The organism is Bradyrhizobium sp. Bra78, assembly GCF_024519855.1.
Lineage (GTDB): Bacteria > Pseudomonadota > Alphaproteobacteria > Rhizobiales > Xanthobacteraceae > Bradyrhizobium > Bradyrhizobium japonicum_G.
This window is the reverse complement of sequence record NZ_JALJRE010000009.1, coordinates 54,620-280,180: the sequence shown is the minus strand read 5'-3', so window position 1 is coordinate 280,180 and position 225,561 is coordinate 54,620. Positions and strand designations below refer to the sequence as shown.

Annotated in this window: 216 protein-coding genes, 3 tRNA genes and 1 riboswitch (2 of these 220 only partly in view); of the genes, 116 read left to right on the top strand and 103 right to left on the bottom strand. The window is 65.1% G+C overall.

Annotated elements, in window-relative coordinates; translation table 11 throughout:
- The 15 genes from trpS to trmB form a co-directional block, all read left to right on the top strand.
- Nucleotides 1-855, top strand: the 3' portion of a protein-coding gene (gene trpS / locus OC450_RS21595) for a tryptophan--tRNA ligase (protein ID WP_211383916.1). 198 nt of this gene lie to the left of the window's left edge; only the last 855 of its 1,053 coding nucleotides appear in the window; its start codon lies beyond the left edge, outside the window; its stop codon occupies nt 853-855.
- 108 nt (nt 856-963) lie between these two features.
- On the top strand, nt 964-1,458 hold the full coding sequence (locus OC450_RS21590) for a universal stress protein (protein WP_211383915.1): 495 nt from the start codon (nt 964-966) through the stop codon (nt 1,456-1,458).
- A gap of 157 nt (nt 1,459-1,615) precedes the next feature.
- Nucleotides 1,616-2,185 carry a NifU family protein gene (locus OC450_RS21585; RefSeq protein ID WP_211383914.1) on the top strand — a complete coding sequence of 190 codons (570 nt, stop codon included), beginning with the start codon at nt 1,616-1,618 and terminating at the stop codon, nt 2,183-2,185.
- 170 nt (nt 2,186-2,355) lie between these two features.
- Nucleotides 2,356-3,051, top strand: a complete 696-nt coding sequence (gene tsaB / locus OC450_RS21580; protein ID WP_256807600.1) for a tRNA (adenosine(37)-N6)-threonylcarbamoyltransferase complex dimerization subunit type 1 TsaB — start codon at nt 2,356-2,358, stop codon at nt 3,049-3,051.
- Complete coding sequence (rimI, locus tag OC450_RS21575; protein ID WP_262048600.1) at nt 3,048-3,533, top strand: ribosomal protein S18-alanine N-acetyltransferase; 486 nt, start codon at nt 3,048-3,050, stop codon at nt 3,531-3,533. The genes tsaB and rimI overlap by 4 nt, the downstream gene beginning before the upstream one ends.
- A 38-nt stretch (nt 3,534-3,571) precedes the next feature.
- Nucleotides 3,572-4,027: a Fur family transcriptional regulator gene (locus OC450_RS21570; RefSeq protein ID WP_211383911.1), complete on the top strand. Its 456-nt coding sequence runs from the start codon at nt 3,572-3,574 to the stop codon at nt 4,025-4,027.
- Nucleotides 4,028-4,079: 52 nt separating this feature from the next.
- The gene (locus OC450_RS21565) at nt 4,080-4,760 is read left to right on the top strand and encodes an HAD family hydrolase (RefSeq protein ID WP_262048599.1); all 681 of its coding nucleotides are present in this window, start codon (nt 4,080-4,082) and stop codon (nt 4,758-4,760) included.
- Nucleotides 4,761-4,936: 176 nt separating this feature from the next.
- Entirely contained in the window at nt 4,937-6,325 is a 1,389-nt protein-coding gene (miaB, locus tag OC450_RS21560; RefSeq protein WP_262048598.1) for a tRNA (N6-isopentenyl adenosine(37)-C2)-methylthiotransferase MiaB, read from the top strand.
- 64 nt (nt 6,326-6,389) lie between these two features.
- The gene (locus tag OC450_RS21555) at nt 6,390-7,385 is read left to right on the top strand and encodes a PhoH family protein (RefSeq protein ID WP_014438680.1); all 996 of its coding nucleotides are present in this window, start codon (nt 6,390-6,392) and stop codon (nt 7,383-7,385) included.
- 60 nt (nt 7,386-7,445) lie between these two features.
- Nucleotides 7,446-7,955: an rRNA maturation RNase YbeY gene (gene ybeY / locus OC450_RS21550; RefSeq protein ID WP_211383908.1), complete on the top strand. Its 510-nt coding sequence runs from the start codon at nt 7,446-7,448 to the stop codon at nt 7,953-7,955.
- 1 nt (nt 7,956) lies between these two features.
- A complete protein-coding gene (locus tag OC450_RS21545) occupies nt 7,957-9,072 on the top strand; it encodes a hemolysin family protein (RefSeq protein WP_249129069.1) in 1,116 nt (371 codons plus the stop codon).
- On the top strand, nt 9,069-10,682 hold the full coding sequence (gene lnt / locus OC450_RS21540) for an apolipoprotein N-acyltransferase (protein WP_262048597.1): 1,614 nt from the start codon (nt 9,069-9,071) through the stop codon (nt 10,680-10,682). The genes OC450_RS21545 and lnt overlap by 4 nt, the downstream gene beginning before the upstream one ends.
- Nucleotides 10,683-10,913: 231 nt before the next feature.
- A complete protein-coding gene (locus tag OC450_RS21535) occupies nt 10,914-11,327 on the top strand; it encodes a helix-turn-helix domain-containing protein (RefSeq protein WP_008131807.1) in 414 nt (137 codons plus the stop codon).
- Nucleotides 11,328-11,411: 84 nt separating this feature from the next.
- Complete coding sequence (locus OC450_RS21530) at nt 11,412-12,569, top strand: M20 family metallopeptidase (RefSeq protein ID WP_211383905.1); 1,158 nt, start codon at nt 11,412-11,414, stop codon at nt 12,567-12,569.
- Nucleotides 12,566-13,276, top strand: coding sequence for a tRNA (guanosine(46)-N7)-methyltransferase TrmB (gene trmB / locus OC450_RS21525; protein WP_211383904.1), 711 nt, complete (start codon nt 12,566-12,568; stop codon nt 13,274-13,276). The genes OC450_RS21530 and trmB overlap by 4 nt, the downstream gene beginning before the upstream one ends.
- On the opposite strand, the gene OC450_RS21520 is transcribed toward trmB, so the two are convergent.
- Nucleotides 13,273-14,355, bottom strand: a complete 1,083-nt coding sequence (locus tag OC450_RS21520; protein WP_211383903.1) for a DUF2336 domain-containing protein — start codon at nt 14,353-14,355, stop codon at nt 13,273-13,275. The two genes, trmB and OC450_RS21520, sit on opposite strands and share 4 nt — an antisense overlap.
- Nucleotides 14,356-14,717: 362 nt before the next feature.
- Between OC450_RS21520 and rimP the strand changes: the two genes are divergently transcribed.
- From rimP to OC450_RS21475, 9 genes are all read left to right on the top strand, one after another.
- The gene (gene rimP / locus OC450_RS21515) at nt 14,718-15,473 is read left to right on the top strand and encodes a ribosome maturation factor RimP (RefSeq protein ID WP_256807598.1); all 756 of its coding nucleotides are present in this window, start codon (nt 14,718-14,720) and stop codon (nt 15,471-15,473) included.
- A 2-nt stretch (nt 15,474-15,475) separates the two neighbouring features.
- A complete protein-coding gene (gene nusA, locus OC450_RS21510; protein ID WP_211383901.1) occupies nt 15,476-17,086 on the top strand; it encodes a transcription termination factor NusA in 1,611 nt (536 codons plus the stop codon).
- A 23-nt stretch (nt 17,087-17,109) separates the two neighbouring features.
- Nucleotides 17,110-17,793: an RNA-binding protein gene (locus OC450_RS21505; protein ID WP_256807597.1), complete on the top strand. Its 684-nt coding sequence runs from the start codon at nt 17,110-17,112 to the stop codon at nt 17,791-17,793.
- 70 nt (nt 17,794-17,863) lie between these two features.
- Entirely contained in the window at nt 17,864-20,569 is a 2,706-nt protein-coding gene (infB, locus tag OC450_RS21500) for a translation initiation factor IF-2 (protein ID WP_211383899.1), read from the top strand.
- A 154-nt stretch (nt 20,570-20,723) separates the two neighbouring features.
- Nucleotides 20,724-21,155 carry a 30S ribosome-binding factor RbfA gene (rbfA, locus tag OC450_RS21495; protein ID WP_262048596.1) on the top strand — a complete coding sequence of 144 codons (432 nt, stop codon included), beginning with the start codon at nt 20,724-20,726 and terminating at the stop codon, nt 21,153-21,155.
- Nucleotides 21,152-22,270: a tRNA pseudouridine(55) synthase TruB gene (gene truB, locus OC450_RS21490; protein ID WP_211383897.1), complete on the top strand. Its 1,119-nt coding sequence runs from the start codon at nt 21,152-21,154 to the stop codon at nt 22,268-22,270. Before rbfA ends, truB begins: the two co-directional genes overlap by 4 nt.
- Nucleotides 22,271-22,272: 2 nt before the next feature.
- Nucleotides 22,273-22,542 (top strand): 30S ribosomal protein S15, encoded by a 270-nt coding sequence (rpsO, locus tag OC450_RS21485; RefSeq protein ID WP_008131787.1) that lies wholly within the window; start codon nt 22,273-22,275, stop codon nt 22,540-22,542.
- Between the two features lie 463 nt (nt 22,543-23,005).
- Entirely contained in the window at nt 23,006-25,162 is a 2,157-nt protein-coding gene (pnp, locus tag OC450_RS21480) for a polyribonucleotide nucleotidyltransferase (protein ID WP_211383896.1), read from the top strand.
- Nucleotides 25,163-25,369: 207 nt separating this feature from the next.
- Nucleotides 25,370-26,101: a superoxide dismutase gene (locus OC450_RS21475; protein ID WP_315986395.1), complete on the top strand. Its 732-nt coding sequence runs from the start codon at nt 25,370-25,372 to the stop codon at nt 26,099-26,101.
- Nucleotides 26,102-26,170: 69 nt separating this feature from the next.
- Here OC450_RS21475 and katG read toward each other — a convergent pair whose 3' ends face one another.
- Nucleotides 26,171-28,336: a catalase/peroxidase HPI gene (katG, locus tag OC450_RS21470; protein ID WP_262048595.1), complete on the bottom strand. Its 2,166-nt coding sequence runs from the start codon at nt 28,334-28,336 to the stop codon at nt 26,171-26,173.
- A gap of 114 nt (nt 28,337-28,450) precedes the next feature.
- Between katG and OC450_RS21465 the strand changes: the two genes are divergently transcribed.
- From OC450_RS21465 to OC450_RS21455, 3 genes are read left to right on the top strand one after another with little or no spacing between them, the layout of a single operon-like run.
- A complete protein-coding gene (locus tag OC450_RS21465; RefSeq protein WP_211383894.1) occupies nt 28,451-29,377 on the top strand; it encodes a hydrogen peroxide-inducible genes activator in 927 nt (308 codons plus the stop codon).
- Nucleotides 29,378-29,384: 7 nt separating this feature from the next.
- Nucleotides 29,385-29,849: a GNAT family N-acetyltransferase gene (locus tag OC450_RS21460; protein WP_211383893.1), complete on the top strand. Its 465-nt coding sequence runs from the start codon at nt 29,385-29,387 to the stop codon at nt 29,847-29,849.
- Nucleotides 29,846-30,442 (top strand): glutathione S-transferase family protein, encoded by a 597-nt coding sequence (locus OC450_RS21455; RefSeq protein WP_211383892.1) that lies wholly within the window; start codon nt 29,846-29,848, stop codon nt 30,440-30,442. The genes OC450_RS21460 and OC450_RS21455 overlap by 4 nt, the downstream gene beginning before the upstream one ends.
- Before the next feature lie 9 nt (nt 30,443-30,451).
- Here the strand turns inward: OC450_RS21455 and fabI are convergent, their stop codons facing one another.
- The 3 genes from fabI to fabA all read right to left on the bottom strand — a co-directional run bounded on the left by fabI (nt 30,452) and on the right by fabA (nt 33,138).
- Nucleotides 30,452-31,252, bottom strand: coding sequence for an enoyl-ACP reductase FabI (gene fabI, locus OC450_RS21450; RefSeq protein WP_211383891.1), 801 nt, complete (start codon nt 31,250-31,252; stop codon nt 30,452-30,454).
- A 101-nt stretch (nt 31,253-31,353) separates the two neighbouring features.
- Nucleotides 31,354-32,577: a beta-ketoacyl-ACP synthase I gene (fabB, locus tag OC450_RS21445; RefSeq protein WP_211383890.1), complete on the bottom strand. Its 1,224-nt coding sequence runs from the start codon at nt 32,575-32,577 to the stop codon at nt 31,354-31,356.
- 39 nt (nt 32,578-32,616) lie between these two features.
- Nucleotides 32,617-33,138 (bottom strand): bifunctional 3-hydroxydecanoyl-ACP dehydratase/trans-2-decenoyl-ACP isomerase, encoded by a 522-nt coding sequence (gene fabA / locus OC450_RS21440; RefSeq protein WP_211383889.1) that lies wholly within the window; start codon nt 33,136-33,138, stop codon nt 32,617-32,619.
- Between the two features lie 349 nt (nt 33,139-33,487).
- On the opposite strand from fabA, the gene irrA reads away from it, so the two are divergent.
- Nucleotides 33,488-33,979, top strand: coding sequence for an iron response transcriptional regulator IrrA (irrA, locus tag OC450_RS21435; RefSeq protein ID WP_211383888.1), 492 nt, complete (start codon nt 33,488-33,490; stop codon nt 33,977-33,979).
- A 61-nt stretch (nt 33,980-34,040) separates the two neighbouring features.
- On the opposite strand, the gene OC450_RS21430 is transcribed toward irrA, so the two are convergent.
- Nucleotides 34,041-34,571, bottom strand: a complete 531-nt coding sequence (locus tag OC450_RS21430; protein WP_211383887.1) for an SH3 domain-containing protein — start codon at nt 34,569-34,571, stop codon at nt 34,041-34,043.
- 326 nt (nt 34,572-34,897) lie between these two features.
- On the opposite strand from OC450_RS21430, the gene OC450_RS21425 reads away from it, so the two are divergent.
- Nucleotides 34,898-35,899 (top strand): 2-hydroxyacid dehydrogenase, encoded by a 1,002-nt coding sequence (locus OC450_RS21425; RefSeq protein WP_211383886.1) that lies wholly within the window; start codon nt 34,898-34,900, stop codon nt 35,897-35,899.
- 67 nt (nt 35,900-35,966) lie between these two features.
- On the opposite strand, the gene OC450_RS21420 is transcribed toward OC450_RS21425, so the two are convergent.
- Nucleotides 35,967-36,242, bottom strand: a complete 276-nt coding sequence (locus OC450_RS21420) for a DUF3303 domain-containing protein (RefSeq protein WP_211383885.1) — start codon at nt 36,240-36,242, stop codon at nt 35,967-35,969.
- 189 nt (nt 36,243-36,431) lie between these two features.
- Nucleotides 36,432-37,235, bottom strand: coding sequence for a HesA/MoeB/ThiF family protein (locus OC450_RS21415; RefSeq protein WP_211383884.1), 804 nt, complete (start codon nt 37,233-37,235; stop codon nt 36,432-36,434).
- A gap of 233 nt (nt 37,236-37,468) precedes the next feature.
- Between OC450_RS21415 and OC450_RS21410 the strand changes: the two genes are divergently transcribed.
- Nucleotides 37,469-38,830, top strand: a complete 1,362-nt coding sequence (locus tag OC450_RS21410; protein WP_256807588.1) for a serine protease — start codon at nt 37,469-37,471, stop codon at nt 38,828-38,830.
- Nucleotides 38,831-38,833: 3 nt separating this feature from the next.
- Here the strand turns inward: OC450_RS21410 and ggt (OC450_RS21405) are convergent, their stop codons facing one another.
- Nucleotides 38,834-40,513 carry a gamma-glutamyltransferase gene (gene ggt / locus OC450_RS21405; RefSeq protein WP_262048594.1) on the bottom strand — a complete coding sequence of 560 codons (1,680 nt, stop codon included), beginning with the start codon at nt 40,511-40,513 and terminating at the stop codon, nt 38,834-38,836.
- Nucleotides 40,514-40,753: 240 nt separating this feature from the next.
- On the opposite strand from ggt (OC450_RS21405), the gene OC450_RS21400 reads away from it, so the two are divergent.
- On the top strand, nt 40,754-41,497 hold the full coding sequence (locus tag OC450_RS21400) for a ParA family protein (RefSeq protein WP_262048593.1): 744 nt from the start codon (nt 40,754-40,756) through the stop codon (nt 41,495-41,497).
- A gap of 128 nt (nt 41,498-41,625) precedes the next feature.
- Here OC450_RS21400 and mutM read toward each other — a convergent pair whose 3' ends face one another.
- Complete coding sequence (mutM, locus tag OC450_RS21395; RefSeq protein WP_262048592.1) at nt 41,626-42,507, bottom strand: bifunctional DNA-formamidopyrimidine glycosylase/DNA-(apurinic or apyrimidinic site) lyase; 882 nt, start codon at nt 42,505-42,507, stop codon at nt 41,626-41,628.
- 81 nt (nt 42,508-42,588) lie between these two features.
- Here mutM and ubiE point away from each other — a divergent pair, with 81 nt between their 5' ends.
- From ubiE to trxA (OC450_RS21340), 11 genes are all read left to right on the top strand, one after another.
- The gene (gene ubiE, locus OC450_RS21390; RefSeq protein WP_211383879.1) at nt 42,589-43,350 is read left to right on the top strand and encodes a bifunctional demethylmenaquinone methyltransferase/2-methoxy-6-polyprenyl-1,4-benzoquinol methylase UbiE; all 762 of its coding nucleotides are present in this window, start codon (nt 42,589-42,591) and stop codon (nt 43,348-43,350) included.
- Complete coding sequence (ubiB, locus tag OC450_RS21385) at nt 43,347-44,921, top strand: 2-polyprenylphenol 6-hydroxylase (protein ID WP_262048591.1); 1,575 nt, start codon at nt 43,347-43,349, stop codon at nt 44,919-44,921. Before ubiE ends, ubiB begins: the two co-directional genes overlap by 4 nt.
- Before the next feature lie 56 nt (nt 44,922-44,977).
- Nucleotides 44,978-46,408: a bifunctional phosphopantothenoylcysteine decarboxylase/phosphopantothenate--cysteine ligase CoaBC gene (gene coaBC, locus OC450_RS21380; protein ID WP_262048590.1), complete on the top strand. Its 1,431-nt coding sequence runs from the start codon at nt 44,978-44,980 to the stop codon at nt 46,406-46,408.
- Nucleotides 46,405-46,863 (top strand): dUTP diphosphatase, encoded by a 459-nt coding sequence (gene dut, locus OC450_RS21375; protein ID WP_211383876.1) that lies wholly within the window; start codon nt 46,405-46,407, stop codon nt 46,861-46,863. The genes coaBC and dut overlap by 4 nt, the downstream gene beginning before the upstream one ends.
- A 191-nt stretch (nt 46,864-47,054) precedes the next feature.
- Nucleotides 47,055-49,559, top strand: coding sequence for a sensor histidine kinase (locus OC450_RS21370; protein WP_262048589.1), 2,505 nt, complete (start codon nt 47,055-47,057; stop codon nt 49,557-49,559).
- The gene (gene tsaE, locus OC450_RS21365; protein ID WP_262048588.1) at nt 49,556-51,070 is read left to right on the top strand and encodes a tRNA (adenosine(37)-N6)-threonylcarbamoyltransferase complex ATPase subunit type 1 TsaE; all 1,515 of its coding nucleotides are present in this window, start codon (nt 49,556-49,558) and stop codon (nt 51,068-51,070) included. The genes OC450_RS21370 and tsaE overlap by 4 nt, the downstream gene beginning before the upstream one ends.
- A 119-nt stretch (nt 51,071-51,189) precedes the next feature.
- On the top strand, nt 51,190-51,507 hold the full coding sequence (locus OC450_RS21360) for a PilZ domain-containing protein (protein ID WP_256807582.1): 318 nt from the start codon (nt 51,190-51,192) through the stop codon (nt 51,505-51,507).
- Nucleotides 51,508-51,631: 124 nt separating this feature from the next.
- The gene (locus OC450_RS21355) at nt 51,632-52,354 is read left to right on the top strand and encodes a nucleotidyltransferase family protein (protein WP_211383872.1); all 723 of its coding nucleotides are present in this window, start codon (nt 51,632-51,634) and stop codon (nt 52,352-52,354) included.
- A 248-nt stretch (nt 52,355-52,602) separates the two neighbouring features.
- The gene (addB, locus tag OC450_RS21350) at nt 52,603-55,749 is read left to right on the top strand and encodes a double-strand break repair protein AddB (RefSeq protein ID WP_262048587.1); all 3,147 of its coding nucleotides are present in this window, start codon (nt 52,603-52,605) and stop codon (nt 55,747-55,749) included.
- Complete coding sequence (gene addA, locus OC450_RS21345; RefSeq protein ID WP_262048586.1) at nt 55,743-59,252, top strand: double-strand break repair helicase AddA; 3,510 nt, start codon at nt 55,743-55,745, stop codon at nt 59,250-59,252. Before addB ends, addA begins: the two co-directional genes overlap by 7 nt.
- Nucleotides 59,253-59,319: 67 nt before the next feature.
- Entirely contained in the window at nt 59,320-59,640 is a 321-nt protein-coding gene (gene trxA / locus OC450_RS21340; RefSeq protein ID WP_007598398.1) for a thioredoxin, read from the top strand.
- A 62-nt stretch (nt 59,641-59,702) separates the two neighbouring features.
- On the opposite strand, the gene OC450_RS21335 is transcribed toward trxA (OC450_RS21340), so the two are convergent.
- The 12 genes from OC450_RS21335 to aroA all read right to left on the bottom strand — a co-directional run bounded on the left by OC450_RS21335 (nt 59,703) and on the right by aroA (nt 71,834).
- Nucleotides 59,703-60,446, bottom strand: a complete 744-nt coding sequence (locus OC450_RS21335) for a metallophosphoesterase family protein (RefSeq protein WP_262048610.1) — start codon at nt 60,444-60,446, stop codon at nt 59,703-59,705.
- 37 nt (nt 60,447-60,483) lie between these two features.
- Nucleotides 60,484-61,827 (bottom strand): bifunctional folylpolyglutamate synthase/dihydrofolate synthase, encoded by a 1,344-nt coding sequence (locus OC450_RS21330; protein WP_262048585.1) that lies wholly within the window; start codon nt 61,825-61,827, stop codon nt 60,484-60,486.
- Nucleotides 61,824-62,765 carry an acetyl-CoA carboxylase, carboxyltransferase subunit beta gene (accD, locus tag OC450_RS21325; protein WP_262048584.1) on the bottom strand — a complete coding sequence of 314 codons (942 nt, stop codon included), beginning with the start codon at nt 62,763-62,765 and terminating at the stop codon, nt 61,824-61,826. The genes OC450_RS21330 and accD overlap by 4 nt, the downstream gene beginning before the upstream one ends.
- 112 nt (nt 62,766-62,877) lie before the next feature.
- The gene (trpA, locus tag OC450_RS21320; RefSeq protein WP_211383866.1) at nt 62,878-63,714 is read right to left on the bottom strand and encodes a tryptophan synthase subunit alpha; all 837 of its coding nucleotides are present in this window, start codon (nt 63,712-63,714) and stop codon (nt 62,878-62,880) included.
- Nucleotides 63,711-64,928 carry a tryptophan synthase subunit beta gene (gene trpB / locus OC450_RS21315; protein ID WP_211383865.1) on the bottom strand — a complete coding sequence of 406 codons (1,218 nt, stop codon included), beginning with the start codon at nt 64,926-64,928 and terminating at the stop codon, nt 63,711-63,713. Before trpB ends, trpA begins: the two co-directional genes overlap by 4 nt.
- Nucleotides 64,925-65,584, bottom strand: coding sequence for a phosphoribosylanthranilate isomerase (locus tag OC450_RS21310; protein ID WP_262048583.1), 660 nt, complete (start codon nt 65,582-65,584; stop codon nt 64,925-64,927). Before OC450_RS21310 ends, trpB begins: the two co-directional genes overlap by 4 nt.
- A gap of 81 nt (nt 65,585-65,665) precedes the next feature.
- The gene (locus tag OC450_RS21305) at nt 65,666-66,058 is read right to left on the bottom strand and encodes a lipopolysaccharide assembly protein LapA domain-containing protein (RefSeq protein WP_211383863.1); all 393 of its coding nucleotides are present in this window, start codon (nt 66,056-66,058) and stop codon (nt 65,666-65,668) included.
- A gap of 70 nt (nt 66,059-66,128) precedes the next feature.
- Complete coding sequence (locus OC450_RS21300; protein WP_007598410.1) at nt 66,129-66,434, bottom strand: integration host factor subunit beta; 306 nt, start codon at nt 66,432-66,434, stop codon at nt 66,129-66,131.
- Nucleotides 66,435-66,606: 172 nt separating this feature from the next.
- Entirely contained in the window at nt 66,607-67,587 is a 981-nt protein-coding gene (sppA, locus tag OC450_RS21295; RefSeq protein WP_262048582.1) for a signal peptide peptidase SppA, read from the bottom strand.
- Nucleotides 67,588-67,828: 241 nt separating this feature from the next.
- Complete coding sequence (gene rpsA, locus OC450_RS21290) at nt 67,829-69,535, bottom strand: 30S ribosomal protein S1 (RefSeq protein ID WP_211383861.1); 1,707 nt, start codon at nt 69,533-69,535, stop codon at nt 67,829-67,831.
- A gap of 266 nt (nt 69,536-69,801) precedes the next feature.
- Nucleotides 69,802-70,440 (bottom strand): (d)CMP kinase, encoded by a 639-nt coding sequence (gene cmk, locus OC450_RS21285; protein WP_211383860.1) that lies wholly within the window; start codon nt 70,438-70,440, stop codon nt 69,802-69,804.
- Nucleotides 70,437-71,834 carry a 3-phosphoshikimate 1-carboxyvinyltransferase gene (gene aroA / locus OC450_RS21280; RefSeq protein WP_372703242.1) on the bottom strand — a complete coding sequence of 466 codons (1,398 nt, stop codon included), beginning with the start codon at nt 71,832-71,834 and terminating at the stop codon, nt 70,437-70,439. Before aroA ends, cmk begins: the two co-directional genes overlap by 4 nt.
- A 110-nt stretch (nt 71,835-71,944) precedes the next feature.
- Between aroA and OC450_RS21275 the strand changes: the two genes are divergently transcribed.
- The 3 genes from OC450_RS21275 to OC450_RS34445 all read left to right on the top strand — a co-directional run bounded on the left by OC450_RS21275 (nt 71,945) and on the right by OC450_RS34445 (nt 72,915).
- Nucleotides 71,945-72,352, top strand: coding sequence for a TIGR02300 family protein (locus tag OC450_RS21275; RefSeq protein ID WP_211383858.1), 408 nt, complete (start codon nt 71,945-71,947; stop codon nt 72,350-72,352).
- Nucleotides 72,353-72,450: 98 nt separating this feature from the next.
- Nucleotides 72,451-72,526: transfer RNA gene (locus tag OC450_RS21270), tRNA-Ala, on the top strand.
- The gene (locus OC450_RS34445) at nt 72,487-72,915 is read left to right on the top strand and encodes a GIY-YIG nuclease family protein (RefSeq protein ID WP_211384212.1); all 429 of its coding nucleotides are present in this window, start codon (nt 72,487-72,489) and stop codon (nt 72,913-72,915) included. The genes OC450_RS21270 and OC450_RS34445 overlap by 40 nt, the downstream gene beginning before the upstream one ends.
- A gap of 18 nt (nt 72,916-72,933) precedes the next feature.
- On the opposite strand, the gene OC450_RS21265 is transcribed toward OC450_RS34445, so the two are convergent.
- A complete protein-coding gene (locus OC450_RS21265; protein WP_262048581.1) occupies nt 72,934-73,395 on the bottom strand; it encodes a MarR family winged helix-turn-helix transcriptional regulator in 462 nt (153 codons plus the stop codon).
- Nucleotides 73,396-73,549: 154 nt separating this feature from the next.
- Between OC450_RS21265 and OC450_RS21260 the strand changes: the two genes are divergently transcribed.
- From OC450_RS21260 to OC450_RS21225, 8 genes are all read left to right on the top strand, one after another.
- The gene (locus OC450_RS21260) at nt 73,550-73,975 is read left to right on the top strand and encodes an organic hydroperoxide resistance protein (protein WP_211383856.1); all 426 of its coding nucleotides are present in this window, start codon (nt 73,550-73,552) and stop codon (nt 73,973-73,975) included.
- Between the two features lie 192 nt (nt 73,976-74,167).
- Nucleotides 74,168-75,385: a CaiB/BaiF CoA transferase family protein gene (locus tag OC450_RS21255; protein WP_262048580.1), complete on the top strand. Its 1,218-nt coding sequence runs from the start codon at nt 74,168-74,170 to the stop codon at nt 75,383-75,385.
- A 384-nt stretch (nt 75,386-75,769) separates the two neighbouring features.
- Entirely contained in the window at nt 75,770-77,086 is a 1,317-nt protein-coding gene (ugpB, locus tag OC450_RS21250) for a sn-glycerol-3-phosphate ABC transporter substrate-binding protein UgpB (protein WP_211383854.1), read from the top strand.
- Between the two features lie 63 nt (nt 77,087-77,149).
- Nucleotides 77,150-78,031, top strand: coding sequence for a sn-glycerol-3-phosphate ABC transporter permease UgpA (gene ugpA / locus OC450_RS21245; RefSeq protein WP_211383853.1), 882 nt, complete (start codon nt 77,150-77,152; stop codon nt 78,029-78,031).
- Between the two features lie 3 nt (nt 78,032-78,034).
- Entirely contained in the window at nt 78,035-78,883 is an 849-nt protein-coding gene (gene ugpE, locus OC450_RS21240) for a sn-glycerol-3-phosphate ABC transporter permease UgpE (RefSeq protein WP_211383852.1), read from the top strand.
- A gap of 4 nt (nt 78,884-78,887) precedes the next feature.
- Nucleotides 78,888-79,967: a sn-glycerol-3-phosphate import ATP-binding protein UgpC gene (locus OC450_RS21235; RefSeq protein WP_211383851.1), complete on the top strand. Its 1,080-nt coding sequence runs from the start codon at nt 78,888-78,890 to the stop codon at nt 79,965-79,967.
- Between the two features lie 284 nt (nt 79,968-80,251).
- A complete protein-coding gene (locus tag OC450_RS21230) occupies nt 80,252-80,677 on the top strand; it encodes an Hsp20 family protein (RefSeq protein WP_211383850.1) in 426 nt (141 codons plus the stop codon).
- Between the two features lie 51 nt (nt 80,678-80,728).
- Complete coding sequence (locus OC450_RS21225; protein WP_262048579.1) at nt 80,729-81,001, top strand: DUF1150 domain-containing protein; 273 nt, start codon at nt 80,729-80,731, stop codon at nt 80,999-81,001.
- A gap of 188 nt (nt 81,002-81,189) precedes the next feature.
- Here OC450_RS21225 and ptsN read toward each other — a convergent pair whose 3' ends face one another.
- From ptsN to OC450_RS21185, 8 genes are all read right to left on the bottom strand, one after another.
- Complete coding sequence (gene ptsN, locus OC450_RS21220; protein WP_008141251.1) at nt 81,190-81,651, bottom strand: PTS IIA-like nitrogen regulatory protein PtsN; 462 nt, start codon at nt 81,649-81,651, stop codon at nt 81,190-81,192.
- Nucleotides 81,652-81,873: 222 nt separating this feature from the next.
- The gene (gene hpf, locus OC450_RS21215) at nt 81,874-82,473 is read right to left on the bottom strand and encodes a ribosome hibernation-promoting factor, HPF/YfiA family (RefSeq protein ID WP_211383849.1); all 600 of its coding nucleotides are present in this window, start codon (nt 82,471-82,473) and stop codon (nt 81,874-81,876) included.
- Between the two features lie 171 nt (nt 82,474-82,644).
- Nucleotides 82,645-84,288 (bottom strand): RNA polymerase factor sigma-54, encoded by a 1,644-nt coding sequence (rpoN, locus tag OC450_RS21210; protein ID WP_211383848.1) that lies wholly within the window; start codon nt 84,286-84,288, stop codon nt 82,645-82,647.
- 91 nt (nt 84,289-84,379) lie between these two features.
- Nucleotides 84,380-85,378, bottom strand: a complete 999-nt coding sequence (lptB, locus tag OC450_RS21205) for an LPS export ABC transporter ATP-binding protein (protein ID WP_256807575.1) — start codon at nt 85,376-85,378, stop codon at nt 84,380-84,382.
- Nucleotides 85,379-85,601: 223 nt separating this feature from the next.
- Nucleotides 85,602-86,312 (bottom strand): LptA/OstA family protein, encoded by a 711-nt coding sequence (locus OC450_RS21200; RefSeq protein ID WP_211383846.1) that lies wholly within the window; start codon nt 86,310-86,312, stop codon nt 85,602-85,604.
- 5 nt (nt 86,313-86,317) lie between these two features.
- Nucleotides 86,318-87,049, bottom strand: a complete 732-nt coding sequence (lptC, locus tag OC450_RS21195; RefSeq protein ID WP_211383845.1) for an LPS export ABC transporter periplasmic protein LptC — start codon at nt 87,047-87,049, stop codon at nt 86,318-86,320.
- A 145-nt stretch (nt 87,050-87,194) separates the two neighbouring features.
- Nucleotides 87,195-87,809 carry a ribonuclease D gene (locus tag OC450_RS21190; protein WP_211383844.1) on the bottom strand — a complete coding sequence of 205 codons (615 nt, stop codon included), beginning with the start codon at nt 87,807-87,809 and terminating at the stop codon, nt 87,195-87,197.
- 337 nt (nt 87,810-88,146) lie between these two features.
- Nucleotides 88,147-88,233 (bottom strand) — tRNA-Leu (locus OC450_RS21185).
- Between the two features lie 148 nt (nt 88,234-88,381).
- On the opposite strand from OC450_RS21185, the gene OC450_RS21180 reads away from it, so the two are divergent.
- Nucleotides 88,382-89,347, top strand: a complete 966-nt coding sequence (locus OC450_RS21180) for a complex I NDUFA9 subunit family protein (RefSeq protein ID WP_256807574.1) — start codon at nt 88,382-88,384, stop codon at nt 89,345-89,347.
- A 46-nt stretch (nt 89,348-89,393) separates the two neighbouring features.
- Here OC450_RS21180 and OC450_RS21175 read toward each other — a convergent pair whose 3' ends face one another.
- Entirely contained in the window at nt 89,394-90,200 is an 807-nt protein-coding gene (locus OC450_RS21175; protein ID WP_211383842.1) for an undecaprenyl-diphosphate phosphatase, read from the bottom strand.
- Nucleotides 90,201-90,369: 169 nt separating this feature from the next.
- Between OC450_RS21175 and OC450_RS21170 the strand changes: the two genes are divergently transcribed.
- The 3 genes from OC450_RS21170 to OC450_RS21160 all read left to right on the top strand — a co-directional run bounded on the left by OC450_RS21170 (nt 90,370) and on the right by OC450_RS21160 (nt 93,143).
- Nucleotides 90,370-91,062 (top strand): glutathione S-transferase family protein, encoded by a 693-nt coding sequence (locus OC450_RS21170; protein WP_211383841.1) that lies wholly within the window; start codon nt 90,370-90,372, stop codon nt 91,060-91,062.
- On the top strand, nt 91,011-92,198 hold the full coding sequence (gene queG / locus OC450_RS21165) for a tRNA epoxyqueuosine(34) reductase QueG (protein ID WP_256807570.1): 1,188 nt from the start codon (nt 91,011-91,013) through the stop codon (nt 92,196-92,198). Before OC450_RS21170 ends, queG begins: the two co-directional genes overlap by 52 nt.
- Nucleotides 92,199-92,345: 147 nt before the next feature.
- Entirely contained in the window at nt 92,346-93,143 is a 798-nt protein-coding gene (locus OC450_RS21160; RefSeq protein WP_262048578.1) for a thioesterase family protein, read from the top strand.
- A 5-nt stretch (nt 93,144-93,148) separates the two neighbouring features.
- Here OC450_RS21160 and OC450_RS21155 read toward each other — a convergent pair whose 3' ends face one another.
- Together OC450_RS21155 and OC450_RS21150 are read right to left on the bottom strand one after the other, a co-directional pair.
- Complete coding sequence (locus OC450_RS21155; protein ID WP_262048577.1) at nt 93,149-93,616, bottom strand: nuclear transport factor 2 family protein; 468 nt, start codon at nt 93,614-93,616, stop codon at nt 93,149-93,151.
- Between the two features lie 34 nt (nt 93,617-93,650).
- Nucleotides 93,651-94,463 (bottom strand): alpha/beta hydrolase, encoded by an 813-nt coding sequence (locus tag OC450_RS21150; protein ID WP_262048576.1) that lies wholly within the window; start codon nt 94,461-94,463, stop codon nt 93,651-93,653.
- 247 nt (nt 94,464-94,710) lie between these two features.
- Here OC450_RS21150 and infC point away from each other — a divergent pair, with 247 nt between their 5' ends.
- Nucleotides 94,711-95,250, top strand: coding sequence for a translation initiation factor IF-3 (infC, locus tag OC450_RS21145; protein ID WP_211384211.1), 540 nt, complete (start codon nt 94,711-94,713; stop codon nt 95,248-95,250).
- Between the two features lie 167 nt (nt 95,251-95,417).
- On the opposite strand, the gene OC450_RS21140 is transcribed toward infC, so the two are convergent.
- Nucleotides 95,418-95,822 carry a hypothetical protein gene (locus OC450_RS21140; RefSeq protein ID WP_256807565.1) on the bottom strand — a complete coding sequence of 135 codons (405 nt, stop codon included), beginning with the start codon at nt 95,820-95,822 and terminating at the stop codon, nt 95,418-95,420.
- 273 nt (nt 95,823-96,095) lie between these two features.
- Here OC450_RS21140 and rpmI point away from each other — a divergent pair, with 273 nt between their 5' ends.
- Entirely contained in the window at nt 96,096-96,296 is a 201-nt protein-coding gene (gene rpmI, locus OC450_RS21135) for a 50S ribosomal protein L35 (RefSeq protein ID WP_007598540.1), read from the top strand.
- A gap of 81 nt (nt 96,297-96,377) precedes the next feature.
- Entirely contained in the window at nt 96,378-96,737 is a 360-nt protein-coding gene (gene rplT, locus OC450_RS21130) for a 50S ribosomal protein L20 (RefSeq protein ID WP_211383835.1), read from the top strand.
- An 8-nt stretch (nt 96,738-96,745) separates the two neighbouring features.
- Here rplT and OC450_RS21125 read toward each other — a convergent pair whose 3' ends face one another.
- Complete coding sequence (locus tag OC450_RS21125) at nt 96,746-97,171, bottom strand: hypothetical protein (RefSeq protein WP_262048575.1); 426 nt, start codon at nt 97,169-97,171, stop codon at nt 96,746-96,748.
- A gap of 151 nt (nt 97,172-97,322) precedes the next feature.
- Between OC450_RS21125 and pheS the strand changes: the two genes are divergently transcribed.
- The 4 genes from pheS (at nt 97,323) to OC450_RS21105 (ending at nt 102,181) form a co-directional block, all read left to right on the top strand.
- The gene (pheS, locus tag OC450_RS21120) at nt 97,323-98,405 is read left to right on the top strand and encodes a phenylalanine--tRNA ligase subunit alpha (protein ID WP_211383833.1); all 1,083 of its coding nucleotides are present in this window, start codon (nt 97,323-97,325) and stop codon (nt 98,403-98,405) included.
- An 80-nt stretch (nt 98,406-98,485) separates the two neighbouring features.
- Nucleotides 98,486-98,950, top strand: a complete 465-nt coding sequence (locus OC450_RS21115) for an endonuclease domain-containing protein (protein ID WP_262048574.1) — start codon at nt 98,486-98,488, stop codon at nt 98,948-98,950.
- Nucleotides 98,947-101,355, top strand: coding sequence for a phenylalanine--tRNA ligase subunit beta (pheT, locus tag OC450_RS21110; RefSeq protein ID WP_262048573.1), 2,409 nt, complete (start codon nt 98,947-98,949; stop codon nt 101,353-101,355). The genes OC450_RS21115 and pheT overlap by 4 nt, the downstream gene beginning before the upstream one ends.
- A 55-nt stretch (nt 101,356-101,410) precedes the next feature.
- Entirely contained in the window at nt 101,411-102,181 is a 771-nt protein-coding gene (locus tag OC450_RS21105) for a sulfite exporter TauE/SafE family protein (RefSeq protein WP_211383830.1), read from the top strand.
- Here the strand turns inward: OC450_RS21105 and OC450_RS21100 are convergent.
- Nucleotides 102,178-103,575 (bottom strand): flavin monoamine oxidase family protein, encoded by a 1,398-nt coding sequence (locus OC450_RS21100; protein ID WP_211383829.1) that lies wholly within the window; start codon nt 103,573-103,575, stop codon nt 102,178-102,180. The genes OC450_RS21105 and OC450_RS21100 overlap by 4 nt on opposite strands.
- 192 nt (nt 103,576-103,767) lie before the next feature.
- Here OC450_RS21100 and OC450_RS21095 point away from each other — a divergent pair, with 192 nt between their 5' ends.
- Entirely contained in the window at nt 103,768-104,742 is a 975-nt protein-coding gene (locus OC450_RS21095) for a YiiX/YebB-like N1pC/P60 family cysteine hydrolase (protein WP_256807561.1), read from the top strand.
- 34 nt (nt 104,743-104,776) lie between these two features.
- On the opposite strand, the gene OC450_RS21090 is transcribed toward OC450_RS21095, so the two are convergent.
- Complete coding sequence (locus OC450_RS21090) at nt 104,777-105,052, bottom strand: metal-sensitive transcriptional regulator (protein WP_063685637.1); 276 nt, start codon at nt 105,050-105,052, stop codon at nt 104,777-104,779.
- A gap of 50 nt (nt 105,053-105,102) precedes the next feature.
- Between OC450_RS21090 and OC450_RS21085 the strand changes: the two genes are divergently transcribed.
- Together OC450_RS21085 and nikR are read left to right on the top strand one after the other, a co-directional pair.
- Nucleotides 105,103-107,541: a heavy metal translocating P-type ATPase gene (locus tag OC450_RS21085; protein ID WP_262048572.1), complete on the top strand. Its 2,439-nt coding sequence runs from the start codon at nt 105,103-105,105 to the stop codon at nt 107,539-107,541.
- 54 nt (nt 107,542-107,595) lie between these two features.
- Complete coding sequence (gene nikR / locus OC450_RS21080) at nt 107,596-108,042, top strand: nickel-responsive transcriptional regulator NikR (protein ID WP_256807557.1); 447 nt, start codon at nt 107,596-107,598, stop codon at nt 108,040-108,042.
- A 62-nt stretch (nt 108,043-108,104) separates the two neighbouring features.
- Here the strand turns inward: nikR and OC450_RS21075 are convergent, their stop codons facing one another.
- Together OC450_RS21075 and OC450_RS21070 are read right to left on the bottom strand one after the other, a co-directional pair.
- On the bottom strand, nt 108,105-109,052 hold the full coding sequence (locus OC450_RS21075; protein ID WP_211383825.1) for a hydroxymethylglutaryl-CoA lyase: 948 nt from the start codon (nt 109,050-109,052) through the stop codon (nt 108,105-108,107).
- A complete protein-coding gene (locus OC450_RS21070) occupies nt 109,049-110,221 on the bottom strand; it encodes a CaiB/BaiF CoA transferase family protein (protein ID WP_211383824.1) in 1,173 nt (390 codons plus the stop codon). The genes OC450_RS21075 and OC450_RS21070 overlap by 4 nt, the downstream gene beginning before the upstream one ends.
- A gap of 105 nt (nt 110,222-110,326) precedes the next feature.
- Between OC450_RS21070 and OC450_RS21065 the strand changes: the two genes are divergently transcribed.
- The 4 genes from OC450_RS21065 to OC450_RS21050 all read left to right on the top strand — a co-directional run bounded on the left by OC450_RS21065 (nt 110,327) and on the right by OC450_RS21050 (nt 116,228).
- Nucleotides 110,327-111,259: a LysR family transcriptional regulator gene (locus OC450_RS21065; RefSeq protein ID WP_211383823.1), complete on the top strand. Its 933-nt coding sequence runs from the start codon at nt 110,327-110,329 to the stop codon at nt 111,257-111,259.
- Between the two features lie 230 nt (nt 111,260-111,489).
- Entirely contained in the window at nt 111,490-112,923 is a 1,434-nt protein-coding gene (locus OC450_RS21060; RefSeq protein WP_256807550.1) for an MFS transporter, read from the top strand.
- Nucleotides 112,924-113,376: 453 nt separating this feature from the next.
- Nucleotides 113,377-115,404 carry a S8 family serine peptidase gene (locus tag OC450_RS21055; protein WP_262048571.1) on the top strand — a complete coding sequence of 676 codons (2,028 nt, stop codon included), beginning with the start codon at nt 113,377-113,379 and terminating at the stop codon, nt 115,402-115,404.
- Nucleotides 115,405-115,487: 83 nt separating this feature from the next.
- Complete coding sequence (locus OC450_RS21050; protein WP_262048570.1) at nt 115,488-116,228, top strand: sulfate transporter family protein; 741 nt, start codon at nt 115,488-115,490, stop codon at nt 116,226-116,228.
- 7 nt (nt 116,229-116,235) lie between these two features.
- Here the strand turns inward: OC450_RS21050 and OC450_RS21045 are convergent, their stop codons facing one another.
- From OC450_RS21045 to nth, 3 genes are all read right to left on the bottom strand, one after another.
- Nucleotides 116,236-117,864: an MFS transporter gene (locus OC450_RS21045; RefSeq protein WP_262048569.1), complete on the bottom strand. Its 1,629-nt coding sequence runs from the start codon at nt 117,862-117,864 to the stop codon at nt 116,236-116,238.
- On the bottom strand, nt 117,851-118,987 hold the full coding sequence (locus OC450_RS21040) for an HlyD family secretion protein (protein WP_211383818.1): 1,137 nt from the start codon (nt 118,985-118,987) through the stop codon (nt 117,851-117,853). The genes OC450_RS21045 and OC450_RS21040 overlap by 14 nt, the downstream gene beginning before the upstream one ends.
- A gap of 63 nt (nt 118,988-119,050) precedes the next feature.
- Nucleotides 119,051-119,851 (bottom strand): endonuclease III, encoded by an 801-nt coding sequence (gene nth / locus OC450_RS21035; RefSeq protein WP_262048568.1) that lies wholly within the window; start codon nt 119,849-119,851, stop codon nt 119,051-119,053.
- Nucleotides 119,852-119,873: 22 nt separating this feature from the next.
- Here nth and OC450_RS21030 point away from each other — a divergent pair, with 22 nt between their 5' ends.
- Both OC450_RS21030 and OC450_RS21025 read left to right on the top strand, forming a co-directional pair.
- The gene (locus OC450_RS21030; RefSeq protein WP_211383816.1) at nt 119,874-120,392 is read left to right on the top strand and encodes a DUF2244 domain-containing protein; all 519 of its coding nucleotides are present in this window, start codon (nt 119,874-119,876) and stop codon (nt 120,390-120,392) included.
- 54 nt (nt 120,393-120,446) lie between these two features.
- The gene (locus tag OC450_RS21025) at nt 120,447-121,343 is read left to right on the top strand and encodes a methylated-DNA--[protein]-cysteine S-methyltransferase (protein ID WP_211383815.1); all 897 of its coding nucleotides are present in this window, start codon (nt 120,447-120,449) and stop codon (nt 121,341-121,343) included.
- 113 nt (nt 121,344-121,456) lie between these two features.
- Here OC450_RS21025 and OC450_RS21020 read toward each other — a convergent pair whose 3' ends face one another.
- The 8 genes from OC450_RS21020 to dnaK all read right to left on the bottom strand — a co-directional run bounded on the left by OC450_RS21020 (nt 121,457) and on the right by dnaK (nt 128,868).
- The gene (locus OC450_RS21020; RefSeq protein ID WP_211383814.1) at nt 121,457-122,080 is read right to left on the bottom strand and encodes a 2,3-bisphosphoglycerate-dependent phosphoglycerate mutase; all 624 of its coding nucleotides are present in this window, start codon (nt 122,078-122,080) and stop codon (nt 121,457-121,459) included.
- 19 nt (nt 122,081-122,099) lie between these two features.
- Nucleotides 122,100-122,915, bottom strand: a complete 816-nt coding sequence (dapB, locus tag OC450_RS21015) for a 4-hydroxy-tetrahydrodipicolinate reductase (protein ID WP_211383813.1) — start codon at nt 122,913-122,915, stop codon at nt 122,100-122,102.
- Nucleotides 122,916-123,125: 210 nt separating this feature from the next.
- Nucleotides 123,126-123,437, bottom strand: coding sequence for a DUF1330 domain-containing protein (locus OC450_RS21010; protein WP_256807543.1), 312 nt, complete (start codon nt 123,435-123,437; stop codon nt 123,126-123,128).
- Between the two features lie 97 nt (nt 123,438-123,534).
- The gene (gene pyrF, locus OC450_RS21005; RefSeq protein WP_211383811.1) at nt 123,535-124,248 is read right to left on the bottom strand and encodes an orotidine-5'-phosphate decarboxylase; all 714 of its coding nucleotides are present in this window, start codon (nt 124,246-124,248) and stop codon (nt 123,535-123,537) included.
- 6 nt (nt 124,249-124,254) lie between these two features.
- Nucleotides 124,255-124,833 (bottom strand): NADPH-dependent FMN reductase, encoded by a 579-nt coding sequence (locus tag OC450_RS21000; protein WP_211383810.1) that lies wholly within the window; start codon nt 124,831-124,833, stop codon nt 124,255-124,257.
- A 58-nt stretch (nt 124,834-124,891) separates the two neighbouring features.
- Nucleotides 124,892-125,491 carry a class I SAM-dependent methyltransferase gene (locus tag OC450_RS20995; protein ID WP_211383809.1) on the bottom strand — a complete coding sequence of 200 codons (600 nt, stop codon included), beginning with the start codon at nt 125,489-125,491 and terminating at the stop codon, nt 124,892-124,894.
- A 93-nt stretch (nt 125,492-125,584) separates the two neighbouring features.
- Complete coding sequence (dnaJ, locus tag OC450_RS20990) at nt 125,585-126,715, bottom strand: molecular chaperone DnaJ (RefSeq protein ID WP_256807542.1); 1,131 nt, start codon at nt 126,713-126,715, stop codon at nt 125,585-125,587.
- A gap of 251 nt (nt 126,716-126,966) precedes the next feature.
- Nucleotides 126,967-128,868 (bottom strand): molecular chaperone DnaK, encoded by a 1,902-nt coding sequence (gene dnaK, locus OC450_RS20985; protein WP_063198803.1) that lies wholly within the window; start codon nt 128,866-128,868, stop codon nt 126,967-126,969.
- Between the two features lie 396 nt (nt 128,869-129,264).
- On the opposite strand from dnaK, the gene OC450_RS20980 reads away from it, so the two are divergent.
- The gene (locus OC450_RS20980) at nt 129,265-130,206 is read left to right on the top strand and encodes a hypothetical protein (RefSeq protein WP_211383807.1); all 942 of its coding nucleotides are present in this window, start codon (nt 129,265-129,267) and stop codon (nt 130,204-130,206) included.
- 120 nt (nt 130,207-130,326) lie between these two features.
- Nucleotides 130,327-131,049, top strand: coding sequence for a bifunctional nicotinamidase/pyrazinamidase (gene pncA / locus OC450_RS20975; protein ID WP_256807540.1), 723 nt, complete (start codon nt 130,327-130,329; stop codon nt 131,047-131,049).
- Nucleotides 131,050-131,189: 140 nt separating this feature from the next.
- On the opposite strand, the gene grpE is transcribed toward pncA, so the two are convergent.
- Complete coding sequence (gene grpE / locus OC450_RS20970) at nt 131,190-131,807, bottom strand: nucleotide exchange factor GrpE (RefSeq protein WP_211383805.1); 618 nt, start codon at nt 131,805-131,807, stop codon at nt 131,190-131,192.
- 96 nt (nt 131,808-131,903) lie between these two features.
- The gene (hrcA, locus tag OC450_RS20965; RefSeq protein ID WP_211383804.1) at nt 131,904-132,992 is read right to left on the bottom strand and encodes a heat-inducible transcriptional repressor HrcA; all 1,089 of its coding nucleotides are present in this window, start codon (nt 132,990-132,992) and stop codon (nt 131,904-131,906) included.
- A gap of 163 nt (nt 132,993-133,155) precedes the next feature.
- On the opposite strand from hrcA, the gene rph reads away from it, so the two are divergent.
- Genes rph through hemW form a run of 3 tightly spaced genes read left to right on the top strand, consistent with a single transcriptional unit; the run spans nt 133,156 to nt 135,657 of the window.
- Nucleotides 133,156-133,869 (top strand): ribonuclease PH, encoded by a 714-nt coding sequence (gene rph / locus OC450_RS20960; RefSeq protein WP_262048567.1) that lies wholly within the window; start codon nt 133,156-133,158, stop codon nt 133,867-133,869.
- A gap of 11 nt (nt 133,870-133,880) precedes the next feature.
- A complete protein-coding gene (rdgB, locus tag OC450_RS20955) occupies nt 133,881-134,516 on the top strand; it encodes an RdgB/HAM1 family non-canonical purine NTP pyrophosphatase (protein WP_256807538.1) in 636 nt (211 codons plus the stop codon).
- Complete coding sequence (hemW, locus tag OC450_RS20950) at nt 134,503-135,657, top strand: radical SAM family heme chaperone HemW (protein ID WP_211383801.1); 1,155 nt, start codon at nt 134,503-134,505, stop codon at nt 135,655-135,657. The genes rdgB and hemW overlap by 14 nt, the downstream gene beginning before the upstream one ends.
- A 150-nt stretch (nt 135,658-135,807) precedes the next feature.
- Here the strand turns inward: hemW and OC450_RS20945 are convergent, their stop codons facing one another.
- Nucleotides 135,808-137,040 carry a penicillin-binding protein activator gene (locus OC450_RS20945; RefSeq protein ID WP_211383800.1) on the bottom strand — a complete coding sequence of 411 codons (1,233 nt, stop codon included), beginning with the start codon at nt 137,038-137,040 and terminating at the stop codon, nt 135,808-135,810.
- Between the two features lie 351 nt (nt 137,041-137,391).
- On the opposite strand from OC450_RS20945, the gene rsmI reads away from it, so the two are divergent.
- The 7 genes from rsmI (at nt 137,392) to OC450_RS20910 (ending at nt 144,587) form a co-directional block, all read left to right on the top strand.
- The gene (gene rsmI, locus OC450_RS20940) at nt 137,392-138,342 is read left to right on the top strand and encodes a 16S rRNA (cytidine(1402)-2'-O)-methyltransferase (protein WP_211383799.1); all 951 of its coding nucleotides are present in this window, start codon (nt 137,392-137,394) and stop codon (nt 138,340-138,342) included.
- Entirely contained in the window at nt 138,329-138,730 is a 402-nt protein-coding gene (locus OC450_RS20935; protein ID WP_262048566.1) for a YraN family protein, read from the top strand. Before rsmI ends, OC450_RS20935 begins: the two co-directional genes overlap by 14 nt.
- A gap of 10 nt (nt 138,731-138,740) precedes the next feature.
- Nucleotides 138,741-139,685, top strand: a complete 945-nt coding sequence (gshB, locus tag OC450_RS20930) for a glutathione synthase (protein ID WP_211383797.1) — start codon at nt 138,741-138,743, stop codon at nt 139,683-139,685.
- A 463-nt stretch (nt 139,686-140,148) separates the two neighbouring features.
- Nucleotides 140,149-140,964 carry a Flp pilus assembly protein CpaB gene (gene cpaB / locus OC450_RS20925; protein ID WP_262048565.1) on the top strand — a complete coding sequence of 272 codons (816 nt, stop codon included), beginning with the start codon at nt 140,149-140,151 and terminating at the stop codon, nt 140,962-140,964.
- Nucleotides 140,965-140,978: 14 nt separating this feature from the next.
- Entirely contained in the window at nt 140,979-142,496 is a 1,518-nt protein-coding gene (locus tag OC450_RS20920; protein WP_211383795.1) for a type II and III secretion system protein family protein, read from the top strand.
- 70 nt (nt 142,497-142,566) lie between these two features.
- Nucleotides 142,567-143,301 carry a CpaD family pilus assembly protein gene (locus OC450_RS20915; protein ID WP_211383794.1) on the top strand — a complete coding sequence of 245 codons (735 nt, stop codon included), beginning with the start codon at nt 142,567-142,569 and terminating at the stop codon, nt 143,299-143,301.
- Complete coding sequence (locus tag OC450_RS20910) at nt 143,298-144,587, top strand: CpaE family protein (protein WP_211383793.1); 1,290 nt, start codon at nt 143,298-143,300, stop codon at nt 144,585-144,587. Before OC450_RS20915 ends, OC450_RS20910 begins: the two co-directional genes overlap by 4 nt.
- Nucleotides 144,588-144,605: 18 nt before the next feature.
- Here the strand turns inward: OC450_RS20910 and OC450_RS20905 are convergent, their stop codons facing one another.
- Nucleotides 144,606-145,391: a tetratricopeptide repeat protein gene (locus OC450_RS20905; RefSeq protein WP_211383792.1), complete on the bottom strand. Its 786-nt coding sequence runs from the start codon at nt 145,389-145,391 to the stop codon at nt 144,606-144,608.
- Nucleotides 145,392-145,470: 79 nt separating this feature from the next.
- Nucleotides 145,471-145,716 (bottom strand): PilZ domain-containing protein, encoded by a 246-nt coding sequence (locus tag OC450_RS20900; protein ID WP_027534981.1) that lies wholly within the window; start codon nt 145,714-145,716, stop codon nt 145,471-145,473.
- Between the two features lie 226 nt (nt 145,717-145,942).
- Here OC450_RS20900 and OC450_RS20895 point away from each other — a divergent pair, with 226 nt between their 5' ends.
- The 3 genes from OC450_RS20895 to OC450_RS20885 all read left to right on the top strand — a co-directional run bounded on the left by OC450_RS20895 (nt 145,943) and on the right by OC450_RS20885 (nt 150,404).
- Entirely contained in the window at nt 145,943-147,481 is a 1,539-nt protein-coding gene (locus OC450_RS20895; protein WP_262048564.1) for a YifB family Mg chelatase-like AAA ATPase, read from the top strand.
- A gap of 98 nt (nt 147,482-147,579) precedes the next feature.
- On the top strand, nt 147,580-148,053 hold the full coding sequence (locus OC450_RS20890) for a hypothetical protein (RefSeq protein ID WP_211383785.1): 474 nt from the start codon (nt 147,580-147,582) through the stop codon (nt 148,051-148,053).
- Nucleotides 148,054-148,178: 125 nt separating this feature from the next.
- Nucleotides 148,179-150,404 carry a PAS domain-containing hybrid sensor histidine kinase/response regulator gene (locus tag OC450_RS20885; protein ID WP_256807485.1) on the top strand — a complete coding sequence of 742 codons (2,226 nt, stop codon included), beginning with the start codon at nt 148,179-148,181 and terminating at the stop codon, nt 150,402-150,404.
- A gap of 226 nt (nt 150,405-150,630) precedes the next feature.
- On the opposite strand, the gene coaA is transcribed toward OC450_RS20885, so the two are convergent.
- The 7 genes from coaA to hisB all read right to left on the bottom strand — a co-directional run bounded on the left by coaA (nt 150,631) and on the right by hisB (nt 155,555).
- Nucleotides 150,631-151,587, bottom strand: coding sequence for a type I pantothenate kinase (gene coaA / locus OC450_RS20880; RefSeq protein WP_211383783.1), 957 nt, complete (start codon nt 151,585-151,587; stop codon nt 150,631-150,633).
- Nucleotides 151,588-151,607: 20 nt separating this feature from the next.
- Nucleotides 151,608-151,934: a phosphoribosyl-ATP diphosphatase gene (locus OC450_RS20875; protein WP_211383782.1), complete on the bottom strand. Its 327-nt coding sequence runs from the start codon at nt 151,932-151,934 to the stop codon at nt 151,608-151,610.
- A 94-nt stretch (nt 151,935-152,028) separates the two neighbouring features.
- Complete coding sequence (gene hisF / locus OC450_RS20870) at nt 152,029-152,805, bottom strand: imidazole glycerol phosphate synthase subunit HisF (protein ID WP_256807484.1); 777 nt, start codon at nt 152,803-152,805, stop codon at nt 152,029-152,031.
- Nucleotides 152,806-152,815: 10 nt separating this feature from the next.
- Nucleotides 152,816-153,550, bottom strand: a complete 735-nt coding sequence (hisA, locus tag OC450_RS20865) for a 1-(5-phosphoribosyl)-5-[(5-phosphoribosylamino)methylideneamino]imidazole-4-carboxamide isomerase (RefSeq protein WP_211383781.1) — start codon at nt 153,548-153,550, stop codon at nt 152,816-152,818.
- Nucleotides 153,551-153,716: 166 nt separating this feature from the next.
- The gene (gene hisH, locus OC450_RS20860; RefSeq protein WP_262048563.1) at nt 153,717-154,367 is read right to left on the bottom strand and encodes an imidazole glycerol phosphate synthase subunit HisH; all 651 of its coding nucleotides are present in this window, start codon (nt 154,365-154,367) and stop codon (nt 153,717-153,719) included.
- Nucleotides 154,364-154,894, bottom strand: coding sequence for a DUF2628 domain-containing protein (locus tag OC450_RS20855; protein ID WP_256807480.1), 531 nt, complete (start codon nt 154,892-154,894; stop codon nt 154,364-154,366). Before OC450_RS20855 ends, hisH begins: the two co-directional genes overlap by 4 nt.
- Before the next feature lie 67 nt (nt 154,895-154,961).
- Nucleotides 154,962-155,555, bottom strand: a complete 594-nt coding sequence (hisB, locus tag OC450_RS20850) for an imidazoleglycerol-phosphate dehydratase HisB (protein ID WP_028150158.1) — start codon at nt 155,553-155,555, stop codon at nt 154,962-154,964.
- Between the two features lie 189 nt (nt 155,556-155,744).
- Between hisB and hslV the strand changes: the two genes are divergently transcribed.
- The 4 genes from hslV (at nt 155,745) to OC450_RS20830 (ending at nt 159,637) form a co-directional block, all read left to right on the top strand.
- Nucleotides 155,745-156,305: an ATP-dependent protease subunit HslV gene (hslV, locus tag OC450_RS20845; RefSeq protein WP_211383778.1), complete on the top strand. Its 561-nt coding sequence runs from the start codon at nt 155,745-155,747 to the stop codon at nt 156,303-156,305.
- 200 nt (nt 156,306-156,505) lie between these two features.
- A complete protein-coding gene (locus OC450_RS20840) occupies nt 156,506-157,129 on the top strand; it encodes a DUF2585 domain-containing protein (RefSeq protein WP_211383777.1) in 624 nt (207 codons plus the stop codon).
- Nucleotides 157,130-157,179: 50 nt separating this feature from the next.
- Entirely contained in the window at nt 157,180-158,484 is a 1,305-nt protein-coding gene (hslU, locus tag OC450_RS20835) for an ATP-dependent protease ATPase subunit HslU (RefSeq protein ID WP_211383776.1), read from the top strand.
- 28 nt (nt 158,485-158,512) lie between these two features.
- Nucleotides 158,513-159,637: a hypothetical protein gene (locus OC450_RS20830; RefSeq protein ID WP_211383775.1), complete on the top strand. Its 1,125-nt coding sequence runs from the start codon at nt 158,513-158,515 to the stop codon at nt 159,635-159,637.
- A 64-nt stretch (nt 159,638-159,701) separates the two neighbouring features.
- Here the strand turns inward: OC450_RS20830 and OC450_RS20825 are convergent, their stop codons facing one another.
- From OC450_RS20825 to OC450_RS20815, 3 genes are read right to left on the bottom strand one after another with little or no spacing between them, the layout of a single operon-like run.
- Complete coding sequence (locus tag OC450_RS20825; RefSeq protein WP_211383774.1) at nt 159,702-160,292, bottom strand: Smr/MutS family protein; 591 nt, start codon at nt 160,290-160,292, stop codon at nt 159,702-159,704.
- Nucleotides 160,289-161,878 (bottom strand): murein transglycosylase A, encoded by a 1,590-nt coding sequence (locus OC450_RS20820; RefSeq protein ID WP_256807478.1) that lies wholly within the window; start codon nt 161,876-161,878, stop codon nt 160,289-160,291. The genes OC450_RS20825 and OC450_RS20820 overlap by 4 nt, the downstream gene beginning before the upstream one ends.
- A complete protein-coding gene (locus OC450_RS20815) occupies nt 161,856-162,551 on the bottom strand; it encodes a Tim44/TimA family putative adaptor protein (RefSeq protein ID WP_211383772.1) in 696 nt (231 codons plus the stop codon). The genes OC450_RS20820 and OC450_RS20815 overlap by 23 nt, the downstream gene beginning before the upstream one ends.
- Before the next feature lie 418 nt (nt 162,552-162,969).
- Here OC450_RS20815 and secB point away from each other — a divergent pair, with 418 nt between their 5' ends.
- Nucleotides 162,970-163,452 carry a protein-export chaperone SecB gene (gene secB, locus OC450_RS20810; RefSeq protein ID WP_256807476.1) on the top strand — a complete coding sequence of 161 codons (483 nt, stop codon included), beginning with the start codon at nt 162,970-162,972 and terminating at the stop codon, nt 163,450-163,452.
- On the opposite strand, the gene dnaQ is transcribed toward secB, so the two are convergent.
- From dnaQ to OC450_RS20790, 4 genes are read right to left on the bottom strand one after another with little or no spacing between them, the layout of a single operon-like run.
- Nucleotides 163,443-164,165, bottom strand: coding sequence for a DNA polymerase III subunit epsilon (gene dnaQ / locus OC450_RS20805; protein ID WP_211383770.1), 723 nt, complete (start codon nt 164,163-164,165; stop codon nt 163,443-163,445). The two genes, secB and dnaQ, sit on opposite strands and share 10 nt — an antisense overlap.
- Before the next feature lie 31 nt (nt 164,166-164,196).
- On the bottom strand, nt 164,197-164,796 hold the full coding sequence (coaE, locus tag OC450_RS20800) for a dephospho-CoA kinase (protein ID WP_262048562.1): 600 nt from the start codon (nt 164,794-164,796) through the stop codon (nt 164,197-164,199).
- A gap of 23 nt (nt 164,797-164,819) precedes the next feature.
- Nucleotides 164,820-165,428: a Maf family nucleotide pyrophosphatase gene (locus OC450_RS20795; protein ID WP_211383768.1), complete on the bottom strand. Its 609-nt coding sequence runs from the start codon at nt 165,426-165,428 to the stop codon at nt 164,820-164,822.
- Between the two features lie 20 nt (nt 165,429-165,448).
- The gene (locus OC450_RS20790; protein ID WP_211383767.1) at nt 165,449-166,288 is read right to left on the bottom strand and encodes a pyruvate, water dikinase regulatory protein; all 840 of its coding nucleotides are present in this window, start codon (nt 166,286-166,288) and stop codon (nt 165,449-165,451) included.
- 455 nt (nt 166,289-166,743) lie between these two features.
- On the opposite strand from OC450_RS20790, the gene hemJ reads away from it, so the two are divergent.
- From hemJ to mnmE, 3 genes are all read left to right on the top strand, one after another.
- The gene (gene hemJ, locus OC450_RS20785; RefSeq protein ID WP_211383766.1) at nt 166,744-167,178 is read left to right on the top strand and encodes a protoporphyrinogen oxidase HemJ; all 435 of its coding nucleotides are present in this window, start codon (nt 166,744-166,746) and stop codon (nt 167,176-167,178) included.
- A 250-nt stretch (nt 167,179-167,428) separates the two neighbouring features.
- On the top strand, nt 167,429-168,694 hold the full coding sequence (rho, locus tag OC450_RS20780) for a transcription termination factor Rho (protein WP_166811593.1): 1,266 nt from the start codon (nt 167,429-167,431) through the stop codon (nt 168,692-168,694).
- A gap of 315 nt (nt 168,695-169,009) precedes the next feature.
- The gene (gene mnmE / locus OC450_RS20775) at nt 169,010-170,365 is read left to right on the top strand and encodes a tRNA uridine-5-carboxymethylaminomethyl(34) synthesis GTPase MnmE (protein ID WP_211383765.1); all 1,356 of its coding nucleotides are present in this window, start codon (nt 169,010-169,012) and stop codon (nt 170,363-170,365) included.
- A 10-nt stretch (nt 170,366-170,375) separates the two neighbouring features.
- Here mnmE and OC450_RS20770 read toward each other — a convergent pair whose 3' ends face one another.
- Entirely contained in the window at nt 170,376-170,705 is a 330-nt protein-coding gene (locus tag OC450_RS20770; RefSeq protein ID WP_262048561.1) for a hypothetical protein, read from the bottom strand.
- A gap of 191 nt (nt 170,706-170,896) precedes the next feature.
- Here OC450_RS20770 and mnmG point away from each other — a divergent pair, with 191 nt between their 5' ends.
- The 4 genes from mnmG to OC450_RS20750 all read left to right on the top strand — a co-directional run bounded on the left by mnmG (nt 170,897) and on the right by OC450_RS20750 (nt 175,482).
- Complete coding sequence (gene mnmG, locus OC450_RS20765; RefSeq protein WP_262048560.1) at nt 170,897-172,777, top strand: tRNA uridine-5-carboxymethylaminomethyl(34) synthesis enzyme MnmG; 1,881 nt, start codon at nt 170,897-170,899, stop codon at nt 172,775-172,777.
- Nucleotides 172,778-172,786: 9 nt separating this feature from the next.
- A complete protein-coding gene (gene rsmG / locus OC450_RS20760) occupies nt 172,787-173,563 on the top strand; it encodes a 16S rRNA (guanine(527)-N(7))-methyltransferase RsmG (protein WP_410050519.1) in 777 nt (258 codons plus the stop codon).
- Between the two features lie 30 nt (nt 173,564-173,593).
- Nucleotides 173,594-174,460: a ParA family protein gene (locus OC450_RS20755; protein ID WP_211383762.1), complete on the top strand. Its 867-nt coding sequence runs from the start codon at nt 173,594-173,596 to the stop codon at nt 174,458-174,460.
- Between the two features lie 137 nt (nt 174,461-174,597).
- Nucleotides 174,598-175,482: a ParB/RepB/Spo0J family partition protein gene (locus OC450_RS20750; RefSeq protein ID WP_211383761.1), complete on the top strand. Its 885-nt coding sequence runs from the start codon at nt 174,598-174,600 to the stop codon at nt 175,480-175,482.
- A 146-nt stretch (nt 175,483-175,628) separates the two neighbouring features.
- On the opposite strand, the gene holA is transcribed toward OC450_RS20750, so the two are convergent.
- The 3 genes from holA to leuS all read right to left on the bottom strand — a co-directional run bounded on the left by holA (nt 175,629) and on the right by leuS (nt 179,897).
- Nucleotides 175,629-176,657 carry a DNA polymerase III subunit delta gene (gene holA, locus OC450_RS20745; protein WP_211383760.1) on the bottom strand — a complete coding sequence of 343 codons (1,029 nt, stop codon included), beginning with the start codon at nt 176,655-176,657 and terminating at the stop codon, nt 175,629-175,631.
- Between the two features lie 65 nt (nt 176,658-176,722).
- Nucleotides 176,723-177,274 (bottom strand): LPS assembly lipoprotein LptE, encoded by a 552-nt coding sequence (lptE, locus tag OC450_RS20740; protein ID WP_211383759.1) that lies wholly within the window; start codon nt 177,272-177,274, stop codon nt 176,723-176,725.
- A complete protein-coding gene (gene leuS, locus OC450_RS20735) occupies nt 177,261-179,897 on the bottom strand; it encodes a leucine--tRNA ligase (RefSeq protein ID WP_262048559.1) in 2,637 nt (878 codons plus the stop codon). The genes lptE and leuS overlap by 14 nt, the downstream gene beginning before the upstream one ends.
- A 257-nt stretch (nt 179,898-180,154) precedes the next feature.
- Between leuS and OC450_RS20730 the strand changes: the two genes are divergently transcribed.
- Nucleotides 180,155-181,132, top strand: a complete 978-nt coding sequence (locus tag OC450_RS20730; protein ID WP_410050520.1) for a GGDEF domain-containing protein — start codon at nt 180,155-180,157, stop codon at nt 181,130-181,132.
- A 105-nt stretch (nt 181,133-181,237) separates the two neighbouring features.
- Here OC450_RS20730 and OC450_RS20725 read toward each other — a convergent pair whose 3' ends face one another.
- A complete protein-coding gene (locus OC450_RS20725; RefSeq protein ID WP_211383756.1) occupies nt 181,238-182,935 on the bottom strand; it encodes a diguanylate cyclase domain-containing protein in 1,698 nt (565 codons plus the stop codon).
- A 109-nt stretch (nt 182,936-183,044) separates the two neighbouring features.
- Here OC450_RS20725 and OC450_RS20720 point away from each other — a divergent pair, with 109 nt between their 5' ends.
- Nucleotides 183,045-183,734, top strand: coding sequence for a YggS family pyridoxal phosphate-dependent enzyme (locus tag OC450_RS20720; protein ID WP_256807465.1), 690 nt, complete (start codon nt 183,045-183,047; stop codon nt 183,732-183,734).
- 79 nt (nt 183,735-183,813) lie between these two features.
- Here OC450_RS20720 and OC450_RS20715 read toward each other — a convergent pair whose 3' ends face one another.
- The gene (locus OC450_RS20715) at nt 183,814-184,599 is read right to left on the bottom strand and encodes a 2-keto-4-pentenoate hydratase (protein WP_211383754.1); all 786 of its coding nucleotides are present in this window, start codon (nt 184,597-184,599) and stop codon (nt 183,814-183,816) included.
- 6 nt (nt 184,600-184,605) lie between these two features.
- A complete protein-coding gene (locus OC450_RS20710) occupies nt 184,606-185,175 on the bottom strand; it encodes a L,D-transpeptidase (protein ID WP_211384210.1) in 570 nt (189 codons plus the stop codon).
- Nucleotides 185,176-185,378: 203 nt separating this feature from the next.
- On the opposite strand from OC450_RS20710, the gene OC450_RS20705 reads away from it, so the two are divergent.
- Both OC450_RS20705 and OC450_RS20700 read left to right on the top strand, forming a co-directional pair.
- Nucleotides 185,379-186,065, top strand: a complete 687-nt coding sequence (locus OC450_RS20705; protein WP_007598630.1) for a response regulator transcription factor — start codon at nt 185,379-185,381, stop codon at nt 186,063-186,065.
- 58 nt (nt 186,066-186,123) lie between these two features.
- Complete coding sequence (locus OC450_RS20700) at nt 186,124-186,567, top strand: cyclic nucleotide-binding domain-containing protein (protein WP_211383753.1); 444 nt, start codon at nt 186,124-186,126, stop codon at nt 186,565-186,567.
- Nucleotides 186,568-186,589: 22 nt separating this feature from the next.
- On the opposite strand, the gene xth is transcribed toward OC450_RS20700, so the two are convergent.
- The 12 genes from xth to OC450_RS20640 all read right to left on the bottom strand — a co-directional run bounded on the left by xth (nt 186,590) and on the right by OC450_RS20640 (nt 198,370).
- Nucleotides 186,590-187,405, bottom strand: a complete 816-nt coding sequence (gene xth / locus OC450_RS20695; protein WP_211383752.1) for an exodeoxyribonuclease III — start codon at nt 187,403-187,405, stop codon at nt 186,590-186,592.
- Nucleotides 187,406-187,525: 120 nt separating this feature from the next.
- Nucleotides 187,526-188,284 carry an outer membrane lipoprotein carrier protein LolA gene (locus OC450_RS20690; RefSeq protein ID WP_211383751.1) on the bottom strand — a complete coding sequence of 253 codons (759 nt, stop codon included), beginning with the start codon at nt 188,282-188,284 and terminating at the stop codon, nt 187,526-187,528.
- 152 nt (nt 188,285-188,436) lie between these two features.
- Nucleotides 188,437-190,911 (bottom strand): DNA translocase FtsK, encoded by a 2,475-nt coding sequence (locus OC450_RS20685; protein WP_262048558.1) that lies wholly within the window; start codon nt 190,909-190,911, stop codon nt 188,437-188,439.
- A gap of 8 nt (nt 190,912-190,919) precedes the next feature.
- Nucleotides 190,920-192,134 carry an aminotransferase class I/II-fold pyridoxal phosphate-dependent enzyme gene (locus OC450_RS20680; RefSeq protein WP_262048557.1) on the bottom strand — a complete coding sequence of 405 codons (1,215 nt, stop codon included), beginning with the start codon at nt 192,132-192,134 and terminating at the stop codon, nt 190,920-190,922.
- 224 nt (nt 192,135-192,358) lie between these two features.
- Nucleotides 192,359-192,763 (bottom strand): GFA family protein, encoded by a 405-nt coding sequence (locus OC450_RS20675; protein WP_211383748.1) that lies wholly within the window; start codon nt 192,761-192,763, stop codon nt 192,359-192,361.
- 204 nt (nt 192,764-192,967) lie between these two features.
- Nucleotides 192,968-194,416 carry an ammonium transporter gene (locus OC450_RS20670; protein WP_211383747.1) on the bottom strand — a complete coding sequence of 483 codons (1,449 nt, stop codon included), beginning with the start codon at nt 194,414-194,416 and terminating at the stop codon, nt 192,968-192,970.
- A 37-nt stretch (nt 194,417-194,453) separates the two neighbouring features.
- Complete coding sequence (locus OC450_RS20665) at nt 194,454-194,792, bottom strand: P-II family nitrogen regulator (RefSeq protein WP_008142813.1); 339 nt, start codon at nt 194,790-194,792, stop codon at nt 194,454-194,456.
- A 432-nt stretch (nt 194,793-195,224) separates the two neighbouring features.
- Complete coding sequence (locus OC450_RS20660; RefSeq protein ID WP_211383746.1) at nt 195,225-195,827, bottom strand: ATP-dependent Clp protease proteolytic subunit; 603 nt, start codon at nt 195,825-195,827, stop codon at nt 195,225-195,227.
- 42 nt (nt 195,828-195,869) lie between these two features.
- Complete coding sequence (locus OC450_RS20655) at nt 195,870-196,244, bottom strand: SRPBCC domain-containing protein (RefSeq protein ID WP_211383745.1); 375 nt, start codon at nt 196,242-196,244, stop codon at nt 195,870-195,872.
- A gap of 12 nt (nt 196,245-196,256) precedes the next feature.
- Nucleotides 196,257-196,571, bottom strand: coding sequence for an ArsR/SmtB family transcription factor (locus tag OC450_RS20650; RefSeq protein ID WP_211383744.1), 315 nt, complete (start codon nt 196,569-196,571; stop codon nt 196,257-196,259).
- 85 nt (nt 196,572-196,656) lie between these two features.
- Nucleotides 196,657-197,958: an ammonium transporter gene (locus OC450_RS20645; RefSeq protein ID WP_262048556.1), complete on the bottom strand. Its 1,302-nt coding sequence runs from the start codon at nt 197,956-197,958 to the stop codon at nt 196,657-196,659.
- 73 nt (nt 197,959-198,031) lie between these two features.
- Nucleotides 198,032-198,370: a P-II family nitrogen regulator gene (locus OC450_RS20640; protein ID WP_008142802.1), complete on the bottom strand. Its 339-nt coding sequence runs from the start codon at nt 198,368-198,370 to the stop codon at nt 198,032-198,034.
- Nucleotides 198,371-198,607: 237 nt separating this feature from the next.
- On the opposite strand from OC450_RS20640, the gene OC450_RS20635 reads away from it, so the two are divergent.
- The gene (locus OC450_RS20635; RefSeq protein ID WP_211383742.1) at nt 198,608-199,498 is read left to right on the top strand and encodes a DUF4339 domain-containing protein; all 891 of its coding nucleotides are present in this window, start codon (nt 198,608-198,610) and stop codon (nt 199,496-199,498) included.
- Here the strand turns inward: OC450_RS20635 and tesB are convergent, their stop codons facing one another.
- Nucleotides 199,499-200,359 carry an acyl-CoA thioesterase II gene (gene tesB / locus OC450_RS20630; protein ID WP_211383741.1) on the bottom strand — a complete coding sequence of 287 codons (861 nt, stop codon included), beginning with the start codon at nt 200,357-200,359 and terminating at the stop codon, nt 199,499-199,501.
- 148 nt (nt 200,360-200,507) lie between these two features.
- Here tesB and OC450_RS20625 point away from each other — a divergent pair, with 148 nt between their 5' ends.
- A complete protein-coding gene (locus OC450_RS20625; RefSeq protein WP_211383740.1) occupies nt 200,508-201,728 on the top strand; it encodes a ubiquinone biosynthesis hydroxylase in 1,221 nt (406 codons plus the stop codon).
- Nucleotides 201,729-201,864: 136 nt separating this feature from the next.
- On the opposite strand, the gene OC450_RS20620 is transcribed toward OC450_RS20625, so the two are convergent.
- Both OC450_RS20620 and OC450_RS20615 read right to left on the bottom strand, forming a co-directional pair.
- On the bottom strand, nt 201,865-202,062 hold the full coding sequence (locus tag OC450_RS20620; RefSeq protein WP_007598651.1) for a Trm112 family protein: 198 nt from the start codon (nt 202,060-202,062) through the stop codon (nt 201,865-201,867).
- Between the two features lie 59 nt (nt 202,063-202,121).
- Nucleotides 202,122-202,652, bottom strand: a complete 531-nt coding sequence (locus OC450_RS20615) for a TetR/AcrR family transcriptional regulator (protein ID WP_211383739.1) — start codon at nt 202,650-202,652, stop codon at nt 202,122-202,124.
- A 109-nt stretch (nt 202,653-202,761) separates the two neighbouring features.
- On the opposite strand from OC450_RS20615, the gene OC450_RS20610 reads away from it, so the two are divergent.
- The 4 genes from OC450_RS20610 to OC450_RS20595 all read left to right on the top strand — a co-directional run bounded on the left by OC450_RS20610 (nt 202,762) and on the right by OC450_RS20595 (nt 206,945).
- Complete coding sequence (locus OC450_RS20610; RefSeq protein ID WP_211383738.1) at nt 202,762-203,112, top strand: hypothetical protein; 351 nt, start codon at nt 202,762-202,764, stop codon at nt 203,110-203,112.
- A gap of 222 nt (nt 203,113-203,334) precedes the next feature.
- Nucleotides 203,335-203,613, top strand: coding sequence for a PepSY domain-containing protein (locus tag OC450_RS20605; RefSeq protein ID WP_211383737.1), 279 nt, complete (start codon nt 203,335-203,337; stop codon nt 203,611-203,613).
- Between the two features lie 43 nt (nt 203,614-203,656).
- A complete protein-coding gene (locus OC450_RS20600) occupies nt 203,657-204,250 on the top strand; it encodes a cytochrome b/b6 domain-containing protein (RefSeq protein WP_262048555.1) in 594 nt (197 codons plus the stop codon).
- A gap of 193 nt (nt 204,251-204,443) precedes the next feature.
- Nucleotides 204,444-206,945 carry an EAL domain-containing protein gene (locus OC450_RS20595; RefSeq protein ID WP_262048554.1) on the top strand — a complete coding sequence of 834 codons (2,502 nt, stop codon included), beginning with the start codon at nt 204,444-204,446 and terminating at the stop codon, nt 206,943-206,945.
- Between the two features lie 12 nt (nt 206,946-206,957).
- Here the strand turns inward: OC450_RS20595 and OC450_RS20590 are convergent, their stop codons facing one another.
- Together OC450_RS20590 and trxA (OC450_RS20585) are read right to left on the bottom strand one after the other, a co-directional pair.
- Nucleotides 206,958-207,635, bottom strand: coding sequence for an LON peptidase substrate-binding domain-containing protein (locus OC450_RS20590; RefSeq protein WP_211383734.1), 678 nt, complete (start codon nt 207,633-207,635; stop codon nt 206,958-206,960).
- 109 nt (nt 207,636-207,744) lie between these two features.
- A complete protein-coding gene (trxA, locus tag OC450_RS20585) occupies nt 207,745-208,668 on the bottom strand; it encodes a thioredoxin (protein WP_211383733.1) in 924 nt (307 codons plus the stop codon).
- A 273-nt stretch (nt 208,669-208,941) separates the two neighbouring features.
- On the opposite strand from trxA (OC450_RS20585), the gene OC450_RS20580 reads away from it, so the two are divergent.
- The 4 genes from OC450_RS20580 to OC450_RS20565 all read left to right on the top strand — a co-directional run bounded on the left by OC450_RS20580 (nt 208,942) and on the right by OC450_RS20565 (nt 212,503).
- Nucleotides 208,942-209,016 (top strand) — tRNA-Gly (locus OC450_RS20580).
- Nucleotides 209,017-209,092: 76 nt separating this feature from the next.
- Nucleotides 209,093-210,088, top strand: coding sequence for an NAD-dependent epimerase/dehydratase family protein (locus tag OC450_RS20575; protein ID WP_262048553.1), 996 nt, complete (start codon nt 209,093-209,095; stop codon nt 210,086-210,088).
- A 373-nt stretch (nt 210,089-210,461) separates the two neighbouring features.
- Entirely contained in the window at nt 210,462-211,730 is a 1,269-nt protein-coding gene (locus OC450_RS20570) for a PQQ-dependent sugar dehydrogenase (protein WP_211383731.1), read from the top strand.
- A gap of 191 nt (nt 211,731-211,921) precedes the next feature.
- On the top strand, nt 211,922-212,503 hold the full coding sequence (locus OC450_RS20565) for a c-type cytochrome (protein ID WP_256807458.1): 582 nt from the start codon (nt 211,922-211,924) through the stop codon (nt 212,501-212,503).
- A gap of 21 nt (nt 212,504-212,524) precedes the next feature.
- On the opposite strand, the gene panE is transcribed toward OC450_RS20565, so the two are convergent.
- The 4 genes from panE to OC450_RS20545 all read right to left on the bottom strand — a co-directional run bounded on the left by panE (nt 212,525) and on the right by OC450_RS20545 (nt 216,302).
- Nucleotides 212,525-213,448: a 2-dehydropantoate 2-reductase gene (gene panE, locus OC450_RS20560; RefSeq protein WP_211383729.1), complete on the bottom strand. Its 924-nt coding sequence runs from the start codon at nt 213,446-213,448 to the stop codon at nt 212,525-212,527.
- Between the two features lie 117 nt (nt 213,449-213,565).
- The gene (locus OC450_RS20555; protein WP_211383728.1) at nt 213,566-214,174 is read right to left on the bottom strand and encodes a 2-hydroxychromene-2-carboxylate isomerase; all 609 of its coding nucleotides are present in this window, start codon (nt 214,172-214,174) and stop codon (nt 213,566-213,568) included.
- A gap of 95 nt (nt 214,175-214,269) precedes the next feature.
- On the bottom strand, nt 214,270-215,619 hold the full coding sequence (locus OC450_RS20550) for an MATE family efflux transporter (protein WP_262048552.1): 1,350 nt from the start codon (nt 215,617-215,619) through the stop codon (nt 214,270-214,272).
- Between the two features lie 86 nt (nt 215,620-215,705).
- Complete coding sequence (locus tag OC450_RS20545; protein ID WP_211383726.1) at nt 215,706-216,302, bottom strand: DUF2239 family protein; 597 nt, start codon at nt 216,300-216,302, stop codon at nt 215,706-215,708.
- Between the two features lie 153 nt (nt 216,303-216,455).
- Here OC450_RS20545 and OC450_RS20540 point away from each other — a divergent pair, with 153 nt between their 5' ends.
- A complete protein-coding gene (locus OC450_RS20540; protein WP_256807454.1) occupies nt 216,456-217,121 on the top strand; it encodes a glutathione S-transferase family protein in 666 nt (221 codons plus the stop codon).
- Between the two features lie 3 nt (nt 217,122-217,124).
- Here OC450_RS20540 and OC450_RS20535 read toward each other — a convergent pair whose 3' ends face one another.
- Nucleotides 217,125-218,519 carry a serine hydrolase domain-containing protein gene (locus tag OC450_RS20535; protein ID WP_262048551.1) on the bottom strand — a complete coding sequence of 465 codons (1,395 nt, stop codon included), beginning with the start codon at nt 218,517-218,519 and terminating at the stop codon, nt 217,125-217,127.
- A 79-nt stretch (nt 218,520-218,598) separates the two neighbouring features.
- Nucleotides 218,599-220,350 carry a gamma-glutamyltransferase gene (gene ggt, locus OC450_RS20530; protein WP_262048550.1) on the bottom strand — a complete coding sequence of 584 codons (1,752 nt, stop codon included), beginning with the start codon at nt 220,348-220,350 and terminating at the stop codon, nt 218,599-218,601.
- Between the two features lie 98 nt (nt 220,351-220,448).
- On the opposite strand from ggt (OC450_RS20530), the gene OC450_RS20525 reads away from it, so the two are divergent.
- A complete protein-coding gene (locus OC450_RS20525) occupies nt 220,449-221,834 on the top strand; it encodes an MFS transporter (protein WP_211384209.1) in 1,386 nt (461 codons plus the stop codon).
- Between the two features lie 53 nt (nt 221,835-221,887).
- Here OC450_RS20525 and purH read toward each other — a convergent pair whose 3' ends face one another.
- The 3 genes from purH to OC450_RS20510 all read right to left on the bottom strand — a co-directional run.
- Complete coding sequence (gene purH, locus OC450_RS20520; RefSeq protein WP_211383722.1) at nt 221,888-223,480, bottom strand: bifunctional phosphoribosylaminoimidazolecarboxamide formyltransferase/IMP cyclohydrolase; 1,593 nt, start codon at nt 223,478-223,480, stop codon at nt 221,888-221,890.
- Nucleotides 223,481-223,505: 25 nt separating this feature from the next.
- Nucleotides 223,506-223,587, bottom strand: a riboswitch (ZMP/ZTP riboswitch).
- 59 nt (nt 223,588-223,646) lie between these two features.
- A complete protein-coding gene (locus OC450_RS20515) occupies nt 223,647-225,365 on the bottom strand; it encodes a heparinase II/III family protein (RefSeq protein WP_211384208.1) in 1,719 nt (572 codons plus the stop codon).
- 156 nt (nt 225,366-225,521) lie between these two features.
- Nucleotides 225,522-225,561, bottom strand: the end of a protein-coding gene (locus tag OC450_RS20510; RefSeq protein WP_256807450.1) for an RsmB/NOP family class I SAM-dependent RNA methyltransferase. 1,307 nt of this gene lie beyond the right edge of the window; only the last 40 of its 1,347 coding nucleotides appear in the window; the start codon falls outside the window, past its right edge; it ends in the stop codon at nt 225,522-225,524.

Here is a 225,561-nt window from a genome sequence, read left to right as displayed (position 1 = left end):
GAGGTGACAGCGGCGTTCATCGCGAGCGGCATCGATCCGAGCAAGCACATCGTATTCAACCAGAGCCAGGTCTCGGGCCATGCCGAGCTCGCCTGGATCTTCAACTGCGTTGCGCGCATGGGCTGGCTCGGCCGCATGACCCAGTTCAAGGAGAAGGCCGGCAAGGACCGCGAGAATGCGTCCGTCGGGCTGTTCGACTATCCCGTGCTGATGGCCGCCGACATCCTGCTCTACCGCGCCACCCACGTTCCGGTCGGCGAGGACCAGAAGCAGCATCTCGAGCTCTCGCGCGACATCGCTCAGAAGTTCAACAATGATTTCGGCGATTCGATCCGCAGCCACGGCGCCAATGACGGACTGTTCTTCCCGCTGCCGGAGCCGCTGATCACGGGACCGGCGACCCGCGTGATGAGCCTGCGCGACGGCACCAAGAAGATGTCGAAGTCGGACGCGTCCGACAATTCGCGCATCAATCTGACCGACGACGCCGACACCATCGCGCAGAAGGTGCGCAAGGCGAAGACCGATCCGGAGCCGCTGCCGACCGAGGAGAAGGGCCTGGAAGCGCGCCCCGAGGCCGACAATCTCGTCGGCATCTTCGCCGCGCTCTCCGACCGTTCCAAGGCCGACGTGCTCCGCGATTTCGGCGGTGGCCAGTTCTCCAGCTTCAAGAACGCGCTGGTGGATTTGTGCGTCACGAAACTCTCGCCGATCGCCGGCGAGATGAAGCGCCTCGTCGCCGATCCCGGCCATATCGACGCGATGCTGAACGATGGCGCCGACCGTGCCCGCACCATCGCCGAAGAGACCATGAACCTCTCGAAGGATATCGTCGGCTTCATCCGCCGGCGCTGATCGCAGCATCTACGAAACACGGCCTGCGCCGCGGCGCCGGCCGCTTCTCCTCTCCCCAAGCGCGGGGGAGTGTGGCAGCATGTCGGTTGCGCACACGCCGGGACATGCATGACCAGCCAGCGACTTTGCTTCGAGCCGGGTCACAAGCCCAAATGCCTCGTCATCGTCGACGACACCGCCGAATGGGACCGTGCGGTCTATTATGCCAGCCGCTGGGCGATCCGCGCCGGCGGCGGCGTTGTGATGCTGCGCATCATCGAGCCCGAACAGCAGACCCAGGAATGGCTGGGTGTCGCCGACATCATGCGCGCCGAGGCGCAGGAAGCGGCGGAAGCCGCGCTCGACCGCGCCGCTGGCCGCGCCAATGGCATCGCCGCGATCACGCCGGAACGGGTGATCCGCGAGGGTGCCGCGATGGAACAACTGCTCGCGGTGATCGACGCGGACCCCGACATCGCCATGCTCGTGCTCGCCGCCAATCCCGGCGCGGAAGGTCCGGGGCCGCTGGTCTCGCTGCTGACGAACGCGCTGGGGACGTTCCCGGTGCCGGTGACGATCATTTCCGGCGCCCTCAGCGACGGAAGCGTGGATTCGCTGTCGTAGGCCGCGTCCTGCCCTCCCGCGCAGCGTAAGCACCGCCCTAACCCTCTGAAAATCATGGACGAATGCCCTCCGCCCCCTTGACCGTGCGTTCGCCGTCGCCATCTGCTACTGGATAGCTCACGCGCCGGCCTTGAACCGGCGACGTCCGGAGAAAACCATGTTCATTCAAACCGAAGCCACCCCCAATCCCGCCACGCTGAAATTCATTCCCGGCCGCGTCGTCGTCGATGGCGGTCCGATGGAATTTGCGAGCCGCGAATCGGCCTCTCGCTCGCCGCTCGCCGAAAAGCTGTTCGAGGTACCCGGTGTCACCGGCGTGTTCTACGGATCGGACTTCATCACCGTGACCAAGGCGAACGGTGAATGGCAGCAGCTCAAGCCCGCGATCCTGGGCGCCATCATGGAGCACTACATGTCGGGCGCGCCGTTGCTCGCCGACGGTGCGGCGCAAAGCGATGCCGATCTTGACGACGAGGACGAGTTCTTCGACGAGGCCGACGCAGAAACGGTCGACATGATCAAGGACCTGATCGAGACCCGGGTGCGGCCGGCAGTCGCCAATGACGGCGGCGACATCACCTTCCGCGGCTTCAAGGACGGCATCGTCTATCTCAACATGAAGGGTTCATGCGCCGGCTGCCCGTCATCGACCGCGACGCTCCAGCACGGCATCCAGAACCTGCTCAAGCACTTCGTGCCCGACGTGGTCGAAGTCCGGCCTATGTAACCCAGGCGCCGGATGCCCCCACACCGTCATGCCCGGCCGCGAGCGCGAAGCCCGTCTTCGCGCTAGACGTGCCGGGCATCCACGTTCTGGGGCTGCAAAGACGTGGATGGCCGGGACGAGCCCCGCCATGACGACGAGCATTCCCTGACGGATGATGCTACGATCGTTCCATGCTGATCCTTGCCATCGACACCGCGCTGGAGGCGTGTGCGGCCGCCGTGCTCGACACCGACGCCGGGCAGCTGCTTGCGCAGGAGCAGCTTCTCATGAAGCGCGGCCATGCCGAGGCGCTGATGCCGATGATCGCGCGCGTCATGCAATCGGCAAATCTGGCCTTCACCTCGCTCGACCGCATTGCCGTCACCGTCGGCCCGGGAAGTTTCACGGGCCTCCGCGTCGGCATTTCGGCGGCCCGCGGCCTTGCGCTTGCGGCAAAGCGGCCCGCCGTCGGGTTGACGACGTTATCCGCCTATGCTGCCACCGTCGTCGGGCAGAGCGGAACGGCACCGGTGATTTCGGCGATCGATGCGCGGCACGACCACGTCTACTTCCAGATCGTGGCCGGCGACGGCAGCCAACTGGTACGGCCAGGCGTTGTCCCCATCGACGAGGCGATCGCGGCCTCGCAATTCGGCGCGCCTCACCTGGTCGGCAATGCCGCAAATATCCTCGCCGAGCGCTGGCCAAAGGATGCACCTCAGCCGGTCGCGGTCGATGCGCAGCCCGCGCCCGACATCGGCTGGGTCGCATGGCTTGGCGCCGCGGCCGATCCCGAGGCCAATCCGGCGCGGCCGTTCTATCTGCGCGCGCCCGATGCAAAGCCGGTCGCGCAGCCGCCGCTCGCAGCACGAGCCGCGACCTCATGATGAGATGGTTGTCGGAATGGTGGCGCGGCGGCACGGCCGCCGTCGACCCCGCATCCGCGCGCGACGCCGCGCGGCTCGCGCAGCTTCACGGCGCCTCTTTCGCGCGCGGGTGGGGCGAAAGCGAATTCGAGAGCATGCTCACCGAGCGCAATACGCTGGTGCACCGGTTGCGCCTCGGCCGCAAGACGGTCGGCTTCGCGGTGTCGCGGATCGGCGCGGACGAAGCGGAAATCCTCTCGATCGCGGTCGACCATGCCCATCGCGGCCGCGGCCTCTCCCGCACGCTGCTGATGACCCATCTCGGCCATCTCGCGGGGCGCGGCGTGCGCACAATATTTCTCGAGGTCGAGGAAAACAACCAGCCGGCACGGCGCCTCTACGACCGCGCCGGATTCGTGGTGGTCGGGCGCCGAGAACGCTACTATAACCAGCCGAACGGGGAACAATTGAACGCCCTTCTGATGCGGCGTGACTTGTCGTAACATTGATGGCAGAAAGCGCCCCGTCAGGCAGACAGATCATGACCGCACTGAAACCTTCCTCCGCATCCAAGGCGTCCGGCATCGAGGCGCGCTGTGCCGCGACCGGCATGCGCATGACCGAGCAGCGCCGCGTCATCGCCCGCGTGCTCGCGGAAGCGATCGATCATCCCGATGTCGAGGAACTGTACCGGCGCTGTGTCGCCGTCGACGACAAGATCTCGATCTCGACGGTGTATCGCACCGTCAAGCTGTTCGAGGATGCCGGCATCATCGAGCGCCATGATTTCCGCGAGGGCCGCGCGCGCTACGAGACGATGCGCGACAGCCACCACGACCACCTCATCAACCTGCGCGACGGCACGGTGATCGAGTTCACCTCCGAAGAGATCGAGAAGCTGCAGGCGGAGATCGCCCGCAAGCTCGGCTACAAGCTGGTCGATCACCGGCTCGAGCTCTATTGCGTCCCGCTCGACGACGACACGCCGACGTCCTAAGTGGCATGATCTTGTCGGAAAACCGCTTCACACTTTTCCGGATAATGCCTTAGTGCCGATAGATCTCATCATCTTCGATTGCGACGGCGTGCTCGTGGACAGCGAGGTGATCTCCTGTCGCGCGCATGCGGACGTGCTGACCAGGCACGGCTATCCGATCACATCGGAGCAGGTGTTCGAACGTTTCCTCGGCCGCTCGACGCGGCAGGCCAATCTCGAGATCGAAGCCGAGCTCGGCCGCAAGCTGCCCGAGGCCTATCACGGTGATCTGCAGGACGAGCTGTTCCGCGCGTTCGAAGCCGACCTCGAAGCGATCCGCGGCATTCACGACGTGCTCGATGTCGTGACGCAGCACGTCTGTGTCGCCTCGAGCGGTTCGCATCAGCGCATGCAGGTGAGCTTGGGGAGCACTGGCCTCTATGAGCGTCTCGCGCCAAACATTTTTTCGGCCTCGCAGGTAAAGAACGGCAAGCCGGCGCCGGACCTGTTCCTGTTCACGGCCAAGGAGATGGGTGTGGCGCCCGAGCGCTGCGTCGTGATCGAGGACAGTCTTGCCGGCATTGCCGGCGCTCGCGCGGCCGGCATGATCGTGTTCGGCTTCTGCGGCGGCGCACATTGCGGGGATGGCCATGCCGAGACCCTGCGCCGGGCCGGTGCCGACCTGACTTTCGCCGACATGCATCAATTGCCGGAGCTGGTCCGGCGGGTCGAGGCGGACGCCCTGGCGGGCTGATTTCGGCTATTTGGCCCATTTCGCAGCACCGCCCCGGCAATCTCGCCTCAAAACCTCTGGATTCCGGGTTCGCATTGGCGCCGCCCCGGAATGACGGCCAGAAGGGGCTTCATTGCTGGATTTTCGCCGCTCCAGTCTATATCTGAGGGCTGTCCCCCACCTCCATTCCGGGTTCCATGACGCCGCCGCGCAAGCTGCACATCAAATCATATGGCTGCCAGATGAACGTCTACGATGCCCAGCGCATGGTGGACACGCTGGCACCGGAAGGATTCGTGGAGACGGCCAGCGCCGAGGACGCCGACCTCGTCATCCTCAACACTTGCCATATCCGCGAGAAGGCCTCCGAAAAGGTCTATTCCGAGCTCGGCCGGCTGCGCCTTGCCAAGGACGAGGCCGCACGCGAGGGCCGCGCGATGCAGATCGCGGTCGCGGGCTGCGTGGCGCAGGCCGAGGGCGGGGAGATCGTGCGCCGCGCGCCCGTGGTCGACGTCGTGGTGGGACCGCAGAGCTATCATCATCTGCCGGAGCTTTTGAAGCGCGCCGCCGACGAGGGCCGCGCGATTGAGACCGAATTTCCGGCCGCCGACAAGTTCGGCTTCCTCGCCCAGCCCAAGCCCGACGCGATCCGCGCGCGCGGCATTTCCGCCTTCGTCACGGTGCAGGAAGGCTGCGACAAGTTCTGTACTTTTTGCGTCGTGCCTTACACGCGAGGCTCGGAAGTCTCGCGGCCGGTGGCGAAGATCGTCGACGACGTGAGGCGGCTCACCGAGAACGGCGTGCGCGAGCTCACGCTGATCGGGCAGAACGTCAACGCCTATCACGGCGAGGGACCGGACGGGAAAAGCTGGCCGCTCGGCAGGCTGCTGGAACATCTGGCGCGGATTCCCGGCGTCGCGCGGCTGCGCTATTCGACCAGCCACCCCCGCGACGTCGATGACAGCTTGATTGCAGCCCATCGCGATCTCGACGCCTTGATGCCATTCGTGCACCTGCCGGTGCAGTCGGGCTCGGACCGGATTCTGGCCGCCATGAACCGGAAACATACCGCCGATGATTACCGGCGTGTCGTCGACCGATTCCGGTCCGCCCGCCAAGACATTGCTTTTTCATCAGATTTTATCGTCGGCTTCCCCGGCGAGAGCGAGCAAGATTTTCTCGCCACACTCGCGCTTGTCACGCAAATCGGCTACGCTGCCGCTTATTCGTTCAAATACTCCGCCCGGCCGGGAACGCCGGCCGCGGATATGCAGGAGACGGTGTCCCCCGCCGAGATGGACCAGCGATTGGTGCGGCTCCAGGAACTGATCGACAGCCAGCAATCGGCCTTCAACAAGGCTGCGATTGGCTCAACGGTCGATGTGCTGTTCGAGCGTCCGGCCCGCAAGGACGGCCAGATCGTGGGCCGCACTGCATTTCTCCAGCCGGCGCATGTGATGGCCTCGCCCGACATCATCGGACAAATCCTGCCGGTCCGGATCGACAGTCTCGAACGCTACAGTTTCCTCGGTGAGCTCGCCACGGCACGCGAGCCCGCTTTATCGCCCATTGCCACTGGAGCTTGAACCCTTGCCAAAAAGCGCATCGGATTCGTCTTCTATCGCTTCCAGCCGCAAATTTGACCGCGACATGCAGGTTCCGCCCGAGACCCAGGTCGTCATCGACTTCGACGACAACCGCGCCGCTTCCGCGCTGGTAGGCCCTTACGGCCAGCATCTCGCGCAGATCGAGCGGCGGCTCGGCGTCGTCGTCGACTCCAAGGGCAACCACATCACCATCGGCGGCTCGCGCGACGGCTGCGACGCCGCTCGCCGCGTGCTGGAGACGCTCTACGCGCAAGCGGTGAAGGGGCAGGACCTCGACCAGGGCGAGGTCGAAGGCGCGATCCGTGCGGTGATCGCGCAAGGCTCACTGTTCGAGTTCGACGCCAAGTCGGCCAAATCGACCTTCGACAGCATCAATCTGCGCAAGCGCCCGGTCCGCGCGCGCACGGCCGCGCAGGATTCCTATATCCGGGCGCTGAAGCGCCACGAGCTGGTGTTCGGCATCGGCCCCGCCGGCACCGGCAAGACCTGGCTCGCGGTCGCGCATGCCGCGCAACTGTTCGAGCGCAAGGAGGTCGACAAGATCATCCTGTCGCGTCCGGCGGTGGAAGCCGGCGAGCGGCTCGGCTTCTTGCCCGGCGACCTCCGCGAGAAGGTCGATCCCTATCTGCGCCCGATCTACGACGCGCTCTACGACCTCATGGATGCGCGCATCGTCGAGCGTGCGCTGCAGACCGGCGAGATCGAGATCGCGCCGCTCGCTTTCATGCGCGGCCGCACGCTGACCAACGCCGCCATCATCCTGGACGAGGCGCAGAACACCACGTCGATGCAGATGAAGATGTTCCTGACCCGTCTCGGCGAGAACAGCCGCATGATCGTGACCGGCGATCCCTCGCAGATCGACCTGCCGAACGGCCAGACCTCGGGTCTCGCCGAGGCGACCCGGCTGCTGAGCGGCGTCGAAGGCATTGCGCAAGTTCATTTCAAGGCCGAGGACGTGATTCGCCACGAGCTCGTGGCGCGGATCGTCTCCGCCTATGAAGGGCAGCCGCAGCGGCCGGCCGCCGGTAAATCCTGACGACAACAACCGGACAATTTGGGCGCGGACGCAGGCGCCTTTTCGTTCCGAACAAAGAGAATGTCACACCCCAACCTTCCCATCACCGAGGTCCTCGTCGTCGCCGATTGCTGGCAGCGTGAGCCCGATTCCGAAGCCGTGATCCAGCGCGCCGTTGCGGCCGCCGCAGAGAGTGTCGATGCAGACGTCGCGGAGGCGGAAGTGGCTGTAATGCTGACCGATGATTCCGGCATCCGCACGCTCAACAGCAACTGGCGCGGCATCGACAAGCCGACCAATGTGCTGTCGTTTCCCGCGCTTCAGCCGGAAGGCGAATGGAAGCCGGGCGACGCGCCGCGCATGCTCGGCGACATCGCGATCGCGTACGAGACCATGCGGCGCGAGGCGGACGAGGAGCAGAAGCCGTTCGATCATCATTTGAGCCATCTCGCCGTGCACGGTTTCCTGCATCTGGTCGGCTATGACCACGAGAACGACGGCGACGCCGAGGAGATGGAAGCCCTCGAACGGGAGATCCTGGCTCATCTCGGCATCCCCGATCCCTATGCCGACCGCGCGGGGACGCACTGAGATGCCGGATTCCGAACCGATCCACGACAATCCGCGCAACACGGCCAATCTGCCGGCCGTGGTGACGCCGGGCGAGATGACGCGCCCGACCGCGGAAGGCTGGCTGCTGCGTGCCATCCGCACGCTGTTCGGCTGGAAGGCGGGATCGGTCCGCGACGACCTCCAGGTCGTGCTGGACGCCACGACGCCCGACGACACCGGCTTCTCGACCGTCGAGCGCACCATGCTGCGCAACATCCTCGGCCTGCACGAGCGCCGCATCGCCGACGTCATGGTGCATCGCGCCGACATCATCGCGGTGAAGCGCGACATCCCGCTTGGTGAGTTGATGGACCGGTTCGAGAGCGCCGGCCATTCGCGCCTCGTGGTCTACAACGAGACGCTCGATGATCCCGTCGGCATCGTCCACATCCGCGATCTGCTCGCCTTCATGACCGCGCGTGCCCGCGTGTCGGAGGCCACGAAGACCAAGCGCAAGAAGCCGCTGCCGGCCGGTCTCGATCTGCGTACGGTCGATCTGGCGCTGCCGCTTCAGGATGCGCGCATCATCCGCAAGCTGCTCTACGTGCCGCCGTCGATGCGGGCGATCGACCTGCTCGCGCAGATGCAGGCCACGCGCATTCATCTGGCGCTGGTGGTCGACGAATATGGCGGCAGCGACGGGCTGGTTTCGCTGGAGGACATCGTCGAGCAGATCGTCGGCGAGATCGACGACGAACATGACAGCGACGAGCCGCCCTCGATCGTGCGGCTGCCCGACAACGCCTTCATCGCCGATGCCCGCGCCAGCCTCGACGACGTCCGCACCGTGATCGGCGAGGATTTCGTCACCGGCGAGGCCGGCGAGGAAGTGGAGACGCTGGGCGGCTATCTCGTCAGCTTCGTCGGGCGTCTGCCGGTGCGCGGCGAAGTCATCTCCGGCCCCGGCCATTACGAGGTCGAGGTGCTCGATGCCGATCCGCGCCGCGTCAAGCGGCTGCGGATCTCGACGCGGAAGGAGCGTCCCGCGCCGCGCACCCAGCGCGAGAGCCGCCGCCGCGAGGTTACGCCGGATGGCAGTCAACCGGCGGCCAGCGACACGCCCACCCCGCCAAGCGACGGGACCGGTCCGCAGTGAGCCCGTTCCAGCGATTTCGGCAGATAGCGCTTGCCGTCATCCTCACCTGGGGATGGAAGCGCGCCGTCATCGCCATGGCCGCCGGCGCGCTGTCGGTGCTGGCGCTGGCGCCGTTCAACATCTTCCCGGTGCTGTTCATCACGCTCCCGGTGCTGGTCTGGCTGATCGACGGTGCCGGTGCCGGACGATACCGCGGCGTCCCGGCGGCGGCGCTGACCGGCTACTGGTTCGGGCTCGGCTATTTCGTCCCCGGCCTCTACTGGATCGGCTACGCCTTCTTCGTCGATGCCGATACATTCGCCTGGCTGACGCCGTTCGCCGTGCTTGGCCTGCCGGCCTATCTCTCGATCTTCACGGCGATCGGATTTGCGCTCGCCCGCCTGCTCTGGACCAAGGATGCCACGCGCATTCTGGCGCTCGCCGCAAGCCTCACCATCGCCGAATGGCTGCGCGGTCACGCGCTGACCGGCTTTCCCTGGAATGCCTTCGGCTACGCCTTGTCCGAGCCGCTGCCGCTGGCGCAGACGGCCTCGCTGATCGGCCTGTGGGGCATGACGTTCCTCAGCGTTGCGATCTTCGCGAGCCCCGCGGCGCTGATCGACCGCACGCCTGATCGCCGCCCGGCGTGGCGCGCTCCGGCCGCTGCGATTGCGCTCCTGCTCGTCATGGGCATCTTCGGCGCGATCCGCCTGTCGCTGCATCCGACCACGATGGTCGCGGGCACCAAGCTGCGCCTGATGCAGCCGGACCTCCAGCAGGACGCGAAATTCAACTACGCCGCCAAGGCGGAGGTGATGAAGAAATATCTGGCGCTGTCGGACCGCGCGTCCGGGCCGCAATCGACCGGCGTGCGCGATGCCACCATCCTGATCTGGCCGGAATCCGCCTTTCCGTTTTTCCTGACCCGCGAAGCCGACGTGATGGCGCAAATCGCCGAGCTTCTGCCCAAGGGCACGGTGCTGATCACGGGCTCGGTCCGCGCGCCCGACCTGCCGCGGGGCACGCCGATCACGCGCGCCTATAATTCGATCTACGTGATCGACCACGACGGCAGCGTGCTCGCGGTCTACGACAAGTTGCATCTCGTGCCGTTCGGCGAATTCCTTCCCTACCAGGACCTGATGGAGAAGCTCGGCTTCGAGCAACTGACGCGCGTGCGCGGCGGCTTCATTCCCGGCACCGTGCGGCACGCGCTTCCAGTGCCGGGCGCGCCCAGCGCGCTGCCGCTGATCTGCTACGAGGCAATTTTTCCCGGCGAGGTTGCCGGGCGCAACGAGCGTCCGGGCTGGATCGTGAACCTCACCAATGACGGCTGGTTCGGCATTTCGACCGGTCCCTATCAGCATCTCGAGCAGGCGCGGATGCGCGCGATCGAGCTCGGACTTCCACTGGTGCGCTCCGCCAATACCGGCGTCTCGGCGGTGATCGATCCGGTGGGACGAACCGTTGCCAGCCTCGGCCTCGGCGTCGAAGGCATTTTGGATGCAAGTCTGCCCGCCGCAATCCCGCCGACCGTCTATGCAAGGGTGGGCGACATCCCCGCAGCCATGCTCGTCGCGCTGGCTGTGCTTCTGGCGGTACGGCGACGTGTTGCCAAACGGCATCCGTGATCACACCTCGCTAGCGGTTTTCGGTCGAGGCGACCGGAATCCTTTGACAACCGTAGTCCCACGGTTGACAGACTGCACGCGGCCTCATCATTCTGCGCCGGCTGCAAAAGACAGTGGGCATTGCTAAATTTCTCCGCAATGTTTCCCAATAACAGGGTCTGATTTTGACGATGCTGACACCCGAGGCATTCCTGATGATTGCGCCGAAGGTGGTGTTTGGAGGCTGAGGAAATGTCGAAAGCGCCCAACCCTGTTGACAAATATGTCGGCAGCCGCGTGCGAATGCGCCGCATCATGTTGGGCATGAGCCAGGAAAAGCTCGGTGAAGCTTTGGGCCTGACTTTCCAGCAGATCCAGAAATATGAGAAGGGCACGAACCGGGTCGGTGCGAGCCGTATCCAGCAGATCGCCGAGATCCTCCAGGTGCCGGTGTCGTTCCTGTTCGAAGGCGGGCCGAGCGGCGTGGCCGGCCCGGACGGCTTCGCCGAAGGCGCATCGCCCTCCTATGTCTCGGACTTCCTCGCGACTTCCGAAGGTCTTGCTTTGACCAAGGCGTTCACCCGAATCACCGATTCGAAGATGCGCCGCTCGATCGTCGATCTCGTCGAGCAGATCGCGGCCCGCGAAGGTCCCGACAAACGCTGACGCCCGTCTCAATCCGATTTGAGACTGCGTCAAATCTGGCCTATGTCGTCATTTGCGGCCGCGTTTTGATGCGCATCCGCTCCGATGATGCGATACAAGGGCACAGATGCACTCATGATCAGCTCCAATTGGTTCGATTCCCAAACTATTCTCGATGGCATCCGCAGCTGGGTCGAGATCGAGACGCCGACGGACTCGCCTGAACAGGTCAACAAGCTGATCTCCGTGGTCGCGGAGCAATACCGCGATCTGCCTGTCACGCTCGAGCGTGTCGCCGGCGTCGATGGCTGCGGCGATCATCTCGTGGTGCGCTCGACCTGGGGCCAGGACCGGCCGGGCATCCTCGTGCTGAGCCACCTCGATACCGTCCATCCGATGGGATTCATCACGCGCCTGCCGTTCAAGGTCGAAGGCGACAGCGCGTTCGGTCCGGGCATCTACGACATGAAGGGCGGCGCCTACATCGCACATCATGCCTTTGGTGCGCTCTGCGCCACCGCCGATCGCTCGCCGCTCGGCATCACCCACCTGTTCACCTCCGACGAGGAGATCGGCAGCCCCACCTCACGCACACTGATCGAGACGGAAGGCCGCAAGGCCAAATATGTGCTGGTGACGGAGCCGGCGCGCGACGGCGGCAAGATCGTCACCGGCCGCAAGGGTGTCGGGCGATTCGAGGTCTTCATCAAAGGCGTGCCCGCACATGCCGGCACGCGGCCCGAGGACGGCCGCAGTGCGATCCGCGAGCTTGCCAATGTCATCCTGGCGCTCGAAGCGATGAACGATCCGGCCCGCGGCGTTACCGTCAATGTCGGCGTGGTGCGCGGCGGCACGCGGCCCAACGTGACGCCGGAAGAAGCCCATGCCGAAATCGACCTGCGCGTGCTGAGCCTTGAGGACGCGGACGAATTCGTCGGCAGGATTCTCGCCCTGACGTCGAAGACGGATGGCGTCACCGTCAGTGTCACGGGCGGGCTCAATCGTCCGCCTTACGAGAAGAGCAATGCCGGCGCCTCGCTGTACGAGCATGCGAAGACGCTCGCCACCGAGATCGGCTTCGAGCTGGTCGACACCCACACCGGCGGCGGCTCGGACGGCAATTTCACAGCCGCGCACACCGCGACGCTCGACGGGCTCGGCGTCGACGGCAAGGGCGCCCACACCCATTATGAGCAGCTCTATGTCTCGTCGCTCGCGCCGAGGGCGCGGCTGCTCCATCGCCTCTACCAGACGCTGCGATGATCGAACGCAAATCGGATCCCGATCGCGACGACAGCGAGCGCGCCTTTTTCGGGCGCCGCAAGGGCCACAAGCTGCGGCAGCACCAGGCCGAGCTGATCGATCATCTGCTGCCGCATCTCGCGCTCGACATCGACGGTGAGGCGCCGGCGAATGCCGGCGAGATCTTCGATCCCGCGGCGGACGATGTGCGGCTCGAGATCGGCTTTGGCGGCGGCGAGCATCTTGCGGCCGAAGCGCAGAGCTTCTCCACGACCGGCTTCATCGGCTGCGAGCCCTATGTCAACGGCATGGCGAAAATCCTCGCGCAGATCGAGGCGACCAACATCGGTAACATCCGCCTGTTCGCAGGCGATGCCGCCGAGCTCCTGGCCTGGCTGCCCAAAGCCTCGCTGTCGCGGATCGACCTGATCCATCCCGATCCCTGGCCGAAACGGCGGCACTGGAAGCGGCGCTTCGTCCAGGACCGGACCATCGCCGCGATGGCGCGCGTGCTGAAAGCCGGCGGCGAATTCCGTTTCGTCTGCGACATCGACGATTACTGCGCCTGGACGCTGTCGCATCTGGCGCGCTCGGTGGATTTCGTCTGGCTGGCGGAGCGCGCCGACGATTTCCGGCAGCCATGGGCCGGCTACACCATGACGCGCTACGGCCGGAAGGCTGCACGCGAGGGCCGCAAGGCGGCCTATCTGCGATTCAAGCGGCTCTAGATCGTCTGCCGGTTGCGCCAGAAATTCACGACGCGCTCGGCAGTGGCCGGCATCAGGCGCGTGAAGTTCACGCGCGCCTGCTCGATATCGGCATCGGCTGGCGTGCGATTCGGGCCGTACCACATCAGGATCAGTGCGCGCACCGTCGGCCAGCCGAGATTCAGCACGCGACCCAGAACCAGAATCGGATCGTAGCGGTCACCGGCGATCAGGCGGTCGAGAACCGAGAGGCGGACGCCGGACATCGCCGAGAGCGAGGCGATGGACTCCTCGTATTTGTGCGCCTTGGCGAAGCTGAGCAGCGCGCTCTCGCCGAGATGGCCGCCGCGATGCAAGGCCAGCACCGTGCGCTGTGCCGCGGAGAAATCGCGGCGCGGCCCCGGCGGCAGTGCCGCCTCCTCGATCGCCGCCATGGCGCGCTTGATCTCGACCTGGCGCGCGGGATTGACCACGCTCGAGAGGCGGCGGCGGATGACGTCGAGTGTGCCGTCGAGAAGCTGTTTCAGGTGCTCGCCGGAGAGATCGTTGCGCTGGCCGATCCTGAGCGTCAGCACGCCGTCCTGCGCGGCGCGCTTGATCAGCTCGGAATAACCATCGGGCGAGAACGCCGCGCCGGCATTGCCCGCGGCGCGGCGCACCACGTCGCGATCGCCGCGCTCGACCAGCACGTCGGTGACGACAGCGGACAGCAGGGGGCGCTCGGTCATCGCCAGCAGATGGCCCTGGCCCTTCAGCCGCGCGATCTCGACGAGAGCGGCGTCGTCGAGCACGGGCGAATGGCGCAGCACGGGGCCAGCCACCATGATCTCGTTTTCACGCGCGAGCTGGCTCACCAGATGCCGCGGCGCGTTGTTCAGGCGCGAGAAGCGTTCGGCGAGATCGACGCGCGAGGCGAGCTCGGCATGCGGGACGAGATCGATCAGCAGATTGTCGAAGAGATCGACGAGATCGGGACGGAGCTTCTCGGCGTCCTGGAAGAACAATTGGGCGATCGCGCTCGCGATCTCGCCGCGCCGCCGCGGGTCGCCGCGTTTGACGATATCGTCCAGTCCGGGAATGAGCGACGTGGCAACGGTCATGAAAACGCAAACTCGTACAGGGCACGCCGCGGGTGCGCCCTTGGTCCAAGCCGCCCCACGATCGGGGAATTTAGGCCCCGGAGGTGAAGGAAGCGTTGCGCGAGGGGCCGCGGACCGGACGCAAAAAGCCTCGCCCGCCCTGCGATGGGCCTTGTCCGGGAGGGCGGAAAGGGCTATATCAGCGCCAATTCATCTTCTCATACGATCCGCGTAGTGAGAGTGGGCCCGAAAGGACCCGCTCTTTTTTATTACCTGAACGCGGCTTGGTGGGAGATGCAGCCGACGCGCTGTCGGGAAAGTTCCGCAGCGGGCTTTCAAACTTCTTAACCAAGCCTTATCCAACGAGCGCCTTGACCTCTGATATGACCGAACCGAACCCTGGTTCCACGGATGCCGAATTGCTGGCAGAGCCGAGGCTCGTGGTCGAGCCGGGCGTGGCGGCACGGGTGTCCGCGGTCGCAGGCCCGGTGCTCGAGGGCATGGGCTACCGTCTGGTGCGGATCCGCATTTCGGCGGAATCCGGCTGCACCGTGCAGATCATGGCCGAGCGGCCGGACGGTTCGATGCAACTCGAGGATTGCGAGGCGATTTCGCGGGCGCTGTCGCCGGTGCTCGACGTCGCCGACCCGATCGATCGCGCCTATCGGCTGGAAATCTCCTCGCCGGGGATCGACCGCCCGCTGGTGCGGCGCTCCGATTTCGAGCGTTATTACGGCTATCTGGTGAAGATCGACATGGCCGTCGCCCATGAGGGACGGAAGCGGTTCCGCGGCACGCTCGGTGCCGTCGAAGGCGACCGCGTGCACCTGCATCGCGAGGACGTCAAGGCGGGCGATAGTCCCGACGTTCTCCTGACCATGGAAGACATCGGCGAGGCACGGCTCGTGCTCACCGACGAGCTGATCGCGGAATCCATGCGCCGCGGCAAGGCCGAGGAGCGCAAGATGCGCCGCGATCTCGGGCTGGAGCCGCCGGCTGCGCCGCACGCGGAGATCAGCGCGAAGATCACCAAGAACACCAAGCCGAAGAAGAAGCCGGCCCCGACCAACACAAAGAAGCATCGCCTGGCCGCCGAACGCGCGCGACGGGGCGAGATCGAGCCTGACGAAGGAGACTAGCCATGGCAGTCAGCGCCAATCGACTTGAACTGCTCCAGATCGCCGATGCCGTCGCGCGCGAGAAATCGATCGACCGCGGCATCGTCATCGCGGCGATGGAGGACGCCATCGCCAAGGCGGCCCGGGCACGTTACGGCAGCGAAACTGACGTTCACGCCGAGATCGACCCGAAGAAGGGCGAGCTGCGGCTGTCGCGCCACATGCTGGTGGTCGAGAAGGTCGAAAACCACTCGAACCAGATCTCGCTGGTGGATGCGCAGCGCGCCAATCCCGGCGCCCAGGTCGGCGACACCATCGCCGACACCCTGCCGCCGCTGGAATACGGCCGCATCGCCGCGCAATCGGCCAAGCAGGTGATCGTGCAGAAGGTGCGCGAGGCCGAGCGTGACCGGCAATATCAGGAATTCAAGGACCGCATCGGCGACATCGTCAACGGCGTGGTCAAGCGCGTCGAATATGGCAGCGTGATCGTCGACCTCGGCCGCGGCGAGGCCATCATCCGCCGCGACGAGATGCTGCCGCGCGAAGTGTTCCGCAACGGCGACCGCGTCCGCGCCTACATCTTCGACGTCCGCCGCGAGACCCGCGGCCCGCAGATCTTCCTGTCCCGCACCCATCCCCAGTTCATGGCGAAACTGTTCGCGCAGGAGGTGCCCGAGATCTATGACGGCATCGTCGAGATCAAGGCGGTCGCCCGCGATCCCGGCTCGCGCGCGAAAATCGGCGTGATTTCCCGCGATTCTTCGGTCGATCCGGTCGGCGCCTGCGTCGGCATGCGCGGCTCGCGCGTGCAGGCGGTGGTGAACGAATTGCAGGGCGAGAAGATCGACATCATCCCCTGGTCGCCCGACATCGCGACCTTCGTGGTCAACGCGCTGGCGCCGGCCGAAGTCTCCAAGGTCGTCATCGACGAGGACCGCGAGCGCATCGAGGTCGTCGTGCCCGACACCAACAACCAGCTCTCGCTGGCAATCGGCCGCCGCGGCCAGAACGTGCGTCTGGCCTCGCAGCTCACCGGCTGGGACATCGACATCCTGACCGAGCAGGAGGAATCGGAGCGCCGCCAGGCCGACTTCGAGAATTCCACCCGAGTCTTCATGGAATCGCTCAATGTCGACGAAGTCGTCGGCCAATTGCTGGCGTCCGAAGGCTTCACCTCGGTCGAGGAACTCGCGATGGTGGACCTCAAGGAACTCGCAGGCATCGAGGGCTTCGACGAGGAGACCGCGCAGGAGCTCCAGAACCGTGCCCGCGAATATCTCGAGCAGCAGGAAGCCGAGATCGAAGCCAAGCGCAAGGAGCTCGGTGTCGAGGACGCCGTCAAGGACGTGCCCGGCGTCACCTCCAAGATGCTGGTGAAGTTCGGCGAGAACGACATCAAGACCGTCGACGACCTCGCCGGCTGCGCCACCGACGATCTGGTCGGCTGGACCGAGCGCAAGGAAGGCGGCGAGCAGACCAAGTTCGCCGGCGCGCTCGATGGTCTCGACGTCTCCCGCGACGATGCGGAAGCCATGATCATGCAGGCGCGCGTCAAGGCCGGCTGGATCACCGAGGCTGACTTGGCCAAGCCGGCCGAAGAGGCTGAGGCGGCTGAAGATCAGCCGGCTTAAGGGCAAAGGAGAATGCCGCTCGGATGCTCGCAGATACTGACCACGATCTCGACAATGGCCCGCGGACCGAAAGGTCCGCGACCATGCGGATGTGCGCGGTCAGCCGCGAGGTCCGGCCGATCGACGAGCTGATCCGCTTCGTCGTCTCGCCCCAAGGCGATATAGTTCCCGATCTCAAGCGCAAGCTGCCGGGACGCGGCATGTGGGTCACCGCCTCGCGCGAGGTGGTTGCGGAAGCCGTGCGGCGTCACCATTTTGGTAGGGCCTTCAAGCGCGAGTTGCGCATTCCCCAGACGCTTCCCGCCGATATCGAGGCGCTCCTGGTTCGGAGCGTGACCGAAGCCCTTGGGATTGCCGCCAAGGCGGGCCAGATCGTGGCCGGCTTCGGCAAGGTCGAAAGCGCGCTTCGGGAAGGCACGGTCGAGGTCCTGATCCACGCCAGCGAGGGGGCCGCGGACGGAATCCGCAAATTGGACACGCTGGCGCGTCAAAACGGCGGAAATCGCGGCGGCAAGCCGCAGATTCCCGTCGTTACCGCACTGAAATCGATAGAATTGGATTTGGCACTTACCCGGTCAAATGTGATACATGCTGCCCTGCTCGCGGGCCCGGCGAGCAAGTCATTCCTGTCACGTAGCCAGATGCTGGTCCGATACCGGATGGCGGACGCTGACAAGACTGCCGAAAAGCCCGGCCAGGATTTCTGAGAGACAACGACGACCCGATAGGACGGTGCGGCAACGCACAACGCTAACAGATCAGGATTAGGACTGCTGAATGGTTGATACCAAGACCCCTGACGACAAGAAGCTGAGCGTTCCGAGCAAGACGCTATCGCTCAAGCCGCGCGTCGAAACGGGCACTGTGCGCCAGAGCTTCAGCCATGGCCGCAGCAAGCAGGTCGTGGTCGAGAAGCGCGGCAAGCGCCGGATCGACGGCAGCCCCGAGCCGCAGGCGCCCACGGTTGTTGCAAAGCCGGCACCGGCTGCGCCAGCGCCGTCTCGCCCCGCCCCGCCCGCCCAGCCGCGCAACGCCGGATCCGGCGTGGTGCTGCGTACGCTGACCGAGGACGAACGTTCCGCCCGCGCCAGCGCGCTGGCCGATGCCAAGGTGCGCGAAGTCGAAGAGCGCCGCCATGCCGAGGAAGAGGCCCAGCGCCGCGCTGTCCGCGAAAACGCCGAGCGCGCCGAGCGCGAGGCCGCCGAAGCCCGCCGCAAGGCCGAGGATGAGCGTCACCGCCACGAAGAGGAAGCCCGGCGCAAGGCCGAAACCGAGGCCAAGAAGCGCTTTGGCGAAGGCGAGCAACCGCAATCCGCGGCGCGCCCTGCAGCGACGGCCTCGGCTGCTCCTGCACCGCGGCCCGGAGCACCTGCGGCCCGGCCCGGGACGACCACCACGGCCCGCCCCGGAACGACGACGGCGCGGCCTGGAACGACCACGCAGCGGCCGGGAGGCCCGGTGGGCCGCGCCCCCGCTGTCGCAGCCGGACCGGACGAGGACGAGGGTCCGCGCCAGATCCGCCGCGGCCCCGGCGGCGCTGCGCGGCCTGTGGTAGCCCCCAAGCCCACCCACAAGCCCGGCCCGCAGAAGGAGCGCGGCCGCCTGACGGTCGTCACCGCATTCAATGCCGACGACGTCCGCGAGCGCTCGATCGCCTCGTTTCGCCGCCGCACCCAGCGCCTGAAGGGCCATGCCGCGAACGAGCCGAAGGAAAAGCTCATCCGCGAGGTGATCATTCCGGAAGCGATCACGATCCAGGAGCTCGCCAACCGCATGGCCGAGCGTGCGGTCGACGTCATCCGCATGCTGATGAAGCAGGGCGCGATGCACAAGATCACCGACGTGATCGACGCCGACACCGCGCAGCTGATCGCCGAAGAGCTGGGTCACACCGTCAAGCGCGTTGCCGCGTCCGACGTTGAAGAAGGCCTGTTCGACGCCATCGAGGATTCCACCGACACCGAGACGCGTTCGCCTGTGGTGACCGTGATGGGCCACGTCGACCACGGCAAGACCTCGCTGCTCGACGCGCTCCGCCATGCCAACGTCGTCTCCGGCGAAGCCGGCGGCATCACCCAGCACATCGGCGCCTATCAGGTGCTGTCGCCCGAAAGCGGCAAGAAGATCACCTTCATCGACACGCCCGGCCACGCCGCGTTCACCGCGATGCGCGCCCGCGGCGCCAAGGTGACCGACATCGTCGTGCTGGTGGTTGCGGCCGATGACGGCGTCATGCCGCAGACGATCGAAGCCATCAACCACGCCAAGGCGGCGCGGGTGCCGATCATCGTTGCCATCAACAAGATCGACAAGCCCGACGCCAAGCCAGAGCGCGTGCGCACCGAGCTGCTCCAGCACGAGGTGCAGGTGGAATCCTTCGGCGGCGAAGTCGTCGACGTCGAAGTGTCCGCCAAGAACAAGACCAATCTCGACAAGCTGCTCGAGATGATCGCGCTCCAGGCCGACATTCTCGACCTCAAGACCAATTCGGATCGCCCGGCCGAAGGCACCGTGATCGAGGCCAAGCTCGACCGCGGCCGTGGTCCGGTCGCGACCGTGCTGGTTCAGCGCGGCACGCTCCGTGTCGGAGACATCATCGTCGCCGGCGCCGAAATGGGCCGCGTCCGCGCGCTGATCTCGGATCAGGGCGACACGGTGCAGGAGGCGGGTCCTTCGGTGCCGGTCGAGGTGCTCGGCTTCAACGGTCCGCCGGAAGCCGGCGATCGTCTCGCCGTGGTCGAGAACGAAGCCCGCGCCCGCCAGGTCACCAGCTACCGCGCGCACCAGAAGCGCGAGAACGCGGCTGCCTCGATCTCCGGCATGCGCGGCTCGCTCGAGCAGATGATGTCGCAGTTGAAGACCGCGGGCCGCAAGGAATTCCCGCTGATCATCAAGGCCGACGTGCAGGGCTCGCTGGAAGCGATCCTCGGCTCGCTGGAGAAGCTCGGCACCGACGAAGTCGCCGCGCGCATCCTGCATGCCGGTGTCGGCGGCATCTCGGAATCCGACGTGACGCTCGCGGAAGGCTTCAACGCCGCGATCATCGGCTTCTCGGTTCGTGCCAACAAGGAGGCCGCTGCGGCCGCCAAGCGCAACGGCATTGAGATCCGCTACTACAACATCATCTACGACCTCGTGGACGACGTGAAGAAGGCCATGAGCGGCCTGCTCGCGCCGACCTTGCGCGAAACCATGCTGGGCAATGCCGCGATCCTGGAGATCTTCAACATCTCCAAGGTCGGCAAGGTCGCCGGCTGCCGCGTCACCGACGGCACCGTGGAACGCGGCGCCAATGTGCGCCTGATCCGCGACAACGTCGTCGTGCACGAAGGCAAGCTGTCGACGCTGAAGCGCTTCAAGGACGAAGTGAAGGAAGTCCAGTCCGGTCAGGAATGCGGCATGGCCTTCGAGAACTACCACGACATGCGCGCCGGTGACGTGATCGAGTGTTACCGCGTGGAGACGATCCAGCGCTCCCTGTAAGTCCAAATCTTACCGAAGCGCACGGATCTTTTTGAGCTGAAATAGCGAGAGTGCGGTGGCCGGATTTTTTCCGGCCATCCGCCTCTCATTCGTTTCAACAGGACAAATGACAATGCCCGTGTCCCAAACGCGGGCATGACGAGGTGATTTCCAGATGCCCCGCCATCATCAGAAGAAGAGTTCCGCGCCGGGCGGCTCGCAACGCCAGTTGCGCGTCGGCGAGCAGGTTCGCCATGCGATGGCCGAGATTCTGGCGCAAGGCAATGTGCATGATGCGGACCTCGAAGGTCACATCATCACCGTGCCGGAGGTGCGGATGTCGCCCGACCTGAAGCTCGCAACAGTCTATGTGATGCCGCTCGGTGGCCGCGACACCGGGATCATCATCGCTGCGCTCGACCGCAACAAGAAATTCCTGCGCGGCGAGGTCGCGCGGCGCGTTAACCTGAAATTTGCACCTGACCTTCGCTTCCGCGTCGACGAACGATTCGACGAAGCGGAACGGATCGAGAAGCTTTTGCGAACACCTGCGGTGCAGAAGGACCTGGAACAGGATCCGGATTCGGATCGGGAAGAAGAGCAATGACGATGGACCCGGCTCACGGCACGATCGGCGGCGAAGAGACCGATCAGCGCGACGCGCAGAAAAATAATTTTGCGGACATGAGCGGCAATTCGCAGCCGGATCAGGAGCAGCGCCGCGTCAACAACGATCCGCGCGCAGGCAAGCAGAAGGGCAACCAGCCGCGCCGCGACCGGCGCGACGTCCATGGCTGGGTCGTGCTCGACAAGCCGATCGGCATGACCTCGACGCAGGCGGTCGCCGTGCTCAAGCGCCTTTTCAACGCCAAGCGCGCCGGTCATGCCGGTACGCTCGATCCGCTCGCCTCCGGCGGCCTGCCGATCGCGCTCGGCGAGGCCACCAAGACCGTCCCCTTCGTCATGGACGGCCGCAAGCGCTACCAGTTCACCGTGTGCTGGGGCGAGGAGCGCGACACCGACGACATCGAGGGCCGGGTGACCGCGATCTCCGACCAGCGCCCGACACGGGAGGCCATTCTGGCCCTGCTGCCCCGCTTCACCGGCGTGATCGAGCAGATCCCGCCGCGCTATTCCGCGATCAAGGTCCAGGGCGAGCGCGCCTACGATCTCGCCCGCGACGGCGAGATCGTGGAACTGGCTCCCCGCCCGGTCGAGATTCACCATTTAACCCTTGTAGATCAACCGGATAACGACCGGTCCGTGTTCGAGGCGGAGTGCGGCAAGGGCACCTATGTCCGCGCGCTGGCCCGCGATATGGGCCGGATTCTCGGGACTTACGGTCATATCTGCGCGCTGCGGCGGACCCTGGTCGGCCCATTTGACGAAAACGACATGATTCCGCTGGATCAGCTGGAGGCTTTGTGCGATAGAGCCGCGTCCGGCGAGGGCAGCCTCGCCGACGCGCTTATGCCCGTTGAGACCGCGCTGGACGACATCCCGGCACTGGCCGTCACTCGGGCTGATGCGGCAAGGCTCCATCGGGGCCAGGCCGTTTTGTTGCGCGGACGGGATGCGCCCACTTGTAGCGGCACAGTCTATGTCACGGTGGCAGGCCGGCTTCTCGCGCTTGCTGAAGTTGGCAATGGCGAAATCATCCCCAAGCGTGTGTTCAACCTGACCGGCCTGACTGCCAGCTCCGGTCGCAACGAGAGAAATTGACGATGTCGATTGCCGCAGAACGCAAAGCGGAAGTCATCAAGACGAATGCCAACAAGGCCGGCGACACCGGCTCGCCCGAGGTTCAGGTCGCGATCCTGTCGGAACGCATCAACAACCTCACCAACCATTTCAAGACCCACGTGAAGGACAACCATTCGCGTCGCGGCCTCTTGAAGCTGGTTTCGACCCGCCGTTCGCTGCTCGATTACCTCAAGAAGAGGGACGAGGCGCGGTACAAGGCACTGCTCGAGAAGCACAACATTCGTCGTTAAGAGTTCTTGCGCGCGCCAACGGCGCGCGTTTTTGCGCGTGGTTTCGAACGAAAGCGTTTGTTCAAAGGTTTTTGATCGAGGCTGCGTGCGCGTCGGGTGCGGGCCCAAAGCGCGATAAGAATCGCACTTTGGATTGTTGTTTGAGCATGATCTTGTCGGAAAACCGCTTCGCACTTTTCCGGATCATACTCGAGTGACGATTCGTATCCGGGGCATGATCGGCGAAGACCGCGGTTCGGTGTTCGCGTTCGTGCCGACTGACAGTCCAGCGGCAATCCGGCGGCTGGGCAAAACGGGCAAGGCGCCCGTATGACCCGAAGGGATGGACGCCATCCGAAATCCAAAAACCATGGCAGGATCGCAGGACGCTGATCGCCCTCTTCGATCAACGTCCCGCAATCTTGCGCATGGTTTTTGTTTTTCGATCCGTCCTTCTTTCGAGAACCCATGAAAGAAGACATCTATGTTCAATAAGCATTCGGTCGAGATCGACTGGGGTGGACGTCCCCTCAAGCTGGAAACCGGCAAGATCGCGCGCCAGGCCGACGGCGCCGTCGTCGCCACCTATGGCGAGACGGTGGTGCTCGCCACCGTCGTCGCGGCGAAGTCGCCGCGCGAAGGCGTCGACTTCCTGCCGCTGACCGTCGACTACCAGGAAAAGACCTACGCCGCGGGCCGCATTCCCGGCGGCTATTTCAAGCGCGAGGGCCGTCCGACCGAGAAGGAGACGCTGGTCTCCCGCCTGATCGACCGTCCGATCCGCCCGCTGTTCGTCGACGGCTGGCGCAACGAGACCCAGGTGATCGTCACCGTGCTGTCGCACGACATGGAGAACGATCCCGATATCGTCGCGCTGGTGGCCTCGTCGGCTGCGCTGACCCTGTCGGGCGCTCCGTTCAAGGGCCCGATCGGCGCCGCGCGCGTCGGCTTCGCCAATGACGAGTTCATCCTCAACCCGACGCTCGACGAGATGGTCGACACCCAGCTCGACCTCGTCGTGGCCGGCACCGCCGACGCCGTGCTGATGGTGGAATCGGAAGCCAAGGAACTGAACGAAGACATCATGCTCGGCGCGGTCATGTTCGGTCACCGTCACTTCCAGCCGGTGATCAACGCGATCATCGAGCTTGCCGAGAAGGCCGCGAAGGAACCGCGCGAAGTCACCGTGATCGACAATTCGGCGCTCGAAAAGGAAATGCTCGGCATGGTCGAGCAGGAGCTGCGCGCCGCCTACGCCATTCCGGTCAAGCAGGATCGCTACGCCGCGGTCGGCAAGGTCAAGGAAAAGGTGATCGCGCACTACTTCCCCGAAGGGCAGGAGCCGAAATACGACAAGCTGCGCATCGGCGGCGTGTTCAAGGAGCTCGAAGCCAAGATCGTTCGCTGGAACATCCTCGACACCGGCAAGCGCATCGACGGGCGCGACAGCAAGACCGTGCGCAACATCATCGCCGAAGTCGGCGTGCTGCCCCGCGCCCACGGCTCGGCACTGTTCACCCGCGGCGAGACCCAGGCGGTGGTCGTGACCACGCTCGGCACCGGCGAGGACGAGCAGTACATCGACGCGCTGTCGGGAACGTACAAAGAGACGTTCCTGCTGCACTACAACTTCCCTCCCTACTCGGTCGGCGAGACCGGCCGCCTCGGCGGCACCAAGCGCCGCGAGATCGGCCACGGCAAGCTGGCCTGGCGCGCGATCCATCCGGTGCTGCCGCCGCATCACGAGTTTCCGTACACGATCCGCGTGGTCTCGGAGATCACCGAATCCAACGGTTCCTCGTCGATGGCTTCGGTCTGCGGCGCCTCGCTCGCGCTGATGGACGCCGGCGTTCCGCTGAAGCGGCCGACCGCGGGCATCGCGATGGGCCTGATCCTCGAAGACAAGCGCTTCGCGGTTCTCTCCGACATCCTCGGTGACGAAGATCATCTCGGCGACATGGACTTCAAGGTCGCCGGCACGGAAGCGGGCATCACCTCGCTCCAGATGGACATCAAGATCGAGGGCATCACCGAAGAGATCATGAAGGTCGCGCTCGGCCAGGCCAAGGATGGGCGTATCCACATCCTCGGCGAAATGGCCAAGGCACTCACCAACGCCCGTGCCGAGCTCGGCGAATATGCGCCGCGCATCGAGACCTTCAAGATCGCCACCGACAAGATCCGCGAAGTGATCGGCACCGGCGGCAAGGTGATCCGCGAGATCGTCGAGAAGACCGGCGCCAAGGTCAACATCGAGGACGACGGCACCGTGAAGGTCGCCTCCAGCGACGGCGAGGCGATGAAGGCCGCGATCAAGTGGATCAAGTCGATCGCCTCCGATCCGGAAGTCGGCCAGATCTATGACGGCACCGTCGTCAAGGTGATGGAGTTCGGCGCCTTCGTGAACTTCTTCGGCTCCAAGGACGGTCTCGTCCACATCAGCCAGCTCGCTTCGGCGCGCGTGCAGAAGACCTCCGATGTCGTCAAGGAAGGCGACAAGGTCAAGGTCAAGCTGCTCGGCTTCGACGACCGCGGCAAGACCCGCCTGTCGATGAAGGTGGTCGACCAGACCACCGGCGAAGACCTCGAAGGCAAGGGCGGCGACGGCGAGAAGGCCCCGCGCGAAGCGGCCGGCGAGTAATCGCTCGGGACCATCGGAAACACGAGGGGCGGCCGAGAGGCCGCCCTTTTTATTGGCCGTCAGCAGCCTGCATCACCGGAATGGCAATGCGCGATTCCGCCGCAGCGTCACAATGACTGCGATCGAAACCGGCGATGGTCGCTGCTGCGTACCTGTTGTCACGGCCGTCCGCCGTATCGGCGGATCGTCCCCAGACAGGAGAACCACATGTCATCCCTATCCCGGCGCCGTCTCATGGTCGCTGCAACCGGCCTCGTCGCGACTGCTGCTGCCCCGCGCCTCCTGTTCGCGCAGGCTGCCATGGCGGCCGCAGGTCCGTTCAAGCTAGAACCGCTGGCCTATCCGGCGAACGCGCTGGAACCGCATATCGATGCCAAGACGATGGAGATCCATCACGACCGCCATCACCAGGCGTTCATCACCAACCTGAACAATTTCGCCAAGGACAATCCGCAGCTCGCGGAAAAGCCGGTCGGCGAAGTGCTGGGCAATCTCGGCGCCGTGCCGGAAGCGATCCGCACCGGCGTCCGCAACAGCATGGGCGGCCACGCCAATCACACGATGTTCTGGCAGATCATGGGGCCGAACGGCGACAAGCCGGAAGGTGCCCTGCTCGCTGCAATCGACAGCGATCTAGGCGGCATGGAAAAATTCCAGACCGACTTCAACGCCGCCGGCGGGCGCGTGTTCGGCTCGGGCTGGGTGTTCGTGACTGTCGGCAAGGATGGCAAGCTCGCGATCGAGACGCGCCCCAACCAGGACAATCCGATGATGGACGGCAAGCGCGCGCTGCTCGGTAACGACGTCTGGGAGCACGCCTATTACCTGAACTACCAGAACCGTCGCGCCGATTATCTCAAGGCATGGTGGAACACGGTGAACTGGAAGGTCGTGAGCGAACGTTTTACAGCCGCCAAGGCCGGCACACTCGACGTGTGACGACGATCCGGGCCAACGAAAAAGGGCGACCTCTCGGCCGCCCTTTTGTTTATCGCTTGCTGATCGGGATCAGGCCGCGATGTCGTACCGGTCGAGGTTCATCACCTTGGTCCAGGCCTTGGCGAAGTCATTGACGAACTGCTCCTTGGAATCCGAAGTGGCATAGACCTCGGCGTAGGCGCGAAGCTGCGAGTGCGCACCGAAGATCAGGTCGGCGCGCGTGCCGGTCCACTTCACCGCATTGGTCTTGCGGTCGCGGGCCTCGTAGGTGCCGTCAGCCGCCGCCGTCCACTGCGCACCCATGTCGAGCAGGTTGACGAAGAAGTCGTTGCTGAGCGTGCCCACCTTGGCGGTGAGAACACCGTGCTTCGAACCGTTCGCGTTGGCGCCGAGCACACGCAGGCCGCCGACGAGCACGGTCAGTTCGGGACCGGAGAGCTTCAACAGCTGCGCGCGATCGACGAGGGCTTCTTCCTGCTGCAGGAATTGATGCCGCTTGCCGACGTAGTTGCGGAAGCCATCGGCCCGCGGCTCCAGCGGAGCAAAGGATGCAGCGTCGGTCTGCTCCTGCGAGGCATCCATGCGACCCGGCGTGAAGCCGACCTTCACGTCGACGCCGCCATCCTTCGCGGCCTTCTCGACCGCGGCGGTGCCGCCGAGCACGATCAGGTCCGCAAGCGAGACCTTCTTCGCACCGGCCGAGGCGTTGAACTCCTTCTGGATCGCTTCGAGCTTGCCCAGAACCTTCGAGAGCTGGGCCGGCTGGTTCACCTCCCAGTCCTTCTGCGGGGCAAGGCGGATGCGTGCGCCGTTGGCGCCGCCGCGCTTGTCGGAGCCGCGGAACGTCGAGGCCGACGCCCATGCGGTCGAGACCAGCTCGGAGACCGAGAGGCCCGAAGCCAGGATCTTGGTCTTCAGCGCGGCGATGTCCTGATCGCTGGCCAGCTCGTGATTCACCGCCGGAATCGGGTCCTGCCAGATCAGCGTCTCCTTCGGCACCAGCGGGCCGAGATAGCGCTGGATCGGTCCCATGTCGCGGTGGGTGAGCTTGAACCAGGCGCGGGCAAAGGCGTCCGCGAACTGATCCGGGTTCTCCAGGAAGCGACGCGAGATCTTCTCATAGGCCGGATCGAAGCGCAGCGAGAGGTCGGTCGTCAGCATCGTCGGCCGGTGCTTCTTCGACTTGTCGAACGCATCGGGAATGATCGCATCGGCGCCCTTCGCCGTCCACTGGTTCGCGCCGCCCGGGCTCTTCGTCAGCTCCCATTCGAAATTGAACAGGTTCTCGAAGAAATTGTTGCTCCACTTCGTCGGCGTCTTGGTCCATGTCACCTCGAGTCCGCTGGTGATGGAATCGCCAGCCAGGCCCGACGCGTGCTTGCTCTTCCAGCCGAGGCCCTGATCCTCGAGCGCGCCCGCTTCCGGCTCCGGTCCGACCAGCGACGGATCGCCCGCGCCGTGGGTCTTGCCAAAACTGTGGCCGCCGGCGATCAGCGCGACGGTTTCCTCGTCGTTCATCGCCATGCGGGCGAACGTCTCGCGGATGTCCTTGGCCGCGGCGACCGGATCCGGCTTGCCGTTCGGGCCTTCCGGGTTGACGTAGATGAGGCCCATCTGCACCGCGCCGAGCGGTTCGGCGAGTTCGCGTTCGCCACTGTAGCGCTCATCGCCCAGCCACGTGCCTTCGGGACCCCAATAGAGCTCTTCCGGCTCCCAGACGTCGGCGCGGCCACCGGCGAAACCGAACGTCTTGAAGCCCATCGACTCCAGCGCGACATTGCCGGCGAGCACCATCAGATCGGCCCAGGAGAGCTTGCGGCCGTATTTCTGCTTGATCGGCCAGAGCAGCCGACGCGCCTTGTCGAGATTGGCGTTGTCAGGCCAGCTGTTGAGCGGGGCGAACCGCTGCTGACCGGCGCCGGCGCCACCGCGACCGTCGGTGGTGCGATAGGTGCCTGCGCTGTGCCAGGCCATGCGGATCATCAGGCCGCCATAGTGGCCGAAGTCGGCGGGCCACCATTCCTGCGAATCCGTCATCAGAGCGGTCAGGTCCTTGATGACCGCGTTGAGGTCGAGCGACTTGAATTCCCTGGCGTAGTCGAACTCCTTGCCCATCGGATCGGACAGGCCGGAATTCTTGTGCAGCATCTCGATGCTGAGCTGGGTTGGCCACCAATCGCGGTTCGCCGGCACGCGTTTTCCACCCGAAAACGGGCACTTTGAAGTGTCGTCCATGAATACCTCCTCTGGTGGCGTCGAACTCGCGCCTTTGACCAGGTCAAACCACTCTAGGCCTCCCATTCCATCAGGGGAAGTTGACTTTAATGATCGCTGCGATAGGATTTTCTGATGGCCAACGTGACGATGCGCCAGCTCAGGTATTTCGACGCGCTGGCGCGTCACGGCCATTTCGGCCGCGCGGCGGAGGCAAGCGCCATCTCGCAGCCGGCCCTGTCGATGCAGATCAAGGAACTCGAGGAGGCGCTCGGCGGCCTGCTGCTGGAGCGCAGCGCCCGCCAGGTGGCGCTGACCCGGTTCGGCGAAGAGCTCGCGCCACGCGTCCGCGACATCCTGCGCTCGGTCGATGAGCTCGGCGATTTCGCGCGCGCCTCGCAGGACCGCTTTGCGGGCCGGCTGCGGATCGGCATGATCCCGACGATCGCGCCCTATCTGCTGCCCAAGATCACCAAGAATCTCACGCGCATGCATCCCGAGCTGGACATCCGCGTGCGCGAGACGATGACGCCGCGGCTGATCCAGGAACTGGTGGAAGGCCGGCTCGATACCGCCATCGTCGCGCTGCCGGTGTCCGAACCCTCGCTCACCGAGGTCGCGCTGTTCGACGAGAAATTCTTGCTGGTGCGGCCGGGTTCCGATGAAGGCACGCCGGTGCCGTCGCGGGAGATGATGCGCGAGATGCGGCTGTTGCTGCTCGAAGAAGGCCACTGCTTCCGCGATCAGGCGCTGTCCTTCTGCAACATGCAATCGGCGCCGCCGCGCGAGATGCTGGACGCGAATTCGCTGTCGACGCTGGTGCAGATGGTCAGCGCCGGCATCGGCGTGACCTTGATTCCCGAGATGGCCGTGCCGGTGGAGACGCGATCGGCCTCGGTCTCGCTGGCGCGTTTCCGCGACCCGCAGCCGTCGCGCACCATCGGCATGGTCTGGCGCAAGACCAGCCCGCTGGCTCGGCAACTCCTGCAAATCTCCGAAGTGGTGTGCCTGTCGGCCGGCAAGGCGCGCGCACGGCCATCCGTGCGCAGTCAGCGGGCTTGACGCGGCGATGTCGCATCCGATCATCCGCCCAGCCCGCGCCGACGAATATGACGAGGTCGGCCGCGTCTGGATGGAAAGCTGGGTCTCGACCGGGCTCGGCGAAGCGAGCGCCTTCCTGCTGGCAAACCTGCGTGCGCGGATCCACCGCGAGATAGAGGCCGGCTGGAGCCTGTTCGTCGCCGACGACAACGGCACGCTCGCGGCGATGCTGGCGCTGCATCTGCCGAAGCTCTATCTCGACATGCTGTTCGTCGCCCCCGCCTATCAGGGGCAATCGCTCGGCCGCCAATTGCTCGCTTTCACGCGCACGCAAATGCCCGACGAGATGTACCTGCGCTGCGTCCGCGAGAACGAAAAAGCCTGGCGCTGGTACGAGCGCGAGGGTTTTGTGTTCGAGAAGGAAGAGATCGAGCCCTCGAACGGGTTCATGATGAAGTATTACCGGTGGAAGAACAAAGGAAACGCGCCATGATCAAACTCTACTGGTCGCCGCGCTCGCGTTCGTTCTCGACGCTCTGGCTGATGGAGGAGAGCGGACTGCCCTATGAGCGCGTGCTGACGGACATTTCGACGGGCGCGCAGAAGGCGCCGGACTATTTGAAGATCAATCCGATGGGCAAGGTGCCGGCGCTGACCGACGGCGATGCCGCGCTCGGCGAAGCCGCCGCTATCTGCGCCTATATCGCCGATCGCTATCCGGATACGAAGCTCGCGCCAGACGTGACCGATCCGCGCCGCGCGCGTTACCTGCAATGGCTGTTCTTCTCGCCAAGCTGCATCGAACCCGCCATCATCCAGATCTTCACCAGGATCGAGATCCCGACATCGACCGCGGCCTGGGGCAGCGCGACGCAGGTCTTCGACGTGCTGGAAGCCGCGCTTGCCAAGGGGCCGTGGATCCTCGGCGAGGAGTTTTCGGCCGCCGACATCACGATCGGCTCGGGCCTGAATTTCGCGGTGCGCGTGTTCAAGATGGTGCCGTCGCGCCCGGCCTTCGATGCCTATATCGCACGCTGCATGGCGCGTCCGGCGTTCCAGCGCGGAGAGAAGATCGCGGCGGGGTAGCGGACCGCCCTAATCCGACGTTTTCAAATCGTCCGGCCTCGGCATCAGCACGGTGTTGTAGCCGGAATCGACATAGTGGATCTCGCCGGTCACGCCGCCGGAGAGATCCGACAGCAGATACAGCGCCGAGCCGCCAAGCTCGTCGAGCGTGACGCCGCGGCGGAGCGGCGAATGCTTTTGCATGAAGGCGAACATCGCGCGCGCCTCGCCGATGCCGGAGCCGGCGAGCGTGCGGATGGGACCGGCCGAGATCGCGTTGACGCGGATGCCGCGCGGTCCGAAATCGGAGGCGAGATAGCGCACCGAGGCTTCCAGCGCCGCCTTGGCGACGCCCATCACGTTGTAGTTCGGCATCGCGCGCTCCGAAGCGCCGAAGGTCAGCGTGACCATGCTGCCGCCCTCCGTCATCAGCTCCGCGGCACGCTTGGCGACTTCCGTGAAGGAGAAGCAGGAGATCACCATGGTGCGCGAAAAATTCTCGCGGCTGGTGTCGGCGTAACGGCCCTTCAGCTCGTTCTTGTCGGCAAAGCCGATCGCGTGGATCACGAAATCGAGCTGGCCCCACTTCTCGCGCAGCGCAGCGAAGGTGGCATCGACGCTGGCGATGTCCTCGACGTCGCAGGGCAACACCAGTTCCACGCCGAGAGACTCCGCCAGCGGCTTGACGCGCTTTCCCAGGGCCTCGCCCTGGAAGGTGAAGGCAAGCTCGGCGCCATGGGCATGCAGCGTCTTCGCCATACCCCAGGCGATCGAATGATCATTGGCGATCCCCATGATCAGACCGCGCTTGCCTTTCATCAAACCTTCCATTGCCTCGCAACTCCCATTATCCGAGGTCGTCGCTCACGCATGTGGGCGATACAATATTCTGGCGGCGATCATTGTAGGCCGGGAAACCGAAGGGTGCTGGCTCACACGTCCAGCCGGCTGAACACCAGCGTGGCGTTGGTGCCGCCGAAGCCGAAGGAGTTCGACAGCACGGTGCCGATTTTGACGTTGTCGATGCGCTTGCGCACGATCGGCATGTCGGCGAAGGCGGGATCGAGCTCCTGGATGTGAGCGCTCTCGCAGATGAAGCCGTTGTTCATCATCAGCAGTGAATAGATCGCTTCCTGCACGCCGGTTGCGCCCAGGGAGTGACCGGTCAGCGCCTTGGTCGCCGAGATCGGCGGACACTTGTCGCCATTTCCGAACACCCTGCGGAGCGCATCGATCTCCGGCGGATCGCCGGCCGGCGTCGATGTCGCGTGCGGATTGATGTAGTCGACCTTGGTCTTCACGGTCGACATTGCCATGCGCATGCAGCGCTCGGCGCCCTCGCCGGAGGGTGCGACCATGTCGTAGCCGTCGGACGTCGCGCCGTAACCGACGATCTCGCCGTAGATGCGCGCGCCGCGCGCCTTGGCATGCTCGAGCTCCTCCAGCACCAGCACGCCAGCGCCGCCGGCAATCACGAAGCCGTCGCGGTTGACGTCGTAGGGACGCGAGGCGGTGGCAGGCGTATCGTTGTACTTCGAGGACATCGCGCCCATGGCGTCGAACAGCACCGACAGCGACCAGTCCAGCTCTTCGCAGCCGCCGGCGAAGATGACGTCCTGCTTGCCGATCTGGATCGTCTCATAGGCGTTGCCGACGCAATGGTTCGACGTCGCACAGGCCGACGAGATCGAATAGTTCACGCCCTTGATCTTGAACCAGGTCGCAAGTGTCGCGGAGGCCGTGGACGACATCGCCTTCGGCACTGCAAACGGTCCGACGCGCTTCGGCCCCTTGGTGCGGGTGATGTCGGCAGCCTCGACGATGGTGCGGGCGGACGGACCGCCGGAGCCCATGATGATGCCGGTGCGGATATTGGAGATGTCGTCGGGCGACAGACCGGAATCCTGGATCGCCTGCTCCATCGCGACGTGATTCCAGGCAGCGCCCTGACCGAGGAAACGCATTGCGCGGCGGTCGACCACCGTCGAAGGATCGAGCGACGGCGCACCCTGCACCTGCGAGCGGAAGCCGAGCTCGGCATATTTCTCAGCCCGCGAAATGCCCGACTTCGCCTCGTGAAGGCTCGCAAGCACTTCCTGGGTGTTGTTTCCGATGGACGAAACGATGCCCATTCCGGTGACCACAACCCGCCTCATGACAGCCTCGCCTTACTCGTTGTCGTCTTGGTGATGCGCTCAGCCCAGGCTCGTGCCCTGCTTGAACAGGCCGACCTTCAAATCCTTCGCGCGATAGATAATCTGGTCGTCGACCGAAAGCCATCCGTCGGCGATACCGAGCACCAGCTTTGAACGCATCACGCGCTTGATATCGACGTTGTACACAACCTTGCGGGCCTCGGGCAGCACCTGACCGCTGAACTTCAGCTCATTCAGGCCGAGTGCCCGCCCACGACCCTCGCCCCCGGTCCAACCCAGATAAAAGCCGACCATTTGCCACAGCGCGTCGAGGCCGAGGCAGCCGGGCATCACGGGATCGTTCTTGAAGTGGCAGCCGAAGAACCAGAGGTCGGGCTTCACGTCGAGCTCGGCGCGCACCACGCCCTTGCCGAACTCGCCGCCATTGTCGCTGATGTCCGTGATGCGGTCGAACATCAGCATCGGCGGCAACGGCAGCTGGGCATTGCCCGGGCCGAACATCTCACCGCGGGCACATGCCAGCAGGTCTTCGTATTCGTATCCGTTGCGCCTGTTCAGCATGCACGAGCCTCTGTTCTAATCCCGATGGAGCGGCGTTTTGGCGAAAATGGGCCCGTCTCGGTCGGAGAGCAACGCCAATTGCCACCGTCAGGCGCGGCTTCCGCAAGCCCCGGATGGACTGCGGGCCTGGCCTTCAGGCCTGGCTGCCCCAAAATCGGCTGCGCGGAACCGCGGGCTCTCTAACACAGGCGATTTCAGTGGCAAAGCGCTCTCGTGAAGGTAAAATGACGTGGTCCTCGCCAGGTTCCAAGACTGATTAGAACCTCTCTAGTTGCGAGAAACTTGCATCTGCATCTTTCTGTTCTTATATTGCAGGGAGTTATTGTTCACGCGTGCCCGAAATCTGGAAATGAACGAGAATTCCGCGCCCCATCACGACGACGACGTCCATTCCGCGGCCCTTCTGTCCGGCCGCCAGCCGGCTTTGACCGGCTGCCCGTGGCACGATGTCAACGAAATGCTCCAGTCCGCGGGGCTTCGTCCGACGCGCCAGCGCATGGCGCTCGGCTGGCTCCTGTTCGGCAAGGGTGCGCGTCACCTCACGGCTGAAATGCTCTACGAGGAAGCGACGCTGGCCAAGGTGCCGGTCTCTCTGGCGACCGTCTACAACACGCTGAACCAGCTCACCGATGCCGGCCTGCTCCGTCAGGTCAGTGTCGACGGCACCAAGACCTATTTCGACACCAACGTGACGACCCACCATCACTACTACCTCGAGAACAGCCATGAGCTGGTCGATATCGAGGATCCGCATCTGGCGCTGTCCAAGATGCCGGAGGTGCCCGAGGGTTACGAGATCGCGCGCATCGACATGGTCGTGCGGCTGCGCAAGAAGCGCTGAGGTTTACCCGGCTGATTTGACCGTCATGGCCGGGATTTCCGGCCATTGTCGTTTCAGGCCGTCAGTTCACCTGCTCGTCCGAATAGACGCCCCAGAGACGCTCCTGCTGGATCCAGCCGTCAAAGCCGTTGCCGATGACGTGGCACCAGTTTGCGCTGCACTTCTTCACCTGCGTGACGACGCCGGCCTGGAGTTTTGCTGCAACCGCGCTCTCGGGATCGGCCTGATCATAGATCGGTGCAAGCTCGTCCTTGTGCTTCATGGTGACGACCGCGGTGCGGCGGCCCGACAGCAGCGAATGGTAGACCCAACCCTCGGCGCCCTCGGAATCGCGCACCCGGCGCCAGTTCTCGAACTCGGCGGTGATTTCGACCGGCAGGCCGGCGCGGGTATAGACCCAGGCGACGTCATTGTCCTTGGTCGGGCCGGCGCGGACGTTGACGTGATCCGATTTGAGGCTGACATAGCGCGGCACGGGGAGGCCGCTGGCGGTCTGGGGCGTGCTGTCCTTGGCTGAGTGCCCGGGGCTGACCGAGGCGCTCAACCAGGTGCAAACGAGCGCCATCACCGAACAAAAACGCCCCAACGCCATCAACCCGTCTCCTGTCGAAGACCCCTACCAAGCCGGGCCTTCACCTCAAAATTCCACAACCGCGCCGCATTCTCCCTGACCCGCCCCACGCGGGTGTTCCCGAGCCCTTTGCCCGTGGTTCTTGTCTTGGCCCGGCCTTCTGCTAGAGAGGACGGACATCTGAACAACCAGTTTGCCCGATTTTCCGGCCGGAAATGTCGGGAGAGCTTGAAGGAAACGCCGGGGACGACACGGCAATGGCAGTGTCGAACAACCGGGTTAATGAGGCCTCAACGGGCCGGCCTTTGGTGACAGAGGCGGCTTGCAACGCCTCATGAGGGCAGGACATGTCGGTGAAGAAAAAGCCCCTCGTCGTGGTGACGCGCAAGCTCCCGGACTCGATCGAGACCCGGATGCGTGAGCTGTTCGACGCGCGGATCAATCTCGACGACACGCCGATGTCGGGCGAGCAGATCGCGGAAGCCGCGCGCACCGCCGACGTGCTGGTTCCGACCGTCACCGATCACATCTCCGCCGACATCGTCAATCAGCCCGACTGCAGGCTTCGCCTGATCGCCAATTTCGGCAACGGCGTCGACAACATCGACGTCGAGGCCGCCCATGCCCGCGGAATCACGGTCACCAACACGCCGAAGGTTCTGACCGAAGACACCGCCGACATGACCATGGCTCTGATCCTCGCCGTGCCGCGGCGGATGATCGAAGGTGCCTCGATCCTGACGGAAGGAAAGCCCTGGCCGGGCTGGTCGCCGACCTGGATGCTCGGCCATCGCATCGGGGGCAAGCGCCTCGGCATCATCGGCATGGGCCGGATCGGCCAGGCGGTGGCGCGCCGCGCCCGCGCCTTCGGCTTGCAGATTCACTATCACAACCGCCGCCCCGTCGCGCCGAAGATCGCCGAGGAACTGGGCGCGACCTATTGGGAAAGTCTCGACCAGATGCTGGCGCGGATGGACATCATCTCGGTGAACTGTCCGCACACGCCGGCGACCTACCATCTGCTTTCGGCGCGCCGGCTGAAGCTGATCCGGAAAGACGCCTACATCGTCAACACCGCGCGCGGCGAGGTCACCGACGAGGACACGCTGATCAAGCTGATCGAAGGCGGCGAGATCGGCGGCGCCGGCCTGGACGTCTACGAGCACGAGCCCGCGGTCAATCCAAAACTGGTGCGGCTCGCCAAGGCCGGCAAGGTGACGCTGCTGCCGCATATGGGCTCGGCCACCATCGAGGGCCGCGTCGAGATGGGCGAGAAGGTGATCATCAACATCCGCACCTTCCTCGACGCCCACAAGCCGCCTGATCGCGTGCTGCCGAGCATGCTGTAAAGCGCTGCGGCCGGGGGCGCGCAGACTTGAACGGAGCGGCCGGCGTACCGCGGCCGCCCCGAGGCATTCACTGCTTCGCCAGGGCGGCCAGGATCGGGCCGGCTTCGGCGTCTTCCACGCATGGCGTGACAGTGATCTCCATGACGTTGGCCCATTGGGCGTACCATTGGTACATGGCCTTCGGGTCGTTGCTCTCCGAAATTGCAAAGCCCGTCCCGTTCATTCCGTGCCAGCGGCCGAGCATCTTCACGCCTTCCGGCGGCACGCCCCCTGTCTTCAGAAATTTTTCGATCGCGGAATCGATCAAATTCGGGGGCAATTTCCAGCTCGAGATGTACTTCATAGTAATCTCCAATCTGAAATATCCATTTGCCTTGCGGCGATGCGAATTCAATCACGAAGAAAGACACTTGCAAGTGTCGATTTAGGCCCGTCCTCATCCCTGTCGGGTAGGGACGACACGCAGGTTGCGACTGTTCCGCGCTGCAACGTACCGCTTCTCGGTCATCGCTTGTGCTCTCGTGCGGCGTGCCTACTCCCGATGGATGCTTAGATCATCGAACACAGGCCCATCGCCGTTGAGCGGATTGGCCGGATCGCGCCTGTAACGCAGCGTCTCGAAGCGCATCGCGCGCGCATCGATCATCAGGAGGCGGCCGACAAGGCCGTCGCCAAAGCCGACGATTTCGCGGATCGCCTCCAGCGCCATCATCGAGCCGAGCACGCCCGCGAGCGCGCCCATGACGCCGGCCTCCGCGCAGGCCGGCACCGTGCCGGGCGGCGGCGCCTCGGGAAACAGGCAGCGATAGGTCGGATTGAATTCGCCCTGCTCGTTTGTCTCATGCGCGCGGATGGTAGTGAGCGAGCCGTCGAAGGTGCCGAGCGCCGCCGTGATCAGCGGCCGCTTCGCGAAGAAGCAGGCGTCCGAAGCCAGATAGCGCGTCGAGAAATTGTCGGAGCCGTCGAGCACGAGGTCGTAGTCGCCGATCAGGTTGAGCGCGTTGTCGGCGTTGAGCCAGGTGGCGTGGCCGACGAAGCGGACATGCGGATTGAGCGCGGTGATCCGTTCGGCCGCGCTCTCGACCTTGTGCCGGCCGATATCAGGCGTGGTGTGGATGACCTGGCGCTGGAGGTTGGACAGCGACACCACGTCGTCATCGACCACGCCGAGCGTGCCGATCCCGGCGGCAGCCAGATACATCAGCGCAGGCGCGCCGAGCCCGCCGGCGCCGATCACCAGCACGGAGGCCCGCTTCAGCGCGGCCTGGCCGGGACCACCGACATCGCGCAGCACGATATGGCGGGCATAGCGTTCGAGTTCGTCCGGGCTCAGCATCGTCGTCCTTCGTTCTCTCAACCCTCATGGTGAGGGGCGCGGAAGGCGCATCTCGAACCATGAAGGCCCCGATATCACCCGCGGCCATCCTTCGAGACGCGGCCCAAGGCCGCTCCTCAGGATGAGGGCCTGCGTTCGTGGCCTCTATCGCCAACTGAACCACCCCAACATTGTTCGCGACCAACGAGATGTGCTTCAATGGCATTGCGTTCAATGGGCTGGCTGGATTTGTCATGAGATCGATGCTTGCGGCAACACTGATGTTTGCGGCTGCCACAGGCGCGAGCGCCCAGATGACGACGCCGCAGGTCCCCGGCACCAAGCCGAAGGTGGTCCAGACCGTTCCGATCCGTCCTCCCGCCTTGCAGACGGCATCCGAGACCGCCGATGCGATGGCGCAGGCAGAACGGCTGTCGCTGCAGTCCGACCTCGCTTGGGTCGGCCAATATAACGGCGCCATCACCGGCGACGTCAGTGCGCGCATGGTCGACGCGATCAAGGAGTACCAGAAGAACAAGGGCGGCAAGCCGACCGGCGTGCTCAATCCGCAGGAGCGCGCCGCACTCGCCGAGACCGCAAGGCGGAAGCAGGACAGCGTCGGCTGGAAAATCGTGACGGAGATGACCAGCGGCGCCCGGCTCGGCATCCCCGGCAAGCTGGTGCCGCAGCAGGCGACCGACGCCAACGGCTCGAAATGGACCTCGCCGACGGGAACGGTGCAAGTGCTGCTCAGCCGCCGCAAGGAGGCAAACCCGAGCACTGCAAAGCTTGCGGAAGCGGAGAAGAAGGAACCGGCCGGGCGCAAGGTCGACTACACCGTGGTGAAGCCCGACTTCTTCGTGCTGTCGGGATTGCAGGGCCTGAAGAAGTTCTACGTGCGCGGCACCTTCAAGGGTGACGAAGTTCGCATCATGACGATCCTCTACGATCAGGCCACCGAGAACACGGTCGAGCCGGTCGTGATCGCGATGTCGAGCGCGTTCAATGCATTTCCGTCGGGCCCGCAGACCGGGCCGCCGCCGCGCAAGAACGTCGAATACGGCACCGGCATCGTCGTCAGCGACGATGGCGCGATCATCGCCGACCGGCTCGTCACCGATAGCTGTCTTGCGATCACCATCGCCGGCTATGGCAGCGCCGACCGTCTCGCCGAGGACAAGGAGCACGATCTCGCGCTGCTGCACATCTACGGCGCGCGTGGGTTGAAACCGCTCAACCTCGCAAATGGCGCGGCGAAGACGAGTGTCGATGTCGTCGGCATCGCCGATCCGCAGAGCCAGGGCGGAGCAGCCGGTGTGTCGAGCCTCAAGGGTGCGCTGGCGCCGGTCACGAGCAGCGATTCCGCACTGTCTCCGCCGCCGGCGGTCGGATTCTCCGGCAGCCCCGCGATCGACGGCGACGGCAAATTCGCCGGCGTCGCGCTGTTGAAGCCGGCGATGGTCGCAGGACCCGCGACAGCGGTGCCGGCGTCACAGGCGGTGATGGTCTCTGCGGAGACGGTGCGCGATTTCCTGAAGGCGAACGGTGTCACGGCGAACGGCACGTCGACGGATGCGAAGACCGCCGTCGTGCGCGTGATCTGCGTGCGGAAGTAGCGATCAGCTCAGCCTGAACCTGATCCCGGCCTTCGCGAGACCTCCTGAAATACCGACCGGCGTGCCGTCCGCGCGCCAGCAGGCGGCGCCGGTCATGGTGCCGTCGTCGTGGAAGGCGATGCCGTTCATGCCACCGGCGACCGTCGCAACGGGCTGGACCTTGTGACCGAGGCCCGTCAGCTTCGCACGCACGGCTTCCGGCACCTTCTGCTCGACCTCGAGCGCATTGCCCTCGGTCCAAACCCGCGGCGCCTCGACCGCCTCCTGCAGGCTCATGCCGTGGTCGATCAGATTGACCAGCGCCTGCATCGCGCTCGGGAAGATGCGTTTTCCCCCGGGCAGCCCGAGCGCGTAGCGCAGCTTGCCGTCGTTGAGCGCCATCATCGGCGACATCGAGGTCGTCACGCGCTTGCCCGGCGCCAGCGACAGCGCGTGGCCCGGACGCGGATCGAACAGGTTCATGTAATTGTTGGCGATGGCCCCCAGACCCGGGATCATGATCTTGGCGCCGAACAGATTGTTGATGGTCTGCGTGGTCGCAACCACGTTGCCGAACGCATCCGCCGCCGTCATGTGCGTGGTGTGCGCGCCTTCGAGCTGCGACACGCCGGCGCCCCAGGCCTGCGCCCGCGCCGGATCGATGGCGCGGCGACGCTCGTCGGCATAGGATTTCGAGGTCAGCTTCTCCACGGGCACGCCGACATAATCAGGGTCGCCGCTGGCGGCAGCGCGATCGGCAAAGGCGATCTTCAGGACCTCGGCGAGATAGTGGATGGTCTCGGATGTGCCGAAGCCGAGGCTGCCGATGTCATAGCCTTCCAGGATGTTCAGCATCTGCGCGATGTGCACGCCCGACGCCGCCGGCGGCGGCGGCCCAAAAATGGTCCAGCCGCGATAGTCCGCGCGGATCGGCTGCCGCTCGACCGTCCTGTAGCTGGCCAGATCGGTGCGACGGATGAAGCCGCCGGCCTTCTCCATGTAATCGGCGAGGATGTCGCCGAGCGGCCCCTCGTAGAGCGCGGTCTCGCCGTGATCGGCGATATGACGCAGCGTCTCGGCATATTCGGCCTGCACCACGCGCGCGCCGACCTTCAGCGGCTCACCATCGGGCAAATAGATCGCCGCGATCGGCCTGTCCTTGCGCATCTCGGCGGCGCTCTCGCTGATGCATTCGTGCAAGTACGGCGTCGCCGCATAGCCGCGCGCGGCGTGCTTGATGGCGGGCTGCATGACATCGGCGAGGCTCATGGTGCCGAACCGGCGCAACGTCTCGCACCAGGCTTTCAGCGAGCCCGGCGTAGCAACCGCCTTGGGGCCGTTGAGATTCTCGTTGCCGACGGTGTCGAATACGTCATGCGCCGAGCCCGGCCTCGAGGTGTAGCTGTTGTCGCGCACCGCCGAGGGCACGGTGCTCTGGCCGTCGATGAAGCGATGGCTGCCGTCGGCCAGCCTGATGTGGGCCATGCCGCCGCCGATGATGCCGACCATCATCGGCTCGACCACGGTCAGCGTGAACAGGGTCGCGATCGCGGCGTCGATCGCATTGCCGCCCGCCGCCAGCATCTCGGCGCCGGCGCTCGAGGCCAGCGGATGGTTGCTGACGACCATGCCGCGACTGGAGACCGCAGGCATTTTCTGGCATTCAAAGGTCGTGGTCGTCCGGTCGCGCCAGTTTCCGCTCATGCCGCTCGTCCCCTCTCTATTCACGGCGGCGAGCACATCACACGCAGGATTACGGGTCCAGTAATGGTACGGATTAGCTGGCATTCCCGATTCTGCCATCATTGTTACCGTTGATTCGGACCACCGCGATCCCCTTTGGATCGGGCCGGCACGTCCTGAGCGAGAAGAGCTCAGCATCGAGATCGATGCACGTTCGCGTGGCGTATTCCTGACCCAAGCACTCCAAAGGATACACCTTCAATGCACACGATCGTACTGGCCACCCAAAAGGGCGGCAGTGGGAAGAGCACGCTCGCCATCGGCCTCGCGCTGGCAGCCAGGCAGGCCGGCTTCACCGTCCGCCTGATCGAGACAGACCCGCAGGGCACCCTGTCCAACTGGCAGCGCCGCCGCGCCGCCGATGATCTCGTCGTCGAGCCGATCTATCACGCCGCCGACATCGCGCCGCGCCTGAAAATGCTCGCCGAAAGCGGCCTCCAGCTCGCGATCGTCGATACCGCGGCCGGCCTCAGCGCCGCCACCACCGCCGCGATCCGCCATTCCGACCTCTGCCTGATCCCGGCCCGCCCGAGCGTCGCCGACATCGAGGCGACCGCCTCGACGCTGAGCGTCGCGCGGGCCTGGAAGCGGCCCTTCAGCTTCGTGCTGAACCAGACGCCGATCCGCGGCCAGCGCATCGACAATGCCGCCAACGCTCTCGCCGAAGAAGCCGCGCTGGATCTCACCGAGGTGCTCGCGCGTCCTCTGATCGTGATGCGCAACGACCACCAGGACTCGCTCGCGAGCGGCCTTGCGGTGAGCGAATTCGCGCCGAACGGCAAGTCGACCGAGGAGATCCGCGGCCTCTGGCAGTGGATCGAGACCCGTCTCGAGCTCACCGCCACGACCAATGTCCTGATCGACCAGGTCCTCTCGGCTGCCGATGGCATGCTGCACGCGGCCTCGGAACTCGCAGCGGACGAGACCACCACACTGGCGTCCTGAGCGGGGCGATCGCTCAGACGGCAGCCTGCCCTTCACCATCCGGAAGGGCCCCCGCGACGAAGCAATCCGGCCACCAACCGGCCGGACCCTCGCAGAAACTCACGGCCTCGCGGCCGCAGGCCAGATTCTCACTTCTGACATTTCGGACACCAGAACGTCGAGCGGCCGTTCTGGGTGAAGCGCTTGATCGTGCCGCCGCAGCCGGGCGTCGTGCATTTCTCGCCTTCGCGGTCGTAGACCTTGAACGAATGCTGGAAATAGCCGAGCTCGCCCGAGGTCTGGCGATGGTCGCGCAACGATGAGCCGCCGGCCTTGATGGCGTCGTTCAGCACGGTGTGGATCGCACCGACCAGCCGCTTGGCGTGATCCGTCGGCTCACTTTTTTTCGTCGACAGCGTCGCGGCGATGCGGCGTGGCGACAGATGCGAGCGATGCAGCGCCTCGCAAACATAGATGTTGCCGAGCCCCGCCACCACGCGCTGGTCGAGCAGCGCGGCCTTCAGGCTCGTGGTCTTGTCCTCGCAGGATCGCGCCAGCATCGCGGCGTCGAATTCGTTGCCGAGCGGCTCGGGGCCGAGGTCGCGGAGCAGCGGCTCCTCCTCGAGCGCATTGCGCGCGATCACTTTCATGTAACCGAAGCGGCGCGGATCGTTGAAGACGATGTCGGCGCCCGAGGACATCCGGAACAGAACATGGTCGTGCGTGGTGTCCTTCCCCTTCGGATAATGAAACTCGCCCGGCGATGCATCGTTGTCCGGCTTGATGACGCGGAACGAGCCCGACATGCCCAGATGCATCAGGAGCACGTCGCCGGAGGCGAGATCGGCCATGAGATATTTTGCACGGCGGCCAAGCCCGGTGACGACCTGGCCCTTCAGCCGGGCCACGAAATCCGGCTGGAACGGAAAGCGCAGATCCGGCCTGCGGGCCTCCGCATCGAGGATTTTCGCACCCTCCATGACGGGCTGAAGGCCGCGGCGGACGGTCTCGACTTCGGGCAATTCAGGCATGGTCGGGCATTCACCTTATGAGGGCGGTGTGATAGCGCCATTGCGGCGGCCGCGCTATGGTCCGCCCAGTGGAGTAGAGTAATGGATCGGCCGGGCGAAACCACGCATTTTGGCTTCAGGGACGTCCCCCTGGGGGACAAGCAGACGCTGGTGAACGATGTGTTTCACAGCGTGGCTTCGCGCTATGATTTGATGAACGATTTGATGTCCGGTGGCCTGCACAGGGTCTGGAAGGACATCATGATCACCGCGCTCGACCCGCCGAGGGGCGACCGGCCGTTCGCGCTGCTCGACGTCGCGGGCGGCACCGGCGACATCTCGTTCCGCGCCGCCAAGGCGGCGGGCGCGGGCTTCCATGCCACCGTCTGCGACATCAATACCGAGATGCTGAGTGTGGGCCGCGAGCGCGCCGCGAAGCGGCATCTCGAGACCCAGGTCGATTTCGTCGAAGGCAATGCCGAAGCGCTGGCCTTCGCCGACCGCAGCTTCGACGCATATACGATCGCTTTCGGCATTCGCAACGTGCCGCGGATCGACCTTGCGCTGCGCGAGGCCTATCGCGTGCTCAAGCCGGGCAGCCGCTTCCTGTGCCTGGAATTCTCCACCGTCGAGATGCCCGGCCTCGACCGGCTCTACGACCTGTTCTCGTTCAAGGTGATCCCGCCGCTCGGACGCATGGTCACGGGCGATGCCGAGTCGTACCAATATCTCGTCGAATCGATCCGCAAGTTTCCAAAGCCTGCCGCCTTCGCCGACATGATCCGCGATGCCGGCTTCGCCCGCGTGAACTGGCAGACGTTGACCGGCGGCATCGTCGCACTGCATTCGGGCTGGCGTTTGTGATCTCTGCCATCACCCACACTGCGCGCCTGATGCGCGCCGCGTTCGTGTTCGCGCGCGAGGGCGTGTTCGGCTCGGTCGATCCAAGCCTCGTCCCGCCGCCCGGGCAACTCGCGCTGAAGCTGGCGCGCCTGATCGAACGGCGCGGGCCCAAACATGGACCAAGGCTGTCGCGCGCGCTGACGCGGATGGGCCCGGCCTATCTCAAGCTCGGACAATTCCTGGCGACGCGCCCGGACGTCGTCGGCGTCATCATGGCGCGCGACCTCGAAAGCCTGCAGGATCGCCTGCCGCCTTTTTCGCAGGAAGAAGCCGAGGCCGCGATCGCGACGTCGCTGGAACGGCCGCTGAAGGACGTGTTCGCAAGCTTCGGCCCGCCGGTCGCCGCCGCCTCGATCGCCCAGGTCCACCGCGCCGACGTGCTGCGCGACGATGTGCGCAAGTCGGTTGCGGTCAAGGTGTTGCGGCCCAATGTGGCCGCGCGCTTCCGCCGCGATCTCTCCGATTTCTTCTTCGTCGCGCACAAGGCCGAAGCCTATTCGTCCGAGGCGCGACGGCTGCGGCTGATCGAGGTCATCAATACCATGTCGCGCTCGGTCGCGATGGAGATGGACCTGCGGCTCGAGGCGGCAGCGCTGTCGGAGATGGCGGAGAACACGCGCGACGATCCCGATTTTCGCGTGCCGACCGTCGACTGGGACCGTACCACGCACAACGTTCTGACGATGGAGTGGATCGACGGCATCGCGCTGAACGATCACAAGCGTCTCGAAGACGCGCAGGTCGACCTGCCCGATCTCGGCCGCAAGGTGATCCAGAGTTTTCTGCGTCACGCGCTGCGCGACGGCTTCTTCCATGCCGACATGCATCCGGGCAATCTGTTCCTCGATGACGCCGGCCGTCTCGTTGCGGTCGATTTCGGCATCATGGGCCGGCTCGGCATGAAGGAGCGGCGCTTCCTCGCGGAAATCCTGCTCGGCTTCATCACCCGCGACTATCGCCGCGTCGCGGAAGTTCATTTCGAAGCGGGTTATGTCCCCGCGCATCACTCGGTCGAAAATTTCGCGCAAGCCATCCGCGCCATTGGCGAACCGATCCACAACCGCACCGCCGAGGAAATCTCGATGGCGCGGCTGCTCACGCTGCTGCTCGAGGTTACCGGCCTGTTCGACATGACGACGCGGCCCGAGCTGATCCTGCTGCAGAAGACCATGGTGGTGGTCGAGGGCGTGGCGCGCGCCTTCGACCCCAGGCTCGACATCTGGAAGGTCGCCGACCCCGTGGTGCGCGAGTGGATCGAACGCAATCTCGGACCGATCGGCCGGGTCCAGGGCGCACTGTCCGGTACCGGCGACCTCGCCCGCGTGCTGATGCGGCTTCCCGACATCGCACAACGCTCCGTCGTGGTGCTCGAACAGCTCGAGACCATGACGCGGGAGGGCATCCGGCTGTCGCCGGAGAGCATCGCCGCGATGGGCCGCAGCGAGGGCCGCAAGAACCGCTGGCGCACCGTGGCGCTCTGGATCATCGCAGCGACCTTCATCGGCATCCTGATCGCCGTCCGGAATCTATGATTGCACTGCAATCATTGGAGTGATAGCATCGCTATCATTCCGTGCTGGAGGGCGCCATGGCAAGCCTGACCATCCGCAAGCTTGACGAGGGTGTCAAAACCTATCTCCGCTTGCGATCGGCCAAGAACCGTCGGTCGGTCGAGGAAGAGGTCCGGATCATCCTGGGCGAACTGGTCGAGGGCCGCGAGGAGCCGCTGACACCGTTTGCGATTCCTTCCGCCGTTCCCACCCCCCAGCGCGCCGCCTCCCTTCCGGAGGCCAGCGTCACCCTGATCATCGGCGGCGGGATCGCGGCCTACAAATCCCTCGACCTGATCCGCCGCCTCAAGGAACGCCGCATCGAGGTGCGCTGCGTGCTGACCAAGGCGGCGCAGCAATTCGTCACCCCGCTGGCCGTGAGTGCGCTCTCGCATGAGCGCGTCTACACTGATCTGTTCGATCCCCAGAGCGAATTCGACGCCGGCCATATCCGTCTCGCGCGCGAGTGCGATCTGGTTGTCGTCGCGCCTGCGACTGCCGACCTCCTCGCGAAGATGGCAGGCGGCCATGCCGACGATCTCGCCAGCGCCATCCTGCTCGCGACCAACCGAAAGATCCTGCTGGCACCAGCGATGAATCCGCTGATGTGGAACAATGCGGCGACCCGCCGCAACATCGGGCAGCTTCAGCGTGACGGTGTGGTGCTGATCGGCCCGAATTCCGGCGAGATGGCCGAAGCGGGCGAGGCGGGCGTCGGCCGCATGTCGGAGGCGATCGAGATCGCCACCGCCGCAGAGCGCCTGCTGCGGCCGCCGGTACCGCGCCCGCTCGCCGGCAAGCGCGTGCTGATCACGGCAGGTCCAACTCACGAGCCGATCGACCCGGTGCGCTATATCGCCAACCGCTCCTCCGGCAAACAGGGCTTTGCCATTGCCGCCGCCGCACAAGCCGCGGGCGCCGAGGTGATTTTGGTCAGTGGCCCGGTCGATCTCGGCGATCCCCAGGGCGTGACGGTCAAGCGTGTTGAATCGGCGCGGCAGATGCTGGAGCAGGTGCAGGCCGCGCTTCCCGCCGACATCGCGATCTTCGCCGCGGCGGTCGCCGACTGGCGCGTCGCCAATGAAGGCGAGCAGAAGCTGAAGAAGAGCTCGGCCGGCATGCCGCCGCTTCAGCTGGTCGAGAACCCCGATATCCTCGCCACGATCTCCAGGCTGGCCGACAGGCGTCCGCCGCTGGTGATCGGCTTTGCCGCCGAGACCGAGCACCTCATCGACAACGCCAAGTCCAAGCTTGCCCGCAAGGGCTGCGACTGGATCGTCGCCAACGACGTCTCGCCGGCGACCGGCGTGATGGGCGGCGACCGCAACACGGTGCACCTCATAAGTCGCGGGGCCAGCGAGATCGCGGTTGATTCCTGGCCGGTGATGACCAAGGAACAGGTCGCCATCGAGCTGGTCGCGCGTATCGCAAAAAGCGTGGCCGACAAATCCCGGGAGCCGGCATCTTGAGCACGAGAGTCACCGTCGAACTGCAACGCCTGCCGCATGCCGAAGGCCTCCCGCTGCCGGCCTATCAGACCAGCGACGCCGCCGGTCTCGACCTGATGGCAGCGGTTCCGGACACCGAGCCACTGACGCTCGCGCCCGGCCAATACGCGCTGGTACCAACGGGGCTTGCGATCGCATTGCCGCCCGGGCACGAGGCGCAGGTGCGGCCGCGTTCCGGGCTTGCAGCCAAGCATGGCGTCACCGTGCTGAACTCGCCGGGCACGATCGACGCGGACTATCGCGGCGAGGTCAAGGTGATCCTGATCAACCACGGCCAGGCCCCCTTCGTGATCCAGCGCGGCGAGCGCATCGCGCAGATGGTGATCGCGACCATGGTGCAGGCCGCGCTGGTTCCAGTGGCCGAATTGTCGGCAACCGACCGCGGCGCCGGCGGCTTCGGCTCGACCGGTCGCTAACGCGCGCCAATCCCGGCCGAATCATCCCGAAGAACGACGCGAACTGGAACGCTGTGCCCTGCATTTTTTTGGGGCGCCCTTTGCGTTCACGATCTGGACTCTTACCGGCCGAGTCACGGTGAGGGTATTGTCGTTTGATTCGCGCGCGACGGGGGTCGTCGCGCGCAAATCTGTGCGATCTTGGGGCAATGATGTCAGGCGTGATCGTGTCGATGCGTCGGACGCTGCTGTCGTGCACATCGCTCGTGCGCGACGGGCTTGTGGGGAGCGCTCTTGCGGCGCTGCTGCCGGCTGGACCGGCTGAAGCCGCCGACCTCGTCGACACACTCTCAATGATGCTGGATTTCAACCGGCAGGAACTCGCGGTGCTGGCCACCGCGCTGGCCTTGCTCGGCTTTTCGGTTGTGGCCGCGATCCTCCTGATGCGCACGCGCGTGCGTACGGCGAAGAACGAGGCGCAGCTGCGCGCGCGGATCGGGGAACTCCAGCTCCAGGCCGACCGCTTCGGCGCGCTGCTGTTCGCCGAGCCGCAGATCCTGATCTCCTGGCCGGCGGGCAACAATCGCGCGCAGGTTTCCGGCGACATTTCCCTGGTGCTGCCGCGCGACTCCTCCCCGCAGCGCGTGCTCGCGTTTGGAACCTGGCTGCCGCCGGAACCCGCGCTCCAGATGGATCACGCAGTCGATGCGCTGCGCGACCGCGGTGACGGGTTCCAGCTGACGCTGACCACCGCGCATGGCCATACGCTCGAGGCCATTGGCCGCGCCATCGGCGGCCAGGCCATCGTCAGGATTCGCGAACTCTCAGGGGTCCGCCGCGATCTGGCCGAGACCAATCTTCGCTACAAGGCGCTCTCCGACGAGACCGAGATGCTGCGCGGCTTCGCCGCTGCCGCACCCTGGCCGATCTGGGCCAAGGGCGAGAACGGCGCGCTGGCTTACGCCAACCCCGCCTATGTCCGTGCGACCGAGGCGGCCAGCATCACCGATGCCCAGGAGCGCAAGCTCGAACTGCTCGACAGCGCCGACCGGATCGCGATGGAGCGGGGACTGAAGGAAGCGGCCAATTTCACTTCGCGGCTGCCGATCGTGATCGGCGGCGAGCGCCGCATCTATGACGTCCGCGCCGTCAATGTCGGCAGCGGCAATGTCGGCGTTGCCATCGATGCCAGCGAGGCGAATGGGCTGAGTACGGCGCTGGTGCGGATGGCGGAGGCGCATCGGCGCACGCTCGACCAGCTCTCCTCCGGCGTTGCCGTGTTCGACGGTCAGCGGCGGCTCGCCTTCTACAATGATTCCTACCGGCGGCTGTGGGACCTCGACCGCACCTTCCTCGACGCAAACCCCGACGATTCCAGCGTCCTCGACAAGCTCCGCGCCGCGCGGAAACTGCCGGAGCAGCCGGACTTCCGCGCCTGGAAGGCCAAGCTGCATGAGGCCTATCGCGCGGTCGAGACCGCCAAGGACACCTGGTACCTGCCCGACGGCCGCGCGCTCTCCGTCGTCACCACGCCCAATCCGGAAGGCGGCGTCACCTATCTGTTCGACGACGTCACCGAGAGCCTGGAGCTTGCCCGCCGCTTCGACGGCATGATCCGGGTCCAGCGCGAGACGCTCGACAGCCTCGCCGAGGGCGTCGCCGTGTTCGGCAGCAACGGCAAGGCCCAGCTGTTCAACCCGGCCTTCGTCCGGATGTGGAAGCTGTCCAGCGACGCCATGCGCGACGAGCCGCACATCCAGACGGTCGAGGGCTGGTGCCATCAGCTGTTCGACGATCCCGTGGTCTGGCGGCAGATCCGCGAGGCCGTCACCTCGATCGAGAGCCGCGCCGACGTGCCGCTGAAGCTCGAGCGCAAGGACGGCAGCGTGCTCGACGGCATGATCCGGCCGCTGCATGACGGCGCCACCATGCTGACGTTCCAGGACATCACCGACACCGAGAACGTCGAGCGCGCGCTGCGCGAGCGCAACGAGGCGCTGGAGGCCGCCGACCAGATGAAGGTGGATTTCGTCCACCACGTCTCCTACGAGCTGCGCTCGCCGCTCACCACCATCATCGGCTTTGCGCATTTCCTCAGCGATCCCTCGACCGGGCCGCTGACGCCGAAACAGGCCGAATATCTCGACTACGTCACCAAATCGACCAACGCGCTGCTGGCGCTGACCAACAACATCCTGGATCTCGCCACCATCGACGCCGGCGCCATGAAGCTGGAACTCGGCCCGGTCGACGTCAGCAAGACCATCGAGCTCGCCGCCGAGGGCATCCAGGACCGGCTCGCCACCGACCGCATCCGCCTCAAGGTCGAGATTGCGCCCGATATCGGCAGCTTCATCGGCGACGAGAAGCGCGTGGTGCAGGTGCTCTATAACCTTCTCGCCAACGCCGTCGGGTTTTCTCCACAGGATTCCACCGTCGGCATCAGCGCCCGCCGCACCGAACACAGCGTGGTCTTCACTGTGACAGATTCCGGGCCTGGAATACCTGCCGACATGAAGGACAAGGTGTTCAACTGGTTCGAAAGCCGCTCGCAGGGCTCGCGTCACCGCGGCGCCGGGCTCGGCCTGTCGCTGGTGCGCTCCTTCGTCGAGCTGCATGGCGGCATGGTGCGGGTGGATTCGATCGTCGGCCGCGGCACGGTCGTGATCTGCGACTTCCCGACCGACCAGGCGGCGCATCGCGACGCCGCCGAATGACTGCGCCAACCACATTCTCCGTCGCGCTTCACAACGAGACGGCGACTGCGCAATTGATGGCCGACCTCGCGCTGCTGGTCGGTCCCGGCGACGTCATCACGCTCACCGGCGACCTCGGCGCCGGCAAGACCGCAGCGGCCCGCAGCCTGATCCGCTATCTCGCCGGCGACGAGGCGCTGGAGGTGCCGAGCCCGACCTTCACGCTGGTGCAGGGCTACGAGCTGCCGCCGTTCCCGGTGATGCATGCCGACCTCTACCGCGTCGAGGACGAGAGCGAGCTCGAGGAGATCGGATTGTCGCCGCTCCCGGACGCCACGCTCGTGCTGATCGAATGGCCGGAGCGCGCGCCCTCGGCGATGCCGCAGGATCGCATCGACATCGCACTGACGCATCGGCCGGCGCTGGGCTCGAATGCGCGCGCCGCCGACATCACCGGTTACGGCAAGGCCGCCGCGGCCGTCGCACGGCTGCAGGGGCTGCGCGAATTCCTAGATGCATCCGGCTACATGGATGCGATGCGCAAGCGCATGGCGGGCGACGCCTCGACCCGCTCCTATGCACGGCTGCTGCGTGGCGACGAGATCGTCATTCTCATGAACTTTCCGCAGCGGCCCGACGGCGCGGCGATGTACAACGGAAAATCCTACAGCGCCGCGGTGCATCTCGCCGAGAACGTCCGACCGTTCGTGGCGATCGACGAAGGCCTGCGCGCGCAGGGAATCTCGGCGCCCGCGATCCACCATTCCGATCTCGACCATGGCTTCCTGATCACGGAAGACTTCGGCAGCGAAGGCGTGGTCGAAGGGTATCCGCCGCGCCCGATCGCCGAGCGCTACGAAGCCGCGGCCGACGTGCTGGCCGCGCTGCACGGCAAGACGCTGCCGGAGACGTTGCCGCTGGACGGGCAGACCTACGCCATTCCGGTCTTCGACACCGAAGCATTATTGATCGAGATCGGCTTGATGCCGGAATGGTACCTGCCCGATCGCGATGCGCCGCTGAGCGAGGCGAAGCGCGCGGAATTTTTCGCGATGTGGCGCGAGCTGCTGCGAAAGCCGCTGGCGGCGCCGAAGACGTGGATCATCCGCGACTATCACTCGCCCAATTTGATCTGGCTTGCGGACCGCAACGGCATCGAGCGCGTCGGCGTGATCGATTTCCAGGACGCCGTGCTCGGACCGCAATCCTACGACGTGGTGTCGCTGCTCCAGGACGCCCGCATCGACGTGCCGGAAGGCCTCGAGCTGACGCTGCTGTCGCGCTACATCAAGGCGCGGCGCGCGGGTGACGCCAGCTTCGACGCGGCCGGCTTCGCCGAGCTCTACGCCATCATGTCGGCGCAGCGGAACACGCGCCTGCTCGGCACCTTCGCCCGCCTCAACCGCCGCGACGGCAAGCCGCATTATCTGCGTCACCAGCCGCGGATCTGGACCTATCTCCAACGCTCGCTGGCGCATCCCGCGCTTAGCTCCCTGCGCGACTGGTATCTCGCTAACGTGCCGGCGCCCTAGCATGCAGCTGCAAGAGCGGCTCCGAGGCTGCTTCGGGGGCCGGATTTACCGGCTGTTAGCCAAGTCACCGGTAATCTGGCGCCGAGGCAGCCGGGTAATTACGGGCTGGAGCAGGGCAGATGGCGGTGAAGACGGACCAGCGCGGCAACAGCCGGGTTGTTTTCGAGCGCGGGATCGCGGCCCAGATGATGGGGATCGACGGCACCTGGCGGCGCGACTGCACCATGGAGGATGTTTCCGATAGCGGCGCCAAGCTGACCATCGACGGCTCGGTCGAGGGCCTGCATCTGAAGGAATTCTTTCTGCTGTTGTCGTCCACCGGACTTGCGTATCGGCGTTGCGAACTGGCTTGGGTCAATGGCGACCAGATCGGCGTCAATTTCCTCAAGCTCGGTGACAGGAAGAAAAAGGCGCGGTCCACAGCCGTCGGGGCGTGACGGCAACACCCGTCGCACAACCGTCACCGCAGCTGGCTAAGGCGGTTAAGACGCGGTGCGGCCGGTCCAACCTCGTGTTAGGATTGCTGCGAACGCGAAATCAGCAGGCTTGAGAAAGCGAAGGATGTCCGTCAAACCGACCAAAGCAATGGTGCTCGCCGCAGGATTCGGGCTACGCATGCGTCCGTTGACGGACAAGATGCCGAAGCCGATGGTGCCGGTGGCCGGCCAGCCGCTGCTCGATCATGTGCTCGACAAGCTCGGCCGGGCCGGCGTGACCGAGGCGGTGGTCAACGTGCATTATCTGCCGGACCAGATCATCGATCACACCGCATCCCGCCAGCACCCGCGCGTCACCATCTCGGACGAGCGCGATCAGGTGCTCGGCACCGGCGGCGGCGTGGTCAAGGCGTTGCCGCTGCTCGGGGATGCACCGTTCTTCCACGTCAATTCCGACACGCTTTGGATCGACGGCGTACGTCCGAACCTGACGCGGCTCGCCGAAAACTTCGATCCTGCGCGGATGGACATCCTGCTCTTGATGGCGCCGACGACGACCAGCATCGGCTATAGCGGCCGCGGCGATTACGGCATGACGCCCGACGGCGCCTTGCGCAAGCGCAAGGAAAAAGAGGTCGTTCCGTTCGTCTACGCGGGTGCCGCGATCATGTCGCCCTCGATCTTCGCCGACGCGCCGCAGGGCGAATTCTCGCTGACGAAGATGTTCGACCGCGCGGGCGAGCAGGAGCGGCTGTTCGGCCTCCGCCTCGACGGTGTCTGGATGCATGTCGGCACGCCGGACGCCGTGCACGCGGCGGAAGAGGCGTTTCTGGAGAGCGTGGCGTAAGTCGCCTCGAACACGGTGCCGCAGGATGGGCAAAGCGACTTGTCCGCCGTGGCTCGAAGAGCGAAGGCGGAAGCGTGCCAACCAAGCTGAAACTCGCGGCAGACATGGTGGGCACGGCGCAAGTACGCCTTTGCCCACCCTGCAGCACCTGTTCTAGCCCGGCGAACAGCGGGGAAGATCTCCCCGCACCCGTATCCATTTGAGTCCGCCCCCCTATATTGGCGCCTGATCCCCGAATCAGGCAGCCGATGCGCGTTTTCAGTGTTCCCATCTCAGTTCCGTTCCTGCGCACGGTCGTCTCGAGCCTGCTCGACGGCCGGCTGGTCGACGGCTTCGAGGCACGCAAGGAGCCGGCGCGACTGGCGGACGCTACGCTGTACCTGCCGACAAGGCGCGCCATGCGGGTCGTCCGCGAGATCTTCCTCGACGAGATGAAGGCCGACGCCGTCGTGCTGCCGCGCATTGTCGCGCTCGGCGACATCGACGAGGACGAACTCGCCTTTGCCGATGAAGGCGAGCAGTTTTCCGGCGCAACGCCGCTCGACATTCCGCCGCGGCTCGGCGAGCTCGAACGGCGGCTGACGCTGGCGCAACTCGTCGCGGCCTGGGCCAAGGGTCCGGTACTGTCGCCACTGGTGGTCGGCGGGCCCGCCTCGACGCTGGCGTTGGCTTCCGATCTCGCACGCCTGATCGACGATATGGTCACGCGCGGCGTCGACTGGAGCGCGCTCGATGGGCTGGTGCCGGACCTGCTCGATCGCTACTGGCAGCACTCGCTCGAATTCCTGCGTATCGCGCGCATCGCCTGGCCCGGCCACCTCGCCGAGATCAACCGGATCGAGCCCGCCGCGCGGCGCGATCTCCTGATCGCGGCGGAAGCAAAACGGCTGACCGCGCATCCCCGTGGACCCGTGATCGCCGCGGGTTCGACCGGCTCGATGCCGGCCACCGCAAAATTCCTCCACGCAGTCGCCTCGCTGCCGCATGGGGCGGTGGTGCTGCCGGGCCTCGACACCGATCTCGACGACGACGCCTGGCGGACCATCGGCGGCGTGCGCGACGCGCTCGGCAAATTCGTCGAGCATCCGGCGTCGAACCATCCGCAATACGCCATGCATGCGCTGCTGGATCGTTTTGGCATCAAGCGCAGCGACGTCGACAGTCTCCAGCCGCCGGCGGAAGGCGGTCGCGATCTCCTGGCGTCCGAATCGATGCGGCCTTCGGCCAAGACGGAAGTCTGGCACGACCGGCTGAAGCAGCCGGACGTGGCCGCGAAGATCACCGCCGGCATGAGCAATCTCGCTGTGGTCGAAGCGCCCAATCCCGAGATGGAAGCGCTCGCCATCGCCATCGCGATGCGCGAGGCGCGGCATCTCGATAAATCGGCGGCTTTGGTCACGCCGGATCGCGCGCTGGCGCGGCGGGTGATGGCGGCGCTGACCCGATGGGATCTCGCGTTCGACGATTCCGGCGGCGACGTCTTGATGGAGACCTCCGCCGGCGTTTTCGCGCGTCTGGCATCGGAAGCGGCGACCAGGGGATTGGAGCCGCCGACGCTGCTGGCGATGCTGAAACATCCGCTGTGCCGGCTCGGACGGCGACCTGGCGCGTGGAAGGCCGCGATCGAAGACCTCGAGCTCGCGGTCTTGCGCGGCACGCGCCCGCCTGCGGGCACGGCCGGGCTGCTGCGCGAGTTCAATCGTTTTCGCGAGGAGTTGGCAAAGCTGTGGCGCAGCGAGGTTTCCGCCCTGCACCGCGCAGAGCCGCGCGCGCGTCTGAAGGCGGAGGATCTCGACGGCGTCCAGGCACTGATCGATGCCTTGCGACGAGCCTTGGCGCCGATGGAGAGCCTGGCGTCGTCGAAACCGTATGACTTTGCCGAGCTCGCGCACCGGCATCGCGAGATCCTGATCGAACTGTCGCGCGACGAGCAGGGCATCCCGCTGGCTTTCGAGGAACGCGAGGGCCTCGCACTCGCGAGCGCCTTCGACGACCTCCTGCGCGGCGGCACGACGAGCGGATTGATGGTGCCGCTGCCCGACTATCCCGACGTGTTCCAGACCGCGTTCAGCGATCGCGCGGTGCGGCGGCGGGACAGACCGGGCGCGCGCCTGCAAATCTACGGCCCGCTGGAATCGCGCCTGATGCAGGCCGACCGCGTCATCGTCGGCGGGCTGATCGAGGGCGTCTGGCCGCCGGCGCCGCGCATCGATCCCTGGCTTAGCCGACCGATGCGGCACGAGCTCGGCCTCGATCTGCCGGAGCGCCGTATCGGCCTCTCCGCACACGATTTTGCGCAGCTGCTCGGCGGAGATGAAGTGATCCTCACCCATTCCGCCAAGGCCGGCGGCGCGCCGGCGGTGGCCTCGCGCTTCCTGCACCGGTTGGAGGCGGTCGCGGGCGACGCGCACTGGAAGGCCGCCATTCGCGCCGGCGAGAAATACGTGCAGTTTGCGAGCGCACTGGATCGGCCCGCCGAGGTCACGCCGATCAAGCAGCCCGAGCCGCGGCCGCCGCGCGCGACGCGGCCGTTGAAAATGTCCGTCACCGCGATCGAGGACTGGCTGCGCGATCCCTACACGATCTACGCCAAGCACATCCTGCGGCTCGACGTGCTCGATCCGGTCGACATGCCGCTGTCGGCCGCCGACCGCGGTTCGGCGATCCACGAGGCGCTCGGCGAGTTCACCGAAACCTATGCAACGAATCTGCCCGACGATCCCGCCGGCGTACTGCGCGCGATCGGGGAGAAGCATTTTACGCCGTTGATGGAACGGCCCGAAGCGCGCGCGCTGTGGTGGCCGCGCTTCCAGCGCATCGCGCGCTGGTTCGGCGAGTGGGAGACGGCGCGGCGCGGCACCATCGAAGCGATCGCTGCCGAGACCCGCGGCCAGATCTCGATCCGGCTCGACAACGAGCGCAGCTTCCAGCTCTCCGCCCGCGCCGACCGCATCGAGCGGCGCCAGGGCGGCCGCTACGCCATCCTCGACTACAAGACCGGCCAGCCGCCGACCGGCAAGCAGGTCCGCATGGGCCTGTCGCCGCAGCTCACGCTGGAAGCCGCGATCCTGCGCGAGGGCGGCTTTCCGGACATCGACGCCGGCGCCTCGGTGAGCCAGCTCGTCTATGTTCGTCTCAGCGGCAACAATCCGCCCGGCGAGGAGCGCATCCTCGAGCTCAAATTCAAGCAAGGCGACGAGCCGCAGCCGCCGGACACCGCGGCCGCAGAAGCGAGGGCCAAGCTGGAGGCGCTGATCCGCGCCTTCGAGGACGAGAATCAGCCATACACCTCGCTGAACCTGCCGATGTGGACCAACCGCTACGGCACCTATGACGATCTCGCCCGCATCAAGGAATGGTCGGCGGCCGGCGGCCTGGGGATCGAGGAATGGTGAAGGCTCCGCGCCCCATCCCGGATGAAGTGCGCGCCAGGCAGGCCCGCGCGTCCGATCCGACTTCGTCGGCCTTCGTGTCGGCCAATGCCGGCTCGGGCAAGACGCACGTGCTGGTGCAGCGCGTGATCCGTCTCCTGCTGGCGGGCGTGCCGCCGGAAAAGATCCTCTGCATCACCTTCACCAAGGCCGCCGCCGCCAACATGGCCGAGCGCGTGTTTACCACACTCGGTCATTGGGTCACGCTGGACGACACGGCGCTCGATGCGGCGATCCGCGCCGTCGGCATCCCGCACCCCAATGCTAAACTGCGGCGCGACGCACGAAAGCTGTTCGCCTGTGCGCTGGAAACGCCGGGCGGGCTGAAGGTGCAGACCATCCACGCGCTGTGCACGCGTCTGCTCCAGCAGTTTCCGTTCGAGGCCAACGTGCCGGCACGCTTCGCCGTGATCGACGAGCGCGACCAGACCGACATGATGGAGCGCGCCAATCTGAAGGTGCTGCTGGAGGCCGCCCGCGATCCGGAGAGCATCACCGGCCGCGCACTGCTGACCGCGATGGCGAGCGCCGCCGACGTGACTTTCAAGGAGGTCGTGCGCGAGGCTTGCCTGAGCCGCGATCATTTCATGGCCTGGACCGACGAGGCCGGCAACGCGGAAGCTGCCGCGGCGCAGATGGAGGCGGCGCTGGGCGTGGACGCGAACGACCGCATCGAGGACGTCGAGACGGAAATTCTCGACGGTCCGTTCCTGCCGCGATCCCGCTGGGACGACATTGCCTTTGCGCTGGAAGACGGCAGCAAGTCGGACAATGACCAGGCCAGCCGCCTTCGCGAGGCAAAGGCGTTTTCCGGCGCGGCGCAGGTCGATGCCTATCTCGGTGTTTTCCTCACCGACGAAAAGCTGCCGCGCAAGGCGGTGCTGACCAGGAAGTTTGGCGATCACAATCCTTCGGTCGCCCGCCTGTTCGAGAACGAGGCGCAGCGCCTCGGTGGACTGATCGAGACGCGCCGCGCGGTGACCATGCGCGACCGCACCGCGGCCCTGCTGCATATCGCGACCGCGGCTGCCGCGAACTACCGCCGCGAGAAGCAGGAGCGCGGCCTGCTCGACTATGACGACCTCATCGACAAGACGCTGGCGATGCTGGACCGCGTCTCGTCGGGCTGGGTGCATTACAAGCTCGACCGCGGCGTCGATCACGTCCTGATCGACGAGGCCCAGGACACCAGCCCGCGGCAATGGGACATCGTCGCGCACATCATCTCGGAATTCACGGCCGGCGAAGGCGCACGCGAGGGGCTCAACCGCACGATCTTCGCCGTCGGCGACGAGAAGCAGTCGATCTTCTCGTTCCAGGGCGCGCAGCCCCGGGAATTCGACGCACGCAGGCGCGAGCTGAATCGCAAGTTCACCGCGGCCGGATTGAAGTTCGACCCGGTCGCCTTCACCTATTCGTTCCGCTCGGGTGCGTCGATCCTGCACTCTGTCGACCACGTCTTCCGTGAACCCGAGATCTACAAGAGCATCCATTCGCCCGAGATCGGCCATCCCCTGCACAATGCGCTCGCCGACGCCGGTCCCAGCGTGATCGAGCTATGGGACCTTGCGGAGGCCGACGACCGGCAGGACATCGAGGGCTGGCGCGCGCCGTTCGACGGCGTCGCCGTCACCAGTCCCGAGGTCAAGCTCGCCCGCCGCATCCAGATCGAGATCAAACGGCTGGTCGAGAGCGGCACGCTGACGGGGCACGAGGGCGAGCGCCGGCCGCTGCGCTATGGCGACATGCTGATCCTGGTGCGCCGGCGCGGCAATGCGTTCGATGCCGTGATCCAGGCGCTGAAGCACGCCAACGTTCCGGTGGCCGGCGCCGACCGGCTCAAGCTGACCGAGCACATCGCGATCATCGACCTGATGAACCTCGCCGACGCGCTGCTGCTTCCGCAGGACGATCTCGCGCTCGCGGTGGCCCTGAAGAGCCCGTTGTTCGGGCTCGATGACGACGACCTGTTTATGCTCGCCTGGAATCGCAAGGGATCGCTGCGCCGCGCGCTTGGCGAGCATGCAGCCACAAGCGAGAGGTTCGCCGCGGCACTGCGGCGGCTAGAGGCCTGCGAGGCACGCGTGCGCGAGGAAACGCCGTTCGCCTTCTACGCCTGGCTGCTCGGTGGCGACGGCGGACGGGCGCGCATCCTGCGCCGCCTGGGTCACGAGGCCAACGACGCGCTCGACGAATTCCTCGAGCTCGCGCTGAACTACGAGCGCAAGGCGCCGGCCTCGCTGCAGGGTTTCATGGCCTGGCTGCGTTCGGCCGACACCGAGGTGAAGCGCGACATGGAGATCTCGCGCGACGAGGTGCGGGTGATGACGGTGCACGGCGCCAAGGGCCTGGAAGCCTCGGTCGTGTTCATGGTCGACACCACATCGTCGCCCGCGGACTCGCAGCGGGTCCGGCTGATCCACGTGCCGCGCGGCAATGGCGGCGAGGTCGTGGTCTGGGCCGGCCGCAAGGCCGACGATCCCAAACCGGTCGCCGACGCGCGCAAAGCCATGATCGAAGAAACCGAGGACGAATACCGCCGCCTGCTCTACGTCGCGATGACGCGCGCGGCCGATCGTCTGATCGTCGGCGGTTGCATGCCCGGCAATATGAAGACGGTGCGCAAGCTGAGCTGGTACGATCTGGTCGACACCGGCCTCGCCGGCTCGGGCCTGGACAAGCAGATCATCGAGACGCCGCTCGGCAAGGTGACGCGATTTGCCCGGCCCGGGGATATCGAGGCATCAGGCACGCCGGCCACGTTCGTGGACCAGACGATTGCGCTGCCTGACTGGCTGCGGATGCCGGCGGCTCGCGAGACCCTTGAAGACGATACAGTGCGCCCGTCGGGCCAGTCGGCCGAGGAAGGCCGCGCGGTGCGGACCGGCGAATCAGTGCAGTCCCGTTCGCTCGCACTGCAACGCGGCACGCTGGTGCACCGGCTGCTGCAATCCCTGCCCGACATCGCCACCGAGCGCCGGCGCGAGGCCGCGCTCGGCTTCATGGCCCGCAACGCCTCGGACTGGGCCGAGACCGACCGTGTTGCACTGGCCGACAAGGTGCTGGCCCTGATCACCGAACCGCGGTTTGCGCCGGTCTTCGCCGCCGGCAGCCGGGCGGAGGTCGCCATCGTCGGCAGGCTGGAGCGGCCGGGCCGCAGCCCGGCGCTGGTGTCGGGACAGATCGACCGGCTGGTCGTTCGTCCAGACGAGGTTTTGATCGTCGATTTCAAAACCAACCAGGCGGCGCCCAGGAGTGCAACCGAGGCGCCAGCGGCCTATGTCCGGCAGCTTGCGCTGTACCGGGCGGTGCTGGCCCGGCTTTATCCCCAAAAGCCTGTTCGAGCCGTCCTGCTCTGGACTGAGGCCCTTGAATATATGGAGATTTCGGCTCCCGCGCTGGACGCGGCGCTGGCATCCCTTCATGTCGACGTGAGCATCCTTGACCCGGCAAGGGGCCGTTCATAGGTTGACGCCATGATCCTTGGCGCGATTCCAGGTCGCGCCGATTCTTTCAACCGAGTGAGGTACTCCCATGGCCGTTGGCAAGGTTTCTGACACCGATTTCGAAGCCGAAGTGCTCAAGGCGAACGGCCCTGTCGTCGTTGATTTCTGGGCCGAGTGGTGCGGCCCCTGCCGCATGATCGCGCCCGCCCTCGACGAGATCGCCGGCGCGATGGGCGACAAGGTCAAGATCGTGAAGCTCAACGTCGACGAGAGCCCGAAGACGGCGTCGAAGTATGGCGTGATGTCGATCCCGACCCTGATGATCTTCAAGGGCGGCGAGATGGCCTCCCGCCAGGTCGGCGCGGCGCCGAAGGCGAAGCTGCAGCAGTGGATCACGTCGGCGGTCTGATCCGCGTCGCAAGTAACTGAGAATTCTGCAATGGCCGGCGATACGCCGGCCGTTTTGTTTTTTCACGATTTGATCCACCCCGTCGCCAGCGCGTTCGCCAGCTCCGGCTGGTTATTGCGACGTGCGAGCGCGGCCATCGTTTCGTGATCATAGGCGATGTTGCGGAAAGTGACCTGCCAGACACCGTCCGCCAGTTCGAGGATCGCATAACGCGCATGCGGCGTACCGGCCTCCACCACATGCGGGAACGGATGCTTGTCGCGATAGCCGGGGCTGCCGACGCTGCCTGGATTGACGATCAGCCGGCCGTCGTGAAGCCGCACGGCGCGGGCGAGATGGGTGTGGGCGCACAGGATCAGCGATTGCGAGATGCCTTGCGCGAATTGCTCGATCCGGTCGAGCGGGGATAGCGCGACCGTGCCGTCGGGATGCACGGTATCGAGCCAGTAGATCTCGTCGTTCCCGGGCGTCGCGTGGCACAGGAACACCTGGTCGCGAAACACCCGCGTCATCGGCTGCGCGCGCAGCCAGTCGAGCTGCGCTTCGTTGAGCTGGGCGTGAGCAGGACGATCCCACGAGCCCATCTTCTCCGGAGGACGGTCGAGCAGATAGCGGTCGTGATTGCCGAGCACGTGCACGGCATCGAGCTTCATCAGGATCTCGACGGTCCGACGTGCATCGAGCGGGCCGCTCAGCATGTCGCCAAGATTGACGATGTCGGCGATGCCCTGGGCGCGGATGTCGGCGAGCACCGCCTCCAGCGCCAGGTAGTTTCCGTGCACGTCGGCAATCGCAGCAAAACGCATTGGCATTCCCAAGCTCGTATCCAGGACACGAGACTTTCTATGCAGGAGGCGTGCCGTTGATGGCGAGCACGTGGCCGGCGAGATAGAGCGAGCCGGTGATCAGGATGCGCGGCGGCACCTCGTAGGCGAGCTTGGCCAGGGCGTGCAGCGCGGCCTCGATGCCGGGCGCAATCTCGACGCGCATGCCGAGGCTGCGCGCGGCATCCGTGACACGGTCGACCGGCATCGCGTTCTCGGTGTCGGGGATCGGCACCGCAATGATGTGACGGGTCAGGCCGGCGAAATTGGCGAGAAAGCCCCGCGCGTCCTTGTTGGCCATCATGCCGGCGATCACCACCAGCGGCCGCGACACCCGCTCCTCGAGATCGCCGAGCGCGGCCGCCGCAACGCGGCCACCTTCGGCATTGTGCCCTCCGTCGAGCCAGATCTCGGACCCCTGTGGGCCGAGAGCGAGCAACTCGCCCGACGTGATGCGCTGCATCCGCGCCGGCCATTCCGCACCGACGATGCCGGCCTCGAACGCCGCCTGATTGATCTTGAAATTCGGGATGGCACGCAGCGTCGCGATCGCCAGACCCGCATTGTCGAACTGGTGGCGGCCGAACAGGCGCGGCGCCGTGAGATCCATCAAGCCGCGATCGTCGGAATAGACCAGGCGCCCATGCTCGACATTGACGTGCCAGCTTTCGTTCGCCGCAAACAGCGGCGCGCGCATGCGCTTGGCCTGCGCCTCGATCACGGCCATCGCCTCGCCCGACTGCTCGGCACAAACCACCGGCACGCCGCGCTTGATGATCGCGGCCTTCTCGCCGGCAATCGACGTCAAGGTGTCACCGAGAAAGTCCATGTGATCCATGCTGATCGGCGTGATCACGCAGGCCGCCGACGTCTCGATCACATTGGTCGAATCCAGCCGCCCGCCGAGGCCGACCTCGAGCAACACGACATCAGCCGGGTTCTGCGCGAACAGATGAAACGCCGCGGCCGTCTTAAGCTCGAACACGGTCGCAGGCTCACCCGCATTGACACGCTCGACCTCTTCCAGCGCCGCGCGCAACTCGTCATCGCCGACCAGCACGCCGCCGCCGGCGCGGCCGAGCCGGAAGCATTCGTTGATGCGGACGAGATAGGGCGAGGTGTAGGCGTGGACACGCAGGCTGGCGGCCTCCAGCGTCGCGCGCAGATAGGCAACGGTCGAGCCCTTGCCGTTGGTGCCCGCGATATGGATCACCGGGGGCAGCTTTCGTTCGGGATGACCGAGCCGCTCGAGCAGGCGGTGCATCCGCTCCAGCCCGAGATCGATCCGCTTCTGATGCAGGGCCGACAGCCGCCCGATCAATTCGCCGAGCGGCGGCTTTGCGCTGTCAGAGGACGCGTTCACGCGTGCGGCGCGGCCGGCGCCGTCTCGGCCGCCGATACGATCTGCGCCGGGCTGACGACCGGCTGCACCGATTTCGATGCGGTCTCCTGCGCCGGGGCCTTGGTCAGCAGGCGGCAGAGCCGCGCCAGGGTCGGACGCAGCTCGTGGCGATGCACGACCATGTCGACCATGCCGTGCTCCTTCAAATATTCGGCGCGCTGGAAACCCTCGGGGAGCTTTTCGCGAATGGTCTGCTCGATCACGCGCGCGCCGGCAAAGCCGATCAGCGCACCGGGCTCGGCGATCTGCACGTCGCCGAGCATCGCGTAGGACGCGGTGACGCCGCCGGTGGTGGGGTTGGTCAGCACGACGATGTAGGGCTGTTTTGCTTCACGCAGCATTTGCACCGCAACGGTGGTGCGCGGCATCTGCATCAGCGACAAAATGCCTTCCTGCATGCGCGCGCCGCCGCTCGCGGCGAACACGATGAAGGGCGATTTCTTCTCGACCGCGAGCTCCAGCCCGCGCACGATGGCTTCGCCCGCGGCCATGCCGAGCGAGCCGCCCATGAAATCGAAATCCTGCACGGCGACGACGACGGCGGCACCTTCGAGCCTGCCATAGCCGACCTTGATCGCGTCGTTCAGATTGGTCCGCGCGCGGGCATCCTTGATGCGGTCGACATACTTCTTCTCGTCGCGGAATTTGAGCGGATCCGGCGTGACGTCGGGCAGCGCAACGTCGTACCAGGTCTCGTTGTCGAAGATCGACTTCAGGCGCGCCACCGCGCCCATGCGCATGTGGTAGTTCGAGCCGGGGATGACGAACTGGTTGGCCTCGACGTCCTTGTAGAACACGAGCTGTCCGGAATCCGGGCATTTGATCCAGAGATTCTCCGGCGTCTCCCGCCGCAGCATGTTGCGGATCTTCGGCCGGACCACATTGGTAAGCCAGTTCATGGTTTGCTCCGATGTGCGACCCCGCGCAGGGGATCGCCTGAAGGGATATATGGCGGCCGGACCTCGGCCCGGCAACCCGCCGTGTCAGCCGCCCCAAAAGCGGAATTATGGCCTATTCCGCCGCCTGTTGCGCGCCCTTGACGCCCTGGGCCAGCGCCGCCGTCAATTCGGCGACGGCGTTAACGGTTTTAGCGGTCGCCCGCCCTTCCGAATCGAGGCTGTTCTTGAGCGCATCGACCAGCGCGGTGCCGACCACCGAACCATCGGCCTTCTCGGCAATGGCGCGCGCCGCCTCCGGCGTGCGGATGCCAAAACCAACGCAGATCGGCAGCTTGGTATGCCGCTTGATGCGCGCGACAGCTTCACCGACGGCATTCGCATCCGCCGCCGCTGCACCGGTGATGCCGGCGATAGAGACGTAATAGACAAAGCCTGACGTGTTCGCGAGCACCGCGGGCAGGCGCTTGTCGTCGGTGGTCGGGGTCGCCAAGCGAATGAAGTTCAGGCCCGCCTTCAGCGCGGGAATGCAGAGCTCGTCGTCTTCCTCCGGCGGCAAATCGACGATGATCAGGCCGTCAACGCCGGCCGTCTTGGCATCGGCCAAAAACTTGTCGACGCCGTAAATGTAGATCGGATTGTAATAGCCCATCAGCACCAGCGGCGTGACGTTGTCGTCCTTGCGGAAGCCGCGCACGAGATCGAGCGTCTTCTTCAGCGTCATGCCGACCTTGAGCGCACGGAGCCCGGCGGCCTGGATCGACGGACCATCCGCCATCGGATCGGTGAAGGGAATGCCAAGCTCGATGACGTCGGAGCCTGATTTCGAGAGCGCCTTGACGATCTCGAGCGATGTCGCCGGATCGGGATCGCCGGCCATCACATAGGTAACGAAGGCCGCGCGGCCCTGCTTCTTCAGCTCGGCGAAACGGGTATCGATACGCGTGGTCACTTGCTCTTGCCCCTCAGGATGTCGCCGACCTGCGGGACGTCCTTGTCGCCGCGGCCGGAGAGGTTGACGACCATCAGGTGATCCCTTGGCCGCTTCGGCGCGAGCTCCATCACCTTGGCGATGGCATGCGCGGGCTCGAGCGCGGGAATGATGCCTTCCAGCTTCGACAGCAGCTGGAAGGCAGCCAGCGCCTCGTCATCGGTCGCAGAGAGATAGTTCACGCGGCCGATCTCGTGCAGCCAGGAATGCTCGGGGCCGATGCCGGGATAGTCGAGGCCGGCCGAGATCGAATGCGCGTCCTGGATCTGGCCGTCGGCATCCATCAGGAGATAAGTGCGGTTGCCGTGGAGCACGCCGGGACGGCCGCCCGCGATCGACGCCGCATGCAGTTGCGTCAGCCCGTGGCCCGCTGCCTCGACGCCGAAAATCTCGACGGTGGAATCGTCGAGGAACGGATGGAACAGTCCCATCGCATTCGAGCCGCCGCCGATGCAGGCGACCAGCGAATCCGGCAGCCGGCCTTCGACCTCCTGCATCTGCACCTTGGTCTCGTTGCCGATGATCGACTGGAAGTCGCGCACCAGCATCGGATAGGGGTGCGGGCCCGCGACCGTGCCGATGCAATAGAAGGTGTCGTGCACGTTGGTGACCCAGTCGCGCAGCGCCTCGTTCATGGCGTCCTTCAGCGTGCGCGTGCCCGACTGCACCGGGACCACCTTTGCACCCAGCATCTCCATGCGGATGACGTTTGGCTGCTGCCGCTCGACGTCGACAGCGCCCATATAGACCACGCAGTCGAGGCCGAAGCGCGCGCACAGCGTCGCGGTGGCGACACCGTGCTGGCCGGCGCCGGTCTCGGCGATGATGCGCTTCTTGCCCATGCGCCGCGCCAGCATGATCTGGCCGAGCACGTTGTTCACCTTGTGCGAGCCGGTGTGGTTGAGCTCTTCGCGCTTGAGGTAGATTTTCGCGCCGCCGAGATGCTCGGTCAGGCGCTCGGCGAAGTAGAGCGGCGAAGGCCGGCCGACATAGTTCTTGAGATAGCCGTTCATCTCGGCCTGGAACGCCGGATCGGCCTTGGCCTCGGTATAGGCCTTTTCCAGATCGAGGATCAGCGGCATCAGGGTTTCGGCGACGAAGCGTCCGCCGAAAATGCCGAAATGGCCGCGCTCGTCGGGGCCGCTGCGGTAGGAATTGGGTTTGGCGATATTCATCGGACGCTCAACTCTTGGGTGGCGCGCGCGGCGCGAATGAAGGCTTTGATCATCTCCGGATCCTTCACACCGGGAGCGCTCTCGACACCGGAGGAGATATCGACGCCGCCTGCGCGGGTGACGCGAACGGCTTCGGCGACGTTCTCCGCATGCAGACCGCCCGAAACCATATACGGCAGTTTGAGCTCGAGGTTTTCGAGCAGGTGCCAATCGAAGGCTGTGCCGAGCCCGCCCGGCCGAGTCGCGTCCTTCGGCGGCCTCGCGTCGAACAAGATGCGGTCGGCGACCGCAGCGTAGCCTGGTAGCACGGCGAGATCGGCTGATGTCTCGACCGGCAGCGCCTTCATCACCGGGCGGCCGAATTTCTGCTTGATGTCGCGCAACCGTGCGACGCTTTCCTTGCCGTGGAGCTGGAAAATGTCCGGCGATAGCGCATCCATGATGTTGTCGAGCGTCGTGTCGTCGGCATCGACGGTCAGCGCGACCTTGAGCGCGCGCCGCTTCACCTGGCGGCCGAGGTCACGGCCGAGTTCCAGCGACAGATGCCGCGGCGACGGCGGAAAGAACACGAACCCCACCATGTCGGCACCGCCGTCGAGCGCTGTTTCGAGCGTCTCGGGCGTGGACAGGCCGCAGATTTTGACGAGCAGGGACATGTTCTCGAGGGATATGGGCTCAAAGCAAAGGGAGGCCGCGGGTCTGCGGCCGAAAACCGGGGTTTTCGGTTGCGGCCGCTTCTACAACGTCGCGCGCTGCTTGTCTCGCCCGACGGGCCCGTAAAGGCCCACCCCGGAGGGAACGGGGAGACGCTGGGGCTCGGGCCTTGCCGCGGCCGCCTGGGCCCGCAGACCGGCCAATTCGGTTCTGGCAGCCCGTGCATCCGCATCGTTCCGGCGCGCCGCACGGCGCCAGTGCCGCTGGCCGAACCAGACGGCACAACCGCCCGCCAGGACACCGACGGCGGCCACCAGGATCAGGAGCAGGAACAGCGGCAGCGTGACCGAGAAAGACGGGTCGTCGGACACGAAGGGATCGAATGAGACCGTGACGAAATGCCGGTTGGCGACGGCGAAAGTCACCAGGACCAGGCCCAGCGGAATCACGATCAGCGCGGTCAGAAACTTTCGCATCTCGCTTCGCTCGCCTTGAATCAAGCTTCGGGCCGCACCGTCGCGACCGCGGGAAACTCCGACGCCGGCCTCAGTCTGGCGCGCCTGGATCCGGATGGTCGCGATTCAGCCGTTCGCGCATTTCCTTGCCGGTCTTGAAGAACGGAACGCTCTTCTGGTCGACAGGCACATGAGCGCCGGTCCGCGGATTACGCCCGGCGCGTGCAGGGCGATGCTTGACCGAGAAGGCACCGAAGCCACGCAACTCGACGCGGTCACCGCGCGCGAGTGCCGCTACGATCTCTTCGAGAATCGCGTTCACAATGTTCTCGACATCCCGCTGGTACAGATGCGGGTTGTGCTCGGCGATACGCTGAACAAGTTCGGATTTGATCATCGAGAGATAGGACCCGGGAGCGTGCGGATGACCATTTCCGTGAAAATACCTTGATCTGTCAAGACGCTAAATCAAGGTTGAGCGTCGTGAAAATGCGTGACAAATGCCGAAAAAGCGGGCTGGCCCGGCACGCGTCAGACGGGAAAAACCTCGACGGCTCGCTCTGGTACCGTCAGTTCGACGCCGCCGGCTGCCACAGGGCAAGCATTCCATCCATTCCGAGCCGATCGACCGCCTGTACGACGCCGGTTTGCCCGATTTGATGCGCAATCGAGCCCAAACCCAGCGCTTCCAGCGTTACGGCGGCCGCCGCCTTGAGGAACGGCAGATCGCCGAAGCGCGGCTGGAGCTTGTAATCGCGCACGGAGAGACCCTTCTTGACGCCCTTCTGCTCGACCAGCCAGGCCACCGCAGTCTTCTCGTCGCCGATCTGGTCGATCAGCTTGAGATCGATCGCCTGGCGTCCGGTGAATACGCGGCCATCGGCCACTTTCTCGAGCAGCGTGTCATCCATGCCACGCCGTTCCTTCACCAATCCCTTGAACCAGGCGTAGGAGTCCTTCACCAGCGCATCGAGCGCGGCCCTTGCCTCGGGGCTGGTCGGCTCGAAACCGTTGGGCGCGGCCTTCAGCGGCGACGACTTCACCTCCTCGACCTTGACGCCGACGGTCTTCAAGAGCTCGGAGACGTTGGGAAACTGGAACAGCACGCCGATCGAGCCGACCAGCGAGCTCTGCTGGGCGACGATGTGGTCGCTGGCGATCGCCGTGATGTAGCCGCCGGAGGCGGCGAGGCCCTCGACCACGACGACGAGCGGCTTCTTCGCTTTCAGCCGTACCAGCGAATCGTAGAGCTGCTCGGAGCCGGCGGTGGTGCCGCCCGGCGAGTTGATGTGGACGACGACGGCGGCGGCCTGGGAATTCTCCAGCCGCTCCAGCGCCTGGGTGCGATCGGAATCGCTGCGGATCAGGCCTTCGATCTGGACCCGCGCGATCGAGCCGGCGGATGCGAACGTGCCGCGCGCACCGGGTATCGCGATCAGCGCGAAGCCCGCGATCGCCGCGATCGCGATCAGCGCGGCCACCACGCGCCAGAACGTCAGCTTGCGGCGGATCCTGCGGCGGTCGACGATGATGTCCGAATCGAGCGACATCGGAATATCTCCAAAATGAAAGACCACGCGCGTTGTGCCGTCACAGCGTGACCATTGGCTTATCTGGATACATCAATTGCGGCCCAATTTGTAGAAAACAAGGCCCGATGGCCGACTTCCCCGAAGGACCGGGACGTTGCCACACACTCCTCGTCGTCCCGGCGAAGGCCGGGACGACCATACCAACAAAAAAGCCCCGGCTCGCGCCGGGGCTTTGATGACAGCGAAACTTGCGTCTCGCTTACTTGCTGTCGCGGTTCTTGAGCGCGGTGCCGAGGATGTCGCCGAGCGTCGCTCCCGAATCGGAGGAGCCGTACTGCGCGATGGCTTCCTTCTCTTCGGCGACTTCGAGCGCCTTGATCGACACCTGGACCTTGCGGGCCTTCTTGTCGAACTGGATCACGCGGGCATCGACCTTCTCGCCGACGGCGAAGCGTTCGGCGCGCTGGTCGTTACGGTCACGGGCGAGCTCCGAGCGCTTGACGAACGTGGTGAAGTCGGTACCGGCGATCTTCACCTCGATGCCGCTCTCCTTCACTTCGAGCACTTCGCAGGTCACGACCGCGCCCTTCTTGACATCGCCCGGCTCGGCGAATGGGTCGCCTTCGAGCTGCTTGATGCCGAGCGAGATGCGCTCCTTCTCGACGTCCACATCGAGCACCACGGCCTTCACCATGTCACCCTTCTTGTAGTTGTCGATCACCTGCTCGCCCGGAAGCTTCCAGTCGAGGTCGGAGAGATGGACCATGCCGTCGACGTCGCCCTCGAGGCCCAGGAACAGACCGAATTCGGTCTTGTTCTTGACCTCGCCTTCGACCGTCGAACCGGTCGGGTGACCTTCGACGAAGACCTCCCAGGGGTTGCGCATGGTCTGCTTGAGGCCGAGCGAGATGCGGCGCTTGACGGAATCGACTTCCAGCACCTGCACTTCGACTTCCTGCGAGGTCGAGACGATCTTGCCGGGGTGCATGTTCTTCTTCGTCCACGACATCTCGGAGACGTGGATCAGGCCTTCGATGCCCGGCTCAAGCTCGACGAACGCGCCGTAGTCGGTGATGTTGGTGACACGGCCGGTGAAGCGGGCACCCAGCGGGTACTTGGCTTCGATGCCCTGCCACGGATCGTCCAGCAGCTGCTTCATGCCCAGCGAGATGCGGTGCGTCTCGTGGTTGATCTTGATGATCTTGACCTTCACGGTCTGGCCGATCGAGAGCACCTCGGTCGGGTGGTTGACGCGGCGCCACGCGATGTCGGTGACGTGCAGCAGGCCGTCGATGCCGCCGAGATCAACGAACGCACCGTAATCGGTGATGTTCTTGACCACGCCGTCGATGACCTGACCCTCTTCGAGATTCTGCACCAGCTCCTGGCGCTGCTCGGCGCGGGTCTCTTCGAGAACCGTGCGGCGCGACACCACGATGTTGCCGCGGCGGCGGTCCATCTTGAGGATCTGGAACGGCTGCGAGTTGTTCATCAGCGGCGCAACGTCGCGGATCGGACGGATGTCGACCTGCGAGCGCGGCAGGAAGGCCACGGCACCGTCGAGGTCGACAGTGAAGCCGCCCTTGACCTGGTTGAAGATGACGCCGTTGACCTTCTCGTTGTTCTGGAACGCCTTCTCGAGCTTGCCCCAGCTCTCTTCGCGGCGCGCCTTGTCGCGCGACAGCACGGCTTCGCCGAGGGCGTTCTCGATGCGATCGAGGAACACTTCCACCTCGTCGCCGACCTTGATCTCGCTGTCACGGCCGGGGCCGGAAAATTCGCGAAGGGCGACGCGGCCCTCGGTCTTCAGGCCGACGTCGATGACGGCCATGTCCTTTTCAATTGCAACCACCTTGCCCTTGACGACGGAGCTTTCCTGCAGGTTGCCGCCTGCGAAGGACTCGTCGAGCATCGCGGCGAAATCGTCACGCGACGGGCTATAGGTATCAGCGGAAGTCGAAGCCATTTGTTCTCCAGTTGCGGATGTCGTGCCGGCCGTTGGGTTCATGGGCGGATCGCACGCGCAGTGTCGGAAGGTCCGCAAGACCTTCGAGCGACCGCTCGCTGCTCCGGCCTGGAGGCGGAACAGCGGAAGCGGGCCGGCTGAGGCCCGCGCGTTCGATACGTGGAAATCTGTGTCCGGAGCCTGGATCGCGACGGGCCCGAAACAGGGACCGAAGGTATCGACCTCATAGAGCGGGAGCGGGCGCTTCCTCCAATGACGGCAGCGGCTTAACCCCGCGACCGGCCCGCTCGGACGGCCTCGATAATGTCGATGGCGGCCCGGACGCCGCCCTCTATATCCAGTTGGGAGTTATCTAGCAAGTAAGCATCGGCGGCCGGCTTCAGGGGCGCAATCGGCCGGTTCTTGTCGCGTTCGTCGCGCTGGATGATGTCGGCGAGCACGGCCGCCTCGTCCGCCTCCTCGCCCCGCGCCCTGGCCTCCATGGTCCGGCGGCGGGCGCGGACCCTGGGGTCGGCGACGACGAAGATCTTCACGTCGGCATGCGGGCAGATCACGGTTCCAATGTCCCGGCCGTCCAGCACCGCTCCCGGCGGATCGGCGGCGAATTGCCGCTGGAAATTGATCAGGGCCTCGCGGACCCTGGGGATGGCCGAGACGATGGAGGCGCCCTCGCCGGCCTTCTGGGTTTTCAGGGCGGGATTGCCGAACTTTTCAGGATCGAGTTCCAGCGCCGCCGCGACCGCCGCCGCCTCGTCCCGGAGATCATGACCGGACTGCATCAGGGCGTAGGCCACCGCGCGATAGATCACGCCGGTATCGAGATGACGGTAGCCATAGTGGTGGGCAAGACGCTTGCCGAGCGTCCCCTTTCCCGAGGCCGCGGGCCCGTCGATGGCGATGATCATGAAAACTCGGCCCCGAGCGAACGCATCATCGGAATGAAATCCGGAAAGCTGGTGGCGATGAAGGCGGTGTCGTCGACGGTCACGGGCCGATCGGAGGCGCAGCCCATCACCAGCGCGGACATCGCGATGCGATGGTCCATGTGGGTGGCGACTGTGCCGCCGCCAGGGACGTGGCCGCGGCCCTCGACGATCAGATCGTCGCCGGAGACCTCGACCTTGACGCCGTTGACGCGCAGCATGTCGGCGGTGGCTTCCAGGCGGTCGGATTCCTTCACGCGCAGCTCCTGCAGGCCGCGCATGATCGTCGTGCCCTCGGCGAAGGAGGCCGCCACCGCCAGCACGAGATATTCGTCGATCATCGACGGTGCGCGCTCCGGCGGCACCTCGACTCCGCGCAGTTTCGAGGCGCGCACGCGCAGCTTCGCCATCGGCTCGCCGGCGTCGCCGCGCACCTCGCTTTCCTCGATCGAGGCGCCCATTTCGCGCAGCGTCGTGAAAAGACCGGTCCGCAGCGGATTGGTCATGACGTCGGACAGGACGATATCGGAGCCTTCGACGATCAGCGCGGCAACGACCGGGAACGCCGCCGACGAGGGATCGGCGGGCACCACGACGGTGGCGCCATGCAGCTCGGGCTGACCCGTGAGCGTAATGCGGCGGCCGTGCAGGCCCTCCGGCACGGAGATGATCTCCGCACCAAAATGCTTCAGCATCAACTCGGTGTGGTCGCGACTGGCCTCGGACTCGATCACCGTGGTGGCGCCGGGCGCGGCCAGGCCCGCCAGCAGCACGGCCGATTTGATCTGGGCCGAGGCGACCGGGGTCTTGTAGGTGATGGGCAGCGGATCGCGCGCGCCCTGGACGGTCAGCGGCAAGCGGCCGCCCTCGCCACCGGAGACGACCCGCGCGCCCATCTTTTCCAACGGATCCAGGATCCGGCGCATGGGGCGGCTGCGCAACGAGGCATCGCCGTCGAAGACCGCCGAGATCGGGCAGCCGGCGACGGCGCCCATGACGAGCCGGCAGCCGGTGCCGGAGTTGCCGAAATCGAGCGGCGCCCTAGGCTGGGCGAAGCCCGCGACGCCCACCCCCTGCACCTTCCAGGCGAAATCGCCGATGCGCTCGACCTTGGCGCCCAGGGCCTGCATGGATTTGGCGGTGTTGAGCACGTCCTCGCCCTCGAGGAGGCCCGAAATCCGGGTCTCGCCGACCGCGAGCGCGCCCAGGATGAGGGCGCGGTGGGAGATCGACTTGTCCCCGGGCACCCGTACCCTCCCGGTCAGGGGACCGCTTGCGCGCGACTGAAGCGGCGTCGGCTTGTCGGAATGGGTCAAGATTGCGTCCTTGGATAGGCCCAAAACATCCCTGCCGGGTTTCCGGGGCAGGTACCACATGGTCTCCCCGCCGTCACGGGCATGTCTTTCTCCCGTAATGCGCTATTGACAGCGGGCCGCCAACTAGCCAAGTGAAGCACCGCTTTTCAGACATCTCCAGGATTCCTGCCGTGGCCAAGTCCGAACTCGGAACCAAACGTATTTGCCCGACCACGGGCAAGAAATTCTATGACCTCAACAAGAATCCGGTGATCTCACCCTATACCGGTGAAGTCGTGCCGATTGCGCCCGTGGCGCCGGCGCGCGCGCCCCGCGGCGCCGAAGCCCGCCACGCAGCAGCCGCCGACACCACGCCGGAGCCGGCGGAGGTCGAGGAGGTCTCGCTCGAGGAGGCCGATGCCGAGGAAAACACCGGCAAGGTCAAGGCCGTGGTGCCCGAATCCGAGGACGACATCGAGGTCGACGAGACACTCGACGACGACGATGACGATGATTCGACCTTCATCCCCGACGAGGAAGAAGGCGACGAAGACGTGACCGACATCATTGGTGACGTCGGCGGCGATGAAGAGACTTGAGATCAGCCCTGATCTGTGAAAAAGGGTGCACCGCGCGAGTCGCTTAGGGCTCGCCGGCCGGGACGGGTCCCCCAGGACCCACCCAACTGGAAGACTAAGGGGCCATAGCTCAGCTGGGAGAGCGCTTGCATGGCATGCAAGAGGTCGGCGGTTCGATCCCGCCTGGCTCCACCAGCCTTCGCAGGCTGCGCCTGCTTCGGCTGGGCAAGCCCCATCGTAGCGAAGGCTGCCTCGCCGTAGCCCGAAGGGCGACGGCGGGCCTGGGCAAATTCCCAATCGCATCCTTAGACTGGTTTTGTATCCTGTCCTCGTGGGGGGTATGGGACACGAAGTACGTCTACATTCTCGAAAGTCTCGACCACGAGCATTTTTATGTGGGCGTCACCGACGACCTGCGGGCTCGTTTAGCCAAGCATAATGCCGGAGAGGTTCCTCACACGTCGAAATATGGTCCCTGGAGAATACGAACCTATTTCGCATTTGATGATGCCGCACGCGCCGTCGCATTCGAGCGATATCTTAAATCCGGCTCGGGGCGAGCTTTCGCAAAGAAATACTTCTGATTGCCCGCGCTAACCGCCCTACTCCCCGATCACCGCATTCAGCCGGTCGCGTAGCGCGACGATCTCGTCCTTCATCGCGACCAGTTCCGAGACCGAGCAGTCCGACGCCGCCAGGATCGATTGCGGAACGGCGCGCGCCTTGTCCTTCAGGGCGTGGCCCTGCGCCGTCAGCGCGATCAGCACCTGGCGTTCGTCCTCGCTCGAGCGCGTGCGCTTGACGAGATGGGCGGCCTCGAGCCGCTTGAGCAGCGGTGTCAGCGTGCCGGAATCGAGGAACAGCCTTTCACCGATGTCCTTGACCGGCACGTCGTCGCGCTCCCACAGCACCAGCATCACCAGATATTGCGGATAGGTCAGGCCGAGCCGGTCCAGCAGCGGCTTGTAGACGCGGTTGAAGGCATGCGCTGCGGAATAGACCGCGAAGCAGATCTGGTTGTCGAGGCGAAGCGGCTGGTCCGCTGCCGAATGTTTCCGGGGCATCGAGAATCTCACGGGGCTTTCCTCATTCTGGGCCCGGCGGGCGGCACATTCAATTGCGAACAATTAAATGTGAGACAGTCCGATTTCAATTGCGCACAATCTAATTGTTTGCGATAGAAACGTCACCCCAACCCGAAGACCTGAGGAGACGAAAATGTCCGTGAACGTCCTCTACAAGACCAGCGCAAAAGCCACCGGCGGCCGTGACGGCCATGCTGCGACCCTCGACGGCGCGCTCGACGTCAAGCTCACCACGCCGAAGGAGCTCGGCGGCGGCGGCGGCGCAGGCAACAATCCCGAGCAGCTGTTTGCGGCCGGCTATGCCGCCTGCTTCATCGGCGCGATGAAGTTCGTGGCCTCGCAAGGCGGCCCGAAGGTTCCCGGCGATGCCTCCGTGACCTCGACGGTCGGCATCGGCCCGCGCTCGGCCGGCGGCTTCGGGCTCGACATCGATCTCGCCGTCTCGTTGCCGGGCCTTGCCCGCGCGGAGGCCGAGGCGCTGGTCGAGAAGGCGCACCAGGTGTGCCCGTATTCCAACGCGACGCGCGGCAATGTCGACGTTCGCCTGACGGTCGTCTGATCCAACGGCGGATTGGCTGGCCCGGGATCCCCCTCGGGCCGGCCGCTTCGGTTCGATTTGCCAGATTCTTGATTTGCCATCCCGCGGGATGGCGCGGCGGCACCGCATACGCCCCTACGCACCAAGCCATTGCTGGGGCAAAAAAACCTCGCTAGGCCTGTGATCAATGATCGACACAGGGGAAGCGAAGGCATGACTGAAGCCGCCAGTTCTGGAGCCGCACCAGGCGCAATGAGTGGACTGCGCGTCATCGATCTCACGCGCGTGCTCGGCGGCCCCTATTGCACCCAGATTCTCGCCGACCATGGCGCCGACGTGATCAAGGTCGAGCCGCCCGCCGGCGACGAGGTGCGCGACTGGGGCCCGCCCTTCCACGAGGAGGACGCGGCCTATTTCGTCGGCATCAACCGCAACAAGCGCTCGATCGGCCTCGACCTCGCCTCCGAAGGCGGCCGAACTGTTCTGCTCAAGATGCTGGAGACGGCCGACGTCCTGATCGAGAATTTCAAGCCGGGCACGCTGGAGAAATGGGGCATCGGCAGCGAGGTGCTGCGCGAAAAATTCCCGCGCCTCGTGCATTGCCGGATCTGCGGCTTCGGCGCCGACGGGCCGCGCGGCGGCAATCCCGGCTATGACGCCATCATCCAGGCCATGACCGGCATGATCGCTGCAACCGGCTCGCCCGAGAGCGGGCCGATGCGGATCGGCGTGCCGCTGGTCGACATCACCACCGGGCTGTATGCGGCGATCGGCATCCTGATGGCACTGTCGGAGCGGCAGCGCTCGGGCCAGGGGCAGTTCCTGGAGACGACGCTGTACGAGACCGGCCTTGCCATCATGCATCCGCACACTGCGAACTATTTCATGCATGGCAAGCCGCCGTCGCTCACCGGCAACGAGCATCCCAACCTCGTGCCCTACGCGATCTTCCCGACCAAGACCGACGACATCTTCATCGGCGTCGGCAATGACGGCACCTTCCGCAAGCTCGCCAAGGAGATCGGCAAGCCCGAGCTCGGCACCGATCCGCGCTTCGCCCGCAACAAGGACCGCATCGCCAATCGCGAGGCGCTGCGGACCGAGCTTGCCGCCGTGTTCAGCCAGCACGAGGCCGAGCCGCTGTGCAATCGCCTGCTTGCCGCGGGCCTGCCGGCGGGCCCTGTGCAGAAGATCGACCAGGCGTTGACGAACCCGCACACGATCCATCGCGGCGACATCATCGAGAAGGACTGGTACAAGGGTGTCGCCTCGCCGATCCGGCTCGATCGCAGCAAGCCGAGCCTGCGCCGCCTGCCGCCGAAATTCAGCCAGCACTCCCAGGAAGTGCTGGGCGAGTTCGGCTACTCCAAGGCGGAGATCGACGCGATGGTCGAGAAGGGCACCGTCTGCGGCCCCGAGCGCAAGCGCTGAGATAGGACGAAGATCGAGCGGCAGCGCAAGTGCGCTCCCTCCTCCGCTTACGGGGGAGTGTTGGGGAGAGGGTGTCTCCGCAATGGGACAATCCCCCGGAGGAGAGAACACTCACCCGTGCTACGCGCGACCTCTCCCGCAAGCGGGAGAGGTTTTGAACCCGCGGCCTGTTCGTCAGCCTCACAGATCCAATGCCGCACTGCGGCGCGGGCGCGCATGTGCACCGCGAACGGAGGCGGCTGCACGCTCGGCATTCGCCTATTTGACGGCTTCCCTTTTCCAGCGCTTGCCGCTTTCGTTTCGGCCGCTTACACAGTCATGTGAACGTCATATGGCGCTGCTAGCGCAAGCGATCATTTTGACGACCCAAGGGAGGTTTACTTGATGGCTCTTCGACGCTTTGGAGCGGCTGCCGCTGTTGCAGCCATGGTTGGTTCGGGCGCTTCGCCCGCGTGGGCCGTGACCGAAATCCAGTGGTGGCACGCGATGACCGGCCCGAACAACGACGTCGTGGTCAAGCTTGCCAACGATTTCAACGCGTCTCAGGGCGACTACAAGATCGTCCCGACCTTCAAGGGCAGCTATGCCGACACGTTGAACGCCGGCATCGCGGCGTTCCGCGCCGGCAACGCACCGGGCATCATGCAGGTGTTCGAGGTCGGCACCGCGACCATGATGGCCGCCAAGGGCGCCATCAAGCCCGTCTCGGATCTCATGAAGGAGCAGGGCGAGAAGTTCGATCCGCAGTCCTACCTGCCGGCAATCACCGGCTACTACTCGACCGCGAAGGGCGAGATGCTCTCGTTCCCGTTCAACTCGTCGAGCATGGTCATGTGGGCCAACCTCGACGCCCTGAAGAAGGCCGGCATCGACGCGCCGCCGAAGACCTGGCCCGAGGTGTTCGCGGATGCCAAGAAGCTGCATGCGACGAGCCCGACCTGCGGCTTCTCGTCGTCCTGGGTCACCTGGGGCTTCATCGAGCAGTTCTCGGCCTGGCACAATATCCCGATCGGCACGAAGGCCAACGGGCTCGACGGCTTCGACACCGTGCTGGAATTCAACAATCCGCTCGAGACCAAGCTTCTGGAAAATCTCGTCGAGCTGCAAAAGGACAAGAGCTACGACTATTCGGGTCGCACCAACACCGGCGAAGGTCGTTTCACCTCCGGCGAATGCGCGCTCTACATGACGTCCTCGGCCTTCTATCCGAACGTCAAGGCGAACGCGAAGTTCAACTATACGGCGGTTCCGATGCCCTATTTCCCGGACGCCAAGGACGCGCCGCAGAACTCCATCATCGGCGGCGCTTCACTGTGGGTCATGGGCGGCAAGTCCAAGGAAGAGTACAAGGGCATCGCGAAGTTCTTCACCTTCCTGTCCGACACGGACCGCCAGGTCTACCTGCACGAGGTCTCCGGCTATCTGCCGATCACCAAGGCGGCTTACGACAAGACCAAGGCGTCGGGCTTCTATGAGAAGAATCCGATTCTCGAAGTGCCGCTGAAGGAACTGACCAACAAGCCGCCGACGGACAACTCCCGCGGCCTGCGCTTCGGCGGAATGGTGCAGATGCGCGACGTCTGGTCCGAAGAAATCGAGGCAGCGCTCGCCGGCAAGAAGTCGGCCAAGGAGGCGCTCGATGCCGCGGTCTCGCGCGGCAACCAGATGCTGCGTCAGTTCGAGCGCACCGCGACCAAGTAGCGTCGTCACATCGTGGCTGCGGACGGGCCGCAGCCACGATCACACAATTGAGGCGGGGGCTTCATGGAGAACCGGGCGATCTTCTCAGGCAGGCTCCTCGCCTGCCTCCTGGTATTTCCGCAGCTTGCGATCTCCCTGATCTTCTTTTACTGGCCGGCGGCGCAGGCGCTCTGGCAATCCTTCCTGGTGCAGGATGCCTTCGGGCTCTCGACCGAGTTCGTCTGGTTCGAGAATTACGTCACCCTGCTGAAGACGCCCGAATATTATCACGCGATCGGCACCACCTTCTTCTTCTCGCTGCTCGTGGTGTTCTTCTCGCTCGCCATCGGACTCCTGCTCGCCGTCATGGCGAACCGCAACATCGCGGGCGTGCAGATCTATCGCACCTTCCTGATCATCCCCTATGCCGTCGCCCCTGCCGTGGCGAGCGTGCTGTTCATCTTCATGTTCCAGCCGGGGCTCGGCATGATCGCGCGCGCGCTCCAGCGCAACGGCATCGACTGGAATCCTGTGCTCAACGGCAACCATGCGATGATCCTGATCGTCATCGTCGCGGTCTGGAACCAGATCAGCTACAATTTCCTGTTCTTCCTCGCCGGCCTGCAGTCGATCCCGAAGAGCGTGATCGAGGCGGCCGCGATCGACGGGGCGAGGCCCGCGCGGCGGTTCTGGACCATCGTCTTCCCGCTGCTGTCGCCGACGACGTTCTTCCTGATCGTCGTCAACATCACCTATGCCTTCTTCAACACGCTCGGCATCATCGACACCGCAACCGAAGGCGGCCCGAACGGATCCACGTCGACGCTGGTCTACAAGGTGTTTCTCGACGGCAAGGCCGGCTCCGATCTCGGCGGCTCGGCGGCGCAATCGGTGATCCTCATGATCATCGTCATCGGGCTCACCGCGATCCAGTTCCGCTACGTCGAAAAGAAAGTGCATTACTGAGCCATGGTAGAGCATCGCCGATTTGGAAATCTGTTGCCTCACCTGGTGCTGCTGGCCGGCGTGGCCGTGGTCGCCTTCCCGGTCTATCTCGCGATCATCGCGTCCACCCACGACAACACCGTCATCGCCAACGGCCAGATGCCGCTCTATCCCGGCAGCCACGCGCTCGAGACCTATTGGAACACCATCGTCTCCGGTGCCGGCAGGACCACGCGCGAGCCGGTCGGCAGCATGCTGATGGCGAGCTTCATCATGGCGGTGGGGATCGCGGTCGGAAAAATCGCGATCTCCATCCTCTCGGCCTACGCCATCGTGTTCTTCAACTTCCCGTTCCGCATGGCGACGTTCTGGACCATCTTCGTCACGCTGATGCTGCCGGTCGAGGTGCGCATCTTCCCGACCTACAAGATCACGTCCGACCTGCACATGCTGGATTCCTATTCCGGCCTGATCCTGCCATTGATCGCGTCCGCGACGGCGACGCTGCTGTTCCGGCAGTTCTTCATGACCATCCCGAAGGAGCTGGTCGAGGCCTCGAAGATGGATGGCGCCGGCCCGATCCGCTTCTTCTTCGATACGCTGCTGCCGCTCTCGGTGACCAACATCGCCGCGCTGTTCGTCATCCTCTTCATCTACGGCTGGAACCAGTATCTCTGGCCGCTCCTGATCACCACGCGCGACGACATGCAGACCATCGTGATCGGCATCAAGAAGATCATCGATGTGAAGGACGCACTCACGGAATGGTCGGTCGCGATGGCGACCGCGGTGCTCGCGATGCTGCCGCCAGTGGCGATCGTCGTGCTTTTGCAGCGCCTGTTCGTGAAGGGCCTGATCGAAACGGAGAAGTAGGCCTATGGCCAATGTTACCCTGCGCAACGTCCGCAAGGCCTATCCCAACGGTTTCGAGGCGATCAAAGGCGTCGACGTCGATGTCGCCGACGGGCAGTTCTGCGTGCTGGTCGGTCCATCGGGCTGCGGCAAGTCAACGCTGCTCCGGATGGTTGCGGGGCTCGAGACCATCAGCTCGGGCGAGATCGACATCGGCGGACGCGTCGTCAACCAGGTCGAGCCGGCGGACCGCGACATCGCGATGGTGTTCCAGAACTACGCGCTCTATCCGCATATGAGCGTCTACAACAACATGGCCTACGGCCTGCGCAATCGCGGCATGCCGAAGCCCGAGATCGAGACGCGAGTGCAGGAAGCCGCGCGCATTCTCGAGCTCGGCACCATGCTCGATCGCAAGCCCGGACAATTGTCCGGCGGCCAGCGTCAGCGCGTCGCGATGGGCCGCGCCATTGTGCGCCAGCCTAAGGTGTTCCTGTTCGACGAGCCGCTGTCGAACCTCGACGCGAAACTGCGCATCGCGATGCGCGTCGAGATCCGCAAATTGCAGCGCCGGCTCAACACGACGTCGATCTACGTCACCCACGACCAGCTCGAGGCGATGACGCTCGCCGACATTCTGGTGGTGATGAATGGCGGCAAGGTCGAGCAGGTCGGCAATCCCCTGGCGATCTACGAGAAGCCGGCCACGACCTTCGTCGCCTCCTTCATCGGGGCGCCGCCGATGAATCTGATGTCGACGCGCGCCGACGAAATCAAATCGCAGCTCGGCAGCGCCGACGCCGGCATCCTCGGCATCCGTCCCGAGGATTTCGTCATCACCGACCAGACGCCCGCCGGCGGCGTCGCGCTTGCGTTGACTGTCGAGGCGATCGAGCGTGTCGGCGCCGAAACCTTCGTCTACGGCACGCGGGCGCAGGACGAGCAGCGCATCGCAGCCAATCCGGGCGAGCTGCCGCCCGGCGAGGTCATCGTCCGCATTCCCGGCTCCGAGGCGCCGCCGATCGGCCAGAAAATCCGCGTCGCAGCGGTGCGCCAAAAGCTGCATCTGTTCAGCGACGACGGACGGACGCGGATCGAGGCCTGACCGGTTTCGCAGGTCCGCGACCAAAACGGCGAAAACAACCCCATGCACAGTAGCCGGGGGGTTGTTTTCATTGGGATAAATCGCCCGCAGATTCGTCGTGCCCGGCTTGTCCCGGGCATCCACGTCAGAGGGCGGCGATGAAGGTCGAGGATGGCCGGGACGGTCCATCCACAGCCCCGGCTACGTCCTTGAACCGACATGGGGATATGACCATATTGCTGACCAAGGGGTGCCGTTTCAGGGCCCTGAAATGCCAAAGTCGCTTCGAGAGGACTTTGTAAACTATGTCTCGTGTTCCAACGCTTTCCAGTCCGTTCCTTCTGGGCTTCGACGAGATCGAGCGCGTGCTCGACCGCGTCGTCAAAGGCGCCGACGGTTACCCGCCCTACAATATCGAGCGGTGCGACCGGTCCGACGGCCAGCCCGAGCGGCTGCGCATCACGCTGGCGGTCGCCGGATTCACCCGCGACCAACTCGATGTAAGCATTGAGGAAAACCAGCTCGTGATCCGCGGGCGGCAGCAGGACGACAAGACCCGGCAATACATCCATCGCGGCATCGCCGCGCGCCACTTCCAGCGCACCTTCGTGCTGGCGGAGGGGATGCTGGTGCTGGGTGCGGATCTGAAGAACGGGTTGTTGTCGATCGATCTGGCCCGGCCGGAACCGGAGAGGATCGTTAAGACAATCGCTATCAATGAGCACGAATAATGGAACGAGTAGCGGACTCGACCGCTTAGTTTCTGTGAAGGAGTCGAGACCATGAGTGAAGGTCACGTTGCGTTCGAATACGAAGCCAAGAACGTCTCTGCGGAGACGCTGGCAACCCTCGGCGAAGGCCACATCGCCTATGTGAAGCAGATCCGCTCCGAAGACGTTCCGGGCCTGTTTCCCGAGGCGCCGAAAATCGCGCCGGGCCTCAAGCTCTTCGCGCTCCACGCCGCCGACGGCACCCCGATCATGCTGACCGACAGCCGCGAAGCCGCGGTCGCCAACGCCTGGAGCAACGAGCTGCAAGCGGTGAGCGTGCACTGAGCACGCGCGCGTCGCACGAATAGAGTTTCAAGCGGGCACGTCTTCAGACGAAGGCGTGCCCGTTTTCATTTGCGCAATGATGTCTTCGCGTCGGCAATGACGGAGTGTGAGGCTACGGCGCGCTCAACTCTCGCGTCCAGGGTACGAGAGCGAGATGAAACACTCGCACTCTCGCAGTCAGTGAGAAATTACGCCGCGGTCGCCGGCGGCAGGGCGAGCACCGAATAGATCGCCTGGGCATCGCGCGAGGCGCGGAGCTTCTTGGCGATGTCCTGGTCGCGGAGGAGACGGGCGATGCGGGCGAGCGCCTTGAGATGATCGGCGCCGGCGCCTTCGGGGGCGAGCAGCAGGAAGACGAGATCGACCGGCTGGCCGTCCATCGCCTCGAAATCGATCGGGCGATCGAGCCGCGCGAACAGGCCGAAGATCTTTTCCAGCTTGGGCAGTTTGCCGTGCGGAATGGCGACGCCGTAGCCGACCGCGGTGGTGCCGAGCTTCTCACGCTGCAGCAGCACCTCGAACACGGAGCGCTCGTTCTGCCCGGTCAGCTCGGCGGCCTTCGCCGCGAGCTCCTGGAGCGCCTGTTTCTTGCTGTTGACCTTCAATGCCGGGAGAATCGCCTCGGGTGCGACCAGATCGGTAATCGGCATGGAAATTTTCCGAGGTGAATTAAACCGTCAGGTTCCGAATTGGCCAGCTTGGAGAGAAACCATGCCGGGCCGGCGTCAAGAAGGTGAAGCAGGAAGAGGACTTAGCCCCGATCCTGATGTGGGGCGCTTCTACTCCAACGCAATCCCGGTGCCAACTGCTGCGTGCGGCTTTGCCCCGGTCATTGTTAAGGCCTGCGGATGCTACGGGGCCCGGTTCCGGCCCTAGCCGTCCGGTTTGGCCCCCGGCGGGTCGATCCAGCCCACATTGCCGTCGGCGCGGCGGTAAATGATGTTCACCCGGCCGCTGGAACCATGCTGGAATACCAGGCAGGGCGCTCCGCTGAGGTCGAGCTCCATGACGGCCTCGCTCACCGACAGCGGTTTCAGGGCGGTGGTGGCCTCGGCAATGATGACGGGGCTGTAGCCGGTGACCTCTTCCTCGTCCTCACCCTCGCCCGGCGCTTCCAGCACGTAGCTCGTGGCATCCATGGCCGCGAGCGCGGCGGACGCGACGTGGGCCTTGCGGGCGGAGCGGTCCTTGAGCCGGCTCTTGTAGCGCTTGAGCCGCTTCTCGATCATCAGCAGCGCCTGGTCGGCGCTGGCATAGGCGTCCGGCGCGTTCGAATCGGCTTCCAGCGTAATTCCGGAATCGAGGTGCAGCGCACAGTCGGTCCGGAAGCCGAAACCGTCCTTGCTGAGCGTGATGTGGCCGGAATAATTGCCGTCGAAATATTTACGCAGGACCTCTTCGGTCCGGTCGGTCACGCGGCCGCGCAGGGCCTCGCCGACGCTGACGCTCTTGCCCGAAATCCGAAGAGTCATGTGATGCCTCGCTTGGTTTGCGCCCGCTGCGATGACGCGTCATCGCAGCCGGGGTTGTTCCCTGCGCGTGATCCGTTTTGCAAAACCACTTCACACTTTTCCGGATCATGCGCGTGCTTGGATCGGCCGCGAACGGGGGAGCCAGAGTAGCGCGATTTCGCGCCAGCGCAATCAGGCCGGCTCGGGGTTGCGGGAGCGATCGGGCATTGCGTTGGAGAGGACGTTACCAAGAGCGCTCTGCTTGTCGCGACGGCGTTGCACCGAGGATGGAATGCGCATGGCTTCGCGGTACTTCGCGACCGTGCGGCGGGCAATATCAATGCCCGAGGCGCGCAAGCGTTCCACGATGGTGTCGTCCGACAGGATCGCGGCAGGTGCTTCCGAATCGATCAGCTGCTTGATGTGGTGGCGCACGGCTTCGGCCGAATGCGCCTCGCCGCCGTCGGCCGACGCGATCGAGGCCGTGAAGAAATATTTCAGCTCGAACGTGCCGCGATTGGTCGCCATGTATTTGTTGGCGGTGACGCGCGACACCGTGGATTCATGCATCTGGATGGCGTCGGCGACGGCCTTCAGGTTAAGCGGCCGCAGATGCGCCACGCCGTGGGTGAAGAAGCCGTCCTGCTGGCGCACGATCTCGGTTGCGACTTTCAGGATGGTGCGGGCGCGTTGGTCGAGCGCTCGCACCAGCCAGGTCGCGTTCTGGAGCGCGTCGGTGAAATAGGACTTGTCGCCGTCCTTGCCGATCTTCTTCGACAGCTCGGAATAATAGGTCTGGTTGACCAGCACGCGCGGCAAGGTGTCGCTGTTGAGCTCGACATGCCAGCCGCCGTCCGGACCCGGGCGGACATAGACGTCAGGCACCATGGTCTGCAAACGGGCCGAGCCGAACTTCATGCCGGGCTTGGGATTGAGCCGGCGGATCTCGCCGATCATGTCGGCGATGTCCTCGTCGTCGACACCGCACAGCTTGCGCAACGAGGCGACGTCGCGCTTGGCGAGCAGATCGAGATGCTCGACCAGCGCCTGCATCGCCGGGTCGTAGCGATCGAGCTCGCGGAGCTGGATCGCCAGGCATTCGCTCAAATTGCGCGCGCAAACGCCGGGCGGATCGAATTTTTGCAGCACGGCAAGAACGGCCTCGATGTCCTGCTGCGGGGCGCCAAGGCGCTGGGCGGCCTGGCCGAGATCGGGCGGCAAATAGCCGGCCTCGTCGACGAGGTCGATCAGGTACTGGCCGATCATGCGCTGGGCAGGGCCGGCGAAGGCGACCGAAAGCTGCTCGGCCAGATGGTCGCGGAGCGTGGTTTCCGCGGCGACGAAGGCTTCGAGATTGTAGTCCTCGTCGCCGGAGGCGCCGCCGCCCCATTCCGTATAGGTGGTCGGCGCCACGTCCTGGGCGTTGCGGGCGGCAGCCTCGGCCGGCTCCTCGGAGAAGACGTTGTCGAGGCCAGTGTCCAGGGTCTGCTCGATCTCGGCGCGGGTGCCGAGATCCTTGTTCATCCAGTCTTCCTGGCCCGGCTCGAAGGCCTCGCCGCTGCCGCCAAAGCCGTCATCGCCCTGTCCGTCGCCCTGTCCGTCGCCTTGGCCGCCGGACTCCTCGCCATCGCTGAACTGGCGGGCCTCGGCGGGAGCCTCGCCCGCGGGGGGCTCGTCGTTGGCCCGTTCCAGGAGCGGATTACGCTCGAGTTCCTCTTCCACGAAGGTCGTGAGATCGAGATTGGACAATTGCAGCAGCTTGATCGCCTGCATCAACTGCGGCGTCATGACCAGCGACTGCGATTGCCGGAACTCTAATCTCTGCGAAAGCGCCATGAAGCAAGAACCGATCCCGAAAAGTTGGTCCGATTTTTGCTTATCCTAGTCCGCGCCCGATGTACACGGCTTGACGAATTGGAAAAATGGGCTAGAGGCGGAATTCCTCGCCAAGGTAAAGGCGGCGCACATCCGGATCAGCGACGATCTCATCCGGGCTGCCCTCGGTCAAGATTTCACCGGCATAGACGATATAGGCGCGATCGGTGAGGCCCAGCGTCTCGCGCACATTGTGGTCGGTGATCAGCACGCCGATGCCGCGATTGGTGAGATGGCGGACCAGATCCTGGATGTCGCCGACCGCGATCGGATCGATGCCCGCGAAAGGCTCGTCGAGCAGCATGTAGTTCGGACGCGTCGCCAGCGCGCGCGCGATCTCGACGCGGCGCCGCTCACCGCCGGACAGCGCGATCGAAGGCGATTTGCGCAGCCGCGTGATGTTGAATTCGTCGAGCAGCGAGTCGAGCTGCTGCTCGCGCTTCTTGCGCGACGGCTCGACCACTTCGAGCACGGCGCGGATGTTCTGCTCGACGGTGAGGCCGCGGAAGATCGAGGCTTCCTGCGGCAGATAGCCGATGCCGAGCCGCGCGCGCTGATACATCGGCAGCTTGGTGACGTCGTGGCCGTCGAGCTCGATCGCGCCGCGATCGGGCTTGATCAGGCCGGTGATCATGTAGAACACGGTGGTCTTGCCGGCGCCGTTCGGACCGAGCAGGCCGACCGCTTCACCGCGGCGCACGTAGATGCTGACACCGCGCACCACCTTGCGGCTACCGAAGCTCTTTTCCACGCTATGCACAGCGAGGTAGCCCGGCCGCTTCAGGAGCTGGGGCCCGCCGGCGCCATTGGGCCTGGTGGCCGACCTGGCGGGGTGAGCCGCCTGCGCACGCTGCGGCTCGGCCTGATAATCGGTCTGGAACTGATCCGGCGCACGCATCGGCTGGTCGCGGGCAATCGGCGGTGTGTCCCTGACAGGGCTGGGCACGAGCCCCCCGACGCCGTCACCGAGCGCGGTGATATCCTGACGCGCAAATCCTGGCCGGCCGCGCTTGGCGGGGCGCCGACGGAACATGCTGAAGAGATCGACCATCCCCGCCTTCTAGCCTTCCACGACGATCCTGAACGACATTCGCGCGATCTGCCGCGCCGGCCTTTCGTTTTGCCGACGCAGCATGAGTTGAGGAATGTCTCATGCCCAGTGAAACACGCCCGAAAAGCGGCGGACCCCGCTTCGAAAGCCCTTCGCGGTAAATACAGTCTCGCCGGCCAAGCTTCAACCTCGGATCGGGAGGCGTCAGCCCAACTTATTGAAGTTACTTTGGTTTACTTGCGCCGGGCAATTGCAGAGGCGCGCCCGGGCCGGGCTTGGCCGGGCTGCCGGATCCGCACTCGCTGCCGGCGCCCTGCGGCAGCAGTGCCTGCACCCGGCCGGTGTCGGATTCCACACGCGACACGCCCGTGGTCATGTCGACCGCCAGCCGGTCGCCGCGCAGCACGTTCTTGCACTGCGTCAGCACCACGCCGCCGAGCATGGTGATGAGGTTGGTCTTGGTGTCGAACACGGCGGTCTCGCCCGTCACCACCTGGTCCTTCTGGGTGACGACGACATTGCCGCGCGCTTCCAGCCGCTTGATCGAGGAACTGCCGCCCGGACCCGGCGTCGCCGACTGAATCGGCGCGGACTTCGCACCCTTGGCAGACGCAGGCTGCGGCGTGGCGGGCTTGTCGCCGCCGGACTCGTAAAACACCACCAGCGTCTTCGAGGTCATGGTGGTATCGCCCTGGATCACCTTCACATTGCCGGAGAAGGTCGCTTCCTTCTTCTTGTCGCGCATCTCGAGCGAGGCGGCTTCGATCTGGATCGGCTGGTCGCGGTTCTGCGAAAAACCCTGCATCGCGTTCGGCACGCCTTGCATCGTGCTCTGCGCGGTTGCCGCACCGGCCAGCACGACGCCGACGGCGAGCGCGGCGACGCTGCCGATGGCGCGCCGCTTGTTATCGTTGCGCGAGAAAAAAGGAGCCATGAAAATCACTTTGAATTGGCAGACTTGTTCTGGGGCGTACGCGTCTTCACCGGCGGCGCGGGCTCGGGCGGTGCAGGCTGAACGGCGGGGTCGTCCAGCTTGTCCAGGTGCATCACGACGTTGCCCTCGAAGCGAATGACGTCGCCGCCTTCCGTGATCCGCAGCCGATCGGCGGTCAGCGTGCCGTTGGTCAGCTTGACGTCGACATGCTCGTCCGAGGAGACCGTGCCCTTGCCCATGTCGACGAAGGCGGAGTTCAGCCGCGCCTCGTAGCCGGTCGAGGTGCGCAGGAAGATGTCCTTGTGCAGGTCGAGCTGCTGCTGCTTGTTGTCGAAGCGGCCGGTACGGGCGTCCAGGAACAGGGTGGATTGATCTTCCATCAGCACCTTGGCGCGCAGGTCGTGAAGATCGACGTGATCGGGATCGGTGATGTCCTGCGTTGCCGTCTTGGCCCAGAGCTCGTAGGGCCGCTGGTCCGGGGTGAAGCCGGCCATGTGCGGCGATTCCATCGTGATCTTGGTGCCTGACACCACCATGTTTCCGGAATCGAGCGGCAGTTTCGGCATCAGCATGCGGAACGGATTGAAGATCGAGACGCCGAGAATGGCGGCCAGGGACAACAGCACCGCGCCCGGCACGGCAATGCGCAGAATCCGCACCAGGCGGCTGTGGCGCGCCGCGCTGGCAAACTTCGCCGCAAGCGCGGCGTCGTAGGTGGGATTATGGGCCGAATTCACCTGGGCTCCTGAGGTGTCGCTCGCCGTGTCCGGTTGAAGGTCGCCCCATTGTAGCTGGCAACGCCCAAACATGCAGCCAGCGACAGGCCGTTACGAAAGTGTCCGAAACGGGGCGGCAACTCGCCTCAGCAGCCGGCCGAACCGCTCAGGAATGCGCAAAAATGTCCTCTTCGGCCCAGCCCTGGAGATCGAGCAAGGCGCGGGTCGGCAGGAAGTCGAAACAGGCCTTTGCCAGCGCGGCGCGGCCCTCGCGCACCAGCATGGCATCGAGCCGCTCGCGCAAGCCGTGCAGATGCAGCACGTCGGAGGCGGCGTAGGCGAGCTGCGGCTCGGTCAGGCTGTCGGCGCCCCAGTCGCTGGATTGCTGCTGCTTGGAGAGGTCGACATTGAGCACCTCGCGCACGAGGTCCTTGAGGCCGTGGCGGTCGGTATAGGTGCGGGTCAGGCGGGAGGCGATCTTGGTGCAGTAGATCGGCCCGGTCATGACGCCGAAGGTCTGGTACAGCACTGCGACGTCGAACCGCGCGAAGTGGAAGATTTTCGTGTTGGCGGGATTGGCCAGCAGGGCCTTCAAGTTCGGCGCATCGGTGTGGCCCTTGGGGATCTGCACCACGTCGGCGCTGCCGTCGCCGGGCGAGAGCTGCACCACGCAGAGCCGGTCGCGGTGCGGGTTCAGGCCCATGGTCTCGGTGTCGATCGCCACCGCTCCGGTGTAGCGGGAGAGGTCCGGCAGGTCGCCGCGATGCAGGCGTACGGTCATGGCGTTTCAAAACCTCGGGCGAATCGGTTGCGTCGGCACAATAGGCTAATTCGGATTGGCCGCGATGTACCCATTGCAGCCCGGCCGCGCAAGCACGGGCGTCCGCGACGGAGCGACCAGATCAAACGGGTGAAAAAAGCGACGACGTCGATCGCATCGCGCATGTCGCGGTGCGATCAAGACCTTACGATCAAGACCTTACGATCAAGACCTTACGATCAAGACCTTACGATCAAGACGTTGCGACCAAGACCTTACGACAAGACGTCGCGACACTGCGGCACACCGTGCGGAGCATCCCCCAAGGGGAGAATCGAACGGGAAACAGTGCCAAAGATGGTGCCCAGGAAAGGACTCGAACCTTCACGGCCGTTAAGCCACTGGCACCTGAAGCCAGCGCGTCTACCAATTCCACCACCTGGGCATGCCGGTTGGGCACGGAGGCGGTTACTACGGTTCAGTGACGCCGTTGTCAATTCATGCGTGCCCCGGGCTGGGGATGCGGATTGCGCATCGCAAACCGGCCCGATACAAGCCTGATAACACGCAGTCTTCCCGCAGGAATGGATCCCATGGCATCGAATCTGGAAACTCTCGTCACGGTTTTCGGCGGATCGGGGTTTTTGGGCCGGAATGTCGTCCGCGCGCTGTGCCGGCGCGACTATCGGGTCCGGGTCGCGGTGCGGCGGCCGGAACTAGCCGGATACCTCCAGCCCTCCGGCAAGGTCGGGCAGGTCCACACCGTCCAGGCCAACCTGCGCTATCCGGCCTCGGTCGAGGCGGCGCTGCGTGATTCGCATGTCGTGATCAACCTGGTCGGCATCCTCGCCGAGGGCGGCGCGCAGACGTTTGACGCGGTGCAGGCCAAGGGCGCCGAGGCCGTGGCCAAGGCCACCGCTGCGGCAGGTGCGCGCCTGGTGCACGTCTCGGCGATCGGCGCCGACGCGGAATCGCCCTCGCACTACGCCAGGGCCAAGGCGGCCGGCGAGGCCGCGGTGCTGGCCGCGGTGCCGTCGGCGACGATCTTCCGTCCCTCCGTGGTGTTCGGCCCCGAGGACCAGTTCACCAACCGCTTCGCGGCGCTGGCGCGGATGTCGCCGGTGCTGCCGCTGATCGGCGGGACGACCCGGATGCAGCCGGTCTATGTCGGCGACGTCGCCACCGCGATCGCCGATGCCGTCGACGGCAAGGCCAGGCCGGGCGCGACCTACGAGCTCGGCGGGCCGGAAGTCCTGACCATGCGCGAGATCATCGAAGCCATCCTGGAGATCACCGACCGCGAGCGGATGCTGGTGCCGCTGCCGTTCGGGCTCGCCCGCTTCAAGGCCAACTTCCTGCAATTCGCGCCGGGCGCGTTCAAGCTGACGCCTGACCAGGTCACGCTGCTCGAGCGCGACAATGTCGTGTCGGATGCGGCCAAGGCCGCCGGCCTGACGCTGGAAGGTCTCGGCATCACCGCCGATTCGATGGAAGCCATCGCCCCGCAATATCTCTGGCGCTTCCGCGCCGCCGGGCAATTCCAGCGCAAGAGCGCGTAGGGTCTCTTCGCCTCGCCGTTCGCGGGCGCGGCGGCCCGTTCGACCTCTAGCGGCCGAGCGCCAGCGCGATCAGGCCGAGCGTGCCGACGATGACGCGCCACCAGGCGAACACCACGAAGCCGTGGCGGGTGACGTAGGACAAAAACGTCTTCACCACGATGATCGCGGTAATGAACGACACCACGAAGCCGATCGCGACGACGCCGATGTGGTCCATCGTCATTTCGGAGCGGTTCTTGTAGAAATCGTAGGCGAACGCGCCGATCATGGTGGGGATGGCGAGGAAGAACGAGAACTCCGCCGCCGCGCGCTTGTCGGCACCCAGGAACATCGCCGCCACGATGCTGGCGCCGGAGCGCGACACGCCCGGGATCATCGCCACGCACTGCGCGATGCCGATATAGAGATACATCAGCAGCGGAAACCGGGTGGCGTCGTGCTCACGCGCCTTGAAATCGAGCCGATCGACCCAGAGCAGGATGGCGCCGCCGACGATCAGCGAGAAGCAGACCACCCATGGATTGAACAGCATGCTCTTGATGTATTTGCCGGCGACGAGACCGACGATGACAGCGGGCAGGAACGCCACCAGCACGCCGATCACGAAGCGGCGCGCATCGGCGTCGCCCGTGAACATGCCGATCGCGACGTCCCACAATTTCTTGAAGTACAACACGACGATCGCGAGGATCGCGCCGAGCTGGATCAGAACCGTAAACGAATCCCAGAACGCGCCCTCGCCGAGATGGAAGAAGCGCTCCGCAAGCAGCAGGTGACCGGTCGAGGACACGGGAAGGAACTCGGTCACACCCTCGATGATGCCGAGGATCACTGCCCGTATTGCATCTGACATATTTACGGTCCATTTCCGCTGGAAAAACGGGGCTCTTCTCGCCCATCCGCCTCTTTCCCGCAATCGCAAAATTCGGCATCGCACCCTTGCTTCGCGGTTTTGAAGGACTAGTGTGGCGCCGCACAAACATTGATGGATTCTTAAGCACCATCAAATAGTCAAAGGCTTCATGTTTACGCTGTTTCATCATCCGTTCTGTCCGCATTCGCGGTTCATCCGCCTGATCGCGGGAGAATACGGGCTCGACCTGAAGCTGGTTGAAGAGCGCAGTTGGGAGCGGCGCGAAGCCTTTCTGCTGCTCAATGCGGCGGGCGCGACGCCCGTGCTGGTGGACGACGAGCAGCCGCCTATCCCGGGCGCGGCGATCATCGCCGAATATGTCGACGAGTCCTATGGGCACGACATGGGCCCCAAGCGGCTGATGCCGGAAACGATCGGCGAGCGCGTCGAGGTGCGCCGGCTGATGGCCTGGTTCAACGAGAAGTTCTTCGAGGAAGTCTCACACCCGCTCGTCACCGAGCGCATCTACAAGCGCTTCATGAGCGAGGACAATGGCGGCGGCGCGCCCTCGGCCGACGTGATGCGCGCAGCGAAGGCAAACGTGCGCTATCATCTGGCCTATATCGGCTGGCTGGCGCAGACGCGTAACTTCCTCGCCGGCGACCGGCTCACCTACGCGGATCTCGCCGCCGCGGCGCATCTCTCGGCGATCGACTATCTGGGCGACGTGCCATGGAGCGAGGACGACGCAGCAAAGGCGTGGTACGCGCGGGTGAAATCCCGCCCGTCGTTCCGTCCGCTGCTGAGCGAATGGCTGGCGGGCGTGCCGGCATCGCGGACCTACGTGGACCTCGACTTCTGAACTCCGACCCGACTGAACTGAAGGCAGCGCTGGCCAACGAGGCACGCGCGCTCGGTTTCGACTGCATCGGCGTAACGGTACCAGGCACGATCGAAAGCGCCGGACAGCATTTCCTCGAATTCATCGCATCGGGCGGCCATGGCGACATGGACTGGCTCGCCGCGCAGCCGGAGCGCCGCGTCGATCCGCGCGGGCTGTGGCAGGACGTGCGCAGCGTCATCATGCTCGGCGTCAATTACGGCCCCGACCAGGATCCGCTCGCGATCCTGAAGCAGCGAACGCGCGCGGCGATCTCGGTCTATGCGCAGGGCGACGACTATCACGACCTCATCAAGAAGCGCCTGAAGGCGCTGGCGCGCTGGCTGGTCGCGGCCGCACCGTCCGAGGTGAAGGTGTTCGTCGACACCGCGGCGGTGATGGAGAAGCCGCTGGCGCAGACCGCGGGTCTCGGCTGGCAAGGCAAGCACACCAATCTGGTCTCGCGCGAGTTCGGCTCCTGGCTGTTTCTCGGCGCGATCTACACCACGCTGGAGCTGCCGCGCGACCCGGCCGAGATCGATCATTGCGGCTCGTGCCGGGCCTGTCTCGACATCTGCCCGACCGCGGCATTTCCCGCGCCCTACAAGCTCGATGCGCGGCGCTGCATCTCGTATCTCACCATCGAGAACAAGGGACCTATCCCGCGCGAATTCCGCAAGGCCATCGGCAACCGCATCTATGGCTGCGACGATTGCCTCGCCGCGTGTCCCTGGAACAAGTTCGCGCAGGAAGGCCGCGAGGCAAAGCTCGCCGCGCGCGAGGCATTGCGCGCGCCGGGTCTTGCCGAGCTCGCACGGCTCGACGACGCTTCGTTTCGTGCGCTGTTCACGAAGTCGCCGGTCAAGCGCATCGGCCGCGACCGCTTTCTGCGCAATGTGCTGATCGCGATCGGCAATTCCGGCGATGCGGCGCTGGCTGAGGAGGCGCGGCGATTGCTCGACGACGCGAGTCCGCTGGTGCGCTGCGCGGCGGTGTGGGCGCTGGCGCAGCTGCTGTCGCGCGATGAGTTCGAGGCGATCAAGTCTGCCGCGATGAACAGCGAGCGCGACGACGGCGTGCATGAGGAGTGGCGGGCAGCTTCCCGACCCTCATCCTGAGAAGCGTGCGTCTTCGCGCGGGTCTCGAAGGATGCGGGCCAAGCTGCAGCAGCGGGGCTCTCATGGTTCGCGACGCGCGTGCCGCGCGCCTCACCATGAGGGTTGAGCATCTTGATTTCCCCGCCGCTTCCTTCAAGCTCGCGGGCCATGACAAACATGCCTTTCTTCACCCGCGACGGCGATACATTCCATCCGACGGAAGTCGCCAACGGTCCCTGGGATCCGAAATCGCTGCACGGACGCGTCATCGTCGGCCTGCTCGGCTTCGCCATCGAGGAGCGCCATTCGGGCCCGGAATTGGTGCCGGCGCGGCTGACCGTCGACATGTTTCGGCTTCCCACCATCGACAAGCCGATCGAGGTGACGACGCGGCTGGTGCGCGACGGCTTGCGCATCCGCGTGGTGGAAGCGGAGTTCCTGTCCGGCGGCGTCAGCATGGCACGCGCCTCGTGCCAGCTGTTGCGGCGGACGCAGAATCCGGACGGCAACGTCTGGTCGCCGCCGAACTGGGACGTGCCGAAACCGGCCGACATCCCCAAGCCGACCGATCCGCGGCTCGGCATGAACGGCAAATGGGCGACACGGCCGATCGTCGGCCATATGGGCTCGCTGGGTCCGCGCCGGCTCTGGATGAGCGAGGTGCGCGAGCTGGTCGCGGGCGTGCCGATGACGCCCTTCGTCCATGTCGCTGTTGGAGCCGATTTCGCCAGCCCGTTTGCAAACGCCGGCGACAAGGGGCTCGGCTACATCAACAGCGACGTCACGATCTATCTGCACCGCCTGCCGGTGACGAACTGGATCGGCTTCGACGTGGTGAACCACCAGGCCACCGATGGCGTGGCGATCGGCGAATGCTGGCTCTACGACGAACAGGGCCCGATCGGCACCGCCACGGTCGCAGCCCTGGCGCAGCGCAAGCCGATGGCGAATCCGTCGAAGCGGTAGTGCAGCTAAAGCAGATGCCGCTTCATCTCCGGCCGCGCCTTCAGTTCCGCACCCTGCCTGGCGACGATCTTCGCGATTCTTTCAGGCGCGAACTTCAAATCGACGAACGCCGGCGCGGTGTTGGCGACCTCGTGATAGAAAGCGATCCTGCCGTCACGCAGCGTCATGATCGCGACACCCTCGAACATCGCCCGCGCGCCGTTCGCTTCCGGCAAGGTTGTTCTGTAGCTGAAGGTGTAGCGCGCATAGAGCGTGGTGCCGTCGGTGACGGGATCGTGCATGTCCCAGCGGAAATCGGTCGCCGTGCGATAGAACCAGTCGTCAATCAGCGCGGCGATCTTCTCGCGGCCTTCGAAGGCGCCGTAGAACACGTCGTGATAGACGCCGTCCTCGGTGAAGAGATCGGCAAAGGCACGGCCGTTGCGCTGCTCGACGGCATCGCAGAAGGCGCGCAGCATTTCGGCGCTGGTCATCGGCGTTTCTCCCGGCTTCGCGTTTGGAGACACTTCACCCGATCTCGGCGACCGCTGCAAGAATGCGCGCGATGTCCTGCGGGCGCGACAGCCGATGGTCGCCGTCCTGGATCATCGTCAGTACGACATCGTCGGCCGGCAGGCGATGGGTCAGCGCGAAGGCGTGCTGCCAGGGCACGTCCGGATCCTGTGCGCCTTGCAGGATGCGGACCGGGCAGCCGAGATCGATCGCGCTGCCGAGCAGCAGATGATTCCGCCCTTCCTCGATCAGTTTCCGCGTGATCGGATAGGGCGAGCCGTCGCCATAATCCGACGGCCGCATCCAGACGCCCTTGGTCTCGATCTCCTGCTTTACCGCGGGCGAAAAATTCTTCCACATCAGCTCCTCGGTGAAGTCGGGTGCCGGGGCGATCAGCACCAGGCCTGCGAGCGACGCCTTGGCTTGCGGTTTCTCTTGCCGCTTCCCGATCTCACGCGCGAGCAGCAGCGCCATCCAGCCGCCCATGGAGGAGCCGATCAGAACCTGCGGGCCGTCGCAGAAGCGTTCGACCACCGCGACGCTTTCCTCAAGCCAGCGCCCGATGGTGCCGTCGGCGAAATCGCCGCCGGATTCGCCGTGGCCGGAATAGTCGAACCGGACCACAGCGCGGCCCTGCGCCCGGGCCCAGTCGTCCAGCGCAACGGCCTTGCTGCCCTGCATGTCCGATTTGAACCCGCCGAGCCAGACCAGCCCGGGTCCTTGGCCAGATTGTTGGCCCGCGCGGCGGCGCACCGCGATCCTGCGCGCAGACTGGCCCTCGCCCACATCGATGAAGTCGAGCACGGCATCGGGAATTGCGTTGGTCATGGAACGTTTACTCTGGCTGTGCGGTTTGAGCTGCTCGGATCTGCTTTGCGGCGCATTGGACACCGGCATTGGCCCTTTGGGACGCTTGCGGAACAGAAGCAAGGTGTCTATGTGGTCAGCGTGCCCGGGCGTGGCCAAAATGCCTCGCATTTGAGGCTTTTTCGCCCCTCGCACGAGCGAATTGCTTGCCGGCAAACGTATCTTCCTGCAAGATAGCTGCCTCTTTCACAACTTTGGAGAACCACCCATTCGCCGTCCCAATAAAGCCCCGCCCGTTGCCGCCAAAGACGGGCCGCGCATCAATGACGATATTCGCAATGCGCAGATCCAGCTGATCGATCAGACCGGTGACAACAAAGGCACGGTCGAGACCGTCGCGGCTATCCGCATGGCCCAGGAAGCCGGCATGGATCTGGTCGAGATCTCGCCGAATGTCAGCCCTCCCGTCTGCAAGATCATGGACTACGGGAAGTACAAATATTCCGCGCAGAAAAAAGCCGCCGAAGCCCGCAAGCGGCAGAAGATCGTCGAGATCAAGGAGATCAAGCTCCGCCCGATGATCGACGACCACGATTACGAAGTTAAGATGCGCGCGATGCAGCGGTTCTTCGAAGAGGGTGACAAGGTCAAGATCACCCTGCGTTATCGCGGCCGCGAAATGGCGCACCAGGAGATCGGCACCAAGCTGCTCGACAAGATCAAGACCGACGTCGCCGAGCTCGCCAAGGTCGAGCAGGACGCGCGGTTCGAGGGCCGTCAGGTCGTCATGGTGCTGGCACCGCGCTGACACCGGCTCTTGAGGCCCCGGCTCTTTAGGCCAAGGAATTCAACGGCCCGTCCGGATCTCCGGCGGGCCGTTTTGTTTTGGGCGAGGTGCAAGCCGCAAGCGCCGCTGCAACCTCTCCCGCCTGCGGGAGAGGTTGCCGATCGCCATCTTGGCGGTCGCTTTCCTCACTAGTTCCGCGTCGCCTGCCAGGTGCCGCTGCAGCGATCGCCGGAGATGATTCCGTTCCAGGAGCCGGTCCCGGCGACGCCGGCGAGCCGGCCGCCGCCAGTGGCGTGGGACGCCCCGACGGAAACCTGGACCGCGACGGCGCCGCCGCGATTGACCTTGCCGGAGACCCGGCCTCCGCCGGCGGACGAGACCCGGCTGCCGGTGACGGTGAAGGGGACGCTGTAGCCGGAGCTGCAATTTCCGCGCGTGGTGGCGAAGGTGACGTTCCAGACGCCGTCATATCCGCCGAGGCGGGCATCTGCGGTCGAGGGAAACGCAGCCACGGCGAGCACGGCCAACAGCGCCAGGCGGCGCGGACGAGCGACATCGGTCAAAGACGAAAGCATTCGGGAAAAAGGGGCCATTTGGGTCCTGCTCCGGGCGACAAGGCTTGGACATGAGGTCGCGATTCCGGATAGTCGCCGGGCAGGTTGCGCCGGTTCATCGTTGCCAATCGGCCTGTCCTCTGGCATAAGCCCAGCCTTCATCGCCCGGCTGATTAAGGGCTGCCGTGGCGGTGTTCCGTGCGGGTTTTGCGCTAGTTCGCAAAAACCTGAGCACAATCAACGCTCTAATAGAGCATTTTGACGGCCCAGCCGCCTTCGCGGGCGGATTTCTGTGGCCATTAGGAGAGCCAAATGCCCAAGCTGAAGACCAAATCGGGCGCAAAAAAGCGCTTCAAGGTGACTGCCACCGGCAAAGTGATGTTCGCCCATCGCAGCAAGCGTCACGGCATGATCAAGCGGACGAAGAAGCAGATCCGTCAGCTGCGCGGCACGGCCGTGCTGTTCAAGACCGACGGCGACAACGTCAAGAAGTACTTCTTGCCGAACGCCTGATCGCGTCCACGATCATTGCCGCCAGCGCCGCAGCTTTCGCGGCGATCCCAAAACTAAGTCATCTTTCGAAGGATATTTGTCATGTCTCGCGTCAAACGCGGTGTGACCGCCCACGCCAAGCACAAGAAAGTCTACAAGGCCGCCAAGGGTTTCCGCGGCCGCCGCAAGAACACCATCCGCACCGCCAAGCCGGCGGTCGAGAAGGCTCTGGTTTACGCCTTCCGCGATCGCAAGCGCAAGAAGCGGACGTTCCGCGCGCTCTGGATCCAGCGCATCAATGCCGCCGTCCGTCCGTTCGGCCTGACCTACAGCCGATTTATCGACGGCATGGCCAAGTCCGGCATCACCGTGGACCGCAAGGTGCTATCGGATCTCGCGATCAGCGAGCCCGCGGCGTTCCAGGCGATCGCCGAGAAGGCCAAGGCCGCGCTGGCCGCCTGAGGCTTGCGCTAGCGGGCCTTCTGGCCCGCAGCCTTCAGCGCGCGTTGCGAGTAACGCTGGGCGACCTCCGCCCGGCAGAATGCAGTGAACGAGAGATACATGGTGCCGGACTTGTTCCGGTACTTGCCGTCGCACACGCGCATCTCGCGTTGGTAGGCCTGTGCCTGCGCGGCGTTGAGGCCGGGCTTGAAGTCCGCCTCGCATTTCTTCTCGACGGCGGCACCGAGTTCGACGTCGCCGCTCGCGGTCAATTCGCAATCCTTGAAGACCTTCATCGCGCTTTCGCAGCTCTTCTGGGCACTGATGGCGTCGGCGACCTCGTCCAGAGTCATGGATTTGTCCATGCAGACCATGGCGCGCGCAGGCGTCCCGGCGACGGATAGAACGACGGCGAGAGCGGCAAGAAGAACTTCAAGGCAGGATTTCGAAAGCATCGCGGAAGTCTCCTCGTTTCCCCCTTGGTGCCGGGCCCCCGCGTGAGGTTCAACCCAGCCGTTCTTCAGCCCGAAATGACCGGCTTTTTGCTTGACGTTACGGCCTTCGGGCGGCGACAACCCAGCCGAATTTGGCAGCAAGGATTTGACTGTGTCCGACCTCGCAACGCTCGAAACATCCATCCTCGACCAGATCGCCGCCGCCGGCGATGAAGCCGCCCTCGAAGCGGTGCGCGTCGCAGCCCTCGGCAAGAAGGGTTCGATCTCGGCGCTCCTAGCCACGCTCGGCAAGATGTCGCCGGACGAGCGCAAGACGCAGGGCGCTGCGATCAACCAGGCCAAGGACAAGGTCACCGAGGCGCTCACCACGCGGCGCGACGTGCTCAAGTCCGCAGCGCTCGATGCGCGGCTCGCTTCCGAAACCATCGACGTCACCCTGCCGCTGCGCGATGCGCCGACTGAGGCCGGCCGCATCCACCCGCTGAGCCAGGTCTGGGACGAGCTCACCACGATCTTCGCCGACATGGGATTCTCGGTCGCCGAAGGCCCCGACATCGAGACGGACGACTACAACTTCACCAAGCTGAATTTCCCGGAAGGCCATCCCGCGCGCGAGATGCACGACACCTTCTTCTTCCATCCGAAGGAGGACGGCTCGCGCATGCTGCTCCGCACCCACACCTCGCCGGTGCAGGTGCGCACCATGCTGAGCCAGAAGCCGCCAATCCGCGTGATCTGCCCGGGCCGCACCTACCGCATCGATTCGGATGCGACCCACACGCCGCAATTCCACCAGGTCGAAGGCCTCGTCATAGACAAGCACTCGCATCTCGGCCACCTCAAATGGATCCTGCACGAGTTCTGCAAGGCGTTCTTCGAGGTCGACCACATCAACATGCGCTTCCGTCCCTCGTTCTTCCCGTTCACCGAACCGTCGCTCGAAGTCGACATCCAGTGCCGCCGCGACAAGGGCGAGATCCGCTTCGGCGAGGGCGAGGACTGGCTCGAGATTCTCGGCTGCGGCATGGTGCATCCGAACGTGCTGCGCGCCTGCGGCATCGATCCCGACGAATACCAGGGCTTTGCCTGGGGCATGGGCATCGACCGCATCGCCATGCTGAAATACGGCATCGCCGATCTGCGCCAACTGTTCGACAGCGACGTCCGCTGGCTGTCCCATTACGGCTTCAAGCCGCTCGAAGTGCCCACGCTCGCGGGAGGGCTGAGCTCGTGATGGCTGCGCCCGGACACACGAAGGCTCTCTCCGTTCCCTCCCCCCTTGTGGGGGAGGGTCAGGGAGGGGGGTAGCCGCGGATGCCGCACGCAGTTGTAAGCGAACGTCAACGCCGCCGGGCGAAGCAGCTTCGCCAGGCGATGACGCGCGCCGAAACACTGCTGTGGCGATATTTGAAAGCCAATCGCATGGACGGTGTCGGCATCCGACGCCAGGCGCCGGTCGGAAATTACATCGCTGACTTCGTTTGTTTCTCCTCAAAGCTCGTCATCGAGGTCGATGGTGAATCTCACGATTTCGAAGAGCGTCAGAAGATGGACCAGCGTCGCGATGCATTCTTCGCAGCCGAGGGCTTTCGCGTTCTTCGTTTCACCAATGAGCAGGTGATGTCGAACCTGGAAGGCGTTGTTGAGGCCATCCGCCAAGCAGCTTCCGCCGGAGCCCGCGGCTCACCCCCCCCCCTGACCCTCCCCCACAAGGGGGGAGGGAACACTGACACCGACCAAAGCAATTCCACCGACAAGAGCCGAGGCAGACAGCCATGAAATTCACCCTCTCCTGGCTGAAGGATCATCTCGAGACCGACGAGCCGCTGGACAGGCTCGCCGAGAAGCTCACCATGATCGGGCTCGAGGTCGAGAACATCGAGGACAAGGCGACGGCGCTGAAGCCTTTCACCATCGCGAAGGTGATCTCGGCCGAGCAGCATCCGAATGCGGATCGCCTGCGCGTCTGCATGGTGGACACCGGGAACGGTGCCGCACCGGTGCAGGTCGTGTGCGGCGCGCCGAATGCGCGTGCGGGACTGGTCAGCGTGTTCTCAGCCCCCGGCACCTACATTCCCGGCAAGGACATCACGCTCGGTGTCGGCACCATCCGCGGCGTCGAGAGCCGCGGCATGCTGTGCTCGGCGGCCGAGCTGCAGATCTCCAACGACCATGACGGCATCATGGAATTGCCGGCGGACGCGCCGATCGGCGCTGCTTACGCCGAATGGGCCGCGCTCGGCGATCCCGTGGTCGAGATCAATCTGACGCCGAACCGGCAGGATTGCACCGGCGTGCACGGCATCGCGCGCGATCTTGCCGCCGCCGACATGGGCAAGTTCAAGGACCCGACCATCAAGCCGATCAAGGGCGAATTCCCCTGCCCCGTGAAGGTCACGGTCGAGGACGCGACGCTCTGTCCGGGCTTCGCGCTTCGCCTCGTGCGCGGCGTCAAGAACGGGCCGTCGCCGGAATGGCTGCAGAAGCGGCTGACCGCGATCGGGCTGCGCCCGATCAACGCGCTGGTCGACATCACCAACTTCATGACCTACGACCGTGCGCGGCCGCTGCACGTGTTCGACGCCAGGAAGGTCAAGGGCAATCTCGTGGTGCGCCGCGCCCGCGACGGCGAGACGCTGCTGGCGCTCGACGGCCGCAGCTACAATCTCGATCCAGCTACTTGCGTGATCGCGGACGAGCACGGCGTCGAATCGCTCGCCGGCATCATGGGCGGCGAGGCCTCGGGCTGCGACGAGGCCACCACCGACGTGCTGATCGAATCGGCGCTGTGGAACGAGATCAACATCGCCCAGACCGGGCGCAAGCTCGGCATCAATTCGGATGCACGCTACCGCTTCGAGCGCGGCGTCGATCCGGCCTTCATGGTGCCCGGGCTGGAGCTCGCCACGAAACTCGTGATGGAAATGTGCGGCGGCACGCCGTCGGAGAACGTCGTGGTCGGCAAAGCCTTTGGCGATGACCGCGTGATCGATTTCCCGGTGACGGAAGTTAAGCGCCTCTCCGGGATCGAGGTCCCGCAGCCGGAGATGAAGCGCATCCTGACCCATCTCGGCTTCATGATGGCGGGCCCGGGTCCGGTGGTGAAGGTCGCGGTGCCGTCCTGGCGCACCGACGTGCACGGCAAGGCCGACATCGTCGAGGAAGTCGTCCGCATCTATGGCGTCGACAAGGTGCCGATGACGCCGTTCGAGCGCGGCGAGGACGCCCGGAAATCCGTGCTGACCCCGCTTCAGCTCCGCACCCGCCGCGCCAAGCGCGCGCTGGCGGGCCGCGGCATCGTCGAAGCGGTGACTTGGTCGTTCATCACGAAAGCTGCGGCAAAGCTGTTCGGAGGCGGCCAGCGCGAGCTCGAAGTCGCCAACCCGATCGCGGCGGATCTCTCCGACATGCGCCCTACCCTGCTGGCGGGCCTGATCGCCGCGGCGCAGGCCAATGCCGATCGCGGCTTTGGCGATGTCGCGCTGTTCGAGGTCGGCCAGATCTTCAAGGGCGATCGGCCGCAGGATCAGTTCATGGCGGCAAGCGGCGTGCGTCGCGGCTTTGCGTCGTCCGAGGGTCTCGGCCGGCACTGGTCGGGCTCGGCGCAGGCTGACGTCTTCGATGCCAAGGCGGACGCGCTCGCTGTGCTGGCCGCGGCCGGCGCGCCGATGCAGGCGCTGCAGATCATCGCCGGCGGTCCGGCCTGGCTGCACCCGGGCCGCTCCGGCACGATCCAGATCGGGCCGCAGAACGTGCTCGGCCATTTCGGCGAGATGCATCCGCGCGCGCTCGAGGCGCTCGGCGCCGACGGCCCGCTGATGGTGTTCGAGGTAATCCTCGACCGCGTGCCCGAAGCAAAGAAGAAGCCGACCCGCGCCAAGCCCGTGATCGAGCTGTCGGCATTCCAGCCGGTGTCGCGCGACTTCGCCTTCATTGTCGACCGCACCGTGAAGGCCGGCGACATCGTGCGCGCAGCCCAGGGCGTCGACAAGAAGCTGATCACCGGCGTCAACGTGTTCGACGTCTACGAAGGCAAGGGCATCGATGACGACAAGAAGTCGATCGCGATCGCAGTGACGATCCAGCCGCGCGAGAAGACCCTGACCGACCAGGAGATCGAGGCCGTCGCCGCGAAGATCGTGGCCGAGGTCACGAAGAAGACCGGCGGCACGTTGAGAGCATGATGCCGAAAAGTGCGAAGCGGTTTTCGGACGACATCATGCTCCAGAAACCGAGAGCATGACCCTCACTGACTTTCTTCCCAAGGACGTCAGCCTCACCATTGCGATGGCGCTCTGCGCCGTCGCTTTCGTTTCGGGCACCGCGCGCGGCTTCTCCGGCTTCGGCTCGGCGCTGATCTTCATGCCGCTGGCGAGCAGCATCGCGGCACCGCGTCTCGTCGCCGCCCTGCTGCTCGTGATCGATTTCGTCGCGGCCGCGCCGATGCTGCCCGATGCCTGGCGCAAGGCCGACCGCAAGGCCACCGCCGTGATCGTGCTGGGCGCGCTGGTCGGCGTCCCCGTCGGCACCTATTTCCTCAGCGTGCTCGAGCCCGTCACCACGCGCTGGATCATCTCCTGCTTCGTCGCCGCGCTGCTGCTTCTGCTGCTGTCGGGCTGGCGTTATCGCGGCAAGGACCACGCCTGGCTCTCGGTCGGCATCGGCGGCCTCTCCGGCTTCTGCAGTGGTCTCGCGCAGACCGGCGGCCCGCCGATCGTCGGCTATTGGCTCGGCCGTCCCATCGCCCCGATCGTCGCGCGCGCCAACATCGTGCTGTTCTTCGGCGCCTCGGATCTGTTCTCGATGATCAGCTACGCGACGACCGGGCTGATCAGCCGCGAATCGCTGGTGCTCTCGCTCATCGTCGGCCCGGTCTATGCCGTCGGCGTCGCGTTCGGCGCATCGCTGTTCGGCCGCGCCAGCGAAAAGGTGTTTCGCGGGATTTGCTACGCGCTGATCGCGACGGCGGTGATCGCGGGGCTGCCGGTGCTGGATGGCGTCTTGCGCTAGTTGGCCTGCCGCCGCGGCGCGCGCCGCTTCTTCGTCGACTGCGTCGGGACATCGGCCGGCTCGTCCTTGAGTGCGCCGATCTTGCGCAAGGCCGCATCCGCGGCGCGCTCGCCGCTGTCCCAGGCGCCGTCGACGGTGCCCCACAATGTCTCGTGCGTGGCTTCGCCGGCGAGGAACAGATTGCCGATCGGCTCGCTCAGGATTCTGCGCGAAAGCTGCCCGCCGGGTGCGGACGCCGACATTGCGCCCATCGCGAAGGGCGAGGCATTCCAGCGCGTCGCGCTGGCCTTCTGCACGGCAGCGGCGACTTCGCTGCCGAACAGTTTCGTGATCCATTCCCTGGCGAAGGCCGTCATCGCCTTTTCGCCCTGCTCGGAAAGATCGCGGCCGAACGAGCCGCCGACATCGATCGAGCACAGCGAGGAGCCGCCGATATTGGCGAACATCAGCGCCGTGCGTGTCGAATTGCTCTGCTCGATGAGGATGTCGTCGCGCGCGAGGCCGAGCGGATTGCCCGGCAGTTGCAGCACGATGTGATCGTAGCTGCCGAGGCTGAGCTTCGCGGCGGCATCGAGCGTGCGCTTGGGAATGTCAGGCCCGAACTTGATCGCGCCCGATGTCAGCACATTTGTCGAGACCGTGATGATGGCGGCGCGCGCGGCGATCTTGCCGGCTTGCGTCTCGACGCTGACATCGCGATTGCTCCAGGCGATTCGGCTTGCCGGCGTCGCCAGTGCGACCGGCACCTGCTCGCCGAGCCTGGCGATCAGCGTGCCGAGGCCCTGGCGACAGGCGATCGCGGCATTGCGGTCCTGGGCACGCGCCTTGTCGATCGCAGAAAACTCCTTAAGGTCCTTGCCGGCGAAGCTCGCACCCAGCATGAACTCGGCCGCGCCGGCCCAGTCGCCGAGATCCTTCGGCAGCACCGAGGCGCAGGCGGTGTCGAGCTTGCCGCGCGCGGCCTCGTCGATCGCGCGGTTGGCACGTACCAGCGCCGCCAGAAATTCCTCGGTCTCGCCGGCGCGCGCGTTGCGGCGGCCGATGCGCATCTTCTGGCCCGACGGCGCGGGCAGCACGTCGAGCCCAGCACTGCGGGCCAGCCGGATCATCGGATTGGTGTCGGGATTGTGCATCCAGCGTGCACCGCGATCGAACGGCGTGTCGAAGGTCGTGGTGTCGGTGATGCAGCGCCCGCCGATCTGGCCTGCGGCTTCCACCACCACGACCTTGCGGTTGGCCGCCATGATGCGCCGCGCTGCGGCAATTCCGGCTGCGCCCGCGCCGATCACGACGATGTCAGCCTCGCGCGGCAGGGGTGCGGCGGTTGCGCGCAGGACCGGCATCGCAACAAGGCCCGCCGACGCCGATAGGAAGCTGCGGCGCGTGATTGTCATGTCATGGTTTCCGGGGACTTGCGGCGAACGGGAACAGCCAGAGAACCTTGCCGTATCTGATGTTGCGCGGCAACCATCATGGTGAATCAATCGTGCTTGATCTCACAGAGCGATGAACCGAATTGCAACACGTTCCGACCATGATAGAGAAGGGAAAAAGGTGGCCGGAAAAGGCCGCGGGGGGAGTTTGAAATGGGGACGGTCCTGGATTCAGTCGGCAAGCTGATTGCCGCGTACCTCTCGAAGGAGGTGCCGGGCTACGAGCCGTTCACGCCGAGCGACCCGGAGCACCTGCGCGGCGTCATCGAACCCGGCGACGTGCTGCTGGTCGAGGGCAACAACCGCATCTCCGGCATCATCAAATATCTGACGCAGTCGACATGGTCGCATGGCGCGCTCTATGTCGGCCCGATCGAGGGGGCGCAGGAACCCGACGGCGAGCCGCACGTGCTGATCGAGGCCAATATCGGCGAAGGCGTCACCTCCGCGCCGCTGTCGAAATATTTTCCCTATCACACCCGCGTTTGCCGTCCGGTCGGTCTGTCCTACGAGGACCGCACCACCGTCTGCCGCTATGCGATCAACCGCATCGGCTTCGGCTACGACACCAAGAACATCGTCGATCTCATGCGCTTCCTGTTTCCGCTGCCGATCCCGCAGCGCTGGCGGCGCCGCATGATCGCGATCGGCTCGGGTGATCCCACCAAGATCATCTGCTCGGCGCTGATCGCGCAGGCGTTCGACGCCGTGCGCTATCCGATCCTGCCGAAGATCACCAAGGCCGGCAGCCGCGCGGCCCGCCGCGAGATCCTGCACATCCGCGATTCCTCGCTCTACATGCCCCGCGACTTCGACATCTCGCCCTATTTCGAAGTCGTCAAACCCACCATCGTGCACGGCTTCGACTACACAGCCCTGCACTGGGCCGACAAGCAAAAGCCGCTCGAGGAGGTAGCAGGCTCATTCGGGGTGTTTCCAGAAGCGATCAGTGCGCCGCCGCTCGTTCCTGAAGCGGTTGACGAGGCGGCGCAAGATGAAATTCCGGCTGAGGAAGTAATGAGCGAAGCGGCGGCGGAGATGGCCGTCGCTTTCTCCGAGCATTTTGTGCTGCTCACCGAACTCGCGATCTACCGCGCGCGGGGACGGGCGCAGGAGATGGCGGCATAGCCGTCCTCGCTCCACCGTCGACAATGACGGCAACCTACCGCTCCGCCCGACCGATCACCGCCATCAGCTCCGCGATCTTCTCGCGCTGATCGGCCTTGTCGCCGCTCGATATCGCGTGCTCGACGCAATGGGCGACGTGGTCCTTCAAGACCTCTTCCTCGACCCGGCGCAGCGCGGCGCGCACCGCCGAGATCTGTGTCACGATGTCGATGCAGTAGCGGTCCTCCTCGACCATTTTCGAGAGGCCGCGAACCTGCCCTTCGATCCGGCCGAGACGTTTTCCGACAGATGCCTTGATGTCCTTGCGCATGCCGCCTATATACCCCCCTAGGGTATAAATTGCAAGGCTGGAGCGAGGCAATGAACGACACCGAGCACGGGCACCATCACCAGTCGGAAACACCTTCCGGATGCGGCTGCTCCGCCAAGCCTGTTCCACCCGCCGACAAGCCCGCGGCTTCCTCCTGCTGCGGCGGGCACGGCGATCATGCCGGCCACGGCGCCGCTGCCGCAAAAGTCCGCGATCCCGTCTGCGGCATGACGGTCGATCCTTCGACCTCGAAGCACCGGTTCGAGCATCACGGCGAGACCTTCCATTTCTGCTCGGCCGGTTGCCGCACCAAATTCGCCGCCGATCCCGCCAAGTACCTCGCCAAGGACAAGGCGAGCGAGCCCGAGATGCCCGCGGGCACGATCTACACCTGCCCGATGCATCCGCAGATTCGCCAGGTCGGACCCGGAAGCTGCCCGATCTGCGGCATGGCGCTGGAGCCGGAGGTGGCGAGCCTGGAGACCGGCCCCAACCCGGAGCTTGCCGACATGACGCGGCGGCTCTGGATCGGCGGCACGCTGGCGCTGCCGGCCGTGGTGCTGGAGATGGGCGGCCATCTCGCGGGTCCGCACAACTGGATCGACCAGACCCTCTCCAACTGGATCCAGCTGGTCTTCGCCACGCCCGTGGTGCTGTGGGCCGGCTGGCCGTTCTTCGTCCGCGGCTGGCAGTCGCTGCTGACGCGCAACCTCAACATGTTCACGCTGATCGCGATGGGCACCGGCGTCGCCTACGTCTACAGCCTGATCGGCACGCTCGCGCCGCAGATCTTTCCTGCCAATTTCCGCGCCCATGAGGGTGCGGTCGCCGTTTATTTCGAAGCGGCCGCCGTCATCACCGTGCTGGTGTTGCTCGGACAGGTGCTGGAGCTTCGCGCCCGCGATGCGACCTCGGGCGCGATCAGGGCGCTGCTCCAGCTCGCGCCGAAGACCGCACGCCGCGTCGATGCCGACGGTGGCGAGCATGAGGTCGAGATCGAGACGCTCCACGCCGGCGATCGTCTGCGCATTCGTCCGGGCGAGAAGGTGCCGGTCGACGGCACCATCCTGGAGGGGCGCTCCTCGCTCGACGAGTCGCTCGTGACGGGCGAATCCATGCCGGTCACCAAGGAGAGCGGCGCAAAAGTCATCGCCGGCACGCTCAACCAGTCGGGCGGCTTCATCATGCGCGCCGACAAGGTCGGACGCGAGACGCTGCTGTCGCAGATCGTGCAGATGGTCGCGGACGCGCAGCGCTCACGCGCGCCGATCCAGCGGCTGGCCGATCAGGTCGCCGGCTGGTTCGTGCCGACCGTCATTGCCGTTGCCATCGCGGCCTTTGCGGCCTGGGCCTGGTTCGGCCCGGAACCGCGGCTCGCCTTCGGTCTCGTCGCCGCCGTCAGCGTTCTGATCATCGCCTGCCCCTGCGCGCTTGGCCTTGCGACCCCGATGTCGATCATGGTCGGGGTCGGCCGCGGCGCGCAGGCGGGCGTGCTGATCAAGAACGCCGAGGCGCTGGAGCGGATGGAGAAGATCGACACGCTGGTCGTCGACAAGACCGGCACCCTGACCGAGGGCAAGCCCAAGGTCGTCGCGATCCTGCCTTCGGCCGGATTTGCGGAAGATGACATCCTCCGCATGGCTGCCAGCATCGAGCGCGCCAGCGAGCATCCCATGGCCGACGCCATCGTGCGCGCGGCAAAGGAGAAGCAGCTCGCCCTTGGCGAAGTCGAGCAGTTCGATTCGCCGACCGGCAAGGGCGCGACCGGCAAGGTCGACGGCAAAACCATCGTGCTCGGCAATGCGCGATATCTGACATCGATCGGCATCGATACCAAAGCGCTCGACGCCGAGGCCGAGCGCCTGCGCGGCGACGGCGCCACGGTGATCAACATGGCCGTCGACGGCCGGCTCGCCGGCCTGTTCGCGATCGCCGATCCCGTCAAGGCTTCGACGCCGGAGGCGCTGAAGGCATTAGCTGCCGAAGGCATCAAGGTCATCATGCTGACCGGCGACAATCGAACCACGGCGGAAGCGGTGGCGCGCCGGCTTGGCATCGCCGAGGTCGAAGCCGAGGTGCTGCCGGACCAGAAGAGCGCGGTGGTGACAAGGCTGCAAAAGGCCGGCCGCATCGTCGCGATGGCCGGAGACGGCGTCAACGACGCCCCGGCGCTGGCCGCGGCCGAAGTCGGCATCGCCATGGGCACCGGCACCGACGTGGCGATGGAGAGCGCGGGCGTCACCCTGCTGAAGGGCGACCTCATTGGCATCGTGCGCGCGCGAAAACTGTCGCAGGCGACGATGAGCAATATCCGGCAAAATCTGTTCTTCGCCTTCATCTACAACGCGGCCGGCATTCCGATCGCCGCCGGTATCCTCTATCCGTCGTTCGGCATCCTGCTGTCGCCGATCATCGCCGCAGCAGCGATGGCGCTGTCCTCGGTCAGCGTGGTCGGAAATGCGCTGAGGCTGCGCGCGACGCGGCTGTGAGGGTCGCAAAATCCGTGTAAAACAGCTCCATTCGGCGTACGCGGAGAAGACCTGATGCAGCGGATTACGATCACGATCGAGGACGATCTCCTGGCGGAGATCGACGCGGCGGCCGAAGCGCGCGGCTACCAGAACCGCTCCGAGATCATCCGCGATCTCGCCCGCGCCGGCCTGCAGCAGAGCAGTGAGGATACCGCGCAGACCGGTTCTTGCGTCGCCGGCCTCGTCTATGTCTACGACCACGCCGCGCGCGATCTGTCGAAACGACTGGTGCAGGAATTCCACGGCCACCACGACCTCGCGCTGGCAACGCTGCACGTTCATCTCGACGACAACAATTGCATGGAGATGACCGCCCTGCGCGGCGACGCCGGCGAGGTCAAGCATTTCGCCGACCACATCATCGCCGAACGCGGCGTGCGCTACGGGCGCGTGGTGATGATCCCGACGGGGGATGGCAAGCAGGCGAAGGTGCGCAAGCACGGGCATCGGCATGAGTAGGTCGAACTGACAGCACGGTCCACTTCCCCTCTCCCCTGCTTGCGGGAGAAGAGAAGAAAACCTCACGCCGCCTTCGCCGCGGTCCCGCCCGGCAGGCCCGCCCGCGCGATGCCGCCGTACAGCGCCTCGTTCGGCATTTCCTCGCGCAGGATCCTGCGCACCGCGATCAGCTTCTCGAGATCGATGCCCGTCGCAAAACCCTTGCTCTCGCAGAGGAACACCAGGTCCTCGAACACGACGTTGCCGGTTGCGCCGGGCGCGAAGGGGCAGCCGCCGAGGCCGCCGAGCGAGCCGTCGAGGATACGGACGCCTTCGTCGAGCGCGGCCGCCGCATTCGCAATGCCCATGCCGCGGGTGTCGTGGAGATGGATGCAGATCGGCTTTGGTCCCGCGAGCTTAACCGCAGCGCGCGTCAGCTCGGCCACCTGTTTCGGCCCGGCATAGCCGACGGTATCGGCGATCGCGACGAAGTCGACGCCGGCCTCAAGGCATTTGTCGACCAGGCGAAGCACCTCTGCAGGATCAACCGCGCCGGTGATGGAACAGCCGAGCGCCATCGAGATCGCGGCATTCACCAGCGGCTTGTGGGAGCTCGCATCGCGCATGTCGCAGAGACGTTTCACATTGGCGATCGCGGATTCGCGCGAGCGGTGCGCATTGGCCTGGCTGTGCTCTTCCGTGGCCGAGACCACCGAGGCGATCTCGCCGACGCCGGATTGCAGCGCCTCGTTCACCCCGCGCTCGTTCAGGGCGAGCGCGATGCCATGCGCGCCGGGCAATGCCGCGACGGTCGCGACGACGTCGCGGACATCGACGAATTGCGGAAAGGTCTTTGCCGGCAGGAACGATCCGACCTCGAAATGCCGCACGCCGGCGGCATATTCCTCGCGGACCCAGCGCTGCTTGGCGCCTGTCGGCGGAATTTTCTTCACGAGCTGGAGCCCGTCGCGCAGACCCACTTCGCGCAGGCTGACGCGGTCTGCGGGGTAGATCTCCTGAATCCGGCTCATGCGCGCCTCCCTGTTTTTGACGTGACGTCTTGATCGTCGATCTCGGCGCGAACCGTCGCGGTGTCGGCGCCGAGCGGCGCGACCTTCAGGCCTTCGCCGATGTTGCGGCCGTTCCACTCGATCGGCAGCGCCGGCACCCGGAACGGTTTGCCGTCGGCGGTGACATTGTTGACGAGCCCGCCCGGCCGCAGCACATGGGGATCGGCAAAGAGATCCTCGGGCCGATTGATCGGCGAGAAGCAGATGTTGAGCGCATCGAGCTTCTCGGACAGCTTCGTCACGTCCCACTGCCTCACCACCTCTGCGGCGCGCGGAATGATCCGCCCGCGCGCGAGGATGCGATCGGTCGTGGTGCGCAAGGCGGGATCATCGAGAAACTCGGCCAGGCCAAATTCGCGGCAAAAGCTCCGCCAATGGCCTTCGGTGACGACGCCGATGAAGATGCGCTCGCCGCCGGCGGTCTCGAAGATGTCGTAGATCGGCCAGGCGTGCTCGCGCTCCGGCATCGAGCGCGGCTTGTTGCCGGTCATCTCGTATTCGACCATGTGCTGGGCGACCAGGAACAGGCAGTTCTCGAACAGGCCGATGCGGATGTCGGCGCCGTCACGTTTGCCTCCGCGCTTCTGGTAGAGCGCCGCGAGGATCGCGATCACGCCGAACATGCCGCCCATGATGTCATTGGCGGACGAGCCGACGCGCTGCGGTTTTTCCTTGGTGCCGGTCATGGCCGCGAGTCCCGACATCATCTGCACGACCTCGTCTAGCGCAGGGCGATGCTCGTAGGGGCCGGACAGGAAACCCTTGTGGCCGGCGATGATCAGATGCGGATGAAGGCGGCGCAATTCGTCCGCGCCAAGTCCCTGCTTCTCGAGCTGGCCGTCGCGGAAATTCTCCAGGAACACATCGGCGCTCGCGAGCAGCCGGTGCATGGTGTCGCGATCATCCGGCTGCTCGAAATCCAGCACCACGCTGCGCTTGCCGCGGTTGAACAGCGGAAAGAACGCGGTGCCCATGCCGCCAAGGGAGCGGGTCTTGTCGCCCGCGGGCGGCTCGACCTTGATCACCTCCGCGCCCAATTGGGCGAGGATCATACCGCAGGTCGGGCCCATGACCATGTGGGTCATCTCGACGACGCGCACGCCTGCAAGCGGCAGTCCGGTCTCGGCCATGCGTGTCTCCCTGTTCGTCCATCCCAAAGACTAGGCCTTCACAAGCCATCTGAAAAATATAATCTATCGAAGATTATCTTCACGATTATAGAACGCTTTTCTGCCATGGATTCACGCCAGCTCCGTTATTTCATCGCCGTCTACGAGCAGCGGAACCTGTCGCGTGCGGCCGACCAGGTCAATGTCGCGCAGTCCGCGCTGAGCCATCATATTTCGAACCTGGAGGCCGAGTTCGCAACGCCCCTGTTCGAGCGCAAGTCGCGCGGCATGGAGCCGACCGCGGCCGGCGAGCGGCTCTATGAACACGCGCGCATCATCCTGCGTGCGATGGCGGAGGCCGAGACCGAGGTGCGCGAGGGCGCTCGCGTCATTGCCGGCGACATCTCGATCGGCATGGCAAATTCCGGCGTCAAGGCGATCGGCGTCGAGCTGATGCGCACGGTGCTCACCAAATATCCCAAGCTCAAGATGTCGCTCACCGAGAGCCTGTCGGGCGCGACGCTGATGCATCTGATGGTGTCCAATGTCGATCTCGCGCTGGTCTACAATCCGCCGTCGGAGAAGGAGCTGATCACGGAAGCCGTGCTCGAAGAGGAGATGTTCCTCGTCGGCATTCCAAAACTGGTCGGCAAGAGCAAGGCGCCGATCCGCTTCGAGGAGCTGAACCGGCTGCCGCTGATCCTGCTTCGCTACGGTCTCGGCCTGTCCTCGCGCGCGCTGCTGGACGATCCGGTGCTGCTCAAGCGGCTGGAAGGCGGCGCCATCCTGCACGCCAACTCGATCACAGGCATGACCGGCGCGCTGGTGGAAGGACTGGGCTGCACCATCGCGACAAAGCTGTTCGCACGGGAGGAGCTTGCGGCGGGCCGCCTGGTCGCGCGCGAGGTGATCGAGCCGAAGCTGACCCGCACGCTCTATCTCTGCCGCCTGCGCAACCGCCCGATGACCTATGCCATGGAGGAGATGCGTCGCCTGATGCTGGCGCTGATCGCCGGGCAGGTGCGCAGCGGCGGCTGGCAGGCGACGCTGGCGGAGTAGACACGATGGTGCGCTCCCTCTCCCGCTTGCGGGAGAGGTAACCGGGTTCGCCGAGCGTCTGTCCTGCCTCTCATAGCCGAGTTCGAAAATCTCGAACGCTTCCATCGATATGTTCGTCTGGATTTCTGGCTCGCGGACGCCAACATGGCCGCGATCCGGCAGAGCTTCAGCAAGAAAGCCGCCGGGAACCAGAGCCGCACGCAGATGCGCGCTCTTCCGGGGAGGATTTCATGAGCGTTGTCGGCATCGGCACTGGCTTTGAGCTCGGCACCGCATCCGCGGCACCGGATGAAATCTCGCAGCGCCTGGAGGCGATGCCCGGCTCCGCTTACGTCTGGCGCCTCGTCGTCCTGCTCTCGCTCGGCGGCTGCTTCGAGATCTACGATCTGTTCCTCACCGGCTATATCGCGCCGGGCCTCATTCGCAGCGGCCTGCTCTCCACGACGACGCAGGCCTTCTTCGGCTTCTCCGGCATCGGGGCTTTCGTCGCCGCGACCTTTGCCGGCCTGTTCGTCGGCACCTTCTTCCTCGGCTTTCTGGCCGACCGCTTCGGCCGCCGCGCGATCTTCACCTATGCCCTGCTCTTCTATACCGCGGCATCCGTGATCATGGCCTGCCAGACCTCCCCGGAAGGCCTGCTGTTCTGGCGCTTCCTCGCCGGCATCGGCATCGGCGTCGAGGTCATCACCATCGACGCCTACATCACCGAGCTCGTGCCGAGCCGGATGCGCGGCCGCGCTTTCGCGGTGAACCAGTCGATCATGTTCATCGCCGTGCCCGTCGTCGCCTTTCTCGCCTGGTGGCTGGTGCCGCTCGCGCCTTACGGCATCGACGGCTGGCGCTGGGTGGTGCTGATTGGTGCCGCCGCCAGCATGATCGTCTGGGTGCTGCGGCTGTTCCTGCCCGAAAGCCCGCTCTGGCTGGCGCGGCACGGCCGCGCCGAGGAAGCCTATCGCATCCTTGCAAGACTCGAACTGGCAAAGCTTGGAGCCGCCGGCGGAAACATTGCTCCGGCGCGACCGGCGCCGCCGCCCGCACCGCTGGCCACGCGCTCGGCCGCGGACGTCGGCTTCGCCGACCTGTTCCGCCCGCCTTATCTCTCGCTCGTCGTCCTCTTCATGGTGTTCAACCTCTGCCAGGCCTTCGGCTTCTACGGCTTCGCCAACTGGGTGCCGACGCTGCTGGTGGAGAAGGGCATCAACATCACCAAGAGCCTGCAATATTCCTTCATCGTCGCCTTCGCCTATCCGATCGCGCCGCTGCTGGCCTCGAGCTTTGCCGACAAATTCGAGCGCCGGTGGATCATCGCCGGAGCCTGCGTCGCCATCATCGTCTTCGGCATGGCGTTCGCGCAGCTGACCGAGCCCGTACTGCTGATCGTCTGCGGCGTGCTGCTGACGGCCTGCAACACGACGATGTCCTACGCCTATCACGCCTACCAGACCGAGGTGTTTCCGACCCAGATCCGGGCGCGCGCCTCCGGCCTCGTCTATTCGATGAGCCGGCTGAGCGCGACGTTCTCGGGCTTCATCGTCGCCTACATGCTGAAGGAGGCCGGCGTCACCGGCGTGTTCGGCCTGATTACCGCGGCGATGCTGATCGTGGTGATCGCCATGGCGCTGTTCGGCCCGAACGTGCGCGGCAGGCCGCTGGATACGGTGTGACGTTCCGCACGTCATGGCACTCAGCTGGTGCCGCGGTCGTCGTGCCGATGCCGTTGAGGAAGATCCGATAGCCGGCGGCGGGATCGGCGTCGCCGAGCTTGCCACGACGTGCTCCGCCTGCGGCCGGAAGACGGATTGTCGCGCCTCAACTCTAGGTGTAGTCTGAAGTCTGGATTGGTTCAGATACTGCGCGCCTTTTTTCCAGAATTGCCTTTATTGAACGACGGAACCGTCTGCGGCCCGAACCGGCACGCGATCGGTCAATAGCCCCGACCCATTCGACACCAATAAATTCGATCTAGGATTGTAACCGCCGGCCGACTTGGCCGACCAATGAAAGACGCTTGTCGAAGTCAAGCTGCGGAGACGCGTATCGCGGCGTGGCCTCGAGCCGGCGCTTTTGCCATCGCGGACAACAAAAACGGATGATGATTCAGGGAGAGCAGAACGGCCATGGCACAGATCACGATCAACGGCATCACGATCGATCCTTCGGCTCCGCATGCGGAACGCGCAGCGCTCTCGCTGGATCATGCTAATGCGAAGGAATCTGACTACATCATCGTGCAGACCAACCAGCCGCTCAATGCCGAGCGCAGAAAGCAGCTTGCCAAGGCGGGCGCCAAGATCCTGGAAGCCGTCCCGGGCAGCGCCGTCATCTGTCACTTTCCGGCGTCCGGGCTCGACAAGGTCCGGAAGCTGCCGTTCGTGACGTGGGCAGACGTTTATCCGGGCATCGTAAAGATCGCGCCGGCGCTGCGAAATCTGGACACTCAACCCGGCGGGGTCGCCGCGGCGCGCGCGCTTGCCGCAAAGCCGGCGGCGCTCGATCGCACCAGCGTGACCGTCGACGTCATGCTCCACCGCAATATCGGCGTGAAGGCCGCCGCAAAGGCGATCGCTGAAGCGGCGCATGTGCATCTCGACGACGTCGTCCCGGGCACCGCCAAGGTTCGCGTGACGCTGAAGATGCGCCGTCTTGCCGACGTCGCGGCGCTCGACGAGGTCCGCAGTGTGGAGAAGGTGTTTCCCCGCAAGCTGTTCAACAACATCGCGCGGGGAATTCTTCGCGTTCCCGCGGCGGCGCCGGGCAATGGTGGCGAGGGCACCGGCGAGATCATCGCGATCGCCGATACCGGTTTCGACAAGGGATCGACCACGAACACGCACCCGGCCTTCAAGGGGCGCGTCAAGAAGCTCTATGGGCTCGGCCGTCCCGGACGCAAGGACGATCCGGACGGCCACGGCACTCATGTTGCGGGTTCTGCCCTGGGCGACGGCGTGTCGAAGAGCGACGGCCCGATCCGCGGCACCGCTCCCGGCGCCAAGCTGGTCCTGCAATCCGTGCTCGACAGCGGCGGCAATCTCGGCGGCCTGCCCGACAGCCTCGATGCGCTGTTCGGCCCGCCCTACAAGTCCGACAAGGCGCGAATCCATTCCAACTCCTGGGGCAGCGTCGGAAACTTCGGCGTATACGACTCCCAGGCCAACGAGCTCGACACGTTCGTCTATGCGCATCGCGACATGCTGATCTGCTTCGCCGCGGGGAATGAAGGCAGCGACAAGGATGGCAACGGTCAGGTGGACCCCAACTCCGTGACACCGCCCGGTACGGCCAAGAACTGCCTCACCATCGGCGCCTGCGAGAACAATCGCCCCAACCAGACCATGACCTACGGAGCGGCCTGGCCACACGATTTTCCAGCCACTCCCATTCGATCCGATCGCGTGGCCAACAATCCCGAAGGGATGGTGGCGTTCAGCAGCCGGGGACCCACCAACGACGAACGCATCAAGCCCGACGTCGTGGCGCCGGGATCGTTCATCCTGTCAGCGCGCTCCCGCACCACGCAATCGGAGGGATGGCAGCTCTCGAAGGACCCGCTCTACATGTTCGAGGGCGGCACCAGCATGGCAACCCCCCTGGTCGCCGGGTGTGTTGCCGTGGTCCGGGCGTTCCTGAGAAAGAGCCACGGACTGAAGTCGCCGAGCGCGGCGCTGCTCAAGGCGCTCATCATCAACGGAGCACGCAGTCTTGCCGGACAATACAATCCGTCGGAGGCCGGCTCCGTCGCAAACAACAGTCAGGGCTTCGGCCGGGTCGACGTCCAGGCCGTGGTCGGCCCGCTCGCTGCGAAGGAAACCTTGCAGTTCTTCGACGAGAAAAAGAAGCTCGACGCCGGCGACCGCGAAGACCGCACGGTGACGATCCCCGCGGGAGGCCGTCGCCTGAAGATCACGCTGGTCTGGACCGATCCGCCCGGCGAAGGCCTGCAAAGCGACCTCGACCTCGTCGTGGTCGCCAACAAGCAGGAACGTCACGGCAACATGCCGGCCGGCTCGACGGATTTCGACCGCAGGAACAACGTGGAGCAGGTCATCTTCGACAATCTGCCGCCCGGCGAAGCCGTGATCTCCGTCATCGCGCATTCCATCGCCCTCGCGCCGCAGAATTATGCCCTCGTCATCAGGGTGAGCTAGAGCGTTCCCGGAAGGCTCGGCCTCTTGCTGAACCTTCCGGGTATGTCTACCTCTCGCGGGTGGTTTTCCCGAGAGGTACTCCCATGCTGGATGCCGCCGTCAAGGCGCTGTCGCAAATGATCTCGCCGCCGATGCGCTCGATCCTGTGGCGGTCGATCGGCGTCGCACTGGTGCTGATCATCGTGCTGGCGATCGGCCTGCAGCGGCTGCTCAGCTGGTTTGCGATCTATGGCGAGGTCTGGCTCGAAGGCCTGCTCGGTCCCGGCTGGCACGGCTCGCTCGAGGTCCTGGCCTGGATCGTCTCGATCGCGGCGGGCCTTGGCGTCGTGTTCGGCGCAGTGTTCCTGATGCCGGCGATCACCTCGCTGGTGGCGAGCCTGTTCGTCGACGACGTCGCCGACCATGTCGAGCGCGAGCATTATCCCGCCGAGCGTCCCGGCGTCGCGCTGCCGGTCGGCCAGGCGATCTACGAGGGCGTCAAGACCGCATTGTTGACCATCCTGGTCTATCTGATCGCGCTGCCCTTCGTGTTCCTGGCCGGCGCCGGTTTCCTGATCTTCTTCCTCGCCACGGCCTGGCTGCTGGGACGCGAATATTTCGAGCTCGCCGCGATGCGCTTCCGCTCGCCGGAGGAAGCCAAGGCGATGCGGCGCGACAATGCCGCGACCATCTTCGCTGCCGGCCTGATCATTGCGGCCTTCGTCTCGATCCCGATCGTCAATCTGGCGACGCCGATCTTCGGCATGGCCTTCATGGTCCACATGCACAAGCGGCTGTCGGGTCCACGGCCCGAGCTGATCGAGCCGGCACGGCAGATGCGGTGACGCTGACTTAAGTCACCTGCACTCCAAATTTGCGCAACAGCATCCTGGCGAAGCCGAACGGCGCCGGCGTGAACGGGCCGGGCGGCGCGCGGGTGAGCAGCGCGATGCAGCCGAGCGCGGCCATTGCCACCCAGAAGCACAGCCAGAAGCCGTCGATATAGGCGAGCACATTGGCCTCGCGCTGGACCAGGCCCGCGAGCGTGCCGACCGCGCGGGCCTGCGCCGAGCCCGCACCATGGGCCGCGAAATGGTTGGCGAGCTGCTTCAGCATGCGAACCACATCGACATCACCGACGCCGAGATTCTGGCCGAGATAGAAGGAATGGACCTGCTCGCGGACGCGCAGCCACGTCCCCATCAGCGCCACGCCGATCTCGGCGCCGCCGAGCCGCATGATCTGGATATAGGCGGCAAAGGAGGTCGCGCGGCTGGGATCGGAGTTGGACAGCAGCGTGATGATCAGCGGCAGCAGGGTCAGCGACTGCCCGATCGCCTGCAGCAGCACGATGCCGGCGAAATCCTCGCGCGCCCAGTCATGGCTGAGCTGCGTGCCCCAGAGATTGGCGGCGGCGAAGCAGGCAAATCCCACGACCACCACCGTCCGCGTATCGAAATGCCGCAGCAGCCAGATCGAGAGCGGCACCAGCACGAGCATCGGCAACGCGCCACAGGTGAGAAGCAAAAGGCCGCTCTGCTCCGGCCTGAGCAAGGCGATGGCGCCGAGGAAATTCGGCACCAGCGAGGCGTTGGACAGGCTGGTCAGCGTGTAGAGCAGGATCAGCACCAGCCCCAGGCCGATATTGCGCGAGAACAGCACGTTGACGTGCGCCCATGGCTGCCTGACCAGGGACTCGTTGACGAGGAAGCCTGCGAACAGCACCGCACCGGCGGCCAGCAACGCCATCACCGTTCCCGATCCCAGCCAGTCCAGCCGATTGCCCTGGTCGAGCCCGGCATAGATCATCGAGACAGAGGCGCCGAGCAGCAGCATGCCGCCCCAATCGGCCTCGCCAAGCAGCGTGCGATTGACCGGCTCGTTGGGCGTGCCGAGATAGACCATCAGGCCCATCAGCGGCGCGATCACGACGCTTTGCCAGTACAGCCATTGCCAGCCGAGATGGTCGACATAGAAGCCGACCAGCGAGCTCGACGTGTCCAGCGCGAAGCCGACGCGGATCGAATAGATCGAGATCGCCGGCAGCCACCAGCGGATCGGCAGATTGCGAAACACGATCATCAGCGTCGCCGGCACGAAGGTGCCGAGCAGCAGGCCATGCACGACGCTGAAAGCGAGCAGCGTCGGGTAATCGTGCACGAACGGGATGATCAGCGACACGCCGGCATAGACGAGGCTGGGGATGCCGAGCACGCGGCGCAGGCCGAATACGGTGGCAAGCCAGGCCACCGCGGGCGCGATGAAGATCTGCGAGCCGATGCCGGCCGTGGAGAGCCAGGCGCCCTCGTCGAACGAGAGCGAGAAAGCGCCGCGCAGGTCGGGCAACCCGACCGTGGTCAGCCGGCTGTCGAAATTGGCGAGGAACGAGCCGAGCAGCACGGCCGCGACGGCGAACAGGGGCTGTGGCGCGACGCCACCGCGCGAGAGGGGTCCGCGGCCGGCATCGTCACTTTCCGCCATTCGCGGCCTTCGTGTCGATGCTGGTGACGACCGACATGCCCGGCACCAGCCGCGCCGTGATCGGCTGGTTGTCGTCGAGCTGGATGCGGACGGGAATGCGCTGCACCACCTTGGTGAAATTGCCGGTCGCATTGTCCGGCGGCAACAAGGCGACTTGCGAGCCCGTCGCCGGTGCGATGCGCTCGACCCTGCCGCGCAGCGTCTCACGCGGGAAACTGTCGACGGTGATCTCGACCGGCTGGCCCGGCGCCACGTGCGTGAGCTGGGTCTCCTTGTAGTTCGCGATCACGTAGACCTTGGGCAGCGGCACGACGTTGATGAGGTTGGTGCCGATGTTGACGTAGTCGCCGGGCTGCACCTGACGCTCGCCGACGACGCCATCGAACGGCGCCGCAATCTTCGTATAGCCAAGCTTGAGTTTTGCGCCCGCAAGCGCCGCCTTGGCCGCCTCGACATCCGCGGCGCGCTGCTTCCTGGTGCCCTGCAGGACTTCGAGCTGATGCTGCTGGGCGGCGATCACGGCGCGGCTCGCGCGCACGTCGGCCTGCGCCTTGGCATAGCCCGCGACCGCCTGCTCGAACCGCTGCCGCGTGCCGGATTCACTCTGCGACAGCGATTGCTGGCGCTCCTGCTCCTGTTTCGCCTCGACCTCCAGGGCTTCGGCCGAGAGCCGCGCGGCTTGCGCCTGCGCGATCGTCGCATATTGCAGCTCGACCTGGTTGGCCAGATTGTCGAGCGCGGCCTGAGCGGCGGCGACCGCAGCTTCGGACTGCGCGACTTGCGCCTGATAGTCCGCAGGATCGATCTGGACCAGCAGATCGCCGGCCTTGACGCGCTGGAAGTCGGTGACCCCAACGGTAAGCACTTCGCCGGAGACGCGGCTCGCAAGCTGTGTCAGCTCGGCGCGCACATAGGCGTCATTGGTGGTCTGGATCACCGCGTTGCCGACCCATTCGTCGAAGCGCTGCGTTGCCAGCGCGACGAAGCCGAGCGCGACGATCACCGCGAACAGCGGGATCGCGAGCCGGCTCCACAGCGAGCTCGCCGGCGGCTGCGTGGGCTTCGGCGGCGGGGCCGGCGCGGCGACCGGTGATGGCGACGAGACTTGTTCCTGCTGACTCACGACATCCCTCAAAACGACTTTGCCCCCAAGCGACCTTGCCCGAACGCAAGTCTTGCCGTTACCTCAGACCGTCTTCTCCGGCCAGCGGCAGAGATCGTTGATCAGGCATACCTCGCAGCGCGGCTTGCGCGCGAGGCAAGTATAGCGGCCATGCAAGATCAGCCAATGATGGGCGTGGAGCATGAACTCTGCGGGGATCACCTTTTCGAGACCGAGCTCGACCTCCAGCGGCGTCTTGCCGGGCGCAAGGCCGGTCCGGTTGCCGAGACGGAAGACATGCGTGTCGACCGCCATGGTGTGCTCGCCAAAGGCCATGTTGAGCACGACGTTGGCGGTCTTGCGCCCGGCACCAGGCAGCGATTCGATCTCGGCCCGCGTGCGCGGCACTTCGCCGCCGAACTCGCTGAGCAGTTTTGCCGAGAGCCCGATCACGTTTTTCGCCTTGGTGCGGTAGAGGCCGATGGTCTTGATGTAGTCGCGTAAGGACTCCTCGCCGAGGTCGAGCATCTTCTGCGGCGTATCGGCGACCTCGAACAAGGCGCGCGTCGCCTTGTTGACGCCGGCGTCGGTGGCCTGTGCCGACAGCACCACGGCGACCAGCAGCGTGAACGGGTTGACGTGCTCGAGCTCGCCTTTCGGTTCCGGGTTGGCTTTGCGAAAACGGCTGAAGACCTCGTGGATCTCGGCCGGCGTCCAAGGTTTGATAGATTTGATAGAATTGGGCCTTGTCGCTTTCAGGGATTTTTTGGCCGGCGCCGATTTTTTAGCGGGAGGCTTGGGCTTCGCGACCGTTGCCGTTGCCGTTGCCTTTTTCTTCGGCACGGGCTTTTTGCGCGGGGCCGGCTTGCGGGTGATTTTCGCCATGATCGGGATATACTGAGGGACGATGAGCACAGGCAACGAAATTGAGCGCGACAGCGAAGTGCAGATCTTCTCCGCGCTGCTGACCCCGCACCGCTCGCTGAACCGTACCGGCTTCCTCGCCGTGATGCTGTTCCTGAGCGCCGTCAGCTTCGTCACCGGCCTCGTCTTCCTGATGATGGGGGCATGGCCGGTGTTCGGCTTCTTCGGCCTCGACGTGCTGGTGATCTGGTGGGCCTTCAAGGCCAATTTCCGTAGCGCGCGCGCCCGCGAGGAGATCGTGGTCACGACATCCGAATTGCGCGTGCGGCGCGTCAGCCATCGCGGCCAGGTCGCCGAATGGACCTTCAATCCGCTCTGGGTCCGGCTCGACACGGAAGTCGACGAGGATTTTGGCATCGAGCATCTCTATCTGATTTCGCGGGGCCGCCAGATCCAGATCGCCCGTTTCCTCGGACCGGACGAAAAGGCAAGCTTCTACAAAGGCTTGATCGAAGCCTTGAACGCCGCCAAGCGCGGCCCGACCTACAATCCGGTGACCTGAGCGCTGTCGGAAATCGGGTGGTTTCGAAGCCTGCCCTCTCCTACATTTGCGGGCATGATGACACTCGCGATACATGACCAGCGCCTGGCCAGGCCGGGCTCCCAGAACGCCGCGCTGCGCGACTATGATTCCGTGCGCCGGGCGATCGCCTTCATCTCCGAAAACTGGCGCGCACAGCCGACCATCGAGGCGATGGCGGATGCGGCCGGCGTCACGCCGGACGAGCTGCACCATCTGTTCCGGCGCTGGGCCTCGATCACGCCAAAGGCCTTCATGCAGGCCCTGACCCTCGATCATGCCAAAGGCCTGCTGCGGGATTCAGCGAGCATCCTCGATGCGGCGCTCGACTCGGGCCTCTCGGGCCCGGGCCGCCTGCACGATCTGTTCGTCACGCACGAAGCGATGTCGCCGGGCGAATGGAAGAACGGCGGCGCGGGTCTCATCTTGCGCTACGGCTTCCACCCCTCGCCGTTCGGCACGGCGATCGTGATCGCAACGGACCGCGGACTGTCCGGGCTTGCCTTCGCCGACCCCGGCGAAGAGAAGATCGCGCTCGCCGACATGACGCGGCGATGGCGGAACGCGACTTACGTCGAGGATCACGAAGGCACCGCGCCGCTGGCACAGCGCATCTTCGACACCAAGCTGTGGCGGCCGGACCAGCCGCTGCGTGTGGTGATGATCGGCACCGATTTCGAGGTGCGGGTGTGGGAGACGCTGCTGAAGATCCCGATGGGCCGCGCGGTGTCCTATTCGGACATCGCCTGCAACATCAACAGCCCGAAGGCCTCGCGCGCCGTCGGCGCCGCGGTCGGCAAGAACCCGGTCTCGTTCGTCGTGCCCTGCCACCGCGCGCTCGGCAAGAGCGGCACGCTCACCGGCTATCACTGGGGCATCACCCGCAAGCAGGCGATGCTGGGCTGGGAAGCCGGGCAGCTGGGGATGCAGTAGATTTCGTAGGGTGGGCAAAGGCGGCGCACTTCGCGCGCCGTGCCCACCATTCTTTTGCGATCGTTGATGCATGGTGGGCACGCTACGCTTTTGCCCACCCTACGGTGTCGGCGCTACCCAGCCAGATCCAGCTTCGACGCCACCGTCGAATCCGCATTCAACCGATAGATGATCGGCACACCGGTGGCGAGCTCGCGCTTCAGGATGCCTTCGGGCGACAGCTTCTCCAAGACCATGATCAATGCGCGCAGCGAGTTGCCGTGGGCGGCAACCAGCGTGCGCTTGCCGTTGAGCACGCCGGGCAGGATCTCCTGCACATAGTAAGGCAATGCCCGCGCGAGGGTGTCCTTCAGGCTTTCGCCGCCGGGCGGCGGCACGTCGTAGGAGCGGCGCCAGATCAGCACCTGGTCCTCGCCCCATTTCTTGCGGGCGTCGTCCTTGTTGAGGCCGGAGAGATCGCCGTAGTCGCGCTCGTTCAGCGCGAGGTCCTTGCTCGTCGGCAGGCCTTTCTGATCGAGCTCGCCGAGGATGAGATCGAGCGTGTGCTGCGCGCGCGTCAGCACCGAGGTGTAGGCGACGTCGAACACGAGGCCCTGCGCCTTCAGCTTGCGGCCGGCTTCCTTTGCCTCGGCCACGCCGAGCTCGGTGAGATCGGGATCCTTCCAGCCCGTGAACAGGTTCTTCAGATTCCATTCGCTCTGGCCGTGGCGCACGAGCACGAGAAGACGTTCACTCATCAACTGCTTTCCGTTTTGTTCAGATGTCGGATAGGCCGAGCACGTCGGCCATGGAGTAGTGCCCCGCCGGCTTGCCATGCGCCCACAGCGCCGCCTTCAATGCGCCATGAGCGAACAGCATGCGGTCCTCGGCCTGGTGCGACAGCGTCAGCCGCTCGAACGGGCCGAGGAAGCTCACGCTGTGATCGCCCGCCACGGTGCCGCCGCGCAACGAGGCGAAGCCGATATCGCCGGGCCGGCGCGCGCCGGTGATGCCGTCGCGGCCGCGCGCCGCATGCTCGTCGAGCGCAACGCCGCGGCCGGCAGCAGCCGCTTGGCCCAGCATCAGCGCGGTGCCCGAGGGCGCGTCGATCTTCATGCGATGATGGGTTTCGACGATCTCGATGTCGAAGCTCTGGTCGAGCGCCTTGGCGACGCGCTTGACCACGGCGGCGAGCAGATTGACGCCCAGGCTCATATTGCCGGACTGCACCACGACGGCGCGGTTGGTGACGCTCTTGATCACGGCATTGTCGGAACCCGACAAGCCCGTCGTGCCGATGACGTGGACGAGGCCGCGCTCGGCCGCGATCGCGACATTGGCGAGGGTCGCAGCCGGCACGGTGAAATCGAGGATGCCGTCAGCCTCCTTCGACATCGCCCAGAGGTCGGCCGAGAGCTTGATCCCGTTGGCCGGCAGGCCTGCGAGCACACCGGCATCCTTGCCGAGCAGCTCCGAGCCCGGCGCCTCCAGCGCGCCCGCCAGCACCGCGCCTTTGCTCTCGGCGATCGCCCGCGTCAGCGCCCGGCCCATCCGGCCGCCGGCTCCAGCAACAATCAGGCGCATGTCCGACATGGTGTGATCCTCTTCGGGGCCGTTTTAGCGGGAGGACGCAGTTCCGGCAACCGAGGGGGATCGGGCAGGGTCGCCTGCGGCCATCCTTCGAGACGCCCGCCTGCGGCGGGCCTCAGGATGAGGTCGCGTTTCGCGGCGGGATATCAGACCCTCATGGAGAGGAGCCCGCGCAAGCGGGCGTCTCGAACCATGCAGGCCTGAGATCGCGCCTCAGCCGTCTGACGGCTGCGGGCCGTCATAGCCATCGATGATGATGAGGTCGGCGATGGAGTGCGGCTGGCGTACCTTGATGTTGGCCTGGTACTCCGGCGAGTTGTAGCAGGCGATCGCGGTGTCGTAGTCCGGGAATTCGATCACGACGTTGCGGGTGCGGCTGGCGCCTTCGACGGTGGTGAACTTGCCGGCGCGGACCACGAAGCGGCCACCCCATTTCTTGAAGATCGGACCGTTGGCGACGGCATAGGGCTTGTAGCCCTCGTCGCTGCTCACATCGACGCGTCCGATCCAGTAGCCCTTTGCCATTGTTCTTCTCCCTGTGTTGTTGTTGATCTCTATTTGAGCATGATCTGATCGGAAAATCGCTGCACACTTTGCGCTAACGCGGCCCTTCGGGTCCGGATCATGCTCCGAGCGCCTGCGCGATCTCGGCCTGGATGGCCTCGGCTATTGCCTTGGGATCGGCGGCTTCCACCACCGGACGCCCGACGACGAGGTAATCGGCGCCCGCAGTGATCGCGCGCCCCGGCGTCATGATGCGTTTCTGGTCACCGGTTGCCGAACCCGCCGGGCGGATGCCGGGGGTGACGAGGCTCATCTGGTGGCCGACGATCTTGCGCAAGGCTCCCACCTCCTCGGGCGACGACACCAATCCATCGATGCCGAGCACCTGCGCCTGCTGCGCGCGCGCCTCGACCAGCTCGGAGACGCTGAGCCGATAGCCGGCTGCATGCAGATCGTCGTCGTTGTAGGAGGTCAGCACCGTGACGGCGAGAATCTTCAGGCTGGCACTGCCGCGGCCTTCGACGGCGCCCTTCATGGTCTGCGGATAGGCATGCACCGTGACGAAAGTTGCGCCCAGCTTCGCCACGCTCTCGACACCACGCGTCACCGTATTGCCGATGTCGTGCATCTTCAGATCGGCGAACACCTTCTTGCCCTTGTCGGCGAGCTTGCCGATCAGCGGCAAGCCGCCGGCATAAGCCAGCTGATAGCCAATCTTGTAGAACGTGACGCTGTCGCCGAGCTTCGCGATCATCGCCTCCGCGGCATCAACGCTCGGCAGATCGAGCGCAACGATCAGGCGGTCTTTCGGGGCGATCTCGGCTTGCGTCATGTCACCTCACATCATGCGTTGGGAAATGTCGATCAACTGCCGCACCAGCTCCTTCAACGCGGCGATATCGCCCTCGTTCTTCAGCCTGTCCATATCGTCATAGGCCTGATCGGCAAAGGCGAGCGTGAGCTGGCTGGCAATCACATTGGCGTGGCAGGAGGTCAGGATCAGCCGCAACGCCTGCAGCGCGCGAGCAGCACCGAGCCGGCTCTGCGAGGCACCGGCGAGCGCGAAGACACGGTTGCGGAAGACGTCGCCGCGCGCCTCGTGCAGCTCATGCACCCGGCTGACCCAGTCGATTGCGTTCTTCAGCAGCGGAGGCACCGAAGCATTGTATTCGGGCGAGACGATCAGCACGCCATGGTGCGCGCCGATCATGCGCTTGAGATTGATGGCGTGCTTGGGCACGCCGGATTTGGCCTGGAGATCGCCGTCGTAGATCGGCAGCGGAAAATCGGCGAGCGAGATGCGGGTGATGTCGACACCGGCCTTCGCGAATTCATGGGCAGCGACCGCCGCCAGCTTCGCATTGTGCGAGCCGGTGCGCAGCGAGCCGGGAATGACCAGGATTTTGGGTGCGGACATCCACTTCCATGCGTTCGGCGAAACGAGCCCGCCGCGCAAACTAAGGATGCCGGCGGAATTAGTGCTTGCGATACACCCAGACGCGGGCCGGCGGAAGGTTCATCCAGATCCGTTCGGAGGCCTCTGTGGACACGCCGGGCAGCGATTTCGGGATCGGCGGCACCACCGCATAGGTGAACTGGACGAAAGGCGCGCCGGGCGCCAGCGCGGTGAAGGCGTCACGGATGAGCCGCAGCCGCGTCAGCATCGGTTTTGTGACGAGCGGCAGGCCGGAGACGACCGCGGAAGCCGGCGCGCTCAGCACGTTCCAGAGCGTGTCGCGCAGGCGATAGGCATCGCCCTGCACCACCTTGGCCTGCGGATAGCGGTCGCGCAGCAGCGCACAGAAGCCGGGATTGTATTCGACCAGGACGAGACGCTTCTGATCGACGCCGCGCTCGATCAGGGCCGAGGTGATGGCGCCGGTGCCGGGCCCGAGCTCGACCACCGGAGCGTCCGAATTGACATCGACGTAATGGGCCATGGTCCGGGCCAGCAGCTTGCCCGACGGCATCACCGCCCCCATGTGCAGGGGCTTTTCGATCCATGACCGGAGAAAACGCACCTCGTCGTCAAGACGAGGCTTCTTCAACGCACGCGCGGACGACGGCAATGGCATGTCTGGACCGGACGGGACGAGACCGCGTGACCGCGGCGTGTCAGAAAATGGTCATAAACAGGTATAGGCCGAAGGCGGTACGGTCAAGACGGCTCAATTCGCCCGATTACCGAAGAAATCCTTGACCTTGGTGAAGAAGCCCTCGGATTCCGGCTGGGTGTTGCCGGAGGAGAGCTTTTCGAACTCGGCCAGCAATTCCTGCTGCTTCTTGGTGAGATTTTGCGGGGTCTCGACCACGACCTGGACGTACATGTCGCCCATCTGGCGCGAGCGCAGCACCGGCATGCCTTTTGACGCGATGCGGAATCGACGGCTGGACTGGGTCCCGGCCGGGACCTTCACCTTGGTCTTGCCCTTCTCGATCGTCGGCACCTCGAATTCGCCGCCAAGGGCGGCCGTCACCATCGAGATCGGCACGCGGCAATGCAGATCGGCGCCGTCGCGCTGGAAGAACTGGTGCTGGGCCAGCGACAGGAAGATGTAGAGGTCGCCGGGCGGGCCGCCGCGGACCCCGGCCTCGCCCTCGCCGGCGAGCCTGATCCTGGTGCCGTCCTCGACGCCCGGAGGAATATTGACCGACAGCGTCCGCTCGCGGGTGACACGCCCCTGGCCCGAGCAGGACGGGCAGGCGTCCTCGATCATCTGGCCGCGGCCCTGGCAGCCCGGACAGGTCCGCTCCAGCGTGAAGAAGCCCTGCGACTGCCGCACCCGGCCGGCGCCGCCGCAGGTCGAGCAGGTCTTCGGCTTGGTGCCGGCCTTGGCGCCGATGCCCGAGCAGGCCTCGCAGGTGACCGAGACCGGAATCTCGATCTGCGCGGTCTTGCCGCCGAAGGCTTCCTCGAGGGTGATTTCCATATTGTAGCGCAGGTCGGCGCCGCGCTCGCGGCCGCCGCGGCCACGTTGTCCAGCCATGCCGAACAGGTCTTCGAAAATGTCGGAGAAGGAGGAGGCGAAGCCCGCGCCGAAACCGGCGCCGCCACCGCCACCCTGCTCGAAGGCGGCATGACCGAAGCGGTCATAGGCGGCGCGCTTTTCCTTGTCTTTCAGGACCTCGTAGGCCTCGTTGATTTCCTTGAACTTGACTTCGCTGGTGTCATCCCCGGGATTGCGGTCGGGGTGGAACTTCATCGCCAGCTTGCGGAACGACGATTTCAGGACGGAATCGTCAGCATCGCGTTCGACTTCGAGAGTCTCGTAATAGCAGCGCTTGGTGGACGTGGACATGATGAACTCGGTCTATCCAATCGCGATTCAAGTCGGAGCGAAACAACGTCGCCATGCGACGATATAAGCGCCATTCCGCCTCGCGGCAGAGGACTGCAAGGCAGCGTTCAGAATAACAACTGGGAATTGATCGATCGTAACGAGGCCAGAGCCCTGGCCTGTCGAGCCCGACACGGCGGCCTCCCCCGCGAGGGAGGAGGCCGTTAGCGCGTGTGGGGTCCAAGCCGTCCGCATCATCACCCTCTTGGGGATCAGGCGGACTTCTTGTTGTTCTTGTCGTCGTCGACTTCGGTGAATTCCGCGTCGACGACGTCGTCCTTGGCCGCGTCCTTCTTGGCGTCGGCCTCGGCCTGCTGCTTGTACATGGCCTCGCCGAGCTTCATCGACGCCTGGGCCAGCGTTTGGGTCTTGGCCTTGATCGCCTCGGCATCGTCGCCCTTCAGCGCTTCCTTGAGGTCGCTGACGGCATCCTCGATGGCGCGGCGTTCGGTCTCGGCGACCTTCGAACCGTGCTCGGCAAGCGCCTTCTCGGTCGAATGCACCAGACCATCCGCCTCGTTCTTGGCGGTCACGGCCTCGCGGCGCTTCTTGTCCGCCTCGGCATTGGCCTCGGCGTCCTTGACCATCTTCTCGATGTCGGCTTCCGACAGGCCGCCGGAGGCCTGGATGCGGATCTGCTGCTCCTTGCCGGTAGCCTTGTCCTTGGCCGAAACGTTGACGATGCCGTTGGCGTCGATGTCGAAGGTCACCTCGATCTGCGGCATGCCGCGCGGAGCCGGCGGAATGCCCATCAGGTCGAACTGACCGAGCATCTTGTTGTCGGCGGCCATTTCACGCTCGCCCTGGAAGACGCGGATGGTGACCGCGTTCTGGCTGTCCTCGGCGGTCGAGAACACCTGGCTCTTCTTGGTCGGGATCGTGGTGTTGCGGTCGATGATGCGGGTGAACACGCCGCCCAGCGTCTCGATGCCCAGCGACAGCGGGGTCACGTCGAGCAGCAGCACGTCCTTGACGTCGCCCTGGAGCACGCCGGCCTGGATCGCGGCACCGATCGCCACGACTTCGTCCGGGTTGACGCCCTTGTGCGGCTCCTTGCCGAACAGCTGCTTCACGACTTCCTGGACCTTCGGCATGCGCGACATGCCGCCGACCAGAACCACTTCGCCGATCTCACCGGCGGTGACGCCGGCGTCCTTCAGCGCCTTGCGGCAGGGCTCGACGGTCTTCTGGACGAGGTCGTCGACCAGCGCCTCGAACTTGGCGCGGGTGAGCTTCATCGTCAGATGCTTCGGGCCGGTCTGGTCCGCGGTGATGAAAGGCAGGTTGATCTCGGTCTGCGTCGTCGACGACAGCTCGATCTTGGCCTTTTCAGCGGCTTCCTTCAGGCGCTGCAACGCGAGCTTGTCGTTGCGCAGGTTGATGCCCTGCTCCTTCTGGAACTCGTCGGCCAGATAGCCCACGAGGCGCATGTCGAAGTCTTCGCCGCCGAGGAAGGTGTCGCCGTTGGTCGACTTCACCTCGAACACGCCGTCGCCGATTTCCAGAATGGAGATATCGAACGTGCCGCCGCCGAGATCGTACACCGCGATCGTGCCGGTCTTGGTCTTGTCGAGACCATAGGCGAGCGCGGCCGCGGTCGGCTCGTTGATGATGCGCAGCACTTCAAGGCCCGCGATCTTGCCGGCGTCCTTGGTCGCCTGGCGCTGGGCGTCGTTGAAGTAGGCGGGAACGGTGATGACGGCCTGGTCGACCTTCTGGCCGAGATGGGCTTCCGCGGTTTCCTTCATCTTCTGCAGGATGAACGCCGAGACCTGCGAGGGCGAGTAGGTCTGGCCATCGGCCTCGACCCAGGCGTCGCCGTTGGAAGCCTTCACGATCTTGTACGGAACGAGCTTCTTGTCCTTCTCGACCATCGGGTCGTCGTAGCGGCGGCCAATGAGGCGCTTCACTGCGAAGAAGGTGCGCTCAGGATTGGTGACGGCCTGGCGCTTGGCCGGTTGGCCGACGAGGCGCTCACCGTCGTCCGTGACGGCGACGATCGAAGGCGTCGTGCGCATGCCTTCGGAATTCTCGATGACTTTGGCGTTTTTGCCATCCATTACGGCAACGCACGAATTCGTGGTGCCGAGGTCGATCCCGATGACCTTTCCCATGGTCCTGATATCCTTCTTTTTGCGGCAGGTTGGCTGGGCCCAGAAGGCACCCGAACCGAAACCCCCTAAGATCAAACATTCGCGATATTGCGATGGTTGACGCTCATATAGGAGGGGGGGAGGGGCCCGCAAGGACCGAAGCTACGTTTCCGCCGTGAAAACATTGGGTTTTGGCAGATCATATCCGGGCTTCACCGCCCTTGCGGGTGAGGAATTATTAACAGGTCCGGGCCTCGGCAAGCCCCGCCACCGCGATCACCCCCCACCCCTGTTGCGGCAAGGCCAAAGCCGCTAAAAGGCGGCCGGCCGGACCGAAGCCGCGAGCCTGCTTCGCGCGACAAAGCGGCCCAGTGGCCGACCATCGAACGGCCTCAATGTGAACCAATCAGAGTGCCCATGACGCTGATCCGCCCCCTAGCCGCGCTCGCCCTCCTCGTCGCCTCCGCGCTTCCGGCCCTGGCTGCCGACGCGGTCTTCCCGCCCGGCCTGCGCCTCGGCATGGTGCCGCTGATCGGCCTGAGCACGGCAAAGACCTTCCCGGGCTTCGAAAGCGAGGACGGCAACGTCAAGGTGCTGATCACCGAGCTGCCGCCGGCGGCCTATGGCGAGGTCGTGAGTGCCTTCAATTCCAATCCGGCCGGCGCCAATGGCGTCAAGCAGGACAAGATCGAGACCCCCGCGGGTCTTGCCTATTTCACCACCGAAAGCGGCAAGGCCGGCGAGACCCCGGTGAAGCGCTATTCGATGATCGTGCCGGGCGCCGGCTTTTCCGGCTATGTCGCGGTGCAGATCCCGGACAATGCGACCAAGATCTACACCGACGAGGCGGTGCGGCAGATGTTCGCGAGCACCGTCACCCGCAAGCAGGTCTCGGCCGACGAGCAGATCGCGCTGATGCCGTTCAAGATCACCGATCTCGCCGACTTCAAGGACATCCGCACGCTGGCGCCGGGCAGCAGCATCATCCTGGCCGACGGCGACGAGACCACGGGCTATGAGTCGAAGCCGTTCATGATCCTCGGCCTGATCGGCGCCACCCCGCAGCAGGCCGACGACCGTGCCCGCTTCGCCCAGGAGGCGGCGCTGCAGATTCCGGGCCTGCGCGAGTCGCGCGTCACCATGTCCGAGCCGATCCGCATCAATGGCCAGCAGGGTTTCGAGACCCGGATCGACGGCATCAGCGGCAAGGACAAGACCGCGGTGACCGTGGTGCAATGGATCCGCTTCAGCGGCGGCGGCGCCTCGCTGCGCATCATCGCCAGCGCCCCGCGCGACCAATGGCCGGCCGCCTTCACCCGCTTCCGCGCCGTGCGCGACGGCATCCAGCCGAAGGGGTAGAATCATAGGGCCGACAAGCCCGGCCACTCGCCAGGACCGCCTGCATTTTCGGGCTTCTGTTCGTGTACGAACGGAACTAGGCTCCCCCTTCCGTTGGATCATCCTGGAGGGAGGCGAACGATGCTTGATCGACGACAAATTTTGGCAGCGCTCGGGACCACGGCGCTGGCGACCCTCGCGCCAACCGCACTTCTTGCAGCGGCATCGATCAAGCCGGACGAGACATCCGCGCTGCTCGTGATCGACGTGCAAAACTGCTTCCTGCCGGGCGGCAGCCTCGCAGTGAAGGAAGGCGAGCAGGTGGTGCCGGTCATCAACAAGATGGCCAAGGCATTCGCGAACGTGGTGATGACGCAGGACTGGCATACACCCGGCCACGTCTCGTTTGCGTCGGTGCATTCGGGCAAGAAGCCGTTCGAGACCATCGATCTTCCCTACGGCAAGCAGGTGCTGTGGCCCGACCATTGCGTGCAGGGCACCGACGGCGCCGCGTTGTCGAAGGACCTCTCGATCCCGCAGGCCGAGCTGATCATCCGCAAGGGTTTTCACAAGGACGTCGACAGCTATTCGGCCTTCCTCGAAGCCGACGGCAAGACCTCGACCGGCCTTGCCGGCTATCTGAAGGCGCGCAAGATCAAGCGCGTCTTCGTCGCGGGGCTGGCGACCGATTTCTGCGTCGCCTGGACCGCGCTCGACGCGCGCAAGGCGGGCTTCGAGGTCTATGTGGTGGAAGACGCCTGCCGCGGCATCGACACGCAGGGCTCGCTGGCCAAGGCCTGGACGGATATGGCCAAGGCCGGCGTGAAGCGGATTCAGTCCGCGGACATCGCGGTCGGCGCGTAATCGACGCGAACAACTGCAAGACCCTCACCCCGAGGAGCGCGCTTCTTCGCGCGCGTCTCGAAGGATGAAGGCACCGCTGCGGCAGCTCGGCCTGCATGGTTCGGGACGGCGCTGACGCGCCTCCTCACCATGAGGATCGATCAATTCGCCGCGCTGTTCGGCTCGTTGGTGTTGGCCGCGGGCGCGGCCTTCGCGCCGCCCTTGGCGACGCCGACCAAAGCGGGGCGCAGCACGCGCTCGCCGATGGTGTAGCCGGCCTGCATGACCTGCACCACGGTGCCCGCGGGCACCGACGCGTCGGGCACCTCGAACATCGCCTGCTGGAAGTTCGGGTCGAACTTCTGGCCCGAGGGGTCGAACTTCTTCACGCCGTGCTTTTCCAGCGCGTTGAGCAGCGAACGTTCGGTGAGCTCGACACCCTCGATCAGCGAGGTCAGGCCGGGATCGGCCGCGGCACGTGTTTCGGCCGGAATGGCATCGAGCGCGCGCTGGAGATTGTCGGCGATGTCGAGCACGTCGCGGGCAAAGCCGGTGATGCCGTAGAGACGGGCGTCAGCGACTTCCTTGGTGGTGCGCTTGCGCAGGTTCTCCATCTCGGCCAGCGTCCGCAGCATGCGGTCGCGCGCCTCGGCGACTTCCTTCTGCAACGTCTCGACCGAGCCGGGCTCCGGATCGTCGGGCATGATGTAGGGTTTTGACACCACGGGCTCGCCGGCCGCAGCACTCGTGTCTTCGGGTTGCCGGTCTCGATCGGTCATCGGCTCTCTTTTCGCATTCGTCTCAGGAGTTTTCTGGCCCGGATATCGTGCTTCGGGCGCCGAAAATCAAGCGCCCGTGATCGGGGGGAACTTCGGTCAGCCGCCCAGAAGCCGGCTGACGATGCGGGCGGCGTAGTCCACGGTCGGGATCACGCGGGCATAATTCAGCCGTGTCGGTCCGATCACGCCCAAAACTCCGACAATTTGGCCGGCGGCATCCCGATAGGGCGAGATGATCGTGGACGAGCCCGACAACGAGAACAGCTTGTTCTCACTGCCGATGAAGATCCGCACGCCTTCCGCTGTCTCGGCCCGGCCGAGCAGGTCGATCACGCCGCGCTTGGTCTCGAGATCGTCGAACAGCAGGCGAACGCGCTCGAGATCCTCCAGCGCATGCAGATCCTCGAGCAGATTGGCGTGGCCGCGGACGATGAGCTGACGATCCTCGTTGTCGCCGCCGGACCAGTTGGCGATGCCGGCCGAGATCACTTTCTGCGTCAGCTGATCGAGCTCGGTGCGCGCCTCTCCGAGCGCGGTCTCGAGCTCGAGCCGCGCCTCGGCCAGGGTCCGGCCCCGGATTCGTGCATTGAGGAAGTTGCCGGCTTCTGTCAGCGCCGAGGATGGAACTCCCGGTGGCAGCGTCAAGACGCGGTTTTCAACCTGCCCGTCCTCGCCGACCAGGATCACCAGTGCCTTTTCCGGTTCCAGCCGGACGAATTCGATATGTTTGAGCCGCGCATTGGATTTCGGGGTCAGCACGACGGCGGCAGCCCGGGTCAGGCCGGAGAGCCGCGTCAACGCCTCCTCCAGCGCCGCCTCGACCGATTGCGCGTGGCCTACGGAGGTCAACTGGCTCTGAATCGTCTGCCGTTCGCTGTCATTGAGGTCGCCGACCTGCATCAGGGCATCGACGAAGAAGCGCAGGCCGAGTTCCGTCGGCAGCCGGCCGGCGGAAGTATGCGGCGCGTAGATCAGGCCAAGCTGTTCCAGGTCGGCCATGACGTTGCGGACCGACGCCGGCGACAGCGGCATGGCGATCAGGCGCGAGATATTGCGCGAACCTACGGGCTCTCCGGTCGCCAGATAGCTTTCGACAATTTGACGAAAGATGTCGCGGGAACGCTCGTTGAGCTGGGCAAGGCCTGCGCGCGGCGCGATCAGATGGATCGGATCGTGATGGGCCACAGACGGCAACTCCTGTCAGGTGCTTGTAATCTGTCCATCCGCGAGGTCCCTGACAAGCGTGGTTTTGCACTTTGCCTGGGGACCGAAAAGGCCTTGCCGCTCACCCTCACCCCACCTACAAGCACCGCGAACAGCCTTTCCCGTGAGTTTTGGAGGATTTCCCATGCGGCCAAGCCGCCGTGCGCCCGACGAATTGCGCCCCGTGACGCTGGAGCGCGGCGTGGTCAAATATGCGGAAGGCTCCTGCCTGGTGAAATTCGGCGACACCCATGTGCTGGTCACCGCCACGCTGGAAGACCGCCTGCCGCCATGGCTGAAAGGCCAGGGCCGCGGCTGGGTCACCGCCGAATATGGCATGCTGCCGCGCGCGACCTCCGAACGCACCCGCCGCGAAGCTGTCGCCGGCAAGCAGAGCGGCCGCACCGTCGAGATCCAGCGCCTGATCGGCCGCTCGCTCCGCACCATCGTCGATCTCGAAGCGCTCGGCGAGCGCCAGATCACGGTCGATTGCGACGTGCTCCAGGCCGACGGCGGCACCCGTACGGCGTCGATCACCGGTGCCTGGGTCGCGCTCGCCGACTGCATCAACTGGATGAAAGCGCGCAACATGATCAAGGCCAAGGTGCTGCGCGACAACGTCGCCGCGATCTCCTGCGGCATCTACAACGGCACACCGGTGCTCGATCTCGACTATGCCGAGGATTCGGAAGCGCAGACTGACGCCAATTTCGTCATGACCGGCGACGGCCGTATCATCGAGGTGCAGGGCACCGCGGAACGCGAGCCGTTCACGCAGGACGAGTTCCTGGCGCTGATGGCGCTGGCCCAGAAGGGCATTGCGCGCCTCGTGGACTTGCAGAAACTGGCTGTCGCGTAGTCAATAGGCCCATGCACCGCCGAATCACCGGACAGCTCGTCGTCGCCACCCATAATCCCGGCAAGCTCGCCGAGATGAAGGAGCTGCTCGCGCCTTACGGCATCGAGGCGGTGTCGGCCGGCGAGCTCGGCCTGCCCGAGCCGGAAGAAACCGGCAATGATTTCCGCAGCAACGCCGCGATCAAGGCGATCGCGGCGGCGCGGGCGACCAAGCTTCCGTCCTTCGCCGACGATTCCGGCATCGTGGTCGACGCACTCGACGGCGCGCCGGGCATCTACAGCGCGCGCTGGGCCGGCCCCTCCAAGGATTTCGCCGCGGCGATGGCGCAGATCGAGCGCCTGTTGCAGGAGCGCGGCGCCACCACGCCCGACAAGCGCAAGGCGCATTTCGTCTCCGCGCTCTGCGTCGCATGGCCCGATGATCATCTCGAAGAGGTCGAGGCGCGCGTCGACGGCACGCTGGTCTGGCCGCCGCGCGGCACCGCCGGCTTCGGCTACGATCCGATGTTCTTGCCTGACGGTCACAACCGCACCTTCGGCGAGATGATCAGCATCGAGAAGCATGGCCTGCCGCCGCTCGGCCTCGGCCTGTCGCACCGCGCCCGTGCCTTCGTGAAACTGGCGGAGATCTGCCTTGAGCCACGCTAAGGAAGCCTTCGGCGTCTACGTGCACTGGCCGTTCTGCCTGTCGAAATGCCCCTATTGCGACTTCAACAGCCACGTTCGCCATGCTGCGATCGACGAGGCGCGCTTCGCTTCCGCCTTCGCGCGCGAGATCGCGGCGACCGCCGAGCGCGTACCCGGCCGCGAGGTCACCTCGATCTTTCTCGGCGGCGGCACACCATCCCTGATGCAGCCCGCGACCGTCGGCGCCGTGCTCGATGCCATCGGCAAGCACTGGAGCGTGGCGAAGGACGTCGAAGTAACGCTGGAAGCGAATCCCACCAGCGTCGAGGCCACGCGCTTCGCCGGCTATCGCAGCGCCGGCGTCAATCGCGTCTCGCTCGGCGTGCAGGCGCTCGACGATGCCTCGCTGAAAGCGCTGGGCCGCATGCACAGCGCACGCGAGGCACTCGATGCCGTCGCGATCGCGCGCCGCTCGTTCGACCGCTATTCGTTCGACCTGATCTACGCCCGCCCCGACCAGACCCCGGCGATGTGGGCCGATGAGCTGCGTCTCGCGATCGATGAGGCCGCCGAGCACCTGTCGCTCTATCAGCTCACGATCGAGGAAGGCACGCCGTTCTTCGGCCTGCACCAGGCCGGCAAGCTGAAGACGCCGGACGAAGCGGTCGCGCGCGCGCTCTACGACGTCACGCAGGAGACCTGCGACAAGCTCGGCCTGCCCGCCTACGAGATTTCAAATCACGCGCGGCACGGCGCCGAATGCCGGCACAATCTGGTCTATTGGCGCGGCGATGAATACGCCGGCATCGGCCCCGGCGCGCACGGAAGGCTCGATATCGACGGTATCAGGCACGCCACCGCCACCGAGAAGCGTCCGGAAGCCTGGCTGATGCGCGTCGAGACCAACGGCCATGGAAACGTCACCGACGACCTCCTCAACAGCGAAGAGCGCGCCGACGAATTCCTGCTGATGGGATTGCGGCTGGCCGAGGGCATCGACCCCGAGCGTTACAGGGCGCTCTCCGGCCGCCCGCTCGATCCCAAGCGCATCGCGCTGCTGCGCGAAGAGGGCGCGATCACCGTGGATGCGACGGGCCGCCTGCGCGTAACGAGCAGCGGTTTTCCGGTGCTGGATGCGGTGGTCGCGGATCTGGCGGCGTAAATTTGAGCCAGATCGGCGGTGCGCTCCCTCGCCCGCTTGCGGGAGAGGGTTGGGGAGAGGGTGTCTCCGCAACGGGACAATCCCCCAGAGGACAGAACCCTCACCCGGCGCTACGTGCCGACCTCTCCCGCAAGCGGGAGAGGTGAACCATCAAGCCCCGAAACTCTTCGGCGATCCTGCCACCGCAACACCACCACCGTTCGTCACCTTCATTACCGCGAGCCCGCGCTCGTTGGTGCCGTCGGCGCGGAACCGGAACAGGCCGTCGATGCCGGCAAAGCCGGAAGGGTTGGTGAGCACGTCGGACGAGAAGCGCGTGGTGCCTTGCGTGCGCGCGAGCGCGGCGACGAGGGCGACGGCGTCATAGGCGAGCGTTGCCGTGCGGATCGGCTCGGCGCCGTATTTGGTGCGATAACGGCCGGAGAAGGCGCGGAAGCCGGCCGGGTCCGGCGCGGCGTAGAGGCCGCCTTGCAAGCTCGGGCTCGCATAGACCCGCGGGCTGTCCCACAGGCCGGTCCCGAGCAGCTGGATGTTGCGCAAATTCGCGCCCGCCGCGGTCATCGCGTCGGCCACTGTGACGACGGCATCGCCGTCATCGGCAATGAAAAGTGCGTCCGCACTGCCGAGCTGCTGCGCCACGGTGCGCGCCGGCGTGGCGCGATCGGCGCCGTATTTCTCGAACGCGACGATGCGCCCGCCCCGCCGCGGCACCGCCGCCTTCACCGCGGCCTCGACGACATTGCCATAGGCATTGTCGGGCACCAGCACGGCAACGGAGCGCTTTCCGATGCTGGCGGAATATTCGACGATGCGATTGACGTCGGACTCCGGCAGGAAAGAGAGCAGATAGACGCCGCGGCCGGCGATGCTGGAATCGGTCGAGAACGCAATCACGGAAATGCCGCGCGTGCGCGCGACCTGCGCGACCGCAGGCACCGATTGCGCGAACAGCGGCCCCAGGATGATCTCGGCGCCTTCGTCGACCGCCTGCTGCGCGCCGGCCTGGGCGCCCTGCGGGCTGCCATTGTCGTCCTTGATCAGGAGCTGGATGTTCGGATTCTGGAACTCGGCCAGTGCCATCTCGGCGGCATTGCGCATCGATTGCGCGGCAAGGCCGGCATTGCCGGCGGCCGAGAGCGGCAGGATCACCCCGACCTTCACCCCGCCGGTGCCGGCGGTCGTGGCCTGTTGCGGCGGGCCAGCCGGCTGGGCCGGCGCCGAGGAGCTGCTGAACGGGCTGGAGAACTGGCTCAGGCTCTGCTGCACGCCGGCGCAGGCCGACAGCACGGGCGCGCCGAGCAAAAGGCCGAGCGCGCTGCGCCGGGTCGCTCCCGACAATCGGGGCCCCTGAATGGGAGACTTTGGATCACGCGGGCCCGGCATCGCAGCTTCTCTTCCGACCGGCCGTCGCCAGCCGGTCACAACATTCTTTCCACGACACAAGCCGCGGATTCAGGCATATTGTCGGCAAATAGTTAACTAAAACAAAAGGATAATAACCGCTTAACGCGGCCCCACCGCAAGTCCTGGCTAGCTGTCCACCGTCCGTCACCCAGCATCAAGGCGGCGTTTCCGCCGCGAATATGGCGCTGACGCTTCATTCCCTCTGGAATGTGATGCCGAATGGATCACATTCCAGTCCTTCCTCAGTCCTTGCCTCGCCCTGGCCTCGCCGCGATCTTTTTCGGAGGACCGGTTCCCAGCCTCGGGGATCATGCCTAAGTTCGTTTCATTATGCGCGCAAAGCCGGCCCCGATAAATACACCTGAGTCTACGGACGCCGCCTCGCGCGGTTTCTCCATCGACGCCCATCGGCTTGCCGCCCCGAAGGCCGCGCCGGGCCTGCACCTGGTCGCGACCCCCATCGGCAATCTCGGCGACATCACGCTGCGCGCGCTTCAGACCCTCGCCGGCGTCGACGTCATCGCCTGCGAGGACACCCGCATCACCCGGCGCCTGACCGAGCGCTACGCCATCACGGCGCAGCTCAAGCAGTATCACGAGCACAACGCGGAAGCGGCCCGTCCAAAGATCCTGGAGGCGCTTGCGGCAGGCGGTTCCGTCGCGCTGGTGTCGGACGCCGGCACCCCGCTGATCTCCGATCCCGGCTTCAAGCTGGTGCGCGAGGTCTGCGCCGCCGGCCATGCGGTCTACGCGCTGCCCGGCCCGTCCTCGGTGCTGGCGGCGCTCTCGGTCGCAGCGCTGCCGACCGACCGCTTCTTCTTCGAAGGCTTTTTGCCGGCGAAATCGGCCGCGCGGCGGTCGCGCCTGACGGAGCTCGCCCGCATCGATGCGACGCTGGTGATGTTCGAATCCGGAAACCGCGTGCAGGACACGCTCGCCGAGCTCGCCGGGATCATGGGCAGCCGCGAGGCCGCGATCTGCCGTGAGCTGACGAAACTGCACGAGCAGATTTCGCGCGCGACGCTGCATGATCTTGCACGCGACGCCGACACGCTGGAGACGCGCGGGGAATTCGTTCTGGTGATCGCCCCGCCTGCGGCGGATTCCGAGATGCTGACATCGGACGCGCTGGACGATGTCCTGCGCGAGCAGCTGGCCGCGCACAGCGTCAAGGACGCCGTGGCCCATGCGGTTGCGCTGTCGGGCCGGCCGCGCCGCGAGGTCTATGCCCGCGCGCTCGAGCTCGCCAAAGACCTGCGGGGCGGCGATGGCGAAGACTGAGGGGGCGAAGGAACCGAAAGTCGCCGCGCCCGAGCGCGTCGCCGCGTTCCGCACCGGCATCTCCGCGGAGAGCCGCGCCGCCGCCTATCTCATGGCCAAGGGCTATCGCATCCTCGCCAAGCGCTACCGCACGCCGCATGGCGAGATCGACATCGTGGCCCGCCGCCGCAACCTGATCGCCTTCGTCGAGGTCAAGGCGCGCGCGACGCTGGACGACGCCGCCTTCGCGGTGACCCCGCGCCAGCAGCAGCGCATCATCGACGCCGCGCAAGGCTGGCTCGCAGCGCATCCCGAGCATGCCGAATTCGAACTGCGATTCGACGCCATGCTGATTGCGCCGCGCTCACTTCCACGCCATGTGTTGGCGGCATTCGACGCCTCGACCTGAAAGGCAGACCATGAAACTGAACGTCGCCGTCCAGATGGACCCCATCGCCCGCATCAACATCAAGGGCGATTCCACCTTTGCGCTGCTCCTGGAGGCGCAGAAGCGGGGCCACGGCCTGTCCTATTACACGCCCGACAAGCTCTCGATGGTCGGCGAGGAGATCGTCGCTCCCGTTCAACTTCTGACCGTGCGCGACGAGCCCGGCGATCACTTCACGCTGGGCGAGCCAAAACGCGAGGCGCTCAACGGCTTTGACGTGGTGCTGCTGCGCCAGGATCCGCCGTTCGACCTCGCCTACATCACCTCGACGCATCTGCTCGAACGCATCCACCCGAAGACGCTGGTCGTCAACGACCCCGCCTCGGTGCGCAACGCGCCGGAAAAACTGTTCGTGATGAACTTTCCGCAGCTGATGCCGCCGACCCTGATCTCGCGCGATCTCGACGAGATCAACGCCTTTCGCGACAAGCACGGCGCCGTCGTGATGAAGCCGCTGCACGGCCATGGCGGCGCGGCGGTGTTCCGCGTGATGCCGCAGGACATGAATTTCGGCTCGCTGTTCGACATGTTCTCGGTGACGTTCAAGGAAGCCTGGGTGATCCAGCAGTTCATCCCCGAGGTGAAGCACGGCGACAAGCGCATCATCCTCGTCAACGGCGAATTCGCCGGCGCGGTCAACCGCGTGCCCGCTGCGGACGACCTCCGCTCCAACATGGTGCGCGGCGGCGCCGCGCAGGAAACCGAGCTCACGCCGCGCGAGCGCGAGATCTGCGCCACCGTCGGCCCGGCACTGCGCGAGCGCGGCCTGCTGTTCGTCGGCATCGATGTCATCAACGGCAACCTCACCGAGATCAACGTGACCTCGCCCACCGGCATCCGCGCCATCGCGCGGCTCGGCGGTCCTGACGTTGCGGCCAGGGTCTGGGACGTGATCGAGCAGAAGCGGGCGAAGTAGGCGCTCGCACGCGACCTCCCCAATCTCCTCCCGGCGAAGGCCGGGAGCCATAACGACTGGGCGTGGCTTGGCGAAGATTCGTCGTTGGTAAGTCTGCCTTCTACACTCGAAAGATCACGCGGTATGGGTCCTGGCCTTCGCCAGGACGACACTGATCACTCATGATGTGGCACTTTGCTTCCGCCCCACGGCCATAGCAGCGCGGCATCAGCCCGCGCGCATCACTAACCACCCATTCACCATGACACCCTGCGCCTCGTGCGAACGAACGAGCCGCCGCTCGTAAATATACGGGGCCACTGGCCGACCGGCTAACGCGGCATTCACCATCTGCCCAGAACCCGCATCGTGACGGGCGATCACATCCGGCCTCGCAACACCCCTTATACTTTTACTCCCTACTCATCGACGCGGGGGAACCCGCCACGTGCGGTTCGAGTGCCCCGCGTAAGAGTAGAAGCGTATGAACACCGCACGCATTGTCGTTCTCGTCATCGCACTCGGCGCCGGCGGCGTCGCTGCGTATCTGGCGAGCGGCTACGACAACAAGCCCGCGCCCGCCCTTCCCGTCGCCGAGAAGCTGCCGACGGTCGAGGTTCTCGTCGCGAAAAACGACATCCAGCTCGGCCAGGCCGTGAAGGCCGAGGATCTGCTCTGGCAGACCTGGCCGTCGACCACAGCGAGCAGCGCCTTCATCCGCCGCGACGCCAGGCCCGAGGCGCAGAGCCAGATCGCCGGCTCGATCGCACGCGTGCCGTTGATGCAGGGCGAGCCGATCCGGGAGCAGAAGCTGGTCAAGGCCGAAGGCTCCGGCTTCATGGCCGCGATCCTGCCGTCGGGCATGCGCGCCGTCTCCACCGAGATTTCAGCCGAGACCGGCGCCGGCGGCTTCATCCTGCCGAACGACCGCGTCGACATCGTCCTGACCCGCCGCCTGAAGAATCCCGACGGCGCCAACGGCCCGACGGCCGGCAATGACCTCATCCTGTCCGAGGCCATCCTGAGCAACATCCGCGTGCTCGCGATCGACCAGGCGCCGAAGGAGAAGGATGGCCAGAACGCCGTGCTCGGCAAGACCGTGACGCTCGAGCTCAAGCCGGACCAGGTCGCAACTCTCGCAGCCGCGCGCCAGGGCGGCACGCTCCAGCTCGCGCTGCGGAGCATCGTCGATGCCAACGCCGCCGACGGCATGCCCGAGGACCCGGCAACCAAGCGTTCCGGAGGGGTCAACGTGATCCGCTACGGCGTCCAGACACGGCAATTGACGTCACAGAAGTGATGGGGATACCCAAGATGAGACATGGGGACTATCGGACGGCGCTGCGCATTCGGGGGAATGGCGCACGCACGTTCTGGGCGGGGGTGATGCTGACGCTGGGGCTGGTCGCAGTCCCGCACCTGGCGAACGCCGCGGATGCGCCGGTCGGCGACCAGGCGCCGATGCAGGCGCCGGATCTCGAGGTGGCCTCGGTCGCGACCATCGCGCCGGCGAAGACGCGCTTCCTGTCGCTCGGCGTCGGCAAATCCATCGTCATCGACCTGCCGCGCGAGGTCAAGGACGTGCTGGTCGCCGATCCCAAGATCGCCAACGCGGTGATTCGTTCGGCTCAGCGCGCCTACATCATCGGCGGCCAGGTTGGCCAGACCAACGTCGTGTTCTTCGCCGCCGACGGCCAGCAGGTCGCCGCCTACGACATCGCGGTGAAGCGCGACCTCAACGGCATGCGAGCCGCGCTGCGCCAGTCGTTGCCGGGCGTGCAGATTGAAGGCGTGGGCGACAGCGTGATGCTGACCGGCTCGGTGTCGAGCCCGGTCGAGGCGCAGCAGGCGGGCGACGTCGCCGCAAAGCTCGTCGGCGGCTCCGAGAAAGTGGTCAACAACATCGTCGTGCGCGGCCGCGACCAGGTGATGCTCAAGGTCGTCGTCGGCGAGGTGCGTCGCGACATCGTCAAGCAGCTGGGCGTCGATCTCAGCGCCAGCCTCAATGCCGGCACCGCGGTCGTCAATTTCAACAATTCCAACCCGTTCTCGGTCTCCGGCGGCCCGCTCGTCAGCAGCAACGGGCTGGGCGTCGCCGGCCTCGCCAAGGGCGTTGCCACGGTCAGCGCCACGATGCGCGCGATGGAGAGCGCCGGCGTGATGCGAACGCTGGCCGAGCCGAGCCTGACGGCGATCTCCGGCGAGTCCGCCACCTTCATCGCCGGCGGCGAATTCCCGATCCCTGCGGGCTATTCCTGCGATCCGGTCACCCACGTCTGTACCACCCAGATCACCTACAAAAAGTTCGGCATCTCCCTGAGCTTCACGCCGGTCGTGTTGAGCGAGGGACGCATCAGCCTGCGCGTGATGACCGAAGTCTCGGAGCTGTCGAATCAGAACGCTATCTCCGTGACACAGGCGGTGTCGGCCAGCTCGACCAGCTCGATCACCATCCCTTCGATCCAGACCCGCCGCGCCGAGACCACGCTCGAGATTCCCTCGGGCGGCTCGATGGCGATGGCCGGCCTGATCCAGCAGCAGACCAAGCAGGCGATCAACGGCCTGCCCGGCGTCGATCAGGTGCCGATCCTCGGCGCGCTGTTCCGGAGCCAGGACTTCGTCAACAACGAGACCGAGTTGATGGTGATCGTGACGCCCTACGTGGTGCGCGCGGTCGCGCAGAAGGAATTGTCCCGGCCCGACGACGGCTTCGCGCCGGCCTCGGATGCACAGACGGCGCTGCTCGGCCGCATGAACCGCCTCTATGGCATCGCGCGCCGCGTCGATCCCATCGCCGGCACGCCCGGTGATTTCGGCTTCATCATCGACTGAGACGAGCGGACGGCTTCGGGGAATGGGGCAAAATGCGGGGCAAGAGACGGGGCAAGAGGGGGATGAGGCGATGACGAAGACCATGGCCGATCGACGTCGCAATCTGAGCATCGCGCTGGCACTGACGGGGCTCTCCGTCGTGCTCGGCGCCTGCAACACCACCGGCGAGATCGTCACCCAGACGGTGCCGACCGACTATCGCCAGCGCCACCCGATCGCGGTGCAGGAAGCCAAGAAGTCGATCGTGATCTTCGTCGGCAAGGCTCGCGGCGGCCTCTCGGCCGCGCAGCACTCGGACGTCGCCGGCATTGCCCGGGACTGGGTGCGCGAAGGCACCGGCTCGGTCGTGGTCGACGTGCCGGTCGACACCGCGAATTCGCGCGCGGCGGCTGCGACCTATCACGAAATCCGTTCCGTGCTCGCATCCGGCGGCGTGCCCTCGCGCGCCATCGTCCAGCACCCCTATCGGCCCGAGGATCCCGGACTGCTGCCCACCATTCGCCTGAGCTATTCCCGCATCGCCGCGGTCGCAGGCCCCTGCGGGCTATGGCCCGAAGACGTCGGCCCCTCCATCCTCGACCCCGGCTACAACGAGAACCGGCCGTATTTCAATCTGGGCTGCGCCAGCCAGCGCAATCTCGCGGCGATGATCGACAACCCCGCCGACCTCGAGCAGCCGCGGACCGAGACTCCGGCCTATACCGCACGTCGCGACATCGCCTTTGAACGCTATCGCAAGGGCACGCCGATCGCGACTCCCAACCCCGAGGCTGACAAGGCCAAACTCAGCGACACAGGCAGATGACAAGCGTCCACGACGAAGAGGCGGACGATCCGCAGCACCCCGAGGAACACATTGCGCCGGTTCCTCGCATCTCCGTACAGGCGTTTTGCGAGACCGAGCAGACGCTCGCCGCCGTGACTGCGGCCGGGCAGGATCGCCGTCTCGCCAAGGCGCATCTCACCGCCAAGGACGGTGGTCTCGCCGCGGCGATCGAAGTCTATGAAACGATGCCGACGCCGAATGTCATCGTGATCGAATCCGACGGCACGCGCGACATCCTCGAGGGACTCGACGATCTCGCCGGCGTCTGCGATCCCGGCACCCGCGTGGTCGTGATCGGCAATCCCAACGACACCGCGCCCTATCGCGAGCTGGTCCGCCGCGGCGTCAACGACTATGTGGTGGGCCCGGTCGAGACGCTCGACGTGGTCCGCTCGATCTGCAGCCTGTTCTCGGCGTCCGAAACCATCATCACCGGCCGCGTCATCGCGGTGGTCGGCGCCAAGGGCGGCGTCGGTGCGTCCACCGTCGCGCACAATGTGGCCTGGACCATCGCCCGCGACCTCGCGCTCGATTCCGTCGTGATCGATCTCGACCTCGCCTTCGGCACCGCGAGCCTCGACTACAACCAGGATCCGGTGCAGGGCATCGCCAACGCGGTGCTGTCGCAGGACCGGCCGGACACGGCGCTGATGGAGCGCCTGCTCGCCAAATGCACCGAGCGGCTCAGCCTCCTTGCTGCGCCCGCCACCCTTGACCGCGTCTACGACTTCGGCGCCGAGGCCTTCGACGCGGTGTTCGACACGCTGCGCATGACCACGCCCTGCATCGTGCTCGACGTTCCCCATCAGTGGTCGGGCTGGACCCGGCGCGCGCTGGTCAACGCGGACGACATCGTGATCGTGGCCGAGCCGGACCTCGCCAATTTGCGCAACACCAAGAACATGCTGAGCGTGCTGAAGGCGGCGCGGCCGAACGACCGGCCGCCGCTGTACTGCATCAACCAGGTCGGCATGCCCAAGCGGGCGGAGATCGAGGTCAAGGCATTCGCCAAGACCATGGAGAGCCAGCCGATCGCGGTGATCCCGTTCGATTCGAAACTGTTCTCGGCCGCGGCCAACAACGGCCAGATGATCGCGGAGGTCTCCAAGAGCCACCGCACCACGCTGCTGTTCCAGAACATGGCCAACCGCCTCGCCGGACGCGGCGAGGTGAAGAAGCCGAAGCGCTCGCTGCTCGGGCCGCTCCTCAAGAGGCTGAAGGCCAGGTCGGGGCGCGCATCCGCCCCGCATCGCAAGGCGTCCTGACGTGCGCTGCGCGGCGGGCTACTTGTCCGCCCGCTGCTGCTTCTTCGCTACCAGCTGCCGCAGCGCCGCGACTTTTGCCGCGGCCTGATCCGGCGGCAGGTCGGCCTTTACGATGGCCTCGGCCTCGGCCTGCTTTCCTTCCAGTCCCAGCACGAGCGCGAAATTGGCGCGCACGCGGGAATCGGCGGGATTGCGCTCATGCGCGCGGCGCATGGTTTCCTCGGCCCGTGGCAGATTGTTCTGGAGCATGTAGGACAGTCCGAGATTGGACAGGACCTGCGGCTCGTCGGGCACGATCTTCAAGGCGGTCGCATAATATTGCTGCGCCTCGTCGTTGCGGCCGAGCTGATCGAGCGCAGCGCCTTGCGCCGACAGGATGCGCCAGTCGGGATCCTCGGGCGTATGCGCGCGGCTCAGCACATCGAACGCCTGCTGGAAATTGCCGCTGTCGGCGAGCGCGCGGCCATAGCCGGCGAGCAGCGCCTTGTTGCTGGAATGGGCGAGCACGGCCTGCTCCAGCACCGCGACCGCCTGCGCACGCTGTCCGGTTGCGCGCAGGGCCTTGCCGTATTCGAGCGCGGTGTTGGGGTCGCCGGGCCTCGCGCGATAGCGCTCGCGCAATGCGTCCATGTCCGGCTTCATGTCCGGCCTGGCGTCGGCCCTGTCGGCGGTTTCCGACTTGCCGCCGAGCGCGCCGGTGATGTCCTCGATGCCAGTGGTCTGGCAACCGCCGAGGGCAAGGATCAGAAGCGCGGAAAACAGATATCTCGCCGTAGGACAGGCAACGGACAAACGCTTGGACATACTCTGATCACTCGGCGACTGATCAGAGATGCTTACCGATTAACGCTAAAGTCCGGTTAAGGCCGCGGCCTTTACGAGCCTAGTCGGTGAATTCGGCACCGAATTCGCAGCCGATGCGCCAGCGCAGGCGGCACTGGCGGGAATAGTCCGGCGCGAAGATGATGGTGAATTGCGGCGGCACTTCCAGAAACTCGGCCACCACTTTCACGCCACCATCCGAAATATCCGTGATCGTGCAGTCCCGCGGCAGCGAGCCCGCGCCAAAATGGATCTTGGCAAGCCGCGTACACACTCGTCGTTCGCTTCTCCGGCGATTTGCAAGCATTTGAATTGTTCACCCGTTAGACCACGGCCCATCCCGCACCCCAAGGAGTAGCGGACATTCGTTGGGATGTGCTGAGTGGGGTCGTTCGCATTCGAGACGTAGTGTCTCCACCGCGTTTACGATGGGTTAGGGCTTTAGGGCCTCCAAACCTGTTCCCGTATTGTTCTTGCGGACACTCCCGCGCTCTGCTACCCTCGATTGTGCAAGAGGGCAGGCTGGTTCGGGCATGGTTCAGCGGGTTTCCACCGTCGCTTTTGAGGGGATCGAGGCCCGTGCGGTCGACGTGCAGGTGCAGGTCGCACCGGGCTTGCCGGCCTTCGCCATCGTCGGCCTGCCGGACAAGGCGGTGTCCGAGGCCCGCGAGCGCGTCCGCTCGGCGCTGATCGCCTCGGGGCTGGCGCTGCCGGCCCGGCGGATCACCGTCAATCTGGCGCCGGCCGATCTGCCCAAGGAAGGCAGCCATTACGACCTGCCGATCGCGCTCGGGCTGATGGCGGCAATTGGCGCGATCCCGCCGGACGCGCTGACCGGCTTCACCGTTCTGGGCGAGCTCGGCCTCGACGGATCGATCGCGCCGGTGGCCGGCGTTCTTCCCGCCGCGATCGGCGCCAATGTGCGCGAGGAGGGGCTGATCTGCCCGGCATGCTGCGGCTCGGAAGCGGCGTGGGCGAGCCCGGACATCCAGATCGTCGCTGCAAGCTCACTCATCCAGATCGCCAACCATTTCAAGGGCACGCAAGTGCTGTCGCGGCCTGTTCCGAAGGTGCACGAAGCCGCGGCCTCGCCGCTCGACCTGCGCGACATCAAGGGCCAGGAGAGCGCCAAGCGCGCATTGGAGATCGCGGCCGCCGGCGGACATCATCTGCTGATGATCGGCGCGCCCGGCGCCGGCAAATCGATGCTGGCGGCGCGGCTGCCCTCGATCCTGCCGCCGCTGTCGCCGGGCGAGCTGCTCGAGGTCTCGATGATCGCCTCCGTTGCCGGCGAGATCGAAGGCGGCGCGCTGACGGCACGGCGTCCGTTCCGCTCGCCGCATCATTCCGCCAGCATGGCCGCGCTCACCGGCGGCGGCATGCGCGCAAGGCCCGGCGAGATCTCGCTCGCGCATCAGGGCGTGCTGTTCCTCGACGAGCTGCCCGAGTTCGACCCGCGCGTGCTGGATTCGCTGCGCCAGCCGCTGGAGAACGGCGAGGTCTCGGTGTCGCGCGCCAATCACCGCGTCACCTACCCTGCCCGCTTCATGCTCGTCGCCGCGATGAATCCCTGTCGCTGCGGCAATGCGTTCGAGCCCGGCTATGCCTGCAAGCGCGGCCGCATCGACCGCTGCACCGGCGATTACCAGGCGCGCATCTCGGGGCCGCTGATGGATCGCATCGACCTGCGCATCGAGGTTCCCGCCGTCACCGCAGCCGATCTGATCCTGCCGCCGCCGGCCGAAGGCTCGGCCGAAGTCGCCGCGCGCGTCGCGGCGGCGCGCGACATCCAGATCGCGCGTTATGCGGATGCGGGCCTGCCGCGTGTTCGCACCAATGCGGAAGCACCGGCCTCCGTGCTGGAACAGATCGCCAAGCCGGACGCACAGGGCCAGAAGCTGCTGCGCGATGCCGCCGAGACCATGCGGCTGTCGGCGCGCGGCTATCACCGCGTGCTGCGGGTGGCGCGCACGCTCGCCGACCTCGACGGCAGCGAGAAGATCGGCCGGCTGCATCTGGCCGAGGCGCTGTCCTACCGCGCACTCGCGGAGGATGTGCGCCAGATGGCCTGAAGGCCGCGCGCGTCAACCCGGCGGTAACGAGTTTCCTTTACGCTCTGCAAACCATAAGGCCCATCAGTTCCCGTACAGGGCCCGGCGAGTAGCGTGTCATGTTGCGTTTCAAGGTCCTGGCCTCGGTCATTCCCCTGTTGGCGGCCGTAGTGTTCGCACGCAGTGAGACCGGATCGGTCTCGCATCCCTGCATCGCCCTGGGCGAAACTTCGGTCGAGCTGACGTCGCTGTTCTGGACCGCCGGCATGCATGTCGCCTTCACCGAAGACCCCGCGCGGGCCACGGTGCGGGTCCAGATCACCGACGATGCGGACGCGGCGGACTTCGCCGTCGTCGACGACGGGCCCGGTTCGGAATCGGAGTCCTGCCAGGCCAATCCTTCGACCCGCCTCATCTCGATTGCCGCGCAGCCCGTCGACGGCGGCCAGGTGATCTATCTCTCCACCGAGGGACCGGCGGATTACCGCATCTATGTGCGCTCGAAGACGTTCTCGCAGCGCGAGGCCGCGGCCCTGATCGTCGGTGCTCGCGGCGGCCACCGCCCTCTCCCGCTGCAGGCCGCCTCGCTCTGACGCATTAACACCTCGTCAACCCTGTTTGGAGGCAGCGGCGAAGCCTCAAACTGTTCGCAAGGTCGAGGCGACATCGTCGCAGGCGGCGGTGGCGGAATTTCGCAAAAGAGTCGGGGTCGGTGGCGATGGGTCGGACGTTCCGGATCAAGGTGCGCATGCGCCGCTTCAGGCGGCAGCATCCCCGCATAGCCTTCGCGATTCGCTCCTTCATGATCTTCTCGGCGACGTTCGGCGGCGCCTATGGTTTCGTCTCCGGCAGCCGGTCCGAGAATTCCGGCTATGATCCCAACACCTTTGCGATCGGCGCGAGCTTCCTGTTCGCGCTCGCCTGCCTCGGCCTTGCCACGCTCAGCATGCGGCTGCGCTTCGTCAACAAGCGGATGCGCTCGCTCGCCGCTCACAACGAGGCGCTGATCGACCGCAATTGGGAACTGAAGGAAGCCGAAGAGCGCGCGCGCAGCCTGTTCGAGCAGCAGGGCGATTTGATCGTGCTGCGCGATCGTCAGGGCCGCATCACCTTTGCCAACGACGCCTATTGCGCACTCGCGGGGCAGGCGCGCGGCGCGCTGGTCGGCACGCGCTTCGACTTCGACGTGCTGGAGCAGGGCGACAGCGCCCGCGAGAGCAACGGCACGCGTATTCACGACCAGAAGATCACAACCCCGCTCGGCGCGCGCTGGATCGCCTGGCGCGAAGGCTATGTCCGGCTCGACGCCGGCCAGCCCGCCGAATTGCAGAGCGTCGGACGCGACGTCACCGACCGCACCGAGACCGAGCGCGCGCTGTCCGACGCGCGCGACCAGGCCGACGCCGCCAACCGCGCCAAATCGCGCTTCCTGGCGATGGCGTCGCACGAGATCCGCACCCCGCTCAACGGCATCATCGGCATGGGCGGGCTCCTGCTCGACACCACGCTGACGCCGGAGCAGGCGACCTACGCCAGGGCCGTGAAGACCTCCGGCGAAGCGCTGATGGCGCTGATCGAGGAGTTGCTCGACTATTCCAAGATCGAAGCCGGCAAGCTCGATCTCGAGCAGCGTCCCTTCGCGCTCTCCGCCCTGATCGAGGAAATCACCGAGCTGCTCGCGCCCCGCGCACAGGCCAAGAAGCTGGAGATCGCCGCCTATGTCGACGAGCGCCTGCCGCTCGAGGTGGTCGGCGATGCCGCGCGGCTGCGCCAGGTGCTGCTCAACCTCGCCGGCAATGCCATCAAGTTCACCGCGAGCGGCGGCGTCGCGCTGATCGTCGAACCCGGTATCTGGCCGAACGAGATCTGCTTTCTGGTGCGCGACACCGGCATCGGCATTGCGCCGGAGGCGCAGTCGCGCATCTTCCGCGAATTCGAACAGGCCGACGAGCGCGTCGCGCGCACCTATGGCGGCACGGGGCTCGGGCTTGCCATCAGCGAGCGGATCGTCAAGCGCATGGGCGGTCGCATCACGCTCACGAGCGAGCCGGGCAAGGGCGCGACCTTCGAGGTCGCGGTGCCGCTGGCGTCATCGCAGATCGGCGCGGAACAGACGGCGTTCCCAAGTCCCGACCTCACGGGCAAGTCGATCCTGCTGATTGCCGACGGCATCGAGGCCTCGCTGATCGCGCGGCGGCTGGAGCGCTGGGGTGGCCAGACCTGCATGGTGGCGGACGCAGCGGTGGCCGAAGCGCTGCTGCCGGAGCGCTCGTGGCATTCGGTGCTGATCGACCGTGCGCTCGGCGCTGCCATCGCCGACCGCCTCGGCGAGGCCGCCCGGGCGCATGCGATGCAACGCCTCGTGCTGCTGACGTCGGGCTCGCGTCACGAGAAAATTTCGCCGGCCTTCACCGGCTTCCTGGTGAAGCCGCTGCGCGCGGCCTCGCTGGCCGCACGCCTCGCGCTGACGCCGGAGGTCGCCTCGCCCGATCTGGCGCCGGAGCCACCGGCCCAATCCACCGGCGCGGCACCGGCGAAGGGCTTTTCGGTCCTCGTCGCCGAGGACAACGAGATCAACGCGCTGTTGATGCGCTCGCTGCTGACGAAACTCGGCCACCGCGTCGTCATCGCCGTCCATGGCGAGGACGCGCTGGAATCCTGGCTTGCGGCATCATCGGCCGGCACGCCCTATGATCTGGTCCTGATGGACATCCAGATGCCGCAGCTCGACGGCATCGAGGCGACAAAACGCATCCGCACGCATGAGGCAGCCAAGGGTGGCCCCCACACGCCGATCCTGGCGCTCACCGCCAATACGCTGGTGGAGGATCGCTACGCCTGCTTCGAGGCGGGCATGAACGGATTCCTGATCAAGCCGCTCGATCGCGAGAAGCTGGAGGAGGCGCTGGCCGGGCTGGCGGCGTCGCGGCAGATCGCGGTGTAGAAAGGGTGTCCGCCGTCATTGCGGGGAGCCCTTGCGACGAAGCAAGCCAGACTGCCACCACGGAAAGATTCTGCATTGCCTCGCTGCGCTCGCAGTGACGATGTGGTGGCAGGCGCGAATCTCGTACGGTCGGCAAAGCGTGGCGTGCGCACCATTCACGTTCGACAATGCGGATGGATGGTGGGCACGGCGCTTCGCGCCTTTGCCCACCCTGCGACACCGAGCTCTACAGTCGTCGCAGCGCCACGCTCGCCACCGTGTGATCCGCGCCCTTCTTCAGGATCAGTGTCGCGCGGGGGCGGGTCGGCAGGATGTTGTCCTCGAGATTGGCGAGGTTGGTGCGCTCCCAGATCGCGATCGCGGTGGCGGTGGCTTCCTCGTCGGACAACAGCGCATAGCGGTTGAAGTAGGATTTTGGATTGGTGAACGCGGTGTCGCGCAGCGACAGGAAACGCCTGATGTACCACTGCCGCAGCGCGGCCTCTTCGGCGTCGATATAGACCGAGAAATCGAAGAAGTCGGAGACCACGGGCACGGCCTTGCCGTCACGCGGCAGCTTGCCGGTCTGCAGCACGTTGACGCCCTCGACGATCAGGATGTCGGGCTGGTCGATCTCGGCCCACTGGTTCGGTACGATGTCGTAGGTCAGATGCGAATAGACCGGCGCCCGCACGTGGCGGCGGCCGGCCTTGATGTCGGAGAGGAAGCTGAGCAGCAGCGGCAGGTCGTAGCTCTCGGGAAAACCCTTCTTCTGCATGATGCCCTGCCGTTCGAGCACGGCATTGGGATACAGGAAGCCGTCGGTGGTGATCAGCTCGACCTTGGGACGCGGCGACCAGCGCGCCAGCAATGCCTGGAGCACGCGTGCCGTGGTGGATTTTCCGACCGCGACCGACCCGGCAACGCCGATGATGTAGGGCATCTTGCGGTCGCGGATGTTGAGGAACTGGCGCTCCGCGTAATACAGGCGCTGCATCGCATCGACATAGATCGACAACAGGCGCGACAGCGGCAGGTAGATGTCCTCGACCTCCTGCAGGTCGAGGCGATCGTGCAGCGAGCGCAGCCGGTCGAACTCGCCGGGCTCCAGCGTCATCGGCGTGTCGTCGCGCAGTCGCGACCACTGCTCGCGCGTGTAGACACGGTACGGATTATACTGCTGCTCGGGTGCGCGGATATCCATGACGCGACTCTCCACCTCGGCTAGTTGCCGCCCTTGCGCGACGCCTTTTCTTCCAACCCAGACATATTGGTCCGCTTGTCCAGTGCGGCCTCGACCTCCTCCAGCTTTACGCCGCGGGCCTTGAGCAACACAAGGAAATGGTACAGCAGGTCGGCGCCTTCAGCGATCAGATGATCGCGATCGTTTTCGACTGCTGCGATGACGGTTTCGACTGCTTCCTCACCGAACTTCTTGGCGCAATGTTCGGCGCCCTTGTCCAGGAGCTTGCGGGTGTACGAGGCCTCGCCGCCGGCCGCCGCCCGGGCGTCGATGGTCTGGGCCAGATCGTGGATCGTGAAACGCGGCATTCAGAATACTCGGAAAACGCGGCCTGACTGATGACCTTGGCGGGTGACAGCCGGTCCCCACCGGCTGATCTAGCATTTTTATCGACGGGAGTCGTCAGGCATCGAGGCGCATGGGCAGCCCGCGCCGGGACATGTGCTCCTTGGCTTCGCGAATGGTGAATTCCCCGAAGTGGAAGATGGAGGCGGCCAGCACCGCGGTGGCGTGGCCGTCGCGGATACCGTCGACCAGGTGATCGAGATTGCCGACGCCGCCCGAGGCGATCACCGGAACGGGAACGCTGTCGGCGATCGCTCGGGTCAGCGGGAGGTCGAACCCCTGCCTGGTACCGTCGCGGTCCATCGAGGTGAGCAGGATCTCGCCCGCGCCGAGCGAGACCACTTCCTGGGCGTATTCGATGGCGTCGATCCCGGTCGAGTTGCGGCCACCATGGGTAAAGATCTCCCAGCGCTCTCCGCCACCGGCGCGCTTGACCCGCTTGGCGTCGATCGCGACCACCACGCACTGCTCGCCGAATTTTTCTGCGGCTTCCTTGACGAACTCGCGACGCGACACCGCGGCGCTGTTGATCGAGACCTTGTCGGCGCCCGCACGCAGCAGCGTCTTGATGTCGTTGACCTCACGCACGCCGCCGCCGACGGTGACGGGCATGAAGCAGGCCTCGGCCGTGCGCCGGACCACGTCCAGCATGATGCCGCGGTTCTCATGGGTCGCGGTGATGTCGAGGAAGGTGAGCTCGTCGGCGCCGGCGGCGTCATAGGCGATCGCCGCTTCGACGGGATCGCCGGCATCGCGCAAATCGACGAAGTTGACGCCCTTGACGACCCGGCCGTCCTTGACGTCGAGGCAGGGGATCACGCGCACCTTGAACATCGGATGTCTCCTAGCCGCGCGCGTTGCGGATCAGGGTGAGGGCAGAAGCTGGATCGAGCCGGCCGTCATAGAGCGCGCGGCCAGCGATCGCGCCGGCGAGCTTCTTGGCGCGCGGCGTCAGCATCGCCTTGACGTCCTCGATCGAGGCGAGGCCACCCGAAGCAATCACCGGGATCGAGATGGCGTCGGCCAGCGCGATCGTCGCATCGAGATTCAGGCCCTTGAGCAGGCCGTCGCGCGCGATGTCGGTGAAGATGATGGCGGCAACGCCGGCATCCTCGAAACGCTGCGCGATCTCCAGCACCGTCACCTGCGAGGTCTCGGCCCAGCCTTCGACCGCGACCTTGCCGTCGCGCGCATCGAGCCCGACCGCGACGCGGCCGGGAAACTCTTTCGCGGCAGCCTTCACCAGTTCAGGGTCGCGCACCGCGGCGGTGCCGATGATGACGCGGGTGATGCCTTTTGCGAGCCAGGCTTCCACGGTCTTGAGATCGCGAATGCCGCCGCCGAGCTGCACGGGGATGCTGATCGTCTTCAGCATCGCCTCGACGGCCTGCGCATTCACCGGCTTGCCGGCAAAGGCGCCGTCGAGGTCGACGACGTGGAGATACTCAAAACCCTGCTCGGCAAAGCTCTGCGCCTGCGCCGCGGGATTGAGGTTGAACACGGTCGCGCGCGCCATGTCGCCTTGCTCGAGGCGCACGCACTGGCCATTCTTGAGGTCGATCGCGGGAAAAAGAATCATCTGTCGGCAGCGTCCTTTCCGCGCAGACGGTCTGCTCCCTCCCCCCCTGCGGGGGAGGGTTGGGGAGAGGGGTAGCCACAGGCATGGCCGTTGGGGCTTACCCCCCTCCCGAACGCTGCGCGTTCGACCTCCCCCGCAAGGGGGGAGGTAACAAGAGCAGCTCGCATCACGGTTTCCATCGCAAGAAGTTCGAGATCAGGGCCAGGCCAAAGCGCTGGCTCTTCTCGGGGTGAAACTGCGTGCCGATGGCGGTGTCCTTCGCGACGATCGCGGTAACAGGCCCGCCGTAATCGGCGCGCGCGAGAACGTCCGCCTCGTTGGCGGCGTTGAGGTGGTAGGAGTGCACGAAATAGGCGTGCTGGCCTTTCGGGCCGAGCGACAGCCTCTCCAGCACCGGATGCTCGCGCAGCACGTCGAGCGTGTTCCAGCCCATGTGCGGGATCTTCAGGCTCTCGTCGCGCGGCGCGATCTTCTCGACGTCGCCGCCGATCCAGTTCAGGCCGTCGGTCGTGACATGCTCCTTGCCGCGGCTCGCCATCAGCTGCATGCCGACGCAGATGCCGAAGAACGGCCGCGCCTTGACGCGCACCGCTTCGGTGATCGCCTCGACCATGCCGTTGACGGCGTCGAGCCCGCGGCGGCAATCGGCGAAGGCGCCGACGCCCGGCAGCACCAGACGGTCGGCGGAATAGGCCTGGTCCGGATCGCTGGTGACGAAGACCTTTTGCGGATTCTCCATGCTGCGCGCGGCGCGCTCGAACGCTTTCGCGGCGGAATGCAGATTGCCGGAACCGTAATCGATGATGGCGACGCTCATCTTGACCCTCCCGGTTCTGGAAACAATCCAATGATGCCGCCGGCCGGCAGCGGCGGCGGGTTCGAGAATTGCCGACCCGGCGTGTTGCGGGTCGGCGGCGGTCCGCCACGATCGACGGCCCATTGATCGTTGACGATGCCGTGCTGCTTCTGGCTCCAGCGCTCGAAGAAGCGGCGCTCGGCTGTGTCTTCGTCATCCCCGACGACGACATCGAGCTGGCTCCAGCTGCCGCGTGACAGGGTCCAGCGGCGCAGGCTCGACGCTTCAAACCCCATCAGCAGCGCGACGATGATGTCGGCGACGAAGATCGACAAACGGCCGAGGCCGAGGGTGGACAGCCCGGCGTTGAACGCGGCGACGAAGATCACCCAGCCGATCAGCGCCAGCCACAGCCGATTCCACAGCAGCCAGACCGGGCCGAAGATCATCGCCCAGAAATGGAAGCCGTCGCGCACGAAGACGAATTTGTCGGTCGCGCGCAGGTCGGCTCCGGCAGGGGAGGGAGCATGAACTGTGTAGACAGGCATGGTGATGCCCCGTTCTCAAGAATTCAGTGATACCGCAAGCGGCGCGTTTCGCCGCCGAGCGGAGATGTCAGCCGCCGAGCGAGCCCTTGGTGGACGGGATCTCGCCCACAGCCTTCGGATCGATCGCGACGGCGGTGCGCAGCGCCCGCGCCAGACCCTTGAAGCAGGATTCGGCGATATGGTGGCTGTTATCGCCATATAGGGTCTCGACGTGAAGAGTCACGCCGGCGTTCATGGCGAAGGCCTGGAACCACTCGCGCACCAGCTCGGTGTCGAACTCACCGATCTTGTCGCGGGGGAAGTCGGCCTTGAACACCAGAAACGGGCGGCCCGAGATGTCGATGACCACGCGCGACAGCGTCTCGTCCATGGGCATGTGCACGCCGGCATAGCGGGTGATGCCCGCCATGTTGCCGAGCGCCTGCTTGACCGCCTGGCCGAGCGCGATGCCGGTGTCCTCGGTGGTATGGTGATGATCAATGTGCAGGTCGCCCACCGCCTTGACCGTGAGGTCGATGCGGGAATGGCGGGCGAGGAGATCGAGCATATGGTCGAAAAAGCCGATGCCGGTCGCGATGTTGGACACGCCGGTGCCATCGAGGTTTACGGTCACCTCGATATCGGTTTCCTTGGTCTTGCGCTTGATCGTCGCGGTGCGCATTGAAAGCTTTCGCTATGGTTTTGGGCCGAAAACGCCGGTCTTTTAACAGCCAAATGACGCCTTCGCTACTGCGGGAACGCCCCGGCAGGGCAGCACTTCCGCCTATGGTGAGCGAAATCTAGGGCCGGAACGGCCCGTTGTGCCCCCGCTCCCGACCCCCTAAATCAGGCCGGACAACGAGGATCATTCATGCAGGACTCCCCAAACAGCTCGCCGGGCTGGCACGGCACCACGATTTTGACGGTCCGCAAGGGCGGCAAGGTCGTGGTCGGCGGCGACGGCCAAGTCTCGATCGGCCAGACCGTGATCAAGCACAACGCCAAGAAGGTCCGGAAACTCGGCAAGGGCGACGTCATCGGCGGCTTTGCCGGCGCCACGGCCGACGCCTTCACGCTCTTTGAGCGGTTGGAATCCAAGCTCGAGCAATATCCCGGGCAATTGACCCGGGCCGCGGTCGAGCTCGCCAAGGACTGGCGCACCGACCGCTATTTGCGGCGGCTGGAGGCCATGATGATCGTGGCCGACAAGGACGTCTCCTTGGTGCTCACAGGCACCGGCGACGTGCTGGAGCCCGAGGCCGGGGTGATGGCGATCGGCTCCGGCGGCAATTACGCCCTGGCCGCCGCTCGCGCCCTGCTCGACACCGACAAGGACGCCGAGACCATCGTCCGCCGCTCCCTCGACATCGCCGCGGATATTTGCGTGTACACCAACCGCAACGTCACCATCGAAGCCCTGGCGGCGGGCTAGAACTGTGACTGAACAGCGGAGCCCGGGATGCGGTGTAACCTCTCCCGCTTGCGGGAGAGGTCGGCGCGAAGCGCCCGGTGAGGGTTTTCTCCTCCGGGGGAATCCCTCTGCGGAGACAGCCCTCTCCCGCAAGCGGGAGAGGGAGCGCAGCATCGCTCTGGTTGCGCATGACGGCCTCTCACTGCAATGATACGCGCCCAATGACCATTGCCGATGGCGCCAAGCAAAGCATACGCACGACGATCCCCCCAACCTACTGGGTCGGTATCGCGCTGTTGCTGCTGGCGCTGCAGGCCTCGATCCTGCTTGCGATGGGCCGGGTGCCGATCTGCACCTGCGGCTACGTCAAGCTGTGGCATGGCGTGGTCAACAGCTCGGAGAATTCGCAGCACATCGCCGACTGGTACAGCTTTTCGCACGTCCTCCACGGCTTCCTGTTCTACGGCCTGACCTGGCTGCTGTTCGCGCGGCTGCCTTTCCTGCCTCTGTCCTGGCCGGCGCGGCTGATCATCGCGATGCTGATCGAGGGTGCCTGGGAGATCGTCGAGAACTCGCCGTTCATCATCGAACGCTACCGCGCCGGCACGATCTCGCTGGATTATTTCGGCGACAGCGTCGTCAATTCGATCTCCGATACGCTGTCCATGATGCTGGGCTTCCTCGCCGCGCGCCTGCTGCCTGTACCGGTGACCGTCCTGCTCGGGCTCGCGTTCGAAATCATGCTGGCGCTGCACATTCGCGACAATCTGACGCTCAACGTCCTGATGCTGATCCATCCGGTCGAGGCCGTGAAACAATGGCAATCCGGACCGCCGATCATCTGACGCAAAAATGCGGCTTGTCCCGGCCCGCATCTGATCCTAGCTAAGGTCCCATGACAGACTTCTCTCCCCGCGAAATCGTTTCCGAACTCGACCGTTTCATCGTCGGCCAGGCCGATGCCAAGCGCGCCGTCTCGATCGCGCTGCGCAACCGCTGGCGGCGGCAGCAGCTCGAAGGTTCCTTGCGCGAGGAGGTGCTGCCGAAGAACATCCTGATGATCGGCCCCACCGGCGTCGGCAAGACCGAGATCGCGCGCCGGCTCGCCAAGCTCGCGAATGCGCCGTTCCTGAAGGTGGAGGCGACGAAATTCACCGAGGTCGGCTATGTCGGCCGCGACGTCGAGCAGATCGTGCGCGATCTCGTCGAGGTCGCGATCGCCCAGGTGCGCGAGCGCAAGCGCAAGGACGTGCAGGCGCGCGCGCAGCTCGCCGCCGAGGAACGCGTGCTCGATGCCCTCGTCGGCGCCAATGCCAGCGCCGCAACCCGCGAATCCTTCCGCAAGAAGCTGCGTGCGGGCGAGCTCAACGACAAGGAAATCGAGATCGAGACGCAAGGCGGCGGCAGCGGCATGCCGATGTTCGAGATCCCCGGCATGCCCGGCGCGCAGATGGGTGCGATCTCGATCGGCGACATCTTCGGCAAGCTCGGCGGCCGCAGCAAGACCCGGCGGCTGACGGTGGACAGCTCGCACGAGATCCTCGTCAACGAGGAATCCGACAAGCTGCTGGACACCGAGCAGCTGACGCTGGAAGCGATTGGCGCGGTCGAGAACAACGGCATCGTGTTCCTGGACGAGATCGACAAGATCTGTGCGCGCGACGGCAGGGTCGGCGGCGACGTCTCGCGCGAGGGCGTGCAGCGCGACCTGCTGCCGCTGATCGAGGGCACCACGGTCTCGACCAAGCACGGCGCGGTGAAGACCGACCACATCCTGTTCATCGCATCCGGCGCCTTCCACGTCGCCAAGCCGTCCGACCTGCTGCCGGAATTACAGGGCCGCCTGCCGATCCGCGTCGAATTGCAGGCGCTGACCCGCGACGACATGCGCCGCATCCTGACCGAGCCCGAGGCCTCGCTGATCAAGCAATATATCGCCTTGATGCAGACCGAGGGCGTCACGCTCGACATCACCGATAGCGCGATCGACGCGCTGGCGGACGTCGCGGTCGCCGTGAATTCGACCGTCGAGAACATCGGCGCGCGGCGGCTGCAGACGGTGATGGAGCGGGTGCTGGACGAGATTTCCTTCACCGCCCCCGACCGCAGCGGCGAGACCGTCAAGGTCGATGCGGAGTTCGTGCAGAAGCACGTCGGCGACCTCGCCAAGAATACGGATTTGAGCCGGTTCATTTTGTAATTCCGGGCGACCGCGCTATGGATGCCGCGTGACCGCACGCATCCTGCAAAACCCCTGGCGCATCCTGCTCGCGATCAACGCGGCGGTGATTGCCGGCGTCTTCATCCACAAGATCCAGCTGCCGCCTTACGTCCCCTACATCCATCTCCTCGTCGACTATCATTTCGGCTTCATCAAGCGCGCGCTGATCGGGGCGATCGTCGCGCTGGTCACCGACAAGGTGCCGGTATGGCTGGTGTTCGCGCTCGGCGGCGCGACGTGGCTGGTAACGCTGGGGCTGTACGCAAAACTGTTCCAGCGGACGTTCGGCTTCACCGCCAGGACGCTGCCGCTGTTCGTCTTCATCGCGGGCTCGCCGTTCTTCCTGAAGAACTTCATGCACACGCTCGGCCATTTCGACATCTATGGCTGCGCGCTGGCAATCATGCTGCTGCTGGTGCCGGCGGGCTCGCTGCTGTTCGTCGCCCTGGCCGCGCTGTTCTCGATCGTCCTCGTGCTGATCCACCACATCCATCTGCTGATGTATGTGCCGACGATCGTCACGATCGTGGTGATCAGGCATTATCTGGCCTGCGGCTGCAGCCGCAGCAACGTTGCATTCGGCATCGCCGCCCTCGCCCTCGTTTCCGCACTGTTTTTCACGGCGCAGTTCTGGGGAACGATGCCGATCCCGGAGGCGGATTTCGTCGCGTATCTGAAGAGCCGGATGGCCGATCCGGCGCGCACCGATCTGCTGCAATTCGCCTACATCTGGTACCAGCCGCTGGCGAAGGAAATCTCAGACACCTGGGGCCGCCTGCCGCACAACATCCTCGGCGTGCCCGTGTTCGCGCTCCTGATCTGGCTGCACACGCCGCTGTGGCGTTATTTTGCGAACCTGATCGCCGCGCTCGCGAGCGAAATGCACCGCCGTCTCGTGGTCGCCGCACTGATCGGCATCAGCCTCGCCTATCTCGTGATGTTCGCGATGGTGTTCGACTATTCGCGCTGGATCTCGAACTGGGCGGTGTGCATGTTCCTGATCCTGCACGCCGTGAAAATGCTGCCGGCCGCGCGCGAGACGCCGCCGATGCCGGCGCAGGACCGGAAGACGAACATCTTCGGCCTGATCATCACACTGATCCCGCGCGTCGGAATCGTCCGGCCGTTTTAGAGCCGCATCGGAAGTGCGCTCCCTCTCCCGCAAGCGGGAGAGGTGAACCGCGCCCGCCTCTAGTCTAATACCGCGCCCGCCTGATCCGGACATAAAGCGCGCCTTCGCCGCCATGGCCGATACCTGCCTCCTCGAACCCGACGACGAAGGCGCGGAATTCCGGCAGGCTCAGCCATTCCGGCACATGGCGGCGCAGCACGCCGCTTTCGCCGCCGCTTCGTCCCTTGCCGGTGATGACGAGCACGAAGGTCAGGCCGTCATGGTGGGCGCGGTGCAGGAAGCCGGTCAGAGCCCGATGGGCGCGCATCTGGGTCATGCCATGCAGGTCGAGCCGCGCCTCGATCTCGCTGCGGCCGCGCGACAGCTTTGTGCGCTCGCGCTTGCCGAGCGGTGCCAGCGGCGGTATCGCGGGCTTCGCTGCGCGCGGCGCCGGGGCAGCGGCGATCGGACGTGGCGATGGCGCAGGCCGCGTGGCGGACGCAGCGGGTGAAGGCTCTGCGCGCGGCGGCGCATGCGCTTTCGCCCCCCGATGCTTCCTCAGCGGCTTGACCTGCTTTGCCACCGTGTCCCACAGCTCGCGCTCCTCCTCGCTCAGCGCGCGGCGGCGCGGCGAGGGACGAGGCTCCAGCACGGGCGGACGGGACGATCGCTTCATTGCTGTCGATGGGGGCGATTCTTGATCGGCCGCCGCGGCTCCTGAACGGGCTCAATCACGGGACGCGGCACTGGCAACGGGACTGGATTGGCGACGGCGACCGTCTCGCCTTTGCCTTGCGCCACGGCTGCGGCCGCAGCCGCAGGCTTGGCCTGATCCTTCGCAGTATCCTTGGCAATATCCTTGGCAAGATCGGTTTGCGGAAAAAGTTTTGCAATCTTCTCCGACGGCCGCGGGTCCGGCACCGGGAGCCGCGCGGCGCGTGCCGTCGGATCGAGGCCCTTCGGCACCAGCATCACGAAATGCATGGGATGGCGCAGCCGGCCCGAAACGCGGCCGGCATCCGCGCCGGCACCGAAATAGAGGTCGGCGCGCGCGGGGCCGATGATCGCCGAGCCGGTGTCCTGCGCGATCATCAGCCGGTGGAACGGCGTCTTCGACCGTTCTGAATCGATCGGCAACTCGCCCTCGATGAAGAACGGCGTGCCGTAGACGTGGAGCGATTTGTCGACCGCGATCGAACGGCCGGCCGTGAGCGGAATGCCTTGCGCGCCGACCGCCTCGTCCTTGTCGGACAGGTTGACCTCGCGGAAGAAGATGTAGGAGCGGTTCTGGCGCCGCAGCTCCTTGGCGCCGTCCGGGGTCTGCGCCATCCACTCCCTGATCTTCTGCATCGACATCTCTTCCTTCGGAATGATGCCGCGCTCGATCAGGATCCGGCCGACCGCCGTGTAGGGATAGCCGTTATAGGCGTCGTAGTTGAGCCGGACCATGCCGCCGTCCTCGAACTTGATCCGCGCCGAACCCTGGATCTGCGCGAACAGCAGATCGGTCGGGTCCTTCAGCCAGGCAATCTCCAGCCCACGGCCGGCGATCTTGCCGTCCTCGATCTCGGCGCGGTCGTAATAGGGCACGAGCTTGCGGCGGCCGATCTTGCGATAGACCGGGCCCTTGTTCGGCAGGCTGACCGAATCCTGCTTGTAGCCGCGCACGAACAGGTTCGAGGGCCGGCGATAGACCGGGACATTGTAGACATCGGTCTGCGTGCGCGATCCCTCCAGCACCGGCTCGTAATAGCCGGTGACGAAACCGTCGGGCTCGCCGAGCCGGGAGATGCGCAGCGGCGCAAAATTTTCCTCGAAGAACGTCTTGGCCCTGGCGTCGTCGGTGAGCTCGAGCGATTTGGCGGCGCGGCAAGGTTCTCTCAGCGAGGCGCCAAGTGCTTTGGATTCGCCCTTGATTTCGGCCTTGGGTTCGGCCGCGCCATTCTGCGCGTTGATCGAACGGCAGCTCGCGCGAAAGGTCTTGTAGGCGGCAAGATGATCGTCGTCGCTCCAGCCCTTCAAATCGGCCCAGGCCAGCGGCAGGTATTGCGCGCCGGGAATCTCGAACGGCAGGGGGAGCTGCGGATACGGCAACGCCCGCGGCGGCGCGGCAGGCAATGCCGGGAGATGATGGTGATGGCTGCGATAGTGCCGCCGCGCCGCTTCGGCGCCGAGCGAAAACGACGACAGCGCGACGACACCTGCGCAAAGCGCCGTCGCGCTGGTCTTCAGGAAAGCCTTAATTCGCGCTTCCGGTGCCAACCAGCTTCCAGTTCGGATCGCGAGAGGTGACGTCGCGGGCGAAAGTCCAGATGTCGGTAATGTCGGCGACCGTGTCGGCGCTGCCGTCGACGATGTTGCCGGCCTTGTCGCGGGTCGCCGAGATCATCTGCGAGACGAAGCGGATCGTGAGCTGGGCCATGCGGTCGCGCAGCTCGGCGCCGACGAGCTCGGCCTTGTCGATCGAGACGAAGCGCGTCTCGGTCTTCTGCTCGTTCTTCTCGCGTTCCTTGATCGCGGCATCGAAGCTTTCATAGACCTCCGACGACAGCAGGTCGCGCAGCGCGCGGCGGTCGCCATTGGCGAAGGCCAGCACGATCATCTCGTAGGCGCCGCGGGCGCCGGAGATGAAATGGCGCGGATCGAAGGTGGAATCCTTGTCGACGATGGCGTCGAGGCCCTGCGCCAGCGTGGTGCCCGGCTCGGTCAGGCCCTTCCAGCGGTCGGAGGGCGGGGTCGGCTCGGCCGTCGGCGCGAGCGGGGCCTGGTCGATGACCTTGCCCGGCATGGTCACGACGTTCTTGTCCTGGGCGCCCTGGAGTGCGTTGCGGTCGAACGGCGGCCGCTCGCTGCCCGTGCGCTGCCCCAGCACGCTGCGCAGCCTCAGAAAGATGAAGACCGCCAGCGCCAGGAAGATGATGGTGTAGATGTCCACGTCGTATTCGCTTTCTGGTCTTCTGTCGAAAGGGGCCGTCTCGAAGGGATCGTTGCCGGGAAAATCAATCCGGCCAGTAGACCGTTCCATACGGAAACGGCAAGTCTACATCACCATTTTAGGTCCGCGCGTCAGGTCCGTGGGATGTAGGCACGAAATCTCGCCCGGCCAATGGCGCCTTTTGGCACAGCCCGAGTGTAGCGCCTTTTATCCTTAAGGGGAAACCCGATCCTGCCCGGAAATAGCGCATCTTCAATCGTTTAAGGCGTAGTGTCGTGGATAGGGCAGGGTGGAACGTCACGGTTGTGGGCGGAGCCTCAATTCCCCGGCCGGGACCGTTCGTCCTTGTGGAATGAGGCGGCCCTATGTTAGCCAACCGCCGCGAAATTCAGCCCAAATCGGGTAAGGAGACACTCTTATGACCAACGGTAACGGCATCCCTCCCGAGGCGGCCCAGGCTCCCCAGCTCAACGTGCTGGCGCAATATACCAAGGACCTCTCGTTCGAAAACCCGAACGCACCCAGCTCGCTCCAGCAGCAGAGCCAGCCGCCCCAGATCAACATCCAGATCAATGTCAGCGCCAACAACCTCAGCGAACAGGAGTTCGAGGTGACGCTGTCGGTCGAGGGCAAGGCCGAGACCGCGGGCAAGATCATGTTCTCGTTCGAGCTCGCTTACGCCGGCGTGTTCCGTATCGCCAACGTGCCGAAGGAGAACCTGCATCCGCTGGTCATGATCGAATGCCCGCGCCTGCTGTTCCCGTTCGCCCGCGAGATCATCGCGACCGCCGTGCGCGACGGCGGGTTCCCGCCCCTGATGCTGGATCCGGTCGACTTCGTCGGTCTCTATCGCCAGAACATGGAGCGGCAAATGGCCGCTCAGCCGAGCGGTCAGGCCTGACCGGCCGTCGGGGCGGCTGGAGCGGGCAGGTACTCGTTCCAGATCGCCTTGTCGCCGAGCGTTGCGATGAAGGCCCGGTGGGCCTCGTGCTCGGCGTCCGAAATCCGTGGCGCAAGCGGCACCAGCCGCTGCCGCCGCGGCGTATCGCCAGCCGCATTGGCGCGGCTCTCTTCCGTTTCCGCAGCCAGCAGCAGCTGCGACTGCCGCGCTCCGACCAGATCGACATAGACTTCCGCGAGCAGCTCGGCGTCGAGCAGCGCACCGTGCTTGGTGCGGCGTGAATTGTCGATCGCATAGCGCGAGCAGAGGTCGTCGAGCCGGTTGGACACGCCGGGATGCTTGCGCCGCGCCAGCAGCAGCGTATCGACCAGCCGCTCCCGCGGGATCGCGGCGCGCTTGATCCGGTCGAGCTCGGCATTGATGAAGCTGATGTCGAACGAGGCGTTGTGGATCACCAACGGCGCATCGCCGATGAACTCGATGAACTCGTCGACGACCTCATGGAACAGCGGCTTCGTCGCCAGGAATTCGGCCGACAGCCCGTGCACCGCAAAGGCTTCCGCCGGCATGTCCCGTTCGGGATTGATGTAGACGTGGTAGCTCTGCCCCGTCGGCATGCGGTTGAACATCTCGACGCAGCCGATTTCGACCAGGCGATCGCCACGGATGGGATCGAGGCCGGTGGTTTCGGTGTCGAGGACGATTTCGCGCATGATCTTGAGAGGCCGTGTTGAGGGCAGCGAATCAGGCTCGCCGCTGCGGCATCTTAACGACCTCGGCCAGGATGTGCGTGATTTGCGCCCGCACCGGTTCAAGTCCGTGTGACGTATCCACTACGAAATCGGCGCGCTTGCGCTTTTCGGCGTCGGGAGTCTGCTTGGCAATGATCGCGTCGAGCTTCGCCTCGTCCATCGTGCCGCGCGCCAGCACCCGCTCCCGCTGCAGTTCCGGCGAGGTCGACACCACGACCACCGCGTCAACCCGTTTCTCGCCGCCGGTTTCGAACAGCAGCGGTATGTCCAGCACCACGACCGGCGCGTTGGCAGCTTCGGCGTCGGCGAAGAATTTTGTCCGGGACGCGCCGAGCATCGGATGGACGATCTGCTCGAGCTGCTTGATGGCGGCGGGATCGTGCACCACGCGCGCCGACAGCTTTGGCCGGTCAACCTTGCCGTTCGCGGTCGTGCCTGGAAAGGCGGCTTCGATCGCGGGGGCCGCTTCGCCCTCATAGAGCTGATGGACGGCGGCATCGGCGTCGTAGACGGGAACGCCGGCCTCCGCGAACAGTTTCGCGGTGGTCGATTTGCCCATCCCGATCGAGCCGGTCAGTCCGAGGATCCGCATCAGCGTCCAGCCATCTCTGTCATTTACACCGCAACTAGCCGCTCGCCTCGCAGGAACGCAAGCAGCGGCAGCAGCGGCAGGCCGAGAATGGTGAAATGGTCGCCGTCGATGCGCTCGAACAGGTGGATGCCGAGGCTTTCGAGCTGATAGGCGCCGACGCTGGTGGTCACGGCATCGCCAGCCGCGTCGAGATAGGCCGAAAGCTCAGCCTCGCTCATCTGCCGCATCGACAGGCGGGCGACCGAGACGTCCTCGAAGATGATCTCGCCATCGCGTGCGATCGCCACGGCGGAATTCAGCTCATGGCTTTTCCCGGCCAGCTCACGCAGTTGGGCCAGCGCCTGGGGACGGCCGGCGGGCTTGTTGAAGAGACGATCGCCGAGCGCCAGTGTCTGATCGGCGCCGATCACATGGCTGCCGGGAAAATGCGCCGAAACGGCTTTGGCCTTTTCGCGCGCCAGCAGCAGGCCTATCTCGCGCGGATTCGAAAGCCCGGAGGCGGCCTGGATGCCGCGCTCGTCGATATCGGCCGTAACAGTCTTGAACTCTAGACCGGCATTGGCCAGCAGCATCTTTCGCGCGCTGCTCTGCGAGGCCAGGATCAACGGAGCTTTGCCGAGCCACAGACTCATCGCGAAAATTATTCCAAAGACTATTCAGTGGGACGGTTGCGCTGGCGATCACTGTAGAGCTTCATGATCGCCGCCGCGGTTTCCTCGATCGAGCGCCGCGTAACGTCCAGCAGCGGCCAATCGTGCTTGGCACTCAGCTTGCGTGCAAAGGCGACTTCCTCGGCGACGGACTGCTTGTCGGTGTAGGTGTCGCTGCTGGAATCGGCGCCCATGGAGAGGAGACGGTTCTGGCGCACCTGGATCAGGCGTTCCGGCGTCGCATGCAGGCTCACCACCAGCGGCCGCGTCAGCGTTTCCAATTGCGAGGGCACCGGAATGCCCGGAACCAGCGGCACATTGGCCGTGCGTATGCCGCGATTGGCGAGATAGATCGATGTCGGCGTCTTCGAGGTACGGGAGACGCCGACCAGCACCACATCGGCATCGTCGAGGCCTTCGACATGCTGGCCGTCGTCGTGAATCATCGTGTAGTTCAGCGCATCGATGCGCTTGAAATATTCCGCGTTGAGCACGTGCTGGGCGCCGACCCGGCCCGTGGTGGCGGCGCCGAGATAGGCCTCGAACAGCTGCATCACCGGCCCGATGATCGACAGGCTCGGAACGTTGATTCCCTTGCACTTGTCCTCGAGCCTGGAAACCAGATCCTTCTCGAGCAGGGTGAACAGCACGATGCCCGGCGCTTCCTCGATCTCGTCGAGCACGCGATCGAGCTGCTTCTGGCTGCGCACCAGCGGGTAGACGTGCTCGACCGGAGTCACATTCGCGTACTGCGCGGCGACGGCGCGTGCGACCGTGATCAGCGTCTCGCCGGTGGAGTCGGAGACGAGGTGCAGGTGGAAATAATTGTTCGAGGTCGGCACAAAATCCCTTTGTATGGAGTCGGTGTGGTCTGTGGATTTCTGTGGACCTTAACCGCTCGGAAAGGGTTGCGCGACACCAGGGGCGGGACAACTGCCAATTTTGTTCACACCGCTGCCCGCCGGAACAAGTCTGGCGCCCTGCCGAGACGGAAGCGGGATTGCGCGGACAACCCCTTTGATAAGCTGCCGATGGAAAGGCGCAAGTCATTGAAGCTGGCCGACTTATCGCAAGTCGCCGCAACTGTCCGGGATATGTTGATGGATGTGAACAAGCGCGCGTGAGCGTGCGGACGGAATTGCATGAGTCCAATCCACCGTCACTAAGACTCAAACCTTAAGAATCTAAGATTCTTAGAAGTAAGAGGGGCGCTACGGATGGACATGTGTGCAGGTAAGACCTTAACGAGGTCTTACTATCCCCAGCGTTCTCTGAGCTGGGCACCGGGACGCGCAAAATGTTTGAAGACGTCTATCTCTGGATCAAGGCGCTGCATGTGATCGCCGTCATCGCCTGGATGGCGGGCATGCTCTATTTGCCGCGGCTGTTCGTTTATCATTGCGAAGCCGAGATCGGCTCGAAGCAGTCGGAAACGTTCAAGGTCATGGAACGCCGGCTGCTCAAGGCGATCATCAACCCCGCCATGATCGTCACCTGGCTCGCCGGGCTGTATCTTGCCTGGTTTGGGCACTGGTTCTCGTTCGGCTGGCTGCACGTAAAACTGGCATTGGTCCTGGCGATGTCCGCGGTCCACGGCTTTTTTTCGCGATGGTGCAAGGATTTCGCGGCCGACCGGCGTCCGCGCAGCCAGAAATTCTATCGGATTATCAATGAGGTGCCGACCGTCCTGATGATTCTCATCGTCGTCATGGTGATCGTGAAGCCGTTCTAGGCAAGGATCGTGAACGATCGCTCAGCGCTTCGGCTTGCGCTGTGAGACGCGATTTTCTATATTGGTGATATCCCACCCAACGCAGGCGGATGTGGTTGTGTCTGAGCTTTTCAGAGGCCGGACACCGCATCAGGTTTGAAGCCTCTCCGGCACTCTCCTTGCCAGACCTGCGGACCTTATCTTCTCACGTCCGCATTTCAGAGCCTCCTCGCACCCCCTCCTCCCCAGGTTACCCCACAGGACCACCCCAATGCGGGAAATCAAACTTCAGGACCTCAAGTCGAAGACGCCGGCCGAGCTCGTCTCGTTCGCGGAAGAGAACGGGGTCGAGAATGCCAGCACCATGCGCAAGCAGGAGCTGCTGTTTGCCATTCTCAAGCAGCTTGCGCTCGCCGAGACCGACATCGTCGGCGAGGGCGTTGTCGAGGTTCTCTCCGACGGCTTCGGCTTCCTCCGCTCGCCCGATGCGAATTATCTGCCGGGCCCGGACGACATCTACGTCTCGCCCTCGCAGATCCGCCGTTTCGGCCTGCGCACCGGCGACACCATCGAGGGCCACATCCGCAGCCCGAAGGAAGGCGAGCGCTATTTCGCGCTGCTGAAGGTCAACACGCTCAATTTCGAGGACCCGGAAAAGGCCAAGCACAAGGTCAATTTCGACAACCTCACGCCGCTGTTTCCAAATCAGCGTTTCCGCATGGAGATCGACGATCCGACGCGAAAAGACCTTTCTGCAAGGGTGATCGACATCGTCGCGCCGATCGGCAAGGGCCAGCGCGCGTTGATCGTTGCGCCGCCGCGCACGGGTAAGACCGTGCTGATGCAGAACATCGCGCATTCGATCACGCACAATCATCCCGAGTGCTATCTGATTGTGCTTCTGATCGACGAGCGTCCGGAAGAAGTCACGGACATGCAGCGTTCGGTGAAGGGCGAGGTAGTGTCATCGACCTTCGACGAGCCGGCGGTGCGCCACGTCCAGGTCGCCGAGATGGTGATCGAGAAGGCCAAGCGCCTGGTCGAGCATGGCCGCGACGTCGTGATCCTGCTGGATTCGATCACGCGCCTCGGCCGTGCCTACAACACCGTGGTGCCGTCATCCGGCAAGGTGCTGACCGGCGGTGTCGACGCCAACGCGCTGCAGCGCCCGAAGCGCTTCTTCGGTGCCGCCCGCAACATCGAGGAGGGCGGCTCGCTGACGATCATCGCGACCGCGCTGGTCGATACCGGTAGCCGCATGGACGAAGTCATCTTCGAAGAATTCAAGGGCACTGGTAACTCGGAACTGATCCTGGACCGCAAGGTCTCGGACAAGCGCACCTTCCCGGCGATCGATATCTCGCGCTCCGGCACCCGCAAGGAAGAGCTCATCACGGATCCGCAGGTGCTCAAGAAGATGTACGTGCTCCGCCGTATCCTCAACCCGATGGGCACGATGGACGCGATCGACTTCCTGCTCGACAAGCTGCGCTCGACCAAGAGCAATTCGGAGTTCTTCGACTCCATGAATACCTGATTGCAGTGCAACATGAGATTGGGGCGCCTTCGGGCGCCCTTTTTGTTTGTGCGGCCCTGTTGCGGCTGAGGCGCAGCAAGGGAAGACGCTTTTCCTTCTCGCCCTGAAGATCTATTAAGTTATTGATATAATTTATAAATAATTGACTTATGCGGGGTCATTTTGATCGGAGCGGAAGCACTTTTTGCAGCAAATTGCTCCTTGATGCTGCATCGCAATATGCGATTTTGCTGCGGCGGATGATGCAGCAAAACTCTGCGATCCGATCGCTGAAACGGATGTTTGCCTTTTCCTCGGCAGCCGGACAAATAGGCCATGCATCCGCGAGACCAGACCATTTTTGCGCTGTCGTCGGGCCGGGCCCCGAGCGCGATCGCCGTGGTGCGCGTCTCCGGGCCGCAGGCCAGTCTGGTGCTGACGACGCTGGCGGGCAAGCCGGCAGCGCCACGGCAGGCCAGCCGCCGGCTGCTTCGTGACGGCGCAGGCCCGCCGATCGACGACGCGGTCGTGCTCTGGTTTCCAGGGCCGGGGAGCGCGACCGGCGAGGACGTCGCCGAATTCCACGTCCATGGCGGCCGCGCGGTGCTGGCCGCACTCCTCGCCGCAATTTCTTCTATTCCGAATACGCGGGCGGCCGAGCCCGGCGAGTTCACGCGGCGTGCCTTCGAGAACGGCAAGCTCGATCTGACCGAGGCCGAGGGCCTCGACGATCTCATTCATGCCGACACCGACCGCCAGCGCCGCCAGGCGCTGCGTCAGTTGCAGGGCCTGCTTGGCAATCGCGCGCGCGACTGGCGCGAGCGCATCATCGAGGCCTCGGCGCTGATCGAGGCTGGCATCGATTTTTCCGACGAGGGCGACGTCCCCGCCGAGTTGATGGCACCGGCCGTGAAAGCGATCGGAGCGCTGCAGGCGGAAATCGCAGAAGTCCTTGCGGCACAGGGACAAGCTGAACGCCTGCGCGACGGACTGGTGGTTGCGATCGCGGGCGAGCCGAACGTCGGCAAGTCGACGCTGATCAACCAGCTCGCGCGCCGCGAGGTCGCGATCGTCTCGCCCCATGCCGGCACGACGCGCGACGTGATCGAAGTGCAGCTCGATCTCGACGGCTACCCCGTCACGGTGATCGACACCGCCGGCATCCGCGAGACCGACGATCCCGTCGAGCAGGAGGGTGTGCGCCGGGCGCGAGCGCGCGCCGAAGACGCCGACCTCGTGCTGTGGCTGGTGGAGGGCGAGCAGCCCGTCGCCCCGGACGCGATGCGGTCGCTGAGAAAATCCGGCGACGGCAATCCCGCGGGTGGTCCGGTCTGGATCGTCCGCAACAAGATCGATCTTGGCGGAGCAAGTGACGCCGGGCCGCACGGCGAGTTCGGGATCTCGGCGTGCCGGGGGGACGGCATCCCCGAGCTGGTTGAGGCGCTGGTCAAGTTCGCGTCCGACTTCTTCGGAATGACCGAGGGCGCATTGGTGACCCGGGTCCGCCAACGCGATCTGCTGCGCCGGGCATCGGACAGCTTGCGCCGGAGTCTGGAGCTTGTTGAAGAGGGCGAAGAGCTCGCCGCCGAAGAGCTGCGCGCTGCGGCCTACGCCCTGGGCCGGCTGCTGGGCCGGGTGGACGTCGAGGACGTTCTCGGGGCGATTTTCCAGAAATTCTGCATCGGAAAGTAGCGCTAGTTCTTCAATGTAGAACTAGCGCTTGTTCCATTGTTTGTGTTTTACGTGAAACAGATCGGGTTCCATGCTGTTTCACGTGAAACACCGGTCGCCCGATCACCGCGCTGGAACTGAACGATCGTACGAAAGATCGACTGTGCGACGCCGCGTTGATGGTGATGAGCGCAGATACTGCCGCAACCCGTCGTTGCGAGGAATCCTGCGACCAAGCAATCCAGGCCGCCGCCGTCGAGGGATTCTGGATTTCTTCGCGGCGCTCGCAATGGCGGAACGCGCCGTCCACTGGCCCTCCCGGCGAGTCATATTTGCCGAGGCAACAACTTTCGACCACCATGCCTTTATCCCGCACGAACCTGGTTTCGTTTCACGTGAAACAATAGACATTCCAAGGGGCTTCTACTGTGCATGGGTTTGTTTTCACGAAAAGCGCTTCGGCCAGCCAGTAAGAGGCTGTTTCACGTGAAACACCCGCCTCACCCCAGTTTTGACTTCCGGCTTTTCCCCCACTGGGATAGAAGTCCGCCCATGCGAACAGAGCGAGAGAGCTTCGACGTCATCGTGATTGGCGGCGGCCACGCCGGCTGTGAGGCCGCGGCTGCGGCTGCCCGGATGGGCGCGGCGACCGCTCTTGTAACGCACCGTTTCTCGACGGTCGGCGCAATGTCCTGCAATCCCGCCATTGGCGGTCTCGGAAAGGGTCATCTGGTCCGCGAGATCGATGCGCTCGATGGCCTGATGGGCCGCGTGGGCGATGCCGGCGGCATCCAGTTCCGCGTCCTCAATCGCCGCAAGGGTCCCGCTGTCCGTGGTCCGCGGGCTCAGGCCGATCGCAAGCTGTATGCTGCGGCGATGCAGGCCGCGATCCAGGAGTGCGAGGGTCTATCTGTTATCGAGGGCGAGGCTGACGAGCTGATCGTGGTCGAGGGTCGGGTGACCGGCCTGCGCCTGGCCGATGGCCGAGCGCTTCGGGCCGGGGCAATTGTCGTCACCACCGGCACTTTCCTGCGCGGTCTGATCCATCTCGGTGAGAAGAACTGGCCGGCCGGCCGGGTCGGCGAAGCGCCGGCGATGGGCCTTTCCGCTTCCTTCGAACGCGCAGGGTTCACCCTTGGACGGCTTAAGACCGGCACGCCGCCGCGGTTGGACGGCACCACGATCGACTGGTCGGCGGTCGAGATGCAGCCCGGCGACGAACCGCCGGAGCCGTTCTCGGTGATGACCGAGCGGATCACGACCCCGCAGATCCAGTGCGGGATCACCCGGACCACGGCCGCGACCCATGAGGTGATCCGGGCCAATGTCCATCGCTCGCCGATGTACTCCGGCCAGATCAAGAGCTCCGGACCGCGCTATTGCCCGTCGATCGAGGACAAGATCGTCCGATTTGGCGACCGCGACGGCCATCAGATCTTCCTGGAGCCGGAAGGGCTCGACGACAGCACGGTCTATCCCAACGGCATCTCGACCTCGCTGCCGGAGGAGGTTCAGCTCGCAATCCTCGCCAGCATTCCCGGCCTTGAGCGGGTCAAGATGGTCCGGCCGGGCTATGCCATCGAATACGACCACATCGATCCCCGGGAGCTCGATCCGACCCTCCAGACCAGGCGTCTGCGTGGCCTGTTCCTGGCCGGGCAGATCAACGGCACCACGGGATACGAGGAGGCCGCCGGCCAGGGCATCGTGGCCGGACTGAACGCGGCACTGGCCGCGAGCGGGGCCGCGCTGACGGTGTTCGATCGTGCCGATGGCTATCTCGGGGTGATGATCGACGACCTCGTCACCCGCGGCATCAGCGAGCCCTATCGGATGTTCACCTCGCGCGCCGAGTATCGGCTGACGCTGCGGGCCGACAATGCCGATCAGCGCCTGACCGAGAAGGGCATTACCTTGGGGTGCGTCGGAGGTGCTCGAACGCAGCATCATCGGGCCAAGATGGATGCCTTGACCGCGGCCAGGGCACTGTCGAAGTCGCTGACTGTCACCCCGAACGAGGCGATCAAGCACGGATTGTCCCTGAACCGGGATGGCCAGCGCCGATCGGCGTTCGAGCTGATGGCCTATCCGGACATCGGCTGGACCCAGGTCCGGACGATCTGGCCGGAGCTCTCTGCCATCGATCCCGTCATCGCCACCCATCTCGAGATCGATGCCAAGTACGACGTCTATCTGGAGCGCCAGAGCGCCGACGTCGAAGCCTTCCGGCGCGACGAAGGGATGGTGCTGTCGGAGGTCGACTTCCAGCAGGTCCCCGGTCTTTCCAATGAGGTCCGGGCCAAGCTGGAAAAGGCCCGGCCGTTCACGGTGGGCCAGGCCGGCCGGATCGACGGCATGACGCCGGCGGCACTCGGCATCCTCGCGGCTTATCTCCGGCGTGAGGCGCGGAAGACGTCCAAGGCAATCGCATAGGCGTTTCACGTGAAACAGCGCGGACCTGGCGGGGATAGACCGCTATCGCGACGACCCGGGGCGGGCGAGGGCGCCGGTCGTCGGCCGGACCCAGCGCCGGCCAAGCCGAAGATCATCGACAAGGCCAGCGCCAACGATCGGGCACTCGACGCCGTCATCGCCGCGGACAAGCGCGAGGCCTTGAAGCTCGCGCCCGTTTCACATGAAACGGAAGCCCGGCTCGATCGCTACATCGCGCTGCTCCGGGAGTGGCAGGCCAAGACCAATCTGGTTGCGCCTTCGACCCTGCCGCATCTCTGGACCCGGCACATCGCCGACTCGCTTCAGCTTGTGGCTCTCGCACCGTCGGCCAAACGCTGGGCCGACCTCGGCAGCGGGGGTGGCTTTCCCGGCGTCGTGCTCGCCTGCGCCATGGCCGGGACGCCGGGCGCCAGCGTCCACCTCGTCGAGCGAATCACCAAGAAGGCCGCCTTTTTGCGCGAAGCCATCCGCGTCACCACATCTCCGGGAGTCGTACATCTCGCTGAGATCGGGGATAATGTGGATAGAATCACCGGCCCGGTCGATTGCGTCACCGCGCGTGCGCTGGCTCCGCTACATCAACTCATCGGCTTTGCGGAGCCGCTGATGCGCCATGGCGCAAAAGCGTTGTTTCTCAAGGGTCAAGATGTAGAGGCTGAATTGACCGAAGCCGCTAAATATTGGAATATTCAGCCTGAGCTCCACCAAAGCCGCACCGGTGACGGCTGGATCGTGGAGCTGACGTCCGTCGAACGGCGCGGGTGAGACGTTCAAGGGTGGAGTGGGGAATTGGCGATGAGCGTGATTGACGAACCGCAGGAGCAAAACGCCGCGCAAGAGACTGCAGTGGTCCCGCAGGGCCATCCGCGGATCCTCGCGCTGGCGAATCAGAAGGGCGGTGTGGGAAAAACAACCACAGCGATCAACCTCGGCACGGCGCTCGCGGCGATTGGCGAGCGCGTCCTGATCGTCGATCTCGATCCGCAGGGCAACGCCTCGACCGGCCTCGGCATCGATCGCCGCAACCGCTCCTGCTCGACCTACGACGTGCTGATCGGCGAAGCCGCCTTGCGCGAAGCGGTGGTGTCGACCGCGGTGCCGCGCTTGCACATCGCGCCCTCGACCATGGATCTGTCCGGCCTCGAGCTCGAGCTCGGCACCACGCCCGGCCGTGCGTTCAAGCTGCGCGACGCCATCGGCGCGCTCAACAACAACGTCTCGCCGGACGCCGACTACACCTATGTGCTGATCGACTGCCCGCCCTCGCTCAACCTGCTCACGGTGAATGCGATGGCGGCCTCCGACGCGATCCTGGTGCCGCTGCAGTGCGAGTTCTTCGCGCTCGAAGGTCTGTCGCAATTGCTGCAGACGGTGGAGCAGGTGCGCTCGACGCTCAATCCGAACCTGTCGATCCACGGCATCGTTCTGACCATGTTCGACTCGCGCAACAACCTCTCGAATCAGGTCGTTGCCGACGTCCGGCAGTTCATGGGCGAGAAGGTCTACAAGACCATGATCCCGCGCAACGTGCGCATCTCGGAAGCGCCGTCCTACGGCAAGCCGGTCCTGGTCTACGATCTCAAATGCGTCGGCAGCGAAGCCTATTTGCGACTCGCCACCGAAGTGATCCAGCGCGAGCGCGAGCTGCGCGTCACGCATTGACGATACCGCAGGATGGGCAAAGGTGTATTTGCCGTGCCCACCATCCTCCGCACAAAACTGGTGGGCACGCTTCGCTTTGCCCACCCTACGACAATTCAGTTCTGGAGTGCTGCAGCGTGAATCCAAGGGAGCTGGCGATGGCCGATGAAGCGCGTTCGCGACTGGGCCGGGGTCTTGCGAGTCTGATCGGTGACGTCGGCGGCGAAGCCCAGCATGTCGACCGTCCGCGCGCGCAGCGCAAGGTGCCGATCGAATTCATCAAGCCCAATCCGCGCAATCCGCGCCGCGCATTTTCGGAGGCCGAGCTCAGGGAGCTCTCCGACTCCATCAAGCAGCACGGCGTGATCCAGCCGATCGTGGTGCGTCCGGTGAAGGGCGCGCAGGACCGCTTCGAGATCATCGCCGGCGAGCGGCGCTGGCGCGCCTCGCAGATGGCCGGTCTGCATGAAGTACCGATCGTGCCGGTCGACATCAGCGACAGCGATGCGCTGGAATTCGCGATCGTCGAGAACGTGCAGCGCGAAGACCTCAACCCGATGGAAGAGGCGCTGGGCTATCACGCGCTCGCCAACGAGTTCAAACGCAGCCAGGACGACATCGCAAAGGTCGTCGGCAAGAGCCGCAGCCACATCGCCAACATGATGCGGCTGACCAAGCTGCCGGCCGAGGTGCAGGCCTTGATCACGAGCGGCGAGCTGACTGCCGGTCACGCCCGCGCGCTGATCGGCGTGCCCGATCCGCTCGCAGCCGCCAAGCGCATCGTCGAGGAGGGCCTCAACGTCCGCCAGACCGAAGCGCTGGCGCATGAAGAGGGCGTGCCGGAGCGCAAGCCGCAAAAGGCGCGCGCCGGCGGCAAGGACAAGGATCCCGATACGATCGATCTCGAAAAGCGCGTCAGCGACGCGCTCGGCCTCAAGGTCACCGTCAGTCACCGCGATCCCGGCGGCTCGGTGCAGATCAACTACCGCAACCTCGATCAGCTCGACGAGGTGATGAAGCGGCTCGCGAAGGGCGCGCTTTAGGCCCCCGCACTTTCCTCGTCATTGCGAGCAAAGCGAAGCAATCCAGACTCTTGCGGCGGAGAGACTCTGGATTGCTTCGTCGCTTGCGCTCCTCGCAATGACTGGGGGAGAGAGATGTGCCCGCAATGTCGCGGAGAGCGTGCGGGCTAACTCCGCCGCTTCGCGTTCGCTGCGATCGCCATCAGCGTGCGCTGGGCGATGGCGGCGGCGAGGGTGGACTGCTTGCGGGTGTCGAGTGCAGCGGTTGCGAGCTGCTCGATGATGCCTGCGAGCCGCGCCACGCTGAAATTGCGCAGCGCGGTTTCGACCATTGGCTTTCGTGAAAAATGCAGGCGCGGAAAGCCGCCGTCGAGCACCGCGGAAGCGGGCGTGCCGTCGGAGATCGCGAGCGCCGATTTATGCAGCCACGCTGCCTGGCGCTGCGCCGCGGAGATGATGACGCCGGGATAGGTGCCGGCGATCATGGCCTTGGCGAACTCGGTCTCGACGATGTCGGGCCGCCCGGCGAAGGCGCCGTCGACGATCGGATCGAGCTTCAGCTCGGAAGCATCGGCGACCACCGCCATCACGTCTTCGAGCGTGATCTCGCCCTTGCCATGGGCATAGAGCGTCAGCTTGCGCAGCTCGTTGCGCGAGGCCTGGCGGTCGCCGCCGAGGAACGACATCAGCGCGGCGCGCGCGTCCTGCGCGATGCGCAGATTGGCGATGCGGAGCTCGTCTTCCATCAGCTTGGCAAGGTCGCGCTCGGTGTCGGGATAGCAGCCGATCGCCACCGCCGCCTTGGCGCGCTCGCAGGCTTTGCGCAGCGGCGATTCCGGGCGCAGCTCGCCGGCCTCGATCACGATGCGGCAATCCCTCACGCCCATCTCCGCCAGCGTGTCGACGCCGCTGGCGAAGCTGCGCGAGCCGGCGCGGACCCGGATGGCGCGGCGGCCGCCGAACAGCGGCACCGTCATGGCCTCGTCGACCAGGCGCGACGGCTCGGCGGAGAGCTCGTCGCCATCGAGCTTGACCAGCGAGAAGGGATCGTTGGGATCGTCGACGGCCGATGCGATCAGCGCATCCGCGCGCTCGCGGACGAGGCCTGCGTCAGGACCGTAAAGCAGGATGATCGGTCGGCCCGCGTCGGGGCGGGCGAGGAAGGCGTCGATCTCTTTTCCGCGCAGCGCGACCATGTTGCTTGGGGTTCGTCGTTGCTTGGGGGGCGTCATTCCGGACGGTTTGGAACGACTGGAGCGATCTACGTGCCCGCGGTGAAGAACGCGGCAAGCCTGGTGTTGATGTTCTCGGCGATCTCGTTGGCGGCACGATCCTCTGCATCGCGCACCGCGCGGTTGCGGGAGAAGCGCTGGTAGGAGCCGGGCATGTCATAGGACACCCGCGAGAACGTCGTGCCGCTCATCACCGACTTGCCGGACACGACCTCGATCAGGTTGTACTGGGCGTCGATTCCCAAATTCTCGCTGGTCGGCAGTCCCGTCGTCTGGCTGACGATCAGGGACGAGCGGGAGGAGGTGAAGCGGATCTCCAGACGGTGGGTCGGCGGCATGCCCGTGGCGGTGCCGTAGAGCTTGAAAGCCAGGGCGTTGCGGACTTCCACGCCGATGCGGGCCTCGCGGGAGGCGTTGGGCTTGCTGATCGGCGGGAGCTCGACCCCCATGAGCTTGTCGCGCAGGCCGGGGGTGCCGTCGGCGTGCTCGGCATACATCGGCTGGAAGCAGCCGGCTGTCAGCGCCGCCAGTGCGGCGACTGCCAGCAGGCGGGCTGCGATGCGGATCCTAGCCGACAACATTCACGATCCTCTTGGGGACGATGATCACCTTGCGGACGGGCTTGCCGTCCAGGGCCAGTTTTACCGCATCGAGGGCCAAAACGGCAGCCTCGATTTCCGGATTCTGGGCCGCTGTTGCAACTGTGACCTCACCCCGCTTCTTGCCGTTGACCTGGACCACCAGGGTCACGCTGTCTTCGACCAGCAAATCGCGTTCGATTTGCGGCCAATTGGCCTCCGAAACCAGCCCGCTGTGGCCCAGGACCTGCCAGCACTCCTCGGCCAGATGCGGCATCATCGGGGAGAACAGCTGGACCAGGATCTGGCTTGCCTCGCGGATCGCCCAAGCCAAATCTGGGGCGAGGTCGGGGGCCGGTTGGCCCGATTGCTGGAGCACCTCCGAGAACGTATTGGCGAATTCGCGGATATGGGCGAGGCAGACGTTGAAGTGCAGCCGCTCGATCCCGGTGGTGACCTTGTCCAGCGCGCCATGGGCGGCCTTGCGCAAGGCGGTGGCGTCCGGACCGAAGCTGGCCGGCCGGGCTGCCGGCGCGCTCTTGCCGAGTTCCACGGAGTCGTTCACCAGCCGCCACAGCCGCTGCACGAACCGCGAGGCGCCCTGGACGCGCTCGTCGCTCCAGATCACGTCGCGGTCGGGCGGGGAGTCCGACAGCATGAACCAGCGGGCGACGTCGGCGCCGTAGGTCTCGATGATGTCGTCCGGGTCGACCGTGTTCTTTTTCGACTTCGACATCTTCTCGATCGCACCGATCAGGACGTCCTCGCCGGTCGCAAGAAGCGTGGCGCGGCGGCCGTTGGCGCCGGTCTCGACCGTCACCTCGACCGGCTGCACATAGGTGCCGTCGGCCTTCTGGTAGGTCTCGTGCACCACCATGCCCTGGGTGAACATGCCGGCGAACGGCTCGTCTAGTGCGATGTGCCCGGTCGCCTTCATGGCCCGGGTGAAGAAGCGGCTATAGAGCAGATGCAGGATCGCGTGCTCGACGCCGCCGATATACTGGTCGACCGGCAGCATCCGGTTGGCAACCGCGGGCGTCGTCGGCGCGTTCTCATTCCAGGGATCGGTGAAGCGCGCAAAGTACCAGGACGAATCCACGAAGGTGTCCATGGTGTCGGTTTCGCGCTGCGCTTTCCCTCCGCATTGCGGGCAGGTGACGTGCTTCCAGGTCGGGTGATGATCGAGCGCGTTGCCCGGCTTGTCGAAGGTCGCATCGTCAGGCAGCGTCACCGGCAAATCGGCGTGTGGCACCGGCACCACATCGCACTTCGGACAGTGGATGACGGGAATCGGGCAGCCCCAGTAACGCTGGCGCGAAATGCCCCAGTCGCGCAGACGGAAGTTGACCTGACGCTCGCCGACCGGCGCGTTGCCGCGCAGTTCGCTCTCCAGGCGCTTCGCCACCTCGTCCTTGGCCTGATCGATGGTCATGCCGTCGAGGAAGCGCGAATTGATCATGCGTCCGTCACCGTCATAGGCGGTGTCGGTGATGACGAATGTCTTGGGATCCTGGCCCTCGGGACACACCACCGGCGTGACACCCAGGCTGTACTTGTTGACGAAGTCGAGGTCGCGCTGGTCATGCGCGGGGCAGCCGAAGATCGCGCCGGTGCCGTATTCCATCAGCACGAAGTTGGCGACATAGACCGGCAGCTTCCAGGACGGATCGAACGGATGCACCGCGCGGATGCCGGTGTCAAAACCCTGCTTCTCGGCAGTGTCGATGATCTCCTGCGCCGTGCCGATCTTCTTGATGTCGGCGATGAACTGCGCAAGCTTCGGGTTCTTCGCGGCCGCTGCCTGCGCCAGCGGATGATCCGACGAGATCGCCATGAATTTCGCGCCGAACAGCGTGTCGGGACGCGTCGTGAAAATCTTCAGCTCGCTCTCGCCGGCAGGCGTGGTCGCCGCATCGAGCGCGAAGCGGACCAGCAGGCCTTCGGAGCGGCCGATCCAGTTGCGCTGCATCAGCCGCACCTTGTCGGGCCAGCGATCCAGTCCATCCAGCGCCGACAGCAGCTCCTGCGAGTACTTCGTGATCTTGAAGACCCACTGGCTCATTTCCCGTTGTTCGACAACGGCGCCGGAGCGCCAGCCGCGGCCGTCGATCACCTGCTCGTTGGCCAGCACGGTCATGTCGACCGGATCCCAGTTGAGCTTGCGCTTCTCGCGCTCGGCGAGGCCGGCGGCGAGCATGTCCAGGAACATCTTCTGCTGGTGCTTGTAGTAGCTGGGGTCGCAGGTCGCGAATTCCCGTGACCAGTCCAGCGACAGCCCGATCGAGCGGAGCTGCTTCTTCATCGCGGCGATGTTGTCGTAGGTCCAGGCCTTCGGCGCGACCTTGCGCTCGATGGCGGCGTTCTCGGCCGGCAGGCCGAATGCGTCCCAGCCCATCGGATGCAGCACGTTGAAGCCCTTGGCGCGCATGAAGCGGGCCAGCACGTCGCCGAGCGTGTAGTTGCGGACATGGCCGATATGGATGCGCCCGGACGGGTAGGGGAACATCTCCAGCACATAGTATTTCGGCCGCGAATCGTCGTTCCTGGAGACGAAGATCGCCTGCTGGTCCCAGGCGGCCTGCCAGCGCGGTTCGGCGTCGCGGGCGTTGTAGCGTTCGGAGGTCATGGAATCGTTGGGTTTTCGTGGGTTCGGCCGTCTAAAGACGGCGGACTAGGCCATAGAAGTCCTCAAGGGGTCAATGGGTTGCCGCAACTTGGGAACCTTCGACACCGCCCCGCATAACTACTGAGGCCGCGTTGGGGTGTGATTAAGGGGTCGATGCGAGGTTGCGGCTGGCCAGGACCCAAATGCGTGCGATGGACGACAGCTTCGATCTCGATCTCGACTATGCCGTCTCCATCGCCGGACGGGCGCTGCGAAGCATGGCCGAACAGCGGATTGCGCCGACCCCGATCAATTTTGCGGTCTGGTTCCAGTATTTCGCAGGCAGCCATGACGATCTGCGCAACGCGATCGATCTCCTGATCGACCACAATCGTCCCTTCGACAGCCGCACCAATCAGGATCTGTTCGAGACCTACGTCGCGCCCCAGGTCAGCGCCATCGTCCTCGACACCTCCGAGCGGCTGCACGCTCTCATGGGCGCGGCGAAGGAGTTTCTGGCGACCGCGATCGCCGACAACCACTCCCAGATGGAGGCGATCAGCGAGGTCGCCGACCAGGGCAAGGCCGGCGTCGATCCGAAGGCGCTGGTCGCCCAGCTCATGAACGAGCTCGCCCGCGCCGCCGCCCGCGCGACGCGGCTCGAGGCAGGCTTTGCGGAGAAGACCCGCGAGCTCGACGTCATCAGAGACTCGCTCTCGAAGTCCGAGGAGCGGGCCCGGACCGACACGCTGACCGGCCTCGCGAACCGGCGGGCACTCGATGAATTCCTGCGCAAGGCGCAGGCTACGGCGGATTGGGGCGAGCCGCTTAGCGTGCTGATGCTCGACATCGACCACTTCAAGACCTTCAACGACAGTTTCGGCCACGGCGTCGGCGACCAGGTGCTGCGCCTGATGGCGAAGGTGTTGCGCGAAAAGGTGCGCGAGCAGGACCTGTCGGCCCGCTACGGCGGCGAGGAGCTGATCGCGGTGCTGCCGGCTGCCGATCTGGCCGCCTGTGCCGAGATCGCCGAGCGCATCCGGCATGCGATCGCCGAATGCACGATCACGCGCCGCTCGACCGGCGAGGTCCTGCCCGGCATCAGCGTGTCGATCGGCGTGGCGCAGTACCGGACGGGCGAAGCGATCACGGATCTGATCGAGCGCTGTGACCGCGCGCTCTATCTTGCCAAGAGCGGCGGCCGCAATCGCGTGGTGACGGAGCGCGAGCTCGATCGTGCCGGGGCTGCGGGCTAAAGCGTTTTCGAGCGAAGTGGATACCGGTTCGCGTAGAGAAAACGCGTCAAAGCAAGAGTCGAGAGCCCCGTTCCGAAGTCATTTGAACGCAATCGGCTCTGGCGATCAGCCCGCCAGCATCATGTCTGCCGCACCGTTCTCGATCGCCTGCACGCCGTGCTCGACGACGTTGTTGCGGCCGCGGTGTTTTGCGGCGTAGAGCGCGGCGTCGGCGGCTTCGATCAGATCGCCGGGGCGCAAGCTCTCGTTGGGCTTCGCCGCGGCGACGCCGATCGAGACGGTGACGATCATGTGGGCGGAGGTGATGTGCGGCAGGCACAGCTTCAGCACGGCCGCGCGCGCCAGCTCGCCGATTTCGACGGCGCGGGCCACGTCGGTGTTCGGCAGTAGCAGGCAGAATTCCTCGCCGCCATAGCGCGCCGCGAAGCCCATCGTGTCGGCGGCGATGCCGGACAGCGACTCGCCGAGCCTGGTCAGGCAGGAATCGCCTTCGAGATGGCCATAGGTGTCGTTGAACAGCTTGAAGTGGTCGACGTCGATCATCAGGAGCGCGAGCTCGCTGCCGTATTGCTGGGCGCGCATCCATTCGAAGTCGAGCCGGCTCTGGAAGCCGCGGCGGTTGGCAAGACCGGACAGCATGTCGATCGAGGCCATCACCGTGAGCCGGTCGTTGCTCGCGATCAGCTCGCGCTCGCGCTGGCTGAGCTGCGCGGCCATCGCGTTGAAGGCGCGGGCCAGCGGCACGAACTCGGCCGGCAGACGGTTGCGCGCCGCGCGCGCCGACAGATTGCCCTCGCCGAGACGCTTGGCCATGTCGGCCAGCATCTGGATCGGCTTGATCACCAGTTTCTCGGCGGCGATCAGCGCGCCGAGCAGGACGAACAGGACGACGAAAGCGAGCTGGAGATAGGCCGTGCGGATGTCGCGGCTCACGGCCGCGGACACCTTGTCCTCGTCGATGCTGGCGATCAGGCGCGCATTGGTCCCGGCGATGCGGATATAGCTGACCGCGCGGCGGGAGCCGTCGGCGGCGAGGAAAGAGAGCGAGCCTTCGTCCTGGTCCGACCGCAGCGCCTTGTCGGCGATCGCGGACATCAGCGGCAAGTTGTCGAGCGGACGGCCGATCGCGCTGTGCTGGTCGGCGGGCGCCGCAAGCACGGTGCCGGTGCTGTCGACGAGCACGGCGGTGATGCCGGGACGGCCACCGAGATTGCTCATGACCTTCGACATCCAGTCGAGGTTGACGGTGGCGAGGACCACGGCATCCGCCACGCCGCTGAACGCGGATACCGGGTAGACCGCCATCACGGTCGGTGACGGCACCGGCCGCGACAGGATGAAGTCGCTCAGCACGAAACGGCCGGTTTCCTGCGCCTGCTGGAAGTAAGGCCGGTCACTGAGGTCGAGGCCGACATACATGTTGTTGGTGGCGCACTGGATGCGTCCGTCCTGGCCGGCGATCAGAAGCGTGCGGATCCAGGGAAGATTCGACGGCAGGCTGGCGCGCAGCACGTCACAGCTCTTGCTGATGCCGCCGGCCGACGCCCGGATGAAGGCTTCCGATTTCAGGATGGTCTCGACCGACGAGATCACCTCGCGCTGCGCGTCCGCGCTGTGTCTTGCGACGGTAGTGAATTCAGCCGCGGCCTGCGCGATCTGCCGCGTGCGCGTGGTTTCGAGCGAACGGATGCGCTCGAACATCAAGGGCGCCACCAGAATCACCGCGAGCAACGCAAGCCGCGCCCGGATTCCGAGAACTTGCTTGAGTTTCGCTCGTTTGCGGTTGAAACTGACGTTTGCCATCTTCGCGACCCACCCCATGGGCCAAGGTAAAGCGAAGGGTTCAAAAACTCTTTCTTGAACTCGGTAAAATTGGAACTAGGCCCGCAACAATCAGTGCCGATGCGACATCATGACTGAACCCAACGCCGCGCCGGTAACCGGCCATTCACCAAACGCGCTCGCCGCGGTCGAAGCCGAAATCGCGCGCGCCTGCAGGGACGCGCGGCGCGAACGTGCGTCCGTCACGCTGATCGCGGTGTCGAAGACATTCGCCGCGGATGCGATTACACCGGTCATCGACGCCGGGCAGCGCGTATTCGGCGAGAATCGCGTGCAGGAAGCCAAGGGCAAGTGGCCCGCGTTAACGTCTGTTTACCCGGACATCGCGCTGCATCTGATCGGCCCGCTGCAATCCAACAAGGCGAAAGAGGCGGTCGCGCTGTTCGATGCCATCCATTCGGTCGACCGCCCGAGCATTTGCCAGGCGTTAGCCAAGGAAATCGAATCCCAGAACAAGCACCCGGAGCTGTTCGTCCAGATCAACGTCGGCGAGGAGCCGCAGAAGGCCGGCATCGCTCCCGGCGAGGCCGATGCCTTCATCGCGAGCTGCCGCGACACCTACGGGCTGACGATCTCGGGCCTGATGTGCATCCCGCCGGTCGACGAGCCGCCGGCGGCGCATTTTGCACTCACCGCCAAGATCGCCGCGCGAAACGGGTTGAACAAGCTCTCGATGGGCATGAGCGCGGATTACGCGACTGCCATCATGTTAGGTGCCACCCATGTCCGCGTGGGCAGTGCGATCTTCGGGCACAGGTGAGAGCCGTCATCGACGGCAGAGAGCCATACTGACTCTCGAATTCGTCATTGCTTCGCTGCGCTCGCAACGACGGCGGTGATTAGTCGAACCCCACCGACACCTTCCCCAGCACGCCGAAATCCACCGCGAATTGGTCGCCGGCCTGGATCGGCAGCGGCGGATGGCACGTGCCCGTTGTCACCACCTCCCCTGCCCGCAAGGTGATGCCGAGGCCACGCAGCTCGTTGGCAAGCCAGGCAAGTGCACCACGGGGGTCGCCGAGCACGTTCCTGCCGTGACCGAGATAGCGCTGGCCGCGCAGCGTGATCTGCGGCCGCTCCTCGACGAGGTCCATGGCGCGCCAGTTCGCGGTCGTCGCAGCGCCCAGCACGAACAGATGCGCGCAGGCATTGTCGGCGATGAGCTGCGCCTCGCCGGCGCCGGCGAAATCGACAAAGCGCGAATCGGGAATCTCGATCGCCGGATGGAAGCTGCCGACGGCGGCGAGGACCTCGTCCACGCCATAGGGCGCGGACCGGGGTGGCAGGTCGCGGCCCATGCGGAAGGCGAATTCCGGTTCGCCGACGCGCATCGCGTTGCCCTTCATCGAGGCCGTGCCGCCATCGGCGATCACGGTGTCGCTCATGATGCGGCCGGCCAGCGGTCCGGCGACGTTGATGTGCTTCTGTCCAGACTCGCTCGTTGCCGCGATCTTCCAGCCGAACAATTGTCCGAGCGATTGCGTTTCGAGCGCGGCCTGGATGGCATAACCGTCAGCGCGGCTATGCGGCCGCAACCGCGGCTCCAGCGCGTCGAACTTGGTGCCGTCGCGCCAATGTTTGACCAGCAGATGCGAAGCGGCGGCGATCTGATCCTTGTCCAGCATGCGTCCTCACCCGATGATGATTCTTGTTTTTGGTCCCAGCCGCCGCAGCAATTGCAGCATCGCCGCCTTCGTCATCGAGACGCAGCCCGCGGTCGGGCCGAAATTGTCGCGGGCCAGATGCAGGAACACCGCGCTGCCGCGGCCGGCGATGCGCGGCCTCGTGTTGTGGTCGATTTCGATGATGAAGTCATAGAGATGGTCGGCCCGCTTGAGACGGTCGCCGCCCTGCCCTTCGCCGAGCCGGATCCCCTGATTGTAGTGGCGGTCCATGGGGTCCTCGCACCAGGCGTCCTCGCCGGTGATGATCCGGGCCGGCAAAAACGTCTGCGGGCGACTGTGCCGGTCGCCCCGCCACCACAATTGCCTGGGACGGAAGCTGCCCCTCGGGGTGCCGCCATCGCCCTCGCGTTTGTTCGCCAGAATGCCGCCCCGCCCCAGCGCGACCGGAATGGTCAGCGCCCCCACGGTCAGCCAGCCCCGGCGCGGATTCCCCGCTGCAGGCTTAACGCGGATCGCAGATAATGGCCCGGCACGTCTGGGCATGGTGTAACTAGCTGAAGCGACTTTGCTTTTCATGTAAACATGCGATGTCGAATTCATTACAGGACATTCATCAGACCGCCCTGTTATTCTGGGTTAGAGTGGTTCTGGCTTGTGAATCGGTAACAGCCCACTACTTCAACACGAACAACAATAATAACGGCGACCCCCTAAACTTCCCTCGCGGCTGGGTGCAGCATTGGATGCGCGCCGAGCCGGCCCCAAAAGGATGACCCCCTATGGCCAATGCCCGCAAGATCCTGATCGTGGATGACGATACCGATCTGCGCGATACGTTGGTGGAGCAATTATCGCTGCACGAAGAATTTGAAGCCTCCGCCGTCGATACCGGCGCCAAGGGCGCGAGCGCCGCGAAGGCCAATGCCCCCGATCTCGTCCTGATGGATGTTGGCCTGCCCGATACTGACGGCCGTGAGGTTGTCCGTTCGCTGCGCAAGGGCGGCTTCAAGGCCCCGATCATCATGCTCACCGGGCATGATACCGATTCCGACACGATTTTGGGGCTGGAATCCGGCGCCAACGACTATGTCGCAAAGCCCTTCCGCTTTGCCGTGCTGCTGGCTCGCATCCGGGCCCAGCTCCGCCAGCACGAGGCCAGCGAGGACGCGGTGTTCTCGGTCGGCCCCTACTCCTTCCGTCCCGGCTCCAAGATGCTGACCGCCGCCAACGCGCGCAAGGTCCGGCTGACCGAGAAGGAAACCGCCATCCTCCGTTTCCTCTACCGGGCCGGCCAGATGCCGGTCTCGCGCGAGACCCTGCTCCAGGAGGTCTGGGGCTACAATTCCGGCGTCACCACCCACACGCTGGAAACCCACATCTACCGCCTCCGCCAGAAGATCGAGAAGGACGCCGCCAACCCGGAGATCCTGGTCACGGAAGCCGGTGGCTACAAGCTGGTGCCGTGATACGCTTCAGGGGCATGCGAATCGTTTTAGATTGCGTGCCCTCGAGCCTCGGACCTGAATGTCAATCGACGACGATGTAGCGCTTCTCGAGCGTGTCCCGACACTGCGCCTGTTGGGAGAGGCTTCGTTGCGCATGCTGGCAATCGGCTCCGAGCAGCGCGACTTCGTCCGCGGCGACATCCTGTTCAATCTCGGTGACGACGCCGATGCCGGCTTCGTGGTCCAGCGCGGCGCTTTCCGGGTTGACGATGGCGCCGGCGCGGAGATGATCGCTGGTCCCGGTGCGCTGATCGGCGAGCTTGCGCTGGTGGTGCCGATGAAGCGGCCGTCGAGCGCGATCGCGATCGAGCACGCCTCCGTCATCCGCGTCGCGCGCAGCCTGTTCCAGCGCGTGCTCGAGAGCGACCCTGCCGCCGCGGTGCGCCTGCGCGACGAATTCGCGGTCCGCTCCAGCCAGATCGCCAGCGATATCCTGATGGCGGGTGCGAAGCTGACGTCCTGAGCGGGTGACCGGCCTGCCGAAATCACACCTCCAGCGTCACCGTCACCGGCACATGGTCCGACGGACGCTCCCAGCTGCGCGCGTCGCGCAGGATGTTGAAATCACTGACCGCGTCCTTCAGCGCACGCGAGACCCAGATGTGGTCGAGCCTGCGGCCGCGGTCGCCGACGGTCCAGTCGGCGGAGCGGTAGCTCCACCACGTGTAGACCTTCTCCGACATCGGGATGCGATCGCGCGCAACGTCGACCCACTCGCCGGCTTCGAGCGCCGCCTTGAGCTTCTCGGTTTCGATCGGCGTGTGCGAGACCACTTTCAGAAGCTGCTTGTGCGACCACACATCGTTCTCGTGCGGGGCGACGTTGAGATCGCCAACCAGGATGTGCCGGTCCTCGCCGCGCGGATGCAGCGGCTCGCACGCCTTCATCTCGTCGAGGAAGCGGAGCTTGTGGTCGAATTTCTCGTTCAGCGCGGGATCGGGAATGTCGCCGCCGGCGGGAACGTAGAAATTATGCAGCACCAGCGGCTTTGCGATGCCGGCCTGCGCCCCGAAGGACACGGAGATGTGGCGCGAATCCACCTTGTCGCAGAAGGTGCGGATGTCCTTCGATTCGAACGGAATCTTCGAGACGATGGCGACGCCGTGATAGCCCTTCTGCCCGTTCAGCGCGACGTGCTCATAGCCGAGCCGCTTGAAGCGCTTCAGCGGAAAGGCATCGTCGATGCATTTGGTCTCCTGGAGGCACAGCACGTCCGGCCGTGCGCTCTTCAGAAACTTCGCGACCAGTTCGATGCGCAGTCGCACCGAATTGATGTTCCAGCTTGTCAGGGAAAGACGCATGAGGAGTGCGTCTTAGCAAGCCATCGTAGGGTGGGCAAAGGCGCAAAGCGACGTGCCCACCGTCTTTTCCGGGGCTGGATTGAATGATGAGCACGCTTCGCTTTGCCCACCCTGCGGCACCTATCCCGGCGACGGGACGCTGTAATTTGTGAAGTCGATCTTGAACATGTTGGGATCGAGCTTCTTGCTGGTGTCGAGATTATAGACCGCAAAAGTGGTGTCGTAGCCCTGCGGGTCGGTCACGGTCCATTGCTTGAGCTGGCCGTCCTTGGCGCCGAGCATGAGCAGCAGTCGGCTGGTGCCGACGACCGCCTGCCTCTCCTCGATGGTGACGCTGATGAAGAGATCGTCCGCCGTCACGTTGACGACGTTGGTGTCCTTCATGAGGTCGATCCGGTCCGACAGCAGGAAGCGTAACGGCGTCTGCGACAGCGGATAGACGTCTTGCGTCGCCAGCTTGCGGTCGCGCACCACGACCGACGATCCGTCGGCGACGATGTCGATCGGGCTCGGCGCATCATACTCGACGCGCATCTTGCCGGGCTTCTGAATGTAGAAGTCGCCTTGCGTCTTGCTGCCGTCGGGACCGACCTGGACGAAATTCCCGACCAGCGTCGAGACCGAGGACAGATAGGCGCTGACCTTGGCAGCCTGCGCCTTCTGGTTGGCATCGAAGGTCTGGAAGATGCTGCTCGGCACGTTGCGGCGTGGATCCGGGATCACCGGGTTCGGCGGCGTCTGGGTCGCCCCGGTAATCGATGGCCCCCCCGAGGGCGGAGCATTGTCGCGGCCCTTCGGCGCGGGCTTCGGCACGGGAACGTTCTGCGCGAACGATGCCGTGGTCACCATCGCGGCGGCGACGAGAAGCACGCCGGCCACGCGCGCGCTTCGCGCGGCGATGGTGGCAGCGAATCGTATGTCCGGAGGTCTGATCAACGCGTCGTCCTGTATGGCTGGGCGCCCTTTTACCGTGGTTTCGGGCAAAAGCAGATATCGATTTTGTGTGAGATCACGTTTTGAGGCCGTTCGCCTCACATGTGGCTGTCTTCTTCCTCGACCAGAATCTCGCGCTTGCCGGCGTGGTTGGCGGGTCCGACGATGCCTTCCAGTTCCATGCGTTCCATCAGCGATGCGGCGCGGTTGTAGCCGATCTGCAGGCGGCGCTGGATGTAGCTGGTCGAGGCCTTTCGGTCGCGTTTGACGATCGCAACGGCCTGCTGGAATAGATCGCCGCCGCCATCCGCGCCCATACCGCTGGCGTCGAACACGGCGCCACCATCCTCGTCCTCGGTCGGCTCTTCGGCGGTGACAGCTTCGAGATATTCCGGCTGGCCCTGCGTCTTGAGGTGACGCACCACCTTCTCGACTTCCTCGTCCGACGCGAACGGGCCGTGCACGCGGCTGATGCGGCCGCCGCCGGCCATGTAGAGCATGTCGCCCTGGCCGAGCAGCTGCTCGGCGCCCATCTCGCCGAGAATGGTGCGGCTGTCGATCTTGGAGGTGACCTGAAAGGCGATGCGGGTCGGAAAGTTCGCCTTGATGGTGCCGGTGATGACGTCGACCGACGGACGCTGCGTCGCGAGGATCACGTGCAGGCCGGCGGCGCGCGCCATCTGCGCGAGACGCTGCACCGCGCCTTCGATGTCCTTGCCGGCGACCATCATCAGGTCGGCCATTTCGTCGACGATGATGACGATGTAGGGCAGCGGGTCGAGCGAGAGCTTTTCTTCCTCGTAGATCGCCTTGCCGGTCTCCTTGTCGAAGCCGGTGTGCACCGTGCGCGTCGGCTCCTCGCCCTTTGCCTTCAATTCGAGCAGGCGCGTGTTGTAGCCGTCGATGTTGCGCACGCCGAGCTTGGCCATGTTCTTGTAGCGCTCTTCCATCTCGCGCACGGCCCATTTTAGCGCGACAACCGCCTTCTTCGGGTCGGTCACGACGGGCGTGAGCAGATGGGGAATGCCGTCATAGACGGAGAGTTCGAGCATCTTCGGATCGACCATGATCAGTCGGCACTGGTCGGGCCGCAGCCGGTAGACCAGGCTGAGGATCATGGTGTTGATGGCGACCGACTTGCCGGAGCCGGTGGTACCGGCGATCAGCATGTGCGGTGTGCGCGCGAGGTCGATGATGACGGGGTCGCCGCCGATGGTCTTGCCGAGGCAGAGCGGCAGCTTCGCAACCGTGTCGACGGTCTCCTTGGCGACCAGAAGCTCGCGCAGATACACCTTCTCGCGATGCGCGTTCGGCAGCTCGATGCCGATGGCGTTGCGGCCGGGCACGACGGCGACGCGCGCCGACAGCGCGCTCATCGAGCGGGCGATGTCGTCGGAAAGTCCGATCACGCGCGATGATTTGATGCCGGGCGCCGGCTCCAGCTCGTACAGCGTGACCACGGGACCCGGATTGGCCTTCACGATCTCGCCGCGCACGCCGAAGTCCTGGAGCACGCCTTCGAGCGAGCGCGAATTGGCTTCCAGCTCGGCCTTGCTGAGCGGCTGGCGATCGCCGGCCTTCGGCGCGGCCAGCACGGAGACGGACGGAAGCTCGAACTTGTCGGAGGATTTCCTGGAAGCGGCCTTCGGTGCAGCCTTCTTGCGCGGGGCGCGCGCGGCCGGCTCCTCCTCCTCCTCGTCCTCGTCTTCGGGCTCGTCCTCGTCATCCTCGTTTGCGGACTGCGGCGAGATTGGCGGTGCTGTGCGGCCGCTGCCGCCGAGATTTGGCTCCTGGCGGCTGAACGAAACGGCCCTGGTCTTCGGCCCGCTTGAGACCAGCGAGCGGTAAGCGGCGCCAAGCAGCCAGATCAGCCGCGCCTTGGTGCTCATCAACGCGTGGAACAGCCAGCCCAGCGACACCGAGCCGCGGTCGCTCTCCTCGTCCTCGTCGAGCGGCTTGTCGTCGTCCTCGATCTCCGTGAGGTGGTCGTCATGCGCGCGTGCGCCAAGGCCGCAGGCCATCAGGAAGGTCGCGGCCATCGCGGCGAACAGGATCGCGCCCAGCACCATGCGGTAGATCGTGCCCGGCGGCCCGAAAATCACCGCGGGCGCGCGCACCAGCGCGTCGCCGACGACACCGCCGAGGCCGGTCGGCAGCGGCCAGGCGCCGCCATGCGGCCAGCAGCTGACGAAGCCTGCCGCGATCACCGTGCAGAGAATCCACGAACCGATCCGCAGCGCCTCGCGATCGAACGGCCGATGGGTCAGCATGCGCCAGCCCCAGACCGCGACCGTCAGCACCAGCATGATCGCGCCGAGTCCGAGGATCTGCATCGCGAGGTCGGCGCCGATCGCGCCGGCATAGCCGAGAATGTTGCGGATCGGGCGCGAGGTCGCGTGGCTGAGGCTGGGATCCTGCACCGACCAGGTCATCAGCGCAGCCGAGGCGATGCCCGACAGCACGATCAGGCCGAGACCCGCGAGCTCGCGCGCGCGCCGCGCCAGCCCCTCGCGGATCGACGCCGGCAGATGGCCGACCAGTGGAATGACTCGTTCGATTGCCGACATGCTCATGGGCCCGCCTAACCCAGAGTCTCGACCAGCCGGTGCAGCGCCTGCGCCGTGGTCTCGCCATCCTGCACCAGCGCGAGGCGAATGTAGCCTGCGCCGGGATTGAAGCCGTCGGGCTGGAGCCGCGCCAGATAGCTGCCGGGCACCACGCGCACGCCTGCTTCCGTGAAGAGTTTCAGACACACCGACACGTCGTCGCCGAGCTCTGACGTGTTGAGCCAGACGCAGAAGCCGGCGTCGGGCCGGCGATAGCCGTAACGATTGCCGATGATCTGGTCGGCGAGATCGAACTTGATCCGGTAGAGCCTGCGGTTCTCCTCGACATGCGCCTCGTCGCCATAGGCGACGGTTGCGACATGCTGGAGCGGCACCGGCACCTGCGGCGCAGCGATGTTGCGCAGCTCGAGAAACATTCCGATGAATCTCTTGTCGCCGGCGGCGAAGCCGACCCGCAGGCCGGGCAGGTTGGAGCGCTTCGACAGCGACTGGAACGCAACCACGCGCGTGAAGTCGGGGCCGGCGCATTCCAGCGCGCTGCCCGGTGCCTCGCGGGTGTAGATCTCGGAATAGCACTCGTCGCTGAGGATCACGAAGCCGTAGCGGTCGGCGAGCTGCTTCAACCGCCGGAAATAGTCGGGCTTGGCGACCGAGCCCTGCGGATTGGCAGGCGAGGCCAGATAGAACGCCACCGTGCGCGCCAGGGTCGCCTCGTCGATGGCGTCGAGATCGGGCAGGAAGCCGTTCTCGGCCGTGGTCGGCAGATAGACCGGCTCGCAGCCGGCTGCGCCGGCGCCGGCGCCATAGACCGGATAGAACGGGTTCGGCATCAGGATGGCGGGCTTGCCGGGGCGCGGGCCGACGTAGCGGACCGCCGCGATCGCGGCGAGGAACAGCCCCTCGCGGCTGCCATTGAGGACGAGAATCTCGTTCTCGGGGTCGAGCGGCCGCGGCAGCTTGAAGCGCGACGACAGCCAGGCGCAGGCGGCCTTGCGGAACGGGTCCGTGCCCTTGTTCGCGGGGTAACGGCCGAAATCGGCGATGTGCTTGGCAAGGACCGGGCCGACGAAGTCAGGCACGGGATGCTGCGGCTCGCCGACGGCGAGGCTAATCAAGGGCTTACCCGGCTGATGGGGGGCCAGCAGCTCGTTCAGCCGGACGAAGGGAGAGCGTTCGCTATCGGAGCTTCCACCTTCCAGCGGCGCACGGGATGAAGCGATCATAGCCATTCTGGACGCCAGCACTCTTGGAACAGCCGGTCGCACCAAGGCGCCGGCGGGAAGCGGTTCAGTTCACCATAGATAGGGCGAGGTTAAGACGCGATTAACCATCGGTCGCCGGCTCCGTCCAGAGCAGGAATAATGAGGCCGGATAACAACGGGATGCGCGGCTGTTCCAACCTCCCCCGCTTGCGGGAGAGGGAGCACACCGTTTTCCGGGCTCGATTCGACCTTCAGTGCCCCGGCAGCTTCTCGAATGTCGCCATGCCGGCGGGGATCGCGTGAAACTCCTGCTTGTCGCAGGTGTAGATCGCCATCTGCGGATGGAACTGCGCGGGCTCGTCCAGGGTGCCGACCTTCACGATCGCGGCGGGCAGGCCTGGAACCTTGGTGACCAGATGGGTGCCGCACTCGGCGCAGAACTCGCGCGTCACTGCGCGCTCGAGGTCCTTGCGCGTGAACTGCTTGGGTTGTCCGGTGATGTAGCTGAAACTCGCCGCCGGCATCGCGATGAAGGTGTTGGGCGCCCCGCCCGAGATGTACTGGCACTCGCGGCAATGACACTGCGCCTGCATCATCGGATCGCCCTCGGCGACATAGCGCACTTCACCGCAATAGCATCCGCCTTCCAAACGCATGACGACCTCCCGATTGTTGTTCTTGTGGTCGATATTTCTGCGCCGTCGGGGCGGAATGGCAATCCTTTTCTTTTGCGCCCGTTCCAAAAAGAAAGGGGCTCCAACTTGCGCTGGAGCCCCTCAACGGTCGGGACATTGCCGGGTATGTGCCCCAAACCGTAGTTGTGGGTGCGACCCCCGAGGAGGCCGCGCCCGGGAGGAGACTTACATGTTGTAGGCGCGCTCGGTGTGCTCGGTGATGTCGAGGCCCTCACGCTCGGTCTCGACATTGGCGCGGAGGCCAACGATCACATCGACGACCTTGTAGAGGATCGCCGAACCGACGCCCGACCACACCAGCGTGGTGCAGACGGCCTCGATCTGGGAGATCATCTGCGCCGTGAAGTCGTAATCGGCAACCTTCGGCGGGATCGCGGTGTAGTCGATGATGCCCGCGCCGCCGAGAGCCGGGTTGACCAGGATGCCGGTGCCGAGGGCGCCGATGATGCCGCCGACGCAGTGCACGCCGAACACATCGAGGGAGTCATCGTAGCCGAGCGCGTTCTTCACGACGGTGCAGAAGAACAGGCAGACCACGCCGACAACGAGGCCGAGGACGATCGCACCCATCACGCCGGAGAAGCCGGCGGCAGGCGTGACGGCCACGAGGCCCGCGACTGCGCCGGAGATGACGCCGAGTACCGACGGATGACCCTTGATGATCCACTCCGCGAACATCCACGACAGCGCGGCGGCTGCGGTGGCGACGAAGGAGTTGGTCATGGCGAGGGCTGCGCCGCCGTTGGCTTCGAGGTTGGAGCCGGCGTTGAAGCCGAACCAGCCGACCCAGAGCAGCGAGGCGCCGATCATCGACATGGTCAGCGAGTGCGGAGCCATCAGCTCCTTGCCGTAGCCGGTGCGCTTGCCGATCAGGAGAGCGCCGACGAGACCTGCGATGCCGGCGTTGATGTGCACCACCGTGCCGCCCGCGAAGTCGATCGCGCCCTTCTTGAAGATCCAGCCGGCGTCGGCGTTGATCTCGTCGAGCTTGGCCTGCGCCGCGGTCTTCGCTGCAGCGTCAGTGGCAGCAGCCAGAGCCTTGGCAGCGTCCTGGATCATGTCCGGGCCGGGCCAGTACCAGACCATGTGCGCGATCGGGAAGTAGATCAGCGTGACCCAGAGCGGGATGAAGAGAGCGATCGCCGAGAACTTCATGCGCTCGGCGAAGGCGCCGACGATGAGGGCGGGCGTGATCGCCGCGAAGGTCATCTGGAAGCACATGTAGATGAGCTCCGAGATGTTGGCGTCGACCGAGAAGGTCGCAGCCTTCGAATCGGTGGTGACGCCCATCATGAAGGCCTTGGAGAAGCCGCCGATGAAGTCGGAGCCGCCGGTGAAGGCGAGGCTGTAGCCGTACACGGCCCAGATCACGGTGACGACGCAGACGGTGTAGAACACCTGCATCAGGACGGAGAGCATGTTCTTGGAACGGACGAGGCCGCCGTAGAACAGCGCGAGGCCGGGGATCGTCATCAACAGCACGAGCACTGTCGATGTCAGCATCCAGGCGTTGTCTCCCTTGTTGACCGTTGGCTCGGCATAGGCTGCGGTCGCAGCGAACAGGCCGACTGCGAGAGCCGCCAATCCCGCGCCATAGGGACGCTTGAACGTCATTTTATTCACTCCTGATTGGATAAGGTTGAGCGCGAAATCAGAGGGCCGCGGCATCGGCCTCGCCGGTGCGGATGCGAACCGCATGGTCGAGATTGATGACGAAGATCTTGCCGTCGCCGATCTGTCCGGTTTTCGCGGCGGACGTGATGGCGTCGATGGTCTTGTCGACCTGGTCGGAGGCGACAGCCACCTCGATCTTGATCTTGGGCAGGAAGCTCACGGCATATTCGGCGCCGCGATAGATTTCCGTATGGCCCTTCTGGCGGCCATATCCCTTGACTTCCGTCACCGTGAGACCGTGAACGCCGATGGCGGTCAGGGCGTCACGGACTTCTTCCAGCTTGAATGGCTTGATAATCGCCATAACAATTTTCATGGGTCCTATCCCCGCTTGGGCCCGGTCCGGACGTGGCCGGGCGTTTCTCGACTGGTTCGCCACGGAGAAGTTCACTACGCGGGCACAGCCGAGACCCTTAGAATCAAATGCCGTGCCAGATCGGGCGCGTTGCCTAACGGACTATGAAAACGGGCATTTTCGCGTTTGGCGGGTATTGCGGTGCAGTGCGCTATTACGTCGCGCTCAATCCGTGGTCATGCCTGGTCAAAAAACAGGCACGACAGGCTGTCGTCACATTGTTGCTCATGTGTCGGGCAGTCGAATGGTATCTGAATATGGAGCGGTACCTCGGCGTGACGCGAAATACCGAGATCGTCCGCGTCTCTGCTCACGAGATGCGCGACACCGTTCGTTCAGCTTGAGCAGAACGAGGCTCAGCCGGTATCCGGCTGAGGGCCATTGCTGGACCCGTCAGGCGGCGTCGCGCTCTGCAAAAACCCTGTCGATCAGTCCCCATTCGACCCCTTGCTGCGCGGTCATGAAGTGGTCGCGGTCCAGGGTCCGTTCCACCTCCTCCTCGGGGCGCCGGCAATGCTGCGCATAGAGCCGGATCAGGCGCCGCTTGGTTTCCTGCATTTCGGTGGCGTGGATCAGGATGTCGGACGCCTGGCCCTGGTAGCCGCCGAGCGGCTGATGCACGTGAAGGCTTGCATTGGGCAGCGCGGCGCGGTGACCGGGTTCGCCGGCCATCAGCAGGAACGAGCCCATGGAGCGCGCGGTCCCCATGCACAGCGTATGGACCGGCGCCTTGATGAACTGCATGGTGTCGTACATCGCCAATCCGCTGGTGACCACGCCGCCATAGGAATTGATGTAGAGATTGATCGGCCTGTTCGGATTCTCCGCCTCCAGGAACAGCAGCTGCGCGCAGACCAGTCCGGACATCGCATCGTTGACCTCGCCGTTGAGGAAGATGATGCGCTCGCGCAGGAGCCGCGAGTAGATGTCGAAGGATCGTTCGCCGCGGGCGGATTGTTCGACGACCATAGGGACGAGCTGAAGCATGTCGCGCATCGGCGACCTCCATTTCTGCAGGTGATGAAAGTCTGTTTGTGGTCAGGCCGCCGCGCGCATCATGCAGCGATTGCTGTTGGCCGCCTGCGGTAGCTTGGCATGGTCGTCGCAGGCTTGCTGGATGATGCGAAAGCGGGTGCCGCCGGCTTCGTTCGGTTCGATCCGGAAGATGACGTGGCTTTCGCGAAACGGCGGCTCGGAATCGCGAAGCCGGTAGCGCACCTCTTCGCCCACGATCGATGATTCGGGCTCGATGCCCACAACGTCGGAATCCGGCAGCCAGCGCTCGCGCAGGGCCGGAATGGTCACCGCGCGCCAGACCTTTGCCGGCGGCGCATCGAGGTCGTATTCGAGGACCAAGTCTGTCTCGAGCACCAAGTCTGCGTCGGGGTGATCAGGCTTCACTGCGTCGCTCATTGATCCAGATCCTTATTGATCCATGTCCTTCAAGAGATCGGCGAGAGCTTCCATGCGTTTCGGCCAGTAGGCGCGGTAGCGCGCAAGCCATGTCCCGATGGTGGCGATCCCGTCCGGATCGACCTCGTAGTTCACAAAGCGGCCCTGCCGCTGTTCACGCACCAGGCCTGCCGCACGCAGCACCGCGAGATGCTGCGACATCGCCGGCTGGCTGATCTCCAATCCATCGCGCAAGGCGCTGGCATTCAGGCTTCCGCCAGCGAGCTTTTCGAAGACCTTGCGGCGCGTCGGGTCGGCCAGCGCCTTGAAGATGTCTGCCTCGATCATGACGGGACATAAGCATACACTTATGTGTCATGCAAGCCCGAAGCGATCTCAGGCTGTCTATCGCTTCGCGCTGCTGGTTTGCAGCCTATTGCAGCGCCTCGCCGTGCTGCGAAATATCGAGGCCCTCGAGCTCGTGCTCGCGGGATACGCGCAAGGGCACGAACAGGCCGACCAGCCTCAACAGGAGGAAGCTCACGCCTGCCGACCAGACGAAAGTGACGGCGACCCCATAGAGCTGGATCAGGAGCTGCTGCGGATGGCCTTCGAGCAGGCCGGCGGTGCCGCCGATCGCGCTGGTGGCGAACACGCCGGCCAGCAGGGTGCCGGTCAGCCCGCCGATGCCGTGGACGCCGAACACGTCGAGCGAATCGTCATAGTCGAAGCGGTGCTTCAGCCAGGTGCAGGCCCAGTAGCAGACGAGGCCCGCGATCATGCCGATGACGATGCCGTGCCAGGGGGCCACGAATCCCGAGGCCGGTGTAATGGTGCCGAGGCCGGCCACCGCGCCGGAGATCATGCCGAGCACTGAAGGCTTGCGCCGCGTCGACCATTCGATCGCGCCCCAGGTCAGCGCGCCGGAGCAGGCTGCGAGATGGGTCGCGATGATCGCCAGCACCGCGCGCGAATTGGCCGCACCCGCCGAGCCGCCGTTGAAGCCGAACCAGCCGACCCACAACAGGCCGGTGCCCATCACGGCGAGCGACAGATCGAACGGCGAGAGATTTTCGGTGCCGTAGCCATGACGGCGTCCCATCACCTTGGCAGCGACGAGGCCGGCGGTGCCGGCCGACAGATGCACCACGAGGCCGCCGGCGAAATCCAGCACGCCCATGCTGGCGAGGAAGCCGCCGCCCCACACCCAATGCGCCAGCGGAATGTAGACGAAGATGAACCAGGCGACGGAGAACAGCAGATAGGCGGAGAAGCGCATCCGGTCGGCAACCGAGCCCGCGACCAGCGCCACGGTGATGATCGCAAACGTCATCTGGTAGAGCATGAACAGTGCTTCCGGGATCGTCTTCGCCGCCGGATTGACGCTGTCCATGGTCATGCCGGCGAGGAACCAGCGGTCGAGCGTGCCGATCCACGGGCCGTCGCCGACGAAGCACAGCGAATAGCCGAACGCGACCCAGAGAATCGAGATCATCGTCACCGCGGCGAGGCTCTGCGCCATGGTGGCGAGCACGTTCTTCTTGCGCACCATGCCGGAGTAGAACAGCGCGAGGCCCGGGATCGTCATCATCAGCACCAGCGCGGTGGCGACGATCATCCAGGCGGTGTCGGCGGTGTTGATCTGGGACTCCGCGGCATGGGCAGGTGCGGCAATGACCGACGCAAATCCGATCGGCGCAGCCATAACGGCCGCGCGGCGCAACAATCCCGCCATGTCGTTTCCCCCAGCATAGTGATTGCGTCGCACGCTGTGGCGTCGTTGCCCGGTGCGATCGAAGTAGTTCGAGTTAGAGCGCGTCGCTGTCGGTTTCGCCGGTGCGGATGCGCAGCGCGTGATCGATCGGCGTGACGAAGATCTTGCCGTCGCCGATTTGCCCGGTGCGTGCCGTCGCGGTGATCACCGCGACCGCCTTGTCGGCGACATCGGAGGCGACCGCGATCTCGATCCGCAGCTTGGGCAGGAAGTTCACGACATATTCGGCGCCGCGATAGATCTCGGTATGACCCTTCTGGCGGCCATAGCCCTTCACCTCGGTCACGGTCATGCCGTGGACGCCGATCGCGGTCAGCGCCTGGCGGACTTCATCGAGCTTGAAGGGTTTGATGATCGCGACGACGAGTTTCATGGTCAGGCCTATTCCCCGGGATGCGCCGCGCCGTATGTCCCCGGCGCCGCGTCAATCTGGCATCTTTCCGGGCAAATGGCATAAAAAACTTGCAGATTGAAGCGGAAAAACGTTTGGCCATGTGAACGGCCGCCTCTGTACAGGGCATCCGTTCATCCTCCACAATGCATTTTTGGCATGGATGCGGTGAACCGAAGCGTCCCGGCCGGTACAAAAGTATGTTTGGGGGGACGCTTCATGGCGAGTTGGTTCTACGCATCCGAGGGCAAGCAGCAGGGGCCTTACCCGGAAGGGCAATTCCGCGACTTGATCGCGCAAGGAATTGTGCGCCCGGATACGCTGGTGTGGTCGGAGGGCATGGCCGGCTGGCAGAAGGCCGCCGAAATTCCCGGACTGATCGGCGGCGGCGCGCCTCCGATGGTGCCGACCGGCGGTCCGCCGATGATGGGGCGCGCTGGTTATGGTGGCGCCGGTGGCGAAGGACCGCTGACGGCTGATTTCAGCGTGTTCGGTCTGCTTGGGCGGGCCATCGTGTTCGTCATCGGCATGATCCTGGTCATTCCGGCGCCGTGGGTCGCGGTCTGGTTCTACAAATATATAACGTCGCACATTCAGGTGCCGGGCCGCCCGAATTTCGATTTCGCGGGTCAGCCGATGGACATCTGGTGGGCGTTGATGGCCAACGCGCTCCTGACCTATGCCGGCGCCACCGGCATTTCGTACGCGCCGCTCGTTGCGACGGTGATCAATGCCTTCCTCGCCTGGGTGATCCTCCGCTGGATCGTGGCCAATCTCTCCTCCAACGGCGAGCGGTTGCCGATCTCGTTCCAGGGTAGTGCGATCGGCTATGTCGGCTGGTATCTGCTGATGCTCATCTCGACCATCACCATCATCGGTTGGGCCTGGGTGCTGGTGTTCTGGATGCGCTGGATCTGCCGCAATACCGAGGGCACGCGGCGCGAGATCGTGTTCAACGGCACTGGCTGGCAGGTCCTGTGGCGTACGGTGGTGTTCTCGCTGGCCTGTAGCTTGATCATCCCGATTCCGTGGATGCTGCGCTGGTACGGCCGCTGGTACGTGTCGCAATTCGGACTCGTCGACCGCGGGGCTGCCGCTCGCGGCTTCTGATCATCTGCGCTCGCGCACGGAGCCTTCCTGCGCGACGGAGGCCACGAGCGTGCCGTCGGGCTTGAAGATCGAGCCACGGGTCAAGCCGCGGCCGCTTCGCGCGCTCGGCGAATCCTGCGCGTAGAGCAGCCATTCGTCGGCGCGGAACGGGCGGTGAAACCACATCGCGTGATCGAGGCTCGCCGGCATCATGCGCTTGTCGAACAGCGTGCGGCCGTAGCGCGCCATGATCGCATCGAGCAGCGAGAAGTCCGACGCATAGGCCAGCGCGCACATGTGCAGCGCCGGATCGTCCGGCAGCGTTGCCGCGGTCTTGATCCAGACATGAATGCGGCCGTCCTCGATCTTCTGGCCGAAATAGCGGCCGAGCTCGACCGGGCGCAGCTCGATCGGACGGTCGGATTCATAGTAGCGGCGGATGAACTCCGGCATCTCCTTGAACATCGGCTGCTTCGCTATTTCCTCCGCCGTCAGCTTTTCCGGCGGCGGCACGTCGGGCATCCTGTCCTGATGATCGAACGCGCTCTCCTCCTCGGCATGGAACGACACCATGATCGAGAAGATCGCGTTACCGTGCTGGATCGCGGTGACGCGGCGCGTCGAGTAGCTCTTGCCGTCGCGCAGGCGCTCGACCTGGTAGATGATCGGGATCTGCGGATCGCCCGGCAGGATGAAATAGCAATGCAGCGAATGCGGCAGCCGGCCCTCGACGGTGCGGCACGCCGCGACCATCGCCTGCCCGATCACCTGGCCGCCGAACACCCGCTGCCAGCTCGTCTTCGGACTGTTGCCGCGAAACAGATTCACCTCGAGCTGTTCGAGGTCGAGAATCGAGATCAGGTCGATCAGGCTTTTGGACATGGAATTGAGCTTTCCCCTTGCCGTCCCGGATTCGCTGCTCCGGAATGACACAATAGGGCCTTCCGCCCTTGTTTCACCGCACTGTTTCGCCCACCTCAAGTCTGCTAGCAAGACCAAGAAAAGGCGAAGCGTTAGCCGGGAACTGGGTATGTCGGTACAGGGTAGCATTGTCATTGGCGGCGGCGCATTTGCGGGCCTCGCGCTTGCGCTGGCGCTGCGCCAGGGGCTCGGGCCCGAGATTCCCGTCATCGTCGCCGATCCGGCGCTCGGCACGCGCCCGAGCCGGGACCCGCGCGCGACCGCAATCGTGGCCGCCTGCCGCCGCCTGTTCGAGGCGATCGGCGCCTGGGACGACGTCCGGGGCGAGGCGCAGCCGATCCTCGACATGGTCGTCACCGATTCCAAGCTGGAGGACGCCACCCGTCCGGTGTTCCTGAATTTCGCCGGCGACGTCGCGCCGGGCGAGCCCTTCGCGCATATGGTCGAGAACCGCCGCCTGATCGATGCGCTGGTGGTGCGCGCCGAGGCCGAGGGCATCGATCTGCGCGCGACCACCGTGTCGTCCTACGATTCGCGCAGCGAAGGCATCGACGTGACGCTCGGCGACGGCAGCGTCATTGCCGCGAGCCTGCTGGTAGCCGCCGATGGTGCAAGGTCGAAGCTGCGCGAGCGCGCCGGCATCGCCACCCATGGCTGGGAATATGACCAGTCCGGCATCGTCGTCACCGTCGGCCACGAGCGCGATCACGAAGGCCGCGCCGAAGAGCACTTCTTGCCCGCGGGCCCGTTCGCGATCCTGCCGCTATCCGGCAAGCGCTCCTCGCTGGTCTGGACCGAGCGGCGCAGCGAAGCTGCGCGCATCGTCGCATTGAGCGAGGAGGAATTTCACGCCGAGCTCGAGCAGCGCTTTGGCCTGCATCTCGGCGAGGTGAAGGCGCTCGACAAGCCGCGCGCGTTTCCGCTGTCCTATTTCGTCGCACGCTCCTTCATCGCCGAGCGCCTCGCGCTGGTCGGCGATTCCGCGCACGTCATCCACCCCATTGCGGGCCAGGGCCTCAACATGGGGCTGAAGGACGTCGCGGCGCTGGCCGAGGTCGTCGTCGATTCTGCGCGGCTCGGCATGGATCTCGGCGCAGCGGACGTGCTCGAGCGCTACCAGCGCTGGCGCCGCTTCGACACCATGGCGATGGGCGTTGCCACCAACTCGCTGAACTTCCTGTTCTCCAACCAGTCGACGCTGCTGCGCACCGTTCGCGACATCGGCCTCGGCCTCGTCGACCGCGCTCCGCCGCTCAAGAATCTCTTCATCCGCCAGGCCGCGGGTCTGACCGGCGAGATACCGCGGTTGCTGAAGGGCGAGGCGCTGTAGCAATCGCGCAAGCCTTGGCCCCTCATCCTGAGGAGCGCGCTTGCGCGCGTCTCGAAGGATGAAGGCCGAGGTGAGAATAGGGTTTTCATGGTTCGAGACGGCGCTGCCGCGCCTCCTCACCATGAGGGCTATCGGATCAATCGATCTTGCGCGCCTCTTCCGGCAGCATGATGGGGATGCCGTCGCGGATCGGATAAGCGAGCTTGGCGCTGCGCGAGATCAGCTCCTGCTTCGCGGAATCGAACTCCAGCGGGCCCTTGGTCAGCGGGCAGACCAGGATCTCCAGCAATTTGGGATCGACGCTGGCTTCGGGACGTTCGGTGGGCGCGTTCATGGGTGTCTCCGGCAGTCGGTTGCCTCTAGCATGGAAATCCGCATCCGCCCACCGCGGGCTCAGGCGGAGACCATCCGCAGGACCTCGTCGAGCAGGGCCTGGAGCCGCGCCGCCGGGACCGGTGCGCCGGACAGCGCGAAGCCGAGAAAGGTCCAGTACAGGATTTGCGCGCGGGCCTGCGCCGCCGCGGCGGCCAGCCCCCGCTTCGCCAGCAGCGCTTCGATATAGTCGAGCCTGCGCCGGTCGATGGCGCGGACCGCCGCTTGCGCCGCCGCATCGAACGCCGCCCAGTTCCGGACCGCGCGCTCGAGGTCGAGCCGCGCGCCGAACGATCTTCGGAGCAGGGCCTTCAGCGGCTCGTCCGTGGCGGCCTCGACGTCGGCAATGATCTGCTCGGCTGCGATCTCGCGCCAGCGCTTGAGCACGGCGGCGTGGAACGCGCCGAGATCCACGAAATGCCAGTAGAAGCTGCCGCGCGAAACGCCCATGGCTTTCGCCAGCGGATCGGCCTTCAGCGCAACGAAGCCGCTCCTGGCGAGTGCCTTGAGCCCCTCCCTGATCCAGTCGTCTGCGGAGAGCTGTTCGGTCATGTCCGGTTCCCGAAATCTGACCATACACTAGTGTATTGACAGGCGGCGCACCAGCGCCTATCTCACCATACATAAGTGTATGGATGTGAAATTTCGAGGAGTTCCGACGATGCGCGATCTCTTGCTCCAATGCGCCGGCGTCCTGACCATTGCCGTGGCCCTCATCCATGGCATTCTCGGCGAGACCAAGGTCTTCGCCCGCGCCCGCATCGAGCCGGAGCGGCTCCGCACCCTGATCCGCCTGGTCTGGCAGGCCTCGACCGTCGCCTGGATCGGCGGTGGCGTGCTCCTGATCGCGGTGCCCTGGATGGATTCGGAGCCGGCGCGCCACTGGATCGTCGCCACCATGGCCGTCGTGTTCGGCTTCTCCGCCGCCGCCAACGCATGGGCCACGCGCGGCCGGCACTTCGGCTGGATGGCGCTCAGCGCCGTCGTCGCCATGGCCGTTGCGGGCTACTAGATGAGACGTCTCCAAATTGAGCCGTCATCGAGCCCATGAGACGTAAGGCCGCATCGATCCTTCAAATGCATGCTGCTTACGGAGAGCGCTGATCTTTTTCGGATCGTTAGAATATCTCTAAAGCCTGCAGGCCCCGAACCGGATTGACTTCATCATGTGCTTTGCTTCCTTCGGTCCCGCTTCGCGCCAGGCGTAGCGTCCACGACAGAAGAGGAGACGTTCGTGAAGGTCATTCGTGTTGTTGCCATTGCGTTGACGATCGGGATTGGCACGGGATCGGCGGCGATGGCCGACGGTTTCAAGAACTGCACCAAGCTCGACAAGGCGGCGTGGAAGCCGGCGAGCGAAGCCGAAGCCAAGGCCAAGGCGCTCGGTTACGAGGTGCGGCGCTCCAAGATCGAAGGCTCGTGCTACGAGGTCTATGGCGTCAAGGAAGGCAAGCTGTACGAGCTGTTCTACAGCCCCGAAGATCTCAGCCTGAAGCACACGATCGCCAAGTGAATCGCCAATTGAATTGCGTCAAGTGACGTCCTGGGATGCGGGCTTGATCGAAGAAGCGGGACCGGAAGCGCGCGGGGAGTCCAGCCGGACCCCCGCGGATCGAACCACCTCGCGGACGGTCGCGGTCTGGGACCTCCCGCTGCGCCTCTGGCACTGGGCGCTCGCAGCCGGCATTCTGGCCGCCTGGTTCACGCCCACCGTCCATGACGGCTTTCACCGCATCGTCGGCTACACCGTGATCGGGCTTCTCGCTTTCCGACTGGTCTGGGGTTTCCGGGGAAGCCGCTATTCGCGCTTCCGCATGGTCGGCGTCAGGCTTCGTGCCGCGCCGCGCTACCTCTGGAATCTCCGCCGCGGCATCACCGGCCGCTATATCGGGCTCAATCCCGCCGGCACGTTGATGCTGGTGGCGCTGCTGGCCTCTCTCGCGGTCTCGACGATCACGGGCGCGATGTCGGTGACCGTGACCTTCTTCGGCGTCTGGTGGGTCGAGGACACCCACCATTATTCATCCGACGCGGTCATCGTCCTGGTCGTGCTGCACGTGCTGGGCGTGCTGCTGATGGGGCTGCTCCAGCGCGAGAACCTGATCCGCGCGATGATCACCGGACGCAAGCGCATTCGCAATCGCCTCTAGACGTTCGTTGCCGAGCACTGCGCGTTCGACGGCCGTCGATGGCGCTACAACTCGAGCGCAAATTTTCGCAAATCAAATTGGACAAGCAGCGTTAACGCACCGGTAAGCATGCAATCAGGCGTTGCACAAAATTAACGCGATGAACGTTTAGCCCGTTCACCATCGACGATATTGACGAGGGAGCGCTATTTTGATGTTCCGCGTTTTTTCCTGCGTTACGGCCGAGCACGATTGGCGACTCGTCGTACTTGCTGGCTTGGTATGCTTCATTGCAAGTATTGTTGCGGTAAGCATCTTTCATCGTGCGATCGCCTCGCGAGCCTGGGCGCGGTTGATCTGGATCGCGATTGCCGGCGCCGCCATCGGCTACGGAATCTGGGCAACGCATTTTGTCGCAATGCTCGCCTATGAGCCCGGCGTCTCGACCAATTACGGCCTCGTTCTGACAGCGCTGTCGCTCGCCGCGGCGATGATCCTGACTTCAGGCGGTTTTGGCGTTGCGGTCGCCAATTCCGGCCGGTGGCGCGCAGCTGCCGGTGGCGGCATTATCGGCGCCGGCATTGCAAGCATGCATTATATCGGCATGTGGGCCCTCGAGGTGCCGGGTCGTGTGACCTGGTCGCCAGGGCTGGTGTTGATCTCGATCGTCCTCGGCATGGTCCTGGGGTACGCTGCGCTCGCGGTTGCCCTGGGCCGCAAGGACAAGTGGGGGACCTTTGCTGCGGCGCTGCTGCTGACGCTCGCCATCGTGTCGCACCATTTCACGGCCATGGGGGCCGTCCAGATCGTTCCAGACCCTACGCTGGCAAACGATACATTGTCGCTTTCTCCGGCCTTCCTCGCCGCGGCAATTGCTGGCGTGGCCCTATCTGTGCTCGGGATGAGCTTCGTCGGCGTGCTGGCGGATCGCCGCCTTGCGACCCGAACCAGCAGGTTCGAGCAAATCATCAGCGAGCTCTCGCTCGCCAGGCAACAGGTGGAAGATTCGCAACGGGAAATCCAGGACCAGAAACTCAGGCTCGATACAGCCATCAACAACATGGTCGAGGCCCTGTGCATGTTCGATGCGGAGAAGCGACTTGTCGTCTGCAACGAGCGCTATGCCCGGCTCTATCGGCTGCCACCAGAGCTTCTGAGAGCGGGGACGCCGCACGTCGACATCATCAGGCATCGCGTCGTGACTGGCATCCTCAAGAGCGACACCAGCGAAGGCGCTGCGGTGCAATTCCTCTCGAAACTGGCCGCGTTGCCGTTCGATGCAGTCTCGAGCAGAATCGACGAGTTCGCGGATGGTCGGTTGATCTGCGTGACGCGACAGCCCATGGCCGGCGGCGGGTGGGTGGCCACGCATCTTGACGTCACCGAGCAACGCCGGTCCGAGGCCAAGATCGCTCATATGGCACAACACGATGCGTTGACCGATCTGCCAAATCGTGTGCTGCTCAGGGAGCGGATGGAGCATGCCATTGCAGTTACGCGCAATGGCGGCCTCGATCTGGCTGTACTCATGCTCGATCTCGATCGCTTCAAGGAAGTCAACGACACGCTAGGACATCCGGCGGGTGATTCCCTGTTGCGCGCCGTTTCTGCGCGTCTGCGCGAATGCACCGCGGAAACCGCGTTGATTGCCCGGCTGGGCGGCGACGAGTTCGCGGTGATTGATTACGTGACCAACCCGGCCGTGGAGGCCGCCGCCCTTGCCGAGAACATCAGAAAGGCGCTTTGCGAACCGTTCGATCTCGGCGATCACCGGGTCACGGTGGGCACCAGCATCGGCATCGCCATCGCGCCACGCGATGGCAACGATCCCGACGTGATCATGAAGAGCGCCGATCTCGCTCTCTACTCGGCCAAGAGTGGTGGACGTGGCGCATTCCGTTTCTTCGAGCCGGAACTCGACGCGCTCATGCATGCGCGGCGCAACCTGGAGCGTGACATGCGGAATGCGATTGCCGGCCGCCAGTTCGAGCTCCATTACCAGCCGTTCGTCAGTCCCGTGACCGGCAAGGTCAATGGTTTCGAGGCCTTGCTACGCTGGCATCACCCGCAGCAAGGTCTGGTCATGCCGAGCGAATTCATCCCGCTTGCGGAGGAGACCGGCTTGATCGTGCCGCTGGGAGAATGGGTTTTGAGAACCGCCTGTGCGGAAGCCGCCAAATGGCCTGCGCATGTCAGGATCGCGGTTAACCTGTCTCCCGCCCAATTCAGGAGCACGGAGATTGTTCCGGTCGTTATCGGTGCGCTGTCGAGTTCGGGAGTTGCGCCGCACAGACTTGAGATCGAGGTCACAGAGACGGTGATCATGCATGACAGCGAAGCGGTTTTCGCGGTACTCGGCCAATTACGCGAGCTCGGTGTGCGAATCGCCCTGGACGATTTCGGCACCGGCTATTCATCGCTGAGCTTTCTGCAAAAGTTCCCGTTCGACAAGATCAAGATCGACCGCAGCTTCGTCAACGAACTGTCCAGCGCGAGGGTAGAGGCGCGCCATCTCGCGCGAGCGGTGCTTCGTTTCGCAGTCAGCCTCGGCAAGACGACGACCGCCGAAGGCGTTGAAACGAAGGAGCAGCTGGATATCCTCTGTGAGGAAGGGTGCGTAGAAACGCAAGGCTACTATTTCAGCCGGCCGATGCCTGCATCCGACATCGCCAGAATGCTGCGGCGAGGTGCCGGAGCAGCCGTCCGCGCTGCCTGAGCGTTCAGGCCCTTACTGCAGCGGCGGATCGCCGCTGGTGCGCTTCTTGGCGAGATCCATCTCGGTGACCGCGATCAAGATCTCGGCGCGGGTCTTCAGGTCGGGCGCTTCCAGCATGGCCTGCTTCTCCGCGGGGCCATAGGGCGACATCATCGCCAGCGCGTTGACCAGCGCCTCGTTGGGCGCGCTCTCGACGCCTTCCCAGTCGACCTTGAGATTGTTGGCTTTCAGGAAGTCCGCCAGCACCACCAGCAGCGCCTCGCGATCGACCTCGTCCTCGCCCATGCGGGCGGTGAAGTCGTCGACGAAGGCGAAGAAATCCGCCTTGCATTGCCGGTAGGCGGTCAGCACTTCCAGTTCCTCGACCACCTTGAAGCGCGAGACGCCGGTGAGCTCGAGGATGTAGCGGCCGTCGCCGGATTCGGCGAGCTGGGTGATGCGGCCGACGCAACCGACCCGGAACAGCGCCGGCTTGTCGGAATTCTTCGGCGAGTGCGCCGCGTCGGGCTGGATCATGCCGATCAGTCGATGGCCGTCGCGCAAGGAATCGTCGACCATCGAAAGATAGCGCGGCTCGAAGATGTTGAGCGGCATCTGGCCGCGCGGCAGCAGCAGCGCGCCCGGCAGCGGAAACAGCGGAATGATCTCCGGAAGGTCGGCGGGCCCGCGATATTCGATGTTGATCGGCATCTGGTCCCCCGCTGACTCTGCTAGAGCATGATCCGGATTCGAAGGACCGCGTTGGCGCAAACTGTGCAGCGGTTTTCCGACAAGATCATGCTCCAGCAATAACCCCGCCCTACGAAAACAGGATCGTCGACAAGCGCTTGCGTCCGTCGACGGTTGCATCATCCATGCCGCCCCAGGCCTCGAAGAACTGCACGAGCTGCTTGCGGGCGCCGTCGTCGTTCCATTTGCGGTCGCGCCTGACGATCTCGAGCAGCTGCTCGGTGGCGGCTGCGCGGTTGCCTTGCGCGTTGAGAGCGGTGGCGAGGTCGAATCGTGCCTGATGATCGAGCGGGTCTGCGGCGACTTTCTGTTCCAGCTCGGCGACGGGCCCGAGCTGCTCCGCCTGCTCGGCGAGATCAATCGCGGTCTGCACCGCTTTCACCGCGGGGTCGTTGCGCTTGGATTCCGGCACCATGGCCAGCGTCTGCTTGGCCTGCTCCATCGCGCCGGAGACGGCGTAGCACTTCGCAAGCCCGGCAAGGGCCGCGACATTGGTCGATTCATGCTGCAGCACTTCAGCGTAGATCTGGGCGGCCGCGGCGGCATCGCCCTCGGCGAGCACAGCCTCGGCCTCTTGCAGGATTTCGGCGACGTTCGGCTCGCCCGGCGCGGTCACGCCCTTGGTGAGCTTGTCGATGAAGGCGTTGAGCTGGCTCTCCGGCACAGCGCCCATGAAGCCATCGGCCGGCTGGCCGTTGACGAAGGCGATCACCGCCGGAATCGACTGGATGCCCATCTGGCCCGGGATCGCCGGATGCTGGTCGATATTCATCTTGACCAGCTTGACCTTGCCCTTGGCCGCCTTGACCGCCTTTTCAAGCACGGGGGTGAGCTGCTTGCAGGGGCCGCACCACTCCGCCCAGAAATCGATCAGCACCGGCTGGCGCTTCGATTCCTCGATGACGTCTTTCACGAAGGTCTGGGTGGTGGTGTCCTTGATCAGATCGGTCGCAGCCGGGCCCGCCGCTCCGTTACCCTGGTCGATGATCGTCACGGGATCCCCTCGTCTGTCTGGAATGGCGGGTCTTTAGCACGTCGCCAATTCATATGCTTCGCTGTCGGCCCTAAAATTGGGCCGGGGCGGCCGAATTTCAATCCATCGCAGCCGATTCGGCGGTTCCCAGGCTTTTTTGATCGATTCGGCCGGGTTCGGGCCCTCATATGGGCCGGAAGATGCGAATCTATGCCGCCGGTAGCTGTTGCATTCGCCCTCCGCTTTTGGCATACGACAGCCGTTGCCGGCGCAGTCATGCGACCGACACAGGATGCGGGTGTAGCTCAGTGGTAGAGCACGACCTTGCCAAGGTCGGGGTCGAGGGTTCGAGCCCCTTCGCCCGCTCCAATTTTTGCCAGAGCATCCAGCCGATCTGGACGGAATCGTGGTTTTTCACGCTGCTGGCAGCTGTGTTGGATCCCACATGACAATTCTGGTCACCGGTAGCGCAGGCCATCTCGGGGAGGCCCTTCTCCGCACGCTGCGCGGGCGCGGTTCCCCCGCGCGCGGGGTCGATCTGAAGCCATCGCCCTTCACCGATGCCGTTGGCTCGATCGTCGATCCCGACTTCGTGCGGCGCCAGATGGAGGGCGTCACGGCCGTGATCCACACCGCGACGCTGCACAAGCCGCATGTGGCGACCCACACCAAGCAGCATTTTGTCGACACCAACGTCACCGGCACGCTCAATCTGCTCGAGGCGGCCACGGCGGCCGGCGTGCGCAGTCTTGTCTTCACCAGCACCACCAGCGCGTTCGGCTCGCGGCTCCGGCCGGAAGCCGGACAGGCCGCGGTGTGGGTCACCGAGGATTTGCCGCCGATCCCGAAGAACATCTACGGCACGACCAAGCTGATGGCGGAGAATTTGTGCGAGCTGTTCTTTCGCGAACGCGGGCTGCCCGTCGTGGTGTTGAGGACTTCGCGCTTCTTTCCGGAGGAGGACGACGATCCGGCGATGCGGACGGCTTACCCGCTGGACAACGCGCAGGCCAACGAGCTGCTCTATCGCCGGCTGGATATTGCGGACGCGGTGAGCGCCCATCTGCTTGCGGTCGATCGCGCGCCGCAGCTCGGCTTTGCGCGTTACATCATCTCCGCCACCAGCCCGTTCGAGCCGCGCCATCTTGCCGCGGTTGCGCGCGACGCGGCCGGTGTCGTGCGCGGGCTCTATCCGGAGTGTGTGCAGCTCTATGCGGCGCGTGGCTGGCGGCTATTCCCCGAGATCGACCGCGTCTATGTCAACGCGCGGGCGCGGCGCGAATTGGGCTGGCGGCCCGAATTCGACTTCGCGCATGTTCTGAACAGCCTGCGTGAGCGGACCGACTTTCGCAGCGCACTGGCGCGCGAGGTCGGGTCGAAAGGCTATCATGAGACGGTGTTCGCGAGCGGGCCCTACCCCGTCGCCACGCAAGCGCCTTGATTGCCGCTTTGCCCGACGCATCAAACGACTGGCCGCCGTCACCGCGCGCAACTCGGCCCGAGCCGTTCTACTGTGCATGGGGTTGTTTTCGCATTTTTTGTGCGAGCCGGCCCCGGCTGCCCGCAAATGAGCCACGGGCCATTTCGATTCCGCGTTGCAGCGAGAGCATTTTGCCGTCGGCTGCCTCGCGCCTGAAGCAAATCCGTCTCAACTTTTATTGAGCGCAACCGCAGTGCACGGGGCGCGCTTCTCAGCGCTCGCAGATGTGCTAACCTTTTTGCGTCTGCCTGTCGGGCAGACCCATACTTCGCCTCTCGACTAGCCATAACAAAATAATGTGCAGCCCTGACGGCTGCCTTAGGGGAGTGACGCGATGAAATCGATGATCCATCGATCCGTGTTGGCGCTTGCAGCGGTTGCCCTTCTTGCGGGAACCAGCACCGTCAATGCCCAGGACAAAAGCAAACCGCTGAAGAAGTACGAATCCGGCACCAAGGAATTCTGGACCCATCCGCCGGATGACTGGTTCCTCGGCGACGAGACCGAGGCGCAGAAGGGCCTCGCGCCGCCCTCGGGCCCGCCCACCGGCGCGTCCGACGCCGAGCTCGCCAACATCGTCAAGAAGGTGAAGCTGCCGGCAGGCTTCAAGATGGAGGTCTACGCCTCCGGCGTGCTGGCGGCGCGGCAGATGGCCTGGGGTGACAAGGGCACGCTGTTCGTCGGCTCGTTCGGCCTCGGCAACGTCTACGCCATCAAGGACAACAACGGGAAGAAAGAGGTCAAGACCATCCTCAAGGGCCTGAACATGCCCACCGGTCTCGCCTTCAAGGACGGTGCGCTCTACGTGATCGCCGTCGACAAGCTGATCCGTTACGACAACGCGGAAGCCAATCTGGACAAGCTCGGCGACGGCAAGGTCGTCTATGACGACATGCCGTCCTATGCCGCGCATGGCTGGAAGTACATCGCGGTCGACAAGGAAGGCTGGTTCTACATTCCGTTCGGACCGCCCTTCAACATCGGCGTCCCCCCGACCAGCGTGTCGCAGATCCGCCGCGTCGATCCCAAGACCGGCAATGCGGAAATCTACGCGCTCGGCGTCCGCAACTCGGTCGGCGGCGACGTCGATCCGCGCACCGGCAAGTACTGGTTCACCGAGAACGCGCGCGATTGGGTCAGCGATGATCTGCCCAGCGACAAGCTGAACATGATCTCGAAGTTGGGTGAGCATTTCGGCTATCCCTATTGCCACCAGGGTGACCTGCCCGATCCGAAGTTCGCGATGGGTCACAAATGCTCCGAGTTCACGCCGCCCGTGCTGAACCTCGGCGCACATGTCGCTCCGCTCGGCATGAAGTTCTATACCGGCGACCAATTCCCCGCCGAGTACAAGAACAACATCCTGATCGCCGAGCACGGCTCCTGGAATCGCCACAAGTACCAGGGCGGTCGCATCATGCGCGTGATCGTCGGGCCCGACGGCAAGAACGCCAAGCAGGAGGTGTTCGCCTCCGGCTGGATCGAGGGCGACCAGGGCTATCTCGGCCGTCCTGACGACATCATCCTTGCCAAGGACGGCTCGATCCTCGTCGCCGACGACTGGGCCGGCGCGATCTACCGCATCAGCTACAGCAAGAAGTAGGGCGACGTAAGAAAGAGGCTGCGGTGGCCGACTGGCGCCGCAGCCTTTTTCACGCCGTGCGGCAGGCTTGTAGTGGAACACGTTCGTCATGCCCGGACTTGATCCGGGCATCCATCAAACAAGAAAACTCCTTGAATATGGGATGGATTGCCGGGCCTGCGCCCGGCAACGACAGTCGGGAGAAATCATCGATGCGGATTGTTCGGTTCGGACTGCTGTCGGCGGCGCTTCTGCTCACGCCGGCTTCTCACGCCGCGGACAACGCCGCGATCAAGGAGAAGGCCGCGGTCTGCGCCGGCTGCCATGGCGAGAACGGCATCTCGCAGACCGAGAACATTCCCTCGCTCGCCGGCCAGCCGGATCAATTCATCCAGTGGCAGCTCGTGTTCTTCCGCGCCGGCTCGCGCAAGAACGAGCAGATGCAGCCGATCGCCGAGCAAATCACCAACGAGGACGTCCGCAATCTCGGCGCCTATTTCGCGGCGATGGCGCCGCCGACAGCGGCGGAGGACAAGGATCCGGACCTGTCGAAAAAGGGCGCGCAAGTGGCCGTCGGCCGCCGCTGCGCCTCATGTCATACGGATAGCTTCGCCGGCACCAAGGCCGTCGCGCGGCTCGCGGGCCAGCGCGAGGAATACCTCGTCAAGGCACTGCATGATTACAAGAGCAGTCAACGCGTCGGCGGCGGCGGCGCTGCGATGGCCGACGTCGCCTATCACATGAGCGACGAGGAAATCACCGCCGTCTCGCACTATCTCGCGTACTTCAAATAATGCGGAGTGCGGGGTTACGACCTACCCCGCCCGCTGCTTCTCATACGCCTTCAAATGCGTATAGGCGATGCGCAGCTTCGGCACCGGCACCTTGGCGGCATCGGCGCGCGCGATCAGGTCGCCGATGACGTGATCGGCTTCGACCGGCAGGCCAGCCTTGATGTCGCGGAACATCGAGGCCGTCATCGGCGAGCCCTCGGTGGTGAGATTGCCCTTCACGCGCTCGAAGAACGGCCCTCCCGGCGTGTAGCCCGACGCGGTGGCGATTGCGCTGGTCTCGTCCAGCATGCCGAGCAGAAAATCCCTGCCGCCGGGGGCAGCGAGAATGTTGCCGACCGAGGTGCGCATCAGGCTTGTGGACGCTGCGAGCGAGGACAGGAACACCCACTTTTCCCACATGTCCTGCATGATGTTCTGGCTGGCGGTGGCGCCATTGATGCCGCTCTTGAACGCCTCGTCGATCGCCTTGACCCGATCCGACAGCTTGCCGTCGCGCTCGCCGTAATTGATCGATTGCATCGGCTGCAGCTGCACCACCTCGCGCTTCTCGTTCAGCGTCGCGGCGATGGCGCACAGACCGCCGAGCACGCGCTCGACGCCGAATTTCCGGTCGAGGATCTCGAGATGCTTCATGCCGTTGAGCATCGGAATGATCGCTGTATCAGGCCCGACCGCCGCAGCGAACGAATTGATGGCGTCATCGAGGTCGAACGCCTTGCAGCTGAGCAGCACGATGTCGAACTTGTCCCTGAGCTTGTCGGCCTGAACGGTCGGCGGATTTTTCAAGGTCACGTCGCCGTTCGGGCTCTTGATGACGAGGCCGGCGCTCGCAAGTTCGGCGGCGCGGCGCGGCCGGACCAGGAAGGTTACGTCGCGGCCGGCCTGCAACAGCCTGCCACCAAAATAGCCGCCGATGGCGCCGGCGCCGACCACGAGGATGCGCATGGGATTGTCCTTGTTATTGCTATTGCTATTGGCGGTCTATCATAGTCGTCATTGCGAGCGAAGCGAAGCAATCCAGAATGCTGCCGCGGTCACATTCTGTCGCTGGAGAATGAGTGGCTATTTCCCCGACACCATCTCCTCGACCTCGCGCAACTGCTCCTTGCCGAAGAACATCTCGTTGCCGACGAAGAAGGTCGGCGAGCCGAACGCGCCGCGCGCGACCGCCTCCTCGGTGTTCTTGATCAGCCTGCCCTTGACCTCGGGCTCCTGGGCGCGGGCGAACAGCTTTTGGGCATCGAGACCGGAGGACGCCAGCGCCTTCGCCGCGACGTCCGGATCGTCCATCTTCTTCGGCTCGCGCCACATGTGGTGGAAGGCGGCCTCGACGTATTTTTCGAACACGCCCTCAAGCTGTGCCGCGATCGCGGCGCGCATCAGGTTCAGCGTGTTGACGGGGAAGTTGGGATTGAAGACGTAGGGCTGGACCTTGAAGCGCTTGATGAACCGCTCGGTCTCGACCGCCTGGAATTCGCGCTTGTTCTTGACGCCGGCGAGCGTCTCGGCCGGTGACTTGTTGTTGGTCGATTTGAAGATGCCGCCGAGCAGGATCGGAACGTACTCGAATTTGACTCCGATGCGCTGCTCGATCGCCGGGATCGCCAGATGGCTGAGATAGGCGTTCGGGCTGCCGAAATCGAACAGGAACTGCGGGGCTGTGCGGGTCAAAATCGTTCTCCCTGACGACGCTTTTGATCCATTGTGGCGCAGCGCGCGCCACAGGTCCACCGTTTAATGATGGTCATAATACCTTGATGATCCCGTCAGATCAGACGCCGGATCGTCCGCTTGCGCCACACCAGAAGGTAATAGCCCATCTGCAAAAGGAACATGGCGCAGAACACGATCGGATAGGCGGCCCACACACCCTGAAGGCCGATGGTGCGGCTGAGAATCACCGCGGCTGGCAGCTCGATCGCCACGATGGCGAAGATCGCGAGCAGCATCGGGGTCAGCGCCACGCCGGCCGCGCGCATCGCGCCTGAAAACACCGTCGCGAGGCCGAACGGCACCGAGCTCCACAGCGCGATGCGGAGCAGGCCTTTCGCCAGTTCGAGCACGGCATCGTCGGTGATGAAGATGCCGAGCACGGCGCGCGGCGCGAGATAGATCAGCGTCACCAGGCCGCCGGTCAGGACGATGTTGAACCCGAGGCCGGTGCGCACGATACCGTCGAGCCGCGCCCTGTCGCCGCCGCCGACCGCCTGCGCGCCGAGGATCGAGACTGCGATCGAAATCGACATCGCCGTGAACTGCGTGTAGCCCATCACCTGGTTGACGGCGCCGTAGGCGGCGGTGGCGTTCGAGCCGAAGCCGTTGACGAGGCCGAGCAGCACCAGCTCGGCGATCGCCATCACCACCATGCCGATGGCGCTCGGCAGCCCGACGCCGAGGATCTTTCCGAGCATGGCGCGATCGAGCCGCAGATGACGCAGCATTGCCGCGTCCGGGGCTAGCGCATGTTTCTTCCGCAGCAGATGGATCGCCAGCGCGATCAGCGTCAGCGCGTTGGCAATCGCGGCTGCCCATGCCGGGCTGGTGATGCCGGTCACCGGCAGCCCGAACGAACCGCGGATCAGCATCGGCGTCAGGATCAGGCCGATTGCGGTCGACAACGCCAGCGCCAGCAGCGGCGTGAGCGCATCGCCGACGCCACGGATCATTGCCGTCATCAGCAGGAAGACGAAGCCGAGCGGCATCGTGAGCAGCATGACGCGGGCATAGGCGCTGGCCTGGTCGAGAATGTCCGCGGGCGTGGCGAGCGCCGTCATCAATTGCCGGCTGAACAGGCCGCCGACGAGCGCGACGGATATCGAGAGCAGCAGGCCGATCGCGAGCGTCGTGCCCACGACGACCTTGATCCTGCCGCGCTCGCCCGCGCCAAAGGCCTGGCCGATGAGGACCGTGGCGCCGGTGCTCAGCCCCATGACGAAGGCGAACAGGAAGAACATGACGGGGAAGAACACCGAGACCGCCGCCAGCGCGTCGACGCCGATCATCTGGCCGAGATAGACGTTGCTGATCGTCCCGAACAGCGATTGCAGCGCGTTGCTCAGCATCAGCGGTGCGAGGAAGCGGAAGAATGTTTTCCAGAGCGGCGTGGCGGCGGACATGGATTGGCCTTTCAACAGGGCGAGCGAAGCCGTTGCCGCACAAGGCGCGGCTCGGCCGTCGATGGGGTAGAGAAAGAGCGGTGCGCCTAGGCGCAGTCGCTGTAGGCGAGCTTGACGATGTGGTCGCGGATGTCAGTGGGCCAGTCCGCGATCAGTCCGGTGAAACGCCGCCGGTCGTCCGCGAACAGCGCCCGCGACGCCTCCTCGAACTGCGGCAGGTTGCCGGCCATGGTCGACATGAAGTGATAGGCCGCATCGCGCGCCTGCCGCTCGCGGTCCTTGTCGCCGCTTGCGCGGCGCGCTTCGTCGACGAGTTTTCGCAGTGCGACTGAGGCGCCGCCCGGTTGTGCGCTGAGCCACTCCCAGTGCCGCGGCAACAGCGTCACCTCGCGCGCGACCACGCCGAGCTTCGGCCGGCCGCGCCCGCGCGGTTCGCTCGGTGCTGCGGTCTCCTCCACCGGAGGCGGGACGAGCTTTGCCAGCCGCGCCAGCACCTCGCGATCCCCGCCGCGCAGATCGAAGTCGATCGATCGGCCCGTGCCGTCCTCGAAGATGATGATGGGCTCGTCCGGCCGCGGTGCCATCCGCTTGACCACCAGCGCGACTTCGCCTGCCGGCCCGGACGCCAGGCGGCGCGGGCCCTGGAAGGCGGTGAAAGTCCTTTGCATCGAAATCATTGCCATACTTGTCGACCTTTGGCCCATTTAATACCCGGATAAATTATCAACGTCAATATACCCGGGTTAAAATATCCGACCGGATGGCTCGACATTGCGGTCCCGGGCTGGCACGAACGGCGCGGCCGACCGACCACGCCCAGCCCCAAGGACCGCGCGATGCTGACCGTTCACCACCTCAACAATTCCCGCTCGCAGCGCGTGCTGTGGCTGCTCGAAGAGTTGGGTGTGCCCTATGAGATCGTGCGCTATCAGCGCCAGCCCGACATGCGCGCACCGAAGGAGCTGCGCGCCATCCACCCGCTCGGCAAGTCGCCCGTCATCACCGACAACGGCAACACCATCGCCGAATCAGGCGCGATCATCGAATATCTCATCGCCACTTACGGCAACGGCCGGCTGATCCCGCCGCCGAACACGCCGGAGCGGCTGCGCTTCACCTACTGGCTGCATTATGCGGAGGGCTCGGCGATGCAGCCGCTGCTGCTCAAGCTACTGTTCACGCTGATGCCGAAGCGCGCGCCGGCGCTGCTTCGTCCGCTGGTGCGCAAGGTCTCGAACCAGGCGCTCACCGCGATGGTCAATCCGCAGCTGAAGCAGCACATGGATTATTGGGAAGGCGAGCTCGGAAAGACCGAGTGGTTCGCCGGCAACGAGTTCACCGCCGCCGATATCCAGATGAGCTTTCCGCTCGAAGCTGCCCAGGCGCGGGGCGGGCTCGAGCTCGGCCATCCCAAGGCGATGGCGTTCCTTGAGCGCATCCATGCGCGGCCGGCCTACGCCAGAGCGCTGGAAAAGGGCGGGCCGTACCAGGTGGGGCGGTAAGGCCTATCGCACGGCCTCGATCACTTCCTTGATCAGCCGTGCCACGCCGCGGATGTCCCCGCTGGGATCGACGGAATCGCCAAGTCGCACGACCACCATGCGCTGCGAGGGGATGATGATGACGCGCTGGCCGAGATCGCCGGAGGCGAAGAACGCATCGCGCGGAATGCCGGCGCGGACCCGGCCCTTCGCATGTTCGTGTTCGCTGCGGTTGGTCCAGAAGCCGGCGCCATAGTCGGCGTCGAGCGTGGCCGCCGCGCAAAAATCTACCCATTCCTCGGGCAGGATGCGCCTGCCAGCGATCACGCCATCGTCGAGATAGAGCAGGCCGAAGCGGGCCCAGTCCCGTGCGCTCGCCAGCATGTAGGTGGTGCCCTGGATCGTGCCGGTACCGTCGAGCTCCAGCGTCACGTGGCGCATGCCGAGCGGATTGAACAATTCGCGCCAGGCGAAGGCGAGGCTCCGCTCGACGCCTCCGGTGCCGTCGCGGACGATGCGCGCGAGAATCTGCGTGGTGCCGCTCGAATAGTGCCAGCGACGGCCGACCGGCGCGATCAGCGCAGCCTGTACCGCGAACCCCGCCATGTCGTCGTGCAGATAAATCATCTGGCTCGATGGATCGAAGCCGCTGTTGGTCTCGTCCAGCGCGAGACCCGTCGTCATCCGCATGAGATGCTCGACCTCGATCTCGCGGCGGGGATCGGAGGCGCTGCGCCATTCCGGCACGGGCGCCGGTATCGACGGGCTGGTCTGGCCCCGCTGTGTCATGATGCCGATAAGCGCGTTGATGACGGACTTCGTCATGGAGAAGCCGAGCAGCTGGGTTTCGACGCCGATGCCCGCGGCATAGCGCTCGGCGATCACCCGGCCGTCGCGCACCACGACCACGGCCTTGGTGCGCCGGAACGGTGGCGTCGCCGGCTCCTCGAAGGCATGGTCGAGCGCGGCCTTGAGCGCGGGATCGCCGGGCTCGACCATGGCATCGTCGGCGATGTCGGGCAGCAGCGGTGGTGCCTTCGGCGTCTTCGCCGCGACGAGGTCTATCTTCGGCAGATAGGGCATGGTCGTCCCATGCTGCAGCACGCAACCAAAGCCGTCGCGAAAGATCGCGTGGCTGCGAAAGCCTCCGAGCACGGTGACGTCGGCCGTCTTCGCTGCGCGATCGAGATCAAGCCGCATCAGCGGGCGCAGGCGGCGTATGCCGTCGCGCTCGGTCGTCTCCGCGAACACGGCCTGCGGGTCGAGGCTGGAGACGAAGGTCTTGCTGCAAACGTTGTGCGCGACGAAGCCGGTCGCGACCCGGATCGCGTCGCCCGGCCGGTAGATGAAGTTGAGCGCGACGGCTGTCAGCAGCGCCAGCGCAACGAGCGCGGCTGAGATACGAAAGAAGCGTTTCATGGAAGCTCGTCATGAAATCGGAGGCTGCGTCGATATCACGCCGCAGCCTGTCTCAAAAGCCCGGCGCCCGGCTCAGGTGCTATTGTCCCGCCGCCTCCGCGCCGCGGGTGCGCGGATCGGGCGCGCCGAGCGGACCGTTCGGCGTCACCGCGATCGAATTGGCCGATGTCTGCCCCATCGGCTCGACCACGAGATGACCCATCGCCTTTAGCTCGAACAGGACAGGGTCGGGAAAGCCGCGCTCGACTCGCACCTCGTCGGGCAGCCATTGGTGATGCAGCCGTGGCGCGGCCACGGCGGCCGCGACGTCCATCTTGTAATCGAGCACGTTGACGATCACCTGGAGCACGGTCGAGATGATGCGGCTGCCGCCGGGCGAGCCCGTCACTAGCACCGGCTTGCCGTCCTTCAGCACGATCGTCGGCGACATCGACGAGAGCGGCCGCTTGCCGGGCCCGGGCAAATTGGCCTCGTAACCGACGAGGCCGTAGGCATTGGAAGCGCCGACCGCCGCAGTGAAATCGTCGAGCTCGTTGTTGAGCAGCACGCCGGTGCCCTCGGCGACGAGACCAACGCCGTAGCTGAAGTTCAGCGTATAGGTGTTGCTGACGGCGTTGCCGCGGCTGTCGACGATGGAAAAATGCGTGGTATTGCTGCCCTCGCGCGGCGCGGCGGCGGCGGAAACGAGCTCCTTCGACGGCGTGGCGCGATCGGCGGAGATGGTTGCCCGCAGCTTGGCGGCGTAGTCCTTGGCGGTGAGCGTCTCGATCGGAGCGTTGACGAAGGCAGGATCGCCGAGATAGCGCGCGCGGTCCGCATAGGCGCGCTTCATGGCCTCGATCAGCAGATGCAGCGAGGCCGGCGAGCCCTGCTTCAAATCGGCGAGCTGGAAACCTTCGAGGATGTTGAGCGTCTCCACCAGCACCACGCCGCCGGACGATGGCAACGGCATCGACACGATGTCATAGCCCCGATAAGTGCCGCGCACCGGCGCGCGGATCACCGGCTGATAGGTCTTCAGATCGGCCGACGTCATGATGCCGCCGGCGTCGGAGATGGCCCTGACAAGCTTGTCCGCGACCGCGCCGTCATAAAAGCCGCGCGGGCCCTGTGTGGCGATGACCGACAGCGTTTCGGCAAGATCGGTCTGCACCAGCCGGTCGCCTTCGCCGAGCGGCGTACCATCAGGCCGCGAGAATATCTTGGCCGAAGAAGGCCAGCGTGCCAGTCGCCGGTGCCAGCCCGGCAAAGTGTCGGCGATGTCGTCGCTGACGACGAAGCCATCGCGGGCAAGCGCGATCGCGGGCTCGAGCAATTGCGCCAGCGTGAACTGGCCCGAGCCATATTTTTCAAGAGCCAGCGCAAGACCTGCGACGGTTCCGGGCACGCCGACGCCGAGCGGGGAATCTCGCGATTTGGCAGCGTCGGGCTTGCCGTCAGCGCCGAGGAAGATCTGCGGCGTGGTCGCAGCCGGCGCGGTCTCGCGATAGTCGATCGCGATGTCCTCGTTGCGCTCGGCGGAATGGATCACCATGAAGCCGCCGCCGCCGATATTGCCGGCGCGCGGATAGGTCACTGCCATGGCGAAGCCGGTGGCGACCGCGGCATCGACCGCATTGCCGCCACGCCGCAGGATATCGGCGCCGACCTGCGCAGAGATATTCTCCTGCGCCACCACCATGCCGTGCTCGGCGGGAACGGCGTGCACTGTATCGAGTGCGGGCGGCACATAGGCCCGCCGCGCATCCTGCGCGGTCGCGGCCGGAACAGCGAACGCCAGAGTGGCAATGAAGGCGAGAAATGTCCGCCGTGTCGAAAATGACGACATCATCAAACTTCCGTCGTGGCCCCGGCAATTCACACGCGTCGCCATAATGCTATACCGTTTGCGCCAAGAGGGGCAAAACTGTTTGTGATGGGACATCAATGGTGACGACGATCGCCTCGGACACGCGCGTGGCTGGCACCGAGCGGACCTATCCGCCGCGCGCCGCCGTCGTCAGCTGGATCTTCTTCGACTGGGCCGCGCAGCCTTATTTCACGCTGATCACGACCTTCGTGTTCGCGCCGTATTTCGCCACCAGCATTGCGCCCAATCCGGCGACCGGCCAATCGCTGTGGGGCTTTGCGATGGCCGCCGCGGGCCTTGCGATCGCGCTGATGTCGCCGGTGCTGGGCGCCATCGCCGATGCCTCTGGCCGCAGGAAGCCGTGGATCGCGGGATTCGGTGCGGTGCTGGTGCTCGCGTCCTGCATGCTATGGATCGGCAGGCCCGGCGATCCCTCGATCATTCCGCCGCTGCTCACCGCTGTCGCGCTCGCCAGCGTCGGCGCCGAATTCGCCACCGTTTTCAATAACGCGATGATGCCGACCCTGGTGCCGCCGGAGCGGATCGGCCGGCTCTCCGGCACCGGCTGGGCGACCGGATATATCGGCGGTATCGTCAGCCTGATCATCGTGCTCGGCCTGCTCGCCGCCAATCCCGAAACCGGCCGCACGCTGCTCGGCCTCACGCCGCTGTTCGGACTCGATCCCGCCAGCCATCAGGGCGACCGCGCTGCCGGACCGTTGACCGGGCTCTGGTTCATCATCTTCGTGACCCCGATGTTTCTTTTCACGCCGGACTATCCGGCGAAGCGCCCGGTGCGCGAGGCGCTGCACGAGGGTCTGTCGGAGCTGAAGCAATCGATCAGAAGCCTGCCGAAGCAGCAATCGCTTGCGGCATTTCTGCTCGCCAACATGATCTACACCGACGGCCTGGTGTCGCTGTTTGCCTTTGGCGGCATCTATGCCGCGGGCACGTTCGGCTGGCACACGATCCAGATCGGCACCTTCGGCATCATGCTCGCAATCGCGGGCACGTTCGGCGCATGGCTTGGCGGCAAGCTTGACGATTCCCTGGGCCCGAAGCGCGTCATTGCCGGCAGCCTGCTGCTCCTCCTGCTCGCGGTGGCGGCGATCCTTCTGGTCGACAAGGACAGCGTGCTGTTCGTCAAGGTCGCAGCCCCCCAGCCGGGCGCGCCTCTGTTCTCGAGCGCCGCAGAGCGCGCCTATCTCGTGCTGGGCTGCCTGATCGGCGCGGCCGGCGGTCCGCTCCAGGCGGCTTCACGCACGCTTCTCATTCGTCTGGCGCCGAAGGACCGCATCGCGCAGTATTTCGGTCTGTTCGCGTTGACGGGAAAAGTCACGTCCTTCATCGGTCCGTTGCTGGTCGGCATGATCACCGCGGTGACGGCGAGCCAGAAGGCCGGCATGGCCGTGCTGGTCGTGTTCTTCGTCGCGGGGCTGGGGCTGTTGATGCGGGTGCGAGAGTAGCCGCGCTTCGTAGCCCGGATTTCGCGAAGCGAATCCGGGCTACCGCTGATCAATCAGTGCCTGAAGTGCCGCGTTCCCGTGAACACCATGGCGATGCCGTGCTCGTCGGCGGCCTTTATCACCTCGTCGTCGCGCATGGAGCCGCCGGGCTGCACCACGGCGGTGGCGCCGGCCTCGATGCAGGCGAGCATGCCGTCGGCGAACGGGAAGAACGCGTCCGACGCCACCACCGAGCCCCTGGTGAGCGGCTCGGCGAGCTTCAGCTCGGCCGCCGCATCCTGGGCCTTACGCGCTGCGATGCGCGCTGAATCCACCCGGCTCATCTGGCCCGCGCCGATGCCGACGGTGGCGAGATCCTTGGCGTAGATGATGGTGTTGGACTTGACGTGTTTTGCGACACGGAACGCGAACTTGAGATCGCGCATCTCGGCATCATCAGGGGCGCGCTTGGTCACGACCTTGAAGGTCATGTCGTCGACGACGGCGTTGTCGCGGCTCTGCACGAGCAGACCGCCCGCCACGGTCTTGGCGGTGAGGCCGGGGGCGCGCGGGTCGGGCAGGCTGCCGGCGAGCAGCAGGCGCAGATTCTTGCGCGCGCCGATGATGGCGATCGCCTCCTCGCTGGCGTCGGGCGCGATGATCACCTCGGTGAAGATCTTCGTGATCTCGCGCGCGGTGTCGGCGTCGAGCGCGCGATTCATCGCGATGATGCCGCCGAAGGCGGAGGTGGAATCGCAGGCTAGCGCCTTGCGATAGGCGCTGACGAGGTCGGATCCCTCGGCGACGCCGCAGGGGTTGGCGTGCTTGACGATGACGCAGGCCGCGGTGCGCTTGGCGTCGAACTCGCCGATGCATTCATAGGCCGCATCGGTGTCGTTGATGTTGTTGTAGGAGAGCTCCTTGCCCTGCAACTGCCGCGCGGTCGAAACGCCTGGGCGCTTGTCGGGTGTCGCATAGAACGCGGCAGTCTGGTGCGGGTTCTCGCCATAGCGCAGCGACTGGATCAGCCTGCCGCCGAAAGCGCGGAAGTCGGGCGCGTCGATCTCGAGCTGGCGGTTGAACCAGTTCGAGATCGCGGCATCGTAGGCGCCGGTGCGCGCATAGGCCTTTGCGGCAAGGCGCCGGCGCAGCTTCAGCGTGGTCGCGCCGTCGTTGGCGGCGAGCTCGTCGAGCACGGCCTGATAGTCCTGCGCCTCGACCACGACGGCGACGTCGTCATGGTTCTTCGCGGCGGCGCGGATCATCGCGGGACCGCCGATGTCGATGTTCTCGATGCAATCCTCGAAGCCGGCGCCCTTGTCGACGGTCGCCTCGAACGGATAGAGGTTGACGACGAGGAGATCGATCGGCGCGATGCCGTGCGCCTTCATCGCCTCCGTGTGGTCCTTGTTGTCGCGGATCGCGAGCAGGCCGCCATGCACCTTCGGATGCAGCGTCTTGACCCGGCCGTCCATCATCTCGGGGAAGCCGGTCAGCTCCGAGACGTCTTTCACCTTCAGCCCGGCGGCGGCGATTGCCTTGGCGGTGCCGCCGGTCGAAACCAGTTCGACGCCATGGGCGGCAAGCGCCTTGGCGAACTCGATCAGGCCGGTTTTGTCGGAGACGGAGAGAAGAGCGCGGGTGACGCGGCGGGGGTGGTCAGTCATGAGCAAGATCCTCTGTCTTAAGGAGTGTCTATGCCCAGGCGCGCGGCTTCTATGTCCCGCGCTTCCCGATGGTGCTCCATCCAAGGTCGCCAGTCGCGCGAGCGAGGGCTCGATAGCAGTTTTCGCCCGCTTTCACAACGACGAGATGGGGCCGAATCGTGCGCGTTTACAGCGGAAGTTCCGGCTCCCGACGCGCATTCCTGCGGGCATTGGTGACTGCGGGCGAGGCGGTGGAGCGCACGAAGCTCCAGCGGATCGAGGGCGCCTGGCGCGCATCCTGGCGGATCACGATCTGCGCGGTGCGGCGGGGCCCGTCATTGCCGGCCAGGAACACGCTGTCCTCGAGGTCGACCTTGTCGTCCAAGGCCTCGAAGGTCCAGACGTCGCGGTTCGGCAGCACCAGCATGACGCCGCGGGCATCGGACAGCCGGCTCGCCTTCACCGCCGGATGCAAATGGAAGCGCACTGCGAAATCGGCGTCGGCACCCTTGAAGCGCCCGCCTTGCGGCGGCGACAGCGTGTCCTCTCCGTCGATGCGCGCGCCGTCATTGGCGATCATCAGTGCGCGGCGATGGATCGCGCCGAACTTGGCCAAGTAGCCGTCATGCGAGGTCGTGAGCAGCGTGCCGTTCTGCACGATTTCGCGATAGCTCTCGACCTCGACGGGGCCGCTGGTGACGGGCGCGCCGTGCAACAGCCGCTTCATCGCCGACATCTCCACGAACTGGCATGACGAGGTGTCGTGATAGGTCAGCGTCGAATGCGCCGGGGTGCCGCGCGCGAACGGCCGCCAATTGTCGCGGCCGGTGGTCGGCATGCCGCAATTGGTGACGATGCGGCTGATGCCGGATGAGAGTTCGAACGACAGGCAGCCGGCATGGGCGTCGTGGCTGACACCGGCCGGCGGCGGCGGGCCGGTGTCGATGATCACGGTGGTCTGGCCGGCGTCGAGGCGCTGGAAGCCGGTATGCGGCATGTTAGCCATCGGCGCGCCGTGGGTGTCGTCATAGGCGAGCAGCGTGGCGAGCAGGTCCGATGGCGTCGCGCTCATGCCGTTGAATAGCGCGAAATTGCCGTCGCCGTGCCGGAAGAAGCGCAGCATCGGCATCATGCGGTCGATCGCGTTGAGCAGCGCCGGCGGCGGCGCGATGTTGCGCGCGGCAAAGGTCTGCCGCAGCGGCAGCAGGTCGATCAGGAGCTCGATCAGCGCGCCCGGGTTGCGGGAGATGTGGCCGCCGTCCGGCAGGATCTGTCGCTGCAATTCGTCCGACAGCTTTTTCGAGGCGCTGCGGATCTGGCGCGCCTGGTTGGCAAGGCACAGCGCCGCGTAGCACAACGCGATCAGCACCTGGAGCTTCGGCACCCCGTCCGGGATGTTGACCATGGTGTAGCGCAGGAAGCGGATCTCGCGCGCGAGGGCGCGCAAGTAACGGCGGTAGAATTTGTTGTCGGTGTCGTTGAGCACCAGCGGCGCCTGCGACAGCAGCGAGATCACGCGTCGCGCCAGCACGTCGGCGCGCCGGGCGACGGCACGACGCTTGTTGGCGGGGTTGGCGATCCAGTCCTCGACCAGCGCGCGCGCATTGGCGCGCGTCAGCGCGGTGTCGGCGGCACGCAGATGGCGCAGCCAGCCGAAGCCGAGCAGCGCAACCTCCCAATCCTCCGACGGCGGCTCGAGATCGAAGATCGAGCGGCCGTGACAATTGACGATCTTGCCGGCGAAGACGAAGCGGCCGGCATAGATCTCGGCGGCGCGGGTCGCATCCGCGGTGCGAAGATCATGCGGCGCTATGATCAGTCGGTCGGTGCGGCCGGGCCAGACCCGCGACAGCGCAACGGAACCGCCGCTCGCGCGCGCGAGCATGTTCCGCGCGAAGCGGTTCATCACCAGCGTCGAGATACGTCTGCGTTGAGCGACCGACACGCCTTGCCTTGAAGGGGGAGAGGATTCCGACGAATCCTTATTAATCCCAAAATCGGACGGCTGACACCACCTTGAACGGCGCGAATCAGCGACGGGGCGGGAAAATCCGGTGCAAAATCAGGATTTAACGAGCCGGGCCGCGAAAAATCCGTCGAGC

Excerpts from the sequence above, each read along its gene's own strand:
- OC450_RS21590 (WP_211383915.1), top strand. The coding sequence starts at position 964 with ATGACCAGCCAGCGACTTTGCTTCGAGCCGGGTCACAAGCCCAAATGC.
- OC450_RS21585 (WP_211383914.1), top strand. The coding sequence starts at position 1,616 with ATGTTCATTCAAACCGAAGCCACCCCCAATCCCGCCACGCTGAAATTC.
- tsaB (WP_256807600.1), top strand. The coding sequence starts at position 2,356 with ATGCTGATCCTTGCCATCGACACCGCGCTGGAGGCGTGTGCGGCCGCC.
- rimI (WP_262048600.1), top strand. The coding sequence starts at position 3,048 with ATGATGAGATGGTTGTCGGAATGGTGGCGCGGCGGCACGGCCGCCGTC.
- OC450_RS21570 (WP_211383911.1), top strand. The coding sequence starts at position 3,572 with ATGACCGCACTGAAACCTTCCTCCGCATCCAAGGCGTCCGGCATCGAG.
- miaB (WP_262048598.1), top strand. The coding sequence starts at position 4,937 with ATGACGCCGCCGCGCAAGCTGCACATCAAATCATATGGCTGCCAGATG.
- OC450_RS21555 (WP_014438680.1), top strand. The coding sequence starts at position 6,390 with ATGCAGGTTCCGCCCGAGACCCAGGTCGTCATCGACTTCGACGACAAC.
- ybeY (WP_211383908.1), top strand. The coding sequence starts at position 7,446 with ATGTCACACCCCAACCTTCCCATCACCGAGGTCCTCGTCGTCGCCGAT.
- OC450_RS21545 (WP_249129069.1), top strand. The coding sequence starts at position 7,957 with ATGCCGGATTCCGAACCGATCCACGACAATCCGCGCAACACGGCCAAT.
- OC450_RS21535 (WP_008131807.1), top strand. The coding sequence starts at position 10,914 with ATGTCGAAAGCGCCCAACCCTGTTGACAAATATGTCGGCAGCCGCGTG.
- OC450_RS21530 (WP_211383905.1), top strand. The coding sequence starts at position 11,412 with ATGATGCGATACAAGGGCACAGATGCACTCATGATCAGCTCCAATTGG.
- trmB (WP_211383904.1), top strand. The coding sequence starts at position 12,566 with ATGATCGAACGCAAATCGGATCCCGATCGCGACGACAGCGAGCGCGCC.
- OC450_RS21520 (WP_211383903.1), bottom strand. The coding sequence starts at position 14,355 with ATGACCGTTGCCACGTCGCTCATTCCCGGACTGGACGATATCGTCAAA.
- rimP (WP_256807598.1), top strand. The coding sequence starts at position 14,718 with ATGACCGAACCGAACCCTGGTTCCACGGATGCCGAATTGCTGGCAGAG.
- nusA (WP_211383901.1), top strand. The coding sequence starts at position 15,476 with ATGGCAGTCAGCGCCAATCGACTTGAACTGCTCCAGATCGCCGATGCC.
- OC450_RS21505 (WP_256807597.1), top strand. The coding sequence starts at position 17,110 with ATGCTCGCAGATACTGACCACGATCTCGACAATGGCCCGCGGACCGAA.
- infB (WP_211383899.1), top strand. The coding sequence starts at position 17,864 with ATGGTTGATACCAAGACCCCTGACGACAAGAAGCTGAGCGTTCCGAGC.
- rbfA (WP_262048596.1), top strand. The coding sequence starts at position 20,724 with ATGCCCCGCCATCATCAGAAGAAGAGTTCCGCGCCGGGCGGCTCGCAA.
- truB (WP_211383897.1), top strand. The coding sequence starts at position 21,152 with ATGACGATGGACCCGGCTCACGGCACGATCGGCGGCGAAGAGACCGAT.
- rpsO (WP_008131787.1), top strand. The coding sequence starts at position 22,273 with ATGTCGATTGCCGCAGAACGCAAAGCGGAAGTCATCAAGACGAATGCC.
- pnp (WP_211383896.1), top strand. The coding sequence starts at position 23,006 with ATGTTCAATAAGCATTCGGTCGAGATCGACTGGGGTGGACGTCCCCTC.
- OC450_RS21475 (WP_315986395.1), top strand. The coding sequence starts at position 25,370 with ATGTCATCCCTATCCCGGCGCCGTCTCATGGTCGCTGCAACCGGCCTC.
- katG (WP_262048595.1), bottom strand. The coding sequence starts at position 28,336 with ATGGACGACACTTCAAAGTGCCCGTTTTCGGGTGGAAAACGCGTGCCG.
- OC450_RS21465 (WP_211383894.1), top strand. The coding sequence starts at position 28,451 with ATGGCCAACGTGACGATGCGCCAGCTCAGGTATTTCGACGCGCTGGCG.
- OC450_RS21460 (WP_211383893.1), top strand. The coding sequence starts at position 29,385 with ATGTCGCATCCGATCATCCGCCCAGCCCGCGCCGACGAATATGACGAG.
- OC450_RS21455 (WP_211383892.1), top strand. The coding sequence starts at position 29,846 with ATGATCAAACTCTACTGGTCGCCGCGCTCGCGTTCGTTCTCGACGCTC.
- fabI (WP_211383891.1), bottom strand. The coding sequence starts at position 31,252 with ATGGAAGGTTTGATGAAAGGCAAGCGCGGTCTGATCATGGGGATCGCC.
- fabB (WP_211383890.1), bottom strand. The coding sequence starts at position 32,577 with ATGAGGCGGGTTGTGGTCACCGGAATGGGCATCGTTTCGTCCATCGGA.
- fabA (WP_211383889.1), bottom strand. The coding sequence starts at position 33,138 with ATGCTGAACAGGCGCAACGGATACGAATACGAAGACCTGCTGGCATGT.
- irrA (WP_211383888.1), top strand. The coding sequence starts at position 33,488 with ATGAACGAGAATTCCGCGCCCCATCACGACGACGACGTCCATTCCGCG.
- OC450_RS21430 (WP_211383887.1), bottom strand. The coding sequence starts at position 34,571 with ATGGCGTTGGGGCGTTTTTGTTCGGTGATGGCGCTCGTTTGCACCTGG.
- OC450_RS21425 (WP_211383886.1), top strand. The coding sequence starts at position 34,898 with ATGTCGGTGAAGAAAAAGCCCCTCGTCGTGGTGACGCGCAAGCTCCCG.
- OC450_RS21420 (WP_211383885.1), bottom strand. The coding sequence starts at position 36,242 with ATGAAGTACATCTCGAGCTGGAAATTGCCCCCGAATTTGATCGATTCC.
- OC450_RS21415 (WP_211383884.1), bottom strand. The coding sequence starts at position 37,235 with ATGCTGAGCCCGGACGAACTCGAACGCTATGCCCGCCATATCGTGCTG.
- OC450_RS21410 (WP_256807588.1), top strand. The coding sequence starts at position 37,469 with ATGAGATCGATGCTTGCGGCAACACTGATGTTTGCGGCTGCCACAGGC.
- ggt (WP_262048594.1), bottom strand. The coding sequence starts at position 40,513 with ATGAGCGGAAACTGGCGCGACCGGACGACCACGACCTTTGAATGCCAG.
- OC450_RS21400 (WP_262048593.1), top strand. The coding sequence starts at position 40,754 with ATGCACACGATCGTACTGGCCACCCAAAAGGGCGGCAGTGGGAAGAGC.
- mutM (WP_262048592.1), bottom strand. The coding sequence starts at position 42,507 with ATGCCTGAATTGCCCGAAGTCGAGACCGTCCGCCGCGGCCTTCAGCCC.
- ubiE (WP_211383879.1), top strand. The coding sequence starts at position 42,589 with ATGGATCGGCCGGGCGAAACCACGCATTTTGGCTTCAGGGACGTCCCC.
- coaBC (WP_262048590.1), top strand. The coding sequence starts at position 44,978 with ATGGCAAGCCTGACCATCCGCAAGCTTGACGAGGGTGTCAAAACCTAT.
- OC450_RS21370 (WP_262048589.1), top strand. The coding sequence starts at position 47,055 with ATGTCAGGCGTGATCGTGTCGATGCGTCGGACGCTGCTGTCGTGCACA.
- tsaE (WP_262048588.1), top strand. The coding sequence starts at position 49,556 with ATGACTGCGCCAACCACATTCTCCGTCGCGCTTCACAACGAGACGGCG.
- OC450_RS21360 (WP_256807582.1), top strand. The coding sequence starts at position 51,190 with ATGGCGGTGAAGACGGACCAGCGCGGCAACAGCCGGGTTGTTTTCGAG.
- OC450_RS21355 (WP_211383872.1), top strand. The coding sequence starts at position 51,632 with ATGTCCGTCAAACCGACCAAAGCAATGGTGCTCGCCGCAGGATTCGGG.
- addB (WP_262048587.1), top strand. The coding sequence starts at position 52,603 with ATGCGCGTTTTCAGTGTTCCCATCTCAGTTCCGTTCCTGCGCACGGTC.
- addA (WP_262048586.1), top strand. The coding sequence starts at position 55,743 with ATGGTGAAGGCTCCGCGCCCCATCCCGGATGAAGTGCGCGCCAGGCAG.
- trxA (WP_007598398.1), top strand. The coding sequence starts at position 59,320 with ATGGCCGTTGGCAAGGTTTCTGACACCGATTTCGAAGCCGAAGTGCTC.
- OC450_RS21335 (WP_262048610.1), bottom strand. The coding sequence starts at position 60,446 with ATGCGTTTTGCTGCGATTGCCGACGTGCACGGAAACTACCTGGCGCTG.
- accD (WP_262048584.1), bottom strand. The coding sequence starts at position 62,765 with ATGAACTGGCTTACCAATGTGGTCCGGCCGAAGATCCGCAACATGCTG.
- trpB (WP_211383865.1), bottom strand. The coding sequence starts at position 64,928 with ATGAATATCGCCAAACCCAATTCCTACCGCAGCGGCCCCGACGAGCGC.
- OC450_RS21310 (WP_262048583.1), bottom strand. The coding sequence starts at position 65,584 with ATGTCCCTGCTCGTCAAAATCTGCGGCCTGTCCACGCCCGAGACGCTC.
- OC450_RS21305 (WP_211383863.1), bottom strand. The coding sequence starts at position 66,058 with ATGCGAAAGTTTCTGACCGCGCTGATCGTGATTCCGCTGGGCCTGGTC.
- OC450_RS21300 (WP_007598410.1), bottom strand. The coding sequence starts at position 66,434 with ATGATCAAATCCGAACTTGTTCAGCGTATCGCCGAGCACAACCCGCAT.
- sppA (WP_262048582.1), bottom strand. The coding sequence starts at position 67,587 with ATGTCGCTCGATTCGGACATCATCGTCGACCGCCGCAGGATCCGCCGC.
- rpsA (WP_211383861.1), bottom strand. The coding sequence starts at position 69,535 with ATGGCTTCGACTTCCGCTGATACCTATAGCCCGTCGCGTGACGATTTC.
- cmk (WP_211383860.1), bottom strand. The coding sequence starts at position 70,440 with ATGATCATCGCCATCGACGGGCCCGCGGCCTCGGGAAAGGGGACGCTC.
- aroA (WP_372703242.1), bottom strand. The coding sequence starts at position 71,834 with ATGTGGTACCTGCCCCGGAAACCCGGCAGGGATGTTTTGGGCCTATCC.
- OC450_RS34445 (WP_211384212.1), top strand. The coding sequence starts at position 72,487 with ATGCAAGAGGTCGGCGGTTCGATCCCGCCTGGCTCCACCAGCCTTCGC.
- OC450_RS21265 (WP_262048581.1), bottom strand. The coding sequence starts at position 73,395 with ATGCCCCGGAAACATTCGGCAGCGGACCAGCCGCTTCGCCTCGACAAC.
- OC450_RS21260 (WP_211383856.1), top strand. The coding sequence starts at position 73,550 with ATGTCCGTGAACGTCCTCTACAAGACCAGCGCAAAAGCCACCGGCGGC.
- OC450_RS21255 (WP_262048580.1), top strand. The coding sequence starts at position 74,168 with ATGACTGAAGCCGCCAGTTCTGGAGCCGCACCAGGCGCAATGAGTGGA.
- ugpB (WP_211383854.1), top strand. The coding sequence starts at position 75,770 with ATGGCTCTTCGACGCTTTGGAGCGGCTGCCGCTGTTGCAGCCATGGTT.
- ugpA (WP_211383853.1), top strand. The coding sequence starts at position 77,150 with ATGGAGAACCGGGCGATCTTCTCAGGCAGGCTCCTCGCCTGCCTCCTG.
- ugpE (WP_211383852.1), top strand. The coding sequence starts at position 78,035 with ATGGTAGAGCATCGCCGATTTGGAAATCTGTTGCCTCACCTGGTGCTG.
- OC450_RS21235 (WP_211383851.1), top strand. The coding sequence starts at position 78,888 with ATGGCCAATGTTACCCTGCGCAACGTCCGCAAGGCCTATCCCAACGGT.
- OC450_RS21230 (WP_211383850.1), top strand. The coding sequence starts at position 80,252 with ATGTCTCGTGTTCCAACGCTTTCCAGTCCGTTCCTTCTGGGCTTCGAC.
- OC450_RS21225 (WP_262048579.1), top strand. The coding sequence starts at position 80,729 with ATGAGTGAAGGTCACGTTGCGTTCGAATACGAAGCCAAGAACGTCTCT.
- ptsN (WP_008141251.1), bottom strand. The coding sequence starts at position 81,651 with ATGCCGATTACCGATCTGGTCGCACCCGAGGCGATTCTCCCGGCATTG.
- hpf (WP_211383849.1), bottom strand. The coding sequence starts at position 82,473 with ATGACTCTTCGGATTTCGGGCAAGAGCGTCAGCGTCGGCGAGGCCCTG.
- rpoN (WP_211383848.1), bottom strand. The coding sequence starts at position 84,288 with ATGGCGCTTTCGCAGAGATTAGAGTTCCGGCAATCGCAGTCGCTGGTC.
- lptB (WP_256807575.1), bottom strand. The coding sequence starts at position 85,378 with ATGGTCGATCTCTTCAGCATGTTCCGTCGGCGCCCCGCCAAGCGCGGC.
- OC450_RS21200 (WP_211383846.1), bottom strand. The coding sequence starts at position 86,312 with ATGGCTCCTTTTTTCTCGCGCAACGATAACAAGCGGCGCGCCATCGGC.
- OC450_RS21190 (WP_211383844.1), bottom strand. The coding sequence starts at position 87,809 with ATGACCGTACGCCTGCATCGCGGCGACCTGCCGGACCTCTCCCGCTAC.
- OC450_RS21180 (WP_256807574.1), top strand. The coding sequence starts at position 88,382 with ATGGCATCGAATCTGGAAACTCTCGTCACGGTTTTCGGCGGATCGGGG.
- OC450_RS21175 (WP_211383842.1), bottom strand. The coding sequence starts at position 90,200 with ATGTCAGATGCAATACGGGCAGTGATCCTCGGCATCATCGAGGGTGTG.
- OC450_RS21170 (WP_211383841.1), top strand. The coding sequence starts at position 90,370 with ATGTTTACGCTGTTTCATCATCCGTTCTGTCCGCATTCGCGGTTCATC.
- queG (WP_256807570.1), top strand. The coding sequence starts at position 91,011 with ATGGCTGGCGGGCGTGCCGGCATCGCGGACCTACGTGGACCTCGACTT.
- OC450_RS21160 (WP_262048578.1), top strand. The coding sequence starts at position 92,346 with ATGACAAACATGCCTTTCTTCACCCGCGACGGCGATACATTCCATCCG.
- OC450_RS21155 (WP_262048577.1), bottom strand. The coding sequence starts at position 93,616 with ATGACCAGCGCCGAAATGCTGCGCGCCTTCTGCGATGCCGTCGAGCAG.
- OC450_RS21150 (WP_262048576.1), bottom strand. The coding sequence starts at position 94,463 with ATGACCAACGCAATTCCCGATGCCGTGCTCGACTTCATCGATGTGGGC.
- OC450_RS21140 (WP_256807565.1), bottom strand. The coding sequence starts at position 95,822 with ATGGCCCCTTTTTCCCGAATGCTTTCGTCTTTGACCGATGTCGCTCGT.
- rpmI (WP_007598540.1), top strand. The coding sequence starts at position 96,096 with ATGCCCAAGCTGAAGACCAAATCGGGCGCAAAAAAGCGCTTCAAGGTG.
- rplT (WP_211383835.1), top strand. The coding sequence starts at position 96,378 with ATGTCTCGCGTCAAACGCGGTGTGACCGCCCACGCCAAGCACAAGAAA.
- OC450_RS21125 (WP_262048575.1), bottom strand. The coding sequence starts at position 97,171 with ATGCTTTCGAAATCCTGCCTTGAAGTTCTTCTTGCCGCTCTCGCCGTC.
- OC450_RS21115 (WP_262048574.1), top strand. The coding sequence starts at position 98,486 with ATGCCGCACGCAGTTGTAAGCGAACGTCAACGCCGCCGGGCGAAGCAG.
- pheT (WP_262048573.1), top strand. The coding sequence starts at position 98,947 with ATGAAATTCACCCTCTCCTGGCTGAAGGATCATCTCGAGACCGACGAG.
- OC450_RS21105 (WP_211383830.1), top strand. The coding sequence starts at position 101,411 with ATGACCCTCACTGACTTTCTTCCCAAGGACGTCAGCCTCACCATTGCG.
- OC450_RS21100 (WP_211383829.1), bottom strand. The coding sequence starts at position 103,575 with ATGACAATCACGCGCCGCAGCTTCCTATCGGCGTCGGCGGGCCTTGTT.
- OC450_RS21095 (WP_256807561.1), top strand. The coding sequence starts at position 103,768 with ATGGGGACGGTCCTGGATTCAGTCGGCAAGCTGATTGCCGCGTACCTC.
- OC450_RS21090 (WP_063685637.1), bottom strand. The coding sequence starts at position 105,052 with ATGCGCAAGGACATCAAGGCATCTGTCGGAAAACGTCTCGGCCGGATC.
- OC450_RS21085 (WP_262048572.1), top strand. The coding sequence starts at position 105,103 with ATGAACGACACCGAGCACGGGCACCATCACCAGTCGGAAACACCTTCC.
- nikR (WP_256807557.1), top strand. The coding sequence starts at position 107,596 with ATGCAGCGGATTACGATCACGATCGAGGACGATCTCCTGGCGGAGATC.
- OC450_RS21075 (WP_211383825.1), bottom strand. The coding sequence starts at position 109,052 with ATGAGCCGGATTCAGGAGATCTACCCCGCAGACCGCGTCAGCCTGCGC.
- OC450_RS21070 (WP_211383824.1), bottom strand. The coding sequence starts at position 110,221 with ATGGCCGAGACCGGACTGCCGCTTGCAGGCGTGCGCGTCGTCGAGATG.
- OC450_RS21065 (WP_211383823.1), top strand. The coding sequence starts at position 110,327 with ATGGATTCACGCCAGCTCCGTTATTTCATCGCCGTCTACGAGCAGCGG.
- OC450_RS21060 (WP_256807550.1), top strand. The coding sequence starts at position 111,490 with ATGAGCGTTGTCGGCATCGGCACTGGCTTTGAGCTCGGCACCGCATCC.
- OC450_RS21055 (WP_262048571.1), top strand. The coding sequence starts at position 113,377 with ATGGCACAGATCACGATCAACGGCATCACGATCGATCCTTCGGCTCCG.
- OC450_RS21050 (WP_262048570.1), top strand. The coding sequence starts at position 115,488 with ATGCTGGATGCCGCCGTCAAGGCGCTGTCGCAAATGATCTCGCCGCCG.
- OC450_RS21045 (WP_262048569.1), bottom strand. The coding sequence starts at position 117,864 with ATGGCGGAAAGTGACGATGCCGGCCGCGGACCCCTCTCGCGCGGTGGC.
- nth (WP_262048568.1), bottom strand. The coding sequence starts at position 119,851 with ATGGCGAAAATCACCCGCAAGCCGGCCCCGCGCAAAAAGCCCGTGCCG.
- OC450_RS21030 (WP_211383816.1), top strand. The coding sequence starts at position 119,874 with ATGAGCACAGGCAACGAAATTGAGCGCGACAGCGAAGTGCAGATCTTC.
- OC450_RS21025 (WP_211383815.1), top strand. The coding sequence starts at position 120,447 with ATGATGACACTCGCGATACATGACCAGCGCCTGGCCAGGCCGGGCTCC.
- OC450_RS21020 (WP_211383814.1), bottom strand. The coding sequence starts at position 122,080 with ATGAGTGAACGTCTTCTCGTGCTCGTGCGCCACGGCCAGAGCGAATGG.
- dapB (WP_211383813.1), bottom strand. The coding sequence starts at position 122,915 with ATGTCGGACATGCGCCTGATTGTTGCTGGAGCCGGCGGCCGGATGGGC.
- OC450_RS21010 (WP_256807543.1), bottom strand. The coding sequence starts at position 123,437 with ATGGCAAAGGGCTACTGGATCGGACGCGTCGATGTGAGCAGCGACGAG.
- pyrF (WP_211383811.1), bottom strand. The coding sequence starts at position 124,248 with ATGACGCAAGCCGAGATCGCCCCGAAAGACCGCCTGATCGTTGCGCTC.
- OC450_RS21000 (WP_211383810.1), bottom strand. The coding sequence starts at position 124,833 with ATGTCCGCACCCAAAATCCTGGTCATTCCCGGCTCGCTGCGCACCGGC.
- OC450_RS20995 (WP_211383809.1), bottom strand. The coding sequence starts at position 125,491 with ATGCCATTGCCGTCGTCCGCGCGTGCGTTGAAGAAGCCTCGTCTTGAC.
- dnaJ (WP_256807542.1), bottom strand. The coding sequence starts at position 126,715 with ATGTCCACGTCCACCAAGCGCTGCTATTACGAGACTCTCGAAGTCGAA.
- dnaK (WP_063198803.1), bottom strand. The coding sequence starts at position 128,868 with ATGGGAAAGGTCATCGGGATCGACCTCGGCACCACGAATTCGTGCGTT.
- OC450_RS20980 (WP_211383807.1), top strand. The coding sequence starts at position 129,265 with ATGACGCTGATCCGCCCCCTAGCCGCGCTCGCCCTCCTCGTCGCCTCC.
- pncA (WP_256807540.1), top strand. The coding sequence starts at position 130,327 with ATGCTTGATCGACGACAAATTTTGGCAGCGCTCGGGACCACGGCGCTG.
- grpE (WP_211383805.1), bottom strand. The coding sequence starts at position 131,807 with ATGACCGATCGAGACCGGCAACCCGAAGACACGAGTGCTGCGGCCGGC.
- rph (WP_262048567.1), top strand. The coding sequence starts at position 133,156 with ATGCGGCCAAGCCGCCGTGCGCCCGACGAATTGCGCCCCGTGACGCTG.
- rdgB (WP_256807538.1), top strand. The coding sequence starts at position 133,881 with ATGCACCGCCGAATCACCGGACAGCTCGTCGTCGCCACCCATAATCCC.
- OC450_RS20945 (WP_211383800.1), bottom strand. The coding sequence starts at position 137,040 with ATGCCGGGCCCGCGTGATCCAAAGTCTCCCATTCAGGGGCCCCGATTG.
- rsmI (WP_211383799.1), top strand. The coding sequence starts at position 137,392 with ATGCGCGCAAAGCCGGCCCCGATAAATACACCTGAGTCTACGGACGCC.
- OC450_RS20935 (WP_262048566.1), top strand. The coding sequence starts at position 138,329 with ATGGCGAAGACTGAGGGGGCGAAGGAACCGAAAGTCGCCGCGCCCGAG.
- gshB (WP_211383797.1), top strand. The coding sequence starts at position 138,741 with ATGAAACTGAACGTCGCCGTCCAGATGGACCCCATCGCCCGCATCAAC.
- cpaB (WP_262048565.1), top strand. The coding sequence starts at position 140,149 with ATGAACACCGCACGCATTGTCGTTCTCGTCATCGCACTCGGCGCCGGC.
- OC450_RS20920 (WP_211383795.1), top strand. The coding sequence starts at position 140,979 with ATGAGACATGGGGACTATCGGACGGCGCTGCGCATTCGGGGGAATGGC.
- OC450_RS20915 (WP_211383794.1), top strand. The coding sequence starts at position 142,567 with ATGACGAAGACCATGGCCGATCGACGTCGCAATCTGAGCATCGCGCTG.
- OC450_RS20910 (WP_211383793.1), top strand. The coding sequence starts at position 143,298 with ATGACAAGCGTCCACGACGAAGAGGCGGACGATCCGCAGCACCCCGAG.
- OC450_RS20905 (WP_211383792.1), bottom strand. The coding sequence starts at position 145,391 with ATGTCCAAGCGTTTGTCCGTTGCCTGTCCTACGGCGAGATATCTGTTT.
- OC450_RS20900 (WP_027534981.1), bottom strand. The coding sequence starts at position 145,716 with ATGCTTGCAAATCGCCGGAGAAGCGAACGACGAGTGTGTACGCGGCTT.
- OC450_RS20895 (WP_262048564.1), top strand. The coding sequence starts at position 145,943 with ATGGTTCAGCGGGTTTCCACCGTCGCTTTTGAGGGGATCGAGGCCCGT.
- OC450_RS20890 (WP_211383785.1), top strand. The coding sequence starts at position 147,580 with ATGTTGCGTTTCAAGGTCCTGGCCTCGGTCATTCCCCTGTTGGCGGCC.
- OC450_RS20885 (WP_256807485.1), top strand. The coding sequence starts at position 148,179 with ATGGGTCGGACGTTCCGGATCAAGGTGCGCATGCGCCGCTTCAGGCGG.
- coaA (WP_211383783.1), bottom strand. The coding sequence starts at position 151,587 with ATGGATATCCGCGCACCCGAGCAGCAGTATAATCCGTACCGTGTCTAC.
- OC450_RS20875 (WP_211383782.1), bottom strand. The coding sequence starts at position 151,934 with ATGCCGCGTTTCACGATCCACGATCTGGCCCAGACCATCGACGCCCGG.
- hisF (WP_256807484.1), bottom strand. The coding sequence starts at position 152,805 with ATGTTCAAGGTGCGCGTGATCCCCTGCCTCGACGTCAAGGACGGCCGG.
- hisA (WP_211383781.1), bottom strand. The coding sequence starts at position 153,550 with ATGATTCTTTTTCCCGCGATCGACCTCAAGAATGGCCAGTGCGTGCGC.
- hisH (WP_262048563.1), bottom strand. The coding sequence starts at position 154,367 with ATGAGCGTCGCCATCATCGATTACGGTTCCGGCAATCTGCATTCCGCC.
- OC450_RS20855 (WP_256807480.1), bottom strand. The coding sequence starts at position 154,894 with ATGCCTGTCTACACAGTTCATGCTCCCTCCCCTGCCGGAGCCGACCTG.
- hisB (WP_028150158.1), bottom strand. The coding sequence starts at position 155,555 with ATGCGCACCGCGACGATCAAGCGCAAGACCAAGGAAACCGATATCGAG.
- hslV (WP_211383778.1), top strand. The coding sequence starts at position 155,745 with ATGCAGGACTCCCCAAACAGCTCGCCGGGCTGGCACGGCACCACGATT.
- OC450_RS20840 (WP_211383777.1), top strand. The coding sequence starts at position 156,506 with ATGACCATTGCCGATGGCGCCAAGCAAAGCATACGCACGACGATCCCC.
- hslU (WP_211383776.1), top strand. The coding sequence starts at position 157,180 with ATGACAGACTTCTCTCCCCGCGAAATCGTTTCCGAACTCGACCGTTTC.
- OC450_RS20825 (WP_211383774.1), bottom strand. The coding sequence starts at position 160,292 with ATGAAGCGATCGTCCCGTCCGCCCGTGCTGGAGCCTCGTCCCTCGCCG.
- secB (WP_256807476.1), top strand. The coding sequence starts at position 162,970 with ATGACCAACGGTAACGGCATCCCTCCCGAGGCGGCCCAGGCTCCCCAG.
- dnaQ (WP_211383770.1), bottom strand. The coding sequence starts at position 164,165 with ATGCGCGAAATCGTCCTCGACACCGAAACCACCGGCCTCGATCCCATC.
- coaE (WP_262048562.1), bottom strand. The coding sequence starts at position 164,796 with ATGCGGATCCTCGGACTGACCGGCTCGATCGGGATGGGCAAATCGACC.
- OC450_RS20795 (WP_211383768.1), bottom strand. The coding sequence starts at position 165,428 with ATGAGTCTGTGGCTCGGCAAAGCTCCGTTGATCCTGGCCTCGCAGAGC.
- hemJ (WP_211383766.1), top strand. The coding sequence starts at position 166,744 with ATGTTTGAAGACGTCTATCTCTGGATCAAGGCGCTGCATGTGATCGCC.
- rho (WP_166811593.1), top strand. The coding sequence starts at position 167,429 with ATGCGGGAAATCAAACTTCAGGACCTCAAGTCGAAGACGCCGGCCGAG.
- mnmE (WP_211383765.1), top strand. The coding sequence starts at position 169,010 with ATGCATCCGCGAGACCAGACCATTTTTGCGCTGTCGTCGGGCCGGGCC.
- OC450_RS20770 (WP_262048561.1), bottom strand. The coding sequence starts at position 170,705 with ATGGTGGTCGAAAGTTGTTGCCTCGGCAAATATGACTCGCCGGGAGGG.
- mnmG (WP_262048560.1), top strand. The coding sequence starts at position 170,897 with ATGCGAACAGAGCGAGAGAGCTTCGACGTCATCGTGATTGGCGGCGGC.
- OC450_RS20755 (WP_211383762.1), top strand. The coding sequence starts at position 173,594 with ATGAGCGTGATTGACGAACCGCAGGAGCAAAACGCCGCGCAAGAGACT.
- OC450_RS20750 (WP_211383761.1), top strand. The coding sequence starts at position 174,598 with ATGGCCGATGAAGCGCGTTCGCGACTGGGCCGGGGTCTTGCGAGTCTG.
- holA (WP_211383760.1), bottom strand. The coding sequence starts at position 176,657 with ATGGTCGCGCTGCGCGGAAAAGAGATCGACGCCTTCCTCGCCCGCCCC.
- lptE (WP_211383759.1), bottom strand. The coding sequence starts at position 177,274 with ATGTTGTCGGCTAGGATCCGCATCGCAGCCCGCCTGCTGGCAGTCGCC.
- leuS (WP_262048559.1), bottom strand. The coding sequence starts at position 179,897 with ATGACCTCCGAACGCTACAACGCCCGCGACGCCGAACCGCGCTGGCAG.
- OC450_RS20730 (WP_410050520.1), top strand. The coding sequence starts at position 180,155 with ATGGCCGAACAGCGGATTGCGCCGACCCCGATCAATTTTGCGGTCTGG.
- OC450_RS20725 (WP_211383756.1), bottom strand. The coding sequence starts at position 182,935 with ATGGCAAACGTCAGTTTCAACCGCAAACGAGCGAAACTCAAGCAAGTT.
- OC450_RS20720 (WP_256807465.1), top strand. The coding sequence starts at position 183,045 with ATGACTGAACCCAACGCCGCGCCGGTAACCGGCCATTCACCAAACGCG.
- OC450_RS20715 (WP_211383754.1), bottom strand. The coding sequence starts at position 184,599 with ATGCTGGACAAGGATCAGATCGCCGCCGCTTCGCATCTGCTGGTCAAA.
- OC450_RS20710 (WP_211384210.1), bottom strand. The coding sequence starts at position 185,175 with ATGAAAAGCAAAGTCGCTTCAGCTAGTTACACCATGCCCAGACGTGCC.
- OC450_RS20705 (WP_007598630.1), top strand. The coding sequence starts at position 185,379 with ATGGCCAATGCCCGCAAGATCCTGATCGTGGATGACGATACCGATCTG.
- OC450_RS20700 (WP_211383753.1), top strand. The coding sequence starts at position 186,124 with ATGTCAATCGACGACGATGTAGCGCTTCTCGAGCGTGTCCCGACACTG.
- xth (WP_211383752.1), bottom strand. The coding sequence starts at position 187,405 with ATGCGTCTTTCCCTGACAAGCTGGAACATCAATTCGGTGCGACTGCGC.
- OC450_RS20685 (WP_262048558.1), bottom strand. The coding sequence starts at position 190,911 with ATGAGCATGTCGGCAATCGAACGAGTCATTCCACTGGTCGGCCATCTG.
- OC450_RS20680 (WP_262048557.1), bottom strand. The coding sequence starts at position 192,134 with ATGGCTATGATCGCTTCATCCCGTGCGCCGCTGGAAGGTGGAAGCTCC.
- OC450_RS20675 (WP_211383748.1), bottom strand. The coding sequence starts at position 192,763 with ATGCGTTTGGAAGGCGGATGCTATTGCGGTGAAGTGCGCTATGTCGCC.
- OC450_RS20670 (WP_211383747.1), bottom strand. The coding sequence starts at position 194,416 with ATGACGTTCAAGCGTCCCTATGGCGCGGGATTGGCGGCTCTCGCAGTC.
- OC450_RS20665 (WP_008142813.1), bottom strand. The coding sequence starts at position 194,792 with ATGAAAATTGTTATGGCGATTATCAAGCCATTCAAGCTGGAAGAAGTC.
- OC450_RS20660 (WP_211383746.1), bottom strand. The coding sequence starts at position 195,827 with ATGCGCGACATGCTTCAGCTCGTCCCTATGGTCGTCGAACAATCCGCC.
- OC450_RS20655 (WP_211383745.1), bottom strand. The coding sequence starts at position 196,244 with ATGAGCGACGCAGTGAAGCCTGATCACCCCGACGCAGACTTGGTGCTC.
- OC450_RS20650 (WP_211383744.1), bottom strand. The coding sequence starts at position 196,571 with ATGATCGAGGCAGACATCTTCAAGGCGCTGGCCGACCCGACGCGCCGC.
- OC450_RS20645 (WP_262048556.1), bottom strand. The coding sequence starts at position 197,958 with ATGGCGGGATTGTTGCGCCGCGCGGCCGTTATGGCTGCGCCGATCGGA.
- OC450_RS20640 (WP_008142802.1), bottom strand. The coding sequence starts at position 198,370 with ATGAAACTCGTCGTCGCGATCATCAAACCCTTCAAGCTCGATGAAGTC.
- OC450_RS20635 (WP_211383742.1), top strand. The coding sequence starts at position 198,608 with ATGGCGAGTTGGTTCTACGCATCCGAGGGCAAGCAGCAGGGGCCTTAC.
- tesB (WP_211383741.1), bottom strand. The coding sequence starts at position 200,359 with ATGTCCAAAAGCCTGATCGACCTGATCTCGATTCTCGACCTCGAACAG.
- OC450_RS20625 (WP_211383740.1), top strand. The coding sequence starts at position 200,508 with ATGTCGGTACAGGGTAGCATTGTCATTGGCGGCGGCGCATTTGCGGGC.
- OC450_RS20620 (WP_007598651.1), bottom strand. The coding sequence starts at position 202,062 with ATGAACGCGCCCACCGAACGTCCCGAAGCCAGCGTCGATCCCAAATTG.
- OC450_RS20615 (WP_211383739.1), bottom strand. The coding sequence starts at position 202,652 with ATGACCGAACAGCTCTCCGCAGACGACTGGATCAGGGAGGGGCTCAAG.
- OC450_RS20610 (WP_211383738.1), top strand. The coding sequence starts at position 202,762 with ATGCGCGATCTCTTGCTCCAATGCGCCGGCGTCCTGACCATTGCCGTG.
- OC450_RS20595 (WP_262048554.1), top strand. The coding sequence starts at position 204,444 with ATGTTCCGCGTTTTTTCCTGCGTTACGGCCGAGCACGATTGGCGACTC.
- OC450_RS20590 (WP_211383734.1), bottom strand. The coding sequence starts at position 207,635 with ATGCCGATCAACATCGAATATCGCGGGCCCGCCGACCTTCCGGAGATC.
- OC450_RS20575 (WP_262048553.1), top strand. The coding sequence starts at position 209,093 with ATGACAATTCTGGTCACCGGTAGCGCAGGCCATCTCGGGGAGGCCCTT.
- OC450_RS20570 (WP_211383731.1), top strand. The coding sequence starts at position 210,462 with ATGAAATCGATGATCCATCGATCCGTGTTGGCGCTTGCAGCGGTTGCC.
- OC450_RS20565 (WP_256807458.1), top strand. The coding sequence starts at position 211,922 with ATGCGGATTGTTCGGTTCGGACTGCTGTCGGCGGCGCTTCTGCTCACG.
- panE (WP_211383729.1), bottom strand. The coding sequence starts at position 213,448 with ATGCGCATCCTCGTGGTCGGCGCCGGCGCCATCGGCGGCTATTTTGGT.
- OC450_RS20550 (WP_262048552.1), bottom strand. The coding sequence starts at position 215,619 with ATGTCCGCCGCCACGCCGCTCTGGAAAACATTCTTCCGCTTCCTCGCA.
- OC450_RS20545 (WP_211383726.1), bottom strand. The coding sequence starts at position 216,302 with ATGGCAATGATTTCGATGCAAAGGACTTTCACCGCCTTCCAGGGCCCG.
- OC450_RS20540 (WP_256807454.1), top strand. The coding sequence starts at position 216,456 with ATGCTGACCGTTCACCACCTCAACAATTCCCGCTCGCAGCGCGTGCTG.
- OC450_RS20535 (WP_262048551.1), bottom strand. The coding sequence starts at position 218,519 with ATGAAACGCTTCTTTCGTATCTCAGCCGCGCTCGTTGCGCTGGCGCTG.
- ggt (WP_262048550.1), bottom strand. The coding sequence starts at position 220,350 with ATGATGTCGTCATTTTCGACACGGCGGACATTTCTCGCCTTCATTGCC.
- purH (WP_211383722.1), bottom strand. The coding sequence starts at position 223,480 with ATGACTGACCACCCCCGCCGCGTCACCCGCGCTCTTCTCTCCGTCTCC.
- OC450_RS20515 (WP_211384208.1), bottom strand. The coding sequence starts at position 225,365 with ATGAACCGCTTCGCGCGGAACATGCTCGCGCGCGCGAGCGGCGGTTCC.